Origin of the sequence: Parageobacillus caldoxylosilyticus (assembly GCF_019272935.1) — a bacterium.
Taxonomy (GTDB): domain Bacteria; phylum Bacillota; class Bacilli; order Bacillales; family Anoxybacillaceae; genus Saccharococcus; species Saccharococcus caldoxylosilyticus.
In genome coordinates, this window is record NZ_CP040553.1 from 749,340 (window position 1) to 980,025 (window position 230,686).

At 44.5% G+C, this 230,686-nt stretch carries 244 protein-coding genes, 1 tRNA gene, 4 pseudogenes, 6 riboswitches and 1 other annotated feature (2 of these 256 only partly in view); of the genes and pseudogenes, 67 read left to right on the forward strand and 182 right to left on the reverse strand.

Annotated features, from left to right (window positions below; all coding sequences use genetic code 11):
- From ctaF to cyoE, 5 genes are all read right to left on the reverse strand, one after another.
- A protein-coding gene (gene ctaF, locus BV455_RS03795; RefSeq protein ID WP_017434666.1) for a cytochrome c oxidase subunit IVB crosses the window boundary here: on the reverse strand, window positions 1–179 show its 5' portion. It extends 154 nt beyond the left edge of the window; the window shows 179 of its 333 coding nt (coding positions 1–179); the start codon lies at window positions 177–179; its stop codon lies beyond the left edge, outside the window.
- Window positions 180–183: 4 nt separating this feature from the next.
- A complete protein-coding gene (gene ctaE, locus BV455_RS03800) occupies window positions 184–804 on the reverse strand; it encodes a cytochrome c oxidase subunit III (RefSeq protein WP_042407285.1) in 621 nt (206 codons plus the stop codon).
- A complete protein-coding gene (gene ctaD / locus BV455_RS03805; RefSeq protein ID WP_017434664.1) occupies window positions 804–2,675 on the reverse strand; it encodes a cytochrome c oxidase subunit I in 1,872 nt (623 codons plus the stop codon). Before ctaD ends, ctaE begins: the two co-directional genes overlap by 1 nt.
- Window positions 2,676–2,703: 28 nt before the next feature.
- On the reverse strand, window positions 2,704–3,771 hold the full coding sequence (gene coxB, locus BV455_RS03810) for a cytochrome c oxidase subunit II (RefSeq protein ID WP_017434663.1): 1,068 nt from the start codon (window positions 3,769–3,771) through the stop codon (window positions 2,704–2,706).
- A 92-nt stretch (window positions 3,772–3,863) separates the two neighbouring features.
- Window positions 3,864–4,784 (reverse strand): heme o synthase, encoded by a 921-nt coding sequence (gene cyoE / locus BV455_RS03815; protein WP_042407288.1) that lies wholly within the window; start codon window positions 4,782–4,784, stop codon window positions 3,864–3,866.
- A gap of 467 nt (window positions 4,785–5,251) precedes the next feature.
- Between cyoE and BV455_RS03820 the strand changes: the two genes are divergently transcribed.
- On the forward strand, window positions 5,252–6,211 hold the full coding sequence (locus BV455_RS03820) for a COX15/CtaA family protein (protein WP_153018055.1): 960 nt from the start codon (window positions 5,252–5,254) through the stop codon (window positions 6,209–6,211).
- Between the two features lie 30 nt (window positions 6,212–6,241).
- Here BV455_RS03820 and pyc read toward each other — a convergent pair whose 3' ends face one another.
- The 3 genes from pyc to BV455_RS03835 all read right to left on the reverse strand — a co-directional run bounded on the left by pyc (window position 6,242) and on the right by BV455_RS03835 (window position 11,382).
- Window positions 6,242–9,685, reverse strand: coding sequence for a pyruvate carboxylase (gene pyc, locus BV455_RS03825; RefSeq protein WP_061580239.1), 3,444 nt, complete (start codon window positions 9,683–9,685; stop codon window positions 6,242–6,244).
- Window positions 9,686–9,749: 64 nt separating this feature from the next.
- On the reverse strand, window positions 9,750–10,961 hold the full coding sequence (locus BV455_RS03830) for an FtsW/RodA/SpoVE family cell cycle protein (protein ID WP_017434659.1): 1,212 nt from the start codon (window positions 10,959–10,961) through the stop codon (window positions 9,750–9,752).
- A 127-nt stretch (window positions 10,962–11,088) separates the two neighbouring features.
- A complete protein-coding gene (locus BV455_RS03835) occupies window positions 11,089–11,382 on the reverse strand; it encodes an Fpa/YlaN family protein (protein WP_081161298.1) in 294 nt (97 codons plus the stop codon).
- Between the two features lie 231 nt (window positions 11,383–11,613).
- On the opposite strand from BV455_RS03835, the gene BV455_RS03840 reads away from it, so the two are divergent.
- Window positions 11,614–12,123 carry a hypothetical protein gene (locus BV455_RS03840; RefSeq protein ID WP_042407293.1) on the forward strand — a complete coding sequence of 170 codons (510 nt, stop codon included), beginning with the start codon at window positions 11,614–11,616 and terminating at the stop codon, window positions 12,121–12,123.
- Between the two features lie 38 nt (window positions 12,124–12,161).
- Here the strand turns inward: BV455_RS03840 and BV455_RS03845 are convergent, their stop codons facing one another.
- Window positions 12,162–13,493: a PhoH family protein gene (locus tag BV455_RS03845; protein ID WP_052510012.1), complete on the reverse strand. Its 1,332-nt coding sequence runs from the start codon at window positions 13,491–13,493 to the stop codon at window positions 12,162–12,164.
- A gap of 140 nt (window positions 13,494–13,633) precedes the next feature.
- On the opposite strand from BV455_RS03845, the gene BV455_RS03850 reads away from it, so the two are divergent.
- On the forward strand, window positions 13,634–14,233 hold the full coding sequence (locus BV455_RS03850) for a YhcN/YlaJ family sporulation lipoprotein (RefSeq protein ID WP_017434655.1): 600 nt from the start codon (window positions 13,634–13,636) through the stop codon (window positions 14,231–14,233).
- 183 nt (window positions 14,234–14,416) lie between these two features.
- Window positions 14,417–14,617, forward strand: coding sequence for a YlaI family protein (locus tag BV455_RS03855; protein WP_017434654.1), 201 nt, complete (start codon window positions 14,417–14,419; stop codon window positions 14,615–14,617).
- A gap of 88 nt (window positions 14,618–14,705) precedes the next feature.
- On the opposite strand, the gene BV455_RS03860 is transcribed toward BV455_RS03855, so the two are convergent.
- Genes BV455_RS03860 through typA form a run of 3 tightly spaced genes read right to left on the reverse strand, consistent with a single transcriptional unit; the run spans window position 14,706 to window position 17,188 of the window.
- A complete protein-coding gene (locus BV455_RS03860) occupies window positions 14,706–14,999 on the reverse strand; it encodes a hypothetical protein (RefSeq protein WP_017434653.1) in 294 nt (97 codons plus the stop codon).
- 12 nt (window positions 15,000–15,011) lie between these two features.
- Window positions 15,012–15,329, reverse strand: coding sequence for a YlaH-like family protein (locus BV455_RS03865; RefSeq protein ID WP_017434652.1), 318 nt, complete (start codon window positions 15,327–15,329; stop codon window positions 15,012–15,014).
- A gap of 14 nt (window positions 15,330–15,343) precedes the next feature.
- Window positions 15,344–17,188: a translational GTPase TypA gene (typA, locus tag BV455_RS03870; protein WP_218687762.1), complete on the reverse strand. Its 1,845-nt coding sequence runs from the start codon at window positions 17,186–17,188 to the stop codon at window positions 15,344–15,346.
- A 126-nt stretch (window positions 17,189–17,314) separates the two neighbouring features.
- Between typA and BV455_RS03875 the strand changes: the two genes are divergently transcribed.
- Window positions 17,315–17,500 (forward strand): YlaF family protein, encoded by a 186-nt coding sequence (locus BV455_RS03875; RefSeq protein ID WP_017434650.1) that lies wholly within the window; start codon window positions 17,315–17,317, stop codon window positions 17,498–17,500.
- A 31-nt stretch (window positions 17,501–17,531) separates the two neighbouring features.
- Here the strand turns inward: BV455_RS03875 and BV455_RS03880 are convergent, their stop codons facing one another.
- The 4 genes from BV455_RS03880 to BV455_RS03895 all read right to left on the reverse strand — a co-directional run bounded on the left by BV455_RS03880 (window position 17,532) and on the right by BV455_RS03895 (window position 20,055).
- Window positions 17,532–18,326, reverse strand: a complete 795-nt coding sequence (locus BV455_RS03880; protein ID WP_017434649.1) for an inositol monophosphatase family protein — start codon at window positions 18,324–18,326, stop codon at window positions 17,532–17,534.
- A 125-nt stretch (window positions 18,327–18,451) separates the two neighbouring features.
- Entirely contained in the window at window positions 18,452–18,640 is a 189-nt protein-coding gene (locus tag BV455_RS03885) for a hypothetical protein (protein ID WP_017434648.1), read from the reverse strand.
- Between the two features lie 165 nt (window positions 18,641–18,805).
- Window positions 18,806–19,078 carry a UPF0223 family protein gene (locus tag BV455_RS03890; protein WP_017434647.1) on the reverse strand — a complete coding sequence of 91 codons (273 nt, stop codon included), beginning with the start codon at window positions 19,076–19,078 and terminating at the stop codon, window positions 18,806–18,808.
- Window positions 19,079–19,095: 17 nt separating this feature from the next.
- Window positions 19,096–20,055: an NAD(P)H-dependent flavin oxidoreductase gene (locus tag BV455_RS03895; protein WP_017434646.1), complete on the reverse strand. Its 960-nt coding sequence runs from the start codon at window positions 20,053–20,055 to the stop codon at window positions 19,096–19,098.
- A gap of 176 nt (window positions 20,056–20,231) precedes the next feature.
- Here BV455_RS03895 and BV455_RS03900 point away from each other — a divergent pair, with 176 nt between their 5' ends.
- Window positions 20,232–21,704, forward strand: coding sequence for an aminotransferase class I/II-fold pyridoxal phosphate-dependent enzyme (locus BV455_RS03900; protein ID WP_017434645.1), 1,473 nt, complete (start codon window positions 20,232–20,234; stop codon window positions 21,702–21,704).
- 133 nt (window positions 21,705–21,837) lie between these two features.
- Here the strand turns inward: BV455_RS03900 and BV455_RS03905 are convergent, their stop codons facing one another.
- The gene (locus BV455_RS03905; RefSeq protein WP_017434644.1) at window positions 21,838–21,963 is read right to left on the reverse strand and encodes a GapA-binding peptide SR1P; all 126 of its coding nucleotides are present in this window, start codon (window positions 21,961–21,963) and stop codon (window positions 21,838–21,840) included.
- Window positions 21,964–22,181: 218 nt separating this feature from the next.
- Here BV455_RS03905 and BV455_RS03910 point away from each other — a divergent pair, with 218 nt between their 5' ends.
- Window positions 22,182–22,604, forward strand: coding sequence for a DUF1885 family protein (locus BV455_RS03910; protein ID WP_042407304.1), 423 nt, complete (start codon window positions 22,182–22,184; stop codon window positions 22,602–22,604).
- A gap of 29 nt (window positions 22,605–22,633) precedes the next feature.
- On the opposite strand, the gene BV455_RS03915 is transcribed toward BV455_RS03910, so the two are convergent.
- The 6 genes from BV455_RS03915 to BV455_RS03940 form a co-directional block, all read right to left on the reverse strand.
- On the reverse strand, window positions 22,634–22,876 hold the full coding sequence (locus BV455_RS03915) for a hypothetical protein (protein ID WP_017434642.1): 243 nt from the start codon (window positions 22,874–22,876) through the stop codon (window positions 22,634–22,636).
- Between the two features lie 134 nt (window positions 22,877–23,010).
- Window positions 23,011–24,423, reverse strand: a complete 1,413-nt coding sequence (lpdA, locus tag BV455_RS03920; RefSeq protein WP_017434641.1) for a dihydrolipoyl dehydrogenase — start codon at window positions 24,421–24,423, stop codon at window positions 23,011–23,013.
- 5 nt (window positions 24,424–24,428) lie between these two features.
- Complete coding sequence (locus BV455_RS03925; RefSeq protein WP_042407307.1) at window positions 24,429–25,736, reverse strand: dihydrolipoamide acetyltransferase family protein; 1,308 nt, start codon at window positions 25,734–25,736, stop codon at window positions 24,429–24,431.
- A 76-nt stretch (window positions 25,737–25,812) separates the two neighbouring features.
- Window positions 25,813–26,790, reverse strand: coding sequence for a pyruvate dehydrogenase complex E1 component subunit beta (gene pdhB / locus BV455_RS03930; protein ID WP_017434639.1), 978 nt, complete (start codon window positions 26,788–26,790; stop codon window positions 25,813–25,815).
- A gap of 3 nt (window positions 26,791–26,793) precedes the next feature.
- Window positions 26,794–27,906: a pyruvate dehydrogenase (acetyl-transferring) E1 component subunit alpha gene (gene pdhA, locus BV455_RS03935; protein WP_017434638.1), complete on the reverse strand. Its 1,113-nt coding sequence runs from the start codon at window positions 27,904–27,906 to the stop codon at window positions 26,794–26,796.
- Window positions 27,907–28,315: 409 nt separating this feature from the next.
- Window positions 28,316–28,945: a YkyA family protein gene (locus tag BV455_RS03940; RefSeq protein ID WP_244380864.1), complete on the reverse strand. Its 630-nt coding sequence runs from the start codon at window positions 28,943–28,945 to the stop codon at window positions 28,316–28,318.
- Window positions 28,946–29,062: 117 nt separating this feature from the next.
- On the opposite strand from BV455_RS03940, the gene def reads away from it, so the two are divergent.
- Window positions 29,063–29,617: a peptide deformylase gene (gene def, locus BV455_RS03945; RefSeq protein WP_026078418.1), complete on the forward strand. Its 555-nt coding sequence runs from the start codon at window positions 29,063–29,065 to the stop codon at window positions 29,615–29,617.
- 43 nt (window positions 29,618–29,660) lie between these two features.
- Here def and BV455_RS03950 read toward each other — a convergent pair whose 3' ends face one another.
- A complete protein-coding gene (locus BV455_RS03950; protein ID WP_017434635.1) occupies window positions 29,661–30,437 on the reverse strand; it encodes a Cof-type HAD-IIB family hydrolase in 777 nt (258 codons plus the stop codon).
- 190 nt (window positions 30,438–30,627) lie between these two features.
- Between BV455_RS03950 and BV455_RS20640 the strand changes: the two genes are divergently transcribed.
- From BV455_RS20640 to BV455_RS03970, 5 genes are all read left to right on the forward strand, one after another.
- Window positions 30,628–30,750 (forward strand): hypothetical protein, encoded by a 123-nt coding sequence (locus tag BV455_RS20640; protein WP_017434634.1) that lies wholly within the window; start codon window positions 30,628–30,630, stop codon window positions 30,748–30,750.
- Window positions 30,751–30,931: 181 nt separating this feature from the next.
- A complete protein-coding gene (locus tag BV455_RS03955; RefSeq protein ID WP_017434633.1) occupies window positions 30,932–31,141 on the forward strand; it encodes a DNA-dependent RNA polymerase subunit epsilon in 210 nt (69 codons plus the stop codon).
- 2 nt (window positions 31,142–31,143) lie between these two features.
- Entirely contained in the window at window positions 31,144–32,811 is a 1,668-nt protein-coding gene (rnjA, locus tag BV455_RS03960; RefSeq protein WP_017434632.1) for a ribonuclease J1, read from the forward strand.
- Between the two features lie 92 nt (window positions 32,812–32,903).
- Window positions 32,904–33,200: a transposase gene (locus BV455_RS03965; protein WP_042409082.1), complete on the forward strand. Its 297-nt coding sequence runs from the start codon at window positions 32,904–32,906 to the stop codon at window positions 33,198–33,200.
- 8 nt (window positions 33,201–33,208) lie between these two features.
- The gene (locus BV455_RS03970; protein ID WP_061580003.1) at window positions 33,209–34,090 is read left to right on the forward strand and encodes an IS3 family transposase; all 882 of its coding nucleotides are present in this window, start codon (window positions 33,209–33,211) and stop codon (window positions 34,088–34,090) included.
- 59 nt (window positions 34,091–34,149) lie between these two features.
- Here the strand turns inward: BV455_RS03970 and BV455_RS03975 are convergent, their stop codons facing one another.
- The 7 genes from BV455_RS03975 to BV455_RS04005 form a co-directional block, all read right to left on the reverse strand.
- The gene (locus tag BV455_RS03975; RefSeq protein WP_017434631.1) at window positions 34,150–34,815 is read right to left on the reverse strand and encodes a potassium channel family protein; all 666 of its coding nucleotides are present in this window, start codon (window positions 34,813–34,815) and stop codon (window positions 34,150–34,152) included.
- A 108-nt stretch (window positions 34,816–34,923) separates the two neighbouring features.
- Window positions 34,924–35,385 carry a TlpA family protein disulfide reductase gene (locus BV455_RS03980; RefSeq protein WP_017434630.1) on the reverse strand — a complete coding sequence of 154 codons (462 nt, stop codon included), beginning with the start codon at window positions 35,383–35,385 and terminating at the stop codon, window positions 34,924–34,926.
- A gap of 262 nt (window positions 35,386–35,647) precedes the next feature.
- Window positions 35,648–36,199, reverse strand: a complete 552-nt coding sequence (locus BV455_RS03985) for a peroxiredoxin (RefSeq protein WP_017434629.1) — start codon at window positions 36,197–36,199, stop codon at window positions 35,648–35,650.
- A 325-nt stretch (window positions 36,200–36,524) separates the two neighbouring features.
- Window positions 36,525–36,767, reverse strand: a complete 243-nt coding sequence (locus tag BV455_RS03990) for a YkuS family protein (RefSeq protein ID WP_017434628.1) — start codon at window positions 36,765–36,767, stop codon at window positions 36,525–36,527.
- Window positions 36,768–36,822: 55 nt separating this feature from the next.
- Window positions 36,823–37,956, reverse strand: coding sequence for an N-acetyldiaminopimelate deacetylase (locus BV455_RS03995; protein WP_017434627.1), 1,134 nt, complete (start codon window positions 37,954–37,956; stop codon window positions 36,823–36,825).
- Window positions 37,957–38,021: 65 nt separating this feature from the next.
- Window positions 38,022–38,732, reverse strand: coding sequence for a 2,3,4,5-tetrahydropyridine-2,6-dicarboxylate N-acetyltransferase (dapD, locus tag BV455_RS04000; protein WP_017434626.1), 711 nt, complete (start codon window positions 38,730–38,732; stop codon window positions 38,022–38,024).
- A gap of 73 nt (window positions 38,733–38,805) precedes the next feature.
- Window positions 38,806–39,678 carry a LysR family transcriptional regulator gene (locus BV455_RS04005; protein ID WP_042407316.1) on the reverse strand — a complete coding sequence of 291 codons (873 nt, stop codon included), beginning with the start codon at window positions 39,676–39,678 and terminating at the stop codon, window positions 38,806–38,808.
- Window positions 39,679–39,794: 116 nt separating this feature from the next.
- Between BV455_RS04005 and BV455_RS04010 the strand changes: the two genes are divergently transcribed.
- Complete coding sequence (locus BV455_RS04010; protein ID WP_042407319.1) at window positions 39,795–40,538, forward strand: sulfite exporter TauE/SafE family protein; 744 nt, start codon at window positions 39,795–39,797, stop codon at window positions 40,536–40,538.
- On the opposite strand, the gene cbpB is transcribed toward BV455_RS04010, so the two are convergent.
- The 5 genes from cbpB to fadH all read right to left on the reverse strand — a co-directional run bounded on the left by cbpB (window position 40,513) and on the right by fadH (window position 44,103).
- On the reverse strand, window positions 40,513–40,971 hold the full coding sequence (gene cbpB, locus BV455_RS04015) for a cyclic-di-AMP-binding protein CbpB (protein WP_042407322.1): 459 nt from the start codon (window positions 40,969–40,971) through the stop codon (window positions 40,513–40,515). The genes BV455_RS04010 and cbpB overlap by 26 nt on opposite strands.
- A gap of 116 nt (window positions 40,972–41,087) precedes the next feature.
- Window positions 41,088–41,282, reverse strand: a complete 195-nt coding sequence (abbA, locus tag BV455_RS04020) for an antirepressor AbbA (protein WP_042407325.1) — start codon at window positions 41,280–41,282, stop codon at window positions 41,088–41,090.
- A 217-nt stretch (window positions 41,283–41,499) separates the two neighbouring features.
- Window positions 41,500–41,733, reverse strand: coding sequence for a hypothetical protein (locus tag BV455_RS04025; protein ID WP_042407327.1), 234 nt, complete (start codon window positions 41,731–41,733; stop codon window positions 41,500–41,502).
- 54 nt (window positions 41,734–41,787) lie between these two features.
- On the reverse strand, window positions 41,788–43,005 hold the full coding sequence (locus BV455_RS04030; protein ID WP_042407328.1) for an EAL domain-containing protein: 1,218 nt from the start codon (window positions 43,003–43,005) through the stop codon (window positions 41,788–41,790).
- 333 nt (window positions 43,006–43,338) lie between these two features.
- On the reverse strand, window positions 43,339–44,103 hold the full coding sequence (gene fadH, locus BV455_RS04035; protein ID WP_017434618.1) for a 2,4-dienoyl-CoA reductase: 765 nt from the start codon (window positions 44,101–44,103) through the stop codon (window positions 43,339–43,341).
- A 147-nt stretch (window positions 44,104–44,250) separates the two neighbouring features.
- Here fadH and BV455_RS04040 point away from each other — a divergent pair, with 147 nt between their 5' ends.
- Complete coding sequence (locus BV455_RS04040) at window positions 44,251–45,126, forward strand: metallophosphoesterase (protein ID WP_042407330.1); 876 nt, start codon at window positions 44,251–44,253, stop codon at window positions 45,124–45,126.
- Window positions 45,127–45,273: 147 nt separating this feature from the next.
- Window positions 45,274–45,708: a YkyB family protein gene (locus tag BV455_RS04045; protein ID WP_042407333.1), complete on the forward strand. Its 435-nt coding sequence runs from the start codon at window positions 45,274–45,276 to the stop codon at window positions 45,706–45,708.
- A gap of 128 nt (window positions 45,709–45,836) precedes the next feature.
- On the opposite strand, the gene BV455_RS20245 is transcribed toward BV455_RS04045, so the two are convergent.
- The 6 genes from BV455_RS20245 to corA form a co-directional block, all read right to left on the reverse strand.
- A complete protein-coding gene (locus BV455_RS20245) occupies window positions 45,837–46,148 on the reverse strand; it encodes a GGDEF domain-containing protein (RefSeq protein WP_052510013.1) in 312 nt (103 codons plus the stop codon).
- Between the two features lie 49 nt (window positions 46,149–46,197).
- Window positions 46,198–46,440, reverse strand: a complete 243-nt coding sequence (locus tag BV455_RS04055) for a hypothetical protein (RefSeq protein WP_052510014.1) — start codon at window positions 46,438–46,440, stop codon at window positions 46,198–46,200.
- An 87-nt stretch (window positions 46,441–46,527) separates the two neighbouring features.
- Window positions 46,528–47,433: a chemotaxis protein gene (locus tag BV455_RS04060; protein WP_042407335.1), complete on the reverse strand. Its 906-nt coding sequence runs from the start codon at window positions 47,431–47,433 to the stop codon at window positions 46,528–46,530.
- Between the two features lie 156 nt (window positions 47,434–47,589).
- Window positions 47,590–48,240, reverse strand: a complete 651-nt coding sequence (locus BV455_RS04065; RefSeq protein WP_017434612.1) for a glycoside hydrolase domain-containing protein — start codon at window positions 48,238–48,240, stop codon at window positions 47,590–47,592.
- Window positions 48,241–48,324: 84 nt separating this feature from the next.
- Window positions 48,325–48,879: a TIGR00725 family protein gene (locus BV455_RS04070; RefSeq protein ID WP_017434611.1), complete on the reverse strand. Its 555-nt coding sequence runs from the start codon at window positions 48,877–48,879 to the stop codon at window positions 48,325–48,327.
- A gap of 67 nt (window positions 48,880–48,946) precedes the next feature.
- On the reverse strand, window positions 48,947–49,927 hold the full coding sequence (gene corA / locus BV455_RS04075) for a magnesium/cobalt transporter CorA (RefSeq protein ID WP_017434610.1): 981 nt from the start codon (window positions 49,925–49,927) through the stop codon (window positions 48,947–48,949).
- A gap of 205 nt (window positions 49,928–50,132) precedes the next feature.
- Between corA and BV455_RS04080 the strand changes: the two genes are divergently transcribed.
- Together BV455_RS04080 and BV455_RS04085 are read left to right on the forward strand one after the other, a co-directional pair.
- On the forward strand, window positions 50,133–50,360 hold the full coding sequence (locus BV455_RS04080) for an IDEAL domain-containing protein (RefSeq protein WP_017434609.1): 228 nt from the start codon (window positions 50,133–50,135) through the stop codon (window positions 50,358–50,360).
- A gap of 179 nt (window positions 50,361–50,539) precedes the next feature.
- Window positions 50,540–51,697 carry an aminotransferase A gene (locus tag BV455_RS04085; RefSeq protein ID WP_042407338.1) on the forward strand — a complete coding sequence of 386 codons (1,158 nt, stop codon included), beginning with the start codon at window positions 50,540–50,542 and terminating at the stop codon, window positions 51,695–51,697.
- Window positions 51,698–51,728: 31 nt separating this feature from the next.
- On the opposite strand, the gene BV455_RS04090 is transcribed toward BV455_RS04085, so the two are convergent.
- From BV455_RS04090 to BV455_RS04155, 14 genes and pseudogenes are all read right to left on the reverse strand, one after another.
- Complete coding sequence (locus tag BV455_RS04090; RefSeq protein ID WP_042407341.1) at window positions 51,729–52,703, reverse strand: quinone oxidoreductase family protein; 975 nt, start codon at window positions 52,701–52,703, stop codon at window positions 51,729–51,731.
- Between the two features lie 212 nt (window positions 52,704–52,915).
- On the reverse strand, window positions 52,916–53,683 hold the full coding sequence (locus tag BV455_RS04095) for a 2-phosphosulfolactate phosphatase (RefSeq protein ID WP_017434606.1): 768 nt from the start codon (window positions 53,681–53,683) through the stop codon (window positions 52,916–52,918).
- A 9-nt stretch (window positions 53,684–53,692) separates the two neighbouring features.
- Window positions 53,693–54,748, reverse strand: a complete 1,056-nt coding sequence (locus tag BV455_RS04100) for a phosphotransferase family protein (RefSeq protein WP_042407343.1) — start codon at window positions 54,746–54,748, stop codon at window positions 53,693–53,695.
- Between the two features lie 108 nt (window positions 54,749–54,856).
- A pseudogene (locus BV455_RS04105) lies at window positions 54,857–54,958 on the reverse strand (3-hydroxyacyl-CoA dehydrogenase NAD-binding domain-containing protein); the annotation flags it as partial.
- 80 nt (window positions 54,959–55,038) lie between these two features.
- Complete coding sequence (locus BV455_RS04110; protein ID WP_081587203.1) at window positions 55,039–55,590, reverse strand: TetR/AcrR family transcriptional regulator; 552 nt, start codon at window positions 55,588–55,590, stop codon at window positions 55,039–55,041.
- A 129-nt stretch (window positions 55,591–55,719) separates the two neighbouring features.
- Window positions 55,720–57,339, reverse strand: coding sequence for a long-chain-fatty-acid--CoA ligase (locus tag BV455_RS04115; protein WP_017434602.1), 1,620 nt, complete (start codon window positions 57,337–57,339; stop codon window positions 55,720–55,722).
- A gap of 16 nt (window positions 57,340–57,355) precedes the next feature.
- Window positions 57,356–58,135: an SDR family oxidoreductase gene (locus BV455_RS04120; protein ID WP_042407346.1), complete on the reverse strand. Its 780-nt coding sequence runs from the start codon at window positions 58,133–58,135 to the stop codon at window positions 57,356–57,358.
- Window positions 58,136–58,151: 16 nt separating this feature from the next.
- A complete protein-coding gene (locus BV455_RS04125) occupies window positions 58,152–59,360 on the reverse strand; it encodes an acyl-CoA dehydrogenase (protein ID WP_017434600.1) in 1,209 nt (402 codons plus the stop codon).
- 128 nt (window positions 59,361–59,488) lie between these two features.
- Complete coding sequence (locus BV455_RS04130; RefSeq protein ID WP_026078416.1) at window positions 59,489–60,355, reverse strand: NAD(P)-dependent oxidoreductase; 867 nt, start codon at window positions 60,353–60,355, stop codon at window positions 59,489–59,491.
- Window positions 60,356–60,449: 94 nt separating this feature from the next.
- Window positions 60,450–61,235 (reverse strand): SDR family oxidoreductase, encoded by a 786-nt coding sequence (locus BV455_RS04135; RefSeq protein ID WP_042407350.1) that lies wholly within the window; start codon window positions 61,233–61,235, stop codon window positions 60,450–60,452.
- Between the two features lie 205 nt (window positions 61,236–61,440).
- On the reverse strand, window positions 61,441–61,671 hold the full coding sequence (locus tag BV455_RS04140; RefSeq protein WP_042407354.1) for a hypothetical protein: 231 nt from the start codon (window positions 61,669–61,671) through the stop codon (window positions 61,441–61,443).
- A 133-nt stretch (window positions 61,672–61,804) separates the two neighbouring features.
- On the reverse strand, window positions 61,805–63,085 hold the full coding sequence (gene odhB / locus BV455_RS04145) for a 2-oxoglutarate dehydrogenase complex dihydrolipoyllysine-residue succinyltransferase (RefSeq protein ID WP_017434593.1): 1,281 nt from the start codon (window positions 63,083–63,085) through the stop codon (window positions 61,805–61,807).
- 26 nt (window positions 63,086–63,111) lie between these two features.
- Entirely contained in the window at window positions 63,112–65,970 is a 2,859-nt protein-coding gene (locus BV455_RS04150) for a 2-oxoglutarate dehydrogenase E1 component (RefSeq protein WP_017434592.1), read from the reverse strand.
- A 268-nt stretch (window positions 65,971–66,238) separates the two neighbouring features.
- The gene (locus BV455_RS04155; protein ID WP_026078414.1) at window positions 66,239–68,215 is read right to left on the reverse strand and encodes a methyl-accepting chemotaxis protein; all 1,977 of its coding nucleotides are present in this window, start codon (window positions 68,213–68,215) and stop codon (window positions 66,239–66,241) included.
- Window positions 68,216–68,423: 208 nt separating this feature from the next.
- On the opposite strand from BV455_RS04155, the gene BV455_RS04160 reads away from it, so the two are divergent.
- The 3 genes from BV455_RS04160 (at window position 68,424) to yyaC (ending at window position 69,964) form a co-directional block, all read left to right on the forward strand.
- On the forward strand, window positions 68,424–68,564 hold the full coding sequence (locus BV455_RS04160; RefSeq protein ID WP_409993894.1) for a DUF5370 family protein: 141 nt from the start codon (window positions 68,424–68,426) through the stop codon (window positions 68,562–68,564).
- A 92-nt stretch (window positions 68,565–68,656) separates the two neighbouring features.
- Window positions 68,657–69,328 (forward strand): GNAT family N-acetyltransferase, encoded by a 672-nt coding sequence (locus tag BV455_RS04165; protein ID WP_017434589.1) that lies wholly within the window; start codon window positions 68,657–68,659, stop codon window positions 69,326–69,328.
- An 84-nt stretch (window positions 69,329–69,412) separates the two neighbouring features.
- On the forward strand, window positions 69,413–69,964 hold the full coding sequence (gene yyaC / locus BV455_RS04170) for a spore protease YyaC (protein WP_017434588.1): 552 nt from the start codon (window positions 69,413–69,415) through the stop codon (window positions 69,962–69,964).
- Window positions 69,965–70,005: 41 nt separating this feature from the next.
- Here the strand turns inward: yyaC and ptsP are convergent, their stop codons facing one another.
- The 4 genes from ptsP to glcT all read right to left on the reverse strand — a co-directional run bounded on the left by ptsP (window position 70,006) and on the right by glcT (window position 75,237).
- Window positions 70,006–71,727 carry a phosphoenolpyruvate--protein phosphotransferase gene (gene ptsP, locus BV455_RS04175; protein ID WP_042407364.1) on the reverse strand — a complete coding sequence of 574 codons (1,722 nt, stop codon included), beginning with the start codon at window positions 71,725–71,727 and terminating at the stop codon, window positions 70,006–70,008.
- Window positions 71,727–71,993 (reverse strand): phosphocarrier protein HPr, encoded by a 267-nt coding sequence (locus BV455_RS04180; protein WP_017434586.1) that lies wholly within the window; start codon window positions 71,991–71,993, stop codon window positions 71,727–71,729. The genes ptsP and BV455_RS04180 overlap by 1 nt, the downstream gene beginning before the upstream one ends.
- Window positions 71,994–72,099: 106 nt before the next feature.
- Window positions 72,100–74,130 carry a glucose-specific PTS transporter subunit IIBC gene (gene ptsG / locus BV455_RS04185; protein WP_042407366.1) on the reverse strand — a complete coding sequence of 677 codons (2,031 nt, stop codon included), beginning with the start codon at window positions 74,128–74,130 and terminating at the stop codon, window positions 72,100–72,102.
- A gap of 249 nt (window positions 74,131–74,379) precedes the next feature.
- The gene (glcT, locus tag BV455_RS04190; RefSeq protein WP_017434584.1) at window positions 74,380–75,237 is read right to left on the reverse strand and encodes a glucose PTS transporter transcription antiterminator GlcT; all 858 of its coding nucleotides are present in this window, start codon (window positions 75,235–75,237) and stop codon (window positions 74,380–74,382) included.
- A gap of 179 nt (window positions 75,238–75,416) precedes the next feature.
- Between glcT and BV455_RS04195 the strand changes: the two genes are divergently transcribed.
- Together BV455_RS04195 and BV455_RS20645 are read left to right on the forward strand one after the other, a co-directional pair.
- The gene (locus BV455_RS04195; RefSeq protein WP_042407369.1) at window positions 75,417–76,181 is read left to right on the forward strand and encodes an alpha/beta fold hydrolase; all 765 of its coding nucleotides are present in this window, start codon (window positions 75,417–75,419) and stop codon (window positions 76,179–76,181) included.
- Between the two features lie 23 nt (window positions 76,182–76,204).
- Entirely contained in the window at window positions 76,205–76,333 is a 129-nt protein-coding gene (locus tag BV455_RS20645; RefSeq protein ID WP_017434582.1) for a hypothetical protein, read from the forward strand.
- Between the two features lie 45 nt (window positions 76,334–76,378).
- Here BV455_RS20645 and BV455_RS04200 read toward each other — a convergent pair whose 3' ends face one another.
- Complete coding sequence (locus BV455_RS04200; protein ID WP_042407372.1) at window positions 76,379–77,527, reverse strand: cation:proton antiporter; 1,149 nt, start codon at window positions 77,525–77,527, stop codon at window positions 76,379–76,381.
- A 262-nt stretch (window positions 77,528–77,789) separates the two neighbouring features.
- On the opposite strand from BV455_RS04200, the gene BV455_RS04205 reads away from it, so the two are divergent.
- The gene (locus BV455_RS04205) at window positions 77,790–78,428 is read left to right on the forward strand and encodes a nitroreductase family protein (RefSeq protein WP_017434580.1); all 639 of its coding nucleotides are present in this window, start codon (window positions 77,790–77,792) and stop codon (window positions 78,426–78,428) included.
- 46 nt (window positions 78,429–78,474) lie between these two features.
- Here BV455_RS04205 and BV455_RS04210 read toward each other — a convergent pair whose 3' ends face one another.
- From BV455_RS04210 to BV455_RS04225, 4 genes are all read right to left on the reverse strand, one after another.
- On the reverse strand, window positions 78,475–79,737 hold the full coding sequence (locus BV455_RS04210) for an ATP-binding protein (RefSeq protein ID WP_017434579.1): 1,263 nt from the start codon (window positions 79,735–79,737) through the stop codon (window positions 78,475–78,477).
- Between the two features lie 113 nt (window positions 79,738–79,850).
- Complete coding sequence (locus BV455_RS04215; RefSeq protein WP_042407376.1) at window positions 79,851–80,096, reverse strand: YueH family protein; 246 nt, start codon at window positions 80,094–80,096, stop codon at window positions 79,851–79,853.
- Window positions 80,097–80,156: 60 nt separating this feature from the next.
- Entirely contained in the window at window positions 80,157–80,906 is a 750-nt protein-coding gene (locus BV455_RS04220; RefSeq protein WP_017434577.1) for an SDR family NAD(P)-dependent oxidoreductase, read from the reverse strand.
- A 149-nt stretch (window positions 80,907–81,055) separates the two neighbouring features.
- Entirely contained in the window at window positions 81,056–81,721 is a 666-nt protein-coding gene (locus BV455_RS04225; protein ID WP_042407377.1) for a hypothetical protein, read from the reverse strand.
- 172 nt (window positions 81,722–81,893) lie between these two features.
- On the opposite strand from BV455_RS04225, the gene BV455_RS04230 reads away from it, so the two are divergent.
- The 3 genes from BV455_RS04230 to BV455_RS04240 all read left to right on the forward strand — a co-directional run bounded on the left by BV455_RS04230 (window position 81,894) and on the right by BV455_RS04240 (window position 83,170).
- Window positions 81,894–82,088: a hypothetical protein gene (locus BV455_RS04230; RefSeq protein ID WP_017434575.1), complete on the forward strand. Its 195-nt coding sequence runs from the start codon at window positions 81,894–81,896 to the stop codon at window positions 82,086–82,088.
- Between the two features lie 192 nt (window positions 82,089–82,280).
- The gene (locus BV455_RS04235; RefSeq protein WP_017434574.1) at window positions 82,281–82,871 is read left to right on the forward strand and encodes a cell wall hydrolase; all 591 of its coding nucleotides are present in this window, start codon (window positions 82,281–82,283) and stop codon (window positions 82,869–82,871) included.
- Between the two features lie 110 nt (window positions 82,872–82,981).
- Window positions 82,982–83,170, forward strand: a complete 189-nt coding sequence (locus BV455_RS04240) for a YkvS family protein (RefSeq protein ID WP_026078411.1) — start codon at window positions 82,982–82,984, stop codon at window positions 83,168–83,170.
- 22 nt (window positions 83,171–83,192) lie between these two features.
- On the opposite strand, the gene BV455_RS04245 is transcribed toward BV455_RS04240, so the two are convergent.
- The 9 genes from BV455_RS04245 to BV455_RS04285 form a co-directional block, all read right to left on the reverse strand.
- A complete protein-coding gene (locus BV455_RS04245) occupies window positions 83,193–83,357 on the reverse strand; it encodes a hypothetical protein (protein WP_223845317.1) in 165 nt (54 codons plus the stop codon).
- A 115-nt stretch (window positions 83,358–83,472) separates the two neighbouring features.
- Window positions 83,473–83,970 (reverse strand): preQ(1) synthase, encoded by a 498-nt coding sequence (gene queF / locus BV455_RS04250; RefSeq protein WP_017434571.1) that lies wholly within the window; start codon window positions 83,968–83,970, stop codon window positions 83,473–83,475.
- 32 nt (window positions 83,971–84,002) lie between these two features.
- A complete protein-coding gene (gene queE, locus BV455_RS04255) occupies window positions 84,003–84,734 on the reverse strand; it encodes a 7-carboxy-7-deazaguanine synthase QueE (RefSeq protein ID WP_042407380.1) in 732 nt (243 codons plus the stop codon).
- Complete coding sequence (gene queD, locus BV455_RS04260; protein ID WP_017434569.1) at window positions 84,734–85,171, reverse strand: 6-carboxytetrahydropterin synthase QueD; 438 nt, start codon at window positions 85,169–85,171, stop codon at window positions 84,734–84,736. Before queD ends, queE begins: the two co-directional genes overlap by 1 nt.
- Window positions 85,168–85,833, reverse strand: a complete 666-nt coding sequence (gene queC, locus BV455_RS04265) for a 7-cyano-7-deazaguanine synthase QueC (protein ID WP_042407383.1) — start codon at window positions 85,831–85,833, stop codon at window positions 85,168–85,170. Before queC ends, queD begins: the two co-directional genes overlap by 4 nt.
- A 78-nt stretch (window positions 85,834–85,911) precedes the next feature.
- Window positions 85,912–85,957: riboswitch (PreQ1 riboswitch) on the reverse strand.
- A 66-nt stretch (window positions 85,958–86,023) separates the two neighbouring features.
- The gene (locus BV455_RS04270; RefSeq protein ID WP_218687763.1) at window positions 86,024–87,118 is read right to left on the reverse strand and encodes a GerAB/ArcD/ProY family transporter; all 1,095 of its coding nucleotides are present in this window, start codon (window positions 87,116–87,118) and stop codon (window positions 86,024–86,026) included.
- A gap of 25 nt (window positions 87,119–87,143) precedes the next feature.
- Window positions 87,144–88,229, reverse strand: coding sequence for a Ger(x)C family spore germination protein (locus BV455_RS04275; protein WP_218687764.1), 1,086 nt, complete (start codon window positions 88,227–88,229; stop codon window positions 87,144–87,146).
- A 14-nt stretch (window positions 88,230–88,243) separates the two neighbouring features.
- Window positions 88,244–89,758, reverse strand: a complete 1,515-nt coding sequence (locus BV455_RS04280; protein WP_042407391.1) for a spore germination protein — start codon at window positions 89,756–89,758, stop codon at window positions 88,244–88,246.
- A gap of 247 nt (window positions 89,759–90,005) precedes the next feature.
- The gene (locus BV455_RS04285; RefSeq protein WP_042407394.1) at window positions 90,006–91,049 is read right to left on the reverse strand and encodes a YkvI family membrane protein; all 1,044 of its coding nucleotides are present in this window, start codon (window positions 91,047–91,049) and stop codon (window positions 90,006–90,008) included.
- Window positions 91,050–91,315: 266 nt separating this feature from the next.
- On the opposite strand from BV455_RS04285, the gene BV455_RS04290 reads away from it, so the two are divergent.
- Entirely contained in the window at window positions 91,316–92,986 is a 1,671-nt protein-coding gene (locus BV455_RS04290; RefSeq protein ID WP_218687765.1) for an IS200/IS605 family accessory protein TnpB-related protein, read from the forward strand.
- Between the two features lie 331 nt (window positions 92,987–93,317).
- Here BV455_RS04290 and BV455_RS04295 read toward each other — a convergent pair whose 3' ends face one another.
- Window positions 93,318–94,040 carry a FixH family protein gene (locus tag BV455_RS04295; protein WP_218687766.1) on the reverse strand — a complete coding sequence of 241 codons (723 nt, stop codon included), beginning with the start codon at window positions 94,038–94,040 and terminating at the stop codon, window positions 93,318–93,320.
- A gap of 146 nt (window positions 94,041–94,186) precedes the next feature.
- Window positions 94,187–95,569 carry an RNA-guided endonuclease TnpB family protein gene (locus tag BV455_RS04300; RefSeq protein WP_061580263.1) on the reverse strand — a complete coding sequence of 461 codons (1,383 nt, stop codon included), beginning with the start codon at window positions 95,567–95,569 and terminating at the stop codon, window positions 94,187–94,189.
- Between the two features lie 291 nt (window positions 95,570–95,860).
- Here BV455_RS04300 and BV455_RS04305 point away from each other — a divergent pair, with 291 nt between their 5' ends.
- Window positions 95,861–98,032, forward strand: a complete 2,172-nt coding sequence (locus BV455_RS04305) for an ATP-dependent Clp protease ATP-binding subunit (RefSeq protein WP_218687767.1) — start codon at window positions 95,861–95,863, stop codon at window positions 98,030–98,032.
- A 76-nt stretch (window positions 98,033–98,108) separates the two neighbouring features.
- Here BV455_RS04305 and tatC read toward each other — a convergent pair whose 3' ends face one another.
- From tatC to BV455_RS04320, 3 genes are all read right to left on the reverse strand, one after another.
- On the reverse strand, window positions 98,109–98,861 hold the full coding sequence (tatC, locus tag BV455_RS04310) for a twin-arginine translocase subunit TatC (RefSeq protein ID WP_081162373.1): 753 nt from the start codon (window positions 98,859–98,861) through the stop codon (window positions 98,109–98,111).
- Window positions 98,862–99,299: 438 nt separating this feature from the next.
- Window positions 99,300–99,506 (reverse strand): twin-arginine translocase TatA/TatE family subunit, encoded by a 207-nt coding sequence (locus BV455_RS04315; RefSeq protein WP_017436200.1) that lies wholly within the window; start codon window positions 99,504–99,506, stop codon window positions 99,300–99,302.
- A 100-nt stretch (window positions 99,507–99,606) separates the two neighbouring features.
- Window positions 99,607–101,355: an alkaline phosphatase D family protein gene (locus BV455_RS04320; protein ID WP_017436201.1), complete on the reverse strand. Its 1,749-nt coding sequence runs from the start codon at window positions 101,353–101,355 to the stop codon at window positions 99,607–99,609.
- A gap of 381 nt (window positions 101,356–101,736) precedes the next feature.
- On the opposite strand from BV455_RS04320, the gene BV455_RS04325 reads away from it, so the two are divergent.
- Together BV455_RS04325 and BV455_RS04330 are read left to right on the forward strand one after the other, a co-directional pair.
- Window positions 101,737–102,282: a hypothetical protein gene (locus tag BV455_RS04325; protein ID WP_061580264.1), complete on the forward strand. Its 546-nt coding sequence runs from the start codon at window positions 101,737–101,739 to the stop codon at window positions 102,280–102,282.
- A 392-nt stretch (window positions 102,283–102,674) separates the two neighbouring features.
- A complete protein-coding gene (locus BV455_RS04330; protein ID WP_061579511.1) occupies window positions 102,675–103,553 on the forward strand; it encodes an IS982 family transposase in 879 nt (292 codons plus the stop codon).
- A 20-nt stretch (window positions 103,554–103,573) separates the two neighbouring features.
- Here BV455_RS04330 and BV455_RS04335 read toward each other — a convergent pair whose 3' ends face one another.
- The 6 genes from BV455_RS04335 to BV455_RS04360 form a co-directional block, all read right to left on the reverse strand.
- Entirely contained in the window at window positions 103,574–103,819 is a 246-nt protein-coding gene (locus BV455_RS04335; RefSeq protein ID WP_061579512.1) for a hypothetical protein, read from the reverse strand.
- Window positions 103,820–103,951: 132 nt separating this feature from the next.
- Entirely contained in the window at window positions 103,952–104,056 is a 105-nt protein-coding gene (locus tag BV455_RS20890; RefSeq protein ID WP_081161066.1) for a YjcZ family sporulation protein, read from the reverse strand.
- An 86-nt stretch (window positions 104,057–104,142) separates the two neighbouring features.
- Window positions 104,143–104,286: a YjcZ family sporulation protein gene (locus BV455_RS04345; RefSeq protein WP_081161063.1), complete on the reverse strand. Its 144-nt coding sequence runs from the start codon at window positions 104,284–104,286 to the stop codon at window positions 104,143–104,145.
- 466 nt (window positions 104,287–104,752) lie between these two features.
- Window positions 104,753–105,424: a TetR/AcrR family transcriptional regulator gene (locus tag BV455_RS04350; RefSeq protein ID WP_061579542.1), complete on the reverse strand. Its 672-nt coding sequence runs from the start codon at window positions 105,422–105,424 to the stop codon at window positions 104,753–104,755.
- A 24-nt stretch (window positions 105,425–105,448) separates the two neighbouring features.
- Window positions 105,449–106,558 carry an ABC transporter permease gene (locus tag BV455_RS04355; protein WP_218687768.1) on the reverse strand — a complete coding sequence of 370 codons (1,110 nt, stop codon included), beginning with the start codon at window positions 106,556–106,558 and terminating at the stop codon, window positions 105,449–105,451.
- Window positions 106,555–107,277, reverse strand: a complete 723-nt coding sequence (locus BV455_RS04360) for an ABC transporter ATP-binding protein (RefSeq protein WP_017436204.1) — start codon at window positions 107,275–107,277, stop codon at window positions 106,555–106,557. Before BV455_RS04360 ends, BV455_RS04355 begins: the two co-directional genes overlap by 4 nt.
- A gap of 185 nt (window positions 107,278–107,462) precedes the next feature.
- On the opposite strand from BV455_RS04360, the gene BV455_RS20755 reads away from it, so the two are divergent.
- The gene (locus tag BV455_RS20755) at window positions 107,463–107,672 is read left to right on the forward strand and encodes a hypothetical protein (RefSeq protein ID WP_155835550.1); all 210 of its coding nucleotides are present in this window, start codon (window positions 107,463–107,465) and stop codon (window positions 107,670–107,672) included.
- A 115-nt stretch (window positions 107,673–107,787) separates the two neighbouring features.
- On the opposite strand, the gene BV455_RS04370 is transcribed toward BV455_RS20755, so the two are convergent.
- The 3 genes from BV455_RS04370 to BV455_RS04380 all read right to left on the reverse strand — a co-directional run bounded on the left by BV455_RS04370 (window position 107,788) and on the right by BV455_RS04380 (window position 110,574).
- Entirely contained in the window at window positions 107,788–108,306 is a 519-nt protein-coding gene (locus BV455_RS04370) for a GNAT family N-acetyltransferase (protein WP_052510015.1), read from the reverse strand.
- A gap of 11 nt (window positions 108,307–108,317) precedes the next feature.
- Window positions 108,318–108,788, reverse strand: coding sequence for an NUDIX domain-containing protein (locus tag BV455_RS04375; RefSeq protein WP_042407448.1), 471 nt, complete (start codon window positions 108,786–108,788; stop codon window positions 108,318–108,320).
- Between the two features lie 91 nt (window positions 108,789–108,879).
- Complete coding sequence (locus BV455_RS04380; protein WP_218687769.1) at window positions 108,880–110,574, reverse strand: M3 family oligoendopeptidase; 1,695 nt, start codon at window positions 110,572–110,574, stop codon at window positions 108,880–108,882.
- A 157-nt stretch (window positions 110,575–110,731) separates the two neighbouring features.
- Window positions 110,732–110,913, forward strand: a riboswitch (Lysine riboswitch).
- A gap of 89 nt (window positions 110,914–111,002) precedes the next feature.
- Between BV455_RS04380 and BV455_RS04385 the strand changes: the two genes are divergently transcribed.
- Both BV455_RS04385 and BV455_RS04390 read left to right on the forward strand, forming a co-directional pair.
- Complete coding sequence (locus BV455_RS04385) at window positions 111,003–112,427, forward strand: amino acid permease (RefSeq protein ID WP_042407452.1); 1,425 nt, start codon at window positions 111,003–111,005, stop codon at window positions 112,425–112,427.
- Window positions 112,428–112,735: 308 nt separating this feature from the next.
- Window positions 112,736–114,748 (forward strand): S9 family peptidase, encoded by a 2,013-nt coding sequence (locus BV455_RS04390; protein ID WP_042407454.1) that lies wholly within the window; start codon window positions 112,736–112,738, stop codon window positions 114,746–114,748.
- 42 nt (window positions 114,749–114,790) lie between these two features.
- On the opposite strand, the pseudogene BV455_RS04395 reads toward BV455_RS04390, so the two are convergent.
- Window positions 114,791–114,964: pseudogene (locus tag BV455_RS04395) on the reverse strand (PduL/EutD family phosphate acyltransferase); the annotation flags it as partial.
- 56 nt (window positions 114,965–115,020) lie between these two features.
- A complete protein-coding gene (locus BV455_RS04400) occupies window positions 115,021–115,464 on the reverse strand; it encodes a MarR family winged helix-turn-helix transcriptional regulator (protein WP_218687770.1) in 444 nt (147 codons plus the stop codon).
- Between the two features lie 273 nt (window positions 115,465–115,737).
- On the opposite strand from BV455_RS04400, the gene BV455_RS04405 reads away from it, so the two are divergent.
- Window positions 115,738–116,469 (forward strand): ZIP family metal transporter, encoded by a 732-nt coding sequence (locus BV455_RS04405; protein ID WP_218687771.1) that lies wholly within the window; start codon window positions 115,738–115,740, stop codon window positions 116,467–116,469.
- A gap of 198 nt (window positions 116,470–116,667) precedes the next feature.
- On the opposite strand, the gene BV455_RS04410 is transcribed toward BV455_RS04405, so the two are convergent.
- From BV455_RS04410 to BV455_RS04430, 5 genes are all read right to left on the reverse strand, one after another.
- Window positions 116,668–117,210, reverse strand: a complete 543-nt coding sequence (locus BV455_RS04410; protein ID WP_017436214.1) for a 1,2-dihydroxy-3-keto-5-methylthiopentene dioxygenase — start codon at window positions 117,208–117,210, stop codon at window positions 116,668–116,670.
- Between the two features lie 30 nt (window positions 117,211–117,240).
- On the reverse strand, window positions 117,241–117,876 hold the full coding sequence (locus BV455_RS04415; RefSeq protein ID WP_218687772.1) for a methylthioribulose 1-phosphate dehydratase: 636 nt from the start codon (window positions 117,874–117,876) through the stop codon (window positions 117,241–117,243).
- Window positions 117,873–118,532 carry a 2-hydroxy-3-keto-5-methylthiopentenyl-1-phosphate phosphatase gene (gene mtnX, locus BV455_RS04420; protein WP_017436216.1) on the reverse strand — a complete coding sequence of 220 codons (660 nt, stop codon included), beginning with the start codon at window positions 118,530–118,532 and terminating at the stop codon, window positions 117,873–117,875. The genes BV455_RS04415 and mtnX overlap by 4 nt, the downstream gene beginning before the upstream one ends.
- Window positions 118,529–119,770 (reverse strand): 2,3-diketo-5-methylthiopentyl-1-phosphate enolase, encoded by a 1,242-nt coding sequence (gene mtnW, locus BV455_RS04425; RefSeq protein ID WP_081161056.1) that lies wholly within the window; start codon window positions 119,768–119,770, stop codon window positions 118,529–118,531. Before mtnW ends, mtnX begins: the two co-directional genes overlap by 4 nt.
- A 63-nt stretch (window positions 119,771–119,833) precedes the next feature.
- Window positions 119,834–119,945, reverse strand: a riboswitch (SAM riboswitch).
- Window positions 119,946–120,086: 141 nt separating this feature from the next.
- Window positions 120,087–121,280 carry a pyridoxal phosphate-dependent aminotransferase gene (locus tag BV455_RS04430; RefSeq protein ID WP_218687773.1) on the reverse strand — a complete coding sequence of 398 codons (1,194 nt, stop codon included), beginning with the start codon at window positions 121,278–121,280 and terminating at the stop codon, window positions 120,087–120,089.
- Window positions 121,281–121,376: 96 nt separating this feature from the next.
- On the opposite strand from BV455_RS04430, the gene BV455_RS04435 reads away from it, so the two are divergent.
- From BV455_RS04435 to BV455_RS04460, 6 genes are all read left to right on the forward strand, one after another.
- Window positions 121,377–122,198 carry a carbon-nitrogen family hydrolase gene (locus BV455_RS04435; RefSeq protein ID WP_218687774.1) on the forward strand — a complete coding sequence of 274 codons (822 nt, stop codon included), beginning with the start codon at window positions 121,377–121,379 and terminating at the stop codon, window positions 122,196–122,198.
- Window positions 122,199–122,283: 85 nt separating this feature from the next.
- Window positions 122,284–122,450: riboswitch (SAM riboswitch) on the forward strand.
- An 83-nt stretch (window positions 122,451–122,533) separates the two neighbouring features.
- Window positions 122,534–123,736 (forward strand): S-methyl-5-thioribose kinase, encoded by a 1,203-nt coding sequence (gene mtnK, locus BV455_RS04440; RefSeq protein WP_017436220.1) that lies wholly within the window; start codon window positions 122,534–122,536, stop codon window positions 123,734–123,736.
- A gap of 21 nt (window positions 123,737–123,757) precedes the next feature.
- Entirely contained in the window at window positions 123,758–124,828 is a 1,071-nt protein-coding gene (gene mtnA, locus BV455_RS04445) for an S-methyl-5-thioribose-1-phosphate isomerase (protein WP_218687775.1), read from the forward strand.
- Window positions 124,815–125,960, forward strand: coding sequence for a sugar ABC transporter substrate-binding protein (locus BV455_RS04450; RefSeq protein WP_042407470.1), 1,146 nt, complete (start codon window positions 124,815–124,817; stop codon window positions 125,958–125,960). The genes mtnA and BV455_RS04450 overlap by 14 nt, the downstream gene beginning before the upstream one ends.
- A complete protein-coding gene (locus tag BV455_RS04455; protein ID WP_042407473.1) occupies window positions 125,957–127,504 on the forward strand; it encodes a sugar ABC transporter ATP-binding protein in 1,548 nt (515 codons plus the stop codon). The genes BV455_RS04450 and BV455_RS04455 overlap by 4 nt, the downstream gene beginning before the upstream one ends.
- A complete protein-coding gene (locus BV455_RS04460; protein ID WP_017436224.1) occupies window positions 127,449–128,459 on the forward strand; it encodes an ABC transporter permease in 1,011 nt (336 codons plus the stop codon). Before BV455_RS04455 ends, BV455_RS04460 begins: the two co-directional genes overlap by 56 nt.
- Window positions 128,460–128,506: 47 nt before the next feature.
- Here the strand turns inward: BV455_RS04460 and BV455_RS04465 are convergent, their stop codons facing one another.
- Both BV455_RS04465 and BV455_RS04470 read right to left on the reverse strand, forming a co-directional pair.
- Window positions 128,507–129,013, reverse strand: coding sequence for a methylated-DNA--[protein]-cysteine S-methyltransferase (locus tag BV455_RS04465; protein WP_218688013.1), 507 nt, complete (start codon window positions 129,011–129,013; stop codon window positions 128,507–128,509).
- A complete protein-coding gene (locus BV455_RS04470) occupies window positions 129,003–131,225 on the reverse strand; it encodes a PAS domain-containing sensor histidine kinase (protein WP_218687776.1) in 2,223 nt (740 codons plus the stop codon). Before BV455_RS04470 ends, BV455_RS04465 begins: the two co-directional genes overlap by 11 nt.
- A 197-nt stretch (window positions 131,226–131,422) precedes the next feature.
- Between BV455_RS04470 and BV455_RS04475 the strand changes: the two genes are divergently transcribed.
- Window positions 131,423–133,195: a B12-binding domain-containing radical SAM protein gene (locus tag BV455_RS04475; protein ID WP_218687777.1), complete on the forward strand. Its 1,773-nt coding sequence runs from the start codon at window positions 131,423–131,425 to the stop codon at window positions 133,193–133,195.
- A gap of 14 nt (window positions 133,196–133,209) precedes the next feature.
- Here the strand turns inward: BV455_RS04475 and BV455_RS04480 are convergent, their stop codons facing one another.
- From BV455_RS04480 to BV455_RS04490, 3 genes are read right to left on the reverse strand one after another with little or no spacing between them, the layout of a single operon-like run.
- Window positions 133,210–133,353 (reverse strand): hypothetical protein, encoded by a 144-nt coding sequence (locus BV455_RS04480; protein WP_218687778.1) that lies wholly within the window; start codon window positions 133,351–133,353, stop codon window positions 133,210–133,212.
- Window positions 133,350–133,511 carry a hypothetical protein gene (locus BV455_RS04485; protein ID WP_218687779.1) on the reverse strand — a complete coding sequence of 54 codons (162 nt, stop codon included), beginning with the start codon at window positions 133,509–133,511 and terminating at the stop codon, window positions 133,350–133,352. Before BV455_RS04485 ends, BV455_RS04480 begins: the two co-directional genes overlap by 4 nt.
- The gene (locus tag BV455_RS04490; RefSeq protein ID WP_218687780.1) at window positions 133,508–133,663 is read right to left on the reverse strand and encodes a hypothetical protein; all 156 of its coding nucleotides are present in this window, start codon (window positions 133,661–133,663) and stop codon (window positions 133,508–133,510) included. Before BV455_RS04490 ends, BV455_RS04485 begins: the two co-directional genes overlap by 4 nt.
- Window positions 133,664–133,765: 102 nt before the next feature.
- On the opposite strand from BV455_RS04490, the gene BV455_RS04495 reads away from it, so the two are divergent.
- Window positions 133,766–134,110: a DUF3905 domain-containing protein gene (locus BV455_RS04495; protein WP_017436231.1), complete on the forward strand. Its 345-nt coding sequence runs from the start codon at window positions 133,766–133,768 to the stop codon at window positions 134,108–134,110.
- A 254-nt stretch (window positions 134,111–134,364) separates the two neighbouring features.
- On the opposite strand, the gene BV455_RS04500 is transcribed toward BV455_RS04495, so the two are convergent.
- The 7 genes from BV455_RS04500 to BV455_RS04530 all read right to left on the reverse strand — a co-directional run bounded on the left by BV455_RS04500 (window position 134,365) and on the right by BV455_RS04530 (window position 142,892).
- Window positions 134,365–135,615, reverse strand: a complete 1,251-nt coding sequence (locus tag BV455_RS04500; RefSeq protein WP_218687781.1) for an MFS transporter — start codon at window positions 135,613–135,615, stop codon at window positions 134,365–134,367.
- A gap of 252 nt (window positions 135,616–135,867) precedes the next feature.
- Window positions 135,868–136,218: an alpha-glucosidase C-terminal domain-containing protein gene (locus BV455_RS04505; protein WP_042407482.1), complete on the reverse strand. Its 351-nt coding sequence runs from the start codon at window positions 136,216–136,218 to the stop codon at window positions 135,868–135,870.
- 180 nt (window positions 136,219–136,398) lie between these two features.
- Entirely contained in the window at window positions 136,399–137,226 is an 828-nt protein-coding gene (locus BV455_RS04510) for a carbohydrate ABC transporter permease (RefSeq protein ID WP_218687782.1), read from the reverse strand.
- 15 nt (window positions 137,227–137,241) lie between these two features.
- A complete protein-coding gene (locus BV455_RS04515; protein WP_218687783.1) occupies window positions 137,242–138,141 on the reverse strand; it encodes a carbohydrate ABC transporter permease in 900 nt (299 codons plus the stop codon).
- Between the two features lie 146 nt (window positions 138,142–138,287).
- The gene (locus BV455_RS04520) at window positions 138,288–139,559 is read right to left on the reverse strand and encodes an ABC transporter substrate-binding protein (RefSeq protein WP_218687784.1); all 1,272 of its coding nucleotides are present in this window, start codon (window positions 139,557–139,559) and stop codon (window positions 138,288–138,290) included.
- 69 nt (window positions 139,560–139,628) lie between these two features.
- Window positions 139,629–141,725 (reverse strand): amylo-alpha-1,6-glucosidase, encoded by a 2,097-nt coding sequence (locus BV455_RS04525; RefSeq protein WP_218688014.1) that lies wholly within the window; start codon window positions 141,723–141,725, stop codon window positions 139,629–139,631.
- Window positions 141,726–141,875: 150 nt separating this feature from the next.
- A complete protein-coding gene (locus BV455_RS04530; RefSeq protein ID WP_017436238.1) occupies window positions 141,876–142,892 on the reverse strand; it encodes a LacI family DNA-binding transcriptional regulator in 1,017 nt (338 codons plus the stop codon).
- Between the two features lie 198 nt (window positions 142,893–143,090).
- Here BV455_RS04530 and BV455_RS04535 point away from each other — a divergent pair, with 198 nt between their 5' ends.
- Window positions 143,091–143,300, forward strand: coding sequence for an alpha/beta-type small acid-soluble spore protein (locus BV455_RS04535; RefSeq protein WP_017436240.1), 210 nt, complete (start codon window positions 143,091–143,093; stop codon window positions 143,298–143,300).
- A 37-nt stretch (window positions 143,301–143,337) separates the two neighbouring features.
- Here the strand turns inward: BV455_RS04535 and BV455_RS04540 are convergent, their stop codons facing one another.
- The 3 genes from BV455_RS04540 to BV455_RS04550 form a co-directional block, all read right to left on the reverse strand.
- A complete protein-coding gene (locus BV455_RS04540; RefSeq protein ID WP_042407488.1) occupies window positions 143,338–144,558 on the reverse strand; it encodes an anti-sigma factor domain-containing protein in 1,221 nt (406 codons plus the stop codon).
- A complete protein-coding gene (gene sigI / locus BV455_RS04545; protein ID WP_026078553.1) occupies window positions 144,555–145,301 on the reverse strand; it encodes an RNA polymerase sigma factor SigI in 747 nt (248 codons plus the stop codon). Before sigI ends, BV455_RS04540 begins: the two co-directional genes overlap by 4 nt.
- A gap of 160 nt (window positions 145,302–145,461) precedes the next feature.
- On the reverse strand, window positions 145,462–146,880 hold the full coding sequence (locus BV455_RS04550; protein WP_017436243.1) for a branched-chain amino acid transporter BcaP: 1,419 nt from the start codon (window positions 146,878–146,880) through the stop codon (window positions 145,462–145,464).
- A 608-nt stretch (window positions 146,881–147,488) separates the two neighbouring features.
- Here BV455_RS04550 and BV455_RS04555 point away from each other — a divergent pair.
- The gene (locus BV455_RS04555; RefSeq protein WP_017436244.1) at window positions 147,489–147,830 is read left to right on the forward strand and encodes a DUF485 domain-containing protein; all 342 of its coding nucleotides are present in this window, start codon (window positions 147,489–147,491) and stop codon (window positions 147,828–147,830) included.
- On the forward strand, window positions 147,830–149,362 hold the full coding sequence (locus BV455_RS04560) for a solute symporter family protein (RefSeq protein WP_042407491.1): 1,533 nt from the start codon (window positions 147,830–147,832) through the stop codon (window positions 149,360–149,362). The genes BV455_RS04555 and BV455_RS04560 overlap by 1 nt, the downstream gene beginning before the upstream one ends.
- Window positions 149,363–149,490: 128 nt before the next feature.
- Here the strand turns inward: BV455_RS04560 and menC are convergent, their stop codons facing one another.
- From menC to crcB (BV455_RS04595), 7 genes are all read right to left on the reverse strand, one after another.
- A complete protein-coding gene (gene menC, locus BV455_RS04565) occupies window positions 149,491–150,609 on the reverse strand; it encodes an o-succinylbenzoate synthase (protein WP_042407494.1) in 1,119 nt (372 codons plus the stop codon).
- 18 nt (window positions 150,610–150,627) lie between these two features.
- A complete protein-coding gene (locus BV455_RS04570; protein WP_042407495.1) occupies window positions 150,628–151,449 on the reverse strand; it encodes a GNAT family N-acetyltransferase in 822 nt (273 codons plus the stop codon).
- Entirely contained in the window at window positions 151,424–152,593 is a 1,170-nt protein-coding gene (locus BV455_RS04575; RefSeq protein WP_017436248.1) for a M20 peptidase aminoacylase family protein, read from the reverse strand. Before BV455_RS04575 ends, BV455_RS04570 begins: the two co-directional genes overlap by 26 nt.
- A 192-nt stretch (window positions 152,594–152,785) precedes the next feature.
- Window positions 152,786–153,214, reverse strand: a complete 429-nt coding sequence (locus tag BV455_RS04580; protein WP_017436249.1) for a threonine/serine exporter family protein — start codon at window positions 153,212–153,214, stop codon at window positions 152,786–152,788.
- A gap of 20 nt (window positions 153,215–153,234) precedes the next feature.
- Window positions 153,235–153,990 carry a threonine/serine exporter family protein gene (locus BV455_RS04585; protein ID WP_042407499.1) on the reverse strand — a complete coding sequence of 252 codons (756 nt, stop codon included), beginning with the start codon at window positions 153,988–153,990 and terminating at the stop codon, window positions 153,235–153,237.
- 77 nt (window positions 153,991–154,067) lie between these two features.
- Window positions 154,068–154,427: a fluoride efflux transporter CrcB gene (crcB, locus tag BV455_RS04590; protein WP_017436251.1), complete on the reverse strand. Its 360-nt coding sequence runs from the start codon at window positions 154,425–154,427 to the stop codon at window positions 154,068–154,070.
- Between the two features lie 13 nt (window positions 154,428–154,440).
- A complete protein-coding gene (crcB, locus tag BV455_RS04595; RefSeq protein WP_026078554.1) occupies window positions 154,441–154,839 on the reverse strand; it encodes a fluoride efflux transporter CrcB in 399 nt (132 codons plus the stop codon).
- Between the two features lie 55 nt (window positions 154,840–154,894).
- Window positions 154,895–154,955, reverse strand: a riboswitch (Fluoride riboswitch).
- Window positions 154,956–155,312: 357 nt separating this feature from the next.
- Here crcB (BV455_RS04595) and BV455_RS04600 point away from each other — a divergent pair.
- Window positions 155,313–156,533 carry a DUF5667 domain-containing protein gene (locus tag BV455_RS04600; RefSeq protein WP_052510016.1) on the forward strand — a complete coding sequence of 407 codons (1,221 nt, stop codon included), beginning with the start codon at window positions 155,313–155,315 and terminating at the stop codon, window positions 156,531–156,533.
- A gap of 206 nt (window positions 156,534–156,739) precedes the next feature.
- Here BV455_RS04600 and BV455_RS04605 read toward each other — a convergent pair whose 3' ends face one another.
- Both BV455_RS04605 and BV455_RS20255 read right to left on the reverse strand, forming a co-directional pair.
- Window positions 156,740–157,906, reverse strand: a complete 1,167-nt coding sequence (locus BV455_RS04605; protein ID WP_218687363.1) for an IS256 family transposase — start codon at window positions 157,904–157,906, stop codon at window positions 156,740–156,742.
- Between the two features lie 215 nt (window positions 157,907–158,121).
- Window positions 158,122–158,341: pseudogene (locus BV455_RS20255) on the reverse strand (DUF6176 family protein); the annotation flags it as partial.
- On the opposite strand from BV455_RS20255, the pseudogene BV455_RS04610 reads away from it, so the two are divergent.
- Window positions 158,331–158,912, forward strand: a pseudogene (locus BV455_RS04610) (Glu/Leu/Phe/Val family dehydrogenase); the annotation flags it as partial. The pseudogenes BV455_RS20255 and BV455_RS04610 sit on opposite strands and share 11 nt — an antisense overlap.
- 52 nt (window positions 158,913–158,964) lie before the next feature.
- Here BV455_RS04610 and murB read toward each other — a convergent pair.
- From murB to BV455_RS04635, 5 genes are all read right to left on the reverse strand, one after another.
- Window positions 158,965–159,882, reverse strand: coding sequence for a UDP-N-acetylmuramate dehydrogenase (gene murB / locus BV455_RS04615; RefSeq protein ID WP_026078555.1), 918 nt, complete (start codon window positions 159,880–159,882; stop codon window positions 158,965–158,967).
- Between the two features lie 25 nt (window positions 159,883–159,907).
- Window positions 159,908–160,363 carry an OsmC family protein gene (locus BV455_RS04620; protein WP_026078556.1) on the reverse strand — a complete coding sequence of 152 codons (456 nt, stop codon included), beginning with the start codon at window positions 160,361–160,363 and terminating at the stop codon, window positions 159,908–159,910.
- A gap of 435 nt (window positions 160,364–160,798) precedes the next feature.
- Window positions 160,799–160,871 (reverse strand) — tRNA-Val (locus BV455_RS04625).
- Window positions 160,872–161,026: 155 nt separating this feature from the next.
- Window positions 161,027–162,208: a cystathionine beta-lyase gene (gene metC, locus BV455_RS04630; protein WP_017436274.1), complete on the reverse strand. Its 1,182-nt coding sequence runs from the start codon at window positions 162,206–162,208 to the stop codon at window positions 161,027–161,029.
- Window positions 162,209–162,214: 6 nt separating this feature from the next.
- The gene (locus tag BV455_RS04635; RefSeq protein WP_017436275.1) at window positions 162,215–163,318 is read right to left on the reverse strand and encodes a methionine biosynthesis PLP-dependent protein; all 1,104 of its coding nucleotides are present in this window, start codon (window positions 163,316–163,318) and stop codon (window positions 162,215–162,217) included.
- A 76-nt stretch (window positions 163,319–163,394) separates the two neighbouring features.
- Window positions 163,395–163,507, reverse strand: a riboswitch (SAM riboswitch).
- Window positions 163,508–163,836: 329 nt separating this feature from the next.
- Here BV455_RS04635 and BV455_RS04640 point away from each other — a divergent pair.
- The 3 genes from BV455_RS04640 (at window position 163,837) to BV455_RS04650 (ending at window position 165,584) form a co-directional block, all read left to right on the forward strand.
- Complete coding sequence (locus tag BV455_RS04640; protein ID WP_017436276.1) at window positions 163,837–164,565, forward strand: alpha/beta hydrolase; 729 nt, start codon at window positions 163,837–163,839, stop codon at window positions 164,563–164,565.
- A gap of 64 nt (window positions 164,566–164,629) precedes the next feature.
- Complete coding sequence (locus BV455_RS04645) at window positions 164,630–165,151, forward strand: YjcG family protein (protein WP_042411099.1); 522 nt, start codon at window positions 164,630–164,632, stop codon at window positions 165,149–165,151.
- Between the two features lies 1 nt (window position 165,152).
- The gene (locus tag BV455_RS04650) at window positions 165,153–165,584 is read left to right on the forward strand and encodes a GNAT family N-acetyltransferase (protein ID WP_042411098.1); all 432 of its coding nucleotides are present in this window, start codon (window positions 165,153–165,155) and stop codon (window positions 165,582–165,584) included.
- 27 nt (window positions 165,585–165,611) lie between these two features.
- On the opposite strand, the gene BV455_RS04655 is transcribed toward BV455_RS04650, so the two are convergent.
- The 4 genes from BV455_RS04655 to BV455_RS04670 all read right to left on the reverse strand — a co-directional run bounded on the left by BV455_RS04655 (window position 165,612) and on the right by BV455_RS04670 (window position 166,868).
- Complete coding sequence (locus tag BV455_RS04655) at window positions 165,612–165,884, reverse strand: hypothetical protein (RefSeq protein WP_017436279.1); 273 nt, start codon at window positions 165,882–165,884, stop codon at window positions 165,612–165,614.
- Window positions 165,885–166,028: 144 nt separating this feature from the next.
- Window positions 166,029–166,286: a sporulation-specific transcription regulator SpoVIF gene (locus BV455_RS04660; protein WP_017436281.1), complete on the reverse strand. Its 258-nt coding sequence runs from the start codon at window positions 166,284–166,286 to the stop codon at window positions 166,029–166,031.
- A gap of 119 nt (window positions 166,287–166,405) precedes the next feature.
- Window positions 166,406–166,465, reverse strand: coding sequence for a YjcZ family sporulation protein (locus BV455_RS20895; protein WP_409993895.1), 60 nt, complete (start codon window positions 166,463–166,465; stop codon window positions 166,406–166,408).
- Between the two features lie 166 nt (window positions 166,466–166,631).
- Window positions 166,632–166,868 (reverse strand): hypothetical protein, encoded by a 237-nt coding sequence (locus BV455_RS04670; RefSeq protein ID WP_017436283.1) that lies wholly within the window; start codon window positions 166,866–166,868, stop codon window positions 166,632–166,634.
- A gap of 132 nt (window positions 166,869–167,000) precedes the next feature.
- On the opposite strand from BV455_RS04670, the gene BV455_RS04675 reads away from it, so the two are divergent.
- Entirely contained in the window at window positions 167,001–167,321 is a 321-nt protein-coding gene (locus BV455_RS04675; RefSeq protein WP_017436284.1) for a thioredoxin family protein, read from the forward strand.
- Between the two features lie 168 nt (window positions 167,322–167,489).
- Here the strand turns inward: BV455_RS04675 and BV455_RS04680 are convergent, their stop codons facing one another.
- The 14 genes from BV455_RS04680 to fabI all read right to left on the reverse strand — a co-directional run bounded on the left by BV455_RS04680 (window position 167,490) and on the right by fabI (window position 174,148).
- Entirely contained in the window at window positions 167,490–167,663 is a 174-nt protein-coding gene (locus BV455_RS04680; protein WP_157787204.1) for a hypothetical protein, read from the reverse strand.
- A 10-nt stretch (window positions 167,664–167,673) separates the two neighbouring features.
- Window positions 167,674–168,534, reverse strand: coding sequence for a DUF421 domain-containing protein (locus BV455_RS04685; RefSeq protein WP_017436286.1), 861 nt, complete (start codon window positions 168,532–168,534; stop codon window positions 167,674–167,676).
- Window positions 168,535–168,546: 12 nt separating this feature from the next.
- Window positions 168,547–168,753 carry a DUF1657 domain-containing protein gene (locus tag BV455_RS04690; RefSeq protein WP_017436287.1) on the reverse strand — a complete coding sequence of 69 codons (207 nt, stop codon included), beginning with the start codon at window positions 168,751–168,753 and terminating at the stop codon, window positions 168,547–168,549.
- An 11-nt stretch (window positions 168,754–168,764) separates the two neighbouring features.
- Window positions 168,765–169,121 (reverse strand): stage V sporulation protein AE, encoded by a 357-nt coding sequence (gene spoVAE, locus BV455_RS04695; RefSeq protein ID WP_017436288.1) that lies wholly within the window; start codon window positions 169,119–169,121, stop codon window positions 168,765–168,767.
- 1 nt (window position 169,122) lies between these two features.
- The gene (spoVAD, locus tag BV455_RS04700; RefSeq protein ID WP_017436289.1) at window positions 169,123–170,136 is read right to left on the reverse strand and encodes a stage V sporulation protein AD; all 1,014 of its coding nucleotides are present in this window, start codon (window positions 170,134–170,136) and stop codon (window positions 169,123–169,125) included.
- On the reverse strand, window positions 170,136–170,615 hold the full coding sequence (gene spoVAC, locus BV455_RS04705; protein WP_017436290.1) for a stage V sporulation protein AC: 480 nt from the start codon (window positions 170,613–170,615) through the stop codon (window positions 170,136–170,138). Before spoVAC ends, spoVAD begins: the two co-directional genes overlap by 1 nt.
- 11 nt (window positions 170,616–170,626) lie before the next feature.
- A complete protein-coding gene (locus BV455_RS04710; RefSeq protein ID WP_042411095.1) occupies window positions 170,627–171,103 on the reverse strand; it encodes a YhcN/YlaJ family sporulation lipoprotein in 477 nt (158 codons plus the stop codon).
- A gap of 90 nt (window positions 171,104–171,193) precedes the next feature.
- Window positions 171,194–171,400: a DUF1657 domain-containing protein gene (locus BV455_RS04715; protein ID WP_042411093.1), complete on the reverse strand. Its 207-nt coding sequence runs from the start codon at window positions 171,398–171,400 to the stop codon at window positions 171,194–171,196.
- Window positions 171,401–171,529: 129 nt separating this feature from the next.
- A complete protein-coding gene (locus tag BV455_RS04720) occupies window positions 171,530–171,730 on the reverse strand; it encodes a holin (RefSeq protein ID WP_042411091.1) in 201 nt (66 codons plus the stop codon).
- 30 nt (window positions 171,731–171,760) lie between these two features.
- Entirely contained in the window at window positions 171,761–171,979 is a 219-nt protein-coding gene (locus tag BV455_RS04725) for a hypothetical protein (protein WP_017436292.1), read from the reverse strand.
- An 81-nt stretch (window positions 171,980–172,060) separates the two neighbouring features.
- Window positions 172,061–172,186 (reverse strand): hypothetical protein, encoded by a 126-nt coding sequence (locus BV455_RS20650; RefSeq protein ID WP_255212293.1) that lies wholly within the window; start codon window positions 172,184–172,186, stop codon window positions 172,061–172,063.
- 261 nt (window positions 172,187–172,447) lie between these two features.
- Window positions 172,448–172,795: a DUF1360 domain-containing protein gene (locus BV455_RS04730; RefSeq protein WP_042411087.1), complete on the reverse strand. Its 348-nt coding sequence runs from the start codon at window positions 172,793–172,795 to the stop codon at window positions 172,448–172,450.
- On the reverse strand, window positions 172,782–173,207 hold the full coding sequence (locus BV455_RS04735) for a hypothetical protein (protein ID WP_017436295.1): 426 nt from the start codon (window positions 173,205–173,207) through the stop codon (window positions 172,782–172,784). Before BV455_RS04735 ends, BV455_RS04730 begins: the two co-directional genes overlap by 14 nt.
- Window positions 173,208–173,371: 164 nt before the next feature.
- The gene (gene fabI, locus BV455_RS04740) at window positions 173,372–174,148 is read right to left on the reverse strand and encodes an enoyl-ACP reductase FabI (protein ID WP_017436296.1); all 777 of its coding nucleotides are present in this window, start codon (window positions 174,146–174,148) and stop codon (window positions 173,372–173,374) included.
- A gap of 172 nt (window positions 174,149–174,320) precedes the next feature.
- Between fabI and BV455_RS04745 the strand changes: the two genes are divergently transcribed.
- On the forward strand, window positions 174,321–175,493 hold the full coding sequence (locus tag BV455_RS04745; protein ID WP_017436297.1) for an FtsW/RodA/SpoVE family cell cycle protein: 1,173 nt from the start codon (window positions 174,321–174,323) through the stop codon (window positions 175,491–175,493).
- Between the two features lie 62 nt (window positions 175,494–175,555).
- On the forward strand, window positions 175,556–176,293 hold the full coding sequence (gene prpE, locus BV455_RS04750) for a bis(5'-nucleosyl)-tetraphosphatase PrpE (protein WP_017436298.1): 738 nt from the start codon (window positions 175,556–175,558) through the stop codon (window positions 176,291–176,293).
- Window positions 176,294–176,310: 17 nt separating this feature from the next.
- Here the strand turns inward: prpE and BV455_RS04755 are convergent, their stop codons facing one another.
- Genes BV455_RS04755 through BV455_RS04770 form a run of 4 tightly spaced genes read right to left on the reverse strand, consistent with a single transcriptional unit; the run spans window position 176,311 to window position 179,081 of the window.
- A complete protein-coding gene (locus BV455_RS04755) occupies window positions 176,311–177,207 on the reverse strand; it encodes an RluA family pseudouridine synthase (protein WP_017436299.1) in 897 nt (298 codons plus the stop codon).
- A 31-nt stretch (window positions 177,208–177,238) separates the two neighbouring features.
- Window positions 177,239–178,054, reverse strand: coding sequence for an NAD kinase (locus tag BV455_RS04760; RefSeq protein ID WP_017436300.1), 816 nt, complete (start codon window positions 178,052–178,054; stop codon window positions 177,239–177,241).
- Window positions 178,051–178,689: a GTP diphosphokinase gene (locus tag BV455_RS04765; RefSeq protein ID WP_017436301.1), complete on the reverse strand. Its 639-nt coding sequence runs from the start codon at window positions 178,687–178,689 to the stop codon at window positions 178,051–178,053. Before BV455_RS04765 ends, BV455_RS04760 begins: the two co-directional genes overlap by 4 nt.
- Before the next feature lie 17 nt (window positions 178,690–178,706).
- The gene (locus BV455_RS04770; RefSeq protein WP_017436302.1) at window positions 178,707–179,081 is read right to left on the reverse strand and encodes a UPF0738 family protein; all 375 of its coding nucleotides are present in this window, start codon (window positions 179,079–179,081) and stop codon (window positions 178,707–178,709) included.
- A gap of 130 nt (window positions 179,082–179,211) precedes the next feature.
- Here BV455_RS04770 and BV455_RS04775 point away from each other — a divergent pair, with 130 nt between their 5' ends.
- From BV455_RS04775 to BV455_RS04795, 5 genes are all read left to right on the forward strand, one after another.
- On the forward strand, window positions 179,212–179,799 hold the full coding sequence (locus BV455_RS04775) for a CYTH domain-containing protein (RefSeq protein WP_042411085.1): 588 nt from the start codon (window positions 179,212–179,214) through the stop codon (window positions 179,797–179,799).
- Between the two features lie 2 nt (window positions 179,800–179,801).
- Window positions 179,802–180,386 (forward strand): lytic transglycosylase domain-containing protein, encoded by a 585-nt coding sequence (locus BV455_RS04780; RefSeq protein WP_042411083.1) that lies wholly within the window; start codon window positions 179,802–179,804, stop codon window positions 180,384–180,386.
- Window positions 180,387–180,526: 140 nt separating this feature from the next.
- Window positions 180,527–180,940 (forward strand): globin domain-containing protein, encoded by a 414-nt coding sequence (locus BV455_RS04785; protein ID WP_017436305.1) that lies wholly within the window; start codon window positions 180,527–180,529, stop codon window positions 180,938–180,940.
- The gene (spxH, locus tag BV455_RS04790) at window positions 180,933–181,826 is read left to right on the forward strand and encodes a ClpXP adapter protein SpxH (protein ID WP_017436306.1); all 894 of its coding nucleotides are present in this window, start codon (window positions 180,933–180,935) and stop codon (window positions 181,824–181,826) included. Before BV455_RS04785 ends, spxH begins: the two co-directional genes overlap by 8 nt.
- Window positions 181,827–182,143: 317 nt before the next feature.
- Window positions 182,144–182,341, forward strand: a complete 198-nt coding sequence (locus BV455_RS04795) for a hypothetical protein (protein WP_017436307.1) — start codon at window positions 182,144–182,146, stop codon at window positions 182,339–182,341.
- 22 nt (window positions 182,342–182,363) lie between these two features.
- On the opposite strand, the gene pepF is transcribed toward BV455_RS04795, so the two are convergent.
- The 4 genes from pepF to mecA form a co-directional block, all read right to left on the reverse strand.
- A complete protein-coding gene (gene pepF / locus BV455_RS04800) occupies window positions 182,364–184,178 on the reverse strand; it encodes an oligoendopeptidase F (RefSeq protein ID WP_017436308.1) in 1,815 nt (604 codons plus the stop codon).
- 80 nt (window positions 184,179–184,258) lie between these two features.
- A complete protein-coding gene (locus BV455_RS04805; protein ID WP_218687785.1) occupies window positions 184,259–185,500 on the reverse strand; it encodes a competence protein CoiA in 1,242 nt (413 codons plus the stop codon).
- A gap of 108 nt (window positions 185,501–185,608) precedes the next feature.
- Window positions 185,609–187,117 (reverse strand): cardiolipin synthase, encoded by a 1,509-nt coding sequence (gene cls / locus BV455_RS04810; RefSeq protein ID WP_061579851.1) that lies wholly within the window; start codon window positions 187,115–187,117, stop codon window positions 185,609–185,611.
- A gap of 87 nt (window positions 187,118–187,204) precedes the next feature.
- Window positions 187,205–187,891: an adaptor protein MecA gene (gene mecA / locus BV455_RS04815; protein ID WP_042411078.1), complete on the reverse strand. Its 687-nt coding sequence runs from the start codon at window positions 187,889–187,891 to the stop codon at window positions 187,205–187,207.
- A gap of 213 nt (window positions 187,892–188,104) precedes the next feature.
- Between mecA and BV455_RS04820 the strand changes: the two genes are divergently transcribed.
- Window positions 188,105–188,773 carry a TerC family protein gene (locus BV455_RS04820; protein ID WP_017436312.1) on the forward strand — a complete coding sequence of 223 codons (669 nt, stop codon included), beginning with the start codon at window positions 188,105–188,107 and terminating at the stop codon, window positions 188,771–188,773.
- A 73-nt stretch (window positions 188,774–188,846) separates the two neighbouring features.
- Here BV455_RS04820 and spxA read toward each other — a convergent pair whose 3' ends face one another.
- On the reverse strand, window positions 188,847–189,245 hold the full coding sequence (spxA, locus tag BV455_RS04825) for a transcriptional regulator SpxA (RefSeq protein WP_017436313.1): 399 nt from the start codon (window positions 189,243–189,245) through the stop codon (window positions 188,847–188,849).
- Between the two features lie 434 nt (window positions 189,246–189,679).
- Here spxA and BV455_RS04830 point away from each other — a divergent pair, with 434 nt between their 5' ends.
- Entirely contained in the window at window positions 189,680–189,874 is a 195-nt protein-coding gene (locus tag BV455_RS04830; RefSeq protein ID WP_017436314.1) for a hypothetical protein, read from the forward strand.
- A gap of 12 nt (window positions 189,875–189,886) precedes the next feature.
- On the opposite strand, the gene BV455_RS04835 is transcribed toward BV455_RS04830, so the two are convergent.
- From BV455_RS04835 to BV455_RS04855, 5 genes are all read right to left on the reverse strand, one after another.
- Window positions 189,887–190,825: an ABC transporter ATP-binding protein gene (locus BV455_RS04835; RefSeq protein WP_218687786.1), complete on the reverse strand. Its 939-nt coding sequence runs from the start codon at window positions 190,823–190,825 to the stop codon at window positions 189,887–189,889.
- Between the two features lies 1 nt (window position 190,826).
- On the reverse strand, window positions 190,827–191,894 hold the full coding sequence (locus tag BV455_RS04840; protein WP_017436316.1) for an ABC transporter ATP-binding protein: 1,068 nt from the start codon (window positions 191,892–191,894) through the stop codon (window positions 190,827–190,829).
- An 11-nt stretch (window positions 191,895–191,905) separates the two neighbouring features.
- Window positions 191,906–192,823, reverse strand: a complete 918-nt coding sequence (locus tag BV455_RS04845) for an ABC transporter permease (protein WP_017436317.1) — start codon at window positions 192,821–192,823, stop codon at window positions 191,906–191,908.
- A 2-nt stretch (window positions 192,824–192,825) separates the two neighbouring features.
- A complete protein-coding gene (locus BV455_RS04850; protein WP_026078559.1) occupies window positions 192,826–193,761 on the reverse strand; it encodes an ABC transporter permease in 936 nt (311 codons plus the stop codon).
- 102 nt (window positions 193,762–193,863) lie between these two features.
- Window positions 193,864–195,510, reverse strand: a complete 1,647-nt coding sequence (locus BV455_RS04855; protein WP_061579850.1) for a peptide ABC transporter substrate-binding protein — start codon at window positions 195,508–195,510, stop codon at window positions 193,864–193,866.
- Window positions 195,511–196,332: 822 nt separating this feature from the next.
- Window positions 196,333–196,569, forward strand: a binding site (T-box leader).
- A gap of 53 nt (window positions 196,570–196,622) precedes the next feature.
- Here BV455_RS04855 and trpS point away from each other — a divergent pair.
- Window positions 196,623–197,609, forward strand: coding sequence for a tryptophan--tRNA ligase (trpS, locus tag BV455_RS04860; protein ID WP_017436320.1), 987 nt, complete (start codon window positions 196,623–196,625; stop codon window positions 197,607–197,609).
- Window positions 197,610–197,767: 158 nt separating this feature from the next.
- On the opposite strand, the gene BV455_RS04865 is transcribed toward trpS, so the two are convergent.
- From BV455_RS04865 to BV455_RS04885, 5 genes are all read right to left on the reverse strand, one after another.
- Window positions 197,768–198,508: a YjbA family protein gene (locus tag BV455_RS04865; RefSeq protein WP_017436321.1), complete on the reverse strand. Its 741-nt coding sequence runs from the start codon at window positions 198,506–198,508 to the stop codon at window positions 197,768–197,770.
- Between the two features lie 85 nt (window positions 198,509–198,593).
- On the reverse strand, window positions 198,594–198,800 hold the full coding sequence (locus tag BV455_RS04870) for a YuzI family membrane protein (RefSeq protein ID WP_017436322.1): 207 nt from the start codon (window positions 198,798–198,800) through the stop codon (window positions 198,594–198,596).
- 72 nt (window positions 198,801–198,872) lie between these two features.
- Entirely contained in the window at window positions 198,873–199,664 is a 792-nt protein-coding gene (locus tag BV455_RS04875) for a DUF2268 domain-containing putative Zn-dependent protease (RefSeq protein WP_017436323.1), read from the reverse strand.
- A gap of 93 nt (window positions 199,665–199,757) precedes the next feature.
- A complete protein-coding gene (gene fabF / locus BV455_RS04880; protein WP_042411072.1) occupies window positions 199,758–200,999 on the reverse strand; it encodes a beta-ketoacyl-ACP synthase II in 1,242 nt (413 codons plus the stop codon).
- A 35-nt stretch (window positions 201,000–201,034) separates the two neighbouring features.
- Window positions 201,035–201,967 carry a beta-ketoacyl-ACP synthase III gene (locus BV455_RS04885; protein ID WP_017436325.1) on the reverse strand — a complete coding sequence of 311 codons (933 nt, stop codon included), beginning with the start codon at window positions 201,965–201,967 and terminating at the stop codon, window positions 201,035–201,037.
- 163 nt (window positions 201,968–202,130) lie between these two features.
- On the opposite strand from BV455_RS04885, the gene BV455_RS04890 reads away from it, so the two are divergent.
- Window positions 202,131–202,379 (forward strand): hypothetical protein, encoded by a 249-nt coding sequence (locus tag BV455_RS04890; RefSeq protein WP_017436326.1) that lies wholly within the window; start codon window positions 202,131–202,133, stop codon window positions 202,377–202,379.
- 198 nt (window positions 202,380–202,577) lie between these two features.
- Here BV455_RS04890 and BV455_RS04895 read toward each other — a convergent pair whose 3' ends face one another.
- On the reverse strand, window positions 202,578–204,110 hold the full coding sequence (locus BV455_RS04895; RefSeq protein WP_061579848.1) for a multicopper oxidase family protein: 1,533 nt from the start codon (window positions 204,108–204,110) through the stop codon (window positions 202,578–202,580).
- A gap of 444 nt (window positions 204,111–204,554) precedes the next feature.
- Window positions 204,555–205,286 carry an alpha/beta hydrolase gene (locus BV455_RS04900; protein ID WP_042411278.1) on the reverse strand — a complete coding sequence of 244 codons (732 nt, stop codon included), beginning with the start codon at window positions 205,284–205,286 and terminating at the stop codon, window positions 204,555–204,557.
- Between the two features lie 142 nt (window positions 205,287–205,428).
- Between BV455_RS04900 and BV455_RS04905 the strand changes: the two genes are divergently transcribed.
- On the forward strand, window positions 205,429–205,617 hold the full coding sequence (locus tag BV455_RS04905) for a YjzD family protein (RefSeq protein WP_017436329.1): 189 nt from the start codon (window positions 205,429–205,431) through the stop codon (window positions 205,615–205,617).
- A 48-nt stretch (window positions 205,618–205,665) separates the two neighbouring features.
- On the opposite strand, the gene clpB is transcribed toward BV455_RS04905, so the two are convergent.
- The 9 genes from clpB to argC form a co-directional block, all read right to left on the reverse strand.
- On the reverse strand, window positions 205,666–208,260 hold the full coding sequence (clpB, locus tag BV455_RS04910) for an ATP-dependent chaperone ClpB (protein ID WP_218687787.1): 2,595 nt from the start codon (window positions 208,258–208,260) through the stop codon (window positions 205,666–205,668).
- Window positions 208,261–208,458: 198 nt separating this feature from the next.
- On the reverse strand, window positions 208,459–208,638 hold the full coding sequence (locus tag BV455_RS04915) for a YjzC family protein (RefSeq protein ID WP_017436331.1): 180 nt from the start codon (window positions 208,636–208,638) through the stop codon (window positions 208,459–208,461).
- 117 nt (window positions 208,639–208,755) lie between these two features.
- The gene (gene argF, locus BV455_RS04920) at window positions 208,756–209,694 is read right to left on the reverse strand and encodes an ornithine carbamoyltransferase (protein ID WP_218687788.1); all 939 of its coding nucleotides are present in this window, start codon (window positions 209,692–209,694) and stop codon (window positions 208,756–208,758) included.
- Window positions 209,691–212,816 (reverse strand): carbamoyl phosphate synthase large subunit, encoded by a 3,126-nt coding sequence (locus BV455_RS04925; RefSeq protein WP_061579847.1) that lies wholly within the window; start codon window positions 212,814–212,816, stop codon window positions 209,691–209,693. The genes argF and BV455_RS04925 overlap by 4 nt, the downstream gene beginning before the upstream one ends.
- Window positions 212,809–213,879 (reverse strand): carbamoyl phosphate synthase small subunit, encoded by a 1,071-nt coding sequence (locus tag BV455_RS04930; protein ID WP_218687789.1) that lies wholly within the window; start codon window positions 213,877–213,879, stop codon window positions 212,809–212,811. Before BV455_RS04930 ends, BV455_RS04925 begins: the two co-directional genes overlap by 8 nt.
- A gap of 79 nt (window positions 213,880–213,958) precedes the next feature.
- Entirely contained in the window at window positions 213,959–215,119 is a 1,161-nt protein-coding gene (locus BV455_RS04935) for an acetylornithine transaminase (protein WP_218687790.1), read from the reverse strand.
- On the reverse strand, window positions 215,119–215,892 hold the full coding sequence (argB, locus tag BV455_RS04940) for an acetylglutamate kinase (RefSeq protein ID WP_218687791.1): 774 nt from the start codon (window positions 215,890–215,892) through the stop codon (window positions 215,119–215,121). The genes BV455_RS04935 and argB overlap by 1 nt, the downstream gene beginning before the upstream one ends.
- Before the next feature lie 15 nt (window positions 215,893–215,907).
- Entirely contained in the window at window positions 215,908–217,140 is a 1,233-nt protein-coding gene (gene argJ, locus BV455_RS04945; RefSeq protein WP_017436337.1) for a bifunctional ornithine acetyltransferase/N-acetylglutamate synthase, read from the reverse strand.
- Window positions 217,141–217,156: 16 nt separating this feature from the next.
- Entirely contained in the window at window positions 217,157–218,194 is a 1,038-nt protein-coding gene (argC, locus tag BV455_RS04950; RefSeq protein WP_218687792.1) for an N-acetyl-gamma-glutamyl-phosphate reductase, read from the reverse strand.
- Between the two features lie 209 nt (window positions 218,195–218,403).
- Here argC and BV455_RS04955 point away from each other — a divergent pair, with 209 nt between their 5' ends.
- Window positions 218,404–219,087, forward strand: a complete 684-nt coding sequence (locus tag BV455_RS04955) for a Crp/Fnr family transcriptional regulator (RefSeq protein WP_218687793.1) — start codon at window positions 218,404–218,406, stop codon at window positions 219,085–219,087.
- A gap of 207 nt (window positions 219,088–219,294) precedes the next feature.
- Here BV455_RS04955 and moaD read toward each other — a convergent pair whose 3' ends face one another.
- Genes moaD through BV455_RS04975 form a run of 4 tightly spaced genes read right to left on the reverse strand, consistent with a single transcriptional unit; the run spans window position 219,295 to window position 221,754 of the window.
- The gene (moaD, locus tag BV455_RS04960) at window positions 219,295–219,525 is read right to left on the reverse strand and encodes a molybdopterin converting factor subunit 1 (protein ID WP_218687794.1); all 231 of its coding nucleotides are present in this window, start codon (window positions 219,523–219,525) and stop codon (window positions 219,295–219,297) included.
- Window positions 219,522–219,992, reverse strand: a complete 471-nt coding sequence (locus BV455_RS04965) for a molybdenum cofactor biosynthesis protein MoaE (RefSeq protein ID WP_017436341.1) — start codon at window positions 219,990–219,992, stop codon at window positions 219,522–219,524. The genes moaD and BV455_RS04965 overlap by 4 nt, the downstream gene beginning before the upstream one ends.
- Window positions 219,989–220,498: a molybdopterin-guanine dinucleotide biosynthesis protein B gene (gene mobB, locus BV455_RS04970; protein ID WP_081160024.1), complete on the reverse strand. Its 510-nt coding sequence runs from the start codon at window positions 220,496–220,498 to the stop codon at window positions 219,989–219,991. The genes BV455_RS04965 and mobB overlap by 4 nt, the downstream gene beginning before the upstream one ends.
- A complete protein-coding gene (locus BV455_RS04975) occupies window positions 220,495–221,754 on the reverse strand; it encodes a molybdopterin molybdotransferase MoeA (protein ID WP_218687795.1) in 1,260 nt (419 codons plus the stop codon). The genes mobB and BV455_RS04975 overlap by 4 nt, the downstream gene beginning before the upstream one ends.
- A 417-nt stretch (window positions 221,755–222,171) precedes the next feature.
- Here BV455_RS04975 and ric point away from each other — a divergent pair, with 417 nt between their 5' ends.
- Window positions 222,172–222,894, forward strand: a complete 723-nt coding sequence (gene ric, locus BV455_RS04980) for an iron-sulfur cluster repair di-iron protein (protein ID WP_061579844.1) — start codon at window positions 222,172–222,174, stop codon at window positions 222,892–222,894.
- Window positions 222,895–222,944: 50 nt separating this feature from the next.
- Here the strand turns inward: ric and moaA are convergent, their stop codons facing one another.
- A complete protein-coding gene (gene moaA / locus BV455_RS04985) occupies window positions 222,945–223,970 on the reverse strand; it encodes a GTP 3',8-cyclase MoaA (RefSeq protein WP_218687796.1) in 1,026 nt (341 codons plus the stop codon).
- 14 nt (window positions 223,971–223,984) lie between these two features.
- On the reverse strand, window positions 223,985–224,641 hold the full coding sequence (gene modB, locus BV455_RS04990; protein ID WP_017436346.1) for a molybdate ABC transporter permease subunit: 657 nt from the start codon (window positions 224,639–224,641) through the stop codon (window positions 223,985–223,987).
- 229 nt (window positions 224,642–224,870) lie between these two features.
- Between modB and BV455_RS04995 the strand changes: the two genes are divergently transcribed.
- Entirely contained in the window at window positions 224,871–225,581 is a 711-nt protein-coding gene (locus BV455_RS04995; protein ID WP_218687797.1) for a Crp/Fnr family transcriptional regulator, read from the forward strand.
- A 39-nt stretch (window positions 225,582–225,620) separates the two neighbouring features.
- Here the strand turns inward: BV455_RS04995 and narI are convergent, their stop codons facing one another.
- The 4 genes in view from narI to BV455_RS05015 are tightly spaced (at most 28 nt apart) and all read right to left on the reverse strand, a layout consistent with a single transcriptional unit that may run on beyond the window.
- Window positions 225,621–226,313: a respiratory nitrate reductase subunit gamma gene (narI, locus tag BV455_RS05000; RefSeq protein ID WP_017436348.1), complete on the reverse strand. Its 693-nt coding sequence runs from the start codon at window positions 226,311–226,313 to the stop codon at window positions 225,621–225,623.
- Between the two features lie 28 nt (window positions 226,314–226,341).
- On the reverse strand, window positions 226,342–226,872 hold the full coding sequence (gene narJ, locus BV455_RS05005; protein WP_017436349.1) for a nitrate reductase molybdenum cofactor assembly chaperone: 531 nt from the start codon (window positions 226,870–226,872) through the stop codon (window positions 226,342–226,344).
- Complete coding sequence (gene narH, locus BV455_RS05010; RefSeq protein WP_033313899.1) at window positions 226,847–228,379, reverse strand: nitrate reductase subunit beta; 1,533 nt, start codon at window positions 228,377–228,379, stop codon at window positions 226,847–226,849. The genes narJ and narH overlap by 26 nt, the downstream gene beginning before the upstream one ends.
- Window positions 228,369–230,686: the 3' portion of a nitrate reductase subunit alpha gene (locus BV455_RS05015; RefSeq protein ID WP_218687798.1), read on the reverse strand. 1,366 nt of this gene lie beyond the right edge of the window; 2,318 of the gene's 3,684 nt are visible here — the last part of the coding sequence; its start codon lies off the right edge, out of view; it ends in the stop codon at window positions 228,369–228,371. Before BV455_RS05015 ends, narH begins: the two co-directional genes overlap by 11 nt.

Here is a 230,686-nt window from a genome sequence, read left to right on the forward strand (position 1 = left end):
ATAAATGGAATTGAAAACCAATGAGAAAATTCATCATAACCGACCGCAGCAAACGAAATTAATGTTAGCAAAATCATTAATACAAAGGAAATAACTTGATGTTTCATTTCCTCCGCGTTTTTTCTGCGGCGATATGCTAAATCAACACGCTCGTTTCCGGAGTTTGTTTGATTCACCATATATTCACCCCACCATTCCCATTAGGTATACGACGGTAAAAATGAATACCCATACAACGTCGATAAAGTGCCAATATAAACTTGCCACGTAAAATTTTGGCGCGTTATACAAGTTTAACCCGCGTTTGGCATTGCGAATCATTAATGTCAAAATCCAGGACAGCCCGAACGCAACGTGGCTTCCATGCGTTCCGACTAACGTATAAAATGCAGAAGCAAATGCACTTTTCGTGAATACGTGGCCCTCATGAACGTATTCATTAAACTCGTAAATTTCCAACCCTAAAAATCCTGCTCCTAACAAGACGGTGATGCCAAACCAAAGCATCATTTTCTTAAAATCGAAATTTTTCATATGATAAATCGCATAGACGCTTGTTAAACTGCTCGTTAAAAGAAGCATCGTTGCCACAAAAACAAGCGGCATTTGAAACAATTCGTCCGCAGAAGGCCCACCGGCGGTCTTATCTTTCAGCGCCAAGTAGGTAGCAAAGAGGGAGGCGAAAAGAACCGTCTCTCCCCCTAAGAATAACCAAAAGCCAATAAATTTATTTTTTCCTTCGAGGGTGGCTCTTTCTGGTGAAGACGGGAACGTTTCCGCCGTTAATTTTTCTTCCACTTGCATTATGCTTTAGCCCCCTTTTTCTCCAATTCAAGAACTTCTTCTTTATGAATATGGAATCCGTGATCATCAATTACCGAACGCAAGAACATCGAACCGAATGTAATCAGCAATCCGATAATGCCGACCGGCAATCCCCAAGAATGATCGTTGTGGTACGTAAAACCGAATGCAGCAACAAACAAACCAAATGAAATGATAAACGGCAGGAAGGAAGAGTTTGGCATATGAATGTCCCCAAGCGGTTCGGCTGGTGTCAGCTCTTTCTTTCCTTCCATTTTTTCAATCCAATATGCATCCAGCCCACGTACAAGCGGAGTTTGCGCAAAATTATATACCGGAGGTGGCGAAGAAACCGCCCATTCGAGCGTACGGCCGTCTCCCCAAGCATCCGCTTCCGCTTTTTCGCCTTTTACTGTTGTAATAACAATATTAATTAAAAGAATTACCGTTGCTGCTGCCATAAAGAACGCACCAATCGTACTGATAAGGTTGCCTGTTTCCCAACCTTGGTTCGGCAAGTACGTAAAGACGCGGCGCGGCATTCCCATTAATCCAAGGAAATGCTGAATGAAGAATGTTAAATGGAAACCGATAAAGAATAGCCAGAATGTAATTTTACCAAGCGTTTCATTTAACATTTTACCGAACATTTTTGGCCACCAATAATGGGAGCCTGCTAATAGAGCAAACACAACCCCACCGACGATAACATAGTGGAAGTGCGCTACAACGAAATAACTGTCATGATATTGATAATCCGCTGCTGCTGCTGCGTTCATTACTCCTGTTACACCGCCCATGACGAAAGACGGAATGAACGCGACCGCATAATGCATCGGTGTTGTAAATCGGATATTTCCGCCCCACATCGTAAAGAGCCAGTTAAAGATTTTAATACCTGTAGGAACAGCAATTGCCATCGTCGCAACCGCAAAAATTGCGTTCGCAACTGGCCCCATACCGGTTGTAAACATATGGTGCGCCCATACCATGAATCCTAAAAATCCGATTAACACAGTCGCAAACACCATGGAAGAATAACCGAATAGACGCTTTTTGGAGAACGTCGCAAAAATTTCCGAGAAAATACCGAACGCCGGCAGTACAAGAATATACACTTCCGGATGCCCGAAAATCCAGAATAAATGCTCCCAAATGATCGTATTTCCGCCCGCAGCCGGGTTAAAGAAATTACCGCCAAACAAACGATCCATCATCATAAAAATGAAACCAACGGTAAGCGGCGGAAAGGCAAACAGAATAAGCGCAGAAGTAACAAACGTCGCCCATACGAACATCGGCATGCGCATGTACGTCATGCCCGGAGCACGCATGTTAATAATCGTGACAAGGAAGTTGATCCCGCCCATTATTGTACCAAAACCGGAAATTTGCAAACCGAGCACGTAAAAATCAATGCCATGGGTTGCTTTCGATTCAAGAGATAATGACGCGTATGATGTCCAGCCAGCGTCTGGCGCTCCACCTAAAAACCAAGAACAGTTCAAGAAAAGACCGCCGAAGAAGAACAACCAAAAACCTAACGCGTTTAAGAATGGGAACGCGACGTCACGCGCACCAATCTGAATCGGAACGACTGCGTTCATCATCGCGAAAACAAGAGGCATCGCTGCCAAGAAAATCATTGTCGTACCGTGCATGGTTAATACTTGGTTATATAAACCACCGACTAGAAAATCATTGTTCGGCTTTGCCAGCTGAATGCGGATGAGCAGTGCCTCAATACCGCCCATTATGAAGAAAAGACCACCAGCAATCAAATAAAGATGGGCGATTTTTTTATGGTCTACCGTTGTCAGATAATCCCAAATAACGGCACCGACACCCTTTTTACGTGCTAAGGTACTCACAGTGAAACCTCCCTTTGTTCAATCTCTTTTACTCTACTTTTAAGCTCATTAAATATTTCGCAAGAGCATTAATTTGCTCTTCTGTCAATTTACCATATGTACCTGTCATTTTGTTTCCAGGTTTTACACTTTCAGGATTTCTCAACCATTTCTTTAAGTTTTCTTCATTGTGGTCCAAAATGCCAGCAATGCGCTCGCGATCGCCAAAGTTGGCCAAGTTTGGCGCTGTACGCGCTTGTTCTGGACGTTTGTCAACTGGAGTAACAGCGTGACAGCCAATACAGCTTTTATTGAAAATTGCTTCTCCTTGCTTAGCAACCGGATCCGTAACAACCGGTTTCGCATTTTTCATTTTTTCAATCCATTGATCGAATTCTTTTCTAGGAACTGCTTTTACTTTGAAGTCCATCAATGCATGGGAAGGACCGCAAAGCTCCGCACATTTACCGTAGAAAACGCCGCCTGCTTTGTCAGCCGCTTTTTGGTCAAACTCAAGCCAGAATTGGTTTTTGTTCTCTGTATTTGTATCCATTTTTCCACCAACAGCTGGAATCCAGAACGAGTGTTTTACATCGGATGCTTTCAGATTAAAATACACCCGTTCGTTGGTTGGAACGACTAAATCTTGGCTTGTGATAACCCCATAGTCTGGATATTCAAATTCCCACCAATAAAGGTTTGCACGAACATTGACAACAAGCGTATCTTTATCGCGCTTTTCTTTGTTCATCGGTTTGACATCCGCCAGCTTAAACGTTGCGGAAACCGTTGGAACTGCCAAGATAAGCAATAGAATAATTGGAATGACAGTCCAAATGATTTCAAGTTTATGGCTTCCTTCCACTTGTTTAGGAATTTTGTTTTCCTCGCCTTTACGTTGCCGGAATCGAATGACAACGTATACAAAGATAATCGTTACAACAACAATAACGAGAACCATAATGGCCGTGCTAAGCAGCATCAGCGAATATTGCATGTCTGCTACTTCGCCTGCCGGCTGAAGCGTCGATAAAAACGGCTTTCCACAGCCGGCTAACAGAAGCGCCATCACACTGAAAAGAGAAAACAAGCGCCAGTTACGTAGCCATTTCTTCATAGCCTAATCAAACCCCTCTTTCTACTTGATGAAATAAAAATAAATTTATATGAATTCTTTCTCTTATGGAAAGAATTTTAAACCGCTTTTGTTTACCACAGGGTGGCGATGACCATCGTCACAAATAAAATCGTCAAATAGTTAAGTGAATAAATAAACATCCATTTTGCCCACTTTAAATCATCTTTCATTTTAAACCCATAAAGCCCCAGCGCAAGCCACCCCACGTTTAATAACGTAGCAACAGTTAAAAACGGCACACCTAATGAAAACAAATAAAACGGTAGCGGCAATAAGCACGCAACCCATACAATGATTTGCCGTTTCGCCATCGCAAAACCATGGACAACAGGAAGCATTGGGATGCCTGCAGCACGGTATTCTTCGCACCGCTTCATTGCTAGTGCCAAAAAGTGTGGCGGCTGCCATATGAACATGATTAAAAATAGAATGAGCGGAACAACATGGAAGCTTGGATCTACCGCTGTCCATCCAATTACCGGCGGCACTGCACCAGAAATGCTGCCGATAACAGTATTAAGCGTATAATTCCGCTTTGACCACATCGTGTACAAAAATACGTAAGTTACCATTCCGATCAGCCCAACGACAGCAGCGGTGGCCGTCGTCATTAGCAAGCTAATCGTTCCTACCGTTACTAGGGCGACTCCAAGCCAAAGCACCCGCTTTGGTTCTATCGTTCCCGTTACGGTCGGCCGTGTTTTTGTCCGTTCCATAAACTGGTCGATATCGCGGTCGATAAAGTTATTAATGCTGCATGAGCCTGCTATAACAAGCGCAGCACCAAACAACGTAAAGAATACAATATGGAGGTTTTCCAAAAAACCTTCCCCCGTAAAATAGAGAGCCAACCATAGTCCGGTAAAAGTGGTGATTAAATTCGAGTTGACGATTCCTATTTTTATGACGGAGGAAAGCTCTTTCCAAATGGTCCCTATATTTACACGCGGGCGATCTCCCGCATGGGCAGTATTTGTTTTTAAATTTGACATTCTCCTGTTCCTCCTCATCACACCGCCAACTTTTATACGCTCAATGAACGGTGCCATATAAAAAAATTTTCTTCATTTCCATCATATCATAATGCATTAGCAATCATCTTTGCAGGAAAATATTTCTTACATTAGAACAAATAAACCTATTTTCTCTTTATATTAAATCACATTTTCACGACATAATGTGAACTTTTTTTGAATAATTTGTGTCAAATTTTCGAATCAAAAAAACACATTTATTCTCTCTATCAGCAGAAAACGCTTTTACTACTTATCCCACTAATATTTCTAACAAACTTATTCAACTTATTCAATATGTAAACGTCATTTTGTTTTCTGCGTATCATCATGTAAAATTGTATTTGGCTAAATTGCCGTTTTTATTTCTTTTTTGTAAGATAAATGTATACTTTACTAAAATTATTGACAAAATAATGATTTCTCATTACAAGAAGGTGAAGATTTTGCAACGGTCTTTAAAATGGTTTGCATCGGCTACGACATTGGCAATGCTATTTGTCCTTATCGGTGGGGCACTCGTAACAAAAACCGGATCCGGCATGGGGTGCGGACGATCATGGCCGCTTTGCCACGGTCAATTCATTCCTTCGCAAATTACCCCTGAACTCGTCATTGAATTAAGCCACCGGCTCGTATCCGGTTTAGCTGGAATAATGGTGCTTGTCCTATCTGTCTGGACATGGCGAGCAATCGGGCATATTCGCGAAACAAAGTTTTTAGCGATCGTTTCCTTTGTCTTTCTCGTGTTGCAAGGATTAATCGGCGCCGCTGCCGTCGTCTGGGGGCAATCTGATTTTGTCCTTGCGCTGCATTTCGGCATCTCCCTCATTTCGTTCGCAGCCGTTTTTTTGCTAACGCTTCTTATTTTTGAAATCGACAAAAAATTTGACGCCGAGTCGCTCGTATTGGATCGAAAAATGAAATTTCACATTTACGGCGTCATCACTTATTCCTATATCGTTGTTTATACTGGCGCATTGGTCCGCCACATGCAGGCAAGTTTAGCGTGTCCAAGCTGGCCAATTTGCGCGAAAGCACGCATCATGCCTGTGCAGCTTCATGAATGGGTGCAAATGGGGCATCGCCTTGCTGCAGCGCTTATTATTGTTTGGATTTCGGTAGCAACGATCCAAGCAGTGAAATATTATAAGCAGCAGCGCGTTGTCTACTGGGGATGGATTATTTCTCTCATCCTTGTTTTGTTACAAATGATAACGGGCGCGCTGATCGTATTGACTCAATTAAATTTATATATCGCTTTAGCGCATGCGTTCTTTATTTCTTGTTTATTCGGCGTGCTCAGCTATTTGATGATGCTCGCGCTGCGCAGCAATCACCATCAGCAGCAAGTGAAGGAAACCAATGAGCCGACTAAATCAGTTCCATCAATATTGCTAAAATAAAGCGCTTGGGACAAACCCAAGCGCTTTATTTTATTTCGTCAATTCGATTAACAGGTCACCAGCCTGAATGGCGTCGCCATTTTTTACATAAATGTCTTTGACAATACCCGAGAACGGCGCCTGCACTGTCGTTTCCATCTTCATCGCTTCCGTAATCATTAAATGGTCGCCTTTATTCACTTTTTCCCCTTTTTCGACGAGCACTTTCACGACCGTTCCTGGCATTGTCGCCGCAATATGATTCGGATTGGCGCGATCTGCTTTAATGCGTTCGACGACTGCCGATTTAATGCTTTCATCGCGGATAATCACTTCGCGCGGCTGTCCGTTTAATTCAAAGTAGACGACGCGCGTTCCGTCCGCCTGCGGCTGCCCGATCGAAACGAGCTTGACAATGAGCGTTTTTCCTTTTTCGATTTCCACTTCGATTTCTTCGCCAAGACGCATTCCATATAGGAAAGTCGGCGTGTCCAACACCGAAATATCGCCATATTTTTTGACCGTTTCCGCATATTCTAAAAATACTTTCGGGTAAAGAGCGTAGGCCAGCACATCAAAATCGGTCACTTCACGGTCAAGAGCATGGTATAATTCTTCTCTTAATCGATCAAAATCTACCGGCTCTAGCAATTCCCCAGGCCGAACGGTAATCGGCTCGCGCCCTTTTAAAATAATGCGCTGCAATTCTTTCGGGAATCCGCCGTGCGGCTGTCCTAAATATCCTTCAAAAAACTCCACAACCGAATCCGGGAAGTCAAGCGTTTCACCGCGCTCGAAAATATCTTGTTCCGTCAAATTGTTTTGCACCATATAAAGCGCCATATCGCCGACGACTTTGGATGACGGCGTTACTTTGACGATATCGCCAAACAAGTCATTGACGCGGCGGTACATTTCTTTCACTTCATCCCAGCGGTCACCAAGCCCAACCGCTTTAGCCTGCTGCTGCAGGTTGCTGTATTGTCCGCCCGGCATTTCATGCATATACACTTCCGTATGCGGAGAATTCATGCCGCTTTCAAACTCTTGGTAAAACTTCCGAACGTCTTCCCAATAGCGGGAAAGCTGCTCGAGTCCATGTATATTGATCTCCGGCGCGCGCTTCGTTCCTTCTAACGCGTAATAAAGCGTATTGGCGCTCGGCTGCGACGTTAAGCCCGCCATGGAGCTAACAGCAACGTCAACGATATCTACTCCTGCTTCAATCGCCTTCGCATACATATAAATGCCATTTCCGCTCGTATCGTGCGTATGAAGATGAATTGGAATATCCACCGTTTCTTTCAACGCGGAAATAAGCACATAAGCCGCCTCCGGCTTTAATAAGCCAGCCATATCTTTAATTGCCAAAATATGCGCTCCCGCTTGCTCCAGCTCTTTGGCGATTGTTTTATAATAATCGAGATTATACTTCGGACGGCTTGGATCTAAAATATCTCCTGTATAGCAAACGGCCGCTTCAGCAATTTTGCCTGTTTGCCGAACGGCGTCAATGGCCACCGTCATTCCTTTTACCCAGTTTAAGCTATCAAAAATGCGGAATACATCAATGCCGGCTTGTGCTGATTTTTCGACAAATTCACGAATGACATTATCTGGATAGTTTTTGTAGCCGACAGCGTTGGCAGAGCGCAGCAGCATTTGGAACAAAATATTTGGAATTCGTTCCCGCAATTTTAACAAACGGTCCCACGGATCTTCTTTTAAGAAGCGGTACGCAACGTCAAACGTCGCCCCGCCCCACATTTCAAGTGAGAACAAATTTGGCAGCAGGCGCGCCGTCGGTTCGGCGATACGAACTAAATCGACCGTGCGCACACGCGTCGCCAGCAGTGATTGATGGGCGTCGCGGAATGTCGTATCCGTCAGCAATACGCGGTCTTGCTCTTTTATCCATTGAACGAGCCCTTCCGGCCCTTTTTCATCTAAAATTTGCTTCGTCCCGCCTGGAACCGGTTCAGCATAACTTACTTTCGGGATGCGCGGTTTATCAAATACCGGTTTTTTCTTTTTCCCGATTCCAGGAAAGCCGTTTACCGTAACCGTTCCAATATAGGTCAACATCTTCGTCCCGCGGTCTTTCCGGCGTGGGAAGACGAACAGTTCCGGCGTCGTATCAATAAACGACGTATCATATTCTCCCGATAAAAACTTTGGATGTTGCACGACATTTTCTAAAAATGGAATATTTGTTTTAATTCCACGGATTCGGAACTCCCGCAAGTTTCGCAACATTTTTCTTGCTGCTTGCTCAAACGTAAGCGCCCATGTGGACAATTTCACAAGCAAAGAATCGTAATATGGCGTAATCACTGCCCCTTGGAAACCGTTGCCCGCGTCCAAACGCACGCCAAATCCGCCGCCAGAACGGTATGCCATAATTTTTCCGGTATCCGGCATAAAATTGTTGAGCGGGTCTTCCGTCGTTACGCGCGACTGAATCGCATACCCGTTGATGCGAATATCTTCTTGCTTTGGAATGCCGACCTCTTTGCTATGAAGCGAATAGCCGTCGGCAATCAAAATTTGCGATTGGACGATATCGATTCCTGTGATCATTTCCGTAATCGTATGTTCCACTTGAATGCGCGGATTGACTTCAATGAAATAAAAATCGTTGCCGGATACAAGAAACTCTACCGTCCCTGCGTTCACATAGCCTACATTTTTCATGAGTTTGACCGCAGCTTCACATATTCTTTGCCGCAATTCATCTGATAGCGAGACGCTAGGCGCCACCTCTACCACTTTTTGATGCCGGCGCTGTACGGAGCAGTCCCGTTCATAAAGGTGGACGATATTCCCTTCGTAATCCCCCAAAATTTGCACTTCAATATGTTTCGGTTTTTCAATCAGTTTTTCCACGTACACATCATCGCTGCCAAACGCCGCTTTCGCTTCGGATTTGGCGCGCTCGAACGCTTCTTTTACTTCCGATTTCGCCCGGACGATACGCATGCCGCGGCCGCCGCCGCCCAACGCCGCTTTAATAATGATTGGATAGCCATACGTTTCCGCAAAGCGCACGACCTCCTCCAAACTACGCACCGGCCCGTCGCTTCCCGGAATGACCGGAATCCCCGCCAATTCCGCCTGATGGCGGGCTTTTACTTTATCGCCGAACATATCTAAATGCTCTTCGTTCGGACCGATAAAAATAATTCCCTCTTCACGGCAACGTTTAGCGAATTGAATATTTTCCGAAAGAAAACCGTATCCTGGATGAATCGCATCGACATCGTGGGCTTTGGCAATCTCAATAATTCCTTCAATATCTAAATACGCTTCAATCGGCTTTTTTCCTTCGCCGACTAAATACGCTTCATCCGCTTTATAGCGATGATAAGAACCAGTGTCTTCCTTCGAATAAATAGCGACCGTACGGATGCCAAGTTCCGTGCAGGCACGGAAGACACGAATGGCGATTTCTCCACGGTTTGCGACAAGTACTTTGTTAATTCGACGTGTTTTCATATGTTTCTCCTCTCCTCCTTTCTAATAAAACTATAACGGTTTTCGCTTTTTGTAAATACGTTCTCTAAAAAGTCAGACCTTTTTTTTGCACTTTTTTCACAGTTTTTACCTTTCGTTTATAGTTTTCTTCGTATTTCGTAAACATCGATATGTTGACAAGCACTCCAAGAGAGGTCATAAACAGCATAAGCGAGGATCCTCCATAACTAACAAGCGGCAATGGAACTCCAGTAAGTGGAATCACTCCTGTTACGCCTCCCACATTAATAAACGTTTGAATGCCAATCATGACAGAAATTCCAATCGCAAGAAGACTGCCAAACGCGTCATTGCATTTTCTCGCAATCCACAATCCTCTTAACACAATGAAAGCTAAAAGGCCTAATGTAAATACTACCCCAAAAAGCCCTAGTTCTTCAGCAATAATTGCTATAATAAAATCGGTGTGCGACTCAGGTAAATAGCCATATTTTTGAATGCTTTTTCCTAATCCTAATCCTTTTATTCCTCCTAATCCAATTGCCAAATAGGAATTAACGAGCTGAAACCCTTCGTCATTAGCATATTTAAACGGATCTAAAAAGCTATAAATCCGTGACATCCGCTCCTTGGAAAAAATTTTATCGCCAAGGATAGGGATAATAATCGGGGACACGATAATGAACATAAGCATAAAGAACAGCAGCTGCTTAAACAACAAACGGAGCCGCAGCCCTGATGACAAAATTAAACACGAAGCAATCGCCAACACAATCATCGCTGTGCCAAAGTCGGGCTGAATCGCAATTAAAAAGCAAATAAACAACGTATAGTAAATTGGAAATAAATTGCTTTTTACAGGCTGGGATAATCTTTTTTGTTTATTGGCAAATGCTGCCGCTAAGTAAACGATCAGTCCGAACTTTGCCAGCTCGGCTGGCTGTAAGCTTAACGCGCCGACCCGAAACCAGCTTGTTGCGTTGTTCGCTGTATGTCCAAGAAACGCCACTGCGATTAACAGAAGCGGGGAGACAAAAAAGATTAATTTAACTAACTTTTCCTTCGCCCATACTTTATAAGGAATAATCAGTGTGATGAAAAATCCAATAAATGCTATAACAAGCCATAGCTTTTGCCGCTGATAAAAATAGTCGCTCGGCACCTCGAAACGAATGACGGCAGTGATCATGCTCGAACTATAGACCATAATCAAGCCGAACAATGAAAGCATCACCACTGCGATAATCAACGGATAGTCGTAACACTTTAGCACCTTTTTCATGAGTTCCTTATCCATCATTCCTCTTCCTTATTTGCTAGTATGTACATTAAAATCATTCGTAATTGCCCTTTGTTTTCCTTCTTAAAAACAGAAAAACTCAAACGATTGCAACTTACCAACCGTTTGAGTTAACGATTTATTTTTATCGTACGCGCTTTTTTGTTACCGCCTCATGCAATGCGGAAAGCTCGCGCTCGAGCCGGTCGAGCAGCGCTTTGCCTTCCTTCTCATTCACCAGACCGAGACGCACGGCAAAATCAATTTCCCGTGATAGACCGAACATTTGCGTATCAAGCACTTCCTCATAGAGTGGACATTGCGGCATCGTCAAATTATCCATTTGCACTTGAATTAGCTTTACAATTTTATCGGCATCCGCTTGCAGAAGCGCGTACGCTTTTTCGCGATAGTTAATTGCATCGCCTGTCACATCCATCCCTCCGTTCTCCCCTAATCCTTCTTTAAATCTTAACGTGAAACATGCAATTTTGCAAGTTGAAACACTTGTCAATTGGAATGATAGAAGCGAATGAACAGCTTTGAGCATCAGCCGTAAACATTCTCCTCATAGTAATAGGAAAAAGATATGAACGCACATTACACATGACAAACTATCCATTTACCATTATACTAAAAACAGCAGCCGATGTAGAGGAGAGGATCAAAAATGAACGATATTATTCTGATAACGGGAAATGTAAAGTTTACCATTACGCTGGACCCGGGAGTATGGATTTTTGATGATCGTAAAATAGATTTACACACATACTTTTTAAACCCTTCCCATGGGCAGCAGCATGAGCAACAGGAAGAAGAAGAGGAAATCAAAAAGTTATCTGCTTTTTGGGATCGGGAAATTCAGGAAGGTGCCGTTTCTCCGCCTACGTTAAAGACAGAAAAACGCTTTTTGAAGGAAAAAATCATTACGGGGACGTTTGCAATGCCGCTCGCTCCCTTTTTGCGCAATGCGGAGCCGCTGCCGGATGCAAAGGAGCTGACAATCGTAACCGAGCATGATGAAATAACGATTTCGCTTCAACAAGCATATGAAGCGATTCTCGGCTTTTCTAAAGATGGAAAACCGTTAAGGGAAGACGGGCCCGTACATTTTTATTTTGGCGACGGTTCCAACCGCGAAACGCCGATTACCCATGTTCGCCGCTTTGTTGTCCGCTAAAGCTGGATGCCCCAGCGCCCTGGGGCATCCAGCTTTTTTTACAGTATATCCGCAGCAAGCTGCGCCAATGCAGAGCGCTCTCCTTTGATCAGGCGGACGTGCCCGGCAATCTTCTGGTCTTTAAATTTCTCCACGACGTATGTGAGGCCGTTGTTATATTCGTCCAAATATGGGTGATCGATTTGCTCCGGATCGCCCATCAAAATGATTTTGCTTTTCTCGCCGACACGCGTTAAAATCGTTTTTACTTCGTGTTTCGTTAAATTTTGTGCCTCATCAATGATAATAAACTGCTCTGGCAGGCTGCGGCCGCGTATATAGGTGAGCGCTTCTACTTCAATCGAACTCATTCCCGCTAAAATTGCATCTAATTCCCCTGTTTTTTTTGTGTTAAACAAGTATTCTAAATTATCAAAAATCGGCTGCATCCACGGGCGCAACTTTTCTTCCTTTTCCCCCGGCAAAAAGCCGATATCTTTTCCCATGGGGACGATTGGTCTGGCGACAAGCAGCTTTTTGTACGTGCGTAAATCTTCCGTCTGCATCAATCCCGCCGCAAGAGCAAGCAGCGTTTTTCCCGTTCCCGCTTTGCCAATCAAGGTGACAAGCTGGATGTCATCGCGCGTAAGCAGTTCAAACGCCATCGTTTGCTGCACGTTGCGCGGGCGAATCCCCCATATATGTTCATGATGAAACACAAGCTTTTTCACTTTTTTGCCGCTGTGATCGACAATGCCTATGGCAGAGGCGGAACCGCCAAACGCATCTTTCATAATGATAAATTGGTTTGGGTAAAAAGGATGATTGGCAATGTCGGCTAAAACGAGTTCTCCTTTTTCATAAAATCGTTGCAAGTGCTCTGTCCCTATGTATAGCTCGAGAAACCCAGTATAAATATGGTCCACATCGACAACGCGGTCGCTTAAAAAATCTTCTGCTTGCAAGCCAATTGCATCTGCCTTCACGCGCACAAGCGCGTCCTTGCTGACTAAAATAACAGAACGTCCATTTTCTTTTGCCTGTTCCTCGATAGATAAGTTTTTTGCTACCGCTAAAATGCGGTTGTCATTTGTTTTTTCCACAAAAATTTCCTGCAGTTGCTGAAAAGAGCGATGATTTAATTCAATGCGCAGCACTCCGCCGTTTTCGAGCGGAATTTTTTCATGCAGCTTTCCGTTTTCGCGCAGACGGTCGATCAGCTTCGATACTTGCCGAGCGTTTCTGCCGATTTCGTCCATGTACCTTTTTTTCGAATCAACTTCCTCGAGCACGACCGCCGGAATGACCACTTCATTGTCTTCAAACGAAAAGATGGAATATGGATCTTGCAGCAGCACATTTGTATCTAATACATATATTTTTTTTCCCAAATTACCACTCTCCCCATTTTTCATTTTTTACTTTCCACTATTGGACAGGAATGGTTGTTATATAAGATATGAAAAAATGCATAAAGATAGAAGAATGTTTGCAAAATAAAGTAAAAAAATGAGATAGAGGTGTGCAAACGATGAACTGGATCCGGTATTTGTTGGTTGCCTTATGCATTTGCTTATTGGGTGGATGTAATATAGGAAATGATGAGCGTGCCAATGACACAGAACGCTCGCTTGTTCGTGTCAAAAACACGACAGATGAAAAAATAACGAACAAGGCAGGCCAAGACATTGCCCACCGCCTCGCTGACTTAGCCAAGCGCGTGCCAAACGTAAACGATGCGACCGTGCTTGTGGTCGGAAAATACGCCATTGTTGGCATCGATATCGATGCAAATATGGATGCTTCGCGGGTCGGAACGATTAAATATTCCGTTGCTGAAGCGCTGCAAAAAGATCCTTATGGAGCTAACGCCATTATCATCGCTGATCCTGACCTGTATGCCCGCTTGAAAAACATCGCCAGACAGGTGGATAACGGTCGGCCTGTTCAAGCGTTTATGAACGAAATTGCCGACATCGTCGGACGGGTCATGCCGGAAGTGCCTAGCGATTTATTGGAAACGACACCACCGGAGCCAACCGACGAAAATGATTCGCAACTAAACAAGAAAGAGGAGCAGCAGCTTCATCGCCGTCAGGAAAAACAATCGAATGAATACTTAAATCAATAAAGAGCTTAGCTCAAAGCTAAGCTCTTTATTGATGAATGGCGTTGCATTGCCGCATATGTATCATCCATGTTCGGATTCATGATATAATAAAATTAAGACAACTCTTCTTCGGCTTACCCATCGGTTAAAGGGAAGTCTTCTTATTTTTCTGATACAAATTTGTATGAGCCAACGAGGTGGACAATGAGAGTTAAATGTGTTCTTTGCGACCGAATCGATACGATTGATGATGAATCGCTGCTGGCAAAACGGCTACGAAACCGCCCTATTCACACCTATATGTGTAAAGAGTGCTACGATCGCATCGCCGAAAAAACGAAGGCGCGGCTAGCAACTGGAAAATTTCGCATATATCGTTCCACATTGTCCGACGATGAATGGTAAATGTCGGTGTAGCCAGCCTTCTTTCCCGCTTGCCAGCAGCATCTTGGATTTTGCATCAAAAAAGCCGGGGACAAAAAACCCGGCTTTTTTAGGAAAGATAGTTGCGATATTTTTCTGGATTCTTTTCTATTTGCTCCAACATCACATCAATCAGTTCCACCGGAAACCGCGCCATTTGTTTTTCCCCGTTTCGCTCGTAGTGAACGATATACATTTCCCCGGCTCCATCTTTGTTTACTTGCAGTTCGGTAATTTGAAAATCGTGCCTTAGTATTTCGTAAAAAAAGGAAGCTGTCTCTTGGGCCGCCATATCGTCCGGACGCGCCTGTGCCACCACATAAATCGTCAGCCAATTATAAAGGGCATCTTGCAACGATTTCATCGCTTCACCGCCTTATTTTTCTTCTTTCATCTCGTGTCCTTTGGATTGGTATAGGCGGACTTTATAAATAATTAATACGAGAGCGGCGACCACCAATCCTTCCGCAATCGGCAAAAATACGGCAAAAAAGGTTAAAATCGTGCAGCCTAACGCCAACAACACATAGATAATGACGTTTTTAAGCAAGGGAAGCTTCTTGGCAAAACCGAGACGGTACACAACGGCAGCCAAAACAAAAATCGTAATGTAAAGAAGCCACATCCCTTTCTCCGGATTTGCGTCCACTTTATATAGCGATGCAAAAAACGTCAGGCGTTCTAAAACATCCACCAAATTCCCCCCCCTTATTTCGCCTGCTGCGCTGCTTTCTTTTTCTTCTCCACCTTTTCGCGCTCGCTTTTATTTAATATTTTTTTGCGCAGGCGAATCGATTTTGGCGTTACTTCGCAATATTCGTCGTCATTTAAATATTCAAGCGCTTCTTCAAGCGTCATTAAGCGCGGCTTTTTCATCGTAACCGTTTGCTCTTTTGTCGACGAGCGGATGTTCGTCATATGTTTTTCCCTGCAAATATTGACGACCAAATCGTTTTCGCGATTGTGCTCGCCGACAATCATTCCTTCATATACCTCCGTCCCCGGCTCGACAAAAATCGTTCCGCGGTCTTCTAGCTGCATAATGCCATACGCCGTTGCTTTGCCGGTTTCCATGGAAATGAACACTCCTTGGCGGCGGCCGCCCACTTGCCCGCTTTGCGCCGGCGCATAATGGTCAAATGAATGATTTAAAATTCCATATCCGCGCGTTAATGACATAAATTCCGTTCGATAACCAATCAATCCACGCGAAGGCACCATAAAGACGAGGCGCACTTGCCCATTTTCATTATGGACCATATCCACCAGCTCGCCTTTGCGGGCCCCGATCGATTCCATAATTGCACCGGTGTATTCTTCAGGAATATCAATAATAACCCGTTCCACTGGCTCGCAAAGCACGCCATCAATTTCTTTCATAATTACTTCCGGCTTGGATACTTGCAATTCATATCCCTCGCGGCGCATGTTTTCGATCAAAATCGATAAATGGAGCTCACCGCGCCCGGAAACGATCCACGCATCAGGAGAATCGGTGTTTTCCACGCGCAGGCTGACGTCCGTCTCGAGCTGGGTGCGCAGGCGCTCTTCCAGCTTTCTTGCCGTTACATATTTGCCTTCTCGTCCGGCAAACGGGCTATTGTTCACTAAAAACGTCATTTTCAAAGTCGGTTCATCAATGCGAAGCGGTGGCAATGCTTCTTGATGATCAAGCGGGCATACCGTTTCCCCGACGTTAATATCTTCCATTCCCGCCACCGCGACAATATCTCCTGCTTCTGCCTCGGTAATTTCTATCCGTTTTAAGCCAATAAACCCAAACAATTTGGTGACACGGAACGTTTTCACGGAACCATCCAATTTCATTAGCGCCACTTGCTGTCCGACTTTCATCGTCCCGCGAAAGATACGGCCGATGCCGATGCGCCCAACGTACTCGTTGTAATCAAGCAGCGCCACTTGAAATTGCAGCGGTTCTTCCCGATTGTCCACCGGCGCTGGAATATGATCGATAATCGTTTCAAATAATACACTCATATCTTTCTCTTGTTTGTGAGGATCCAAGCTGGCTGTTCCGTGCAGCGCCGAAGTATAGACAACCGGAAACTCAAGCTGGTCTTCCGATGCTCCTAATTCAATAAATAAGTCAATCACTTCGTCAACGACTTCCTCTGGCCGCGCAAACTCACGGTCAATTTTATTGACGACGACAATCGGGACGAGCTGCTGCTCAAGCGCCTTTTTCAGCACAAAGCGCGTCTGCGGCATGCAGCCTTCATAAGCGTCGACTACCAATAAAACACCATCGACAAGCCGCATAATCCGCTCTACTTCACCGCCGAAATCAGCATGTCCCGGCGTGTCTAAAATATTAATGCGCGTCCCTTTATACTGAACGGCAGTATTTTTGGCTAAAATGGTAATCCCACGTTCTCTTTCTAAATCGTTCCGGTCCAAAGCACGCTCTTCTACGTGTTCGTTTTCACGGAACGTTCCCGATTGCCGCAATAATTGATCCACCAACGTTGTTTTGCCATGGTCTACGTGTGCGATAATTGCAATATTGCGAAGATCTTCTCTTCTTTTTGTCAAGGTGTGTCACTCCTATGTGTAAACTGCTCGTTTATTATATCATAAAGATAGAAAAGCGGCATATTTTCCTGTACACTAAAGAAAACGCAAAATTTTACCGTAAGCACACGAAAGGAGAATAGACAAATGAAGCAAATCCAACCGATTCCGCTTTTATTAGCGATATTCGCGGTCATCGCCATTATGGCCGTCGGCATTTTTATCGCGGAACAAAGCATCATCGGTGTTATTTTATCTGTCGTCGCTTTATTTGTGATTGTCGGCATCGGATTTGCCCGCAAAAAACGAATGCGCGAAAAAGGAATGCTATAGAAAATGGGACAACTTTTCAGTTTGTCCCATTCTAATGATGAATATATTTTTTTAAAATTTCCTCATGCAATCCCGGCTTTGACACAAATACGGAGTTTCTTTCCAGGAGACGAAGCGGCTCACCATATAAATTTGTCACAATGCCGCCGACTTCCTGCACAAGCACAAGCCCACCGGCGAAATCCCACGGCGACAGGCGCATCGTAATATAGGCGTCCAAGCGGCCTGCGGCAACATATGCCATTTCGAGCGCCGCCGATCCGTATGAACGCATTCCTCTCGCATCTTTGACAAGCGGAGCCAATACGCTCGGATCGATTCGTTTATTTTCGGTCACCCATGTAGCATTTAACGAGATGAGCGCTTCAGAAACAGATACCGGTTCCAAAGGGGAAAGCGGCTTATCGTTCAAAAACGCCCCTTCGCCTTTGCGCGCGGCATACAGCTCATCCTGCACGACATCGTACACATATCCCAACATTCCGACTCCCTTTTCAAACACACCGATCGAAATCGCAAAGTTTCGCTGCTGGTGGACAAAATTCATCGTCCCATCGATCGGATCAATAATCCAAACAATGCCTTCGAGGGTGGTGATATTATCGCCGAATCCCTCTTCCCCTAAAACACGATGATCAGGAAATGTTTTTCTTATATTTTCAATAAAAAAGCGCTCTGTTTCACGGTCGACATTGGTGACGAGATCGTTGCGATGCGATTTCGTTTCCACCGTCAGCTTTTCTGCAAATGTAGCGCGGATTCTCGCCCCTGCTTCCCTTATCCATTGTCGGGCATAATGATCAATTTCTTCCCATTTCACTTGCATATCCAGTCCTCCTGCTTTTACGAAATATGTACGCATCAAAAATATTTCCGTCATTAACGAAAGGGATGCTGGCACAATTCAAGAAAAAAACGAACCGCTGAGGTGGTTCGCCTTAAAATGTGTTGTCATACTTGAAGGCGCATTAATTCTTGACGCAGTTTTTCCAATCTTCGTTTGCATTCTTTTTTCTTTTCTTCATCGTTTTCCATCATCGCTTCATACAGCGTCGCTAACTCATAATCTAGTTCCAACCGCAATACCGCCATGCGCTTCTCTCCATCCGTACGCTTCACCGAATTCATTGTTTTTTTCATGTGCATAGCACCCCTTTCGCTATGATCCCGAAAATCCTTTTGTATAAATAACGGAATTTTCTGATAGCTATTTTGTTTTATATATATTATGTGAAAAAAAGGGGGTATGCAACAAATTTGTGTATTCACCTACTTTTCGCGCTGTACCATCTCTATGCGGCGCATTCATTCCATGTGAATCCAATCGCCGTTTTTTGCTGCTTTCGCTTTTTTCATTACTTGATAGGATGAATAGCCGCTTGCCTGTTCAAATTCATCGCATAACTTTTTTTCTTCGCTTTTGCTTGGAACAATTTCTTTAAAGCGGCGGTATGTGTTCATTAGTTTTTCCCGTTCCATTCCTTTTTCATAGACGGTTTCAATCGCTTCAAAAAATTTGATGACATCAATAATTTCTTGCGTCGACCAGTCATAGGAAAACGGGTAGGAATAATTCATCGCCCACACCTCCAACGTTAGTTTGCCCATCTGCGCCGGATTTGTTCCGCTTCGCCAATCATGCGCGCAAATAATTCTGCTACCGTTGGAACATCTTTAATTAATCCCATTACTTGCCCGGCCCAGGCAAACCCTTCGTTTATTTTTCCTTCGTAAATAAAGCGCCGGTTCGCTTCGCCGCTGATATATTCTTTCAGCTGCTCGTAGGTGCCTCCCTTGTCCTCGATCTCTAATATTTTTTGCGTCCACTCATTGGCAATCGCACGGCCTGGCGCTCCTAACGTCCGTTTAATGACAACAGTATCATGCTCCGATCCTTTCACCAGCATTTCTTTATAGATCGGATGAGCATGGACGCATTCCTTTGTCGCAATAAATCTCGTTCCCATCTCAATGCCTTCCGCCCCAAGCGCCAACGCCGCCATCAAACCGCGCCCGTCGCCGATGCCGCCTGAAGCGATAACCGGAATCGACACCGAATCGACTACTTTCGGAATCAGAACAAACGTCCCTGTATCGTATTTTCCTAAATGGCCGCCCCCTTCCTGGCCGACCACCATCACTGCATCGGCACCAAGCTCTTCTGCTTTGACCGCTTGGCGAACAGCGGCAACCAACACCAATTTTTTCACGTTTGTCCCCTTTAGTTGTTCAAAAAACGGGGCCGGATTTCCTCCCGTGACGGAAACAACGGGCACACCTTCCTCCAATGCGGCTTCGAGCATATGCTGAAACGGACGGCCGTGCTGCCCGATCGCAAAATTGACGCCAAATGGACGATCGGTTTTTTCTTTTACCTTGCGAATTTCCTCGCGCAATCGCTCCGGGCTTTCCAGCGACATCGCCGTAATTTGTCCTAAGCCTCCGGCGTTAGAGACCGCGGCCGCCAAATCGGCGTATGCTAAATAGGCAAGCCCTCCTTGAATAATTGGATATGTAATGCCAAGCAACTCTGTTACTCTCGTTTTCCAAATCATTCTTATCCCTCCTTCTCACTAAGTATACTATTTTTCTTGTTGACATGGCTATTTTCCTCTTTTATTCTCAATCTATGTAATAGAAATTTTACAATTGATTCATGCTTTGCAAATAAAAAAATACATGCTATAATGCATTTGTTTTATTTTTATGCAAAAAGAGGTGTGAAAAAACATTGTCACAGTTTGAAACACCATTATTTACTGGACTATTGGAGCATATTAAGAAAAATCCTACTCAATTTCATATTCCTGGTCATAAAAAAGGAGCAGGGATGGACCCTGAGTTTCGAGATTTTATTGGAGAAAATGCGTTATCGATGGATTTGATTAATATCGGTCCACTTGATGACCTCCATCACCCAAAAGGCATTATCAAGCGCGCTCAAGAACTAGCCGCTGAAGCATTCGGGGCTGATTATACATTTTTTTCCGTCCAAGGAACAAGCGGTGCCATTATGGCAATGGTGATGTCGGTTGCGGGTCCCGGCGATAAAATTATCGTTCCGCGTAACGTGCATAAATCGGTCATGTCTGCCATTGTCTTTTCTGGTGCAACACCAATTTTCATTCATCCGGAAATTGATAAGGAGCTCGGGATTTCTCATGGAATTACACCTGAAGCGGTAGAAAAAGCACTTAAGCAACATCCCGATGCAAAAGGAGTTCTCGTTATTAATCCGACTTATTTTGGCATCGCCGGTGATTTAAAGAAAATTGTTGAAATCGCTCATTCCTATCATGTTCCTGTTCTTGTTGATGAAGCACACGGTGCCCATATTCATTTTCATGAAGCTCTTCCGCTTTCTGCAATGCAAGCTGGAGCGGATATAGCGGCAACAAGCGTTCACAAACTAGGCGGTTCTTTGACGCAAAGCTCTATTTTAAACGTACGTGAAGGGCTTGTATCTGCCAAACACGTACAAGCTGTTTTAAGCATGTTAATGACTACATCTACTTCTTATTTATTGCTAGCCTCTTTGGATGTTGCACGCAAACAGCTTGCTACACGAGGGCGGGAGCTTATCGAAAGAGCTATTCAGCTTGCTGAAAAAACCCGGAAACAAATAAACGAAATTCCTTATCTTTATTGTGTAGGAAAAGAAATTTTAGGAACGGAAGCAACATATCATTACGACCCGACCAAACTGATTATTTCCGTTAAAGAGTTGGGATTAACGGGATATGACGTCGAAAAATGGTTAAGAGAAGCGTATAACATTGAAGTAGAGCTGTCCGATTTGTATAACATTTTATGTATTATTACTCCTGGAGACACCGAACAGGAAACGGACATGCTTGTCCGTGCGCTTCGCCATTTGTCGGAGCAATTCCGCCATCAGGCGGCAGAAGGAGTAAAGCCGAAAGTATTATTGCCGGACATCCCTGCTCTTGCTTTAACTCCGCGCGACGCGTTTTACGCGGAGACGGAAGTCGTGCCATTTGACGAATCGGCAGGACGAATTATCGCGGAATTTGTCATGGTATATCCGCCGGGAATCCCGATTTTTATTCCTGGGGAAATTATTACCCAAGAAAATTTAAATTATATCAAAAAGAATTTAGAAGTCGGTCTGCCGGTGCAAGGGCCGGAAGACGACACGCTACAAACATTGCGGGTGATTAAAGAGCATAAGCCAATCCGATGAACCTCTCCTGAAAAAAGCGCAGGCCAAATACTGGCTTGCGCTTTTCTTGTTCTTTATAAAAGTAAAAGGCGCGCATGTGCCCCTTTCACATGCGCGCTATGTGCAAACCTTCCCCCACCGTTTGACCGTTTCTTTATTCTTCCTCTTCTGCAGTCTCATCGCTATTGCATTTGCAACATTTTCCGTAAAGCGTTGTCACTTTTTCGTCTTCAAAATGTGCAATGGTCGCATCACATGTTTGACATACGATTGTGCCCATCCCCAAAACTCCTTTGTGATGATATATTCGTTCGTTAATTTCATAATAATATATCACATTTATGATGTCAATAGCATATTTGTATGTCACATTTATTTTTTATTAAGCAAAATAGGAGTGTTCTTTCACCATTCTAAAAACAAATAAAAATCAATAACCCGCCTTTGCGTAAACATGGTACAATAAAAATCAGGATATTCACGATAGGGGGAGAGAATATGGCGACACATGCTTACATAAAGCTCGTTCCTGCGTCGAAACAGAAAACGATTACATTAGAAGAAGTAAAACAATTGTTTCACTATTACCGAGATATCTTAAGCAAAACAGGGGAGCAGCTCGGTTGGAGGTACGAACAGGCCGCCTTTCCTTATCAGCTGGCGGAAACGGACGAAGGAAAGGGAAAATGGTTTTACTTAAAAGGGGACGGCCACCGGTATCGAGCAATAATCATCGGTGTCGGGCCGCATACGGAAACAGACTCGGAAGCAGAATCATCACTGATTCAAATTACGTTGCCAAACGAGGCGACATACGGTGATAAGGGGAAAGCGAACGAATTCTGCAAGTTTCTCGCCAAAAAACTAGAAGGCGAGCTTCATCTGTTTAACGGAAAGGTGATGTACTTTTGCAAGCGATAGTGGTTCCCGCTATCGTTTTTTATTTTTTCTTATCGAAACGCTTCCCAGACAAAATGCTGACAAGTAAAGTACGTAACAGCCGTCAATGCCGTTGTCCAAAACGCTTTCCGGGTGCGTAAGCCAAGTTTTCGCGCTAATAAAAAGGCCATATATAAAAACACGCAAAGCATCATCCCTTTAAAAAATGGCCGGTCGCGCCCTGACAGCCATTCGATCAGGGAAAAACTGCTCCAAATCATCATGTGCAGTAAAAATGCCACATATTCTTTCATCGATCATCCCCCGCATCTCCTCTACCATAACGATATGAACGAGCAAGGGAAAATATTATTGATCAGTGGACAAGAAAGGTCATTTATAGAACAAAAATAGGTTTCAGACATTTGTCTGAAACCTATTTGTCCACTTACTTAGTGATAATATGGATTGGAGTGCCAAGAACAGCTTCTGCTGCTTCCATTGCAATTTCGCCTAACGTTGGGTGAGCGTGAATCGTTAACGCGATATCTTCCGCCGTCATTCCCGCTTCGATGGCAAGCCCAAGTTCCGCGATCATATCGGAAGCATTCGGACCGACAATTTGCGCGCCGATGATGACACCGTCTTCTTTGCGAGCGACGAGCTTCACAAATCCGTCTGTATCGTTCAAAGAAAGCGCACGGCCGTTTGCGGCAAACGGGAATTTTGCCGTTACCACATCGATTCCTTCGTCTTTTGCTTGTTGTTCAAAATAGCCGACAGAAGCGCATTCCGGATCGGAGAACACAACAGCTGGAATTGCGATGTAATCCACTTCAGACGGTTTTCCGGCGATCGCTTCGGCAGCGATTTTTCCTTCATAAGACGCCTTATGGGCAAGCGCCGGTCCCGGAACGATATCGCCGATGGCGAAAATATTCGGAACGCTTGTCCGGCATTGTTTATCCACTTCAATTAAGCCGCGGTCCGTCATTTTGATGCCGATTTGTTCTAAACCGAGCTCATCAGTATTCGGACGGCGTCCTACCGTTACGAGCACATAGTCTGCGTCAATCGTTTTCGCTTCCCCTTTTACTTCAAAGGTAACCGTCACGCCGTCTTCCCGCTCTTCCACACCTTTAGCAAGCGCATTGGTGAAGATTTCGACGCCTTTTTTCTTTAAGCGGCGTTTCACAATGGCCGTCATTTGTTTTTCAAAGCCGGATAGAATTTCGTCTGCACCTTCAATAATCGTTACTTTAGTGCCAAAGTTCGCATACGCAGTGCCTAATTCCACGCCGATATAGCCGCCGCCAATAACGACAAGCGATTTTGGAATTTCCTGCAAGTTAAGTGCGCCGGTGGAATCAAGCACACGTGCGGAAAACTTAAAGTTAGGAAGTTCGATCGGACGGGAGCCCGTTGCGATAATAGCGTTTTTGAATGTATATGTTTGCGCGCTATCCCCGTTTACGACACGCACCGTATTGGCATCGACAAAATATGCTTCGCCGCGCACAATTTCCACTTTATTTCCTTTCAACAAACCTTCGACGCCGCCAGTTAACTTTTTCACGACGCTTGCTTTCCATTGTTGCACTTTCGAAAAATCAACGGTAACATTTTCCGCTTTAATGCCAATATCTTCCGAATGTTTCGCTTCTTCATAACGATGGCTTGCGGAAATAAGCGCTTTAGACGGGATACATCCGACGTTTAAGCATACTCCGCCAAGGTTGCCTTTTTCTACAATGGTTACTTTTTGCCCCAGCTGGGCTGCGCGAATTGCAGCCACATAACCGCCAGGGCCTGCACCGACAACAAGCGTTTCTGTTTCAATTGCAAAATCGCCAACTACCATGTTTTTTACGCCTCCATTAATAATAATTCAGGGTCATTTAATAGACGTTTAATGTGATTCAACGCTTTTTGCGCTGTAGCACCGTCAATCATGCGATGGTCAAAGCTTAACGACAGCGCTAATACCGGAGCGACTACGATTTCGCCGTCACGGACAATCGGTTTTTCGGCAATGCGTCCAATGCCAAGGATGGCTACTTCCGGATGGTTAATGACCGGAGTAAACCATTGACCGCCGGCAGAACCGATATTGGTGATCGTGCAAGACGCACCTTTCATTTCGTTTGGCATTAGTTTTCCTTCGCGTGCTTTTGTCGCAAGTTCATTAATTTCTTTTGCAAGTGCAAAAATTGGCTTGCGATCCGCGTGTTTGATAACCGGAACGAGCAAACCGCGGTCCGTATCGGCAGCAATGCCGATGTTGTAATAATGTTTATGAATGATTTCTTCCGTTGCGTCGTCAATGGATGTATTTAAAACTGGGAATTCACGCAGCGCTGATGTCAATGCTTTTACCACATATGGCAAGAATGTAAGCTTGATGCCTTTTTCCGCTGCAATCTCTTTGAATTTTTTGCGATGTGCCACCAGTTTTGTCACATCCACCTCGTCCATTAAAGTGACATGTGGCGCCGTATGTTTCGAATTGACCATCGCTTTGGCAATCGCACGGCGGATGCCGCTCATTTTCTCGCGAGTTTCTGGGAACTCGCCTTCTAGCACAACAGGTTGTTGAGCTGCTGCAGCCGCTGCTTTTTCTTCTTTTGCGGTTGGCGCTTCTTGTTTTTGCGCCGCTGCCGCACCGCCGGCAAGGAATGCGTCAATATCGCTTTTTAACACGCGGCCATTTTTCCCGGTTCCTTGCACAAGGCGAATATCGACACCTTTTTCACGGGCGTATTTACGCACAGAAGGCATCGCAATGACACGACGGTTTGGATCGACTTCCGGCTGTCCAGCTGGTTCTGTTTGCGGAGCTGCCGCTTCGCTCTTTTCTTCTTTCGACACTTCTTGCGGTTTTTCCTGCTGTTTCGTCTCATCTTGTTCTTGGCCTTTAAACGTCATGTTTTCATATCCAGGCGCATCAAACGTAATTAACGTTTGGCCAACGGTTGCTACCGTTCCTTCTTCGACTAAAATTTCCAGTACTTTCCCTTTTACCGGAGACGGAATTTCCACAACCGCTTTATCGTTTTGCACTTCGCACAAAACATCGTCTTCATTGACTTCATCGCCAGGTTTGACAAACCATTTGACGATTTCCCCTTCATGAATGCCTTCGCCGATATCCGGCAGCTTAAATTCAAATGCCACTGTTTGTCGACCTCCTATTGTTTTCCAAAAAGTATGAGGGGGGAAGAAGCAATGCGCTTCTTCCTAATTGTCACTCTTAGAAGTTAATGACTTTTTTCGCCGTTTCAATCACATCTTTGAAGTTAGGCAGCCATACGGATTCTGCTTGCGCGAACGGGTAGACCGTATCCGGTGCGGTGACGCGCAACACAGGAGCCTCGAGGCTTAAAATCGCCCGTTCATTAATTTCTGCTACAACGTTTGCGGCAATTCCGGCTTGTCTTTGCGCCTCTTGCACTACGATCGCCCGTCCGGTTTTTTCGACAGAACCGATAATCGTTTCAATATCTAACGGCTGAACGGTGCGCAAGTCGACCACTTCGGCAGAAATGCCTTCTTTTTCTAATTCTGCCGCCGCTTTTAACGATTCATGCACCATTGCGCCATAAGCGATGATCGTGATATCTTTTCCTTCCCGCTTAATGTCCGCTTTGCCGATTGGAATTGTATATTCTCCTTCCGGCACTTCTTGGCGGAACGAACGATACAATTTTAAGTGTTCTAAGAAAATAACCGGGTCGTTGTCGCGGATGGCTGAAATCAGCAATCCCTTCGCGTCGTATGGAGTAGACGGAATGACGACTTTTAATCCAGGCTGTTGTGCAACTAAGCCTTCCAAACTGTCAGAGTGCAGTTCCGGTGTATGAACGCCGCCGCCAAACGGAGAACGAATCGTAATCGGCACGTTGTAGCGGCCGCCGGAACGATAGCGGATGCGCGCCATTTGTCCGCAAATCGCATCCATTGCCTCATAAACAAACCCGAAAAATTGAATTTCCGGAACCGGGCGGAATCCTTGCAGAGCCAGTCCGATCGCAAGCCCGCCAATTCCCGATTCAGCAAGAGGCGTATCAAATACCCGGTCTTCGCCAAACTCCGCCTGCAATCCTTCCGTCGCCCGGAATACGCCGCCGTTGACCCCAACGTCTTCCCCGAATATTAGCACGTTCGGATCGTTTTTCAACTCGATGCGCAACGCATCCGTGATCGCTTGAATCATTGTCATTTGCGCCATGGCTTACTTCGACTCCTTCTCTTTATAAATTTCATACTGCTCTTTTAGGTTAAATGGCAGTTCTTCGTACATAATGCTAATTAAATCCGTTACTTTTTGCTTCGGCGTTTCGTCCGCCTTTTTAATCGCTTCTTTAATTTCTTCTTTCGCTTGTTCAATTACTTTGTTTTCTTCTTCTTCGCTCCATAAGCCTTTGTTTTCCAAAAACTTGCGGAAGCGGACAAGCGGATCTTTTTTCTCCCATTCGTTTTCCAATTCTTTTGTACGATAGCGAGTTGGGTCGTCTCCTGACATCGTATGCGGCCCATAACGGAAGCACAATGTTTCGATAAGCGTCGGGCCTTCGCCATTGATCGCGCGCTCGCGAGCAGCACGCACAGCCGCATATACGGCCAATGGGTCCATGCCGTCGACTTGAATTCCAGGAATCCCCGCTGCTACCGCTTTTTGCGCAAGCGTTTTGGCCACCGTTTGTTTTTCTACTGGAGTGGAAATGGCAAAACGGTTGTTTTGCACGACGAAAATGGCTGGCGCTTTAAATGCTCCCGCAAAGTTGATCCCTTCATAGAAATCCCCTTGCGATGTACCGCCGTCACCTGTATATGTAATCGCTACCGCTTTTTTGCCGCGTTTTTTCAGTCCTAGCGCTACGCCTGCTGCTTGAATATATTGCGCTCCGATGATAATTTGCGGCGGCAGTACGTTTACTCCTTCCGGAATTTGATTGCCGTGGAAGTGACCGCGTGAGAACAGAAACGCTTGATAAAGCGGAAGACCGTGCCAAATAATTTGCGGAACATCACGGTATCCAGGCAAAATAAAATCCTCTTTTTCCAATGCAAAATGGCTCGCGATTTGGCTCGCTTCTTGTCCCGCTGTCGGCGCATAGAAACCTAAACGGCCTTGGCGGTTTAACGAAATCGAGCGCTGGTCAAGAATGCGGGTGTACACCATGCGGCGCATTAATTCTTTAAGCTGGTCGTCGCTTAAATCCGGCATTGCCGCTTCGTTTACTACTTCCCCTTCTTCGTTTAAGATTTGAAATGTCGGAAATTGTTCAGCAATCTTTTCAAGCTGCTCCGTAAAATTGAATCGGGATGCTTTTTTTACACCCATTCTGTTCACCTCTACCTTTCGTAAATTTAAAAATAAGGATTCATTGCAACGACAACGTTGATTCATATAGCATTAATTTACCCAAAATCATAAATAAATAAAAAACAGCTGTTTTTGTTCCACGGCGTAAACGGGCGAACACTGCTGAAAAATACCTGTATTAATCATTTTAATTATTGTAATTAGTACAATTTTGTCCGCGCTTTTAAGTTTACACTTTATTTTACCAATCGTCAATCACTTTGATTTATCATTATTTTTTATAATTTAACTGCTTTTTATTGGAATGGAAAGATATCTATTTAGAATGTGTTATATTACAACACAAAACTCTGTATTAATCCTGTTTTATATTTTTGCAAAATATAAAAGGGGGGGAAAAATACAGCCCCCGCTTTCCTAAATTATGTTATTTCCACATATGATATAATTGCTTTTTTTCCCTATTATACTTTTTTGTATAGGCATTAAATTGTCCGTTTATATCCATTATGTTCCGATAACGTTCATTAATTCGGTCGATTTGCTGCTGAAGCCGTTCGGCCGTTACATCTTTATTTTGCAATAAAATATAAAGTTCTTTTTCTAATGTCAGCATCTCTTTATACTGGACATACAGCTTGTCATACGTTTCATAGCGTTGTTCCGCGACTTCAATGAATTGGTTGATCTGTTGTTTTGCATGTTCATCGTGAAGCCCGCTCATTTCTCTTTTGATCAAATTTAACTGCCGTTTTCCTGAATGCATTGCCTTATATTCTCCGGCAAGATATTTTCTCCGCTCCTCTATGATCGTTAATGCTTCTTTCGCTAACTGCTCCACTTTTGTAAAATGTTTGAAGCCGTACGACATCATGCGGGCATATAATGCATTTTGTTTTTGTTCCAATTCCGTTAGTTTTTTCTGCTCTTCTATTGCGTCCTTTTCATAGGCAGCCATTTTCTGAACAGCCGAAAGAACCTCTTGCTTGCCAATAAGATGACTGCAGCCGGCAAGCAGCAGTAATGCGGCAATAAATCCCATCCACCTTTGCATCATCTTTTGCAACGTTTTCTCTTCCTTTCCCATGTATCTGTTTCATTTTAGTTTACGTCCAAAATATATTTTTGTTAGACTTAATTCAGACATCAACGTCATACAGGGAGTGAAGACATGATGATTACGATGAAAGATATTATTAAAGAAGGACACCCGACGCTGCGGAAAGTAGCCGAACCTGTTCCTCTTCCTCCATCGGAAGAAGATAAACGAATTTTGCAAAGCCTGCTTGATTATGTAAAAATGAGTCAAAACCCGGAACTTGCTGAAAAGTACGGATTGCGTCCCGGAATTGGACTGGCCGCTCCGCAAATCAATGTATCGAAGCGAATGATTGCCGTTCATGTGACCGACGAGAAAGGCACGTTATATAGCTATGCGCTATTTAATCCGAAAATCGTCAGCCATTCTGTTCAACAATGTTACTTAACGAGCGGTGAAGGATGTTTATCGGTCGACCGCGACGTTCCGGGATACGTGCCGCGCTATGCCCGCATTACTGTGACCGGAACGACAATCGACGGCGAAGAAGTAACCCTGCGCTTAAAAGGGTTGCCCGCCATTGTCTTTCAACATGAGATCGATCATTTAAACGGCATTATGTTTTATGACCATATCGATCCACAAAATCCTTTTAAAGTGCCGGACAATGCTATTCCCATCGAACGTTAAACGTAAAAAGGGCTATATCCTGCACTGGATATATGCCCTTTTTTTACGGAATTAACTCAAGCTGCTTTAATCCGTATAATATCCCTTCTTCTCCAACCGGCTTCGTAATGAAATCGGCCGCTTTTTTCACTTCCTCCTGTGCGTTGCCCATCGCAACGCCAGTTCCCACGAACTTTAACATTTCAATGTCATTCAACCCGTCGCCGAACGCGTACACATCCTCCTTGGCAATGCCGAGTTTCTCAATCATTCTCCGGATTCCCTCCGCTTTCGATCCTCCTACCGGCAATACGTCAGTAGATACATTATGCCAACGGACAAAGCGAAACTGCGGATATGCTTTTATATATGTTTGTTCTTCTTCTGCCTTGCAAAATAAAAGCGCTTGATAAATGTCTTCATTTTCATAATAAAGCGGATCAAACGGAGGGTGGGAAAATTTCAAGCTCCCCATGCTGACATGGATATACGGATGATTTTCCATGCTCGCTCTCATCTCATTCGCATTCATAAAAACGAGCGGATGGCCGTTTTGATGCGCGTCTTCTTTTAATTCATGCAATTTTTGCCGTTCAAGCGGATGCTTATAAATAACATCCCCTTCGAATACTACATATTGCCCGTTGAAACTGACGAAAGAATCAATTCCTAGCTGCTTTCGCAAGTTAGCAAACATAAACGGCGCTCTGCCTGTGGCAATCGCTACATACACATTCGCCTTTTTCAATTCCTGAATGGCCCTTACTGTCGACGGCGGGAGCTGTTTTTCATCATCAAGCAGCGTGCCATCAATGTCAAAAAATACAATTTTTCGCTTCACAGTCTCTCCCCTTAACGCTTAATTTCTTCATTCTTTACCGTACTGAAAAAAGCTGAAAATGTCAAACAGCAGGCAAAAGCCTCGTTCCACTTTTATCCATGAAAAACAAGCCTTTGTTCACATATAATATAATATAGAAGAAGGACATTTACTTTCACCAAGAAATGAGTACAATAGGAAGTAAGGAGTGATGAAAAATGTTGAAAAAGCTGAAAAAGAAGCTGCTTCAACAATGGAAAGATCTGCTCCGGAAAAAATCGATCGCCTAACCTTTATGATAACAGCCCTTCCCCTAAGAAGGGCTTCTTTCTAAAAAGCGAATGAAAACATAAAAATTCGTCAAAGATGTTACATATCATGTTTTTCCCCTATCCTTTCTTTTTCCCATTTTCTTTATCCTATATAATATAGTGAAAAAAACATGAAAACCATCCTTACTTTATATATAATAAAAAGGTTAAAGGAATAATCGTTCAATAAGGAGAGATTTTAGAATGATTTTTAAAGTGTTTTACCAAGAAAATCCTGATGAAGTGCCTGTGAGAGAAAAAACAAAAACGCTCTATATTGAAGCGGAGTCGGAACGGGAAGTACGCCAAAAACTGCGCGGTCGTACGATGAATATCGAATATATTCAGCCGTTAGAGGGAGCCCACCTAGAATATGAAAAGAAAAATCCTGATTTTAAAGTATTGGAGATTTGAATATGAAATTTTTAAATGATCAACAAGTCGGTGTATTTGCCCTCGGCGGATTAGGTGAAATCGGAAAAAATACATATGGCGTACAATTTCAAGATGAAATTATTGTCATTGACGCGGGAATTAAATTTCCTGAAGATGAACTGCTCGGAATTGACTACGTCATTCCTGATTACACGTATTTAGTAAAAAACGCAGAGAAAGTAAAGGGACTGTTTATTACTCACGGGCATGAAGACCATATTGGCGGAATTCCATACTTGCTTAAACAAGTGAATATTCCAATTTACGGCGGAAAATTAGCGCTCGGGCTAATCCGCAACAAACTTGAAGAACACGGGCTCCTCAGACAAGCGAAACTTATTGAAATTCGCGAAGATGATGTCATTCGCTTTCATAAAACAGCGGTGACATTTTTCCGGACGACGCACAGCATTCCTGACAGCTATGGAATTGTCGTCAAAACTCCGGTTGGCCAAATTGTTCATACAGGAGACTTTAAGTTTGACTTTACCCCGGTCGGCGAACCGGCAAACTTAACGAAGATGGCGGAAATAGGAAAAGAAGGGGTCCTTTGTCTGCTTTCTGACAGCACCAATAGTGAAATTCCGCATTTTACCATGTCGGAACGCCGCGTTGGGGAAAGCATTCACGATATTTTCCGGAAAGTGCAAGGACGCATTATTTTTGCTACCTTTGCCTCTAACATTCATCGGCTGCAGCAAGTAACGGAAGCAGCCGTAATGAATAATCGCAAAATTGCTGTATTCGGAAGAAGCATGGAGGCTGCGATTGAAATCGGACAAGAACTCGGTTACATTAGATGTCCTAAAGATACTTTTGTCGACGCAAACGAAATTAATCGCCTTCCTGCCAATCGTGTGACGATTTTGTGTACCGGCAGCCAAGGAGAACCAATGGCCGCGCTGTCGCGCATCGCCAATGGCACCCATCGCCAAATCCAAATTATGCCTGGCGATACAGTTGTCTTCTCTTCTTCGCCAATTCCGGGCAATACGGTAAGCGTCAATCGAACGATTAACATGCTGTACCGCGCCGGGGCCGAAGTCATCCATGGGCCGCTGAACGATATTCATACCTCCGGACACGGCGGGCAAGAAGAGCAAAAGTTAATGATCCGTTTAATGAAACCGAAATATTTTATGCCGATTCACGGCGAATATCGCATGCAAAAAATGCATGCCAAGCTTGCAGTCGATTGCGGAGTGCCGGAAGAAAACTGCTTCATTATGGATAACGGCGAAGTGCTTGGGCTAAGCGAAAATGACGCACGCATCGTCGGCAAAATTCCATCCGGCTCCGTCTACATTGACGGCAGCGGAGTCGGCGATATCGGGAATATCGTCTTGCGCGACCGCCGCATTCTATCGGAAGAAGGCCTTGTCATCGTCGTTGTCAGCATTAACATGAAAGAGTTCAAAATCGCAGCCGGTCCGGATATTATTTCGCGTGGATTCGTGTATATGCGCGAATCGAGCGATTTAATTAATGAAGCGCAGTCCCTCATTACGAAACATCTTGAAAAAGTGCTTGAGCGCAAAACGAATCAATGGTCGGAAATTAAAAACGAAATTACGGAAACCCTTGCGCCATTCCTATATGAAAAAACAAAACGGAGACCGATGATTTTACCAATTATTATGGAAATATAAATAAAACAGCTGTTCCGGTTTGATATGATCCCCTTATAGTAGACAGAAAAAAGAAAGCCAATTAATCTGTCTACTATGGAGGGGATTTTTCTATGGGGAAAATACGAAAAACATATGATGCAAAGTTTAAAAAGAAAGCGGTGGATTTATATTGGAAAGAGGGCATGGGATATAAAACGGTGGCGAAAGAATTAGGGATTGATGAGTCCATGGTACGCCGATGGGTGAAACGCTATGAACAGGAAGGAATGAAAGGGCTAGAGGAAAAACGAGGAAAGGCAAAAGGACCAGGCAAAGGAAGACCGAGAACTCGTCCGGAAGATCCTGAAATGAAAATCAAGCGTCTTGAGGCGGAAGTAGAGATGCTAAAAAAGCTCTTAAAGAGGTGAAAGGGGGAATGGAAGCAGTACCAGCTCACAAGAAGTTCGCGATCATTCAAGAAATGGCCGGGTGTTATGGTTCGATTCAACGATTATGTGAAATAGCAGGCGTGTCTCGAAGCGGATATTACAAGTGGGTAAAACGACAGGAACGCCCTTCTCCGAAGCACTTGGAAGACGAGCAGCTAAAGGAAAAAATCCAAGAGTGCCATGAAGAAGTGAAAGGAATCTATGGGTATCGGAGAGTAAAAGTTTGGCTGAAACGGAAATACAAACTGGATATCAACCATAAACGAGTACAAAGGCTGATGAGGGAGATGGGAATTCGGGCAGTGATTCGGAAGAAACGGCCTTATTACGGAAAGAAAGAGCCTTATGTGATTTCGGACAACCATCTAAACCGAGATTTCCACGCGTCCAAGCCAAACGAGAAATGGGTGACAGATATTACCTATTTAATTTTTAATGGGCAAAAGCTCTATTTGTCCGCCATTAAAGATCTATACAACAATGAAATCGTGGCCTACCATATCAGTCAAAGAAATGACATCAAACTGGTCATCGACACGCTAAAAAAGGCCATAAAAAAACGGAATGTAAATGGACTCCTCCTTCATAGTGATCAGGGGTTCCAGTATACATCCCGCCAATACAACAATCTACTAAAAAGATACAATATAAAGGCCAGTATGTCCAGGAAAGGAAACTGTTTGGACAATGCCTGCATGGAAAACTTCTTCAGCCATTTCAAGGCAGAGTGTTTTAATCTGTACTCTTTCCGCACGGCCGAAGAGGTGAAGGATGCCGTACACAAATATATTCGTTTTTATAACCATCAACGTTTCCAAAAGAAATTAAATAACCTGAGTCCTTATGAATATAGGACTCAGGCTGCTTAAATGTGCTTTTTTATTCCTGTCTACTTGACAGGGGTCACTTCAGTTTAGGAACAGCTGTTTTATTTGCTTACTACTTTTTCTTCAAAACGGTCGATGTCTTCATCGGCGCCGATGACCACTAAAACATCGCCTTTGCGGATAATTTCGGATGCTAACGGCGACACGATCACATTTGTACCGCGCCGGATCGCAACAATGTTGATTCCATAACGTGCGCGAATATCAAGTTCTAGCAGCGAATGTCCATCTAAGCGCTCACTGGCGACGATTTCCACAATGCTATGCTTATCCGAGAGCTCCAGATAGTCAAGAACATTGTTGGAAATCAAGTTATAGGCAATTCGCTCTCCCATGTCCCGCTCTGGATGGACAATTTGATCGGCGCCAATCTTCTTCAGCACTTTTTCATGGTAGTCATTTGTCGCTTTTACGGTAATATGCTGCACGCCTAACTCTTTTAAAATCAATGTCGTTAAAATGCTCGCTTGAATATTATCGCCAATTGCCACAATAACATGATCGAAATTGCGGATGCCTAAACTTTTCAACACGTTTTCATCGGTCGAATCTCCTACTACTGCATGAGAAACAATCGAAGCAAACTCATTGACGCGATCTTCGTCAATATCGATGGCCAGCACTTCCATTCCTTGCTCGCTTAACGTGCGGCAAATGCTTCCGCCAAAACGGCCGAGGCCAATGACAGCAAATTGTTTCTTTTTCACATTCATTCCTCCACTATCCACTGTCGCTGTTTCTATATTTTCCCTATCTATTTTAGCAAAAACAAAAGAGGAACGAAAACATCGTTTTTTCGTTCCTCTCGCCTTTCTTTATTGCTGCTGTGCCTTTTCTGTTTCTTCCAATACACGGTTTACTCTTTTTTCCAGCATTTTCATGCCGCTTCCGCCTGCTTGGAAATGACGCAGTTTGCCTTCCGCATCAAATACATAGTAAGCAGGCACGTATTGATTTTCAAAGGCATCGGTAATTTTATGTTCGTTATCCACTAAAATCGGCTGCGTAATGCCATGTTCTTCAGCAACTTTTTTGACCAATTCGATATCTAAGTCTTTTTCTGAACGCGGCATGTGAACGGCAACGACGTTCAGCTTATCTTTATAGCGGTCGCGGAACTCGTTTACTTGCGGCATCGCTTCTTTGCAAAGATGGCAGCTTACCGACCAAAAGTGGATTAATGTTGGTTTTTCTCCAATCAATTGTTCTCTTGTTACTTCGCCGTTGAGCGTTGCCGTAGCACCTGTTAATTCCGGCATTGGTTCACGCAGTTTCATGTTCATCCCTCCCTTCAGAACCTCCACACGACTAAGCCGGTGGGTTCTGATGTACTAAAGAGTTTTTCCTACACCTGCTTGCAAGCACTCACTCTTGTTCGGCCAAACTTTCATAGGCAAACACCTCACTGGTGTTTAGCGCCCTGTCGGCTCGGTTCAAAAACCCTTTTCCATTTCATCCCAAAACTCTAGTCACAGGCTCATGGCTATATACTTTTGTAAAGAAAGGTCTAACGTCATGTTAGACCTTTCTTCTTTTTCCTTATTCCACTTTCAATGTTGCTTGGCCTGGTTTCCAGTTTGCTGGGCAAAGGCCTCCGGTTTGCAGCGCTTGAAGCACGCGCAATACTTCATCGACATCGCGGCCAATGTTATTATGATGAACGACAGCGTATTTTAATTCGCCTTCCGGATCGATGATAAATAAGCCGCGAAGCGCAACGCCTTCTTCTTCAATAAGAACACCATAATCGCGGGCAACTTGATGAGTAGGGTCTGCTGCTAACGGATATTTAATTTCGCCGATGCCGTTTTCTTCGCGAGGCACTTTCATCCATGCTTTATGCGAATATACAGAGTCTGTCGAAACGCCGATCACAACGGCATCTAAATCTTCAAATTCATCGTAGCGGTCAGAAATCGCGGTGATTTCTGTCGGGCATACGAACGTGAAATCCATTGGATAGAAGAAGAGCACAGTCCATTTGCCGTTTTTCATGTTTTCTTCAAGGCTGACACGTCCGAAGTCGCCGTTTGGCAATACTGCTTGCATCTCGAAACGAGGTGCTTGTTTTCCTACCATGCGTTCTGCCATATGTACCCCTCCATTTTCTTTATTTGATGGTGTTTTCGTTAATACCACTCATTATATTGACAAATAATATTATAATGATATTGATAATTTTAGTCAATGTTAAATGATAATTAATTTAAAAAGAAAGTTATTTTTTATTACCTTATGCTCCATGCTTTGTATATGGATTCCATTTTTGCGATGCTCATATCCCTCTTTCTCTCAACCGCTTTACTTTTAGTATAGTATCCTCAACTGGTAAAACAAAATCATTTGCTCGTTGGAGCGGGCTGCATTCTCATTATTCACAAAAAACGGGCTGTTGATGCGGACAGCCCGTCAACGATTAACGCAATTTTTCTTCAACTTTTTGGCAAATTTCTTCTGCTGTCAGACCGCTTGCTTCGATAACAGGACCGGCAGTCATCGCGTTTTGAATCCCCATTACATTGGCATCTTGGCCTGTAATCACGCAACAGTCGCAGCCTTTTGCATCATTTTCCCCGCGAAGCGGAATGATTTCATGTCCTCTCGCTTTTAACGCTTCTTGCACATCCGTCAGCGAGTGTTCTACCCCAATTTTCGCCATCGCACTCCACCTCCTCATATACATAATGTGCCTTAATGAAGGTGGAACTATACCATTAACCGTTGTTTCCTTTCCACGAAATATACGATGTCAAAAAGTCAATGGCCCGATCGATCGCCGCTTCATTTGGCGCCATTTTGGCATGATGAAGCCCATAAGGGGAATCGACACCAAGCCAAAACATAAACCCCGGAATTTCCGCAAGCATATAGCCAAAATCTTCGCCCGTCATTGCTTCTTTGCAGCGGACTATCTGCATTTCCGGATAACTTTCGGCAAACCGGATAAACTCCCTCGTTAACTGCGGATCGTTATATACTTGGTGGTACATCGCACCATAGTCAATTTCCGCTTCGCATTGATACGCAAGTTGGATGCCGCTTACCATCGCTTCAATCCGCTCTTTCACTTTTTTCATCGCGTCGGCCGACAAGGTGCGGATCGTTCCTTCTAAACGAGCCTGCCCGGCAATCGCATTTTGCACCGTCCCGCCGGAAATTTTGCCGATGGTAATCACCGCGCTGTCAAGCGGATCGACATTGCGGGCAACGATAGACTGAAGCTGCATGACAAGAGCGCAGGCGGCAACAACCATATCGTTCGCTAAGTGCGGAAACGCGGCATGTCCGCCTTTCCCTTTTAAATCAATAAATAGTTCCGATGTATTGGCAAACAGCAAACCTTCTTTCGTCGCAACCGTGCCGACCGGATATTCCGGAGCGATATGCAGCGCGATAATCATATCCGGCTTCCACGCTTGCATGATGTCGCTTTCTAGCATCGGTTTTGCCCCGCCCGGCCCTTCCTCTGCCGGCTGGAAAATAAATAATAGGTCGTCTTTGATCGGGTGGTTTGCGAAATAGGTGAGCACTCCGAGCGCGATGCTCATATGCATATCATGTCCGCACGCATGCATATTTCCTTCGTGCTCCGAACTGTATGGCAACCCCGTTTCTTCTTTAATCGGCAGGCCGTCGATATCGGTGCGGTAGCCGATCATTTTTCGCGGCGCTGTTCCCTTTACTTTCACAAAAATCCCGGTTTTCCACGTTTGAATTTCCAACCGTTCCTGCGGCAACGTATGAATATAGCGCAATAAATATTGCTGCGTCTTAAATTCTTGAAACCCCAGCTCCGGAATTTTATGCAGATCGCGGCGAATCGCAACAAAAGGACTAATCAATGACATACTATCCCCTCCATTTGCAAAAAGAGCTGGCCCAAAGATGGGACAGCTTTCGTGTTTGGCTATGTTTATAACTGGCGAAGTTCTTGTTTAATTTCTGTTTTTGCTCTTGTTTTTTCATCAATTTGCTTAATCACGCGCGCCGGCACACCAGCCACCACCGTATACGGAGGCACATCTTCCACTACAACAGCACCTGCTGCAACAACGGCGCCCTTGCCGACCGTAACCCCCTCTAAAATAACGGCGTTCGCTCCAATCACTACATCGTCTTCAACGATCACTGGTTTAGCGGAAGGCGGCTCAATCACGCCTGCTAAGACAGCGCCGGCGCCAACATGGCAGTTCTTTCCGACCGTTGCGCGGCCGCCGAGCACTGCGTTCATATCAATCATCGTTCCCTCGCCGACGACGGCGCCGATGTTAATGACCGCCCCCATCATAATAACCGCATTATCGCCAATTTCGACTTGATCACGGATAATTGCGCCCGGCTCGATGCGCGCTTTTACTCCTTTCAAATCAAGAAGCGGAATCGCGGAATTGCGGCGGTCGTTTTCAATGACATAATCCTCGATCTTGTCTTTATTGGCTTCCAACGCCGCTTGAATTTCTTGCCATTCCCCAAAAACAACGCCCGTATTCCCTGTAATAAACGTTTTCGCGCTTGCGCCAAAATCGATTCCTTCCAGGTTCCCTTTTATGTATACTTTAACAGGGGTGGATTTTTTGCTGTTTTGAATAAACGAAATGATTTCATTTGCATCCATCATCTTCATGGGCCACATCCTCCTTTACATCTGTATTCTTTTTTACTTTAGCAAAACAGAGATAATGGTGACAAGCATAAATTCATGAAACAAAATTTTGCAGCACCTTCTGGAAGGCTTGTACTTGCGGAAGCTGCCATGCTGCTTCCGAGCTTATAAGCCATGTATCTCTCGTCATCCGTTCGCCATGCTTATCTTTTAGCGCAATCATATGAACAAGATGTTGCTCTCGGTCATCTAAAGCAATTTCCGGTAAAATGGCATAGCCAACTCCATGATAAGCAAGCTGTTTGCATGTTTCGATTTGATCGACGATGACCGTTCGCGGCGGAAGGGCTTGAAATTGCTCATGCCACCATTGTTGAATGTGCAGCGAATACGTCGAGTCGCTTTTAAATTGAATAAACGGCCGGTCGGTATGGGGCAACTGCTCTAGAGATTGAATTTCTTGGTCTACTAAATATAACTGATCCGTAAATAAACGTGTCGCAATCCCGCTCCAATTTGGTTTTCCGCGAACAATTCCGAGTTGAAACCGATTTTCATACATGCCGCTTAAGACTTCGCTTGTCCATCCCGTTGTCAACGACACATTTACATTTGGGTATAATATCATAAACGTTTTTAAAACTGCGGGAAGCCAATGCTGCGCAACAATGGAAACAACCGCTAATGTTAATGTTCCACTTATTTGTCCGGCCAGTTGTTCGATCTCTTCTTTTACTTTGTTCGTTTTCTGCACTATTTCTTTTGCAAGCTGGACAATTTTTTCTCCCTCTGGTGTTAACAGTAAACCTCTCTGAGACCGGATAAATATTTTCACATTCCAGCTGGCTTCTATCGCCTGTAGTCGCTGGGACAATGCGGATTGAGTAACATAGAGCTGGGCTGCCGCTTTCCTCATATTTAATTCTTCCGCCAAAACGGTAAGTATTTCATACTCCGAAATATTCAAGCTATCACCCTTTTGATAAGTTTTTCTTATCATTTCCGTCCATTTTTTTAAAATTTTCTTATTGTTATAAAATGAATACAATAGCTGTAGAACGTTTGGAGAAAGGGGTGCCCTGCATGGACTGGGTACTGTTTGTCCTCGTTGGATTTGCGACTTCGTTCGTTGGTACATTAGCTGGCGGCGGTGGCCTTATTGGCATGCCTGTTTTGCTTATGATTGGTGTCCCTATCCATCAGGCCATTGCCGCCGCCAAGTTTTCCAATACAATCAGCTCGTTTTCCAGCTTCTTCGTCCTATTTCGCCAGCAAAGCATTCGTTGGAAACAGTTGTTGCTGATCATCCCTATTAGTCTCGGTGGAGGAGCAACAGGAGGAGTCATCGCCTCGTTGTTGTCTGAACGAACGATGACCATCATCGCCATTATTTTGTTAATGTTCGCACTATGCCTGCAAGTTTTCAAAAAACAGCCTGAGCATGCGGCAGCGGCTCCTTCTCTCCCTAAAACCTTATATCCTATTCTTTACGGCATTAGCGTCTATGACGGAATGTTTGGCCCAGGCCAAGCAACAATGCTCATGTATGCTTATTTGCGCACCGGCATGGATTACCTATCTGCCATCGCTTTTACAAGATTTCAAACTTTTATTAGCTGCTTTGGAGCACTGACATCCTACTTATACAACGGTCATATCAACTGGCATATCGCTCCCTTCTTAGCGATTGGATCATTCATCGGTGCACAATTATCGGTACAAGTGGCGCAAAAACTGAAGCAAAAACAGCTGCAATTTTTATTGCACACCATTACCTTTCTGCTTATCGTTCAGCTTATTTTTAATATGGTTTATGGTAATCATTAAGCTTTCGCAGCTGTTTATTCAATCGTTTAAGTATTTCTCGCCTTGTAAAAATCCCTTCAAAATAGCCGTCTTTATTTTCTACACAAACAAACGGATGGTTGACAATCAGTCCAATTCCTTTAACGATGTCATCATCCAATAAAAGACGCGGAATATCCTTATTCATCACTTCCTCGACTTTCATTGTTTCCAGCCTCTCAAATTCAATGCGTTCCAATCCTAAAATCGCATCCATGATCATTGTCATGCTGATTAATCCATGAAGTTTATAGGAAGTGTCCAATACAGGAATAGCGGAGTAACCGGTTTTGGTTAATACTAATAACGCGTGGTCTAAATAGTTCCCAAGTTGGACGTGCGCTACTTTATCCGAAGGAATAAGAAACTGCGCCACCGTCATCTTGGCAAATTTTTTGTTTTCCAAAACTGTCATACCTGTCTTCCGCCTTTCTCTTTTTAGCGTTTCCCCTCTTCAGTTTATCATATTTTATTGCCTTCCATAAAAAAATACTATCGCTTGCCAGCGGAACGATAGTATTATGTAAAATTCTATGTTTCCTGCAGAAGACGGTCATATAAACGCAAAAGCTGTTGATACCGCTTTGCATCCACTTGCTTATCCCCATTTTCAATGTCAGCAATCTCACAGCGAACAAGCTCTAAGGCATATTGCTGTGTAAACAAAAGATCCAAAAGCAAGCGCTGCTCTTCATGCGATAATATTTCAAGAATCGGCTTTCTCATGTTTCATTCCCCCTTTGCAAAACTATATATATTCCGCAAAAACGGAAAAAAGTCATGGAAAAAAAGACTTCCTTCCTTATAAAGGCTTTTGCTTAAAGGCTTTTGCTGTCCGCCGCCCAGGCGCATTTTGTTTTATTCCCTGCACATAGCTGGGTTATATGACGATAAAGCAAAAAAAGAGCAATCCTTAATAGGACTGCTCCATTGCTTATTTGCCTTACCAGTAGCGCAACGCCAAATAAAAAATAACAACCGCGGCCAGCAAAGCCGCCAACAAATACGCTAAAAAAACAGGATTGCGCAAATAGGCATGCTCCTGCACTGCCTTTGGGATCGGAGCATCTAGTTCTTCCTGCCATTTTTGCTGGCGGCCAAGACGGTACGTATAGACAAATCCGATAACGGCAATAAGAACGACAAGGATGGACAATACAAATATCAGCTGTGCCATTGTTTCTTCACCTCATGCTTACTTTGCCACGAGGCAAAGATTTTATACCATCCTTTAATAATGGACATCATGTTCGAATAAATAATTATACGATAAATCAATAAACAAGTAGTGCCGATCGTCAATCGGGTACGAATACGTGCGGATCGTTTCCCCGGTTTCGATGTCGGCGTATAGATCGGATAAAATTCCGCGTTTGCGCGAGCGCATGCGAATAATATTTTCTAAAAAATACGGACGCCAGCTCCAATTTTTCATATAATATTGCGGCTCAAGCTCCCAGCGGCCGTTGCGCTTAAACATATTGGCAGACTGTTGGAAGCCATCCTCGTCGCAAACATAAATGCGGAAACAAACATCATTCAGCTCATTCGCTAAAAGCGAAATCAGCTCATTAAAATCCGTGACTTTCTTATATTTGGCCAAAAGCGCCGTCAGCCGCTGCTGAAACTGTTCGGAAATATGATAAAGCGTTTCTAGCTTTTTCTTTTCCTGTTGAATAAAATGATGGCATTCCTGACGCAGACGTTCCTTTAACATATCGCGCGGCACTAACTCTGGAGAAGGTTTCGCCAAATAGTACCCTTGGTAATAACGTCCGCCGTTTCGCCACGCGTATTGCAATTGAAAAGATGTTTCGATATCTTCGTATAAAAGCGTGGCGCCGATTTTGCGGGCTAACAGCGAAATAGAATAAACAATGTCTTGATACGCTTGATGCACAGAAGTTTTCCGCAATTGACGCAAATCAATTTTCAAAATATCTGGCGACAGCACGCCGATTCTTTCTAAGTTGCTGCTATGTTCTCCGATGTTGTCTACCGCGATTTTTACTCCATACGTACGGATATAGGTCAATAAATGGCTTAACTGATCTAAATCACCCTTAAAATGCTGCTCATTAATTTCGAGTACAATGCGTTCTAACGACAATCCTCTTGTTTCATATTGAAGAAGCAGCTGCAAAAACGAATCGGCACGGTCAAGCATCAATAAATTCGCATCGCGATTTAAAAAAATAAGCGGTGTATAATCGTCGAGGGAAAGAAAATAATCGAGCGCTTTTTTGGTTACCACTTCATCTACTTCTAAACGGAATTCTTCCGGTATGGTATCATCGTGGAAAAACGGACCTAAACTGACAACCCCTGTTTCAGACTGATATCTTCCTAATACTTCATAGCCAATGACACAATGTTCATCGGCGCTGAAAATAGCCTGATAGTATGGAAAAACTTGCTGCAAATTCGCCATTACATCTAACGCATCCACCTTGCTCACCTCTTTTGCATACACCCTCTTTGTTTTATTATATCATACGTCCACCCCCCATAACTGCATCGTTAAGGCTGTCCTGTCTAAAAAATGTTTGCATGAAATAAACATTCGTACATGCTGTCGAAACAAAAAGCGGTTCCCTGCCGTTAGGAAACCGCTTATCCATGTGAACTACCCGCCACCTGCGCTTCGCTTAGAGGCGGGGTTTCAAGAGGCTTGTATGTTTTCGCCGAACGATAAGCAACATACAAGAACCCTTTACGCTTCACTTTCACTGGTGTTATCGCACCTTCACGTTTAGAAGTGGGAGACTTCTTTCGGGATATGTTAAAACGGGCGCCGATTGAGCCATTGTCCTCCGTCCATCGTAATGCATTCCCCATTAATATAAGCCGCGTCATCCGAGAGCAGAAAAGCAGCAAGAGCAGCGACTTCTTCCGGTGTGCCAAGCCGTCCTAACGGAACGCTTTCAATCGTCAGCCTTTCCGCTTCCTCTGATTCCCACAGCTTCTCTGCTCCTCCCGTCCGCTCAATCGGCCCAGGGGCAATCGCATTGACGCGGAATCCGTATTTTTTTCCCCATTCGACAGCGAGCGTTCTTGTCATCGCCAATACTCCCGCTTTCGCACTTGCAGAATGAATCACCCCTGCGCCGGCGTGCCAGGCATATGTAGCAACAATGTTGATGATCGAACCTTTTTGGCCGCGTTGAATCCAATAGTTCCCGACCTCGCGGCTGCAATAAAATGTACCGTTTAATACGATATTGATCACGCTATTCCAGCCATTAATCGATAGCTTTTCCGCCGGACAAATAAAATTGCCCGCCGCGTTGTTAATGAGTGCATCAATTTTGCCAAATTCCGCATCCGTCCGTTTAACCATTTCCGCCACTAATTCCGGGTCGCGCACATCCATTTGTATCGGCAACACTTTTCCGTTGGGCGATTCAATCTCTTTTTTCGCTTCCTCAAGCGCTTCCAGCCGTCTTCCGGTAATGACGACGTTGGCGCCGTCTGCCGCAAATCGCTTTGCCATATACTTCCCCATCCCGCTCGAACCGCCGGTTACAATAATGACTTTTCCGTTCATATTTCTCCTCCTTCACAAATGACTGATGATTCATTCATTTCTATCTTACTACAAAAATAAAGAATTTTCTAACATTATTTTTATCCTATTGTTCTTTCCTTTAATTTTCCGCTATAATAAAACTAATTGTGAAAGGACGGCATGATAATGGAACATTTGGAAACTGCAAAAATGAACCGGCGCACATTTTTAAAAAAAATGGTTCTTACCGGCCTTGGCGGAATATTGACAACATCATTCAGCTACGGTTACGCCCGTTTCATTGAGCCGGCTCAATTAACCGTTACCCACCATATTATTTCCCACCCGCTGATCCCAAAAGAGTTTACCGGGACAAAACTGTTGCAATTTAGCGATGTTCATTTAGGCCATTATTACGGATTACAACGCTTTCGCTATACGATCGCAAAAATAAACGAATTACAGCCCGATATCGTATTGTTTACCGGCGATTTGCTGCATGAACCAAACAAGTATCCGCACATTGATGCGGTTGCCGACGCACTTTCCCACATTCGCGCTCCACTTGGGAAATTTAGCATTTACGGAAACCATGACCACGGTGGATATGGAACCGATATATATCGCCATATTATGGAGAAAGCCGGATTTCGCATGCTTGTCAATGAGCACGTTCTCATTCGGCGGCAGCATGGGCGGTTCATCGCCATCGCCGGCAGTGATGATATGATGCTTGGTAGGCCAAACTTCGCGAAGATGGTTGAGTCGATTCCTGATTCCACTTATACGATTTTGCTGCTGCATGAGCCGGACGGCGCCATACAGACAAGCCACTATCCCGTTCATTTGCAACTATCCGGGCACAGCCACGGCGGGCAAGTCCAGCTTCCGTTTATTGGTCCGCTAATTACGCCGCCGCTGTCGGAAAAATATTATGAAGGATTTTACCGTATTCGCCATTTAACGCTATATGTAAACCGCGGGCTTGGGACGACAAGGGTGCCGCTCCGCTTTTTGTCACCGCCGGAACTGACTGTTTTTACATTGCAGCATCGTGCATAAAGGGAAAATATGGCATCGTTAGAGAACTTTTTCATTAGGTCCAGCAGACGTATTCTCCTCCTTTTTGACATCCAAAAAAGCCGTTTTGCAAACATATGTTCATTTTGTATAATAAAAAATAAAATAATTAAAAAAGGAGATATGCTGATGAAACCGTTGGAACTGACGGTGGACAACATTGCAAAAGCGATTTTTATCGTCAATCGTCATGCCAAAACGGCATTAAATCCTTCTTTTCTCTACCTTTTGAAGAAAAAAGCGATTGAAAAGCTGCTGCAGGAAGGAAAGGCGAAAAAAATCGGCCTTCATTTTTCCCGCAACCCAAAATATAGCCAACAGCAGTCCGACGTTCTTGTTTCCGTCGGCGACTACTATTTTCATATTCCCCCAACAAAAAAAGACTTCGCCACCCTTCCGCATCTTGGAGCATTAAACGATTCTTACCGAAATCCTGTCACAAGAATGCCCCTGTCCCAGGCGAAAACGCTGCTGCAAGCCTATACCGGGATCAGCGAAACTCCTCCGAAACGAAAACAGCCGCAGCCAAGGCCGGTATTTAAACGGCTTGGCGAAAGCTACTAAAAACGGCTTCCGACTTTCGGAAGCCGTTTTCCCGTTTTAAAATTTAGCAGCGTTCATCTACAGGCTTAGCGACCGTTATGCAGTTTCCGCCTTGCTGCTTTGCGGCATATAGCGCTTGGTCTGCCATCTCAATATTCAAGCGGTTTGGAAGGATCATTGATTTCAACAATCCCGCCCGAGAACGTGCAGGAAATTTGCTGTCCGTCTGTTTGAATCAAATGCGCGCTCAAATCGTTCCGCAATCGCTCGATCACGCGTAAAGCATCTCTGGCCGCTGTTTTTGTCAATAAAACGATAAACTCTTCGCCGCCAAAGCGGACAACGGTGTCCCCTGTCCGCGTCTTCCGACAGAGAAAACGTGCAAATTCCTGCAGCACAATATCGCCAGCAAGATGGCCAAAACGTTCATTCACTTTTTTAAAATGATCTAAATCGAGCATCGCTATGCAACTTAGTTCGTGAAACCGCTCTAAACCGCTCCTCAAGCTTTCATATGCTTTTTTTATAGGAGGCGGCCTCATCTACTGTCCACTTTTGTTGCAGCTGCCCTTCCAATTCGTTGAAAAGTTGATGTGCTTTTGCCTCGATATCATCCCGTCCAATAATAGTTGCTGTTCTTGCCGCGGAACGGAGGAAGCGGAGCAGCTCCTCGCGGGCAACAATTTTTTCTGCTTTCCACCGCTTTATCTGTTCCCGAATCCTGTTTATAAATTGCACCACATACTCATTCATCCGCTCTCCCCCTTATTTTTCCGCCAGACAGCGCTTCAGAACTTGGTAATCTGTAAGGAATAACGGTTCTTGTCTCTCTTAGCGGCATTATAAAACATAGCTGTCCATCATCTCGATCAGCTCGCCAATTTCCGGCTTGCTTACTTGAGCTGTTGCGCCAACTTTCATTCCCTTATGGCGAAGACCTTCTGTAATAAGGGAAGAGAAAATGATAACGGGGAGTTTCTTTAACCTTTCATCTTCTCGAATCCGTTTTGTAAAATGATGGCCATCCATTTGCGGCATTTCAATATCAGTAATGACAAGTTGCACTTCTTCGGCAATATCTTTTCCGTCTGCAACAACCGATTGCAAATAGCGAAGCGCTTCTGCTCCGTTTTCAAAAAACTCGACGCGTCCATAGCTAGCTTCCGACAATGTATCATGAAGCAGCTTCCGCAATAATGGAGAATCTTCGGCAACGATGATCCTTTTTTGTGAACGTTCCCGTTTCCCCAATTTTTTGACTTGCTGTACATTGACACCTAAATTCGGGTTCACATCCGCCATGATTTTTTCAAAATCCAAAAGCAAGAGCATTCGCCCTTCCAGTTTGACAATGCCGATCACTTGCCCTTCTAAACCTTGGTGCATTTGCGACGGCTTTTCGATTTGCGTCCAGGAAATGCGGTAAATGCGCGTGACGTTATGCACACGAAATACAATCTTTTGTTTATTGAATTCGGCAACGATAAATTTGTCATGCTCAGGATGGGCGGAAGCAGGAAAACAAAGCGCTTTGGCCAAATCGACGACCGGCAGCACTTCCCCGCGAAGCTCAATAATTCCTTCCATATAAGGGTGGGAATGAGGAATTTTCGTAATTGGAAGAGGAGTCACAATTTCCCTTACTTTCATCACATTGATGGCGAAACGCTGATCACCAAGCAAAAACTCAATAATTTCTAATTCATTCGTCCCACTTTCCAACAAAACAGGTGATTTTTCCGGCACTGAATCATACTTCCTCCCTATTTTTGATATAGTCAATACAACCTATAATCATTATAGCGTTGGAGGCATAAAATAAGAAATATTTTCTTCCCTGCGGCAGTCAGAAATAGCATGAAAAAAATAGTTGCAGCGAAACAGCCACAACTATTCTGGAAATCAATATAAAAAATCAAGGAGGCGGCGGTCCACCAAATTGGTATCAACCGGACACGACTCGGCATCACGGCCGTATTGCCAAGCCCAGATGTTCGCACTGCAATTTAGGGAAGCCGGCTGATAGCGTGGCGCCTTCTGCTCTGTTGTCGTCCCCGGTCTTGGCGCTGCGCTCCAAATAATCGCCTGCACGGCCACTTGATTGTTTCTTTGTACCGCCTCACAATAAGCAGCCGCGAAATCCCCTTTCGTCGGATCGGCATAAAGCCCTGGCCGATACCCTGTCGGATGCAGCGTTTCCACCCAAGCGACAATCCATGATGCATCAACAGCAAAAAAATCTTCAATGTTCGCAAATATCGCCTTATTTTTTGGAATGCCGAGGCGCCGCGCATGGAATACTGCGTTGCGCGCTGCCACCTGTCCGTTTGCATATCCAACCGCTTCACGAAATGCATTATAAATAGGCAGCACTTTGATTCCGTAATTTCGGAGGCGTGTAATCTCTTCTTTCGTCAATCCATCAGAAACATTCGGGACATCAGATAAATAACGCCCCCAAAATTTTGGGTAGCCAAGCTCGCTTCTGGCACATTGAAACAGCTGTTCCGTTACGGCTTGCGCCGAATCTACTCCCCAAATACCTTTAGCCATCAGCTTCCCCCTTTCTTCTTGACGTTCTCTCTGCCATAACATATATATGAAGCGGACGGCCTGTTTCATACAACCGTTTCCCGATTAATCACCGATTTGTCCGGTATTTTTCATCACATCGATCGGCTCTTCCATTCGTTGAAAAACCAGTTCTACCGCTTCCTTTGCCGAACGGCAAAAGGCGATTTCCACCGTACGACGCTCGTCTAGATAGCCGCCTTCATAGACAACCTCTTTTATTTTGGTCGCCCATCCCCCGGTCGTTTCGATAATCACCACTGGTTTTTTATTCATATATGCCGCCGATAACTCGCCCAGCGTTCCGTTTCCGCCGCGAATCATAATGAGCGCATCGGCGGAATGAACAAGGATCAAGCTGCGGAAGTCAAAATAAAGGCCTGTTGTAATGGGAATGTCGATATAATCGTTCGCGACATCAACGCGGTCTCCCGCTAAAATGCCGACGACAAGCCCTCCTGCTTCTTTCGCTCCTTTCGATGCCGCCTCCATGACGCCGCTTCCGCCGCCTGTTAATAAAACAGCGTTGCGCTTGGCAATTTCTGCTCCCACTTCCTCTGCAATATGTCGCACCTCGTCGGGAATATCCCCTGACTGACCGATAACCGCAATCCGTTTCATTTTCCCTCTCCTTTATGTACTTTTCCTTTATATATTACGCAAGAAGCACTGTCATCAGACGCTTCCATTACCGCCTATCTTTCATATCGTTTCCCTTATGAAACCGGAACCAGCCGTTCCGTTTAAACCAGAAAAACATCGAAAGTGCAATGAAGGCCATTACCCCGAGAACGGTAAAATAGCCGTATTTCCAATGTAGTTCCGGCATATAATCAAAATTCATTCCATAAATGCCGACAATAAACGTTAACGGCATAAAAATGGTCGTAATGACGGTTAATGTCATCATAATCGTATTCATTCTGTTTGAGTTTAACGACAAATAGCTATCGCGAATATCCGACGTAATCTCGCGGTTCGTCTCAATCATTTCCGACAGTTTCAATAAATGATCGTGAATATCGTGAAAATACAATTGCCGCTCTTTCATCCGCTGCAGGCGGTCGGAATGGATAATTCGATACAATAAATCGCGCATCGGTACAATCGTTCTACGCAGCTTCGATAAGTCGCTGCGAATATCAAACACTTTTTCAATAATTTCTTGAATCGTCTCATCATTCGTGTTCTCCTCTAATTCATTCAATACATCTTCAATATGGTAAATCGGTGGAAAATAGTCATCGACAAGTTTATCGATAATGCGGTACATGACATGAAAAGGGCCCTGCTGAAAGTCTTCCTCGTGTTGAATTCTCATCCATACTTCGTTTACGGCGTGAATCGATTGCTTATGAAATGAAACGATAAAATTTTGTCCGACAAACAAATCCACTTCCTCTGCTTCAAGAGAGTTTCCATCAATGGCATGCAACACAACAAACAAATACCGATCATAAAAATCGAGCTTTGGCCGCTGCACATACTCTAAACAGTCCTCAATCGCCAGCGGGTGGAAGTGAAAGAACTCGGCAAGCAGCTTTGCCTCGTCTTCTGTTGGTTCATGAAAATCCACCCAATACCAGGAAACATCGTCACTGTTTACATACGGAAGCGAAACATCATATATAACCTCAAAATCTTTTGTAATGACGCACGTTCGGATCATGAAAACCACCCTGTGCCCAAAATTTGCTTTCTTTACTTTATCATAACCGAAAAGCTGTTATATCCCAACTAAAAAAGGGTATATGTATGGTGTAAAGAAAAAAATGACAAAAAATATTTATCGAAATTTTCTTTACTTTTTAATCAAAAATGATGATAATATAAAAAAGGGAATTTATCGATTCCCAAACAGGGAGGAATCACATATGTATGAAAAACAGTATCCTCACGAAGGCGCTATTTTATTTAACCAAACGGAAGAAAAAAGCAGCTATGGTCCGCTTGCCGAGAAAGTGTTAGCACAAGCAATCTTTCAGTTTCAAAAACAAAAGTTGATGGAAAAAATTGATGAAGCTCTTATCGCACGAAACAAGGCCCTCTTTCTCGAACTTTCCGCCCAATATAATGAGCTTCTAAAAAAATACGGTGCGTAATTAAAGGAGAGAAATATGTTGGAGTGTGAAACGTCAGAGTCGTATTGTCAAATAAGGTGAGTCCCTTTCTCGTCAAATGTTCTGACAAGAAACGAAGGGGACTCACTTTTATTTTTCCATTTTCAGCGGCAAACATGATAAAATGTGGACAGACGATCACAATGGAAGGATGACGATGAGTGGAACATTTGATTCATTCTCGCGTAAAAAATATAGAAATATCAGGGATTCGTAAATTTTTCAACATGGTGGCAGACCGTCCTGATTTAATTTCATTAACGATCGGACAGCCAGATTTTCCGACGCCGGAGCATGTCAAAGAAGCAGGGAAAGAAGCGATTGCCGCCAATTTTACCACTTACACCCATAATGCCGGTTTTCTTGACCTGCGGGAAGCAGCATGCCGTTTCGTTGCTGAAAAGTACGGATTATCGTATGAACCTGATGAGGTGATTACCACCGTCGGAGCAAGCCAAGCGCTTGACATTACCTTCCGTACGATTTTGGAAGCAGGTACGGAAGTGATTTTGCCTGGACCCGTCTATCCGGGGTACGAACCGCTCATTCAACTGTGCGGGGCAAAACCCGTATATGTTGATACACGTGCCAATGGATTTCGCTTATCAGCGGAGTTAATCGCTCCTTACTTGAACGAGCGGACGCGCTGCATCGTACTCCCATACCCTTCAAACCCGACGGGAGTCACTTTATCAGAACAAGCCCTGCGAGAAATTGCCGAACTAGTAAAGGGGCGGCCGATTTGGATTGTTTCCGATGAAATTTATAGTGAGCTTGTTTATGATGGCAGACATCATTCCATCGCTAAATGGCTGCACGACCAAACGATTGTGATCAATGGGTTGAGCAAATCGCACTCGATGACAGGCTGGCGCATCGGGTTCGTATTCGCACCCTCCTTTGTGATGAAACATATGATTAAAGTGCACCAATATAGCGTTTCCTGCACCTCTTCGGTGTCGCAAAAGGCGGCGCTGGCCGCTTTAACGGCAGGAAAAAATGATGCAGTGGCGATGCGCAACCAATATAAACAGCGGATGGAATATACGTACGACCGCCTTGTCCGCATGGGGCTTCAAGTGGAAAAGCCCGACGGCGCCTTTTACTTGTTTCCATCGATCGCTCCGTTCGGTCTATCCTCTTTTGATTTTGCCCTTGATGTGGTCCATAAAGCCGGCGTCGCGCTCGTTCCCGGCAGCGCTTTTTCCAAATATGGCGAAGGATATGTGCGCCTTTCATACGCGTATTCCTTTGATGTGCTGAAAGAAGCTCTCAACCGTTTAGAGCGATACATAAAGGAAAAACAGTGGGCGCGATAAACAAAAGCGCCCACTGTTTTTGTTTGACAAGCTATGGAACAAGAATGAGCTTTCCATGCGTTTTTCGTGACTGAAGCAGTCGATGCACATCCGCGGCTTGTTCAAGTGGGTAGACACCGCCAATCGTCAATGTCAGCTTTCCGGTTTGCACATATGTCAATAATTCATGCAAACTTTGCTGATATAACGTTTGCTTTCTCATGATTTGCGGCAAAAAGAAGCCGATGACCGCTAAATTTTTCCCCATCAGCCGCGCCGGGTTCATGCGCGTAAACTGTCCGCTCGCCACGCCGTAGACGACAAGCCGGCCAAACGGCGCCAGACACTCCAGTGTCTGATGGAAAATGTCGCCGCCGGCCATCTCGAGCGCCACATCGACGCCTTTTCCGTCTGTCGCCCTTATCACTTCGTCCTTCCAACTTTCTTTTGTATAGTCGACAGCGACATCAGCGCCAAGTTGCATTGCCATCTCTCGTTTTTCCTCGGTACTGGCGGTGGCGATCACTTTGCCGGCGCCAAAAAGTTTTGCAAGCTGAACCGCAAGCGTGCCAACGCCGCCTGCCGCCGCATGAACAAGCACCGTTTCCCCCTGTTCTAAGCGCCCCATCGTTTTTAAAATATGGTAAGCACTCAATCCTTGGACGGGAAGGGCGACGGCCTGTTGCACATCCAACCCATCGGGAAGCGGAATGACAGCGCGCTCATCAACGCTGGCATATTCCGCATATCCTCCCGATTCGATTAAGGCAACGACGCGCTGTCCAACACGTACCGTACTTGTTTCTTCGCCAACTTCACAGACAACACCGGCTACCTCTGTTCCCGGCACAAACGGAAGCGGAGTCGGGACGACGTAATGGCCTTCGCGGCGCGCCGTATCGGCATAGTTGACGCCAATCGCCTCCACTTTGATCAATACGCTCCGCCCCGTTGGCACAGGGCGGTCCACCTCGATCACCTGCAATACTTCCGGGCCGCCGTACTCCGTAAATTGCACCATTTTCATCTTTGCTTCTCCTTTCTGTTGCCTCTTCTAGTCTTTCTGCGAAAGAAATAAAAACTTTTTCGGGATTAAACTTATATAGCCAGTTGCGTTTTGTTCTGTAAGTCAGCAATGCGGCGGTTGCGTTCCATTGCCCCATGATCGATTAGTTCGTTAAAGCGGCTCGACAAGCAAGCCATCGATGCCGGTCTTTGCTTAAATGGGCAAAAGCCTCTTCATACAGAAAATGACCGCCTCGTTGCATCGTGAATTTCTCCTCCCAATCCTGTTTTTTCAAATACGGGAACAACGGAAAGTGCGCCATGCTGATTAATATAATCGATATCCCGCTCCAAGCCGTGCGCCGTCATCCATTGTCCGACCCGCGAAGAGGCAAGCACCGTTTTCCCCGCGTTTTCCGTCTTGTATTTTTCGTAAAAAAGCCATGCCGCCATGGCGCTATCGGACAAGTCTCGGGCAGAAACACCGTTTTGCAGCAGGCAGGAAATAAAATAGCCCGCCCCGTAAAAATCTTCTAGACAAAATCGCCCTGATGAACCGGAGCAGATCGCGACAATCGTTTCTGACGCATGCCGTTGGCAAATATGCTCGCTAAGCGCCGGTCCGTTCAGCAGGCTCCCGACGTAAAGATGATTGGCATGCATCGCCTTGCGGATCGCTACCGTGCCATTTGTCGTTGATAAAATAATCGTTTTTCCCGGACAGAACTTTTGCAAAAAAAGCGGCGCTGGAGAATGAAAGCCGTCAATCGTCCGGCCTTCGTACTCGCCGACAAGCTCATAGCTCCCGTTTGGAAGGAGACGGGATTTTTCCCGTGCTTCCTCAGCATTTCGCACTGGGATGACGGAAGCAGCGCCAAACGAAAGCGCTGCGGTAATCGTGGAAGTAGCAAGCAAAATGTCGAACACAACCGCTATTTTCCCGTCTGTTAAAGCTGTTTCATCAATATCTTCTTTACGAAAGACGACATGTACTTTCGCCATGGATTCACCTCAGCTCATTGCTAATTGCCATGCATGTTGGACGAGTGACTGAACAAACTTCCCCAAATCGCGGAAGCGTTCGTCATTCGTCTGTCCGCGGCGGTAGCGATAATAAATTTGCTGGCAGATGACAGCGAGTTTAAAATAAGCAAACGTTAAATAAAAGTGCATATTCGAAATATCCCGTCCGCTTTTTTCAGCGTATGCCCGAATAAATTCCTCGCGCGTATAAAAGCCGGGATAAACGGTCACCGGCGTTCTGCCAAATCCGTTTTTCAACAGCGGCGGATCGTCCTTTTCAATCCAGTAGCTCATCGCCACGGCCAGATCAGCAAGCGGGTCGCCGACGGTCGACATTTCCCAGTCAAACAAGCCGACCATTTGTGTGACATCATCTTCGGCAAACAGCGCATTGTTTAATTTATAATCATAGTGGATAATCGTCGCTTCGCTGTTTTCCGGAATGTGACTCACAAGCCATTTCGTCAGCGCTTCCACTTCTTTAATCTCATCCGTTTTCGCCCGCTTATAGCGTTGAATCCAGCCATGTACTTGCCGCTCCATAAATCCTTCCGGCTTTACCATCTCGACAAGACGCGTTTTTGTATAATCAAGCTGATGTACTTGTACGAGCGTATCGACCATCGTTTCCGAGATTTTCCGGCATCGTTCTTCTGTCGGGGCGATGTGCGCCGGAAACTCCGTATCTAGCACGATGCCACGGCGCCGTTCCATCACAAAAAATGGACTGCCAATAATCGATTCATCCTCGCAAAATAATAACGGTTTCGGAGCCAGCGGAAAAAGCGGATGAATTTCCTTCAGCCATGTGCTTTCCCGCTTCATATCATGCGCTTTCGGCGGAACGGGGCCAAACGGCGGACGCCGCAAAACGGCTTCCCACTCTCCGCATGACAGCAAATACGTTAAATTGGAACGTCCGGCAGAAAACTGTCTGACTTGCAGCGTTCCTTCCGGAAAATCCGGCAGTGTTTTTCTTAAAAAGTCACCTAGTTTTTCAACGGGCAGCTCTTCTCCTTTACGTACAGGGATGATCGCCGTCATGGCTATACCTCCTTTCGATTACAGGCGTTTGACGGTTTGTTGGTCATATACATGCCGTCCTCTTCCCCTTTTTTCAGCCGAGATGTCCCTGTTTCACTTTCTCCTGAATATGTCTTGCAATGTTGTTTTATATCCGCCTAAAGCGCAAAGCATAGCGATTTGGTGTCCCATTGAACCGGCACCGGTCACAGCAACACGTTGAATAGGCATTTTTTCTTCCTCTTTTTTAACTGACCAGTCAGTATGGAAAGTGCAGACTATTTGGCACGTTTATGCCAAGTAGTCTTATTTCACTTTTTCTCCATTCCTTCCAGCAAAATCGCAACCATATGTTCCGCTACCTCGAAATCGCTCAATTCCCCATCAGGCCGAAACCATTGGTAGCTCCAGTTTGCCGCTCCTAAAACGGTCAGCGTTGCAATGGAAGGTGGCAAATCGTCACGGAGCTCGCCGTTTCTCATTCCTTCTTCTATTAACGATTGCAAGTTGTAACGAAACAAGTCCCGCTTTTCTACAATTTTTTTTAAATGTTCTGCATTTAAATGCTTCATTTCGCGGAAAAAAATGCGCGCCTGTCTTCCTTGTTTCTCAATGCTATGGATGAGCATATAGACGATTTCAAACACTTTTTCCTTAACCGTCTTCGCAGCATCTTCCATAATGTTTTTTTGCTTTTCGAGCAGTCCTTCAATATAGCGAAGATGGATATCCATTAATAATTCTTCTTTGCTTTTAAAATAGTAGTAAAACGTTCCTTTTGTCACGCCAAGCATATCCATAATATCTTGAATGGAAGTTTCGCTAAACCCTTTTTGTTCAAATAGAGCGATGCTTGCCGCCATAATTTTTTCTTTCACGCTCTTCCACCTTTCCCTCTATCATGTTCGTTATCGCCATTCTATCATAAAACGGTCAAGCCCGTCTGGCAACAGGCAATGGAGCTTGACCGTTTGGGAAGAGCGGATTTTTTCTTATTTCGAACGGAGCGCCTCTTCACGGAGAGTGCGGCGCAAAATCTTGCCAACGTTTGTTTTTGGCAATTCGGAGCGAAACTCGATCATGCGCGGCACTTTGTAGGCGGCTAAATTTTGGCGGCAATGCGCGATAATCTCCTCTTCGCTTGCCTGCTTGCCGTCTTTTAAGACAATAATCGCTTTTACTGTTTCGCCGCGGTATGCATCCGGCACGCCGATTGCTACCGCTTCTTTTACTGCTGGATGTTCATACAGCACTTCTTCAATTTCGCGAGGATAAATATTGTAACCGCCGGCAATAATCATATCTTTTTTCCGGTCAACGATGGTTACATATCCTTCTTCATCCACGGTTGCCAAGTCACCCGTATATAGCCATCCATCCCGAAGTGCCACCGCTGTTTCTTCCGGCATGTTCCAATATCCTTTCATCACCTGCGGGCCGCGAATAATTAACTCTCCTACCTCGCCTGGCTTAAGTTCTTCTGTTCCGGTAGCAACATCGACAATTTTGTATTCTGTCATCGGCATGCCGATGCCGACCGTTCCCGGTTTCCTTTCAGCAAACGGCGGATTGCAGTGCGTTACCGGCGATGCCTCCGATAAACCGTATCCCTCTAACACAGCAGCTCCGGTTTTCGCTTCAAACTCCCGCATCAGCTCTAGAGGCATCGGCGCGCTGCCGCTGTTGCACGTTTTAATGCTGTTGATGCCGTATTGCTCTACCCCTGGTGTATTCGTAATTGCGACATACATTGTCGGCACTCCAGGGAAAACAGTCGGTTGCTTCTCTTTAATCGTCTCTAACACTTCCTTCAGTTCAAAACGCGGCAATAAAATATTGTTGGCACCGACATAAATCGCCATATTCATGCCCGATGTCATCGCAAACACGTGGAAAAGCGGAATTACCGTAAAATACCGTTCTTTTCCCAACTCATAGGTGCCTTTGAAAAATTCGGCACATTGCATGACGTTCGCTAAAATATTGCGATGGGTGAGCATCGCTCCTTTCGAACGTCCCGTCGTTCCGCCCGTATATTGCAGCACCGCAACATCATGCTCCGGCTCGATCGGAACAGGCTGCACGTTCCCGCTTCCTTGAGCAAGAAACTGTTCAAATGTCACATCGTTTGCATCTAGCGAATGAGAGGAGGATGGCTGAAAGCTGACGACGATGGCCCGCTTCATTGGCGTATGATCACGCACCGCCTGCAGCCGTGGGTAAACGGCATCATAAATCACGATCGTTTCTGCTCCTGAATCCGTCAGCAAGTGGATTAACTCGCGTTCCACAAGCATCGGATTTACTTGTGTCACAATCGCGCCGATGCGCAAAATCGCATAGTAAGCGATCACATACTGAGGACAGTTTGGCAGCATAATGGCAACACGGTCGCCTTTTTGGACGCCTTGCTGCTGCAAGCTCGATGCAAACTTCTCCACAGCATGGGCAAGCTCGCCGTACGTAATCACTTTATCATAGAAAGTCAAAGCTGGATTGTCGCGATATTGCTTGGCCCGTTCTTGCAAAATATCGCATAATGTGATGTTGGGAATATCGAACCGAAATGATACATGTTCTGGATATAATGCCGCCGCTTTCTTTTCATTCACTTTTCCTTTCCTCCTTTTAAGCGCCTGAGGCGTGGCTGCCACCATCGACAACAATTAACGCTCCTGTCACAAAATCAGAGGCCGGAGACGCTAAAAATAATACCGCTCCTTTTAAATCATCTTCGCCGCCAAATCGTCCTAACGGCGTATTTTGCAACACTTTCTGCCCGACTTGCTCAAGGACGACTTTTGACATTTTCGTTGGAAAAAACCCCGGCGCGACCGCATTGACATGAATTCCGTATCTTCCCCATTTTACGGCCAAATCTTTCGTAAACGTAATGACGGCCCCTTTGCTTGTGTTATAACCAATGGTATTTAATATTTCCGGATTCGTTCCGCCAAGTCCTGCGACAGAAGCAATATTGATGATTTTGCCGCTCCGTTGCTTGATCATTACTTTGCCGACCGCTTGGCTCATGAGAAATGTTCCGGTCACATTGACGTTGATGACTTTTTGCCATGCCTCCAGCGGCATTTCTTCCACTGGTGCTCCCCATGTCGCGCCGCTGTTATTGACTAAAATATCAATTTGCCCAAATTCATCCACCGTTGTTTGGACGACGCGCTGCACATCCTCTGGATTCGTGACATCGCATTTTAATGCAAGCGCTTTTACGCCAAGCTGTTCTAACTTTTCTTTCACTTGTTCGCACGCTTCCAGTTTTCGCGAACATACAACGACGTTGGCACCTGCCTCTGCCAGGCCGGTGGCAATCTGTTCGCCAAGCCCGCGTCCCCCTCCGGTAACGATGGCCGTCTTTCCTGGTATTTTAAATAAGTCTAGTACATGCATGACTCCTCTCTCCTTTTTATTGATATTGTCGTAACTCTAATTTAGCGATTTGATTTTTATGCACTTCATCCGGCCCGTCGGCGAGGCGAAGCGTACGGGAGTTCGCCCATAGCGCTGCGAGCGGGAAGTCATTGCTGACTCCAGCGGCGCCAAATGCTTGGATGGCCCGGTCGATCACTTTTAAGGCAACGTTTGGCGCGACGACTTTAATCATGGCAATTTCTTTTCTCGCCTCTTTATTGCCGACCGTATCCATCATGTATGCCGCTTTCAATGTAAGCAGCCGTGCTTGTTCGATTTCGATCCGTGACTGGGCAATCCAATCGCGAATGACGCCTTGTTCTGCAAGCGGCTTTCCAAACGCAACTCTTTTTTGCACGCGCTGGCACATCAACTCAAGCGCCCGTTCGGCCGCACCGATCAGCCGCATGCAATGGTGAATTCTCCCCGGACCAAGCCGCCCTTGGGCAATGGCAAATCCTTTTCCCTCTCCCCAAATAATATTTTCTTTTGGGACGCGGACATGGTCATACGTAATTTCTGCATGGCCGTGTGGAGCATGGTCATAGCCAAACACCGGAAGCATCCTCTCAATTTTCACGCCTGGCGTATCAAGCGGTACTAGAATCATAGATTGTTGCTCATATTTTGGAGCATCCGGATTTGTTTTTCCCATGACGATGGCAATTTTGCAGCGCGGATCGCCAGCTCCTGACGACCACCATTTCCGTCCGGTAATAACATATTCGTCTCCATCGCGGACAATGCTTGCAGAAATGTTCGTCGCATCACTGGAGGCAACGTCTGGCTCTGTCATGGAAAAACAGGAACGGATTTCCCCGTTTAATAACGGAATCAACCATTTTTGCTTCTGCTCTTCCGTGCCGTAGCGGACGAGCACTTCCATATTTCCCGTATCCGGAGCGCTGCAATTAAATACTTCCGGCGCAATCAGCGAACGGCCCATGATCTCGCAAAGCGGCGCATACTCCAAGTTCGTCAGCCCTGCCCCGTATTCACTATCCGGCAAAAATAAATTCCAAAGCCCTTCTTTTTTCGCTTTTGCTTTTAATTCCTCCATAATCGGCGGAACGCCGGACCATCTGGATTCTTGTGCATTCAGCTGTTCCTCATATACCTTTTCATTCGGATAAATATAGTCTTCCATGAAAGCGCTTAATTTCTTGATCAACTCTTTGACTTTCGGCGAATAAGAAAAATCCATCGCTTCCCCTCCCTTTTTATACTAACCGGTTAGTATGTAACCTTATTTTTACTATAACCCTATTTAAAGAAATATTCAATATTTTTTGATAAATAGCAATAAAGCAGCATCATTAGGATGATGCCGCTTTATTCTTGGATATAGCGTTTGTATAAAGCTTGCGTGCCGCTGTTTTCTTCCCCTGCTTTTGCCAGCTCCTCATACATTGATTTTGCCAGCTCCAGCCCTGGCAGTTGCAAATTCATTTTTTCTGCTTCTTCTAACGCAATTTTCATATCTTTAATAAAATGCTTCACATAAAAACCTGGCTTGAAGTCGCCGGAAAGCATCCGAGGGGCTAAATTGCTCAACGACCAGCTCCCCGCCGCTCCCTGGGAGATGCTTTCTAGTACTTTAAATGGATCCAATCCTGAACGCTTCGCATAGGCAAGCGCTTCGCAAACACCGATCATGTTGGAGGCGATCGCAATTTGGTTGCACATTTTTGTGTGCTGACCGGCTCCTGCTTTTCCATGAAGAATAATGTTCGTTCCCAGTCTTTCTAAAATCGGCTTGCACGCCGAAAACACTTCTTCATCCCCGCCAACCATAATCGTCAATGTTCCTTGTCTCGCACCGATATCGCCGCCGGAAACCGGGGCGTCAAGCGCATAAATATTTCTTTTTTTTGCTTCTTGATAAATTTTTTTCGCAAGCGTGGGGGTAGAAGTGGTCATATCAATGACATAGGTTCCTTCTTTCGCATTCGCCAAAATTCCTTCGTCGCCAAAATATACTTCTTCGACATCTTGCGGATACCCAACCATCGTAATCACTACATCCGCTTCTTTGGCAAGCTCCGCAACTGTTTCTTTCCATACTGCCCCTTCTTCGATGAGATCATTGGCTTTCTCTTTCGTCCGGGTGTAAACAAGTAGCGGATATCCCGCTTTTAATAAATGGCGGGCCATGCTTTTTCCCATTACGCCAAGACCAATAAAACCGATCGCTTTCATTTTGCTTTCCCCTCCCTGCTCGTTCACAAAAATGCCCCTTGGAAAAAATAAGGCATCATTCTTCTTTTGTCAATTCAAACAGAAACAATGGTGCTTAAATCGCTTTCACCATTCCTCCGTCAACGATCAACGATTGGCCGGTAATATACGAATTCGCTTCGGAAAGAAGGAAAGTAACCACATTAGCAAATTCTTCCGGTGTGCCATAACGGCCGAGGGGAATCGCGCTTTTCATCCGCGCTTCCATTTCTTCTTTCGAAATTCCCAATTTTTCGGCATTGATTTTGTCTAAAAAGGCAACCCTCTCCGTCGCGATGCGCCCCGGCGCTACTGTATTAATTAAAATATTGTACGGTGCAAATTCCACAGCCAATGTTTTGGTTAAACCGACGATGCCAGTGCGGAACGTATTGGATAAAAGCAAGCCCGGAATCGGCTCCTTAATGGAAGAAGAAGCGATGTTGACAATTTTGCCGCCCTTTTTCTTCAAGTATGGGAGCGCTTCTCGAATCATGCGGATATAGCTAAGCAAATTCAATTCAAACGCATGATACCAATCTTCGTCGCTAATCGTTTCAAACGTTCCCGCTGGAGGTCCCCCAGCGTTGTTCACTAATAAATCAATGGTTCCATAAGTGTCTACCGTTTTTTGCACAAGACGACGAATATCTTCTACCTTCGTAATATCTGCTTGAACGTGGGCAACTTGTCCTTTATGTAAATCTCGTAATTCTTTTTCCACCTCTTGCAGCTTCTCTTCATTTCGGCTTGTAATCATGACATTTGCCCCTTCCAACACAAGCTGGCGGGCAATGGCTTTCCCAAGGCCTTGACTGGATGCGACGACAAGTGCAGTTTTTCCTGACAAGCGCAACTCCATATCTTTTCCTCCTTGTTGTTATACATGTTTTTATTTAAAAGTTATTCGCTATATTTTATCGCTTTTCCTTCTTTACTTTTATAGATTAAAAAGGTGTTCCTTTCTTCGCCACAAAAAATCCCCTCCCAAGTAGACTCCTAAGAATATCATATCAGATGTTCTCTTTTTTCGCTGTCTACCTGTAGGGGATCATACCACTTTCGAATCAGCCTCTTTTTTCTCCATCCATTATGGAACGAAATTGTTTCATTTCTTCATCTACATTCACTTTCGCTACATGAAATGGATTTTCTTGGTTGGCTAGTTGCAACGGGCCTATATCGCTTCGCACTCCTAATGTATCTCCTTCTGTCGCGAGTGCATCGTTTAGAATTCCCTCTCTTTCCCCATCGAAATGAAAATCATGAGGGTGATCGTTTCTTCCGCGCTCTGGCATGCTTATACCTCCTTTTCTGTCTATTTTTCCTTCCAATCGAACAAATCATTCCTTTTACAGTGGCGCGTTGTTTTCCATAATACGAAAAAAGAGGCGACCCCAAAAACGATTTTTGGAGTCTGCCTCCTTTTTATCAGCTTTCTAATAGAAGGTCTTCTGGATTTTCGATCAAGTCTTTTACCGTTTTTAAGAAGCCGACCGCTTCTTTCCCGTCAATAATTCGATGGTCATACGATAACGCCACATACATCATCGGACGATTTTCGATTCGTTCTTCGTCAATCGCAACCGGACGAAGTTTGATAGCATGCATCCCTAAAATCCCAACTTGCGGACCGTTCAGCAGCGGCGTAGAGAAGAGCGACCCGAACACTCCACCGTTGGTGATCGTAAACGTTCCACCCTGCAAATCGCTCAGCGATAATTTGTTGTTGCGCGCTTTCGCTGCCAACTCGGCGATATCGCGTTCGATTTCGGCAAAATTTTTCCGGTCGCAATCGCGCACCACCGGAACGACTAAGCCCTCGTCGGTAGAAACGGCGACACCGATATCATAGTATTTTTTCAAAATAATTTCGTCGCCTTGAATTTCCGCATTCACATAAGGATATTTTTTCAGCGCTGCTACCGTCGCTTTGACGAAGAATGACATAAATCCGAGACGGACGTCGTGTTCTTCGAAAAATTTATCTTTTTTTCGTTTGCGCAGTTCGATGACGGCAGACATATCGATTTCGTTGAACGTTGTCAACATCGCCGTAGACTGTGTTACTTCTAACAAGCGCTTCGCAATCGTCTGACGGCGGCGCGACATTTTCTCGCGGACAACCGGTTTACCGTCATCTTGTTTGAAGGCAGCTGGGGCCGGCTGCTGAACCGGCGGGGTAAATGAGGCCGGTTGCGCCTGCGGCTGCACTTGCTGCTGGACAAAGGACTCGACATCTTGTTTGCGAACGCGTCCTAGCGGATCGACCGTAGGAACTTGCGTTAAATCGATGCCTTTTTCACGTGCGATTTTCCGCGCTGCCGGCGAAGCAATCGGGCGCTGTGCCGGATGATTGCCAGCCATGACTGGTTGTTCTTGTTTTTCTTCCGTTTTGACCGCTGTTTCTTTTGTTTCTTGCACTGCTTCCGGCGTTGCTTTGGCTGCTGCTTCTTGTGCAGCCGGCTGAGCAGCCTGTCCTTCGCCAATGACAGCGATCGCTTGCCCTACGGCGACCGTATCCCCTTCATTTGCTAAAATTTGCTGCAATACTCCGGATTCTTCCGCCATAATTTCGACGTTCACTTTATCTGTTTCCAACTCGCAGATCGATTCGCCTTTTTCGACGTAGTCGCCAGGTTTTTTCAACCATTGCGCAATGGTTCCTTCTGTGATAGACTCTGCTAATTCTGGAACTTTGACTTCAGCCACGTTGATGCCCTCCTCAAAATCTTGCGTTATTGTTCTTTTTTCGTTAATGCACATCGAATAATGCGTTCTTGCTCTTTCCGGTGAACAACAGGATCGCCTTCTGCCGGGCTTGCCCGTCTGCGTCGGCCGATGTAGCTGACATCTACTCCATCCGGTGCGATTTCGCGCAGTCTTGGCTCCATATAACCCCAGCTTCCCATGTTTTGCGGTTCTTCTTGCATCCAGACGATTTCTTTGACATTTGGATAACGCACGAAAATCGCCTGCAGCTCTTCTTTCGGGAATGGATATAATTCTTCGACGCGTACGACGTGGAGCCAATCGAGTCCTTCCATTTTATTGATTTGCTCTGCTAAATCAATCATCAGTTTTCCAGTACCTAAAATAATTCTCTCGACTTTTTCATGATCTTTGCCAAGCCCTGTTTGTTCAAGGACTGGATGGAACTGACCGTTGGTAAACTCTTCCACCTCCGACGCTGCTAACGGGTGACGCAGCAAGCTTTTTGGCGTCATCAGCACTAACGGACGGACTTCTTCCCTTTGCAAAATGCCTGCTTGTCGGCGCAAAATATGGAAGTACTGCGCAGCGGTAGACAAGTTTGCTACTGTCCAGTTGTTTTCCGCCGCCAGTTGCAAAAACCGTTCTAAACGGCCGCTCGAATGTTCCGGCCCTTGCCCTTCATAACCATGCGGCAGCAGCATGACGAGACCGGATTTTTGCCCCCATTTCGCACGTCCGGATGAAATAAACTGGTCGAACATCACTTGCGCCATGTTGGCAAAATCGCCAAATTGCGCTTCCCACAGCACAAGCGTTTCCGGAGCAAAGACGTTATAGCCATATTCATAACCGAGCACAGCTGCTTCTGTCAACGGGCTGTTGTAGACGACAAAAGAAGCTTTCGCATCGCTGATGTGGTGCAGCGGAACAAACTCCTTGCCCGTTTTCATATCATGAAGCACGAGATGGCGCTGAGCGAACGTACCGCGCTGTGAATCCTGTCCAGTGAGGCGGATCGGCACGCCATCGCGTAAAATTGTTGCAAAAGCAAGAATTTCCGCATGCGCCCAGTCCACTTTCCCTTTGCCGTCAAACACTCCTTCACGCCGTTTTAAGATGCGCTCTAGCTTATTAAACACGTGAAAATCGGCAGGGAACTGCAGCAATTCTTTGTTTAACCGCTGCAATATATCTTTTTCCACGGACGTTCTGACAACCGGCAATTTGCATGCAACCGTTTTCGGCGGATCCATAATAAAATCGAGCTTCGATTCATCTTTTGGAACTTTTTCATACGCAATTTTCAGTCTTTCCGCTACTTCCCGTTCCATTTCTTCTACCGCTTCTTTTGCAACAATGCCTTTTGCGATCAGCTTTTGCGCGTAAAGCTGACGAACGGTTGGATGTTGCTGAATGATGCTGTACATCGTCGGATTTGTCGCCATCGGTTCATCCATTTCGTTATGGCCAAAACGGCGATACCCGATTAAATCGATGACAAAATCTTTTTTGAAGCGCTGACGGTAGGCAAAAGCAAGATTGGCCGCCGCCAGGCATGCTTCCGGATCATCGGCGTTCACATGCACAATCGGCACTTCAAATCCTTTGGCAATATCGGACGCATATTTTGTCGAACGAGAATCATAGCTTTCTGTCGTAAAACCGATCATATTATTAGCAATAATATGAATCGATCCACCCGTCCGATACCCTTGCAATTGGCTCAAATTCAATGTTTCGGCCACAATTCCTTGCCCAGGGAATGCCGCGTCTCCGTGAATCATAATCGCAAACGACGAATCCGTATTTTGCAGTGGTTTTCCGGCGTTTTTGCGATTTTCCTGAGCGGCGCGCGTAAAGCCTAACACAACCGGATTCACGACTTCCAGATGGCTTGGATTGTTTGCCAGCGTAATTCTTATTGTATGTTCATTTTCATTGCGCAGACGGCGAGCCGCCCCTAAATGGTATTTCACATCCCCCGTCCAGCCGTAGGTAATGGCTACCGATCCTTCCGAAGGAATAAAATCTTTGCTTTCCGCGTGCTGGAATTCGGCAAAAATCATTTCATATGGTTTGCCAAGGACGTGGGCAAGCACATTCAAACGGCCGCGGTGCGCCATGCCAATATTTACCGCATTGATTTCCTTTTCAATCGACTGGCGAACAAGTTCGTCTAATAGCGGCACCATAGCATCTAAACCTTCAATCGAAAACCGCTTTTGTCCGACAAATGTACGATGAATAAATTTTTCAAATCCTTCCACTTCCGTAAGGCGGCGGAGCAATGCCACTCTCTCATCGCTTGTTAAACTCGGATAATATGCTCCTGACTCAATTTGTTGGATGAGCCAGTTTTTTTCCTCCAAATTATGTACTTGTGAAAATTCAAACGCAATTTTATCTGTATATACTTTCCGTAAATGATTAATGGCATCCAATCCATTTTTGACATGCGCCGGTGCATGCGGACAAAGAAACGCGACAGGAATTTGTTTTAAATCTTCCTCCGTCAAATCATATTCGCTTAATTCGATGCGGCGCGTGTCTTTATTTTGTTTGTTTAATGGGTTAATATCGGCTGCCAGATGGCCGTAACGGCGGATATTGTCCGCTAGTTTTACAGCAGCAACAAGCTTGCTGAATATCGTTGGATTTTCCGGGAGACGGAACGTCTGATGCGTTTTGGCGATCTCCTCGCTTGGCACAAACGGTTCTGTTTCCGTTGTCGGAGCTCCCCACTGCTCGAATAATTGCCTCAACTCAGGGTCAACCCTGTCTGGATCCTCAAGATACTGCTCATACATTTCCATCACGTACCCGAGGTTTGGCCCATAAAATTGACTCCATGGTTGTGCATCGTTGATCGTCTGCTTTGCCATTATAAAAACCTCCAACCAGTTTTCGTTTATTTGGGATCGTTTGGCGCCCCCATACGCATCAAGAAAAATTGCGAACAGGGCCCGCTTGCCTTCTTCTCATTGTTCCCAAATAAACAAGGAAATAACTTTATAAACGTTTTCAATGTATATTGTAGCACTATCATTCATTAAAATCGACGATTAAACATGAAAATCTCCAATAATTTATTTTTTTTTTGAAAAAAGAGAAAAAAAGTGGCAGCGATAGAACGCACGCAACAATCCATAATCATGATATTTTAAATTTTTCTACTAGTTTTTGCAGCTGCCGGCTCATCTCGCTTAATTTTTCTGCCGATTCCGTCACCGTTCCTAACGCCTGCAGCTGATCATCGGCGGATGCCGCTACTTCTTCCGCCGCTGCCGCGGACTGCTGAGCGACGGCGGAAATATTTTGCATCGCTCCAATGACATCCTCTTTGCTTTCATTCATTCGCTTTGCTTCTTCTGTAATTTCGGCAATCGCTGTTGTTAACTCTTCCATCATCGTGACGATCTTGACAAATGAATCGCCTGTTGTGTGGACAGCTTGCTGCTGCTGTTCGTACATGTCTTTCGAGTGATTCACCGCCTGCATCGCCAGACTCACTTGCTGCTGAATCACGGCAATCGTTTGGTGGATCAGCTCGGTTGCCCTTGCCGACTGCTCCGCTAATTTGCGCACCTCATCCGCGACGACGGCGAATCCTTTTCCATGTTCTCCCGCCCGTGCCGCTTCAATACTCGCATTTAAGGCAAGCAAATTCGTCTGTCCGGAAATGGCTGTAATTGTTTGGATCACCCCATCAATTTCTTCCATCTTTCTTACTAAATCTTTCATTACTTTTTCTACCGCAAATAGTTCTTTTTTCGCCTCATCGGATTTTAGCTGCAGCATATTTAAATTTTCTAGGCCGTCATAACTAGCCGCTTTCGTTTCATTCGACAGCGTTTGCATGTTTGCCGTCGACTGTGTTACCGTTTCGATTTGTGCAGACAACGCCGCTGTCCGTTCATTGATCGTATCTAAATCGCCCGCTTGCTCCGTCGTTCCTTTGGCAATATCATTAATGGCGCTGGCCACTTGTTCGCTTGTCGCCATCGTTTCCTCGGAAACAGAACTAAGGTGGTCAGCGGAGGCGGCGAGCTCCTCTACCGATTCATTGACTTGCTGAATGAGGGCCCGCATTTGCGCAATCATATGATTGAAGTGATCGGCCAGCTGCCCTATTTCGTCTTTTGATTTTACGCGCACATGCACCGTTAAATCCCCTTCTGCGACTTTTTCAGCTTGGTGCTGAAGCGCAATGACCGGTTTCGAAATCGAACGGGCGAGGAAATAAATAACAACAATGGCAAGCAATAATGCGGCCACGGTGATGATAAACATTTTCATGGCAAGGGAATTGCTCATCGCCAATAAATCTCTTTCTTTATATACGGTGCCGACTTTCCATCCGAGTTCAGGAATCGTCGTAAAGTACACCACCCGCTTTTCGTTCCCGGATGTATATGTATAAAAGCCGCTTTTATTCTTTAACATATATTGGACTTCCGCGTTTTTCGCCATATTTTTTCCCTTATATTGCGGATGAACGATCGCGACTCCCTTGCTGTCAAACAGCACAGGGTACCCATGGTAGCCAACCTCGCTATTGTTGACAATTCTCTCCACTGCATCCAGCGTCATATCGATCCCGAGCACAGCGATGACGCGGCCGTTTTCTGTTACCGCTTTTGCCAATGTCACGATATTTTTTCCTGTTATCGCATCGATGTATGGCTCGGTCCAAACGACTCGATCCTGGTTTTCCGCCGCTGTTTTATACCATGGACGCGAAGTCGGGTCATAGCCGTCAGGCAATGGCGCTGCCGGCGTCGTATACATTTTTTTCGCGGCCGTTCCAATGTAGGCAAGTTGAACGTTTTCGTGGATTTTTAAAAATGTGCGAAACTGCCGGTCAAGCAGCGGCCAGGCATCTTCTTTTTTGATCATTTCCTCGACGATAGGCGATTCGCTAAACTGAAGCAAGCTATTTTCCTCGCTTTGAAAACTGTCGCGAATATCGCCTAGCACCCCGTTTAAAATGGATTGTGCGCGTTTTTCAACGTCCTGGCGGATCATTTTTTTTGTTTCGACCACTCCGACAATCTGGGTAGCGGCCAGGGAAACAATCATTAGCAATGCCATTAGAATGATCAACTTGATCCGCAATGTTTTAAACACCACTTTGTTTCTCCCCTTTTTTGTCGAAATTTGCCTTCATTATACAAAGGACTATCGTCATGCGTCTATAGGAGCAGATTCTTATTCAGCGCATGAAGCACGGGCAAAAACGAGACAATAAGAAAGAAATCTTAACGGACAGGCAGGTGAGAGACGATATGGGGCTATCGAACGGGATGGATATATTTTTGATATCGAATATAGCGTCATCCAGCAAAAAGGGGCACTGCATGTATACCGCGACGGGGTGCTGATTGATGAAGTAACGTTCCATTTCACTGGAAAAAAGCCGAACGAACAGCAAATCGAATCATTAATCGATCATTATATCGATCAGCGCAGCGACTAAACTGCTGTACAAACAGCAGTTTTTTCTTGCTGATTTTGCCATCATTCTTATATGATGGAAACAACGATAGATTGATAGACAGGGGGATGAAGATGTATTGGAAAGAATTGTATGTGTTTGACGGCGATGTCCCACATAAAGCCATTATTCGCAACTATACAGAAAAGGATTTCCCGCAATTAATCCGCGTTCAGCAAGAAAGTTTTCCGCCGCCGTTTCCGTCCGAACTGTGGTGGAATGAAGAGCAGCTTACTAATCATGTTTCTCTTTTCCCTGAAGGAGCACTTTGCGTGGAAGTAGACGGACGCATTGTCGGATCGATGACCGGCCTGCTTGTCGATTTCGACCCGAGCCACCCGACGCATACGTGGAAAGAAATAACAGATGGCGGCTATATCCGCAATCACCGACCTGATGGAAACACATTATATGTTGTCGATATTTGCGTTTCCCCTCCTTACCGTAAACTGGGGCTTGGAAAATGGCTAATGCAATCGATGTATGAAGTAGTCATCCGCTTAAATGTCGACCGCCTCCTTGGCGGCGGGAGAATGCCTGGCTATCACCGCCATGCTGAGCGACTATCGGCAGCGCAATATCTCGAAAAAGTATTAAAAGGAGAGCTGAAGGATCCTGTTATCACCTTTTTATTGCGGTGCGGCCGCACCCCGATTCAAGTCATCGAAAATTATTTAGAAGACGAAGAGTCTCTCAATTATGCTGTGCTCATGGAGTGGCGCAACCCGTTTAAGCGCTGTGTATAAAAATTTAGCAGTTTATGAGAGAAGGATTTTATTGCAGACGCCGCGAATAAGAAGGGAAAGGATAATAGAAGGGAACGACTGGCGATGAAGCCCATTTCCTATGACAATCCATTAGCTCCTTTGCTTATTCGCAATCATCTTTTTTCATTAATTCCGCCGTATGTTGATCACCTCATTGTGTTATGCATCGGCAGCAACCGCATTAACGGGGACAGTTTAGGGCCGTTTGTCGGAACCCTGTTGGCCAATCTTTATTCGAAACATATGACTGTCATCGGGAACTTGAAACAACCGGTCGATGCGATGAACATAAAAGAAATGATAAAACAAATCCGTACAACCCCATCAACATATACGATTGCGATTGATAGCGTTGTCGGCGTTTCCGACTATATCCATACGATTGTCATCCGCGCTGGATCGCTTGCCCCAGGCTCTGCCCTTGGCAAAAAACTTCCTGCTGTCGGCGATATGAGCATTATGGGGGTAATGATGGAAGATGATAAAGACGCTGCGGCGCTTCCATATACAAACTTACATGTCGTGTATCAAATGGCAAAAGCCATCGCTCTAGGAATTTCCCTTACCGTACGGCAGCGGTTTGGCTACGAACCGGCCTCTTCTATTCTTGCTTAAGAAAAAACTAGCGGTGAAGAAGCCACTTCACCGCTAATTTTTTATTCAATATGAAATGTTTGTTTTACAAACGCCACAACCTCTTCGGCCGTGTTCATCGAGAGGACGGTTTCTTTAAAGCGCGCTGCTTCTTCTTTCGATAATTTTTTCATTTGCGCGCGCGCCCGCAAAATGGAAGTCGCACTCATGCTGAATTCGTCCAATCCTAACCCAAGCAAAATCGGAATGGCAATCGCATCGCCCGCCATTTCTCCGCACATTCCGGCCCATTTTCCTTCTTTATGCGCCGCATCAATGACGTTGCTAATAAGGCGCAAAATCGCTGGATTATACGGTTGGTAAAGGTAGGAAACACGTTCGTTCATGCGGTCGGCCGCCATCGTATACTGAATTAAGTCATTGGTGCCGATGCTAAAGAAATCGACTTCTTTGGCAAATTGATCGGCAAGCACCGCAGCCGCCGGAATTTCCACCATCATGCCGACTTCAATATCGTCAGCCACTGGTACGCCTTCACGCTCCAGTTTTTCTTTTTCTTCTAAAAGAATCGACTTCGCTTGGCGAAATTCATCAAGCGTCGCAATCATCGGGAACATAATTTTCAAATTCCCGTACACGCTTGCCCGCAGCAAGGCGCGAAGCTGCGTGCGGAACATATCTTGCATTTCTAAGCAAAGGCGGATGGCGCGGAATCCTAAAAACGGGTTCATTTCTTTTGGCAGATCTAAATATGGCAATTCCTTATCGCCGCCGATGTCCAGCGTGCGCACGACAACTGGTTTTCCTTCCATTCGCTCCAGCACCGTTTTATAGGCTTCAAATTGTTCTTCCTCTGTCGGCAGCTCGGAACGGCCCATGTATAAAAATTCCGTACGGTACAGCCCGATTCCTTCCGCCCCGTTTTCCAGTACCCCTTTGACATCATCCGGCGTACCGATATTTGCAGCAAGTTCGACATGATAGCCGTCGCTTGTCACCGTTTTTTCATGAACGAGCTTCGCCCATTCCGCTCTTTGCGCTTCATAGCGCGCGCGTTTTTCCTCGTAGTGGGCAAGCACGTCCGGCGTCGGATTGACAACAACTTGTCCATCTAGTCCATCGATAATAACGATATCACCATTTTGCACTTCCGCTGTCACTTGTTTTGTGCCGACAACTGCCGGGATTTCCATTGATCTTGCCATAATAGCAGAATGGGATGTACGTCCTCCGACATCTGTAGCAAACCCTTTGACATATTGACGGTTTAACTGAGCCGTATCAGACGGGGTTAAATCTTCCGCGACAATGATGACTTCTTCGGCAATCAAGCTCGGATTCGAAATCGCCACTCCAAGAAGATGGGCAAGTACGCGTTTGGTGACATCGCGGATGTCAGCAGCGCGTTCCTTCATATATTCGTTATCCATCGCTTCAAACATGGAAATGAACATCGATGCGGTTTCATGCAATGCATATTCGGCGTTTACCTTTTCAGTTTGGATTTTTTCTTTTACCGGATTTAGTAATTCCGGATCATCTAATACAAGCAGATGAGCGGCAAAAATCGCTGCTTTGTCTTCACCTAATTGCTTTAACGCATGCCGTTTGATGGCTTCGAGCTCTTCCTTGGCTTGTGCTACCGCTGTTTCGAAACGCGCCACTTCTGTTTGTGGATCCACAATTTCTTTTTTCTCTACAACAAGGTTAGGGGTTTCTAAGCGGTACGCCTTCGCAATGGCGATACCGCTCGATGCAGCAATCCCTTGGATCGTCTTTGTCATTATTGTGCAAGGCCTTCCTTAGATAAAGTTTCTGTCAATGCTGCCATCGCTTCTGCTGCATCTGCCCCCTCGACCGTAATTTTGATTTCAGCTCCTTTTGGAATGCCTAAAGACATAACGCCCATAATCGATTTTAAGTTTACCGTTTTGCCGTTGTACTCTAAATGAATGTCGCTGTTGAATTTGCTCGCTGTTTGAACAAGAATCGTTGCCGGGCGAGCATGGATTCCAGATTCTGAAGTTACTTTAAACACTTTTTCAGCCATTGTCATCATTCCCCTTTTCCTTATATTTTTCTTTGTCATCATACCAAATAATATTGTCTTTCTTCAATGAAGAACTAATGAAATTCGCCGAAGAAAATTCACACCGTTAACCGATTTCAGCGATGCGGTCTTCTCCTTTTGTAACCGCTCCTTGTTTTGCTACACGAATCGCTTCTTGCGTCTGCAAATTCGTGAAAATGACTGGTGTTACTATCGAAGGAGCGTTGTTTTTCACGTATTCTAAATCCACCTGTAAAATAGGCTGGCCTTTTTTCACTTCATCGCCTTGTTTCACCAGCGCTTCGAAGCCTTGACCGTTCAACTTGACTGTATCGATGCCAACGTGGATTAAAATTTCATGACCTGCCGCCGATTCGATGCCGATCGCGTGTTTTGTCGGGAATACGTTGATAATTTTTCCGTCAACCGGAGACACGACGGTTCCGTCTGTCGGCATAATGGCAAAGCCGTCCCCCATCATTTTTTGGGAAAAGACTTGGTCCGGCACTTCCTCCAGCGGAACGATTTCCCCTGTCATCGGCGAAGCGATCGCTTCCGCTTTTACGTCTTTTACGTCGTCTTTTGTCTTCTCCGCTGCCGCCGGCTCTTCTTTTGTCCGTGCTGGAGCTTTTCCTTCCATAATGTCTTTGATTTGCCCTTTTAACATATCGGATTTTGGTCCGAAGATCGCCTGTACATTGTTTCCAACTTCCAAAACACCCGCTGCGCCTAACGCTTTTAAGCGATCTTTATCGACTCGTTGAATATCGTTGACCGAAACCCGCAAACGGGTGATGCATGCGTCTAAATGGGCAATGTTTTCTTTGCCGCCAAGCGCCGCCAGCACTTCGTACGGAAGATCGTCCGCTTCTGCTTTCACCGTTGGCGCTTCTTCTGTCACTTTTTCACGCCCTGGTGTTGCTAAATCCCATTTGCGGATCGCAAAGCGGAATCCGAAGTAGTAGATGACGGCAAACACTAATCCGACCGGAATGACAAGCCACCATGCCGTCCGGTTTGGCAGTACGCCAAATAGCAGGAAGTCAATAACCCCGCCGGAGAAAGTCATGCCGATTTTGACATTTAATATGTGCATAATCATAAACGACAGTCCGGCAAAAATCGTATGGATCGCAAACAATGCTGGTGCAACGAACAGGAACGAGAACTCAATCGGTTCCGTAATCCCGGTCAAGAACGAAGTAAGCGCCGCTGAGCCCATAATGCCGGCAACCACTTTTTTGTTTTCCGGACGCGCTTCATGATAAATCGCAAGCGCCGCTGCTGGAAGACCAAACATCATGAACGGGAATTTTCCTGTCATAAACGTTCCCGCTGTTAATGGCACTCCATCTTTTAATTGTTCGAAAAAGATTTTTTGGTCACCATGCACTACTTGTCCGGCCTTATTGACATATTCGCCAAATTCAAACCAGAATGGCGCGTAGAAAATATGATGCAATCCAAACGGAATTAGCGCCCGCTCAATAACTCCGAAAATAAATGCAGCTAATGTCTTATTAGCATCAATCATATTATGCGAAAACGCATTTAAACCGTGCTGAATCGGCGGCCATACCCATGTCATAATAATTCCAAGCAATACCGCAGATGCTGCTGTAATAATTGGCACAAAACGTTTTCCGGCAAAAAAGCCTAGGTATTGCGGCAATTCAATGTTGAAATATTTATTATACATGTAAGCAGCCAATATCCCGACAATAATCCCGCCGAATACACCAGTTTGTAATGTCGGAATTCCTAATATATTCGCAAATGCAGGATTGTCCCCAATCATATCTGGCGTGACGCCTAATATCACGCTCATGGTGATATTCATAATTAAATAACCAATAATTGCCGCAAGCCCGGCAACACCGTCACCACCGGCTAGTCCAATCGCTACCCCAACGGCAAAGAGGAGCGAAAGGTTCGAAAACACAATGCCGCCTGCCTGTTCCATGACATTGGAAACAAGCACGATCCAATCCGCTTTTAAGGCAGGAATTTTATCGGTTAATGCCGGGTTTTTCAGCGCGTTACCAAACGCCAGCAAAATCCCGGCCGCCGGCAAAATCGCTACCGGCAACATCAGCGCTTTACCGACTTTTTGCAGCGTGCCAAACACTTTTTTCATCTCGATAACCTCCTTTTCTTTTATATAAGTTTTGCAACAAACGTTACGTTCATGTACCGCAATTTCATTTCGTAGACTGTTTTTCACAGCGAATATAATCCGCTTTCATAAAAAACAAAGGCATAAGCAAAGAACGACAAAAATAGAACGCTTACAACAAGAGAAATAAATAACCTCTCTTGTTGCCGCCCTACTTTGTCTTCTTTACTCATGCCTGATCGAATCAGTAACACGTAAAGCGAGACAATTTTATTCGATTGTTTCCGCTTCCTTTTTCGACAATCTTTGCAAATGCATCGTTAAATATACGGCTTCTGCGTCGTCTACTGGCATTTGCAACGTTTGTTGCATCACTTTTATTAATTTCCACGCCGTATTATAGCATAGTGGATACGCTTCTTTCAAGATTTTCGACAATTTTTTTGGTTCTTCGACTTTTTCCCCTTTTTTGATCCGTTCAATCGCATAGCGCAAATGACGGACAAACCTCAAATAATGAATGCTGTTGTGATCGATCGTAATATCCAATTGTTGTTCGACAATTTGGACAAGCTTGGCAATCAATTGGGAATGTTGGTTGACTTCAGAAAGGCTTTGCTTGGAAATAGCGCTATGAATATGGAGTGCGATAAATCCAGCTTCCCCTTCCGGTAGCTTTACTCCTAATTTTTTGTTAATCATCTCGACTACTTCACAGGCAATTTCGTACTCCAGCGGATATAAACTTTTCGTTTCCACTAAAAAAGGATTTTTTAAATCGAGCTCTTGTTTCAAGCGCTTTAGTGTGAATGAAATGTGATCGGTCAGCGCAACATGAATATGCTCGTTTAACGGAGCGTTTAGTCGCTGTTTAATGTGCTGGATCACTTCATTCATCAGCCCAATAAATTCTTCATCCAGTTCCGGGAGCAATTTTTTATATTGTTCTTGTTCCCGCTCATTTTTTAAAATGAAACATTTTTCCACCGCATTTTGTTCAATATAGTCACCTTTTTTCTTTCCAAATCCAATGCCTTTTCCTAGCAATACCACTTCATCATACGCTGGATGTGAAGCGATCAATACGTTATTATTCAGCACTTTTTCGACACAAAACGACTCCGTCACAAAAGTCCACTCCTTTAAAATGAAACGTCTGCAATATTATCATCTTACTCGACTATTATAAATTGTCAATGAACATGCGCTCAAATGAAAAAAATGTTAACGGGAAAGGCTGCGCTTTTTGGATAGTTTTCGATGCATCTATTCATACTATGAGAGATTAAGAACAGGGGGGGATTGGAATGCCTTACATCACCGTAGAGAAAAACGTTCATCTTTACTACGAGGAAACAGGGAGCGGAACGCCTCTTATATTTATACATCCACCCGGAATGGGTCATGTCGTTTTCTGTCGCCAGCAATCTTTAGCCCATCATTTTCGCGTCATTATGTACGATATGCGCGGCAATGGAAAAAGCAGCTCATCGAATCGCCCTATTACCATTCCACTATTGGCCGATGATTTACACGTTTTGCTTGATGCGCTCCATATAAAACAGGCGGTGATTTGTGGCTATTCAAACGGTGGTTCGATCGCATTAGAATTTGCACTGCGCTACTCTGATAAAGTAAAAATGCTCGCTTTAATCGGAGGATTTCCTGAAGTGTGTACTCCACTGCTTCGTTACGAATTTCTGCTTGGCATCTATACAGTAAAACTCGGTGCTATATCTTTACTTGCTAACATACTGGCAAAAGCGCACGGAAGCAATAAAAAGGAAAAACGGGAAATTAAACAATATGTACAGTTAGTCAACAAACGCGATTTAGTAGACATGTATGAAAAAGGGTTAATATATCGCTGCACGACGCGACTTTCATCGCTGCGCATGCCGCTCCTTCTTATTTACGGCGCCAGCGACTACTATATGCACCCATATGCGAAAATTTTCAAAAAAACCGTTCCCCATGCAAAGGTAGTCTACATTGACAAGGCGCGCCACCAAATTCCGATCAAACACCATTGCGAATTAAATGGAATTTTAAAGACATACTGTATAACGTAATATGGAAAAAAGGAGGAAACACTATGTCTAAAAAAGGGCGGCAAAATAAAGTAAGCCAGGAAGTAGCCAATCCGACCGTTTCTAAAGCAGAAGCAGAAATGGAAAAAGATAGCGTTGACACAGCCAAACAGGCGAAAAAAAATCGTTCGTGAAAAAAACAAAGGAGGCGCGATTCCCATTCGCCTCCTTCGTTTTTGCTACGCCGCCCGTGTGGAAGCTTGCTTTCGCTTGAAAATCGCCTTTAATAACGGAGGGGTAACAATGGTTGTTACAAGCACTACCACGACAAGAACAGCAAACAAATCAGGCGGCAACAGCTTTGTCTCCAATCCGATTCCGGCGATAATTAACGCCACTTCACCACGGGAAACCATTCCGGCCCCAACAGCAAGCGCGCTATTCCAGGAAAATCCAGCCAGTTTTGCTCCCAACGCAGCGCCGACCAGTTTCGTCAATACGGCTAATACGCTTAATCCGAGCAGAAGCCAAATATGCTCAAACACGCCGGAAAATTCGACGGCCACCCCGATGGAAGTAAAAAAGACTGGTACAAAAATGGCGTAACCAATCGTTTCGGTTTTTTCAAACACTTCTTTCCTATAATTCGTAAAACTGACAGCTAATCCAGCGATATATGCACCGATAATCGCCGCCACTCCCGTGACTTCCGCAAAACAGGCAAAAGCAAAGCAGACAATCAAGCCAGCAGAAATAACCGATTCCGTCACACGCAACGGGGCAAACAGCCGCAACACAAGCGGAACGACTCTCCATGCCAATAAAATGGCAACGACAAAGAACGCAACCTTTTTCAAAATGATCGCACCAAGATGGACATCGCTGCCGGTCAAACTCATTAAAAACGCAAGCGCAATGATGACGAGAATATCGTCAATGACCGCCGCCCCTAAAATTGCCGAGCCTTCCTTCGATTTCAGCTGATCCATTTCCTTCAATGCCTGCACGGAGATGCTGACGCTTGTCGCTGATAGCAACAGGCCAAGGAATACTGCCTTTTCAGCCGATAACCCCATTCCCGCTCCGGCTGCATATCCCAGGACAAGCGGAACAATGATGCCAAGGACACCGACATATGTCGCAGCTTTTCCTGTCCGCTTAAATTGTTCTACATCTGTTTCTAATCCAGCAATAAACATTAACAAAATAACACCGATTTGACTGATTTCCTTTAAAACTTCCGTATCCTCCACAACCCCTAATACGCTTGGCCCAAGTACGATACCAATCAACAATTTTCCAAGCACAGCCGGCTGTCCGCACCGTACGGCTACATCCCCCGCAATTTTCGAGGCAAATAAAATCGCTGCTAACTGGGCAATTAACATTGCTCACTCTCCTTTTTCATTATTTTTGTCTCAATTAAAATACGGTTAGCATGTATAATGGTTTCATCTTAATGAAAAACTGGAAAACGCCTGTTCCGTTTTCTTCTGAAAATAACATGTTCCTTATGCTCCGCACTATATCCACATTTATGTCGTATCGAGTAAAAAAATTGACAATAGGAAAAGTTAGATATATGTTGATAACAAATCCTTTTTGTTACAAATTGTTATTTCAACCAGACAGCGAATGGAGGCAGTAAAAATGACCAGCACGAATACTACATCTAAAAAAGATTTTTTTACCGTTATTAACGAACGGAAATCTGTGCGGAAATATGATCCTAACGTTTCCATTAGCAAAGAGGAGCTGCGCGATATCATTGAAACGGCGGGAAAAGCACCGTCAGCATGGAATTTGCAACATTGGCATTTTGTCGTTATTCACGGAAAAACAGCGCAACAGCGCCTATATCCGATCGCCTATCATCAGCAGCAAATTCTTGATGCCTCTGCCGTGATTGCGGTGTTGGGCGATTTAGAAGCGAATCGAAACACAGACGCAGTATATGATCCATTAGTGCAACAAGGACAAATATCAAAGGAGACGAAGGAACGGATTGCTCAACAAATTGAAATGGCATATACCAATAAACAGTATGTTCGCGACGCGGCATTCCAAAACGCTGCGCTTGCCGCCATGCAGCTGATGCTGGCAGCGACGGCAAAAGGATGGGCAACATGCCCGATCGGCGGTTTTGATGTCAACCAATTTAAGCAGGCTTTTCATATTTCCGACCGCTATATTCCAACTATGCTTATTACGATTGGCAAAAGCATTGCCCCTGCCCGCCATACAACACGGCTGCCAGTTGAGGCCATTACGACATGGGTGGAGCAATAACGGTATAACCGGATCATCTATCAAAAAAGATGGCCCGCTTTGCAGGTCATCTTTTTTGATAAGCTGGAAAAGCTAAATGAACCGTTGTGCCTTTGCCGATTTCACTTTTGATTTCCAATTTCCCTTTATGTTCCTGGGCAATTTTCATGCTGGTGGTGAGTCCAAGCCCCACCCCTTTTTCTTTTAGCGTAAAAAACGGTTCGCCAATTTTTTTCAGCCGCTCTTTCGAAATGCCGACACCAGTATCAGAAACGGTGATATGAATGACTTCCTCTTCCTCCCATACGCGTAAACGAATATCTCCTCCATTTGGCATCGCTTCAATCGCATTTTTTATGATATTGATAAACACTTGGATAATTTGATTCTGATCACCATACATGCACGCTTTTGGCACATTGTTATGCACGGAAATAGAAACGTTGTTCAATGTAGCCTCGTGCCCGATTAAATTAATGACATATCCGATCACGTCGCTAAGAAAAAACGGCTTATAGTCATGGCTTTGCGGCTTGGCTAACACTAGCAGCTCGCTGACAATTTGATTAATCCGTTCCAGCTCGCTCGATATAATATCCATGTAGACGTCGTTTACTTCCCGAGTTTCTCGCATCACTTGAATGAATCCTTTCATCGAGGTCAACGGGTTGCGGATTTCATGGGCGATTCCCGCGGCAAGTTCTCCTAATACAGACAGCTTTTCTTTTTTTAATAACAGCGATTCTGCTAACTTTTGCTGCGTAATATCACGGCCGATCGTCAACAGCCCTTTTCTGGCTCCGTTTTCTTCAAAAAGCGGCACTTTGATGACATCGAATGTTTTGATCTCACAGTCAACGGTTTGGAACGACTCCTCACAGCGGGTCAGCTTTCCTTTTTCCCACGCTTCTTGATCTGATTCGATGCATTGTTCAAACGCCTCTTTAAAGAACGGCACCATCTCGCCAAGTTCCCGGTCCGTTTTTCCTTCATACTCCACGTTTTCTAAGCAGTAAAGCCGCCGCCCAAAATCGTTGACGCGCAGCCAGCGCCCTTGGCTATCTTTAAAACAAACAAAGTCAGGCATCGAGTTAATCAACGTGGAAAGCTGCTGTTCATTTTCCACCACTTTTTCTAGCTGTTCACTCTTTTTTAGCATATGATAAAGAAAAATAATAGAAAGGAGAACAAAAACAGCTCCTTTAGCCGTGCCAATGATGACATACAAATCATGACTAATATGGGAGAAATGAAGAATTCCATCCGTTACAATCAACCAGCAAATGCTAAATAGTGAATAACCTGCAATAACTTTTGATTTTGCGGACACCGTATCATCGAACTCCTAACTTGCAAAATGGTAATCAATGTTGGAATAGGGAAAAAGCGGCGAAGCTAAAAAGCGCCCCACCGCTTGTCCATCTCTCGCGTCTTTTGCTGTGTTTACATTTCATGCACCCAATATAGCAATTTATTGACAAGCATCTCGAGCTGTTCTTGTGCAACTACCCTTTTTAATGAAGAAGCTAAACGCTCTCTTAATGTTTCCGGTTCTTCTTCGTAACGAAGGAAAAAGGACCATTCCAGATCAGGGATCGCCACCACCATGTATTCTTCTTTTTTATTTTCATAAATGTAAACTTTGGCCGGTGTTTGCTCGTCCGATATGATTGCTTTTCGAATTTTCATTGTGATCCCCCATCCTTTGCAGCATCTTATATTTTCTATATTTTAACAAATGGATGCCGTCTACTCAACATAAATCATTTTCCGCGTCATCCCGCCGTCAATGACGATATTTGTCCCAGTAATAAAATCGTTTTCATCATGGCATAAATAAAGACAAGCGCGTGCAATATCTTCCGGCTTGCCGACACGCCCGGCCGGATGCTGCGCATGATCTATTTCTCGCAACTTCCCATAATCCCCTGTTTCAATCCATCCTGGACTGATCGCATTTACGCGGATATAATCGCCGGCAAACGAAACGGCTAAAGCATGGGTTAGCGATAAAATTCCGCCTTTCGAAGCAGCATATGCTTCTGAATTCGGTTCAGACATGAGCGCCCTTGTAGACGCAATGTTGACAATCGCTCCGCCGTTTGCGTTTTTTCGCATATATTTTGCCGCCTCACGCGAGGCAAAAAAGACGCTGCGCAAATTAGTGTGAAGCACATCCTCCCATTCTTCCACCGTCAGCTCATATGGAGATTTCCATCTTGATACACCGGCATTATTAATTAAATAATGCAAGCATCCATACGTTTCAAACGCTACTTTCATAAGGCGTTCAATTTCGTCCACTTTTCGAACATCTGTTGGAACAAAACGGGCTTCCCTTCCTTTTTCCCGCAGCGCTAACGCAAGCTGTTCTCCTTTTTCTTCCGCAATATCAGCGATGACAACCTTCGCTCCTTTTTCGGCAAACATAGTGGCGATCGCTTTTCCAATTCCATTCGCCCCACCAGTTACGATGGCAACTTTTCCGGAAAAATTCACTGCTCCTCAACCTCTTCTTTCTTTATTTTAACTAGTCAAGGACTGCTGCATGAATGCGCTATTCCATCCTCAAACAATTAGTATATCATCTGTACGGTAAAAATTCATTTCACAAAAAAGACCGCAGCAGTGCGGTCTTTTTATAAAGGTTAGCGGTACGGCATATATGGAACTGAGAAAAACGGACTGTACGGCGCCATCCCTCCATAGTAGGAAGTCGGGCCATAATACGGCATTGCCCCATACGGCATCATTGAACCGTACATAGGAAACGAAACAGCCGGAGCCATTCCTGTTGTCGGAAACATTGGTGCCGGCGCCGGAGCAGCAGGGCTTGCCATCCCACTAACTGTTCCCGGCATTTGTCCTGTATACGGGACAGCCATTTCTCCATCCTGCATCGGTGCGGAAATATGGTCATCGCTGATCGGTGCAGCAGCCATATTTGGCATCGCTTCCGTGCCAATCGGCATCGCGTGAGGAGCCATGTCAGAACTCATGTCAGAACTATCGATATCGCCATGCATAACGTGCGGAATGCCTCCTGCGACTGGATGGCACCAATGGATCGGCGGACAGCAATACATCGGCATCACTGGATAAAAGGCGGTTGGCATCGGTGTCGGCGGTGGGGCAATGTTGGAAGCAACCGGCATCGGTGCCATCGGCGGGATATTGTTGGAAGCAATCGGCATTTGTTCCGGCGGTGGGAAATTGTTGTCTACTCTCTCCATTTCATCATCTATTCTTTGTTCTCCATCATAGCCTTGTTCAGAAAAAAATGGATCATTCATATACGAATCCCAGTTATTCATATTCCTCTCCCCTTCATTTTTCTTCAGGTATGCCTATGATACATACCCATCCATATTGTATGCGAGAACAAACAAAGGGTGTTTACCTAAACAAAAATGGGTATTTATCCTAAATCGTTATTGCGCTATGATAATGTCTGTCATCACATTCATCGATTGAGGTGGGCAAACGATGGATGAAGCATTAGCAGCTAAGCTTCTTGATGAATTGCGTCACGGGAAGATTTCGGAGCTGCTAGTAAAAAAAGAAGATTTTCTTACCTTTCGCAACGTTCTTGTAAGGCAAAGCGACTTTAAACATTTCCGCGGCATTGCCCAGCGGGGGGGAGACGTTATTTATCACTATCTTCAAACCCCACGAAGCTAACTGTTCATCCATTTCCAATGAATGCCGATTTCCTTATGTGGAAATCGGCATTTTTTCGTGACGGAGAAATTTCCAGCATGTCTATCAAACTAGTAATATCAATGGATGACGCGATTTTCCAACATTTAGATAATGATAGAATCAAAAATCCTTGTTACTCTAGTAACGAACTCACAAGAAGGAGGGAATTTTATGAAAAAGATAAGGAAATGGATATTAGCTCCTGTTCTCTGCGGCGCCTTTCTATTTGGAGGCCATGCGGATGCAGCGACTACACATACAGTAAAACCAGGGGAAACGCTCTGGAAGATTGCCAAACAACATGGGGTTCCACTAAAACAGTTGCAAAAGCAGAATAATAAGTATACCGATTTGCTATTCCCTGGCGAAAAGCTAGTTATTCCGAATTCCACCATTTCTGCGAGTGAGAAAGATTTATTGGCCCGCCTTGTTCACGCTGAGGCGAAAGGAGAGCCGTATGCAGGAAAGGTTGCCGTAGCAACCGTTGTGTTAAACCGTGTCGACCATCCGGATTTTCCGGATACGATTCGTGCTGTCATTTATGAGCGCTCTGGCGGCCATTATGCATTCACGCCGGTCCAAAATGGAACGATTAATGAACCAGCCGACCGTGAATCATATCGCGCCGTTGAAGAAGCCCTTGCTTTTCGCGGTTTAGGAAATGGTTCCTTGTACTTTTATAATCCAAAAACGGCGAAAAGCAAATGGGTAAGCTCAAGACAAGTCACTGTTGTAATTGGAAACCACGTATTTGCCAAATAAGAAAGGAGCTTTTTGCGAGCTCCTTTCTTTTTTCATAAAAAACTTTACTTAAACAAGAAAATAAGGCAAACTATAACAAAAGAAAAAATATGAAAAGGAGAATATGGATGATGAAAAAAGCGAAAATTGGCGATATTATCGAGTTTAAAAACGGATTGCGCGGGATTGTGGAAAAGGTAAATGAAAACTCTGTCATCGTGGATCTAACGTACATGAAAAATTATCGGGAATTAGATTTACAAGAACGAACTGTCGTCAATCATAAGAATTACAAAATTGTTGAAGAGGCTGCTTTCTAAAACAGCCTCTTTTCGCTTTTAGTTAAAAAATACAAGCTAACTGATCTGATTCATATATATGCGTACCGGCTTGGCAAGAAATCGCGCTGTAAAACATCGCGAGAGCAAGCCGTTTGACATTGACCTGCTTATATTTTTTCCATTTTCCGGGCTTGCCCCAAGCAATTAAAGCCGTCCTGCGCTCCAAAGCCAATACCTCTAACCAAAAACTTCAATGTTCATTATATATAACTTTGGCCAAAAAGACTACTATTTTTTTCTTGCACAAATTGGCATAACGCTTTATGAATGGAAAATGCCGATCAACGGTTATCGACTTTTTCCGGATACAAATCGTGGTTCATTAAGCGATATTCCGCCATTTTCTCATACTTTGTTCCAGGACGGCCCCAGTTGCAATACGGATCGATCGAAATGCCGCCGCGCGGCGTGAATTTCCCCCATACTTCAATATAGCGCGGCTCCATCACTTTAATTAAATCGTTCATAATAATATTGACGCAGTCTTCATGGAAATCGCCATGATTGCGGAAGCTGAATAAATACAGTTTCAAAGATTTGCTTTCGACGCATTTTTTATCGGGAATATAGCTAATGTAAATCGTCGCGAAGTCCGGTTGTCCGGTTTTTGGACATAGAGATGTGAACTCCGGACAATTGAACTTCACGAAATAATCACGGTCAGGGTGTTTATTTTCGAATACTTCCAACACCTCTGGACTGTATTCGAATAAATATTTCGTGCCTTGGTTGCCTAATAGCGTAAGATCTTTTAATTCTTCCTCTTTTCTGCCTGCCATCGTTTTTCCCCTTTCCTCATCGTTCTTTGAATTTACACGCCACGTTTGTTTCCCCACAGGAGGGTGTGCAACTGCGGCAAGACGCGCACGTCATTTAGTTCGTTCGACTGCGCCACTTTTTCCACGAGCCACTCCAGCCTTGCCAAAAGCTGTGTGCGCAGCGCGGCATCGTCCGCTTCTGCTGTATCGGCATTGCCGACTTGCAAATAAAACGGGATGCCCGGATAGCGCCGGTGCACCCTTTTCGCATAGTCGAAATCGATGTCATCGAACACGACGACCTTTAAGCTCATATGAGACGCCCGTCCCGCGTCCGCCAACTTTTTCACGATGTGATCGAGCATGGCAAAATCAGTATCCATGCCTGAACTTGGCGGTTTTGGCGAAATGGTTACCTCATCGATATGGTACAGCCAGTCCTGCCAACGGCTTCCTTGCGTTTCGACGGCAAGACGAATCCCTTTCTTTTTTAAGAGCAAAACGAGTTCTTCTAGCGCTGAAATAAGAACAGGATTTCCTCCCGAGATGGTCACATGGCTGAAGCGGTCACCGCCAAGTTCATACAGCCGTTCCCAAATTTGCTCCGCCGTCATTGGCCGAATTTCCTCTTTTGCCGACCCGTCCCATGTAAAAGCGGAATCGCACCAGCGGCAGCGGTAATCGCAGCCGGCGGTGCGGACGAACATCGTTTTTTGCCCGATCACCATCCCTTCGCCTTGGATCGTCGGTCCAAAAATTTCAAGCACGGGAATCGTTTTCTCCATTATCGTTCCCCCGCTTTTGGCCGATACACAACATAGCTTGTCGGCGTTTCCCTCACGAACACTTGCAAACACGTTGGTTTATTCGGCAGTGTATCAAGATACGCTTGCACCGTTTCATATATTTTGCGGGCGATGACCTCGCTTGTCGGAAAATCGTTGCTGTTTTTATCATTGAACCAATCTTGGTGTTCATTCATTAGCGAATGATCCAGTTTCCCATGAATAAGCTTTTTCAACTCTTGAAAATTTACTAAAAACCCCGCATCATCGAGTTCGTCGCCTGCCACCGTAATGTTTACGGTGTATATATGGCCATGCATGTTTGCGCATTTTCCCGCTTTCTCATGAGGAATAAAATGAGCGGCAGCAATATGCATATCTTTATTCAATTCGTATCGGTAATTGTGAAATACTTGCGGATAAAGTTGATGTATCATAATTGAGTTATCCCTTCCTTTTCTTTCATATACTCTTCAAGCCCTCGTCTTCGCAACACGCAAGCTGGACATTCCCCGCAGCCGTCAGCGATGATCCCGTTATAACAAGTTAACGTTTTTGTTCGCACAAATTCAAACGCGCCAAGCTCATCGGCGAGCTTCCACGTCTGCGCTTTCGTCAGCCACATTAATGGCGTATGGATGACAAATTGGTAATCCATCGCTAAATTCAATGTTACGTTTAATGATTTAATAAATATATCGCGGCAATCTGGATAGCCGCTGAAATCCGTTTCACATACGCCTGTGACAAGATGGCGCGCACCTTTTTGCTTTGCGAGCACCGCGGCAAACGACAAAAACAATAAATTTCGCCCATCGACGAACGTCGACGGCAATTGCCCCTCCTTTTGTTCGATGGCGATCTCGCTTCTTGTCAAGGCGTTTGGTGCTAATTGATTCAATAGCGACATATCGAGCACCGTGTGAGGAACATGAAGCTCCTTGGCAATCGCAGACGCCACTTCAATCTCCAAGCGATGGCGCTGTCCGTAATCAAACGTCACCGCTTCTACTTCCGCAAATTGCTTTAGCGCCCAAAATAAACATGTCGTGCTATCCTGGCCGCCGCTAAAGACGACTACCGCTTTTTCCATTTTCATTTCTCTTTGCACTCCCTTCCGCTTTTTCCAGAAGAAGAGGCATTCTAAAACAAAAAGACTATACCCCCAAGGATATAGCCATCCCTAGTTTTTTATAGAGGGTTGTTCTAGAAACCTCTCCCGTACGTTCGTACGGATTTTTTCTTCTGTTTTCCCTCTTAACTATACCACATTTAGCTTTTTGGTTGCATTATTTTTTTATTTTATTGGCTGCCGTCACATATATGTATAAAGCTGGAATATAGAAAACGACGATATACAGGCCGATCGTAGAGATCCATTTGTTTAACCGTTCGATTTGTTCTTTTTCTTCGAACCACAGCGTCCCGATAAATAATAATAACAAAACCATGGGAACAAAACGGCGCTGCTTGATGGAAAACAATTTTTTCGCAACGCGCGAAGCCGACCATACCGCGATGCAAATAATCGGAAATACCACCAACACATAAACGGAAATGATAATGTATTCCATCCTTTCAATAAACGGTACTTCCGGAATTTTCGCCAGTGTTAATGTAGGCCAAGTGATATGCTGGATTTGTTCCTCATTATAAAAAGTAATCGCGATCAGCATCACACTTAAATAGAGAAGAGTCGTAAACGCATTGCCCCATTGCGCCCATTTAAGCGACTTTTCCGGCTGTTTGATAAACGGGTAATATACAAGCAGCATTTCCATTCCCAAATATTGCAGTGACATTGCTTTCGCGCCCGAAAAAATTTCACCGATAGAATGATCAAATATCGGCAGCAAATTGCGATAATGGGCGTATTCAAGCGGGAAAAACAACATTGGGAAAATGGTGAGCAACGGAATCACAACGCTCCAAAAACATAACCCCGTGACAACGCGAAATCCTCCTAATACGGCGTAATAAGTCAGCACTAAAAAAATAAGGCTGAACTGCCATGCCCCCATCAGGGGAAACATCCAAATTTTGATAATCTCAATATAGGTTTGCAATACCGTAAACGCCAATAAAGAAAAATAAACAAGCAAAGCGAAACTAAAGACAAAGCCGGCCCATTTGCCGAAATAGCGTTGGTGTATAGAAACGATATCTTCAGCGTTAGGGGAATGAGCGAAAAGTTTATACATGACCCAAATTAATAAATGGGCAATGATTCCTGTTAGGATAACAGCTATCCATGCATCGTGCCCCGCCTCTTTCATCACCAAGCGTTGAAAACTGAGCATTCCAATTCCTACTTGAGTGCCAGTGATGAGAAAAAACACCAAAAAGGGCGAGACAAGAAATCGTTCTTTCGTCGCCTGACTCATATAAATACCTCCCTATCCGCTCGTGTCACTCACCGATCCCTGTTTGTATAATGTCGACAGTTACATGCGGTTTGATTTCTAAATCTTTATATTCACGATAAAACTCGACTGCATTCCAATTTCTTGTTTCGCTGCGAACAAATTCGCCAATGCCAAGCGGATCAATCTCTTTTTCTTGAAAATAACGGAGCAGGCGGCGAATATCGTGCTCCATTTCGTCTTCCATCTTCTTTTTCACCATAGAAAAAATCTTTTTATGCGGTACATCTAGCCAAGATGGATAATCTCTGACAGAAGCGTGAATATGGACAAAAATATGCAGAACATGGCGGTGGCCTTTCTTTTTCCACTCATATTTGGATGTCGCAAATAAATTTTGTAGCATCACCCGGTCTTCGCCTTGTTTTCCCCGATTCCCTACTTTTAACTGATATACTCCATTTTTTGTTTCATTTAATAAAATTTTTACCAAAAAAGAATCACGCAAACTCACTTTTCCCACATATTTCCCATCTTTAAATAACGCAAGCCCTTCTAATTTTACAAAATTCCCCTTTTTCCCAAAATAAGGCAAAAACGGATCGCTTCCTTTTGAAAAATAGTTGTATAAAAACAAATGTAAATTCGTTTTTGGCAAATTCATCGAACTGGCATTTTGTTCGACTAGATTAGGCAAGTAGAGAGTATCGCTTAAAGTAGTGTTCGTCGTAATATCCAATAGCTCACGTGCGCTTCCTGCTGATACGCCTAACAGCAAATGGCTTCCTACCTTATTGTTGCGGGCCAAACTATGGACGATTTGCGTAATTCCCCGTTTCGCAAATTCTTTGCCAAACAAAATTAGGCGAAGCTGCCCTTCCTCAATCGGCAATGCCGACTTGGAAGAAAGGCGGGGGATTAAATCATAAACGGTTGGCGAAGACGTCGTTAATAAGTTTGGCTTCGTCATCGGTCCTTGTTTAAACGTCGGGTATACCGCCGTTCCCACATATTTTCCGTCATGAAAGTCATAGCCCATTTCTTGAATAATTTGAACTTCATCAATAACGCGCGAGCTTTTGCAGCCGGCAAGCAAGAGCAGCGATGCGGCAATGACCAAAGGCAGCCTCATATTTGACCCCTTTCTTACTCATCGATATCGTCTTTTTGTTTCGCTTTCAGCGGATTATAACGGAACAAAGCAAGCGGGCGAAGAAACGTCGGTCGCTCTGCTGTTTGGCTGTATGAGGAACGAATAATACTATCTTTGAAATTGCGAACGCGCAGCGGATAAAACGGAACTAAATATGGATTGCCAAATGATTGAAGCCTTCCTAAATGAATTAATAAGAAACAAACGGCGAAAATAATCCCGACTCCGCCCCAAAGCGCCGAAAATAAAATAATTGGAAAGCGGATGAAGCGGATTGTATTAGACATTTTAAAAATCGGTGTCGTAAAGGAAGCTAAAGCGGCGAGTGAAACGATAATAAGCATGATGGTGCTTGTCAACCCCGCTTCCACTGAAGCTTGTCCGATAACAATACCGCCGACAATCCCGAGCGTTTGCGCTACTTTTGTCGGCAGACGCGCCCCTGCTTCACGAAGCAGCTCGATGGTGATTTCTAAAAATAATACTTCCAATATCGGCGGAAACGGCACGTTAGAACGGGAAAAGATAATCGGCCCAAGCAAATCTTTCGGAATCATTTCATAGTGATACGTTAATACCGCAATATAAACCGGCGAGGCCAGCACGGAAAACATAACGCCAAAAAAACGGATCAGCCGGAAAAAGGAGCCAAGCACCCACGGCAAATAATAATCTTCCGGCGAGGTAAAAAAATCGAAAAAAGTCGACGGGCCGATGACAACATACGGCGAGCCGTCGCAAAGAATAACAACTTGACCAGATGCGAGCGCATAAATGGCACGGTCAACCCGTTCCGTTGAGATAAAAAGCGGAAACGGAGAATTCGAGTTATCGGAAAGTATTTGATCAATAAGGGAATTGTCAAAAATAATGTCAAAATTGATATTTTCGAGCCGCTGGATCACGGTTTCAATCGTCTGCTTATTCGTAATGCCATCGATATACGCGACGACAACTTTCGTTTTTGACATCGTACCAAGCGGCATTTCCCGAAACACTAAATTTGGGGTTGCAATTTGCCTTCTGATTAAATGCAAGTTAGTCCCAACGTTTTCGACAAATCCAACTTTCGGGCCGACGACACTAAATTCATTTTCTGAATCATTGTTCGGCCGCAACCCTAAACTTTCATTCGCTACATTAATGAGTGCGACACGGTTATCTGTCTTTTGAAACTGAACAGCCACAAACCCTTTTAATATTTTTTCTTCGATCATCTGCACATCGTTCGTTACTTCAATTCGCTGAATCGGAATGATTTTTTGCAAATCCTCGAGCGTAATAGTTGGATGCTTCGGCACGTCATTTTGCAGATGGCAGAGAATGTGTTGCTGCAGCACCTTCGGATCCACTAGCGAATCAAAATAGTAAATGGCAAGCAAATGACCGTTTACGGCAAACTCGACTGTTATGAAATCACTAGATTGCCGCAGCTTATTCAATAATTGCTGCAGCGTTTTTTCCTCACCGTTTGTCTTCGTTTCTTTAAAAAAGGAAAAAATGGACATAACGATCCCCTCGTACTTGCCGTTTAAGAGATAGTCTTCCAATCGGACTTTTGTTTTATTCGCTTCATATATACCTAAATATTCTGAATGTATTGAAAGAAACAGATACTAGGAGGAGAGCAATGGTGAGCCAGCTGACAAAACGACGACGGGCGAAACAAGGCTAGAAAAAATCGTACATCGCTTTCATGAATCCTTGGCAAAACAGCCGTTTTCCCGCATGATTGGTGCGGAAAAACGCCTGCTGTTACGGACGCGGCACTTTGCGCGCCCATAATAGAAAAAGAAACGCAAAACTAATGTAGCCAAATAGCGGATACAAAAACGATAAGAGCTCACTGTAGCGGAACAAACTGACAATATATAGGACGATAAACAGCACGGCAAGAAACAAGGTGTTAGGAATAGAAACGAGCGTGCGCGCCTGCCGCTGCAGGCCAAAAATGCCGCCGATAATGGACGTAAAAATTTCCCCGTAAATCACAATAATATACACCCAGTAAAAAACGGCAAAAAACGAACGGATCACTTCCGCCATCGGAATATCGTAATTCATTGCATACGGAAACGATAAGAGAACAAAATGGCTGCTTAATAAAATGCCGGTAAGCAGCAGCCCTCCAAGCACCGCGCCGCGCCGCACTGTGCGTTCGTCTTCCGCCTCGCAAGCCAGCGGCACGAGCACAGGCTGCGCCATCGCCAAGTTAAACGCCGCATACGAAAATGGGGAAAGAAATGCTTTTAATGAATAATCTGTCGCTTCAAGCCCCGTTCCGCACCATTCGCCCATGGTGATCAGCTTTCCAAGCGCAATGGCGCTAAATAGCACCATCATCGGAACAATCAAGGCGTTTACGCCAAATAGCCCTTTTATATCGTACATCATGACCAGCAGCGATAAACATAACGTCGCTACAATTCCGATTTGCCGCGGCAGCCCAAGCTGCTCCTCAAACACCGCCCCTGCTCCGGCCATCATCACGGCGGTGACTCCGATAATCATCAACGTCATCATGATAGAAATAACTGGGCTCATTGCCTTGCCAAATAAATAGCGGTTAAACTGTTGATAAGAAGCGGCCTTCACTTTCCGCGCCATTACCATCATGCGCGCGCCGCCCCACGTAAACAAGCTGCCGCTAATGATAATGCCGATCGTTCCGGACGTTCCGTATTGCGTAAAAAATTCAATAATCTCTTTTCCCGTGGCAAATCCCGCGCCAACGACGGTGCCGACGTAAACAGCGGCGATTTGCCAAGCATCCGACCATTTTCCAGCCACTTCTGCCATTCCCCTCTCCTTGTCCACTATTTACTCCCATATATATGTCGGCATGATCCAATAAAGACGGGATGACAGTAAAAAAGGATGCCGCTATATGGACATCCTTTTATCTTTTTTGCCGAGAAGACTCCCACCTCTAAGCGAAGCATAGGTGGGGGATGAATCGGCATTTTTTGTTTTTTTGTAATCGTAATAGTTGAAAAACTTTCTTCTTCTGTCATAAAATATAAATAAATATACCGAACTTATGTTCTGTTAAAGGTGAAGAAAAGATGAAAAAGGCTTATTTTTCGAGAAGATTGTATAAATCAGAAATGGATATTCTTCATGTGACAGAAACATCTTATGCATTAGAGTTATTCAATCAAGCGAAACGTTTCGCTTTTCAAACGCTGGTCCGGGAAAAACGATGGGGACGAAAATGGTATCCAAGTCTGCATATCGCTGTGAAGGAAAAATACGGACTGAACGATTATTTCGCCAACAGCGCAGTCCGGGAAGCAAATGCTCTTTTCTCCTCTCTAATGGAATTAAATAAAATACACGTTCAACAGACAGAAGAAAAAATAAAAGATGTGAAGAAAAAACGGAAAACAGAACGAACCAAATTGACGAAATTACTCAAAATGAAAGAGAGTTGTATCAAAGGAAACTTACGGTTTCCAAAAAATACAAACTTTGTTTTGCATAAGAGCGGAATCATTTCTCTTGAATTAAAAAACAGATCTTTGATTTGGATGAATTCCTATTTGTTTGAACATCGTTATTTAGATATGAAAATTAAACGGACTAAAGCAAAAGTCGGTTGTTTAAAACATCGTTTAGATAGATTAGAACAAAAGAAAACGAAATTAAAAGAGCATATCCCAAGTGTCGTGTTCGGAGGCAAAAAGTTGTTTAAACAACAATTTACGAAAGAAGAGTTTATAAAGGATCACGAAGCTTGGAGAAAGCGCTTTTTAGCTGCGCGAAATAAAGAAATGATCATCTCCGGGCGGAAAGATGCTGGTTCTGGGAATTTTGTCTTCCATTACAATCCAGAAACCAATGAACTGCATATGACCTCTGTAACAGGAAAGATAGTCACTTTTTCTGGAGTGGTGTTTCCATACGGCCAAGAAATCGTAAATAAAGCTGTGACAGATCAAATCCAATGTAAAAACAAAAAAGAATACGGAAAACCAATCGCTTGGTCCGTGGAAGATCACGGGGAATACTATATCATCAAATGTTTGGTGGATGTGGAGTCGAATCCATCTATTCATTTCTCCACCTCTGACGGAGTGATCGGAGTAGATTGCAACTATAATCACATTGCTTGGACAAATGTTTCGAAAAATGGTAACTTTTTGGAAAGTGGAAAATTAACGTTTTCGATAGAAGGTAAAACTTCTGGTCAGATTACAAAAATCATCGAAGCAGAAGCCATTGCTTTAGTGGATATTGCGGTTCGAAAGAAAAAACCTATTGTTTTGGAAAAGTTAGATACCACCTTATCCAAAACAGGGGATCGATACGGCAACAAAAAAGCAAATCGAATGAAGAGTATGTTCGCGTATCGAAAAATGATACAAGCAATCGAAAGCCGTGCCAACAAAATGGGAGTTGCTGTGATAGAAGTGAATCCGGCTTTTACTTCTGTCTCTGGGAAACTGAAGTATATGCGTAAATTCGGTATCTCTATCCACCAAGCAGCCGCATTTACAATTGGCCGTCGAGGGTTAGGATATAAAGAAAAAGCACCAAAAGTGCTTAAAAGGTATATCCCGAAAGATGCTTCTCATCATTGGAAGCATTGGTCTGTTTTAAATAAAAAGTTTTCTGTACGTACACATACGCTGTACCATCTTTTTAATGTGAACCAACCACACCAAGGAATAGATGTATTTCACCCATCGTTGTTAGAAGAGGAAAAACATCAACTAATAAAAGCTTTAGCGTAATCAACAATGAGATTTCATTATCGCTTAGCGCTTTAAAATAAAAGAACGCATTGTACCAGTCTCTTACTCTCGTCACCGGAGCAGATGGCGATTCTAGGAGCTGGATGCATTGCAATGCGTTCTTTGGATGCCATACGAATGAAAGATGGTGTACCTTCTATGTGAGCTGCATTAGCAGACATATAGCTGGTCGTCCCGAAAGGACACTTCGGACATCTCGTATGGCTACTCCTCTCGTTGAACGGAGGGGGTTCTTGGGACCTTTGAGCAACAACAGCCAAAGGAAACAAGAATCCCCACTTACCGGCTTTAGCCGGTAAGTGGGGGTAGTTCAATGCACCATAATTTGCTCTACTTGATGTTCATGAAGTTGTTCCGTTTCCACGTGAATTCTTACAGAATATGTCCCTTTTTCTCGAAACGACGTTACTGCTTCGTATTGGCCCGCTTGTTTTTCGCTTGCCTCGATAAACTCGTGCTTTCCGTTCCCCTTCCAAATTTCGAAGCAAACCGTCGCTTTCGTCAGCGGCTGGCCGTCATGAGTAATATGCACTGTTAAGTGCGCCTCTTTATTGACGGAAAATTGTTTTTCATGAAGCATCATCATGACGTCGGCATGATGGTGTTCATCGCCGTGATGTTCCTCTGCATGATTTTGCGGCTGATCGCTTGGTGTGCCAACAACGATATCTTTTTTCGGCATATTATGCATATTGCGCGCTGTCACGTGGCTAACGACGGAATACGTCCCAGGCTCGGTAAACGTTTTTTTCACAGAATATTTGCCATTTCCATCATTTTTGGCGGTTAACATCTCATGCTGTTCACTGCCATGTTTCCACACTTCAAACTTCACTTCATCAGCGTCATTCACTTTTTCCCCGCCGTATGTCACGATACAAGAAAGTGTCGTTTCCTTATTTAATTCAATATGATCCGGTGTTTGAAGTTGAACTTCAAGTATTGCCGGTTTGTCCTCTTGCTTTTCTTGGCTGCAGGCGGCAAATAAAAACAACATTAATATCAATGCCAAAAACAGCGAAAGCTTTTTCATTTTCTATTTCCCCTTTTCCCTATTTTTCTAGACTTAACTATACCATAGCTTTACCTTGTCCATCACATTATTCACCATTCCGTGAACCTCCCCGACTAAATCGAAGATTCTAGTCGGGGCATCCGTTGTCTTAAATACAGCTATGCTCACGCTAATGTCACACCTTCAGTGTTCATCGCCTGATGCAAGCTAATCAATGAAGACAACGTTTGCCGAGTTCTAGCTGCAAGGGAAGGAACTTTTGCCTCCCATTGCAACCTTTTCTTTTCAGAAAAGGATTTAAGGAATTCTCGTATAAAATATCGTGCTCCTATATTGTAAGAAGCATTTAAATCCGCGTGATAGACTTTGCCATTCGGAAAAGTGGCCAAGTCTCTTTTATTGTTGCGTTTCACTTCTCCTGATCCGTCAAATGCAAGTGCAGAAGTGTTTTTCGCATTCACACGGCGAATACGCATCCCACGGTAATGAGCCATTTGCTCTACTTTATTTTGAATCCCGATTTTGCACCAATGGTGCAATTTATGCCGTAATTTTTTTGCACCATCATAGTCTTTTGGCATTTTCATTTTCCCTAAGTATTCGAATACGATCACATCTGCATGGTGTTTTTCAGCGAATTTAATGATTTCACTTGCTGTGTTAAAAATAATATGTTTTTGTAAACCATTAATTCTACGCCAATAGTTAGATGCAGAAATCCATCCAGATTGTCGCTGCGCCTTTTTCAGTTTGTTGATTTTGCTTTTCATCCGGTCTTTTTCTATCGGCTGGTTGATAAACTTCCGGCCGATGACAGTTCCATCCGAAAGCATCACCGAACAAACGGCGGAATTCGTTAATCCCAGGTCAACAGCAACAATCACTTGATTCTCTAACTTTGTATTCTTAAGTTTTATTTTTTTCGAGTAAGAAAAGTGAATGAAATATTTTTTCCCCTTCTTTACAATAATGGGATTACTTTCTCTCCAATCTGTAATTCCCCGGTTTTTCAAGTTTTTCGTTTGAAACGTAATCGTCTCCCAAACCCAATCCCCATTTTTGTAAACTTTGATCTGTGCCTGGTTTTCGGACAAACGCTTAAACATATTCCCTTTATAAAAAACAGGGAACGCTTCGTGATCAATTCTTAAAACCGGAGGTTTTTTCTTAAACTTCTTGCCTTCGTCTAGTGCTTGGCCACGCTCTTTTTCCCAATTTTTGAGGTTAGAACGATGGCTTTTTACGATTCCTAAAGCTTTAGAAATAGCTGAGCGTCTAAAGTAAGACGGGAATTTATAAAACTTGGAACTAAAATCATACTTCGGATGAGGGTTCGTTTTAGTCCGATGGATCAATCTCTCCACGGCAGGAACTGCTTCTTTTGTAGAAAGATGCTCCAAAGCATCGAACTCTCGATCTACGACATCAACAATAAAAGTTAACGCATCTCGAAAAATAATAAGCGTATCCTCGAATGTCTTTTTTCCGTGAGAGATGATTTTATTTTGAATGGTTTTTACTTTTTCTGCTTTCGAAGCTTTTTCCATCGGACGAACCCTCCCTTCCGAACATATGTTAGCATTTTTCTTTATTTTATATGAATCACTCATTCGAGACAACAGATATAGAGGAAAAATTTCATTTTTTTCGCGACTAACCCTTCCTAAATATTTCGCATTCTAGAAGGGGAATGCGTTGCGTTTTTTTGTTCAAAAACATTTCACGGTTACAACAATTTTTTATAAAAAACACTTGAAAGTCAAAAAAGGTCAAAGTATAATAAAATCAGAAAGTCAAAGTTAGTCAAAGTCAATTGGCAAAAAAGGAGGTTATGCCTCATGCTTTGTCAAGTATGCCATCAAAACAAAGCGACGGTATTTGTCAATTTGCAATTCAATCATGAGAAAAAGCAATTGCATCTTTGCCACGAATGTTATGAAAAACAAAAACAAGAGCTTTCCATCCCAATAAACTTCGGGTTTGGAGGCTTTTCGTCATTCCCATTTGATGATTTCTTTATGGATGGATTTTCGCCAATTTCGGAAATGGACACGCCATCAACAAATATGGCACAACCATCCAAATGGGATCGGAACGGTAAAAGAGGCGGCGGTTTCTTAGATCAATTCGGCCGCAACTTAACGCAGCTTGCCAAAGCCGGTCTCATCGACCCGGTCATCGGCCGTGATAAAGAAATAGAACGCGTCATCGAAATTTTAAACCGCCGCAATAAAAACAACCCGGTATTAATCGGGGAACCTGGTGTCGGGAAAACAGCGATTGTCGAAGGGCTTGCCTTAAAAATTGCGGAAGGACAAGTTCCAGAAAAACTATTAAATAAAGAAGTATATTTGCTTGATGTCGCCTCGCTTGTCGCCAATACAGGCATTCGCGGTCAATTTGAACAAAGAATGAAACGGCTCATTTCTGAATTGCAGCGCCGGAAAAACATCATTTTGTTTATCGACGAAATTCACTTGCTCGTCGGCGCTGGTGCGGCAGAAGGCTCGATGGACGCCGGCAACATTTTAAAACCAGCGCTTGCGCGTGGGGAATTGCAAGTTGTCGGTGCTACAACATTAAAAGAATATCGTCAAATTGAAAAAGACGCCGCGCTTGAACGCCGTTTCCAACCTGTCATCGTTCATGAACCAACGGTCGAAGAAGCGATTACGATTTTAAAAGGTATTCAACCGAAATATGAACAATTCCATCACGTCCAATATACGGACGAAGCGATTGAAGCGTGCGTTAAATTATCGCATCGTTACATTCAAGACCGCTTCTTGCCGGACAAAGCGATCGACTTGTTAGACGAAGCCGGCTCAAAAGCGAACTTGCGCATCGGTCCGACAGATGAAAAACAAATTCAAGAACGCCTTGCGCAAATCGCCAAAGAAAAAGCAAAAGCAGCGCAAGAAGAAAATTACGAACTGGCGGCAAAATTGCGTGACGAAGAGTTGAAATTGGAAAAACAATTGCAAAACGGAGTGAACCAAGAACGCCCAGTCGTCGATGTTGCTGACATTCAACGCATCATCGAAGAGAAAACAGGCATTCCTGTCGGCAAACTGCAAGCTGATGAAAAAGAGAAAATGAAACATTTAGAAGAAAACCTGGCGAAAAAAGTGATTGGCCAAGAAGAAGCAGTCAAAAAAGTCGCAAAAGCAATCCGCCGCAGCCGCGCAGGCTTAAAAGCAAAACACCGCCCGATCGGTTCGTTCTTATTCGTCGGTCCGACTGGCGTCGGGAAAACGGAGCTGGCGAAAACGTTGGCGGAAGAATTATTTGGCTCGAAAGACGCAATGATTCGTCTCGACATGAGCGAATACATGGAAAAACATTCGGTATCGAAATTAATCGGTTCGCCTCCTGGCTATGTCGGTCACGAGGAAGCGGGTCAGCTTACAGAAAAAGTGCGCCGCAATCCATACAGCATTATCTTGCTTGACGAGATTGAAAAAGCGCACCCGGATGTCCAACACATTTTCCTACAAATTTTAGAAGACGGCCGTCTCACTGACAGCCAAGGCCGTACCGTAAGCTTTAAAGATACAGTGATTATCGCAACAAGCAACGCTGGTGTTACAGACAAAAAAATTACGGTCGGATTTGAAAAACAAGGGACAACGCACACAAGCATTCTTGATTCGTTAAACGCCTACTTCAAGCCAGAGTTTTTAAACCGTTTCGATGCGATTATCGAATTCAAATCGCTGAAAAAAGAACATATGCTGCAAATTGTTGACCTCATGCTCAACGAAGTAAAAACGACATTGCGCGAACAACATATCGACCTTGACGTTTCGCAGGCAGCAAAAGAAAAATTGGCGGAACTCGGCTACCATCCAGCGTTCGGCGCTCGTCCGCTTCGCCGTGTCATCCAAGAACGCGTTGAAGACCAAATCGCCGATGTCTTGCTTGACACAAATGAACAAGTACAAGTGATTCGCATTGACGTGGAAAACAATGATATCATTGTAAAACCATCGCATAAAAAAACCGCCTAATCCCTTAATGGGAAAGGCGGTTTTTTTGGCGCAAAGCGAAAGAAATTTTTCAGATATTCGATCCAGTTCCTGCGGCTCAGCCGCTCTCCGCAAACCGGTCGGCGTTATGCAGCGTCCCTTCACTTACCAGCTTTTTCTTATAAACCATGCCGGACAGTGTTACGCTCACTTCATAAAGCACCAGCAAAGGAATGATCACAAGAATATCCGAAAGCAAATCCGGAGGCGTGATAAGGACGGAGATGACAACCAGAAAAAAATAGGATATTTTCCTTACCTTTGCCAGCCTTTTCGGATTCAGGATTCCGAGTCTCGTTAGAAACATGACCGCAAGCGGCATTTCAAAGAGAAAGCCAAATGGAAGTGTCAGATGGATCATGAACCGAAAATATTTTTCCGCCGTGAATATTGTTTCGAATTGCCCTGCTGACAGGTTTGTTAAAAAACTGAGCACGGCCGGGAAAAGCACAAAGAAACCAAATGAAATCCCCGCCATAAATAATAGAAACAACCATGGGATAAACCGCAAAGAGACTTTCCGTTCTTCGGGATTCAGCGCAGGAGAGACAAACCGCCACGTCTGGAAAGCGGCGACAGGTATAGTTGCTGCGATCGCAAACACGGCTGCGATCATCATGTATACCCAAAGGATGTCACTCGGGCCGAGAATCGCAAGTTTCCCGTCGAAGTCCTTGACAAGCCATTTATAAATATCCTGTACAAAAACGAAACTTCCAACGAAGGACACAATAAACGCCAATAACGTAATAATCACCCGTTTCCGAAGCTCTTCCAAATGATCTATCAGACGCAAATCTTTGTTTTTCATGCTGGCTGCCTCCTTTTTTGGAAACAAATGCTGTTAGTTTGTAGTTACTAAACTCCTAAACTTTTGGGAAATTGGACAGAAGCTATATTTAACAAATCAACTTTTTCACGAAAAAATTTTTCGATATCACATCATTCCAAACGGTCATCTGCTAACCAAGGCGGGACTTTTTCTTTCCGAGCCATGTCGCCCATCAGTGAAGATTTTTTGTCCATGAATGGAAAGTTGAATCTTTTTGCCAAAAAAAGAATCCAGAAAATCCTTATGCTATGCCAGAACAACTGTTAAAAAGCATAAAAAGAGGTTTCCGACCCACTTGAAGCAAAAAACTTTATGAATTCCCCTCTGAAAAAACTCGTTGATCAGCGGGTCCATAAAGCCGATAAGAAGAAGCAGACAGGCTGCCCCGTCTGCTCTCTTTTTTACTAAACCGCCAATTCAGCTGTCTTTTTTCACAGCCGATAATGCAGGCTTTTTCGTTTCCTCGTTATGATCATCGGACACCAGTTCCTTCGCGGCACTTTTGAATTCAGACAGCGTGCGGCCAAATGCGCGGCCGATTTCCGGCAGCTTGGAAGGCCCAAAGATGACCAGAGCAATGACGAGTATTAAAATTAAACCTGGTATACCGATATTGTTTAACATTGTAGGTTCATCTCCTTTGTGGAAAATTTGGCATCCAGACCGGTAAAGATGCCCGGATGCCAAATGCGGCATTGATATCGTTCAGCAGGCGCGGATGGAATTAATTCGTAATCTTTCCTCTCTTTTTCTCCATTTGTTTTTCACGGGCGCGTCTGTGGGCGCGGTGGCGGTCTTCTTCCACTTCCCTTGACATTTGGACACCCATCGGCACCATAGTGGATGATACTTCTTTCAGTCCTTTCTGATCTTTTTCATAAACCAATGATGCTCTCGTCCAAATATCCGCTCCCGGCTGAGTCACATACGGAACGACACGGTAATCCGCACGCCACTGTTCCGGAGTAACTTGACAGCGGACATAGCCGCGGTAATTGTTAAAAAATTTGATGTGCGGGTTTTGCGCTAAAATTTTCTCCGTGTCTGCACGCCAATCAGAACCATTTCCCCCGGAAGTAATCGAAGTGCCGACAAACTCAGCGCCAAAAATCGGGGCATCAGGATCGTTATAATCAGTCGTCAAGTTAGAGGCCCAGTTCGCATGGACATCCCCGGTTAGAACAATCAAGTTGTTAATATTCTTGGCTGCAACAAAATCCATAATGCGTTGGCGCGCTGCCGGATATCCGTCCCAGGCATCCATGCTGTATTTTGGCGCTTGGCTTGTCCCAAAGTTCCGCTGGGAAAAGAAAATCTGCTGTACAAGCACGTTCCATTGCGTTTTGGAGCTTCCAAGACTGTCAAGAAGCCATTTCTCCTGTTCTGCACCGAGAAGAGTGCGCTTAGGATCCAAAGATGCCGGGGAATGCGGCTTGATTCCATCACCGTTCGCCTGGTCATCGCGGTACTGGCGCGTATCAAGAACAAAGAAAGAGGCTAAATCTCCATAAGCGAAAGCCCGGTATAATTGCATGCCGCCTTCGTGCGGAAGCGACGATCTGCGGAGCGGCATATGCTCGTAGTAAGCCTGGTACGCGGCGGCACGGCGCTTGATAAACGCTTCGACCGATTGGCCGTTTTCTGGAATAGTGCCCGCATAATTGTTTTCCACTTCATGGTCATCCCATGTGACAACCCACGGGAAGGCAGCATGAGCTGCTCTCAGATCTGCGTCAGAGCGGTATTGGGCATAACGGTTTCGGTAATCCTCAAGTGTGACAGTTTCCGGACCGCTATGGGTGCGGACATTACCAGTGAATGAAACATATTCGTTTGGTCCGTATTCATATATGTAATCGCCAAGGTGGAAAACTAGATCAAGATCCTCTTTCGCCATGTGCTTATACGCCGTGTAGTAGCCGTGCTCAAACTGCTGACAGGAGGCGAAAGCGAACGCCATTCCAGATACCTTTGAGCCTGCTGTCGGAATGGTTTTTGTTTTTCCAACAGGGCTTAATTCATTTCCGCATTTAAACCGATAAAAATAAACGGTGTTCGGTTTCAGGCCATTCACTTCCACATGGACCGAATGCGCGAGGTCAGGTGAAGCCATTTCGGTACCGCGCCGAATCACATTGCGGAAATGTTCATCTGTTGCAAGCTCCCAATGGACAGGAACGATATGGGGAGGCATTCCGCCGCCATTTAGCGGATCCGGAGCCAATCTTGTCCATAATACAACACTGTTTGCTAAAGGATCTCCGGAAGCAACGCCGAGTTTAAATGGATAATCGCTGAATTTTGGGGCGGCATCCACTTTAAATCCTCCTAGGGATTGGGCGATGGCTAGACCGAGCGAGAGCCCCGCAATCTTGCCGGCTCCATGAAGAAGGCTGCGGCGGTCTATATTCTTTTTCAAGATTTCCTCATTAAAATTCTTGATTAATTCGTCTAAAAGTCTCTCATTTCTCATGATTTTTTCCCTCCCTGAATAAAATCTTTCACTGAGCATGATTATAAATGGAAATTTTTAATCGACTGTAAAGTTATGTAAAGAGGAAAAATAGCATAAACGTAGAGTATAGGCATTTGTTAATAGGTCTAAAGAAATAGTTAAGAGAGAATTTTCGGAATATTCCTGATTATTTTTTAAACACTCGATAAATTACCCGTATGATCATAGTTCTTTTTTCCTTCGTTTTGTTACATTTTCTTCATGCAAATTTTACAAACAAAAACTTGAGGGGAATTTTTTGCGTCGTATAAATGATGAGGACAAAGGAAACATGTATAAAACGAGAAAGATGGTTAAACAATAGTAACGCTCACCAAAGATATATGATGAGGTGATTGAGTGAAAATATGGTCTAAGTTTTTCATCTGTATATGTTTGCTATTTACGTTTCATTTGCCTGTTCAGGCGCATCCTATTGCGATTCCAAAACAAGCAGTAAATATCAAGCGTGCTGCAAACTTAAAGGATTTAGTAAGCAGCTCAACATTCATTGCTTATGGTTGGTTCGATACTTCTTTTCAGAAACAGCCGTTAAATAAGTCTGTACAAGGTGGGAAGCTCGTTAATTTTGTACAAAGCTTTCATGTCGACAAATATTTAAAGGGAACCGGCGGAAAAATCATCAACGTGTTATCAACCGGTATTGAACCCCTTCCTGACCCTTTAAATCCTCTCAACAAAGTTTATCCAGGACCAATGGCTGAAGGTCGATATGTTTGCTTTCTAAAACCTGTTCCGGGAACAGAATTGTATACCATTGTCGGGGGATGGCAAGGAGTCTACCCTGTTTACGAAGGAAAAACCATTTCCTTAAAAGAAGAAGGTTTTCCAGAGCTAAACCAATTAACGCTTAGACAATTTGAAGCAAAAGTCAAATCCCATTAAATACTGTACACAGAAAAGATAGGCGGCAGGCCTATCTTTTCGCAATAGATGCAGCAAACTCCCTTTATACATAATCAAACAAAAAATAGATAAAAAAATGATTGTAAAACCTATTCATTTTCCATTTACTAAGGATAATAAAAAAATCGTTTATAAAACATTTAAATAACGGAAGGGATGGGATCGGAAAGTAAAGAAATTAAATTAAGCAGGAAGGCTAAATATCTTTTGCCGTACATTTCGATACCAGAAAGGGTGTTTTTTCTATGAGAAAATTAAATTTTTTTCTAACCCGTGGTGCTAGATAAAATCAGACAAGCATAAAAAATAGCCCTTGCATGAGGATCTCCTTAAAATGAAAGTGCAACCAAACATCAAAAGGAGAAGTTCCCATGCAAGAGCACTTTCATTTTACAACAGATCGTGTCAAACTTCAAAAACAATATGCATCGATTTTGCTTTTTGTATCGGCTCAACTATCGAGTATCCAGATTCCTCTTCAACGTCGAAATCGTCATTTGTTGAAACAGAAAGACGAAGTCATCATCACCATCCATGTCCTTGGCAAGTTGTTGGGCTTCACTTCCGAATGGGCTTGGCACCGGTTTGTGATTGGGAATTTGTTTCCCAAGGCCTTGTTCCCTGAGCGTTCTCGGTACAACCGTCGCTGCCGAGCGCTTAGCTTTGCGATCAAGTGGATTCGGCACCAGTTGGCCAAGCGCGGGCAACACCATGCGTATGCGGTCGTGGGCAGCTTGCCGATCGAGCTGTGTCATTCAGCTCGAATGCATCACGTCAAACGATTCCGTGGAATTGCCGATATTGGCTATTGTGCTTCCAAAAGGATCACTTTCTATGGGTTGAAACTTCACCTGCAGGTCACCGACCAAGGGCTTCCGATGGGATATGTTGTCACCGAAGCGTCTTGTCACGACCGGGTGGCCGCTGAAACCGTCATGACGCAAATTCCACATCCGTATAACCTCGGTGACAAAGGGTATATCAGCCAAAAGCTGCAAAAGAAGCTGTACGAAGAGCACCGAGTCGCTTTTTGGACGCCCGTTCGAAAAAATCAGCGAATTCGCCAATCGGACGCATGGAAACAGTGGATGAAGCGAAAACGTAAAGTGGTGGAAACCGTGTTTTCGATTTTAGTCGATTCGTATCGGATCACCGAGATTCGAGCGAACTCGGTTTCTGGATTTGAAACGGCGCTGGATGGTATTTTACTGGCTTACTCGCTTGTTGTTCTTGGGCTAGTTAAGCGTTAAGACTCAACTAGCACCACGGGTTAAATGAGTATGCCACCTACTTTCGGGAAAAAGATGCTTCCCCAAACATGATCATCTCCTGCACGAACGGCTTGAATATCGTTTTTAACGTTTTGCATATCCGTTCGGGCGATTACGTTATACCGGCCGACATCCGCAAATAGATTCAGCAAATGTTTGCAATAGCATTGCAAGTTGGCGAACAGCGCTAAGCACTGTTCGCCTGAAGTGGAGGTCATGATAAGCTCTTTTGCCTGCAAAACCATATAACTTTGCCCCTTTGCATAGAATCATGACCGCAGAGACTCCGTGTCAAGTAACGTGACGGATGAGTTAATATTCAATCAAACGCATACTCTTATTTGCCATTTGGTACATTTTTTAATTGCCAAAAACAATTAGTAAACTCCATAGCCGCCAAAACAAGAACATCCTATAATGATAAGTAGAACGAATAAAACAACGACTAGAGCAAAAGCGTTATTTCTGTATCCATCACTCATAATTAACACACCTTTCACAATAATGATCGATTTTTAATAAATTTTTATTAGAAGCCCAAAAGCGCAACGTTTGATCTTCTTTTTAATTAATAGCTCCAAATAGACGCACCCACAATTATCAATAGAATGAACAATACGACGATCAATGCAAAGTTAAAGCCACCATAGCCGTAACCACCATAGCCGTAACCACCGTAGTATCTACCATATCCACAACCAAAGAAACACATATTCATTCACCTCCAACTGTTGTCTTCATTTTTATCTTATGTAACTGTTAAAAGAACAGTTTGGACAAATATCCTAGTAGAAACGAATTGAACAAATATCCTAGTAGATAGGAGAACTCGTAGGTTTTGTTGAAAAAGATCTGCTTTTAAAAGAAAAAGCGTATGCAATAAGCACAAGCTTCTATGGAGGTAACTATTATGCTATGGGAGGGATTCAGGCCTGGATACGCGGAGATAATCTTATACAAGGGAAAAAAGAATAGACGAGTGCCGACGCAAAAGTGAACATCGCTAAAAAAGAAATCATCCACCCTGAGTTGACGCGGTGGGTGAATGATTTCCTTCCTACTGCCGATCCCCCTTGAAGGGAACCGTTTATGCATGACTGAGGGTGCTGCAGCACTTCGGTCTTATTTTATATGGACTCTCTGTATATATACTAGTTATGTAAAACGAAGATTTATGTTCATTGCGAATTAGGCGTTTTTTTCGCAAGACCGTTCATTAAAAACTGAACCGTCCGTTCCATTTCTGCTTCGTCATCCCAGTCGTGATCGGGCAATACAATGAATCGCGTCACTAAAAATCCCACAATTGTCGTAATCGTCATCCGAATGACCGAGTCGGCAGGAATCGAAACGATCTCCCCTTTATTTTGAAAATGCTCAACAATTTTTCTAAACTTCTCATATACGTGTGCTGTAAAAATGCGCTGAAATTGCTCCTTAATTTCTGCATGAAACGCGATCTCCTGCCAGAAAACGCGAATTGCCGGCAGGTATTTTTTCACAAATTCATAACGGTTTTTCAAAAGAGCGCGAATGAAATCTTCATAGCTTTCATATTGGCTTTCGAACACTTCTTTGACAAACTCTTTCGCTAAAAATGGGGCGACGGACTTCAATAGCGTCGGAGTGACAATCGCTAGCAGCAAATCTTTTTTCGTTTTATAATGGCGGAAAATCGTCCCTTCGGCCACGCCAGCCTTCTTGGCGATTTCGCTTGTCGAAGTGGCGGCATATCCTTTTTCCGCAAACATTTCAATCGCTGCTTCTAAAATTTTGATTTGTTTTTCACTAAGCTTCACATCTTCCCCATTTAGTTGTAACAGTTCTTTCAGCCACTGTTCCTCATTCATCATGTGACAACTCCTTACTCACTGCTAAATTTTTCGGTATTTTTTCAAGGCAAACACGTTTAAGGTAATGAAAAGAAGGGCAAATCCGAACAAGACGAACAAATCCATGCGTATGTCGCCAAGCCCCACTCCTTTATACATTACGCTTTTAAGGGCATCTCCACCATAATACATTGGCATCGCTTTGGCAATCATCTGCAGCCAATTGGCCATTCCTTTGACTGGAAGGACGCCTGCAAAAAACACTTGCGGGATGATGACAATCGGAATAAACTGCATCATTTGGAACTCTGAATTTGCAAATGCGGATAACAAAATTCCTAAAGATAACGCAACAAGCGCCAGCAGCAAATTAATGATAATCACGTGCCATAAAGACCCTACCAGCATAATATCTAATACTTTCACGGCAAAAAAGACAACAATCACTGTTTGAATCACGGCAAACAATCCATACCCTAACAAATATCCAAAAACAATGTCGCTTCGGCGTATAGGCGTTGCCATTAACAGTTCGAGCGTGCCTGTGGTGCGTTCGCGCAATAAAGCAATTCCAGAAATAAGAAAGACGAAGAAAAAGACAAAAAATCCGACTAACACAGGGCTCAATACATCAAAAAAGGAAGTGTCTTTATTACCGTATACATAAGCGATGTGCATTTTTGGTGATGATACTTGTTCCATTTTTATTTTCGGAGCATTCAACGTCTTTTGCAAATGTTGAATCCACTCTTTCATGATGGATGCTTGCTTTTTTGCTGATTGTGCTGCGATCACTTGCTGTATTTTAATTTGTAATGCTTTTGTTTTGGATGGATCCGAGTTTTCAAACGTTAATTGGATGCCTTCACCTTTGATTTGCATAAATCCATCCAGTTGATCATCCACAATCGTTTTTTTGGCATTTCCCACTCGTTCATATGTTATAACTGTAATATCTTTGTCTTTTAATTGCTTCACTAAGGCGTCGTCGGCATTGGCAACGCCTAGTTTCGGATTCTCGGCTGTGTTGCTAGTAAATAAAAAATGAAACAACGTTAAGATCAATAACGGAGCAACGAACATCAATGCAAGTGTCCGCTTGTCGCGCAGCATTTGCTGAAAAATTCGTCTGACAACAGCGATCGTTCTCATATATTTTTCCCTCCCGCCTTGACAAATACTTCTTCTAAATGGTTAACAGCATATTGATTTTTCAGTTCAGATGGCGATCCGCCTGTAATTATTTTTCCATCCCTCACCATAGCCAGACGGTCGCATTTTTCCGCTTCATCCATCACATGGGTTGTTACGACAATCGTTTTTCCCTCGTTTTTTAATCGGGATAATTCGTGCCAAATCGATAATCGTAATTCTGGGTCGATCCCTACTGTCGGCTCGTCTAATACGAGTATTTGCGGATTGTGAATGAGAGCGATCGCAAGGGATAAACGGCGCTTCATTCCTCCTGAATAAGCCATCACTTTTTTCGAAAGATGAGGAGTAAGCTTCACTAAGTCTGCCGCATAAGCGATGCGCTGTTTCCGTTCTTCTTTTTTTAACTTATAGAGTGAAGCGAAAAATTGTAAATTTTCTTCTCCCGTTAATTCTGGATATAAAGCATCCGATTGTGCCATATATCCAATTTTTGACAAAACATTCATATTTGGCATCGCAGCGCCCAACACTTCCACTTCTCCTTGAAAATCGCTGTCCATTCCTACTAAGATTTTCACTAACGTTGTTTTTCCCGAACCAGAAGGACCTATTAAACCGTATATTTCTCCTTCCTTCACCGTTAGATTGATGTTGCTCAATACTTCTTTCTTCCCGAACGATTTACTTACTCGCTTAGCGACAATGATGGAACCCATGGGAACCCCCCTCTATCAATGTTGATTTTTATAAAAAATCTAACCCCCAAGGACTAAGTTGCATAAATTTCCCAGAGGGTGTTTCCATTAGCTTCCCTGAACCTTCTATTCTTGCAGGCTGCCTATTTCTTGTTTCGCATTGTTTTTAACACGGAAATCAATCATAGAACCATGAGACGGTTCATGTGGCGACAGGAGAATTTCAACTGATCCCTTTCCCTTTATCAAAATCAAAGAAAAAGAGTTCTCGAAGCCCAGCAACCATGAAACGCCGCGGCAGCCAAGAGTCAATTCAATCGCGGCAAAATGGCGGCATAAGCTCCGGCACCATTGTGAATAATGGTGCTCCAAAGAAAACGAGAAGAACAAAAATCGCCATCTATAAATATGAGTGATTACTCACATCAATTATATATGGAAATAACCTTCCGTTTCAAGTGAGTAATCACTCATTTTACAATTTTTTTAGCCGTCCCCCTTTGCACTGCGGACAGCCGGAATTTCTTTTTCCTATATTTCATCTATACATAGTTGAAAGCCATAGCACCATTCCGTCAGCTTTTTCCCGCCGATGTCAATGATCCCCTCGGCAATTTTCTCGCCCCCTAGCCGCTCGTAAAACAGGCGTGACGGATTATCGGCAAGCACCCAGACGACCATCGAACGAATTCCATCACGTTGAAAATCATCAACCAGCGCTTTGACGAGCTTTGTTCCGTATCCTTTTCCTTGTGCTTCTTTTAATAAATAGATGGCGTATATTTCCCCTTCATACTTCGCTTCTTTTCCATGTGTGGCGCGGTTTTTCCCCCCGGAAATAAACCCGCATACCTTTCCATCTTCTTCAACGACAAAAATCGAATGTTTTGGTTGATTTAATCCGCGTTGCCAGAGCTGTTCTTTTTCGCTTACGCTTAATTGTGCCAAATACTCTGCAGGCACAATGCCTTGATACGTTGTCTTCCAGCTTTCCACATGAACGGTCGCAATGGCTTTTTCATCCTCCATCGTTGCTTTCCGAATATTCATCATTTCACCCCTCATTCGTACGATAATGTATGTTCCTCGATTAAGTTGAATGGGCGGCGATGGTTCGCGTACTCAATAATATGCTGGGTAATATTTGGATACAAAATAATCCGAGAGAGATGAGAAAAGGGAATCCATTTTACCCCTGTTTGATTTTCGTCCGCCGAAGTCGGACAAAGTTGGAAGGAATCGTTAATCCTTTTACATTCAAATATGATGCTTACTTGATGCGGCGATGTTAAAGAAATATTCTTTTGCAAGTGAGGAGCTATCTCGTGTACAAATGCAATCGGACCAACCTCTACTTCTACGCCCGCCTCCTCTAATGCCTCCCGTTTTACCGCTTCAACCAATGACTCCCCTCGTTCTACGCCGCCTGCTGGAAGATTGTAATGCAGTCCATTTTCGTCTTGAAACTCAACAAGAAGCACAGCATCATTTTCAATAATTAAGGCACCAGCACGGACACGAATATGATACATATCATTGTTCTCCCTTCATTGAAAAAACTAAAGCTATTTCATTCAACAAAAAAGGAAGAAATCCTTCGTTGATTTCTTCCTTTTTTTGTTGTTAAAGTTGTTTGTCATCGACGCTATTCAGCCACCGCTCAATCTCGCCGACTACCGATCGGACGCAGCCGTCTTCAAACGGCGAAATAAGGTTGGCGGCACGGACTAATTCGGTAAACGGCTTGCTTCCGCCTTGACGGCATAATGTCAAATAATCGTTCCACGCCTCTTCATAGTTTTCACGTGAACGTTTCCAAAATTGGAAGGCGCAAATTTGTGCTAATGTGTAGTCAATATAATAAAACGCCGTCGTGTAAATATGGCTTTGCCGCTGCCAAAATCCGCCGCGTTCCAAATAAGCGTTGCCATCATAGTCTCTTGTCGGCATATATTTCCGTTCGATTGACCGCCATGCTTGCTTCCGTTCCGCCGGCGTCGCGTTCGGATTTTCGTATACGAAGTGCTGAAATTCATCCACTGCTACGCCATACGGCAAAAATAACAGTGCATCGCTTAAATGATAAAATTTATATTTTTCCGCATCTTCTTGGAAGAATAACTTCATCCACGGCCATGTGAAAAACTCCATGCTCATCGAATGAATTTCGCACGCCTCCAAGGTCGGCCAGTTATATTCCGGAATTTCGTAATGGCGGCTTTCGTAAACTTGAAACGCGTGCCCCGCTTCATGGGTAAGCACATCGATGTCTCCGGATGTGCCGGTAAAGTTCGAGAAAATAAACGGCGCTTTATAATTTTCGATATATGTACAATAGCCCCCGCTGGCTTTTCCTTTTTTCGCGATAAGGTCCATTAGTTCATGCTCGATCATATATCGGAAAAACTCGCCCGTTTCCGGCGACAGTTCTTCATACATCTTTTTCCCGTTTTCAATAATCCAGCTTGCGTCCCCTTTTGGCGTTGGATTCCCTGTTGGAAAAACAAATGCTTCATCATAATATTTCAATTTCTCGACGCCAATGCGCTCCCGTTGCCGCTCGCGGAGCTTGACAGCAATCGGAACGATATGCTTTTCGACTTGCTTGCGGAATTTCGCAACCATCTCGGCGTTATAATCCGTTCTACCTAAACGGGCATAGCCAAGTTCCACGAAGTTTTTAAATCCGAGCTTTTGCGCAATGGCGGTGCGCACTTTCACAAGCTGATCGTAAATCTCGTCAAACTTTTCTTCATGCTCTTGGAAAAACGCAAAGCGCGCTTCGCTTGCCCGCTTGCGCATCTCGCGGTCCGGTGATTCGACAAACGGCTGCAGCTGCGCTAACGTCCGTTCTTCTCCTTCAAAGAAAATTTTCGCCGACGCGACCAATTTCGTATATTCGCTCGTCAGCTTATTTTCCAGCTGCAGATCTTCCACCACGTCCGGAGAATATGTTTTTAATTCCGTCTCGGCGAGCGCAAACAATTGTTTCCCCCATTTTTCCTCGAGCTGCGAGCGGAACGGAGACGAAACAAGCGCCCGGTAATAATCGTTCACAATCCCTTTGACAATCGGCTCGACTTCATCGAAAAAGTCTTGTTCTTGTTTATAAAATTCATCGTTCGTATCAATCGTATGGCGGATATAACAAATGTTTGCCATCGTGCTGAAATGGTTGCGAAGCTGATTGATTTCCTGCATCGCCTCATTCTGTTCTTCCGCGCTGCTCGCCTTCTGAAACGATTGCAACGCTTGTTGAAACGATGCTTTTAACTTCTCCACATCTGGCCGTTCATAGCGAAACTCGGAAAATTTCAATGAAATCCCTTCCTTTTCTTTCAATTTCCTTATCTTAGTTTGTATTCCATCTTAGCACGGAAAATCCTTTTTTTCTATCGAGAAAGGCTGTTGACGGTTTTTGTCGAAAAACGTATAATAATAACGTCAATTGAATATTTTTTCTTCTCATCCACATCGATGAGATAGAGGTTGCAATGAACAAGAGTAGTAGAAACGAGACACATAGAATCGACGAGTTTCCACGTCAGGGCTCATGGCCAAAGTTTGCGGCGAACTCTGACGCCATAAACCGGGCCTGTATCCGAACAAGGACAGGACTGTCATCGTTGTAACAAACGATGAGAAGTTGGATACGATGTCTCATGCACCCGTTAAAACTTTTGGGTGTATTTTTTTTGAGGAAAAACAAACTAAAGCAAATCAGCATCAGGAAGGAGCTATCAACTGTGCAACAGCAAAAACTCGGACTATGGTTATTAACGGCGCTTGTCGTTGGCAATATGGTTGGTTCAGGCATTTTCATGCTGCCGCGCTCGCTTGCAGAAGCGGCAAGCCCGCTCGGCGTTATTTTCGCATGGCTGTTAACGGGCGCAGGCGTCTTAATGACGGCGCTTGTCTTTGGCAACTTAGCGATCCGCAAGCCGGAATTAAACGGCGGGCCGCAAATTTATGCAAAAGAATTGTTTCCAAAAGGATCGAACATCTCGATTCTATCTGGCTTTATGTCCTCATGGGGATATTGGATCGGCAACTTCGCCGGCAACGTGGCGATTATTACGACATTCGCCAGCTATTTATCGACGTTTTTCCCCATTTTAACAAGCAAACAAACGCTATTTGCCATCGGTTCGCTTGACGTAAAACTAGGAAACTTGCTCACCTTTGCCGTTTGCACGGCGCTGCTTTGGGGCATGCATTTCATCATTTTGCGCGGCATTGAAGATGCAGGAAAACTGAACTTTCTTGCTACGGCGGCAAAAGTGCTTGGATTTTTCCTATTTATCGTCATTGCTTTATTTGCGTTTGAAAAAAGCAACATCGGCTCGCTTGTTGCTCCGCGTTATGATGAAGCTGGCCATTCCATTGGTTTGTTAGGGCAAATTAATAATGCGGCGGTATCGACATTATGGGCGTTTATCGGCGTCGAATCGGCGATTGTTTTTGCATCGCGTGCGCGCAAACAAGCCGATGTCAAACGTGCGACAATCCTTGGCTTGTTGATTGCCCTTGCGATTTATATCGGCATTAGTGTGCTTGTCATGGGAGTATTGCCGCAAAAAGAACTCATTCAGTCGGAAAAACCGCTTGTTGACGCGATTGTTGCGATTTTAGGCCCAAGCGGCGGCTACATTCTTGCGGGGCTCGGTTTAATCAGCTTGCTCGGCTCCACGCTTGGCTGGGTGCTGCTAAGCGCCGAAGTGCCATACCAGGCGGCAAAGCAGGGTTTGTTTATTCCAGCGTTTTTAAAGGAAAATAAAAAGAGAGTGCCAAGCTTTTCTTTAGTTCTTTCGAATGGATTGGCGCAAATCTTTATTTTTTCAACAGTTTCCAACTCGATGTCAGCGGCGTTTGATTTTGTCATTTACATCGCGACATTAGCGTATCTCGTCCCGTATTTTATCGCCTCTGTCTTCCAATTAAAGCTGACGCTGACCGGCGAAACGTACAAGGGTGCGGCACGGGGCCGCATGATCGATGGGATCGTTGCCGTTCTGGCAACCATTTATTCCATCTGGGTCATCATCGCCGGCACCGCAGATATCAAAACGTTTATGCTTGGAGTTGTCCTGCTTTTAAGCGGCATCTTCTTCTACCCGCAAGTGAAAAAAGCGGCGCAGCAAACAGAAGAAAAACAAAAAATGTCGGCATAACAAAAGCGAACGTCCGAAAGCCGCGGGCGTTCGCTTTTATATTTTTCTCTTTTCTTCTCCATCAATCACTATTGCCTCCGAATCTATCAGCCTTGTCACGCGGCATGAAATTTGTGCTTCAAACGTTTGCAGCCGCTCTTCTATGGAGCAATCGCCCGGAAACACATCCTCCCGGCCTAATGCGGAAAGATTATTCGTCCGTTAGGTGGTTACCTTATCATACCGTTATTTTACCATGTTTTAGAAGGAAAAGTAATTCGTTTATCGAAATACTATAGAGAAAATTTTTAAAAAAGGAAGTGTCTTCGATGACTGTACGGGACGCAAAGAAAAAACATCGCGGCATCACCTCAGAAGATTTGTTTCGCATCCGCTTTGTGAGAGACCCACAATTCTCCCCAGATGGCGAGAAAGTCATCTTTGTGCAAAAAACGATTGATGACGAACGGGAATATCGCTCCCACCTTTTTCTCCTGGCATTAGCGGATGGCAAAGTGAGACAATGGACGTTTGGAAAAGTAAAAGACTCTTTTCCGCGTTGGTCCCCAAATGGAAAAATAATCGCGTTTCTTTCCAACCGCTCCGGCAAAACACAAATTTGGATTCTTCCGACAGACGGCGGGGAAGCGCGCCAGTTAACCGCATTAAAAAACGGAGTGCGCCACTACTGCTGGTCGCCGGATGGGCGGTTTCTCGTAGCACTCATTTCGCTTGGCAAGGAAGAAACGCTGGAAGAGCGCGAGGAGCAAAACAAAAAAGAGAAAGAAAAACGCGAGCTGACACCGCTTGTCGTAGAGCGGCTGCAATATAAATCCGATGCAGCAGGATTTCGCGATGATAAACAGGATTTGCTTGTCCGCATCGATGTAGAAGCAGGCAAGATTCAAGCTCTGACAGACGGCGATGACGAAATCAGTTCATTCGCCATCTCTCCTGACGGCAAAACAGTCGCATTTGTCGCCAATCGGAGCGATGAGCCTGATTTTACGTTTGCGCGCGATATATTTCTTCTTGACATCGACAGCGGAAAAACGACAAAAATCACAGATGGAAACGGGTTTTTCACTTCGCTGTCCTGGTCTCCGGACGGAAAAGCGCTCGCGGCGATTGGACATGAACTCGAATATTTAGGCGCTACGCTAAATCGAGTGTGGATTTTCGATCTCGCTGGTGGAAAAAAACGGTCGCTTACCGCCAATTGGGATGTCCATGTCGGTGATGCGATGGTAGGTGACATGCATTCCGACGCGCCAGGTCCTGGACTCATTTGGGATAAAGAAGGAAACGGTATGTATTTTCTTGCTTCCGAACGAGGGCGCGTTAACCTTTATCATGTAGCGTTGGACGGAACCATTACACCATCTGTAGTCGGCGATTTCCATCTGTATGGATTAACGATTCACCCGCATCAACATATAGCGATTGCGGCAATTAGCGATCCAACACATATTGGTGACTTACATACCATTTCTCTTCATGATGGGAAACGAAACAAGCTGACAAATGTGAATAAGGAGTTGGAAGAAGAGATTATCCTTTCCAAACCGGAGACATTCACCTATCCATCCCGTGATGGCTGGACCATTCAGGGCTGGCTGATGAAGCCCCCTCATCTCGAACAAGGGCAAAAAGTGCCGCTCATCGTCGAAATTCACGGCGGTCCGCACGCAATGTACGGTTTTACTTTTTTCCATGAAATGCAGGTGCTTGCGGACAAAGGATATGCGGTGCTGTTTACGAATCCGCGCGGCAGCCATGGCTATGGGCAAACGTTTGTCAACGCGGTGCGCGGCGATTACGGCGGGATGGACTATGCAGACATTATGAGCGGCGTCGATTATGTGCTTGAGCATTTTGATTTTATCGATGAAACGCGCCTTGGCGTCACTGGCGGAAGCTACGGCGGATTTATGACCAACTGGATCGTCGGACATACGGACCGCTTTAAAGCAGCGGTAACGCAGCGCTCGATTTCAAACTGGCTCAGCTTCTATGGTGTGAGCGACATCGGTTATTTCTTCACAGAATGGGAAGTCGGCTGCAATGTGTGGGACGATCCGGAACGGCTTTGGCATCATTCTCCGCTGAAATATGTAAAGAACATTCAAACTCCGTTATTGATTCTCCATAGCGAAAAAGATTACCGCTGCCCGATCGAACAAGCCGAGCAGCTGTTTATCGCGCTGAAACATTTAAAGCGGGAAACGAAGCTCGTCCGCTTCCCGGAAGCAAACCATGATCTTTCCCGCAGCGGCCCTCCGGCGCTTCGCCTTGAGCGGCTCAATCATATTGTCGGGTGGTTTGAACAACATTTGACATAAAACAAGAGTCCCGTAACTGGGACTCTTTATGGCGATGAATATTTATGGAATTAACTCGACATAATCCCCTGTCTTCAGCCCTGCCGCATTCGCTTCATCTGTATCAATATGCATATCGAGCGCGAAGTTTCCACTGACGCGGACGATGACTTCATCAAAAATTAAGGCTCGCTCCCCTTGTGTTTTTACTTTTACGACTTGTTTATCTTTTACTCCGATTTTTGAAAATAAGTGGCTGCTTATGGCAGCCACTTATGTTAAACAATCGCAAATTATTCCCTTTTTGCTCCGTATCCCAACTTTTTCAATAACGAAATCGCCTGTTCCTTTTCTTCCGTAGTTAAGCCGGAAACGGTTTCGTGAATCGTCTGCGCATGCTCCGGAAAAACCTTTTCGATAAACGCTCTTCCCTTTTTCGTGATCGAAGCATACGTGACGCGACGGTCTCTCTCGCATGCTCTTCGTACAATCAACCCTTTGCTTTCGAGCTTATCGACCACATATGTAATGCTTCCGCTCGCGAGCAAAATTTTCTCCCCGATTTGCTGCAGCGGCTGATCCCCTTTATGGTAAAGCAGCTCTAATACGGCAAACTCGGTTGGATTGACGCCGAACGATTGAATCGATTTATTCACTTGGTCATTAACAGACCGATAGGCTCTTGATAAAACGATAAACAATTTTAATGATTGTTTAATGTCCTTCTCCTTCGCCATTTGCAATCAAACCCTTTTGTCGCTAAATATTTATAAAGGCATGTCCCGTTGCTTTCCGCAAAACACCGTTTTCTTACTTGCATTATACTTTAACTATTTGATACGGCGCAAATGTTTTTTAAAGCAACATGGGCGGCATCATACTCGTAACTTGGTGACTTTTGTTTATTATATTAATGTATGAATATGTTCTGTTTATGGTTTGGGCGGTTATCACATTCGAGCGGAAAACGCATATGGTAAAAATACAGGAGGCACGGAAAGGGGGATTCGATGAAACAAGTATTAATCGGCAGTATATTGTCGGCGTTATCGACTGGGCTGGGAGCGGTGCCGATTTTATTTTTGGCGAAATCGATTACCCACCGCTGGCGCGATATATTGCTGGCGTTTTCGGCAGGCATTATGACAGCGGCTTCGATGATGAGTTTAATCCCCGGAGCATTGCAGGCGGGAGGCTTTGCCGCCTTAACGGTTGGACTTTTTCTTGGCGTTCTTATTTTAACGGTTTTAGAAATGACCGTGCCGCATATCGATTTAGAGCATACGCAAAAAGAAATCCAGTTTGATGAAAAGGCGTTGCTGATTATCGTGGCGATTACGCTACATAACCTTCCCGAAGGATTGTCGGTCGGGGTCAGCTACGCCTCCAATGCAGCGGAGACTGGTAATTTAATTGCGCTGGCGATTGGCTTGCAAAACGCGCCGGAAGGATTTTTAGTCGCTCTTTTTTTGATTAACCAGCAAATCGGAAAATGGAAAGCGTTTATTATCGCCACGTTAACCGGTGCAGTGGAAATTGTCACTTCTTTGCTCGGCTTTTATTTAACCTCCATCTTTCGCGGGCTGGTTCCGTATGGCCTTGCCTTTGCCGCGGGAGCGATGCTGTTTATTATTTATAAAGAATTGATTCCGGAAAGCCACGGGGACGGACATGAGCGGACATCCACCTATTCGTTTATCATCGGCATATTATTTATGATTTTTTTAGTCGAATCGTTTTAGTCAACTACCCCGCCACTTAAAGCCTAGAGGCTTTTGAAGAGGGGGCTTGTAACTACCCAGAAGTGCAATGCTTTACTCAAAAGAAAGGAGGAAGGCGCATTCCTCCCCCACTTACTCATTTCATTCATTAAAGTGGGGTCTCCTGCGCTAAAACGATGAAACAACCCCCCTGTCTAAAGAAGACAGGGGGTATCGCCATTACTGGCCTACCTCTTCTTTTTCTTCATACGGATGGGCGACCCAGCCGGACGGATCGATAAACAGGCGGACGGCGACGACTTGGCGGTCGTCCATTAAGGTGAAATAATGCGGGTTTCCTTCCGGCACGGAAATGACATCGCCCGCTTCAAGTTCGACATCAAAATAGCCCGTTTCACTGTCCCCTTTGATGATAAAAATGCCATGGCCAGCAGTAATAGCGCGCACTTCGTCTTCCGTATGGATGTGCACTTGTTCAAACTTTTTCAACAGTTCATCCAAATTCGGCGTCGCATCCGATAAGGCGACGATATCCCACGTTTTGTAGCCTCTTCTCGCCGCCAAATCTTCAATTTCTTCTTTAAACGTCGCCAAAATTTCCTCTTTTTCTTCGTCGGTCAATACATATTTGTCGCGCAAATGTTCCGGCAGTTTGTTAATGTCCCAATGCTCGTACAACACGCCTTGTTTATTTAAAAAGCTGCGGACATTTTCATCCCCTTCAATCACTTCTCCCGTTTTTTTCACTTTGATTACTGCCATTGGAATTTCCCCCTCTATCAATTTTATGATTTAATCAACCGGCAGCACAGCGGTCTGCTTCAGCAGCAGCCACTTGACGTGCCAGCTGAACAAAAACTCCCACGCTTCTAAAAACTTCTTTGCCTCAAACGCATCCCGCCCCCAGACGGTAATGCCGTGATTGCGGATCAACACCGCGCCGGCATCCCCGTTGACATGCTTGGCGAATTCCTTAGCCAGCGTCGGAATGTGTGCGTAATTTGGAATAATTGGGATGCGGATCATCGCATCTTCTTCCCACAGCCCGAACGCTTTAATGATTTCCTGGCCGGAAAATGCGGCTTCCCCTTTATTTCCGTACAGCTCGGAAATAATATTATTGTCAACTGTATGGACGTGGAGGATGCAGCCGGCATTGGCCCGATTGTAAATTTCCACATGCAGCAGCGTTTCTGCGGACGGCTTTAAATTTGTATTCTCGACCGGCTTTCCAAATGCGTCAACAAGCAAAAAATCTTCGTCGGTCTGCTTGCGCTTGTCTTTGCCGCTTGCGGTGACGAGGAAAGTAAGCGGCTCATCCGTCACCTTGATGGACAAGTTGCCGCTCGTGGCGAAAAACCAATCGCGCTCTGCCAGCTCTGCCTTGACTTCGGCCAGCTCCCTCCATTTTTTCACAACGATGCTCATGCGTTTACCTCCATCGTCTGCAAAAAATGAATGACATCGAAAAACGTTGTAAACGGCGTGTGCGGAAGATCGAGCTCCTGACACTTGTCTAGCAGGAAATCGCGGGCGAAGACGTGGTCAGCCCGTTTCGCTACTTCCAAATCCGTGATCGAATCGCCGATCACGATATGAAATGCATCCGGCACCGCCAGTTTTCTCAACAAAGACGGCTTGCAGCAGCCGCAGCCGTTTTGACACTGGTCATCGCACGCATGCGGCCAGGTGATGCGGATCGTCTCGCCGCTGAAATCAGAGCCGTTGCAAAAGATGCGCTCTTTGTCGACCAGCCCTTCTAATAGCGGATAGACAAAGAAGTCGATGCCGCCGCTGACGACATAAAGCGGAATGTCATGCTCCTTCGTAAATGCGACAAATTCGCGAAACCCGTCGCGAAGACGGGCGGTCTGCAAAATGAAATCCGTAATTTCTTCCTTCCGGCTCGATGGGAGCAGGGAAAACATTTTCCCCACCCCTTCCTGCACGGAGATGCGCTGCGCCAATATATCGTCTTTTAACGTTTCCCACTCGGGCGGCGCAAACTGCTTCATAATCGCGATAATGTTATCATTGTCCGTAATCGTTCCGTCAAAATCGCAAAAGATCACTCGTTTAGTCATGATGTCACCTCTACTGCGCCCCATAAGTCGATCGCTTTTTGCAGCGCCTCATTTTCGCGGGCTGCCTCGTGCAAAGATTTGCCGGCAAGCGCCGCATCGATGGCAGCTCGGAACGCTTTGCCGCCGCCTGCCGCTCCGTCTGGATGGCCGTGGATGCCGCCGCCGGCGTTGACGATGCTATTGACGCCGAAATCGCGGAACAGAAGCGGCACCAGCCCTGGGTGAATGCCCGCTGACGGCACCGGAAACGCCTGTTTCAACGGCTCCTTCTCATCCGTTAATTCTTTGGCGATGCCAAGCGCCTCTTCTTTGTCGAGCGCGACGCTTCCGTACGGCGATGGGAAAAGGACAAAGTCGGCCCCGGCAAGACGAAGCAGCTTGCCAAGCAGCAAGGACGCTTTAACACCGTAAAATTCCGACGGGGTAAGCGCGCCGCTGAACGCCGGATGAGCCATAATCGGAATGGCGATCTCTTCATCCTCGCGCAATCCTTGCAATACGTCCAATCCGTAGGTAAAGACGTTAAACAGCAATACATCGGCGCCTAGCTCCACCGCGCGCTTTGCTTTTTCTTTCAATTCGAACGTTTTGCCGGTTAAATTGACGGCATATAACGTCCGTTTCCCCGTCTGTTCGTACACTTCGTTGAGCACCGCTTTGCCTGCTGTAATCCGTTTTTCAAACGGCAGCAAATCGCTGTCAAATACAATTTCATCATCCTTGACAAGATCGACACCGCCAAGAGCCTGCTGCTTCAGCTGTTCGGTTAAATACGCTAAATCGCGGCCGATAATGCCTTTAAAAATGCTCATGAGAAGCGGACGGTCATATACATTGACTTTTCGGCGAATCCCGTCGATGCCAAAGCGCGGTCCCGGAAATTGTTTTTTCCAAGCGTCAGGGAGCGTTACATCTAGCAATTTTACTTCACCGTCTAAAGACAGCTTGCCGAACACCGTTGCCAAAAGCGCCGGAATGTCAGCGCTGAAATTGACTGTCGGATAAGCGATTTGCACGATCGCGCGCTTCAGCCGTTTGCCAAAATACTGATTTGCCCGTTCGCTTTCTTCCAGCTCTTGTATATGGACGACTTCCCCTTTATGTTTGCGCAGCTGCTCTTGTTCCAGCAGAGGCAGGTCGGTCCATGTTCCGACCGTTAAGCCAAGAGCGATTCCTTCTGCTTTTTTCTTTATGTCTTTCTCGTCATGAATAACATAGGTGGCAATGAGTTGGCTCATGTTCATCCCTCTTTCTCTATCAAAAAAGCCTCTTCATAAGAAGAGGCATTGAAATGGACACTCTTCTTATCTCTCAGCGTTTCCGCTGCAAGAATTAGCACCGTGCTTCGCGATCACCGCCAAGCCGGTTGCCGGGCTTCATTGGGCTTGTCCCTCCACCTACTCTTGATAAGAATGCTTGCAATATTGTATTCACTTTTCGAACAATTCGTGCTCACAAATTTTATAGTAAGAATGCTTACAATATTGTATTCGCTTTTCGAACAATTCGTGCTTGCAAATTTAATTTGAATTATGACAGTATTTTTTGACGTTGTCAATCACTTTTTTCGCTTTCGAAAAGACAAAGCTTGCCAATCCGCTCCGCTGCTTCTTGCAAACGGGCTTCGCTCGTCAATAAGCCAACGCGTACATAGCCTTCCCCATGCTCGCCAAATCCGATTCCCGGCGCGACAGCCACATGCGCTTTTTCAAGCAAATAATCGGAAAAACGTTCCGACGTCCAGCCATGCGGCACCGGCAGCCACGCGAAAAACGAGCCTTTTGGCGGCGCAACATCCCAGCCGATTTGCCGCAATGCCGCTATAAACGTATTGCGCCGCGATTCATACAAGGCGACAAGCTCTTCGACGCAGCGCTGCGAGGAAAGAAGGGCGGTTGCTGCCGCTTCTTGAATCGCGCCAAACAGGCTGACGTATAAATGGTCCTGAAGCAAATTAATCGCCGCAATCACGCTTTCATTGCCGACGGCAAATGCGACGCGCCAGCCCGCCATATTATACGTTTTCGAAAACGTATAAATTTCCACGCCGATGTCTTTTGCCCCTTCTGCCTGAAGGAAGCTAACCGGTTTTTTTCCATCAAAGCCAATCGCACCGTAAGCAAAATCATGGACGACGCAAATCCCGCGCTTGGCGGCAAACGACACCGTTTCCTCGAAAAATTCCTGCGAAGCAGTCGCTCCGGTTGGATTATTTGGATAATTTAAAAACATAAGTTTAGCTTTTTCTGCAATATGGCGAGGAATGTCACTATAATCAGGCAAAAACCCATGTTCGGCACGCAATGGCATCATCACCATTTTTGCACGCGCCAGCGCAATCCCCGACCAATAGTCAGGATACCCCGGGTCAGGAACGAGCACGATATCACCAGGATTCACGAGGCATTGCGGAATCTCGACAAGCCCCGCTTTACCGCCGAACAAAATGGCGACTTCTTTTTCGGGGTCAACGGTCACGCCGTATTCCCGTTCGTAAAACTCGGCAACCGCCTGTTTCAAAAAAGAATACCCTTGAAACGGCGAATATTTGTGATATTTCGGGTTTGCCACCGCCTTTTGCATCGCTTCGACGATATGCGGCGGTGTCGGCTGATCCGGATTTCCTTGTCCTAAATTGATGACATCGTATCCTTCCGCGATTTTTTTGGCTACTTTCGCGACTAATGAGGCGAAAAACTGCTTTGGAAGCCCTTCTAACAGGTCGGATAACGGAAATTGTTTTGTCATGCTTAACACCTTCTCAAAAATTTCTTGAAATTCTAGTGCAACATCATATATCGTAAAAATCAAAATGTAAAGTAAATTTTTTCGAGGTGAACACGAATGACATTAAAAATTGCCTGCCTGCAGCTGGATATTGTCTTCGGCAGTCCGCACGAAAACGAACAGGTTGTAGAAAGAGAAATAGAAAAAATTGCAAAAGAACGTCCGGATGTCATCGTTCTTCCTGAACTATGGACGACTGGCTATGACTTAACTCGTCTCGATGAAATCGCCGATGAAAATGGCGAACGCGCGAAAACGTTCATGACAAAACTGGCAAAATCGTACCGCGTCCATCTTGTCGCCGGTTCAGTCGCCAAAAAAACGGCAAAAGGCGTGACAAACACGATGTATGTCGTCGACCGAAACGGCACGGTCGTTGGCGAATACAGCAAACTGCACCTCTTTCAGTTGATGGATGAGCATCTTTACCTCCAGCCTGGGGAGGATACCGGTTTATTTACGCTCGAAAACACCTTATGCGCCGGTGTCATTTGCTATGACATCCGCTTTCCGGAATGGATCCGCGTCCATGCGGTCCAGGGGGCGGAAGTGCTGTTTGTCGTTGCCCAGTGGCCGCTCCCCCGCCTTGCCCATTGGCGCACGCTGCTTGCGGCGCGCGCCATTGAAAATCAATGCTATGTCGTCGCTTGCAACCGCGCCGGCAGCGACCCGAACAACGTGTTTGCCGGCCATTCCATGATCATCGATCCATGGGGAGAAATCATTGCCGAGGCGGGCGAGGAGCCTTGCGCACTCACCGCGCAAATCGATTTGCAAAAAGTGCAGGAAGTGCGGGCGCGCATCCCGATTTTTGCCGATCGCCGTCCCGAATATTATCAGACGGCAGAAAAAAATTTTAAAAAAAGTATTGACAAATGAATTCGTCAGCGTGTATGATTCGAATCAAACGCACAAATATTTTCTAACATAAGCAAAAATTCGAAAAATGAATATACTGAAAATACTCTTATCAAGAGTTGGCTGAGGGAATTGGCCCAATGAAGCCCAGCAACCGACCGTAATACTATCGTGAGATAGGGCGCACGTTTTTTTCGGCGCCGGAAGTTTCATCTTCCGCAGGGCACGGTGCTAAGTCCAACAGAAAGACTTGTTCTTTCTGGAAGATAAGAGGTGCGAAGACTTGGAATCTTCAAGCCTCTTTCTATGCAGAAAGAGGCTTTTTAATTTATTTGCTGAAGGGGGATTTTATTCCAATGTCGATCTCACATTCATCCGTTTATGAACCATTAACAGAACAAGGAGCCATTTCTTTAGCCGTGCGCCTCGGCCTCTTCCGCGAAGGAGCGCCGCTTGTCTGCCGGGAAATCGGGGACGGTAACCTTAATCTCGTTTTCCGCATCGTCGATAAAGAAGCGAAAAAAGGGATTATCATCAAACAAGCCCTTCCATATGCGAAAGTCGTTGGGGAAAGCTGGCCGCTCACCTTAAAACGCGCGGTAATCGAAAGCAATGCGCTGCGCACATTTGCCGGCTATGCGCCGCAATATGTACCAAAAGTTTACTATTCCGATGAATCTTTAGCCATTACCGTGATGGAAGACTTGTCGCGTTTGCAAATTGCCCGCAAAGGCTTGATTGAAGGGAAAACATATCCGCTTCTATCTCAGCATATCGGCGAATTTATCGCAAAAACGTTATTTTACACGTCGGATTTCGGCATGAATCAGCAAGAAAAAAAACAGCTGGCGCAAAGCTTTGTCAATCCGGAACTGTGCAAAATCACGGAAGATCTTGTATTTACCGATCCGTTTTTTAATCATGAAACGAACAACTTTGAAGAAGAACTGCGCGACGATGTCGAATCGCTTTGGAACGATGACAAACTTCACTTAGAGGTTGCCAAATTAAAGCGCAAGTTTTTAACCGAAGGGGATGCGCTCATTCACGGTGACTTGCACACAGGCAGCATTTTCGCCAGCGACAAAGAAACGAAAATCATTGATCCAGAGTTTGCGTTTTACGGTCCATTTGGATTTGACATCGGCCAGTTTTTCGCAAACTTGCTGTTAAATGCGTTGTCCCGCCCAGAATCGCAGCAAGAGCCGTTATTTGCTCATATTGACAACACATGGAAAGTATTTACAACCGTCTTTTCTGAACTTTGGCATACGCACAATGTCGAACCGTATGCGAAAACGAAAGGACTATTAGAAGAGGTGCTGCATCATACCTTTGTCGATGCGATCGGCTTTGCCGGCTGCGAAGTGATCCGCCGCACAATTGGCTTGGCACATGTCGCCGACCTGGACGGCATCGAAAATAAAGAGGAACGTTTGCAAGCAAAACGCCACGCGCTTCGCCTTGGCAGAAGCCTTATCTTGCGACGTGAAACATTATCTAGCATCAAAGAAATTCGTTCTCTTTTCGCACAAACAGTGCTAGCACCAACGAATTAACACAATGAAAGGAAGAACCATATGGCAGAACCATTCGCAATCCCACGCTCTGTAGAATGGAACGACACGCATATTACGATTTTAAATCAACAAAAGCTGCCGTTAGTGACGGAATATTTGCGATTGGAAAATATTGAAGACGTTTGGGAGGCGATTGCGTCGCTGAAAGTGCGCGGCGCCCCGGCAATCGGCATTGCCGCCGCTTACGGCCTCGCGCTTGCCGCCCAGCAATATGAAACAGAATCACTGGAACATTTTAAAAAACAGTTGCAAAAAGACCGTGACTACTTAGCAAGCGCCCGGCCAACAGCAGTCAATCTGTTTTGGGCGCTGGACCGCCTTGTTGCCAGCATCGCCCATGCTTCCTCTGTCAATGAAGCAAAAACAACGCTCGTCCATGAAGCGATTCGTATTCAAATTGAAGATGAGGACGTTTGCCGGCGAATCGGGGAACATGCGCTTTCCTTGTTTCAAAACGGCGACCGCATTTTAACGATTTGCAACGCCGGATCGATCGCCACCGCCCGTTACGGCACGGCGCTTGCCCCGTTTTATTTGGCGAAAGAAAAAGGAATGAATCTGCACGTGTACGCGTCGGAAACACGCCCTGTCCTGCAAGGGGCAAGATTGACGACGTGGGAATTAATGCAGGCTGGCGTAGATGTGACGCTTATTACCGATAATATGGCGGCACAAACGATCAAGGCGAAAAACATTACCGCCGTCATCGTCGGCGCCGACCGCATTGCCGCCAACGGCGATACAGCCAATAAAATTGGCACGTTTGGCCTTGCCTTGCTGGCTAAAGCATTCGGCATTCCGTTTTATGTAGCCGCGCCGCTGTCAACGATCGATTTAGCGACAAAAACAGGAGAAGAAATTCCAATCGAGGAACGCAAACCAGAGGAAGTGACACATATCGCCGGAACGCCGATCGCCCCGGAAGGAGTAAACGTCTATAATCCGGCCTTTGACGTTACGCCGCACCATCTCATTACGGCTATCATTACCGAACAAGGCATCATTCGCGGCAATTATGAAACGGAACTTCCAGCACTATTTGCAAAGGGGGAACAGCATGAAGCGATTTAGACTTAACTATTTATTGGCACTTCTTTTTTCCGCTATCGTCATCCTTAGCGGCTGCATGAACGAACAAGATGCCGTCAGTCCGAAACCGGCCAAACAAGAAAACGGCACGGCTGAGAAAACGGCCGAAACGACGGCGGCGGCAACCGAACAAGCAGAAATCCCTGATAAATTAAAGAAACCGATTAAAATCGCCGCCATTATGCAAATGTCGATTGGCACCTTTTCTTCGCAATATATCGCCGGGGTAAAAGAACAAGTGCAAAAATTTGGCGGCGAAGTGCAAATTTACAATGCGGACAACGATTTAACGAAAATGGCTTCTTATGTCGAAACAGCGATTACGCAAAACGTTGATGCGATTCTATTAGACCATGGCCGGGCGGATGCGCTCGAAGGACCGGTGAAAAAGGCGGTCGCGAAAGGCATTCCTGTCGTCGCGTTTGACAACGATTTAAACATCCCAGGCGTAACGGTCATTGACCAAGACGACTACAGCCTCGCCTGGAAGACGTTAAAAACGTTGGCCGAAGACTTAAACGGCGAAGGAAACATCGTCACGATTTGGGTCGGCGGATTTACACCGATGGAGCGGCGCCATGTGATTTACGATGCGTTTAAAAAACGCTATCCGAACATCAAAGAAGTGGCGAAATTCGGTACAGCCAGCGCCAATACCGCCTTGGACACGCAAACGCAAATGGAAGCGATTTTGAAAAAATATCCGAATAAAGGCGATATTGATGCGGTGTTTGCGACTTGGGACGAATTTGCCAAAGGCGCAACGCGAGCGATCGAGCAAGCAGGACGCAATGAAATTAAAGTATATGGCATCGATTTAAGCGATGAAGATTTGCAAATAATGCAAAAACCAAACAGCCCGTGGGTCGCTACGACCGCAACAGACCCGGCGGAAGTCGGCCGCGTTCAAGTCCGCTTTGCTTATCAAAAAATCGCCGGGGAAAGAACGCCAAACATTTATTCGCTAGAACCGCATTTAGTCAAACGATCCGATTTGCCTAACCAACAAGTGTCAATGAAAGACCTTCACCAATACATCGCCGGATGGGGACAGTCGAATGTGGCGGTTTCCCCTTGGATGAAAACGCTGGAAGCACAGGTGAAGAACAAATGAGCGGTCTTTATATGAATCATATTTATAAATCGTTTGGAACTATCAACGTATTAAACGGCGTGAGCCTCCATGTTCAACCTGGGGAAGTTCACGCCCTTTTAGGGATGAATGGCGCCGGCAAAAGCACATTAATGAAAATTCTGGCAGGCGATCTTTCCCCTGATCAAGGTACGATTACCATTGATGGGAAAGAGCAGCAGTTTTCCTCGCCTGCTGATGCCAAAAAGGCGGGCATTGGTTTAGTGGTTCAGGAAGTCGATACGGCTCTCTTTCCCGCCTTGACTGTCTATGAAAATATTGCCGCCGATGAGATCGCAAAGACAAAACAAAAGCCACTGCTTTCATGGAAACAACAAAAAGAACGGGCTGCAGAGCTGTTGCGCCGAGTCGGCCTGTCGATTTCGCCGGCCAAACTCATTCGCGAATGTTCCCTGCATGAAAAACAGCTGATTGTTCTGGCAAAAGTCCTGTCTTCTTCAGCACGCTACATCATTTTGGATGAGCCGACCGCCGCGCTGAGCGAGACGGAAACAAAGCGGCTGTTTACGATTATCAATGAACTTAAAGCGCAAGGCGTTTCCTTTATCTATATTTCTCACAAATTAAAGGAAATTAAAGAAATTTGCGACCGCGTCACGATTTTGCGCGATGGGAACGTCGTCCACCATGGCGATGTTGCCTCTCTTTCTCTAGAAGAAATGATCCGCTATATGGTAGGACGCTCTTACACAACGGCGCAAAGGGAAACCCGCACATACGGGGATGATCGTCTTTTTGAAGTGAAACAGCTTCATATCGCTAAAACAAATACAACGGTCGACCTCTACGTTCATAAAGGGGAAATTGTTGGCATCGCCGGACTTGTCGGAGCGGGAAAAACGGAGCTGGCGGAAAGTTTAATTGCCAGCAGCAAAACAACCGGCGAATGGTGGATCGACGGAAAACGTTATGCATTTGCTTCCCCAAAAGAGGCGATTGCGGCCGGCATTTGCTTAATTCCGGAAGAACGGAGAAAACAAGGACTTTTTCTTCAGGAACCAGTTCGCACCAATCTTACCGTCCGGCTACTATCTTCATTAACGAAATGGCTGTGGGTGCGGCAAAAAAAAGAAACATCCGTTGCCAAACAGCTTGTCGATTCCTTGCAAATTCATCCGCCTTTCCTGTCGACGAGCGTGCGGCAATTAAGCGGCGGCAACCAGCAAAAAGTCGTGATCGGGAAATGGTTAAAAACCGATGCGCGCATATTCATTTTTGACGAACCGACAAAAGGAATTGACATCAACGCCAAGCAAGAAGTATTTTCAATCATCCGTTCCCTTGCCGACGAAGGGAAAGCGATTTTGTATTTAACAAGCGAATTTCAAGAACTGCTTGATATTGCCGATACGATTTACATCATGGTGGACGGCAAGCTGATCAAACGCGTGCCCGCCCATGACATCACCTATGAACAACTCATTTATTACTGCAGCGGAGGTGAGATGGATGGCACAGCCAGCCGTTTCGGTCGCCAAGAAAAAGCAAGCGCCATCTCTTCTTGAATTTTTATATAAACATGGCACATTGCTTGCCATTCTCGTTGTCATCGCCTATTTTGGCATCACGCAAGACCGCTTTTTTACGTACGAAAATTTCAGCGATATTTTGCGCTCGATTTCCATCGTCACGCTCGTTGCGATTGGCATTACGTTTTCCCTTATTGTCGATGGATTTGATTTATCCGTCGGCTCGACCGTCAGCCTGGCAACCATCGCCAGCGCCGCGGCGCTCGTATTATACCGCCAGGAAATTCTCGTTACTTTGCTTGTTCCGCTTTTACTGGGAATTGCCGTCGGCTTGTTAAACTCGTTATTAATTGTGAAATTAAAATTGCCGGATTTATTGGCTACACTGGCAACGATGTACGCGATTAACGGTGTGCAGCTGACATATACGAAAGGATTTTCCATTTACAACGACATGCCGCTTCCAGACGGAGGAACGGCGCCAGGCAAATTTATTCCTTCCTTTTTATTTATCGGTCAAGGGGAAGTGTTCGGCATTCCGTTTTCCGTTTTGCTTATGTTAATCATTGTCATTGCTTCCCATTTGTTTTTGACGTACACCAAACCAGGGAGATTGTTTTATATGACGGGGGAAAATCTTGAAGCAGCACGGCTTTCGGGTATTCCTGTCAACCGCTATCGCACGTATGCATATGTCATCAGCGGGTTTTTCGCGGCGCTTGGCGGCATTGTTCTCGCCTCTCGCATCGGAACCGGGCAAGTATCGGCCGGAGCTTCCTTTTTAATGGACGGCGTAGCGGCCGCATATATCGGCTTTTCTGTATTTGGCGCCGGAAAGCCGAATGTCATCGGCACGCTGTTTGGCTCGATTCTAATGGGGGTTTTGCTCAACGGATTGACGATGATGAACGTTCCATATTACGCTCAGGATATTATTAAAGGGGTTATTTTAGTAGGAGCGCTCGCTTTATCGCATATACAAAAAAAATAGGAATGTTTCATTCATGCGCATAAAAAACTAGAAGCGGACCGCAGCTTCTAGTTTTTTTCTGTCATACTATACCGTTGCTCGAGCTTGAGCAGCTTCGCCTTGACATCGATGCGGCAGCCAGCGTATCCCGTCAGCGCACGGTTTTTTCCGATCACCCGATGGCAAGGAACGACAATGGCCAGCTCGTTGGCTCGGTTTGCTTGTCCTACCGCCCGCACCGCTTTAGGGCGGCCGATTTTACTCGCAATATCACTGTAGCTAACCGTCGTTCCGTACGGAATTTCACAAAGCGCCTGCCATACTTGTTCTTGAAAATCCGTTCCTTTCCATTTCAAAGGCAGGTTAAACGTTTTCCGTCTGCCCCGAAAATATTCATCGAGCTGTGAGACAGCATTTTCTAATAAGGAAGAACGGCTTTTTATCATTTCATATTGCTGGCAAAGCTCGCGCCAATCTTCCTCAAACAGCTGGACACTGACGATCGCTTCACCGTCGGAAACGACATAGATATTTCCGAGCAAATCAGATGGATAGATGCTGAATTCAAATTTCATCATGATCGTCCTCTTTCTCTACTCTTTTGATCGGGAGGGTAATATGGAATGTTGTACCGACGCCAACTTCGCTTTCTACATCAATTTTTCCTTGGTGTTCCTCTATGATTTTATAGCTAACCATCAATCCTAGTCCAGTACCGCGTTCTTTTGTGGTATAAAACGGCTCGCCGAGCTTTTTAATTTTATCTTGCGGAATGCCGCATCCTTGGTCAGTAATGGAAATGCGAATGTGGTTGTCGTCGCTCTGCCGGATGCGAACGGTAACATCTCCGCCTTTTGGCATCACTTCAATCGCATTTTTTAATATATTGATAAACACTTGCTTTAGTTGGTTTGGCTCGCAATAAATAGGCGGGAGCTGCGGGGCGAAATCCGCGATAATCTGCACGCTGTGCATCATCGCTTGCACGTTGATTAAATCGATCGTATCCTGCATGATTTTGCATATGTCGTTTTGCTGGTATTGAATCGCCTGTGGCTTGGCAAGAACGAGAAATTCGGTAATAATGGATTCAATCCGTTTTAATTCAGACATAATGACGTTAAAATACATCGAATAATCTTCTTTAATGCTTCCTTGCAATAACTGAATAAATCCTTTCAGCGCTGTCATTGGATTGCGGATTTCATGAGCAATGCCTGCGGCCAGTTCTCCCACTACATTCAAGGTATCTGATTTTCTTAGCTGCAGCTCCATCTCCTTTCTTTCGGTAATATCGCGGAGCATCATCATTCCAACGCCAGGGATGATTTCCTTTTTGAGTGCAAATTCGATAATTTTCTGCTTGCCATCATTGGAAAAGTCGACCTCGGCATACGCTTCGCCAACACGCTCGCTTTGTTGAATCAACTTACGGAAATGCTTGCGCGCCTTTTCCGGTATAAATTCTGTAATCGGCCGGTGAAGCAGTTGTTCTTTCCCCGCTTGGAATATTTCGCAGGCAATCGGGTTTACGTCCAAAATACGATACCCTTGGCCCCATAACAATATTCCATCCATCGCATGGTCAAAAATGCTGCGGAATTTTTGCTCGCTTTCGCGCAGTTCCCTTTCTATTTTTCTTCGTTCCGTCACGTTGCGGAAAATCGTCAAATGATATCCATCTATTGCCCCTTTTTTCATCGTAAATTCCAGCTGCTTGTCTTCTCCGTTAGGCATATGAAACGTCAGTTCATCGCGGATTTCTCCATTTTTGCGAAACTCTGCAAAAATGCGCTTTACTTTTTCATCGTTATGGTCAAGGAAATCAAGCAGATTTTTCCGCACAAGCAAATTCAGCGGCAGTTCGAACGTCCGGCTTGCGGCACGGTTGGCATTCAAAATATACCCATAGTCATCCCATATTAAAATCGCCTCGTGCGCCTGCTCGAAAATGGCGCGAAACCTTTCTTCGCTTTTTTGCAGTTTAATCTCCATGTTTTTCCGATCGGTCACATCGCGCATAATTGCCATATAAAAACCGCTATATACATTGGATGTCGTTGTCAGCTCAAACATTTTGACCGTGCCGTCCAAACGGATAAGCGACAGCTCCCCTTTTGCCGTTCCTTTTTCTTTCAGCTCGGCAAGCAGGCGGACAAAATCATCAACATCTTCTTTGGCGATGAACTGCTGAAATGACAGATTCAACAATTTCGCTTTCTCTAGATTTAAACTCATGCAAAAAGCGGGATTCACATCGATAAACCGGCCGAATTCGTCAAAAATGACAATGCTGTCCACCGCCCGGTTAAACACGTCTTTAAACAAAAACTCATGCATAATCCGTTCCCGCTCCAACGCTTTATGAGCGGAAATATCGCGCATAATCACCAAATCATATTCGTTAAACGCATCTTTTTTCATGGAAAACTCAATATGCTTCACTTTTCCGTTCGCCAGCTTGATCAACAGCTCGTCGCTGAATGACCCAAACTTATGTAACATCGACTGCTGAAACATTAAAATATCCGGTGGGACTAACTCGAGAAACATCGACAATTTTTTGCCAATAAGCTCGCATTTATCCATTTCAAATAGTTTGCAAGCCGCTTCATTCACATCAACAAACTCACCGTGTTTATTAAAAATGACAATCGCGTCTAATGAACGTTCAAAAATGATTGAATAGCTGTTTAACCGTTCCTTTAACCGTCTATTTTCTTCTTCTAACAATCTTACGTCCACTACTACGTTTTTTTCTTCACGGGGAGAAAGGTTATGGCTCATATTGATCTCTCCTTCTCCATACCATATCAAATTAATATATATTCTCTATGGAAAATTTTACTCCTCCCCTATTTTTTAAAAATTCCATACAAATAAATTTTTGCAATATTCGACAAGTCTTTTTCCTTTTTCTTTTGTCTAAAATATGTTATATTAAAACGTTGTTTTTTTATGCTTTGGTAAAGGGGTTTGTTCCGATGAAAATTATTTGTACAACACTAAACGCGAAATATATTCATATGAACTTAGCGATTCGTTACTTAAAAGCGTATGCCCAGCCGGAATTTGATATAGAGCTTGTCGAATATACCATTAAGGATCCGGCAATGAACATTGTGACCGACCTTTATCGAAGAAAGCCGGATATTATCGGATTTAGCTGTTATATTTGGAACATTGAAGAAACGATTAAAGTGGTGAAAATACTAAAAAAAGTCGCTCCCGATGTTACGATCGTGGTGGGCGGACCGGAAGTATCCTATGATGTGAGCGAATGGATGAAGACGGTGCCGGAGTTTGATTTTATTGTCATCGGCGAAGGAGAAGAGACGTTTAAACAGTTTTTGCTGGAGATGCAAGGAAACCGCGATTTCCGTCATATTCATGGACTCGCGTTCCGCGATAATGGAAACATCGTAATTAACCCGCAGCGAAATAAGATTCGCTTAACGGACATGCCTTCGCCGTTTCGCTTTCCGGAGGATATTCCACATTTGCCGAAACGCATCGTCTATGTCGAAACAAGCCGTGGCTGCCCGTTCAGCTGCCAGTTTTGCCTATCTTCCATCGAGGTCGGCGTGCGCTATTTCGACCGCGAAAAAATTAAAGAAGATATCCGCTATTTAATGAAGCATGGCGCGCGCACGATTAAATTCGTCGACCGCACTTTCAACATCAGCCGCAGCTACGCGATGGATATGTTTCAATTTCTTATTGACGAACATGTTCCTGGGACGGTGTTTCAATTTGAAATTACCGCCGATATTATGCGTCCCGAGGTCATTGAGTTTTTAAATAAAGAAGCGCCGCCGGGGCTGTTCCGCTTTGAGATCGGTGTACAATCGACAAACGATGAAGTCAACCGGCTGATTATGCGCAAGCAAAATTTTGCCAAGCTAACGCGCACGGTCACGATGATTAAAGAAGGCGGAAAGATTGCGCAGCACCTCGATTTAATTGCCGGTCTTCCGGAAGAAGACTATACATCATTCCGCAAAACGTTTAACGACGTTTTCGCTCTCCGTCCCGAAGAATTGCAGCTCGGCTTTTTAAAAATGCTTCGCGGCACCGGTCTTCGCCTTCGCGCGAAAGACTACGGCTACGTATTTATGGACCACGCCCCATACGAAGTCTTGCAAAATAATGTGCTTTCTTTTGATGACATCATCCGCATTAAACAAGTGGAAGATGTGTTAGAGAAATATTGGAACGCGCATCGGATGGATGAGACGATCGAATATTTGGTAACAAGCGTATTCCCATCGCCGTTTGATTTCTTCCAAGAATTCGGCACATACTGGGAGGAACGCGGCTGGGCGAAAATCGGACATCAGCTCGAAGACTTGTTCCGCCGTCTATATGAATTTTTGCGGACAAAAAAACTGGATGAACTTCCAATCATTGAAGCGTTAATGAAATATGACTATTTACGCAACCAAAAACATAAACCGCGCAAACCATGGTGGGAAGAAAAAACAGACAAATCGCTACGTTCCTCCCTTTATCGCCAGTTGCTTGAACATCCGGAACAGTTGGGGGACGAATTCGTATCACTGGAACTGAATGAAAAAGAATTATTTAAACATACGGTCATGGAAATGATCGAATTTGACATCGGCCATTATAAGAAAACAAAAGAAATACGTCTTATTCCAACGGTGATGATTGCTTATTTTGATCCCGTTCAATTGCAAACGAAAATTTTTTCCGCACCGCTATCTTCTTTTTCGAATGTGGCAGTAAAAAAGTAGGGAGGCGCGCTTCCCTACTTTTTCTTTTGCTTTTTCTGTTGTTTCATTTCCTCCATTAGCTGAAACGGCTGGTGGGCGTTAAAATCGCCAAATTCAAACGCCATTTCCTCGCGTGCTTCGTTATATGGACGCTCTCGTTTTTCCTCTCTCGGCTTCATTGTCCGTCTCCTTGGCGCCCTTTTTTCGAATTGCGGTTCGCCCCGCGGATCATGTCTTCTTCTCCCGCATACTGGGAGGCAAATTCCGTATCCGGCAAGCTTTCTGTCGGCGTTTTATTATTATTTTTCGCCGCATCAAATTTTACTTTCCGCTTCATTCTTGATTCCCCTCCTGAGAAGTTTTCTCATGTTTATAAGCGATTAAAACGATTTCTTCTCCTGTTTCTTCACGCAACCGTTCTTCCAGCTCTTGCACTTTTTTTAATGTCCGCTCTTGCAGGCGGGCAACTGGAAATGAACTGCTTTTCATGGACATCCCCCTTTGCCATTTTTCTTATTTTCCCTTAAACACAGCATGGTTTATTCATAAAAAAATATATTTTCGCTCACACTACAATGGAGGTGATCAAACATGGATAAAGATAAAAAAGCCGAATCGCCAATTCTTGACGAGACCATGCCTCATCAAATCCATGCTCCATCATTCAAAGGAACTGGTATAAACATGCAGGCTCCATTTGTCAATAAATATGGTGTTGTGATTGGCGACAGCAAATATAACTCGCCAAATTCGCCGCTGAATCACTGGAGCGATGATATCGATCCAAGCATGATGGCAGGCGAGGAATGGGTGCACCCAACCAACGACATCGGCTGGAATGCCGAGGAAAATCGCGAGCTTCTCGAAGCAAAACGTCAGTCACAAGGGGTTCCATTTATGCACCCAAGCCTTGATACAAGCTATGGGCAAGATTAGCCTAAAGTCTCGCTTTCCTTTCCTCGTTTCGCGACAAAATTTATTGACGTTTTTCAAAAAGCAAAAAAGGGATATCCTCACTATTGTGATATCCCTTTTTCTATGCTTGTTCTGCTATATTTAATCCGTTTACGGGTTTACATCGCTCTTTTCATCAAAGAGTTCGTATGCATGTTTCGCGTCATCGAAAGGAAGCCGATGAGTAATCATATCAAGTCATTGCTTTGCTTTTACATCTTTGCCCCCTGGAAATATTACTGCTTTCCTGTTGCTTTCTCTCCTTCATTTTCTGGTTGAATCGCTATAAATGTGATGGCACTGGCAAGAAAACATAATGCAACTAACAGAAACAGCAGCGTGGACGTCTCCCTTTTCATCAGCAGTGCAGCAAGCGGTGGTCCCGCAGCGACACCGATAAATCTTAGTGAACTATAAAACGAGGTCACCGTTCCCCGTTCTTTTTTTTCAATTCCTTCCGTAATCAGCGCATCCAAACACGGCAGCATTACGCCAATGCCAATGCCGGCAAGCGAAAAAAAAGCAACCATCCACCAAAGAGACGGAAAAAACTTGACGGCCATGATCGCCGCTCCGGCAAGCACACCGCCAGCGACAATTACCCATTTCATTAACGTTTTATTTTCACCGATTTTCTTTCCCGTAATAAACGATGCCGCACAAAGCGCGCCAAGCGGAATGGCGAGCACCCATCCTTTTTTTATTCCATCGATGCCACAATTTTCAAGACGGCTTGATAAGAAAAACAGAAACGCAAATAAAACGAGCATTAATAAGCCGCCAATAGCAAAAATCGCATATAGCCAACGCCCTTCTCTTTGAAAAACCGTTTTTACATTTCGTAAAAATTGCCGAAATGGAGGGGGATGGTCCTGTTTCGAAGGAGATTTTACAAAAAAAAGCATCATCGCAAGCGAAAGAGCACAAAACAGCGGAAAGGAGAAAAACGGCAAAAACCAAACGATGCTTGCAAACATCGCTCCTAAGATCGGGCTTAATACTTTCCCAAACGTATTTGCTGTTTCAATGGTTCCTAGACAGCTGCTTGCCTCACTATCATTGGGAAATAAATCGCCGACAAGCGGCAGTACAACCGGAAATGCTCCCGCTGCTCCAAGTCCTTGCAACATCCTTCCTGCCACAATCATTCCGTACGGCTCATTCATTCTCCATGATGCCCATCCCGAAATAAGCCCTCCAATAGCCGCCAGCAATAAACTTGGAATAATCACTTTCTTTCTCCCAATCCGGTCGCTTATATATCCAGCAATCGGTATAAAAACAATTGCGACAACCGAATACATCGTAATGAGCAGACTCGATTGGAATGAAGTAATATGCAGTTGCTTTTCGATGGTCGGTAACACTGGTATTAACATCGAATTTCCAAGCGTCATCACCAGCGGTATCGATGCAAGCGATGCAATCATCCATCCTTTTCCTAACGATTTTCTTGCCTGTTTCGGCACTTGCTGTATCCACTCCATTGTTCTTTCCTGCCTCTTATTTCATTCATGTTGTATGCTTATCATTTCCGTTTTTTCATGAAGCATACAAATAAAAAAGCCTTGCCCGTTATTGGACAAGGATATGAAAAATAAATAGTGCAAAAATCAGCTTTCCGAGCGCTTTTTTTAATTGGTAAAACCTTTCCCTTGTTAAGAACCCTGAAAAATCCATTAAATGATGGCGGATTCATGATTATAAAGATGACAACTACCAACGCAATACAAAATAGCTTATATAAGCCGGTAAATACGCGCCTCATGCGGCCGCATGTGCAACACACTGCCATTTTCTTGGATATCCGGATAATTACCAAGCACTACTTCCCGCTTGTATGCAGCTAGCGATACAGGAAGCTTATAGTCATTTGCATGGTCACAATGGTTAAGAACGATAAGCCAACGAACGTCATCTAGTTCACGTGTGTACGCATAAATATACGGCTCGTTTTCCGTATAGTCGTGGAATGTGCCATAATTTTCGATAACTCCCTGCAAATCGCCAACGCCATCTCCGTTCGAGTCGTAAAAACTGCGCCAATATACCTGATATACAACCGCTTCTTTCCACCATGTCCGCTTCATCGTTTTCCCCTCCGGCACTAGAAACTTTACATTTCAAATATGCTCCCTTGTCTTTGCCATTGAAACAATGGAAAAAGATAAGGGGCAAGCCTATATGAAAGACACCAAACTAACTATGCAGCTTGTCGACTTGGTAGATAGAGCGAAAGCCTTTTCCATTAACGAACAAGACCATATAGATTATTTTCCACCTGTAAATGAAATACCTTTGATAAAGTAACGATTGAAAAACGCATAAATGACTAACACTGGTAATGTAAATCCCATTGAAGCTGCCATAATATAGTTCCAATAACTGATGTATTGGCCTTTAAAGCTGTTTAAACCGAGCGGCAAGGTGAAAAGTTGCGGATCCGACAAAATAATCAGCGGCCGCATAAAATCATTCCACGAGCCCATAAAGACAAAAATCGCTTGTGCCGCCAAGGCAGGACGGGCAAGCGGCAAAACAATGCGGAAAAAAATGCCGAGCCGGCTCAGTCCATCTAATGCTGCCGCTTCTTCTAATTCTTTCGGGAAATTAATAAAGAACTGCCGCATCATGAAAATAAAGGTAGCGTTAATCATCGTTGGTACAATCATTCCTTGATATGAATTCAACCAACCAAGCTGTTTTAAAATCAAATAGTTTGGAATCATCGTTACTTGAGCCGGAATCATTAATACCGCCAAAATAATGATAAACAACGACTTCTTCCCAGGAAATTGCAACCGTGCTAATGCATAACCCGCCATCGAGTTGAACAATAAATTCAATATGGTTACGGTCACCGCAATGATGACACTGTTCAAAAGCCAGCGTGGAAACATTGCTTGTTCGATAAAAATTTGTTTGTAATTATCAAGCGTAAAGTGTTTCGGAATAAAGGAAATCGTTCCACTAACGATTTCCTCCAGCGTTTTAAATGAAGAAGATAGCGCCCATAAAAATGGAATTAATGTAATAATGGCATATGCAACAAGAACCACGTACAAAAGCGCTTTTCCAATTCCGATTTTCTTTTTCATTCCCCTTCCCCCTCCTCAATAGAGAGACTCTTCTTTCGAAAATTTTCGCTGCAATAACGTCGCGATTAAAATAATAATCGCTAGAACTACTGCTAATGCTGCCGCATATCCCATCGTTCCTAACGTTTTAAAAGCGTATTGATAAATGAGAAGAACGACGGTAAGGGTAGAGTTGTTTGGCCCCCCCGAACCGGCGGAGAAAATATAAGACTGATCGAATAATTGGAACGTACCAATGAGCCCCATGATGACAACAAATGATGTCACTGGCCGCAAATATGGTACCGTTACGTACCAAAATTTTTGCAACACATTGGCTCCATCCAGCTCTGCGGCTTCATAAAGTGAATCTGGAATATCTTGCAATGCAGCCAAGTAAATCACCATGAAGTATGGAGCAGTAGACCAAATGTTCATGATCATAATTGCGTTCAGTGCTACATCTGGATCACCTATCCAGTTATAAGTTGGCAATCCCAACACTTTCAAGACTTGATTAATAAGTCCGTTTTGATTATACATCCACATAAAAATAAGGGTTAATACCGCAGAGGAGGTAAGTGTTGGCAAAAAGTATACGATTCGAAAAAACTTTTGTCCTTTCAATCCTGCGTTTAATGTTGCAGCTAACACAAGCGCCAATATGGTCTGACACGGGACTACAATTACAACATACTTAAGTGTATTCCAAAACGCGATTTTTGCCCGTGTATCATGTACAATGCGCTGAAAATTATCCAGGCCGACAAACTCAAATGTTGTTGTTCCAAGCATTTGCACTTTATGAAACGCAAGGAAAATCGCAAAAACAATAGGGCCAACGATGAATAAAAGCAAAACAAATAACGTTGGTGACATTAATAAATAGCCTGCTCCTGTTTCTCTCCACATTTTCTTTGAAAATGTTCGTTTCATCTCTCACATCTCCTTGCAGAGAATCGATTAAGCTATTCCCCTCTTTCTAGCATGGCAAACTTATCGTTACTAGAAAGAAGGGAACAGCCCAATAGGTATATTGGTTCTGGTAGAAGAAATACCTTCTACCAGAACCTTAACTTTGATTACTTACTTTCGATTTCTTTATTTGCGGTTTTTTCTGCTTCTTTTAGTGCCTTATCCAACGGCCGTTCTCCCAAAAAGGCACTGACAAACTGGTTATTAAAGTTGTTGACGATAATTGGCAAGTTCTTTCCTTTTTGCCATACCGTTGCATAAGAAGCCCCCGCTACCAGTGGGGCACGCAATGGATCTTTATCATATCCCAATTCTGCAGCAACGGATTTGCGTGTCGGCAGCGCATATCCTTTGCTGGTCCATGTTTTCATACCTTCTTTTCCTGTCAAATAGGAGATGAGTTCCCAAGCCGCCTTTTTCTTTTTCGAGTCTTTATTCATGACGTACGCCACCGTATAGGCCATCGTCGTCCTTTTGCCGTTAATCATTGGCACTTCAGCCGTTCCAAATTCTAAGTTCGGGAATGTATCTTGTAAAAACGGAATCGCCCAGTTTCCTTCAATCACCATTGCCGCCTTTCCTTGCCCAAACATCTCTCCGCCCCAAGTCGCACCGACTTCATTAGGCTGTGCCGCTGATTTATCTTTTAAATGCATATCGATAATTGGCTGTAAAGCCTCTACTACTTTCGGATCAGCAAAGCTTGCTTTGTCATTTGTAACAACTTTTCCGCCTTTTGATTCAGCGATATAGTAAAGACGCGCTAACTCCGGCGCTACGCCAAAACCGTATACTTTTGTTCCTTTTGTTAATTTTTTGGCTGCCTCGCGCAATTCATCCCATGTTTTTGGCACATCTATACCTGCTTCTTTAAACATTTTTTTGTTATAAAATAATGCTAATGTGGAATAATCTTTAGGGAATCCGTAAATATGTCCATCTTTTCCTTTAAACGCATCAAGTAACGGTTTTTCGAAATCATTAATGTCAAAATCATCGGTAACATATTTATCAAGCGGTTCTAGCACTCCTGTTTCAATTAAGGCAGGTGCTTCAAAGGCGTCAAGATAGAAAACGTCTGGACCTTCGCCGCCGATTAAACGGGTTTTAATGACATCCATATACTGCTCCGAAATGACTTCCAACTTCACTTTGATGTTCGGATGTTTCTTTTCAAATTCGTCTAGCGTTTGTTGCAATAGTTTTTGTTCACTCGGATTGCCGCCCCATCCGGCAAGCGTAACCTCTACTTTCTTCCCGCTGTTCCCGCTCGCATCTTGATTTGCGGCTTTCTCATTTCCTCCACCACAGCCAGCCAATACGCTTCCCATCAATACGGACGTAATGCCTAGAGCGGTTAACCACTTTTTCCCTTTCATGCCTTCCTACTCCCTTCCTTAAATTATTGATTTTCTATATAGACAGGGACGGCAATCCCACCCCTGCTATCAAACAATCACATCGTATCCTGTTGTGTTTTCATGAATGTCTACCTTTATTTCTTTTCCTTCCCGGGAAACGGTTAATGACAGCCGTCCATTTCCAATCGCCATATTTTCTACTTTGAGAACATTCATAGAGTCAAGCAAGGTTGGAGAAAGATGAATCTCCTTGCGCAGACCATTTGGAAACAGACCTAGCATCGCCTGAATAAAAACAAGTGGCGTTCCTGCCGCCCATGCTTGCGGTGAACAAGCAACTGGATACGGGATCGGTTTTCCAAACGAACGACTATATCCACAAAATAATTCAGGAAGGCGATCATATTCGAAATGGGACGCCGCTTCGATTAGCCCTTCCATTATCGTCAGCGCTTCCTTTGATTTTCCCAGTTTGCTTAGTCCTAATAAAATAATGCTGTTGTCATGTGGCCAGACGCTGCCGTTGTGATAACTCATCGGATTGTATCCTGCTTCCCCTTCCGCCATCGTCCGAATCCCATATCCGGAAAACATGTTCGGTGAGAGAAGCATTTGAATAACAGCATTTTGTCGCTGCGTATCTAACATACCAGCAAACAATACATGACCTGGGTTCGAAGTGATCGTGCCAACTTGTTGTTTTTTTCCGTCTAATGCAATTGCGTAAAATTGCACCTCTTCCATCCAAAATGCCTCATCAAACTTTTCTTTTAATTCCGCTGCCTGTCGGCGAAGCAGAGACGCACGATCCGGCTCACCAAGCTTCTCAAAAATATCAGCCAATCCTATTTTTGCCTGATACACGTATCCTTGGACTTCTACAAGCGCAATCGGAGGTTTTGCATACTCCCCATTTCGATGCACAATCGAATCCCTGGAATCCTTCCATCCTTGGTTAGCAATTCCTTTGCTTGACTCTTGATGATATTCGACAAATCCGTCTCCGTCGCGGTCTCCGTATTTATCAATCCATTGAAGTGCCGCCTCAATATGGGATTTCAACTGGCGAACCATATGATAATCTCCTGTCCATTTGACATATTCCGTAAGTAGAACTAAAAATAACGGAGTCGCATCAATCGTGCCATAATACGGCGTGAACGGAATTTGATTGGTGTTTGCCAGTTCACCGAAACGCAGCTCATGCATAATTTTTCCCGGCTGTTCATCGCGCCAAGGATCCAATTTTTTTCCTTGATACTGTGCCATCGTTATTAATGTTCCTTTTGCCACTTGCGGATAAAATGGCAGCATTTGCAACGCGGCGATGAGACTATCACGACCAAACGGAACGCCAAACCACGGGAGTCCGGCGACAGGAAACGGTCCATATCCCAAATCGGTTAATAATACCCGCAAATCAGCAATACCACGGTCTATCAAGCGTTGAAGCGGTTTATAATCCGTTGTTACTTTCGTAATTTTTTGGTGCCATTCATGGTAGGAAGCCTTAAGCCGGCGCAGCGCATCGTCTTTATCTATCATGATTTTTTGTGCAGTTTGCCCACCGATTTGCGGTTGAATCATGAAAGTAACCGCCTGTTCTTCGCCATGGCGAAGTGAAAAAGAAAAGACTACCTCTCCTCTATCATCAACGGATACGGCGGGACGATCCCATGTAATAACCGTTGCCCGATGAATGTTATCCGCCCCTATGTAATGAAACGTCAATGTATTCCCATCAATGGTTTGGCCTGTACGATTGCCGACTTTTCCCGTTTGGAAGCCGCGGACAATAAACATATCCGCGAAGTCGACATCGAATGAAACACTCATTTCAAACGCAATTGGTTTCGGAAAATAATTATTCAATTTGATCGTTTCATATAACACACCGTTATAAATAAAGCGTTTTCGTTCAATCTGTACGGATTCCCGCCATAAAACTGTTTGTCCTTCTTTTTCGATAGGCGGGTTGGTTAGCAAAATGGTTGCCATATAATTTTCAGCAGCGTCCGAGGAAAGTAATACTGGCTCTTCTCCATTGATACGCAGCGAAAATTCACTTAAAAATCTTGTGTCTTTTGTATATAGACCTAACCCATAAGGATGGGATTTAGGAATATTCCCTTTTTCGTCTGTCAAAAAAAATACGTCGTTTTCTTTAATCACTCGATAGTCCATAGCAATCCCCCATTTAATCCGAAACGTTTTGGATTTTAGGTAAATCCAAAACGTTTTCATTTTTGGCACTCCTCTGCGAAACGAAACAAAGTGGATATATTCTGAATCCAAAACGTTTCCGATTATGCGCGGTGAAAAACCACAATGAAATTAATCGTAGTTTTTCACCGTCGACTCACGTATTTTTAATTCTGTTTCTAAAATCTTCACATGGGATGTCGCTTTCCCCTCAAGCATATGAATAAGCAGCTTCGCCGCTTCATATCCCATGGCAAATTTATTTTGGGCAATCGTTGACAATGGCGGGGTAGCATACGAAGCAAGAATAATATCATCATATCCGATGATTGCAACATCATCCGGAATCCGCTTTCCAAGCCGTTTTGCCGCTTTTATCACGCCCAGAGCCATTAAGTCACTGGCGCAAAAAAACGCGGTAATATGCGGATAGTTTGTTAACAAACGCAACGCTTCCCGTTCTGCATTATCCTCGCGAAATTCCCCATCTGCAATCCATTCTTCATGAATTGGCAATCCTGCTTCCAACAATGCCTCTTTAAATCCTTTTAGCCGCTGTTCGCTAACAAATGCATAACTGTATCCATTGATCATTGCAATGTTCTTATGTCCTAATGATATTAAATGCTCTACCGCCTTTTTTGCACCAAGCACGTTGTCAGTTGTCACGTATCCAACTGTTTCGGACTCAATTGGAATATCAATTAAAACACACGGAATATCACTTTCTACTACTTCTTGCAAATATGGATCGTCGCTGCGAATTCCTTGCAAAATCGCCCCATCTACTCGCCTTTCCCGGCATAGCTGTGTGTATGTTTTTTCCCGCTGTTTCGTTGAAGTGGTGCTGAATAGTACCATATCATAATCAACTTCGCTGACATATTGGTTAACTCCAGCCAGCACTTCAAATGTAAAATTATCCTTCGCGCTTTCCCTTGTTAATCCTGAAACAAGCAAGCCAATCGTTTTGGACTTGTTCATGACAAGACCGCGGGCAAGCGTATTTGGACTATAGTTTAACTGTTTAGCAATTTCAATGATTTTTTGTCTTGTTTTTTCATTAACGTCCGAATATCCGTTTAGTGCACGCGAAACTGTCGTAATGGAAACTCCGGCAACTTTAGCAATATCTTTAATCGTTGTCACAACTCTTCCTCCAAAACGTTTTGGATTGTTTTGCTGATTAAATTATAATCCACATCAGAAAGCGCTTGCAATATATTTTTTTGCCGACTCATGTCAAAAACTCACAGCAACCACTTCAATTCCCATCTATATAGGATTTGCAATCTACATATACTAAACTTGCCAAACAAATTACATTATGTTAGGAGGCTAAAAACAATGGCAAGATCGAGCAATAAACTTCTTGTTCCAGGAATTGAACAGGCATTAGAACAAATTAAATATGAAATTGCTCAGGAATTTGGTGTACAATTAGGAGCAAATACAGTTTCTCGTGCAAACGGATCTGTTGGCGGCGAAATTACAAAACGCTTGGTTGCTCAAGCACAAAGCCAACTTTCTGGATCTGGCTTCCAAAAAACAGAATAACGTGGCACTCAAAGCCGAGTGGATTCACTCGGCTTTATTACATGGATTTGTTATTTCTCTTTTCGTGGTGATCACGTTCGGATGATTTTTGGAAGTTTTTATCATCCTTTCGTTTTCCATAATGTTCGTTCCGGCTATTGTTCTTTTTTTGATAATGTTTCAAGTGATCATCATAGGATCGATGAAAGTGATGATATTGACTGTTTTTTGTGGGTAAATTGCGATTTTTGCTATTTTTTTCAAATTCCTCATCGTTACTTTTTTTTTGTTCATCTTTTTCTTCAAATGGATAATGATGGTTTTGCGTTACTTTTTTTCCATTACTATTATTTTCTTCCCATTTCTGTTCATCTTTCTTTTGTAATGAATGGTTGATCGCCTGTTGTTCATTTTTTTCATGGCCACTATCTTTATTTTTTTTGTCATTCTGTTCATCTAATGAGTGATCGTTCGTCTGCTGTTCATTCTTTTCACGGCCATTATTTTTGTGATCCTGCACATCTTTTTTGTTTAATGAAGAATGGTTCGTCTGCTGTTCATTTTTTTTATCCCCATCTTTTTGTTTCAGCGGTTTTTCTAATTTTTTCGCTTTTGGCGGCTTTGGTGAAACTGCTTTCATTTTTTGTTCCATTTGCAACAGTTTTCCCGTTGTCATTCCCTTTTCTACCGCTTTATTTCGTACTTCCATCGTGCTTTCTTCTGTCTTTACGATAATGTTTTTCTGCTGATACGAATGTTGAATTTTCATTAACTCTGTAGAAAGTTTCCGTGAAGATGCAGCACGGTGTTTTCTCTCCACCGTTGTAATCAATACTTGTCCACCTTTTTGCAAATATCCTTTTTTCATACTTAATTCGATAATTTCCTTGGTAATGACAACAAACGCTTCATTCTTCCAACGAGAAAGCTGTGAAACAATCTTCTCTCCTTCCTCGTTATATGCCTTTAATTTTAGCACCTTTAGCTGTTCATCCACTCCAATCTCAATGCTTGGATTAATGTCAATGGACATATAAGCGTATACTTCATTGGAAGGAAAACGGAACAATGTGGCAATTAAAAGTACCGCTGCTGCAATGAGACTCACCGCAGCATATCGAAATGAACGGTGACGAACATAGGGTTTTTTCACCATCTTCGCTTCGATTTCTTCTCCTATTTCATACTCATCCTCTTTCTTTACTTGAATAAACTCCCCCTCCGGCGTCAATAATGTTACAAATTCTTCGTCTAGTTCTAATACAATCCCTTTTTTCACGATGGAAGCACCCCTTTTATATAATCCTTTAAATAAACGTAATCTCCCGCTAAAATAATGGCCACCGCAATAATGTATTTTCTGTTTCTCTCTATTGTCTTGCGGCTCACTTCGGCCATATTTTCCAATTGCTTAATGGGCAATTGCTTTTTTTGAAAAAGCTGCTTTAACAGCTCCTCATTATCAACCAACAACTTAGCGACGTTGATCGCGTTAATGCGGGCATCTTTATGCTTCGGCGATTGCTCAACAAGGTCGTGAAAATGAATGCCAAATTCCTTGAGCACTTGCTGGTAATGGATAATTTCCTCGCGGCGTTGCTCCTGCTCGATTTGTTTGTAAAATTCGTCTATCGACAATTTTGTATCTAAATATGTTTGCACAGCATTTTCATCTTCCTCATCCGTATGTAATACAACCTCCCTAACCTTGGCTTCTTTGCGGATGTAATCAATTAAACGTCTTTTAATAAGCAGCTCGGCGAAAGAAATGAAAGAGCCGCCTTTATGCGGCGAATATTTTTCAATCGCTTCATTAAACGCGATCAATCCGATACTCAGCTCATCATCCTCCTCACGAATAAACCGCTTGCACACGCTGGAAACGGTTTTTATAATAAATGGTTTATATTGCTGAATAAGCTGATTATGCAGCGTTTGATTGCCTTTTTGAATTTCACATACCTGCTGTTCGATCGTTCTCTCCTTTTTTAACGAAAATAATATGCTAAACATGGATTTCACCCCATTTATCCAAGAGACGAACTAACGCTCCCTAGAATATCATTCGTAAATGTTAACGAAAATCTGATGGTTATTCAATCGGAAATTTGTTACATTTTTAGTCCCGCGTATAAGAAAAAAGACCTTTGCTGTAGGACAAAGGTCTTTGTCGGCCGATCGATTATCCCGCTTTTTCCTCCGACGATTTCTCTATATAGTTGAGCGTGCTGTGTTTGCGACCGTATACAAAGTAAATGACAAGACCGATTGCAAGCCATGATACGAAGCCAATCCATGTCACTCGCGGAAGCTGAAGAATTAAATACCCGCAAAAGGCAACAGCCAATAATGGAACAACCGGAACGAACGGTACGCGGAACGCACGTTTTAAATGAGGCTGTGTTTTTCGTAAAACAAGAACACCGATAGAAACAGTGATGAAAGCAAATAATGTGCCGATATTAGTAAGTTCTGCAAGTTTATTCAAAGGAATTACTCCTGCAAATACCGCAACAATGACGCCTGTAATCCAAGTATTTACAAATGGCACTTGACGAGTCCGATTCACTTTCGAGAACACCTTCGGCAGCAAGCCATCGCGGCTGATTGCGTAAAACAGACGGGTTTGCCCATACATCATTACAAGCAATACCGTTGTGATCCCAGCAATCGCTCCTAGTGAAATAAAACCCGCAACCCAATCTTGGTGAATATAGTTTAACGCAAACGCAACAGGGTTTTTCACATCCAATTGTTCATATGGAACAATTCCAGTCAACACTAATGAAACCGCGATATATAATAACGTACAAACAAGCAGTGAAACAATGATTCCGATCGGCATATGCCGCTGCGGGTTACGCACTTCTTCCGCCGCAGTCGACACCGCGTCAAAACCGATGTATGCAAAGAAGACAGTCGCCGCACCGGTTGCTACCCCGGAAAACCCAAACGGCATAAATGGCGACCAGTTTTCCGGCTTCACGTACCATATACCAACAGCCAGAAACAGTAATACGACAGCGACTTTAATCACAACAATAATGGCATTAAAACGAGCTGATTTTTTTACACCAAGGTTTAACAAAAAGGCAATAAAAAGAACAATCAAAATTGCCGGTAGATCAATAAACGTTCCCTTCACCGGATCATAGGCATTCGTCAACGCCTTTGGAAGCTCAATGCCAAATCCCGAAAGCAGTCCTTGGAAGTAGCCGGACCAGCCGACCGCAACGGCTGAAGAGGCTATACCATATTCTAAAATTAAATCCCAGCCTAAAATCCAGGCGATTAATTCTCCAAATGTCGCGTAACTATATGTGTAAGCGCTTCCAGATACCGGAACCGTTGAAGCAAACTCCGCATAACAAAGCGCCGCAAACACACAAGCAAGACCAGAGAGAACGAAAGAAAGAACCAATGCCGGACCGGCATGCTCTGCCGCGGCAACTCCAGTTAATACAAAAATTCCCGTACCAATAATCGCCCCAATACCGAGCATCGTTAAATCAAACGCACCCAAATCCTTTTTTAAGGAAGCACCTTTTTGATCAGCCCCACTTAAAAGCATTTGTATCGTCTTTTTTCTAAATAAATTCATATAATGTCTCTCCTTGTCGTTTTTTGCGGAAAATTGTCGAAGAATACAATTAGGATTTTACATGATTCATTAATTTTTGTAAAGTTAGAAAATAATAAAAACAACAAAAAATTTTTGCCATTTTGTACGATGAATCTCTCCCACCTTTATTCCATGAAGGGGCGGGAGTTTCTTACCACCTCCATTGAAGAAGTTTCTGTATAAAAGAAAGCGGGATCATACTCTTTCCATTGGCAAGATCTTTTTACATTGGGATAGACGCCGCTGGATCTTCGCCGGCTTTTTATTCTGCAATCGGTGCAGGAAGCGTATTTTTTTCCCTGTAATGAGAAGGGCTTGGCCGTTTTCGCAAAATGATCCGATCGTATACACTTCCCCACGATCGACTCGCCAGATATCTTCTCCTTCTGTTCATTTCACGGAGGGAGACTTATCCGGAAAAATGTTAAAATCACGGAATTATTTTCTTTAATAATAAATATTTCTAATTTACAAATTTTTCAGATAAATATATAATAAATTTGTGTCAACTTTTTGAACAGCGAAAGGGGGAAGGCTTTGTTTTCTTTGATCATTCCAAATAAATAATAAGGAGGGACTATTTTTCCATGGCAATACGGGAACATTCTCTCATGGAGCACACATCAATCGATTATACGAAAATTACGCAATCTTCTTCTTTCCAGCAACTGATGCGCGCAAAGAAAAAATTCATTTTGCCGTTAACACTATTCTTCCTCATTTTTTATTTTGCTCTCCCGATTTTGACGTCTTATTCTAACGTGTTAAATTCGCCTGCGATCGGTCCGATCAGTTGGGCTTGGTTGTTTGCATTTGCTCAGTTTATTATGACGTGGGCATTATGTACGCTTTACTCTAAACGGGCAGCCAACTTTGACGAAATGGTTGAGCAAATTAAACAAGAAGCGAAGGAAGGAGGAAGCGTATAATGCACGGCTTAGCCTTTTTTTTATTCTTAATTATTGTAGCGTTGACGCTGATCATCACCTACTTCGCTTCCAAACGAACCAGGACAACGAGCGAATTTTACACAGCCGACAGCAGCTTGACCGGCTGGCAAAACGGCCTGGCGATCGCAGGAGATTACATGTCTGCCGCTTCGTTTTTAGGCATTGCGGGGATGATTGCACTCGCTGGTTTTGATGGCTTCTTTTATAGTATAGGATTTCTTGTTGCCTATTTAGTCGTCCTTTATATTGTTGCAGAACCGTTGCGCAACCTTGGAAAATACACAATGGCTGATATGATTGCCGCAAGGTTCGATGATAAAAAAGTACGCGGTATTGCTGCCTTGAATACGATTGCTATCTCCACGTTTTACATGATTGCTCAGCTTGTCGGCGCCGGAGGCCTCATTAAGCTATTATTAGGAATCGATTATGTATACTCCGTCCTCATTGTTGGTGTGCTAATGACGATTTACGTCGTTTTCGGCGGCATGATGGCAACAAGCTGGGTACAAATCGTAAAAGCAGTCCTGTTAATGGTGGGCACGTTTATTATTTCGGTCATGGTCTTAGTAAAGTTTGACTTCAGCGTCATCAAAATGTTTAACGAAGTAAAAACGGCTACGCCGCTCGGCGAAGCGTTTCTGAATCCAGGCAACAAATTTAAAGACCCGCTTGATACCATCTCGCTAAATTTAGCACTCGTTTTAGGAACAGCAGGGCTTCCGCATATTTTAATCCGTTTCTTTACAGTAAAAGACGCACCAACGGCGCGTAAATCGGTCGTCTATGCCACATGGATTATCGGCATTTTCTACATTTTAACAATCTTTTTAGGATTTGGCGCCGCCGCATTTGTTGGTTACAACAAAATTGTCGCCGCCAATCCTGCTGGAAACATGGCTGCTCCATTACTAGCCGAAGCGCTCGGCGGGGATGTCCTATTTGCCTTTATATCCGCCGTTGCATTTGCTACGATTTTGGCGGTGGTTGCCGGTCTGGTCTTATCAGCGGCATCCGCATTTGCCCATGATTTCTATAGCCATATCCTTCGCCGCGGTCAAGCGACAGAAAAAGAACAGATGGTTGCCGCCCGTTGGGCATCGATTGGTGTAGCAATATTATCCATTCTTCTGGCATTATTCGCGCAAAAAATGAACGTTGCCTTCCTTGTTTCGCTGGCATTTGCCGTCGCAGCAAGCGCCAACTTACCGATTATCGTCTTTACTATTTTCTGGCGGCGTTTTAATACAACCGGTGCCATTACAGGAATGATCGTTGGTCTATTCAGTGCATTGTTGCTCGTATTCTTCAGCCCGAACGTCTGGTCACCGCAACCTGGTGCTGCTATTTTGATCGGCGAACCGCTTTTTAAGCTTGCCAATCCTGGCATCGTTTCGATTCCGCTAGGGTTCATCGCCGCGATTATCGGTACACTTCTTTCTTCGCAAAAAGAGGACAATAAAAAATTTGATGAGATTCTTGTGAAAGCAAATACAGGAATCAACCAATGACAAACTAAATGGAAAAATGAAATTCATCATTAGAAGCGCTTCCTTTAGAAGAATGAAGGATTCTCCTTGCGGCGGCACCGAAATGCATAAAAAGGGCTGAACGGTAATGTTCCGATCAGCCCTATTCTTTATTGGGCACGATACGTTTTCGCAAATACCATATAACTGTCCACTTGCCGGCGATCGACCTCATAGCCGATCCCAGGTGCCTCTGGTACCGCAATCGTTCCATCATGCACAACCACTTCCGGAACAATAATGTCTTTTTCCCAGTAGTGGGAAGAAGCGGCTGTATCTCCTGGCATCGTAAAGTTTTCCAACGTCGTCATTGCAATATTATGCGCCCGGCCAACCCCCGCTTCAAGCATTCCGCCGCACCAGACAGGAATGCCGTTTTCTTGACAAAGGTCGTGAATTCGCTTCGCCTCCGTCAAGCCCCCGACCCGTCCAATTTTTATGTTCACAATTTGGCAGCTGCCCAGCTGAATCGCTTTTCTTACGTCTTCCACGGAGTGAATGCTTTCATCTAAACAAATCGGCGTGCAAATCTGCCGTTGAAGTGTCGCATGGTCAACGAGATCATCCGCTGCCAGCGGCTGTTCGATCATCATCAGCTGAAACTCGTCAAGCGCTTTTAAACGGTCAATGTCTTGCAAGGAGTAGGCGGAATTCGCATCTGCCATCAACGGGATGTCCGGAAAACGGCGTCGGACTTCGCGGACGACGTCAACATCCCATCCGGGTTTAATTTTTATTTTAATGCGGCGATATCCATCCTGTACGTACCGGTCGATAACCCGTAACAACTCATCCACATTTTTTTGAATGCCGATGCTTACTCCTACTTCAATGCTGCTCTTCATTCCACCGAGGACTTTATGTAATGGCAGCTGCCGTTTTTTCGCAAATAAATCCCATACCGCTCCTTCAATCGCCGCTTTCGCCATTTGATTTTTCCGAATGGCGGAAAAGCGTTGCTGCAGTTCTTGCGGGTGGGCAACGGGCGCCTGGAACAAAAGCGGTAACAAAAAGTCCTCTAACATATGCCAATTTGTTTTTACCGTTTCCTCATTATACCATGGGAACGAAAAGGCAACCGATTCGCCCCATCCAGACACACCGTCTTCATCGATTGCTTCCACTAAAATAAACTCTTTGTTCCGAAACGTGCCAAAACTTGTAGCAAACGGTGATTTCAGTTCCATTTGCAAATGGCGCAGTATTACTTGTTTTATTTTTATTTCCATAAAAAACTCCCCCTACTCTTATAACGGCAGTTGGTCACGCCTTACACACACATAATATAAGACAGGTTCATGTTCGCGGCGAATGACATGCGCCACCGCCCATCCATCGCGAAAGAGGCGGGTGAAAACAGCACGGGTTTTGTAGCGCCAATCAAGCGCCAATGAAGGATTTCTTTCTTTCAGCGCCTGAAACTGAAGCGGAATCGCTACAAACAAAAAAGAGGCATGATCTGCATCTTGCTTCTGCCACACTGGCTCTAGATCATCATTGTGATGTTGCCGCCAGCCAAGCACGACGCTTTCTGGCGTCCACCGCAGCTCAGAGAAAACGCGGCCTCTTTCCTGTAAATATCGGCTTTCAAGCAGCCACTCAACTACAAAACGGTCGGACGGCAAATGTTTATTGAACGCATCATCCATTTCGCCATAGCAATTTTCAATATACTGCGAACAAATCGCCCCTAGTTTTGCAATATTCACGTAACCATTTCTGCTTTCGAGCGGATCATAGGTCCAGCGGATTTTGCGATATCCTCGTTGGATTGCTTCCTGTGCCTGTTTCATTTTTAGCATGTATCCGATTCCACGGTCGCGAAATGGTTTGGCAATCCCCATCATATGGGAACAAAGATATACTTCCCCATTTTCGTATCCGGGAAAACTATAGACAAATCCAACCATTTTCCCCCCAACAAACGCTCCGATAATAATGCCGCCGTTTTTCGCCGCCGTCACCGTCTGATGGGTTGGAATCGGGGACGTTCCCCATATTTCCGCTTCTAACCGCGCCATCTCCTCCAGTTGCTCCATCGTTTCAATTTTTTGCAGTAAAATACTCACTTTCTGTCTCTCCTTGCAACGCAAAATAGTCAAACGTTTCTATAATGGTTCTTGCCAATATTTCAATGCCTACTAATAAATCTTCGCGCCGGAATGTCATTTGCGGATGATGCAATCCTGGTTTTAAATCGCAGCCAAGCCCTAACATCGTCGTTTTTAGCGTTGGTTTTTTAAAGGAATAAAAATGAAAATCTTCTCCGCCCGATGTTACAACCGGCGGCAAGCATCTGTCTTCCCCAAGCGTGGCGATAATCGCCCGTTCCATGAATTGCTGCGCCTGCGGATGCGGATTGGCGGCGACAATGCGCGCATTGGCACGCAGTTCAATCTCAGCGTCATAAATAGCTGCAATCCCTTTCACAACGTGATTCAATCCTTCCACTAACTCGTCCATCGCTTCATTGGTTTGCGAGCGTAAATCAAGGGTAAACTCGGCGTAATCCGGTATGATATTCGCATTCTTTTCTCCGGCATGAAACCTCGTCATTTTAATCGACGCCGGAACTTGCGGATCGATATGAACTTTGCTTAGCTCTTGTACGATCGCGCTGCCCACTTCAATGACGTTGACGCCAAGATGCGGTCTTGCCGCATGCGCTGCCACTCCTCTAATCCGTCCCTCAATGCATTGCGCTGCCCCGTGCAAAATAGCTGGAGCCGCATAACCGCTTTTCACTTCTTGAATCGGCCGCAAATGAACGCCGTACAGAAAGTCAATGTCATCGACAACGCCTTTTTCTACAAATTTTAATGCTCCTGTCCCTTTTTCCTCGGCCGGTTGAAAAAGAAGTTTCAGCTTCCCTGGCGGCTTATAGCCAATGCGATTAAACAGTTTTGCGACCCCTAGCACCATTGTCATATGGGCATCATGTCCGCACGCATGATTGGCCTGCCAGACGCCGTTTACTTCCTGCCAAAGTGCATCCATATCGCTGCGAAGTCCAACCGTCAACGGTCCATTTCCGATTTCGCCAACCACACCGGGGCAATCGGAAAACGTGTGAACGCGATACCCTTCCTGCTGCAGCTGTTGCTTCATAAATTGTGTTGTTTTCCACTCTTCCCAGCTAATTTCCGGATGACAATGAAGATAGTCAAAAATCTCTAATATCTCTGCCGCCATCTCGTTGATAATATTCCTCATTATGTTCTTCCCCCCCGCTGATATCATAGTCAACTTTTCGAAACATTGGGCGCTTCGAAAAAAGTTATTACACATTATTATAATATTCAAAAAAAATGTTGCAACCTTAGGCATATTGATTAACCTAGGAGAAAACTACTGGCAATTACGATAAAAAAATCCTAAACTTCGTGATTCGAAGTTTAGGACGCATCATGACCGCCGCCGTTTGATCAGCTGATTGACGACTTCGGAAAAAATCAACCCCATCGCAATCGCTCCGGAAATCATAAACGCTTTGGCCGCAAGCGATATCGCCGCATTGTAGTCATTGAGAACGACGTGGCGCATCGCCTCAAACGCCGTTCCCCCCGGCACGAGCGGAATGATCCCAGAAACGCTGAAAATGGTAGCTGGCGTCTTATAAAGGCGCGCAAACAAATTGCTGAGCAGCGCCACGAAAAAAGCGGCAATAAACGTCGCCAGCACGTTGTTTAAATGGTGTTCGGCAAAGAAAAAATAGACCATCCAGCCGACCATCCCGACAAACCCGCTATTGATTAATAATTTTTTTGGAATGTTAAAAATCATCCCAAACAAAGCCGAAGCAATAAAACTGAGCAATAGTTGCTGAACAATCATCGAAGTTTCCCCTTACTTTGTTAACGAATCGATAAAATAAGAGCAATCCCCGAGCCGATCGCAAATGCCGTTAAAAACGCCTCCGCCCCTCGGGACAGCCCAGCAATAAGATGCCCTGCCATTAAATCCCGCACCGCGTTGGTAATCGCTAATCCTGGTACTAACGGCATCACCGACCCGATCATCATTTTCCCTAAATCCTCTCCCAATCCAGCCATCATCATTAACAAGGCCATCCCACCGGCGACAAACGAAGCGAAAAACTCGGCGAAAAAGCGGATTTTTATCATGCGATGAATCATCTCAAAACAGTAAAATCCTGTTCCTCCGGAAAGAAGTGAAGGAAGAAAATTGCTCCACCCACCACCAAGCATTACAGCAAAACAGCCGCTCGCTATCGCTGCCGCAATCACTTGCAGCCAAAGAGGATAGGCAAACTTTTGCGCTTCCACTTCTTTTAACTGTTCATACGCTTCCTCAAGCGTCAGCTCTCCGTTGCTAATTCGGCGAGAAATGCTGTTCACTAGAGCTACTTTCTGCAAATCGGTCGAGCGCTCCGAAATGCGGATAAACTGCGTCGAATTCTTCTTATCAATCGAAAAAATAATCCCGGTCGGCGTCACATAGCTATGCGAACGGGGAATGCCAAAGGAAGCGGCGATGCGCATCATCGTATCTTCCACGCGATACGTTTCCCCGCCGCTTTCGAGCATAATTTTTCCCGCGAGCAGACAAACTTCGACAATCTCATTCGTCCGGTCTGAATAAGCTGGCATGTTTCACCTCTCCATCTATACTTTACTTTGAGATATTACAAAAAAATAGATCCTTACACAATAGTGTTTTCCTTCTTTTACATCCCTGCCGCTTTCATGCCAAGAAACGCGAGCAATATGCCAAGCATATAGCTGGCCAAAAGATAGAGAATGAGCAGTTTCCATTGCTTATTCAAATACAATGTAACATTCTCAAGTTTAAAGGTTGAAAAAGTCGTAAACGCCCCCATAAATCCTGTTCCGAAAAGAAGGTTCCATGAGGCATTCCATCCTTTTCCAATCATATATCCAAGCAAAAAAGATCCGACTAAATTGACCAATAACGTAGCGATCGGAAAAGACGAAGGATATTTCTGTTTGATCCAATTGCTGACGCCAAAGCGCGCGATTGCGCCGAAAAACCCGCCGATCGCGACAAGTGCGCTATTCCATAACATAAGACTTCCTCCCTTACTCCGCCGTTTCTTTCTGGGTACGCAAACTGCCTTGTCCAAACCGAAATCCCAGCCATGACATTGCCAACCCTCCGCATAGGCTGAGGAAAACATAAAACAACGCCATTTCCCAATGGGATGTGTGCAGCAACTGAACAGTCTCGACGCTGAACGTAGAAAACGTCGTAAACGAACCTACTAATCCTGTTCCGAGCGCTGTTGCTACATAAGAAGGCAGATTGTTTAGCCGAGGCAAATACACAGTCAGCCAGCCTAACGCAAAACAGCCAATCATATTGGCCAGCCATGTCGCCATAGGAAACAATCCGCTCCACCACCCGCTGACGAACAAACCTAGGTAATATCGCAGCAATGCGCCGACAATCCCGGCGAGGCCGACAACGACATAAACCACTAAACCCACTCCTTGTTCCCAATTTATCAAAAACAAACTCCTACCAATTAATGATTCATTGGTAGGAGCCATCAGCCCGAAAGGAAGTTTAGGAGAACTCCATCGCCTATTACACTCTGTTCGTTATTATAATATTGTAACAAAAAAGATATCTCACTGCCAATTTGCACAGTTTTTTCCTTGACTATTCTAAATAATTAGCTATGTTCCCTCCACCATCTGTTTTTCGTTCTTATTCTTCTGCACGGATCGCGTGCGGAAACGTCTATTGCAACAAACGCAGACTTTGTGGCCATCCTCCTTCCCGGTTCATCATCGAACCGATGACATGGTTACTCTCCTTTCTTTTCCATCTTTCTATGTCTCTGGAATGATTCTTTTTTCTTTTCTCCTTTTTTAGACAAAAACACCGGATTTCTTTACGAAGCATATATAGCGAAACCAAAAATGGACATGTTTCAGGAGGGGGACATATGAACAAACGAAAATCGATTTATCGCGTCCTATCTAGCGGTGCGTTGGCTGCTATCGTTGCTTTTTCCTTCAGCGGCTCTCCTACATTCGCCAGCACGGGCACCACAATGCAGACAAGCACCGCGAAGCAAGTCAATGCCAACACGGAAGCTCCATCACTTTTACCTGGCGACTTTTTCTACTTCGTCAAAACGATGATGGAAAAAATGGAGTTGGCCCTCACTTTCAATGATGTTGAAAAAGCGAAGCTGCTTGCGGAGTTTACCGAAAACCGCATCAATGAAGCAAAAGCACTTCTAGAAAAAGGCGAAACACAATCGGCGAGAGAAGTGCTAGAAAAAGCATTGCAGCAGCAAGAAGAAGCATTAAAAACATATGAGAAAAGCCAAAAAGAAGACCGAAAAGATACAGAACAAAAAGACAAAGAAACAGCAACCAACATAGATGCGTTGCGCAAGCAGCTGGAAGAAAAATTCTCGAAAAATATTCTTGCCTTACAGGCAGCGTTAGAAAAAGTCAAAAATCCCCGTGCAAAAGAAGTGTTAGCCCGCAACATTGCAAAGGCAAAAGAAAAGCTAGAAGCGAAAATGGAAAAACGTTTAACAAAATGGGAGGAAAAACAACAATCTTCTAAAGAAACGACAGACGCTGACCAACAACCAACTGATGAAACAACAGAAAACAACAAAACAACCAACACGAATGAGCAACCAACCAATGATACAGCAACGCCAGACAAATCCACCGATACGGCTGAACAACCGACAGCAGATACAACAAATACAAATCAAACATCAGCAAAACCGGCGGCGGTAAAACCTCATTCGGCACAAGCAAGCACGACAAACAAAGCAAACGCCGCAACGCAAGCAAACACACAAAAACAGCCAACGACAAACGCTAAACCGGCAAAACATGCATCATTCGCTAAACATATAACAGAACAGCCGCGCCATCACGTTGAAAAACAACCATCTGCAAAATTGCAAATCGGGGTAACAAAAACAAAAGAAGAAAAAGCAGTGGGTCATGACGCCAAACTGGCAAAACATGCACCATACACTAAACATGTAACAGAACAGCCGCGCCATCACGTTGAAAAACAACCATCCGCAAAATTGCAAACCAGGGTAACGAAAACAAAAGAAGAAAAAGCAGTGAATCATGCTGCTAAGCCTTCTCAAGGCAAACAAGATAAAGAAGAAAAAAGCGAGAAGTAATTTAAATATACTACGATGATTAGAGGATACTATATTCAATAGGCATGGTACCGTCAAGAATTTTGTGTAATATAATGGGGGTAGGGTTTCTCTGAAATGGATTTGGAATGAATAGGGAACTAGTTTCCTCCACACAGGAGACTGAATATTCAGTCTCCTGTGTGGAAAGGGAGAATCCCCCTATTTTGTTTATTTACAGTATTTGGTTAATGATAACGTTCTTCAAACATTCGCTCGAGGGCTTCCTGTGCTTCGGCAAATCCTCGTAACTTTCGTCCTGCCCATTTCTCATTAAAATCTTGAATGGTCAAATATACGACTTTTTCAGCGGCTTCTAAACTATTCAAACTGTTCATCGGCTTTAGACGTTTCCGAATCTCCTTGATCGTTCGTTCGATGGCATTGGTCGTATAAATCACACTTCGAATACTGCTTGGATAATCCATAAATGTAAGGAGGACATCCAACTCATTGGCCCAAGATTGGACTTCTCTCGGATACTTGCTTGACCATTTCGACTCAAACTGTTGAAACATCTGTAACGCCATCTCCTTATTCGGCGCGCGATAAATCAGCTTGAGATCCTCGGCCACTTCAAATTGGTCTTTTTTCCGAACACGATGGAGCGTGTTACGGACTTTGTGAACGACACAACGCTGCACATCGGCTTTCGGATAAACCGCCTTAAAGGCTTCCTCCAACCCTGGTAGTCCATCGAATACGCCCAGAAGCACTTCCTTGGCGCCTCTTTGGTAGAGGTGTTGAAGAATTTCCTGCCATACATAGGCGCTTTCTTGTCCTCCCACAAAAAAATCAAGAATTTCGCGATATCCTTCTTCGTTCACCCCTAACACCACATAAATGACTTCTTTCTCCACGGTTTCGCGACGAAGTTTTACGTATAAACCATCCAAATATAAGACGGAATAACGCTTGTGCAGTGGACGAGTGTGCCATTTCTCGATGTCTTCCTTCACTACATCGGTAATACGGCTGATCGTTGCAGGAGAATAGGCATTGCCTAAAATTCGTTCAATAAACTTGCCAATTTCACGCGTACTCATGCCACTTTGATACATCCTGATGATGGCTTCCTCCAGCCAGCCGGTGTGGCGTTGGTAAGGAGCGAACAATTGGGTTTGAAATTCTCCGTTTCGGTCTCTAGGGACCAAAAGACCTTCAATCCGGCCATATTGCGTATCTAGATTTCGTTGATAGTAGCCGTTTCTCATATTTGATGTTCCGGCCTGTTCTATTTCGAGGAAATTCTTGATTTCTTCCCGCATGATCAGTTCTAATTTTTCCTTTACAAACTGACGAATGACACTTTCCAGTTGATTTGCCCAGTCGACATTCGGTATACTTTTAGACATAGGTAGGGTTCTCCTTTCTCTGGAATGTTTGGGTTCAATCAGAGAATACCCTACCTTTTTTATTTTGATCTAGTAAAATGCTTTACACAAAATTTTATACATCATCAATAGGCATAGTATCCTCTTTTTTCATACATATAATTTATGGTATTACTTACGCAGAAGTTTATAAACTATAGGCACATATTAAGCTTCACTTAATATGTGCTTACCTATTCTACGGAAATCCCGCCTTCTCCCTGCACAGAAAGCCAGTAAAGAAACTCTCCTTCTTCATTTCGCCCGCGGAAGACCGCTCCGACATGCATTTTTTTCATCTTTGAGCGTCAACAGCACCTCGTTCATATGCGAGTTTAATAATTCCATCCATTCATCGACTCGCTTTGCTTTTCCTTCCTTTAGGCGAAATTTGCTCAGTTCTACTGCAGGAAGAATCGCCGCCAAACTGCTTGCAGAGCTAGGATGCAAAATTGTCGCAGTAAGCGATTCCAAAGGAGCCATCTATAATGAAAGCGGCCTGGATTTAGCAAAAGTGGAATATTTGAAAGACCATCAATCATTGCTTGATTACGGTGAATCCTATCACTTACCTCCAGCAAAATTATTAGAACTGGACGTCGATATTTTAATTCCAGCCGCATTAGAAAACGCGATTACCTCGGAAAACGCTGACCGAATTCAAGCAAAAATCATCGCTGAAGCAGCAAACGGTCCCGTCTCTCCGGAAGCGGACCGCATTCTCGCAGAAAAAGGAGTTATCGTCATCCCTGATATTCTTGCGAACGCCGGCGGCGTAACCGTATCGTACTTTGAATGGGTACAAAACTTAATGAACTATTACTGGAGCGAAGAAGAAGTGAACAAAAAGTTGGCTGATGTGATGGTCCAAAGCTTCCATGCCGTCAACGAAACAGCAAAAGAGTTCCATACGGACTTGCGCAACGCCGCTTATATCATTTCTTTAAAGCGCATCACCGAAGCGATGAAGGCGCGCGGATGGGTGTAAAAAGACGAAAAGGATCCGAATTTTTTACATCCGGATCCTTTTAATTTTTTATTTATGCATCTTCTCCAATAATCTTTACCTCTAATTCTAACTCTACGCCAAATTTCTCTTTCACCGTCTTGCGCACCATTTCGATCGTCGCAATATAATCGGCGGCAGTCGCGTTATTTTTATTAATGATAAACCCAGCATGTTTTGTCGACACTTCTGCCCCGCCGACTCCTTTTCCCTGCAGGCCGCTGTCTTGAATGAGTTTGCCCGCGAAGTATCCAGGAGGCCGTTTAAATACGCTGCCGACCGATGGGTACTCGAGCGGCTGCTTTGATTCACGCTGGAACGTTAAGTCGTCCATTTTTGCTTTAATTTTTTGCGGATCGCCTTTTTCGAGCTGAAACACAACTTCAAGCACAACGTCGTGCGTCTTGCTGATAATGCTCGTGCGGTAGCCTAATTGCAAATCATCTTTATACATCGTCTTTAGCTCGCCTTTTTGCGTGACAACCTTCACATGGTCCAGCACGTCTTTTACTTCCCCGCCATAGGCTCCCGCGTTCATCATAATCGCGCCGCCGACAGAGCCAGGGATACCGCAGGCAAATTCGAGTCCTGTCAAGCTATGTTCCAAGGCGAATCGGGAAACAGCTTTAATGTCGGCACCGCTTTGCGCGATAATTTTTTCTCCTTCCACCTTTATTTCCGCAAGATGTTTTAACTGCATAACAATACCGCGAATGCCGCCGTCGCGGACGATCACGTTCGATCCGTTGCCAAGCAACGTAAAAGGAATCTGAAATTTTTCTTTCAGTCGAATAACGTCAACGACTTGTTCATACGTCGTCGGCCAGACAAGAAAATCCGCCTTGCCGCCGATTTTCACTAACGTATGATATTTCATTGGTTCATCGCGCAGGACATTTTCTTTCCCGCAAATTTGCACTAATTCTTGATAAATCACATCATTTGCATACATCGCTTTTCCCTCTTTACTTTTCTGTTCATTCATTTGGTGAAATACGTATATCCGCTTCTAATTTCACCTCGACATTTCCTTTTATCGCTCTTGATATCATGCAGCTTTTTTCTGCTTTTTCCGTAAGAAGCGCTGCTTTTTGGACATCTTTGTCCGTCGCTCCAGCAGACAATGTAATCGCAGGGCGATGAATGATCGTTTTGTACGTGACCACACCCCGCTCTACCTCCACAATTCCTTCCGATTCCATTGTGAGCTCATCGACCGGAATGGAAGAACGTTCTAACATCGCCGCAAGCGTGATTAAATAACATGTTGCTGCTGCACCTAACAACATTTCATCTGGGTTTGTTCCAATTCCCGGACCATCCATTTCCGATGGAACGGATACTTTCGTCTTCAACTGACCAGCGTCAATAAAGCCGTTGCCATTTCTTCCACCAGCCCATTCCGCTTTTAAATGAAAATGATGTTGTTCCATTACACTCCCCCGCTCCGCGAAAAATCATCCATTTTATCCGAAAACGTCACATGACAATCCATCGTCTGCTTTTTCATGACGGAACACCATATTTTATTTTACAATAAACACCTCGTTTTGGTAACGAACAAAATCTAATAATGTTCCCTCTTCCATGGAGATAAAGGACTAAATCCTTAAAGAAATGGATTAATCATTCTATATCACCCAACAGCAACACATAGGATTCCTCCGACCAATGGATACTTACTCTCATTTGCTTCCAAACATACAAGAGACAGCAGCCGAAAAATTTGAGCAATGGTTTGAAGATGAATAAAGTTTTAAATCAATCACTCTAAAAATCACACCAAAGTCACCAAAAACCTCAAGAATAATGAATGGCAACAGAAATAAAAAATCCCTTGAGCCTTATGGCTCAAGGGATTCGTACGATGATTCCGACTGGGCTCGAACCAGCGACCTCCACCCTGTCAAGGTGGCGCTCTCCCAGCTGAGCTACGGAATCATGCTGTCCTGTTGAACACATTTTTTATTATATGGACGAGCAGCGGATTTGTCAAATACTTTTTTAAAAATTTTTTAGCGGTGATGAAAACGGACGAAAACAGCATCATTCAAAAAAGGTATGCGCCCATGTTTTTTGACGCATACCTTTTTCTTTCAACGCGCGGAAACGGCAGACGATGTTTCTTTGACATAGGATAACGCCTGCTCGAAATCGGCGATTAAATCTTCAACCGCCTCCAGGCCGACGCTAAGCCGCAGCAGGCCATCTGTAATGCCGCGCCGCTCCCGTTCCTCTTTCGGCATTGCGGCGTGCGACATTTTCGCTGGATACGATAAAATTGATTCGACCGCTCCTAGGCTGACGGCAAATACAGGGAGGCGAACGTGTTTCACAAACGTCCGGACCGCTTCTTCATCGGCAAGACGGAACGATAATACCGCGCCAAATCCCGATGCTTGATAGCGTTGAATCGAATGGCCAGGGTGGTGCGTGAGCCCTGGGTAATACACTTCCTCCACTTTCGGATGGCCGGACAAATAGCGGGCGATGGCGAGCGCCGATTCGGACGACTGCTTGAGGCGGACGTGCAGCGTCTTTAATCCCCGCAACACCAGCCACGCATCTTGCACCCCAAGCACGGCGCCAAACGCGTTTTGCAATTTATACAGCTGTTTCGCCAACTCCTCGTCTTTCACCACCGCAAGCCCCGCCACGACATCGCTATGCCCTGCTAAAAACTTTGTCGCGCTATGAAGAACGACATCGACGCCAAGGTCGAGCGGGCGCTGGAGCGCGGGAGTCATAAACGTATTGTCTAAAAACGTTAAACAGCCATTGGCTTTCGCCAGTTTGACAATTCCTTGAATATCGGTTACCTTTAAGAGCGGGTTGGACGGCGTTTCGACATAGATCACTTTTGTATTCGGACGAATATGAGTGGCCACTTCATGCAAATCGGTCATATCGACAAACGTATATTCAATGCCAAAACGGTTTAATACTTCGGTGATCATGCGATACGTGCCGCCATAAACATCTTCGGTCACGAGCACATGGTCGCCTTTGGACAAGAGAAGAAACGCAGTCGAAATCGCCGCCATCCCTGAGGAAAAAGCGAAGCCGCGCACGCCGCCTTCCAGTTCGGCAATCGTTTCTTCGAGCGCCTCGCGCGTCGGGTTTCCGGAGCGGCTGTAATCATATTTGCCAAATGTGTCAAAATCGAATTGATGGAACGTTGAAGCATGCTGAATCGGCACGCTTACTGCCCCTGTTTGCCGATCGATTTTCCATTTGTTATGAAGCAGTTTGGTTTGAAAGGAAATACGTTGTTCCATATCCTCTTACACCTCTTTCATATTTTTCAGCGCTTGCGCTAAGTCGGCAATTAAATCTTCGGCATGTTCGATGCCGACGGAAAAGCGCAGCAGCCGGTTACAGACGCCGTTGGCAATGCGGACTTCCTCCGGAATGTCGGCATGCGTTTGCGTCGCCGGATATGTAATAAAGCTTTCCACACCTCCTAAACTTTCGGCGAACGTAATTAAGCGTAAACTTTGTAAAAAGCGGTTGACCCACTTTTCCTCGCGCAAGCGGAACGACAACATTCCCCCTCTTCCTGGGTATAATACATCGGTAATATCTTCGTGAGACGCTAAAAACTCACTGATGCGCTTCGCGTTTTCTTCATGCTGGCGCATCCGTAGCGCCAACGTTTTCATGCCGCGAATCAATAGCCACGAATCAAACGGAGAAAGCACGGCGCCAATTGCGTTATGATATTCCGCAAGCCGTTGACAAAGCTCCTCTCCCTTTGCAACAACGAGACCGGCTAACACATCGTTGTGTCCTCCTAAATATTTTGTCGCACTGTGAATAACGATATCGGCTCCTTGCTCGATCGGACGCTGGAGAACCGGCGTGTAAAACGTATTGTCAACAATGAGAAGCAGTCCGTGTTTTTTCGCAAGTTTTGCCACTTCGGCAATGTCCGCTTCCTGCATGAGCGGATTGGTCGGCGTTTCCAAAAAAATCGCCTTCGTTTTTTCCGTGATCATGTTCTCTACTAATCGTATGTCACGAAAATCTACATAATGAAAAGACAATCCGTATTTTCGCCAGCCACGTTCAAATAAGCGATATGTACCTCCATATAAATCGGCAGAAACGAGAAATTCATCCCCGCTTTCAAATAAAGCAAGAACTGTCTGAATGGCTGCCATGCCCGAACTGAACGCATAGCCTTGATCGCCTCCCTCGAGCTTGGCGATCGCCTCTTCGACGATTTTGCGCGTCGGATTGCCGGTACGGATGTAGTCAAACCCGGTCGACTGTCCAATTCCTTCATGACGGTATGCCGTCGAAAAGTAGACAGGCGGATTGACCGTCCCCGTTACTGTTTCGCTGCGGTTTCCGATTTGCGCTAACAATGTCTCCAGTTTCTCCACTTCTCTCTCTCCCTCTTTTATAAAATAAAAAAAGTCTTCTAAGAAGAAGACTTTTCCATACGTATGTCAGTGCTTCTTCTTATCTGCCGAATTGAAAAAATTCAATTCGCTGGATTTAGCACCTGGCCAATACTTGGCTGGTTGCTGAAGCTTCACAGGGCCAGTTCCCTCCGCTTCTCTCGATAAGAAAGCATCTTGCCGATATTCATTTTTCTGATTATCTTAAAATTTAACTCATTCATAATAATTTTGCAAGTAATTTTTTTAAAATTGAGTTATTTGTTTATATAACATCGGAAAAACTTATCATGTTTTTCGCGCTGTCCGTTTTCATATGTTTGGACCGATTCCAGTATATTTCATTATTTTTATTTTATCGAAACAGTTTTTTGACAAAAATAGCAAAAAAAGCACTTATTTTTTCAAAAACTTACACGGTTCAACGGTGTTTATTAACATGTTTTAGCAAAAATATGTTACAATAACAGGTGAATTGTTGTTTTTATGGAGGATGCACCATGGCGACACCAAAAGGAACGATGCATGATTATACGATCTACAGCAATGAGCTCGAAGAAGAAATAACGCTGCTTGCTTATTTGCCAAGCACGTTTTCTCCGCTTCATAAGTATTCTCTTCTTATCGCACAGGATGGGAAAGATTATTTTATGTACGGGAAAATCAAAAGCGTTATCGAACAACTGATGGAAAGCGGCAAGATTGATCGCACCATTGTCATCGGAATCCCGTATCATGATGTTAAAGACCGCTACGAGAAATATCATCCAAGCGGAAAGAAAAACAGCCGTTATTTGCGTTTTTTAGCACATGAGCTCGTTCCGTTTTTAGATCAAACGTTTCCTACGTACCAAATCGGGAAAGGGCGCGCGCTCATCGGTGATTCCCTTGGCGGCACCGTCTCGCTGATGGCTGGATTGTTGTATCCGCATACATTTGGAAAAATTGCGATGCAGTCGCCATATATCGATGAAGGGATCATCGAAAAAATTTTACATTTTCCGGAACCACCATTATTGCAAATTTATCACTCGGTAGGTACAAACGAAACAGCAGTAAAGACGACGGACGGAAACGTGCGTGATTTTATCACTCCGAATCGAAAGGCACGTGAAGCGTTTATCCAAAAAGGATTTTTGTATGAGTACAACGAATTTGACGGCGGTCATGCATGGACATATTGGCAGCCTGACGTTCCGCGCGCAATTGCGCATCTCCTTTCGTTGTAAACACTACCATACTTTTCGGAATTTTGTTATAATTAAGTACTACTTATCATAAGGAGGGGTTTTTATGAAATATGGTATTGCTTTATTTCCTTCGAAGCGAATACAGGATTTTGCCAATTCCTATAGAAAGCGTTATGATAGCCATTACGCCCTCATTCCGCCGCATTTAACCTTAAAAGAACCTTTTGAAGCTGACGACCAGCAAATTAAAGAAATGGTGAAAGAATTGCGCAAAATTGCGGCTGAAACAGATCTCATTCCGTTAAAAGTGACAAAATTTAGCTCGTTTTATCCAGCGAGCAATGTTATTTATTTAAAAGTGGAGCCGAACGAAACGCTGCAGCGCCTTTATGAACGGCTTCACAGCGGAATTTTTGCCGATAAACCAGAATACGTATTTGTTCCTCATATTACCATCGGCCGTGATTTGCCAAGTGCTGAATATGCTGATGTATACGGACAATTACAAATGCAAAAGGTTCATTTTGAGGAAACGGTTGACCGCTTCCACCTTCTCTATCAATTGGAAAACGGCTCATGGACAGTATACGAGACTTTTCTTGTTGGAGGAAAGGAACAGGAGTAACATGAACGTAGTGATTGGAAAAAAAAGCGATCCGTCATTATATAAGGATGCCTTGCTTGTTCGGCGAATCGTGTTTATTGAGGAGCAACGTGTTCCAGAAGAGGAAGAAATCGATGAATTTGAGCAGGAAGCTATGCATTTTGTTTTGTACGATGGAGAAAAACCGGTTGGTGCTGGCAGATTTCGCATGATCGATAACGGTCTCGGTAAGATCGAACGAATTTGTGTTTTGCCATCGTATCGCGGCCGCGGGGCAGGAAGACTGATTATGGAAACGATTGAGCAGTTTGCGAAAAAACAGGGTGTCCCAAAAGTAAAGCTGAATGCGCAAACACATGCAGAGCCATTTTATCAAAAACTTGGATATCAAACTGTTTCCGATGTGTTTATGGATGCTGGAATCCCCCATGTAACAATGGTAAAATCGCTTTAAGACCGTATCAAACGATGGTACGGTCCCTCACCTCATTTTCCCGGCAATCGATAAAGAATGGCTTCGTACGTTGGTCACTGTCTTCCCGTCTTGGACGAGCTTTGTTAAATAAGCGGTTATTGCCGTACGATATAGCAGCCAGGAGGAAATACAATTCCATTCGCTTCCCCAATAGATGCCCATTTCATGAATTTGCTCCGTACTTTTTAAGCTCGTTTCATGCATCTGCGCTTCGGCCATATAACCGTCATAACGTCTTTTTTTGTAATGACAAACATGTTGATTAGCGAGAATAATCATCGCTCAATCAACGCTATTTTGTCAATATAAACGGCCTCTCTGTCCAATAACTTCATCGGCATTTTCAGTGACGGCCATCATTTCTTGAAACAAATAAATGATAAATGGCAAAAGGGAGCTCCGATTTGGAAGGCTCCCTTTTGCCTATTTTTTGTTGTTCAGCATGTTGGCGATCGTGCTGAAGTCAAGCTGTTTTCCGTTTTGAATGATCGTTTTCACAATTTGGTCTTCCAATTCTTTCGGCACTTTCCGGTTCGCGATTTGTGCGACGCGCTGAATCACATGACGTACCGTTTTTTCATCTTTAAAGTTGGCATGTTGTAAGGAGTTTGCCAATTCCAATATGTCTTTTATGTTTACGCCTGTTTTCTTTTCAATATTTTTAAAAAACTGATTATCCATTTACCAACTCCTCCTTTTCCTCCTATATGGTATGAAATGAAAAAAAAGAAGTGCATACATGTGAAAGAAAAAGTACGAGCTGCCCGCCGAATAGAACAGCCCGTACCCGTTACATGACATTAGCCGATAATTGAAGTACCGACAATAATTAACAAAATGAACAATACAACAATCAACACAAAGCTACTGCCGCCGCCAAAGCCGTAGCCTCCGTAGCCGTAACCTCCGTAACCGTAACCTCCAAAACCGCAGCATCCAAAGCCCATAGTGGTGCACCTCCTTACGCTTTGTTACTTCATCCTATTCATCGTACTTGCAACCGGTATAGGCACATGTGGAAATATGTTACCCAAATATGCGGAATAACTTGGCAAATTCATTTTCTTTTTTGGCAAACCACTTGTTGATATAATCCAAATTTCCTTGCACATCCTTTAAAAATTGATTGTTTAACTTTTCGATTTCCTGGATTTGCTTATCGAAATTTTTTCCCCACTGTTCAAATAGCTGAATAAACTGCTCATGCCCTTCTTTTCGCGAATTGGCCCATGTTTCAAGCGCCTTTTCCAATTCTTTACTCACTCCTTCTCCCTCCTTCCTTACCATTTGTGTATGCAGCATATACATTGATGTGCCAAGGCGTTTCAATTCTTTCTTTCGGACAAAATATGATAAAGTATAAACGACATCATTTTGTTCGAGGAGGAAAGAGCATTGAAAGAAATACAAACGGCCGAGCAATTCCAACAAATTATCTCCAGCGATAAACCGGTGGTTGTCAAATTTTATACAACGTGGTGCCCAGACTGCATGAGATTGAATATGTTTATCGATGACATTGTGAAGGAATATTCGCAATACGATTGGTTTGAAATCAATCGCGACAATTTTCCAGAGCTTGCTGAAAAATACCAAGTTATGGGCATCCCAAGTTTACTCATCTTCCGAAATGGAGAAAAAATGGCCCATCTCCATAGCGCCAATGCGAAAACACCGGAAGAAGTAAAAGCGTTTTTGCAGTCATTAACCGTATAAAATTTCTACAAGCAAAAAAAGCCGCTTGTCGGATGAATATTCCGCAGCGGCTTTTTCCATAAAAAGCTCTATCATTAAATTTCGTTTTATCAAAGAACAGGAATGTTTTCAAACGGCCGATGGCCGTACCACCATACGAAAAAATCATTATACTTCCTAATACGCCTGTTAATACTCAATCTCTTCATAATCTTTTGGCTGGTGCGTCACATTGTTCCCACTGTGCATAAATTCGATCGATATTTCTTCATCCGTCGTATTTGCTCTTTGCCCGCGGTCGCTTTTTTTCAATTCGATTGTAATTTCTTCATCGGTTGTTCGAGTTCGTTTTTGTTCCATCATGATGCCTCCTTTAGTTTCTTAAAAATGGCTCCACTTTTTGCAATAACGTTTGCATTTTTTCAGCATTTGTTTGATAGAGCTCTTTTGCTTCTTTTGACTCTGTCTGCAAAGCGAATAATTCAAAGTCCGCTTGCACTTTTTTGATCGCTGCCAGCAGCAGTTTTTTCTCTTGCGGCTCAGAAATTTGGATTTTGTCATCATACAAATCCAATGTCAGCTGTCCGTAAGAATCCACTTGCGCGAGAAATACGTTTTCGATGGCAACCCCTTGCTTGTCTAGCTGCTGCTTGAGCCAGCCGCGGCTCAGCCCCATCGTCGCCAGCGGCTCATCTAAAATCATGCCGTCCATAATGACCGTTTGCGGCTCTTTTTCCGATGGCGGGTTTGGAAATACATCGCCGACCGTTAGCGGCTGTTTTTCCCGTTTCAACAGTATGTTTAAATCGCCGTTTGGCTCCAAAACGGCAAATTCGACGTCGGCCACGCGAAATACATCTTTTTTGCGAAGTTGTTCAAGAAGTTCATCTACTGTATACTTTTCGCGCTTTAAATTTTCCTCTAATATTTTTCCATTTTTGATAAAAATAGTGGAATTCCCTTCCACAAAATTACGAAATTTTTTATTTCGTAGTGAAATGCGAGAAGTGAGCACGGGAAACAACGACCAAATCAAAATGCTGGTAATGCCTTCCTCCAAGCTAATACCTAAATCCATTGACAATGTTCCAGCGATATCACCGACAGTAATGCCGATGATATACTCAAAAAATGAAAGCTTAGATAATGGTTTTTTTCCCAGTATTCGCGTAATGATAAACAAGCCAATGATGATGGAAATCGAACGAATTGCTACTTCTAACCATACAGGCATCGATCATGCTCCTTACTTTCCATGATATTGTGGCTCCTCTCGCTCCATTTTGCCGATGCGATTTTTAATATCGGCAATGATTTCTTCCGTCATCATCATCGCTTCATGAAATGTTCGCTGCGCTTCTTCATCCTGCGAAACGAGGGCGAGTTCCTGCAATCCGGCATGAATGCTTTTTAAGCTTGCTAAACTTTGCTTTACTTGCGAAGCAACAGTCATCGTTCTCCCTCCTATCCTTTCGGGCGGAATAATAGCGCGCCGATAAAGCCGAAAACAATGGCTGCGGAAATGCCGGCGCTCGTCACTTCAAACATTCCCGTCAACACCCCGATAATCCCGTGCCTATCTGCTTCTTGCAGCGCCCCATGGACAAGGGAGTTTCCGAAACTGGTGATCGGGATCGTTGCGCCGGCGCCGGCAAAATCAATAAGCGGTTCGTACAAACCGAACCCATCCAAAATAGCGCCAGCGACCACCAATATGGTCAGCGTATGCGCAGGCGTTAATTTAAATACATCCATTAAAATTTGGCCAATGACACATATAAGCCCGCCAACAACAAACGCCCAAAAAAACGTCGCCAGCATCTTACGCTTCACCTCCATACTCAATTGCCACCGCGTGGGCAATGCACGGGATCGTTTCGTTTTGCTGGAACGACAGCGGCGATAACAGCGCGCCGGTGGCAACCGCGAGAATGCGTTTAAATTCCCCGCGTTTCATGCGATTTAATAAATGCCCGTATACAACCACCGCAGAACACCCCGCACCGCTTGCTCCCGCTAGCACGGGCTGTCCTTCGCGGTAAATAATCAAACCGCAGTCCTGATAACGTTCTTCTTCTATCTTCACTCCATGCTGGCGAAGCAAATCGAGCGACACGTTGCGACCAATTTTCCCTAAATCGCCTGTGACAATAAGATCGTAGTAAGAAGCATCGACTTGCATATCGCGCAAATGCGCCTCGATCGTATCCACTGCCGCCGGCGCCATGGCTCCTCCCATATTAAATGGGTCACTCAGACCCATGTCAACGACGCGGCCGATCGTTGCTGCGGTGATGCGCGGCCCGTCTCCTTTCGGGCTAACGAGCGCGACCCCTGCTCCTGTTACGGTCCATTGAGCTGTCGGCGGCTTTTGTCCCCCATATTCCGTCGGGTAGCGGAATTGCTTTTCCACCGCCGTGTTATGGCTTGCCGCTCCTGTCAGTATATAGTCTGCCCCGCCGTAATTCGTAATAAAAGCGCTTAATGCCAGTCCTTCCATCGAAGTAGAACAGGCGCCAAACACGCCGAGGTAGGGAGCACCAATCGTTCTTGCCGCAAAACTGGTTGGAGTCATCTGATTAATAAGATCTCCGGCGATCAAAAATTGCACTTTTTCTTTTTCTATTCCGGCCTTTTCCATCGCTTTAAACATCGCTTCTTCCAACAGTACTTTGTGGGCCTTTTCATAAGAATCTTCACCGAGCCATAAATCTTCATGCAGCAGGTCGAAATCGTCGGCGATGCGGCCGTTTGCCTCAAACGGTCCGCCGACCGTTGCCGTCGAGATGATGACCGGTTTGTTGTCAAATACCCATGTCCGATGCCCTTTTAACATTATAAACCACCCCACTGTGTGGCGATTGTTTTGACTAAGGCAACGACAAAAGCGGCAAACGTGCCGAATAAAATTACCGAACCGGCAAGTTTGAACATGTTGGAGCCGACCCCAAGCACAAATCCTTCTGTCCGGTGCTCAATCGCTGCTGAAATCACTGCATTCCCAAAACCGGTAACTGGAACGGCGCTGCCTGCCCCAGCAAATTGGGCAATGCGGTCATATACCCCAAATCCGGTTAAAATCATCGAAATAAATACCATCGTTGCTACCGTCGGGTTTCCCACCGTTTGTTCGGTAAAATCGAAAAAATACATATAAAAGTATGAAATCGCTTGTCCAACCATACAAATGAACCCGCCAACAAGAAAGGCGCGAAAGCAGTTTTTTACGACGGGACGTTTCGTTTCCCGCGCTTTTTCAAATAAATGGTATTCTTGTTGTACAGGAGTAAGTTTTTTTCGTTTTTCGTTTGCCATGGTGCCACCCCTTATGCGGAATCTTCGCTTAACCGCTTAATTTTTTGAATTTGCTTGTTCGTTTTTGTTTCATCCCATTTTTTATTTTCCAGATTATCCACTAACTCCTTTGTTTTCCAAAATATTTTCAGATCACTAGATGAAATAATTTGATAATCTGGAAATAAGCGTTTTAGATGATCGTGTATTTCTTTTTCAATTTGTTTGCGGTAAAAGCGATCCATGTGCTTGATTTGATAAGCAACGAGCAGTTTCTTCCTTGTATTGACCGCAACGGCATCTTTGATATCATCCCGTGAACGCACATATGCCACTGCCCGTTCTGCCGGCCGCTGATCTATACTGGCTCGTTTTGCTGTTCCATCCGTATTTGTGCGAATTAGATTCGTTCCTTGCATGGATTGTTGTTTTACTCCTTTTTCTTTGGCGCAGCCGCCCATCACCATGACGATGGCCAGCGCTATGAGCAACCACTTTCTCATGTTCATCAACCCATTCCTTTATGTATTTATTTTCAAAAAGGTTGGCCGGTGACCAACCTTTTCCCATCCATGACTCCAACACTTGCTCTTCTTACGTTATTGTTGTTTATATTGTGGCTCTTCGTTTTGAATTTCTTGCACGCGCGAGTTGACTAAATCAACGATCGCTTGTGTTTGTTGTGCTGCTTGTTGATAAAGTTGTTTTGCAGCTTGGTTTTCTGTCTGCAATGCGAATGTTTCAAAGCTTGCTTGTGCTGCTTTTAAACCTGCCAATGTTTGTTGTACTTGTGTTGCAACTGTCATGTTTGATTACCTCCCGATTTGTTCAAAAATGGTGATTACAATTGTTAGAATGGCTTTTTAGCGGGAAAATATAAATGTAACTTTTTACAAAAACAGGCTGTCCGTTGGATTGGACAGCCTGCGTTTTACCTATTTTCCTTTATTCACCTTGTCGGAGTAGCCGCGGCCAAGGGACGGATTGATAACCCCTGCTACGACAAGAATGCTTAAAAACGCTTTGTATAGCCGCTCATATTTCCCTAAATCGGTATCAACGCCAAGTGTTTGCAAAGCCAAGATGGCAAAAGAACCAATGGCAAGCCAGAACCCATAGTTTTTAAAGCGTTCCACTTACGCTTCTCCATCCGTTTTCACTAATGCTTAAATCCAGGAAAAAGGTCTTCTTTCCTCTTTACGATCATCATGTTCATGATCCTCACGCGGTGATTCTTCATGAACATCTTCGATTGCTTCTACATCGATGCGATGCGGAAACAACCATGGGTCGCGAATGCGGCCGCGCGGAACAATGACCACATCGTCAGCGTGAATAATTAACTTATCGACACGAATAACACGAGATTTTTTACGATCAGACACGCCTATTCCTCCTTCCTGTCGACTTGTTGCATTGTTAGACTATGCAACTGGGCCAATGGAGGTATAGGCGTTTTTCATAGTTCATCCATTATTTCTTTTTATCGTTCTGACGCAGCCACATCCTCCTGCCCGCTTCGCAGGCGTCATTTTAGGAGAAAGCACCCTTTTTGCCTTAATTTGTTTAGAAGATGGAATTGGTTTTTTCATCGCTATAACCTCCAAGCTGTGTAATGTATTATTAGTTTATGTGGTACAAACAGAATGCGTTTCTCTTTTTTCATCACGTTTTGCTTTTTCGGATATCATCAGCATTTGCCAAAAAACAGTTGCCAAAAATTCACGCAATGTAAAAGCAGAACCGACAGATCCACAAGCAGCAGTCACTATTCAATGATGTCGCAGCGCTTCTTGCTTTACTTGTATTCGTGGACAATTATAGCAAACAAAAAAGAGCGGGAATCGCTCTTTTTACGCATCCACTTTTTCCATCGCCCACTCGACTAGCGAGGCACCGCCGGCAATCGCCAAGATGATCAGCAGCGGTTGAAATAATACAGGGTAAAGCATATCTCCGATATAAAGAATAGCCGCACACCAAATTCCTGTGCACCAATAGCAACTTAACAGCTCGCCAATCCAATGACGCAATCCGCTTCCTTTAATATGCAAAAATGACTGTACCGTTCCGTCAGGCAATGTTTCTTCGGTGATTTCATGGAAAGGCTTTCGCAAAAAAGATGTAATCGCATCATACATCAACAATCTCGTTAGGCGAAACGTTCCTAAAATAAAAAGAAAAAGTTCAGTCGCCGTCACGCTGTTCTGCTTCCTCCTTCCCCGATAACCCAATTAACGTAACAGAAACAACCTCCTTTCTCGGAATGACAAATGTTCCCGAAACCGTATCGATGGTGATTTCCGTTCCATCATATTTGCGAATTATTCCTTCCTTTTCTCCACCCTTGCTAACAAGCTTGCATCTCATATGAGAGTGGGGTTCAGTCAGGCTTGCCAAAAACGATAATTGTTCCTCCAATGACATCTGTTGAAACTGCTTTTCCTGCTGCTGAGTCTGGTTTTCTTGCACAATTTCGTCGTTCTCCCATTCGCTTTGCTCGATGGTCGCTTTGCTTTTAAACGTCTGCTGCATATAAGCGATTGCACGCTCCAATTTAGGCTGCACAATATAAAGAAGCGGTTCGTTTTCCACTATGTCACGCCGTTTCATCGGTAGCCCCCTCCTTTTTCGACTGTTGCCTTATATATGTATGCGATTCATTTTGAGAATATTGCCAAGAAGTTGGGCAAAAAAATTGAGCTGCTCCATTATCTATCGGAACAGCTCAAACAGTCAAACAGTTAAAGATAGCGGCTGCCTGCAATCTTTTTATGTTAATATCCTAAAATATGATATCCAGAATCAACATGAATAATTTCGCCCGTAATGCCGCGCGACAGGTCGCTAAATAAGAACAGCGCCGTATCGCCAACTTCTTCTTGCGTCGTCGTGCGGCGAAGCGGGGCGCGTTCTTCGATTTGTTTTAAAATCGAATTAAAATCGCTGACCCCTTTTGCCGATAATGTACGAATCGGTCCGGCAGAAATAGCATTGACGCGGATGCCGTATTTTCCTAAATCGTTGGCTAAATATTTAACGCTTGCATCGAGCGCCGCTTTTGCAACTCCCATAATATTATAATTTTGGACGACGCGCTCGCCGCCAAGATATGTCAGCGTAACAATGCTTCCACCTTCCGTCATCAGCTCTTTTGCTTCTCTGGCAACCGCGGTTAATGAATAAGCGCTAATATTATGGGCAAGCAAAAAGCCTTCGCGGCTCACTTTCATATACTCTCCATTTAAGTCTTCTTTGTTTGCATAGGCAATACAATGGGCCACACCGTGAATGACACCGACTTGTTCCTTAATTTGCTTAAAGCATTGAACAATTTCCTCATCTTTTGTCACATCGCAAGGCAGCAGAAGGGAGCTTTCATCTTCAAGCGTATCGACAAGCGCGCGCACCTCTTTTTCAAAACGCTCTCCGGCATACGTAAAAACGAGACGCGCCCCCGCGGCATGCAAAGATCTTGCGATTCCCCAGGCGATGCTGCGTTTATTCGCCACTCCCATCACGACATATGTACGTCCCTTTAACGATAAATTCATTCGTCATCCTCCTATATCCATTACAATTAATATTTGTTATTAGTACCTAGTGTTAACTTTATTATATGATAAGTTACTAGGAAAGTAAATGAGACAAACCCCTTTGCAAAAATATCGTAATTCGTTAATATGATATATGGCACGTTTTTATCATGACGGAGAGGATCATCATATGGAACGAGATCGTTTATCACAGTCCAAGCTGGATTATAATTTGTTGTTTATTTTGTTTTTAATGGCTATCGTCAGCGCGATCGCAATTCATAGCGCAGAGGCTACATTACCGGAAAAATTGCAGCATGTCAATTTCGCCTATAAGCAATTGCAATGGTATGGAATTGGCGCCGTTGTGATCGCCTTAACGATGATTATCGACTATGACCGTTTTTTTCAAATCGCCTGGTATTTATATGGATTTGGCATGTTGCTGTTGCTTGGGTTAGAATTGAACGTCCCTGGCACTGTCACGATTAAGGGGGCGACAAGCTGGTATGCTCTTCCAGGCGGAAACTTTCAGCCGTCCGAGCTGATGAAAATTTTTATGATTATCGTCCTTGGCCGCGTTATCATCAATCATCGCGAGAAATATCCAGAGCCGACCGTGAAAGATGACTTTAGGCTGCTTGGCAAAATCGCCTTAACTGTTTTGCCGCCGCTCATCTTGCTGATGAAACAGCCGGACTTAGGAATGTCGATGGTGTTTGTCGCCATTACCGGTTCGCTTGTGCTCGTTTCCGGCATCCGCTGGCGCATTATTTTTGGCATCATCTTTTCCGGAATAGCGGCTGCGGCAATTCTTGTGTTTATTTTCTTTCAATTCCCTGATTTTTTCCACAAATATATTTTAGAGGATTACCAGCTAAACCGCTTCTACGGTTGGCTTGCCCCGTACGAATATTCGAATGAACAAGGATTCCAGCTTATTCGCTCCCTGCTTGCGATCGGATCAGGAGAATTGTATGGAAAAGGATTTGGCAATATTCAAGTATACCTCCCGGAAGCACATACCGACTTTATTTTCGGCATCATCGCCGAACAGTTCGGGTTTATCGGCGCCAGCGTCGTCATTTCGCTCTTTTTCCTGCTTGTTTACCGCATGGTTCATATTGCGTTAGAAAGCAACGACTTATATGGAAGCTACCTATGCGCCGGCGTTATCGGCATGATTACCTTCCAAGTCTTTCAAAACGTCGGCATGACGATCGGTCTTTTGCCAATCACCGGTCTGCCTCTTCCATTTATTAGTTACGGGGGAAGTTCGCTCGCCACTTACATGCTGGCAATTGGTCTTGTGCTCAATGTTCATTCGCGCACGAAAAAATTTATGTTTTCCACTGAAGAGTAAAAAGCCGCATGATCAGCGGCTTTTTATTTTATACTAGTCATATGAGAAAGGAGAACAACCTCATGCAAATCGATATTATTGGCGATGTTCATGGATGTTACAACGAGTTTGTCAAGCTTACGGAACAGCTTGGCTATCAATGGAACAGCGGCATTCCCATTCATCCCGATGGACGAAAGCTCGGCTTTGTCGGAGATTTAACCGACCGCGGTCCGCAATCATTGCAAACGATCGAAACCGTCTATTCTCTTGTCAGGGAAAATCTGGCATATTACGTTCCCGGCAATCACTGCAATAAACTATACCGCTTTTTTTTAGGAAGAAACGTGCAAATTGCACACGGTCTTGAAACAACGGTAGCGGAGTATCGCTCGTTGCCGCCGAGCGAGCAGGTGATGATTCGCAAAAAATTTATGAAGCTGTATGAAACGGCGCCGCTGTATGCCCAGCTCGACAACGGTCGCCTGATTATCGCCCATGCCGGAATCCGCCAAGACTACATTGGGCGAACCGACAAAAAAGTGCAAACGTTCGTGCTTTATGGCGATATTACGGGGGAAACGAATCCGGATGGAACGCCCGTGAGACGAGACTGGGCAAAACATTACAAAGGAGAAGCATGGATTGTATACGGCCATACTCCCGTCAAACAGCCTAGAATCATCAATCATACGATCAACATCGACACCGGCTGCGTATTTGGCGGCGCTCTGACTGCTTTTCGCTATCCGGAAATGGAAACGGTCTCGGTTCCATCTTCTTTACCATATGTTCCGGAAAAATTCAGAACGTTTGATTAGCACCATCCCTGCCCCTATTATCGGATCCGCTCGATCAGCCGCTTCATATCATCAGGAAGCGGACAGGAAAACGTATATTGCTGTTGCTTCAACGGATGAAAAAACGAAAGCTCTTTGCTGTGCAGCGCCTGGCGGCTAATCGCTTCCCGGCTTCCGCCATACAATTCATCCCCAACGAGCGGATGCCCAATATGGGCCAAATGAACGCGAATTTGGTGAGTGCGGCCTGTCTCTAACCGCAGTGATAAGTGTGTATAGTCATGAAACCGTTGCAACACGCGAAAGTGAGTAACGGCTCGCTGGCCGTCTTCGCGAACCTCTCGCGCAATAATGCTGTCGTTTTTGCGGGCGATGGGCGCATCAATGGTCCCTTCGTCCTTGCCGACACGTCCGTGACAAATCGCTTCATAACGCCTCGTTACTTTGCCTTGTTTTTGCAAAGTGGACAAAAGATGATGAAGATGACGGTGCTTGGCGACCAGCACAAGCCCGGAAGTGTCACGGTCGAGCCTCGTGACAACGTGAATCGTTGACGCTAGCTGCTGCTTTTGATAATGATAAAGCAAGGCGTTCGCCAGGGTCCCTCCAGGGTGCTGGCGCGATGGAATCGTCGCCATCCATGGCGGCTTGTTGATCACCAATACATACTCATCCTCATATACGATATCCAACGGAATCGCCTCCGGTGCCATTCCTTCGCTTGGAAGCTCCGGAGGAAATACGACCCGCAGCCTCTCCCCTTCGCCAAGGCGGTGGCGGACCGTCACCGGCTGATCATTGACATAAATAGCTCCGCCATGAAATTTAATATCGGTCAACGCCGTTTTCGAAATGCCATTTTCTTTTAAAAACTCGCGAATAAGCTTGCCTTCCTCTTGTTTCGTAATAACCCAAGTGAGCGTAAACTGCGACAACACTGTCTACCTGCCTTTATGTGTTTATTTGTCAATCGGCAATAAAGGAATCGCGCACCCGCTTCCAAAACGGAAACGGCCGGAAACGGGCAAACCGGATTTTTTCGTCTGCGACGCGGCATTGAATCGATTTCACATCTTTATGCAAAAGCGATAGATGGTCAATCGTAATTTGAAAATCGACATCGTTTACCGGCTTTAACATACATGTATGATGGGCAGGGAGAACAAGCGGCGACCCGATCGTTCGGAATACCCGGTTGTTAATCGACGCCATCTCGGTAACTTGAATTGCTTCAAGCGACGGATGCAAAATCGCGCCGCCCAATGCCTTGTTATAGGCCGTGCTTCCCGTTGGCGTAGAGATGCATAACCCGTCGCCGCGAAACGTTTCAAATAGATCGCCGCGGATTTCTACATCAATGACAAGCGTACCGCTGACGCTCTTTACCGTGCATTCATTTAAGGCAAGATATTTTGCCTCCCGTCCCCCGTTTATGTAGCGGATAATTACTTCCAGCAATGGGTATTCGACAACCTGATACGGTGTTTTCGCAATAGCGATGACAAGCTTTTCAATTTCCTCCGGCACCCAGTCGGCGTAAAAGCCTAAATGTCCGGTATGTACGCCAACAAATGCCGTTTTATCCAAGCGACGGCAATAGCGATGGAACGCATACAATAGTGTCCCGTCACCGCCCACGGAAATGACAAGATCGGGAGTATCCTCATCGTACTGTAAATCAAAATCCAATAGATACGTTTTGATTTTTTGCGTCAGCGTGTTGGATGTTTCATCCCCTTTGGAGGTGATTGCAAATTTCAGCGGCGCTTGTGTTCCTCTCATAATTGTTCCCCTTTTGTTTCCTGTTTTCGTGAAAAAGCGGCTTGCGCTTCTTGAATTTCAAAACGAATTTTCGACATTTCTTCATCTAAACGATAGGCTGCTTCAGCGGCGCGCTGCAGTCTTGCTTTAATATCTTCAGGAAAACGGCCGCTATATTTATAATTTAACGAATGCTCAATCGTCGCCCAAAAGTTCATGGCAAGAGTGCGGATTTGAATTTCAGCTAAAATTTTCTTCTCTCCATGTATCGTCTGCACTGGATAGCGGATGACGACATGATAGGAACGATAGCCGCTTTCCTTCTTCTGTGTAACGTAATCCCGCTCCTCAACGATTTCAAAGTCGTTTCGTTTCCGCAGCAGCTCTACTACTGTCTTAATGTCATCGACAAATTGGCACATCATCCGCAGCCCGGCAATATCTTGCATTTGTTCTTCCAGTTTATCAAGCGGAATGTTTTTCTTTTGCGCCTTATCCAAAATGCTGGCGACTGGCTTCACTCTTCCAGTGACAAATTCGATCGGCGAATGCACCCCCAACATTTCAAACTGGGCGCGCATCCCTTTGAGCTTTACCTTTAGCTCTTCAACTGCCTGCTTATACGGTGCCAAAAATAAATCCCAATGTTTGACCATCGTACCACCTGCCAATGTTATGTAAGAAAAATTTCTTTTACGGCCTGCTCCATTTGTTCGCCATAATTGGCATTGCCGTCAATATTTTCGATCAAATAAGTTAACTCTTCCTTAAAGCTTGTTAATTCAAGCTCCAGCTCTCCGCTTTTTAGTACAACGGCAGCCTCTTCTGCCAATGCTTGTTTCACATCGTTCCAAAACTCATATGGAATCGCGACGTAAATAAAATCTTCGTCCGTTTCCAATATATAAATAAACGAAAGATGGTCGGAATCCACAAGCATATGACCTTTTGGCCTCGCTTCTTCAAGCGAAAATGGAGGATGATCATTAATGAGATATAATCGTCTGTCTTTTCTTTCCACTTTTTCGATCACTAATTTTTTGCGCATGCCAAATCTCCTTCCACATCAACAATCCTCTTTTATTTTACCATAATCACCCTATGCGCAATAAATAATTGATATTCAATGATAAACATCCGATAATAAAACTGAAACGGATGGATAGAGGAGAGAAACGATGCGTCAAGAAATCGAAATCGAATTTAAAAATTTACTGACAAAAATGGAATTCACACAAATCCGTGAAGTGTTTCACATTAATGACCACGCTTTTGAACGTCAAGAAAATCATTATTTGGATACACCGCAATTCGCATTAAAGGAAAAACAGGCAGCCTTGCGCATCCGTGTCAAAAACGGCATTTACACATTAACATTAAAGCAGACGAAGGCAGAAGGAGTGCTGCTCGAGACACATCAGCGCCTTACAAAAGAGGAGGCGGGCGCCCTTTTAAACGGCACGGCCGTTGTTCAAGGGAAGGTAGCGGCCATTCTTCAGGAAATCGGCGTGCCGCCCGCAGCGCTCCATCATTTTGGCACGTTAACGACCGATCGCGCTCAATGGACGTACAAAGGTGGAACGCTGTTTCTTGACCGTAATTATTACCTAGGTACAGAGGATTACGAGTTGGAATACGAAACGGAAGATGTAGAAAACGGAAAACAGCAATTTTTACAGTTGCTTTGTTCGCTGCATATTCCGATCCGGCCAGCGCCAAATAAAATTCAGCGCTTCTATGCAAAAAAATATCAAATGGAGGAGTAGCGATGACCGTTCCTACCATAAAATTACTATTAGAGCTTCAGGCGTTGCAAAATTTCTCCGCCCAACGCCCAACCTCATGGGAACAAAATCAGCCATGGTCGTTTACGCAGCTGTTGCAGCAATACATAGCAAAGCAGCCGATGCCGCAAGCCGCTGAAAATCAAGGCACGGCTGCGCCAGCCAGCCATGAAGCGGCATCCAGCTTTAAACATACCGATATCGATACACTGATCGCCCAAGCTGCCAAAAAATATGGTGTAGACGCGCAGCTGATTCGCGCCGTTATTCGCCACGAATCGAATTTTAACCCAAACGCACGCAGCCATGCAGGCGCCCTTGGCCTTATGCAACTGATGCCAAGCACCGCAAAGATGCTTGGGGTCGATAATCCATTCGATCCGGCGCAAAACATTGAAGGTGGCACAAAATATTTGCGCAAGCTATTAGACCGCTATAATGGCAATGTCGCGCTTGCCCTTGCCGCATACAACGCCGGTCCGGGGAACGTCGACCGCTACAAAGGAATTCCACCGTTTGCCGAAACAAAAGCATATGTAAAGAAAATCCTTGACACATACTACTCGTAACGCGTTCACAATTGAATCCATTTTTTGAAGCAATTGCTTCTTGTTCTTCAAGTCACTTTATTTGAGATAAATACGCTTCATTGCTAAAATAGCAGTAAAATCATTGTACACCATATTTTACGCACAAAGGAGCATTCACGATGGCTGAACAATGGCAAACACTTTACGAGGCGATCGGTGGGGAAGAAACGGTTGCAAGGCTTGTGGAAGCTTTTTATAAACGCGTTGCCAAACATCCAGATTTAAGCCCCATTTTCCCGGATGATTTAACGGAAACAGCACGAAAGCAGAAGCAATTTTTAACGCAATATTTAGGCGGGCCGCCCCTTTACACGCAGGAGCATGGGCATCCAATGCTGCGGGCGCGCCATTTGCGGTTTGAAATTACGCCGACCCGGGCTGAGGCATGGCTTTCCTGCATGCGTGCGGCGATGGATGAAGCCGGCCTGTCTGGACCTGCGCGCGAGCAATTTTATCATCGTCTCGTGCTAACGGCCCACCATATGATTAATACCCCAGACAATTTGGAAAGAAAGGAGCATTCCCTTGAATGACAAGTTAGCTGGGAAGCCAGCACCGGAGTGGTGGTCTGCTTCCCAGCCGCGCTGCAACGAGAAAAAACCGTTAGAGATTTATTTGTTCATTGATCCTTTATGTCCAGAATGCTGGGGGCTTGAACCAATTATTAAAAAGCTGGTAATTGAATACGGACGCTTTTTTACATTGAAACATGTCCTAGGCGGAAAATTGTCGACGCTCAATACTCGGAAGCACCAAAAGCCGGAAACAATCGCCAAAGTGTGGGAGCGGACGGCGAGCCGTTCAGGAATGTCATGTGATGGAAGCCTATGGCTGGAAAATCCGATTTCTAGCCCGTTTGCCCCATCGATCGCTATCAAAGCGGCAGAATTGCAGGGGAAACGCGCAGGAATCCGTTTTTTGCGCAAATTGCAGGAATTATTATTTTTGGAAAAACAAAATGTATCTGACATCTCTGTATTAATCGATTGCGCTGCACACGCTGGACTGGATGTCGATGAATTCATTCGCGATTTACATTCGCCAAGCGCAGCAAAAGCGTTTCAGTGCGACTTAAAAATTACGTCAGAGATGGATGTCCATGAAATTCCAACGCTCGTCTTTTTTAACGAAAACATTGAGGATGAAGGCATTAAAATTTCCGGATGTTATCCTTATGAAATTTACGTTGAACTTATTTATGAAATGCTTGGCTTCCAGCCAGAACCATCCCCTCCTCCCCCACTCGAGTCATTTTTAAGCCATTTCAAATTCGTCGCCACGAAAGAGATTGCCGTTGTTTACAATATGACTGTCCATGAGGCCGAAACAGAAATGAAAAAGCTGCAGCTGAAACAAAAAGTTAAAAAAGTACCGGTCAAACATGGGACATTTTGGCGCTATATTTCCGAAAAAAAATAAAAAACAAAGAAAAAGCCCGGCATTCAGCCGGGCTTTCAGACTGTTGACAAAATGGGTTTCAGATATATTCATCTGAAACCCATTTTGTCGTTTATTGTCAAGACAACAAAGGGGATGGGAGAAATTTTTCACGGTCAAACAAAGGGGTATTAAGTTTTGTGATTTCATTCACGATATTATCTTAACAAATCGCAGCAAGGTTTGACAACCACTTTGTGCTTTTGTTCACATTATTGTCATAAATGTGGAAAAGCGCATGTATTTCTTTGCGCCATTCATATAATAAAAGTAAAAATCCACTAAGGGGGAGGAAAAGCATGAAAAAACGAATGGCACTATTTCTCTGGGGGATCGCCATGCTGACGGCATTTTGCCTAAATTTGTTTGGCCTCATGCATCTTATTCCTATGCTTATTACAATGCCGCTTTTATTTTTGACGATTTTCGGCTTTATCTCCACTTGGAACAGCCGCAACCAATTTAGAGGATTTTATCAAAAACGAATGTGGCATTGACGCCACATTCGTCTTAAACCAGTTATGATAACAGCTTTTCCATTTCCTCCAGTTTCTCCGCAAACACTTGGCATGCTTGACGAATCGGTTCCGTGCTCGTCATATCTACCCCGGCTTTTTTCAACACTTCAATCGGATAATCGGAGCTTCCCGCCTTCAAAAATTCAATATAGCGCTTCACCGCCGGCTCTCCTTCTTCAAGTATTTGTTTGCTTAATGCCGTCGCGGCGCTGAAACCCGTGGCATATTGATACACATAATAATTGTAATAAAAATGCGGAATGCGCGCCCACTCTAAGCCAATTTCCTGATCAACGACAATGTCATCGCCAAAATATTTTTTATTTAATTCATAATAGAGAGAAGTCAATGAATCAGCAGTCAGCGCCTCTCCTTCCTGCGCTTTCATATGGATCATATGTTCAAACTCAGCAAACATCGTTTGCCGAAAAACCGTTCCGCGGAACCCCTCTAAATAATGGTTAAGCAAATATAATCGTTTTTTCTCATCGTCGATCGTTTTTAATAAATAATCACTTAACAGCGCTTCATTGCATGTCGACGCGACCTCAGCGACAAAAATGGAATAATCTCCATATGGATACGGCTGCGTTTTGCGTGTGTAATAACTATGCACAGAGTGGCCAAATTCGTGAACTAACGTAAATAAATTATTCACGTTATCCTGCCAGTTTAGCAAAATATACGGATGGGTGCCATATGCCCCTGACGAATAGGCGCCGCTCCGTTTTCCTTTATTTTCGCGCACATCGACCCAGCGATTTTCAAGACCTTCTTTGACGATGCTAATATATTCTTCACCGAGCGGAGCAAGTCCTTTTAACATGTACTCTTTCGCTTCTTCATACGTGACTTCCATTTTCACGTCTTGAACAAGCGGCGTGTATAGATCATACATATGAAGCTCATCAAGTCCAAGCACTTTTTTGCGCAGGCGGATATAGCGGTGCAACAGCGGCAGATGCTCATGGACCGTTTCAATCAAATTATCGTAGACACTTTCCGGAATATTGTTGCTGCTTAATGCCGCTTCCCGTGCCGATTTGTAGCGGCGGACGCGCGCAAAGAAGTTATCTTTTTTCACCGCTCCGCTTAACGTGCTGGCAAACGTATTTTTATATTTTTCATACGTATCGTACACGGCTTTAAACGCATCACGGCGCACGCGTCGGTCTGTGCTTTCTAAAAAGCGGATAAAGCGGCCGTGCGTCACTTCCACTTCTTCGCCATTTTCGTCAATAATCGTCGGGAACGTTAAATCGGCATTATTCAGCATGCTAAAAGTAGACGAAGACGATTGCATCACCTCTGCCGCTTGGGCAAGCAGCGCCTCTTCCTCTGCCGACAGCACGTGCGGACGCTGGCGGTTAATTTCGTCTAACGCATGTTCATACAGTTTCAATTCTTGTTTCTCTTCTAAAAACGAACGCAATTTTGCCTCATCGATCGATAAAATTTCCGGAACGATAAACGCCATTGCGCTCGACGCTTCGCTGTACAAGCTTGTTGCTCGATCGTTAAGACCTTGGTAAAAAGCGTTTGTTGTATCTTGGTCGTAGCGCATATGTGCATATGTATACAGCTTGCCAAGGCGCATGGACACTTCGTCCTGGTATTGGAGCGCTTCGTACAGCACATCCGCCGATTCTCCTAATCGGCCTTGATACTCCGCTAATTTCGGAATCATTTTTTTCACTTCTTGAAATTCTTGCTCCCACGCTTCGTCCGTCGGGAAAATATCCTCTAAACGCCACGTTTCCTCAACAGGAATTTCGCTGCGTGACGGCAGCGATTTTTTCGTTTGTTTCGCTTCCATTTTGTCAACCTCCTTTGGAAAATTATATCATACATCATATTCGCTTTTTACTATCATTTCCTGTTTTCAAAAATAAATGTTTACGACCAGTGCTTCAGTTCCAGCTTCCATACATAATCGCGAAGCGACGACATCATTTTTATTTGTTCGGCCATCTGCTTGTCTTGCTTTATCACTTCATCGATGGTTGTCGGAAACGTAAGCGGTTTTACGAAACGGATCGCATGGCGGTTTTTCCACTGGATATAGCCCAGCCCCGCAAGCAATTGCAAATACTCATAAACCGCCTGTGTATAGCGCTGTCCTGTGGCAAGCGGCAGCACGCGGAGTGCAACCCGCCCTGTCCTTATTTTTTCCTCGATAAAGCGATAAATGGAGTGGAGCGTGACAGTCCGCCCTTCCGATCGCAGCAATGGAATCAGCACGTACGTTTGCCAAATAAACGGCGGTGTTTCCAACAAATAGCCATGGTGAAGCGGCCAGCCTGCTTCGGTGGGAAAAAGGGAAGGAATGATGCCAAAACGGTAAAAATCGGCACAAATCAACCTTGTTGTTTTATTTGGATATAAAGTAAACGTAAGCCGCCATTGCTTTTTATGATGGAGCCACTCGTCCCAAAATGACGGTGGCAGCAAATCCGCAGAAGAAAAAAGCAAATCGGAGAACGAAAGCGAATGTAACGGGAAAACGAGCGGAATGGCAAATGCATGGCGAACGGATAGCGGAATAAGGCGAACGAGGCGGGTAAGCCGTTTGGTATGCGGACAGTAGTAAAAAAGAAGCGGGCGGGGAATAAACGGAAAATGATGAGCAAACATCCATTGAAAGCGGGAGATGGAAACATAGCGGGGCATGTTGGACTGGTAGCGCAAATGGTGGGCGCCGAGGATCCAAATTGGACGAATTCCTGCCAGGCGATAAGCGTGGTTGCGTTTTTGAAACAGCGGTTCACTAATCGTAGAACATTGATATTCCAAGGCATAAATATGATGGTGATACTGAACCAAAATATCCGGCCGCTGCTGCGTCGATGGCAAATATGGCTCCAATTTGACCGGTATGCCCTGTCGCTTAATCCAGGCAAATAAATCTAATTTTCCGGTTACATGGCGGGCGGACTCTGGTTCATGTTCGTACGGACAAGCGGTGCCTTTTTTATGGGCAAAATGCGGAATACGGTGATTGCCGAGCTTTAATACCACTTCCTGCCGGCACGCGGGGCAAAAGAACGTTTCTCTTTTCTTTAACTGAATCAGTCTTTCTTTTGCCCATCTTCCTGCTAATGAAACCATTTCCCCATTTTGCAGCATGGCAATCAGCAAAGCGGGCACATCCTTTCGCATTATGGGATATGGTGAATATTTCGACAAAAGCGGCGGTTTTTCCTATCGTCGAATAAAAAAAAACCGGGGCATCACCCGGGCGCATGTTTACAACAAAGGCGACAACAGCCGTGATATCGATTCGACGACGCGAATCGATAATGGACGCTGCTGGAATACTTTATAATCGATTTCATTGGCATCGTTTAAATCTTCCATAAAATCAGCGACCAGCTTGTTCGTGCTATCGGTATGGTATAAAAACGCATTGATCTCAAAATTCAGATGAAAGCTGCGCATATCCATATTCGCTGTGCCGATGGACGCCAGCTCGCCATCAACGATCATCACTTTACTGTGCAAAAATCCTTTCTCATATTCATAAATTTTTACACCAGCTTCCAACAACTCCGGAAAATAAGATCTGGAAGCATAAAAGACAAGCTTTTTATCCGGCCGCTTTGGCGCTAAAATACGGACATCGATGCCGCTTAAGGCGGCAACTTTTAACGCCGTTAAAATGTCCTCATCAGGAACAAAGTACGGGGAGGCAATCCAAATCGACCGTTGTGCTGACGTAATCATCGCAAAATATAAGTGCTTGATAACCTCCCATTTTTGGTCCGGTCCCCCGGCGATTAATTGAACCCCTCCTTGGCCTTCGTAATGGACTAGTTCAGGTGATAAGTATTCTGGCGTAAATAATTTTTCTTCGGTCATATAATACCAGTCTTGCAAAAAAATAAGCTGCAGCGTCCGCACCGCTTCTCCGCGAATCCATAAATGCGTATCACGCCAAAAACCAAAATATTTGTTTTTGCCTAAATATTCATCACCGATGTTTAAACCACCGACAAAACCAACCGTCCCATCAATAACGATAATTTTCCGATGGTTACGAAAATTTATTTTATTGTTTAAAAATGGGAGGCGAACCGGCGAAAAAGGAATCATTTCTACTCCCGCATCACGCAGCTCTTGAATATAGGTTTTCGACAATTTCCAGCTGCCAACGGCATCATAAAGAAACCGGATTTGTACTCCTTGTCGGGCTTTTTCCATTAAAACCTTTTTTAGTTCTTGTCCTACTTCATCATGACGGACAATATAATATTCCAAATGAATATGGTGTTTCGCTTTTTTCAGCTCGTCAAAAATGGCAGAAAAAGTTTCTTGTCCATTCGTCAGCACCTTCGTTTTGGAAGCGAGAGAAACAGGACTTTTTCCAATATGATATGCAAGATAAAGCAATGGTCGCTGATGCTCCGCAATTGGCAACCGTGTGATGTTCCATTTTGTCTGCTCTTGAAATTTTAAGAATGTCTCTTCATCAAATTCGGCTTTCTTTTTAAAACGGCGCTGTTGCCAGTAATTCCTTCCAAATAATAAATAAAACAAAAAACCAACAAGCGGAAAGCTTCCTAACACAGCAAGCCAGGCAATCGTCTGGGCCGGCTTGCGATTTTCTAACGAAATAACAAAAGCGATAAAAACGACCGAACAAGAAATGAACACACTTAAAACGCCAAGTAGCCTTTCTTCCCAATAATTTTTCGTCAAAAATAAAAAAATTGCTACTATTGACGCAAAAATAACAACCCTTAACGCGTTTCTCAACAAAGTTCCCCCTACCTACTTTAAGCATTATAGCGGAGAAAACGCCGATTTCCAACAGCGAAATCGGCGGCTACTTTTCAGGTGCAACTATTTCAATGGAAAGCATGTTTTAAGCGTCTCTAAAGCATTGTCACGAATGACTTCTTTCCCATATTCCTCTAAACGGTAAATGGTTACTTGCGAATCCGTTCCATATTCTAAAAGCAAGCTGAGTATATTGTCAATCTCATGTTCTGTATAATCTTCTTCGTTAAATTGCACAAACAAATAGTAACGTTCTTCAAATTGGAAAAGATGGTTGACAAGTCCTGTAAAATCAGCACGATGGGCTAGGGCAATGACGTCTTCGATATCTTTGAAACAAATGGTAAACTGGAGAACTTCATGGTCGTCCTTATCCGCAAACGACTCATCGCCGCGCGAAATATGGAAATGGTGATCCAAAATCTCCTCAATTTTTTCATCAACCGGAACGGAAAAATCACGCAATTTGTCCTCTGGAAGCGGAAGTTCCAGCTTACTTCCATCTTTTGATAACTGCGCTTTCGTCACCAAAACTTCTAATCCTTTCTCTAACGCCTGCACCTGGATCCAAAGAGGGCCATCAAGGGAAAAATCCCCTTCACTATGGACTTCATCCATCATTTCCCAAAATAATTCTTCACTGCGCTCACGGTTATACCAAATTTCTTCGCGGTCAAAACCGCGCTCTTCTATATCAACATAAGAAATATAAAATTTAACGGTATATTCATTAATGCGTTCTATTTCCACCTGCCGAACTCTCCCTTCTGAAAAAGAATAAAATTGAAGGGATTTTTACCCCTAAAAATTCTATTTAAATACAAGATTATGTCTTGTACTTTTATTTTATGATAAAAAGCGAAAGAAGGGAAACAAAAAAACGCATTTTTAAAAATTGGGCATGAAATACACCCTGTCCTACTATAATGATGATGAAAACAAATGAAACGAGGGACACGCGAAATGGACGAATATGTGATCTCCATTCTGCTCATCATTGGCATTGATGTTATCCTCGGTGGGGACAATGCTGTGGTCATCGCGTTGGCAAGCCGAAAGCTGCCGGAACAAAAGCGAAATATCGCGATTGTTCTTGGTACAGCGCTGGCCATTTTCGTTCGTATACTTCTGACGATCATGGTAGTAATGTTATTGAAAATTCCTTTTTTACAGCTAATTGGCGGTTGTATTTTGCTTTGGATCTCCTTAAGGCTGCTCGTTCAAAAAGAAGAAACACATGCATCGATTAAATCGGAAACATCGCTTTGGAAGGCGATACAGACAATTGTAATAGCCGATGTAGTCATGGGGTTGGATAATGTGATCGCGATCGCTGGAGCTGCTCAAGGCCATGCTTCCCTCGTGGTCTTTGGCTTCTTGTTTTCTGTTCCTATTATCATTTTAGGCAGCAAACTCATTCTTTATGCGATGGAACGTTACTCCTTCCTTATTTACATCGGCGGAGCGTTGTTGGCCTATACTGCCGGGAAAATGATCACGGCCGAACAGCAAATCCGCCATTTATATGACAGTGCTTTCGCATGGAAACCAGTATTTCCGTTTGTTACGGCCGGGGTGACCGTACTGCTTGGTTTCATGATTAATCGGCGCAGGTTTCACCGCTGGACCTAAACCGAATTCGTTGCTAAATTCCGGAGATGATAAAAAACTTCTACATGGCGGACCATGTAGAAGTTGATTCTCCTTATTCGTTAACAAGCCGCTGCGCTTGGCGAAGCTGATATGCCCGCACTTTGCGCGGCAAGAAGCGGCGAATTTCATCTTCGTTGTAGCCGACTTGAAGCCGTTTTTCATCGATAATAATCGGTCTCCGCAAAATTCCTGGATTTTTTTGAATTAGCTCATATAAATCTTGAAGCGGCAATGTTTCAAGATTTATATTCAGCTTTTGAAACACTTTTGATCGTGTTGAAATAATCTCGTCGGTTCCCGTTTCTGTCATACGTAAAATTTCTTTAATCTCCTCAATCGTTAACGGTTCGGAGAAAATATTGCGTTCAACATAAGGAATATTATGTTTTTCCAGCCATGCTTTTGCTTTCCGGCATGACGTGCAACTTGGCGAAATATACAATTTCACCATCTATCTCACTCCCTTTCAACAAGGATCACCTTGTCTTCTATACCAACAGAACGAACTAGCTATCCATTGTGCACGGAACCTCGGCACGATAGAAATCGGCAGGTTCTAGCGTCCAAAGGAGTTTTTTCTACATCTTCGTATAGACGGTCACTCTGGTTCCACTGGACTTTCATGGACAAACACCTCGTTGGTGCTGCGCGTCCTGTCGGCTCGGTTCAAAACCGATCCTCACTTCATCCCGATGGCTCCAGCCACGGGCTTTCGTTATCCAATTTAAAATTAGTCTAACATGATATATTATACAATAAATATATAAATAAAGATATAGTTTTTCAAAAAAGTCCCTTATTTTCTTACTTAATTTTCACCGCTTCTTCCAATACACAGAAAAATCCTCTACAATAAAATTAGAACGACTGAAGGGGGAAGGAGCAATGGCGCAATATTTTATCGATTTCATCATCACTTCCGTATTGATCGTCGGAATTACTGCATTAATGGGGGTCATTGCGAACGGCATTGGTGAACGCATTTTCGGCGGTTCAAAACGAAAAGAACACGTCAACGAATCAAAATATATACAAAGCGGCTGGAATCTCGTCGGCGGCAAAAATAAAACGATCTCTTAAGCTGAGATCGTTTTATTTATACATCGATTGATATGTTTTATATTCCGCCTCTGAGCATAATACGAAATGACCTGGGGTAATTTCGCGGAATTCCAGCTCTTCCCCTTCTTTATAATTATGCTGTGACGGGTCGTAAATAATCCGTTTCCGCGTCCGTTCCGTTTCCGGGTCAGGAAGCGGAATTGCCGATAAGAGCGCTTTTGTGTATGGATGAATTGGATTGCGGTACAATTCTTCCGCATTGGCAAGCTCGACCATTTTGCCGAAATACATTACGCCAATGCGGTCGCTAATGTATTTGACCATCGACAAATCGTGCGCGATAAACAAATACGTCAATCCTTTTTCGCGCTGCAGTTTTTTCATCAAATTCACCACTTGCGCCTGAATTGACACGTCAAGCGCGGAGATTGGCTCATCGGCAATAATAAACTCCGGTTCCACTGCTAGAGCGCGGGCAATCCCGATCCGTTGGCGCTGGCCGCCGGAGAATTCATGCGGATAGCGGTTGGCATGTTCACGGTTTAAGCCGACCGTCTCAAGCAGCTCATATACACGCTGCATCCGCTCTTCTTTCGTTTTCGCCAGACCGTGAATATCGATGCCTTCAGCGATAATATCCGCAACGGTCATGCGCGGATTAAGCGACGCGTACGGGTCTTGGAAAATCATTTGCATTTTTCGCTTTAATACTTTTGACTCTTTGGCTGAGTGCTTGCCATGGACATTGATACCATTAAAAAGAACTTCTCCGCCCGTAGCCTTATATAGCCCGATAATCGTCCGTCCCGTCGTTGATTTACCACAACCTGATTCCCCAACAAGACCAAGTGTTTCTCCTTTATAAATGTCAAAGGTAACGCCATCTACAGCTTTAACGACATTCCCGCCACCCACTGGAAAATATTGTTTTAAATTTTTCACTTCAATGAGCTTTTGTTTTTCAGGCATATTACTCACTCTCCCTTACAATAATTGGTTGAGGGTAGTTAGTGGAGAGCTTGCGTAATCGACGTTTTACCGCTTCGGGTGGCTCTACTTTTGGTGCATCCGGATGAAGCAGCCATGTTGCCGCATAATGGGTATCAGAAATTTGGAACAACGGCGGTTCCATTTCAAAATCAATTTTCATCGCATACGGATTACGTGGCGCAAACGCATCTCCCTTTGGAGGATTCGTCAAATCCGGCGGCGATCCTGGAATCGATGCCAACTCTGCCTTATCATCACTATCAAGACTTGGCATGGAAGCAAGCAAGCCCCACGTATATGGATGTCGCGGATCGTAAAAAATTTCATCAACCGTTCCCATTTCAACAATTTTCCCTGCATACATCACAGCAACGCGATCAGCTACGTTGGCTACTACGCCTAAATCATGAGTAATAAAAATAATGGCTGTCCCTGTTTTTTTCTGTATATCTTTCATTAATTCTAAAATTTGCGCTTGAATGGTTACATCGAGAGCAGTGGTTGGTTCGTCGGCAATTAATAACTTCGGATTGGAAGCCAAAGCAATGGCAATCATCGCACGTTGTCTCATCCCCCCAGAAAATTCATGCGGATATTGATTTACACGCTTTTCTGGCATTGGAATTCCAACCAATCGCAGTAATTCAATCGCCCGCTCTTTTGCCGCTGATTTAGGCAACTTTTGATGTTTCATGATCACTTCCATAATTTGATGTCCGACTTTCATCGTTGGATTGAGCGATGTCATCGGATCTTGAAAAATCATTCCAATATCTCTTCCACGAATTTGTTCCATTTCTTTATCCGTTTTTTTGACAAGATCTTCCCCATCAAATAGGATTTGACCGTTTTTTATTTTTCCAGGCGGAGTAGGAATAAGACGCATAATCGTTTGTGAAGTGACGCTTTTTCCAGAACCTGATTCCCCTACAATCGCTAATGTTTCACCCTTATTTAAATAGAAGCTCACTCCACGAACAGCCTGTACTTCTCCACCATATGTTTGAAACGATACCTCTAAATTTTTCACTTCCAACAGTTTTCCCATACTCTCACACCCTACTTGCGTAATCTTGGATCTAATGCATCACGTAGCCCGTCTCCCACTACATTAAAAGCAAACATAGTTAAGCAAATAAATGTAGCCGGGAAAAACAGACGCCATGGATAATATTGCAATGCCTGTACCCCTTCTGAAGCCATTGTTCCCCAACTTGCTAACGGCTGTGGAACACCTAATCCTAAATAGCTTAAAAATGCCTCTGTAAAAATGGCGTTAGGAATCGTTAACGTCATCGTAACAAGGATCGAGCCCATGGCATTAGGAATCAAATGCTTAAACATGATTCTGGACGTGCTCGCGCCAAGTGTCCGCGCTGCCAATACATATTCTTGGTTTTTCAACTGCAACACTTGTCCCCGAACAATACGAGCCATATTTACCCAGCCAGTAATCGTCATTGCAAGGATCATGGTTCCTAACCCTTGTCCCAAAATAACCATTAATATGATGACTAAAAGCAAATATGGAACTCCATATAAAATATCAGCGATGCGCATCATGATTTCATCCGTTTTTCCGCCACGGTAGCCAGCAATTCCTCCCCAAAGCACTCCGATCACCAAATCGATCAGCGCAGCTGCCAATCCGATAAATAAAGAGATACGAGCACCATACCATGTGCGAGTAAATATATCACGTCCAAGTTCATCGGTTCCAAACCAATGTTTGGAAGAAGGCGGCTGGTTTGTATTCATTAAATCATTCGTTGCATAATCATATTTTGTCATGTACGGACCAAAAATGGCCATGAACACTAAAAGAATTAATAGAATTAATCCAAACATAGCCAATTTATTTTTTCGAAAACGTATCGAAACATCTTTCCAAAACGAAAGGCTCGGTTTTGACAACTTCTCCGCTTCTCCAACATTGGCTACCGCTGGCTGGAACATCTCTTTCGGAATCTGCTGCATGATTACTCCCCTTTCTTACCACCGGCTAACTTAATGCGTGGATCAATAAAGCCATAAGCAATATCAACGAGCAGCACAGACAATAATAGTAGAATACTGTAAAACACCGTGACACCCATAATCGTTGTATAGTCGCGATTGGTAATGCTTGTTACAAAATGGCTTCCAAGTCCTGGGATGCCAAAAATCTTTTCAATCACAAAGCTACCCGTTAAAATTTGTGCAGACAAAGGACCTAAATAAGTTACAACTGGAAGTATCGCATTGCGAATGGCGTGTTTTACTGTGATTTGTCCTTGTGAGAGCCCTTTCGCTTTCGCCGTGCGAATATAATCATTGCCTAATACTTCTAACATACTGGAACGAGTTAAACGGGCAATAAATGCCATTGGCATTGCTGCAAGAGCAAGCGCAGGCAAAACAGTATGTTGCAGCGATTCCCAACGCGCAACTGGAAACCAGCCTAGTTTGATCGCTAAAAAATACTGCAAAATGGACGCCATAATAAAGCTTGGAACAGAGATTCCTAGAACCGCGAAAACCATCGCCGCATAATCTTGCCATTTATTATGGTTTAAAGCCGCAATAATTCCCAGTAAAACTCCAATACTTATGGCGATTAATAACGATTCCATACCGAGGAAAAAGGAAACCGGAAATCCTTCATTAATTAAATCGTTAACAGTCTGTCCTTTATATTTAAATGAAGGACCGAAATCCCATTTAGCAATAGAAACCAAATAATCAAAGTATTGGATATACCAAGGGCGATCGAGTCCATAATATTCGTTCAAGTTTTTCTCGATCTCTGGCGGAACTTGTTTTTCGCTCGAGAACGGTCCTCCCGGAGCAGCACGCATTAAAAAGAATGTCACTGTTACAATTAAAAACAAAGACATAAGCATGTAGAGCAAACGTTTGCTTATATATCTCAACAAATTTCCTACACCTCCATTTTCTGCAAAAAATACCTTAACAGGAATGAAGGTATATGAGGTCTCCCTCATATACCTTCTTATCACCTTTCACGACGTACGATTTTATTCAAAATATGCCCATTTAAATTGGACATCGCCAAGGCCGGACATTTCTACACCTTTTAAGTTATCTTTTTGCACCCACGTATTCGTGTAGAAATAGATTGGCGCGATTGGCATTTCATCCATTAAAATGGCTTCTGCCTGTTTTAGCATTTCTTTGCGTTTTTCAGGATCTTTTTCTTTTTGGGAATCGATTAATAACTGTTTATATTTCGGATTTTCCCAGTTTGTATCATTATTTCCGCCCTTTTTGTCGCGGAACAGCTCTAGGAAGTTGATTGGATCGTTAAAGTCGCCTAGCCAACCCATACGGCCGATTTGATAGTCGCCAGAATGCAATTTATCAATGTAAACTGCCCACTCAGCATTCTCAAGTTTTACTTCAACGCCCAAGTTTTTCTTCCACATATCTTGAATCGCCTGAGCAATTTTCGCATGTTGATCATCAGTATTAAACGATAGGGTAATAGGCGGCAAATCTTTCACATCTTTTAATCCAAGCTCTTGAAGGCCTTTTTTCAAGTATTCTTTTGCTTTTTTCACATCATTATCTTTGAAATAACCTTTTTTGTTCTCAGGGAACATCGTTGGCGGCACTGCAGCCATAGCCGGAATTTGTTCGCCTTTTGTTACGTTTTCGACAATCGCTTTGCGATCGATGGCGTACGCCAGCGCTTTACGAATGTTGACGTTGTTCAACGGCGGTTTTTCCGTATTAAATTTATACCAGTAAACACCAGCAATTGGTTGAACGTGTAATTTACCTTCCTCTTTTAATTTTGGCAAAGAGTCTGGAGGCAATTGACCAGTAGGCATACCCGCCCAATCCAACTCACCATTATCAAACATAGAAAGCTCTGTGTTGGTATCGTTGACCATAACCATTTCAATTTTTGTTAATTTTACATTTTTCGCATCCCAGTAATTTTCGTTCTTTTCCAAAACGATTTTGTTATTATGTTCCCAAGAAACCATCTTGAATGGTCCGTTCGAAGTGTAGTCAGGACCAGCGTTTGTATACCATTTTGGATTTTTCTGAGCAATTTTGCTATTTACTGGGAAATACGTATAGAACGCTGTTAATTCTAAGAAGTAAGGTGTTGGGTTCTCAAGCGTAACTTGTAACGTTTTATCGTCAATTGCTTTTACACCAACATCTTCTGCTTTTGCTTTTCCTTCGTTAAATGCTTGACCATTTTTAATGTAATAAAGCTGATATGCATATTGCGATTGATTTTTCGGATCAAGTGCCCATTTCCACGCATATTCGAAATCTTTCGCAGTAACTGGATCGCCATTGGACCATTTTGCATCACGCAATTTGAATGTGTATGTTTTTAAATCTTTAGAAACTTCATAACTCTCAGCCATCGCTAACTCAGGCTTGCCGTTTTTAATACGGGTTAACCCTTCAAATGTTTGGTTTAAAACGTTACTAGAAACACTATCATTGGCTAGGCCTGGGTTTAGTGAGAATGGCTCTGTTTTAATGTTAATATGCAATTCTTGCGGAACATTGGCGGCTTTGTCCCCGCTTTTTCCTTTCTCACCGGCGGATTCATCACCTTTTTGGAAACCACCACACGCAGAAAGGAAAAGGCTCAATACCAACATTAAGCTAAAAAGAACAGAAAGCCTTTTCTTCATAGATTTCCCCCCTAAAAATAATTTTTTATTCTCAAAAGTTCCGCGTAAAGCGTAGAACTTTTGTTAATAAATTAAAATCATTTTTTCTAAGCAAAACAAAAAATTTTTTAACTATCTTTATTTATCGGAATATTTATTTTAATTTTCATTATAAAGGTTATTAATATATTTAAAAAGAAATTTTTATTTTATTATTTTCTGAATTTTTATTATATATTGAATCATTCATTCTAACTATCTGTAATTTTATATTTTTTTTCGACAATTGTAAATAAAAAATTTATTTTTTGTAAATTTTAAAGCGCTTACATACCGGTTTTTTGTATCGTGTTAAGGAAGACAACTTTCGCATGTTTTTATCTTTATTTTATTTACCACTAAAAACATAACTTTATTAAGATAATTTAGAAAATAATGTATAGATAAAAAATTATTAAACAACACTTTGAAATAAGAATAAACGCTTTCCCGTATCGGTAGTGTCAAAAAGTTTTGTGTAAAGCATGGCAGATAGGGGGAAATATATTTATCTTGACAAGCTGACAAATGGCACTCTTCAGTTGATTTCCCCAGTCTACATTCGATATACTTTTAGACATAATCAGGGTTCTTTTTCTCTAGAGCGTTGACTCAATCAAAGAATACCCTATCTTTTTTCTTTTGTGCCAGCCAAAAGCTTTATACAAATTTTATACATCATCATTTTTTATCCATGTTATTTATATATTTTATTTAACTTTCTCCTATTCCTTGCTATAGTATAAAAAGAAACTTGCACATAGCAACTATATATTTTACAATAAAAATCAACAAAACTGGACGGAACATGCGATGAGAAAGAAGAGTACATATTGCGATGCCTTCAGAGAGCTTGTGGCTGGTGCGAACAAGCGGCTAGCAATATGGAATGGGCTTTCGAGCATCCGGCTGAACCGCAAAGTAGTAGGCTTGGACGTTTGCCTTACGTTATCGAGGCGCCATGTGCAGGCGCACATGGGCAAAGTGATTGCACGCAACGTGCAATAACTAGGGTGGCAACGCGGTCCTACCGTCCCTAACGTTTAGGGGGGTAGGGCCTTTTTCTATTACAACTATATAAAAGGAGTGGTCGTATGAAAACAAGCTTTTCCGGCATTCAGCCAAGCGGCGTCATTACGCTCGGCAACTATATCGGAGCGATGCGCCAGTTTTTGGAACTGCAGCACGAGTACAACTGTTACTTTTGTATTGTCGATCAGCACGCGATTACCGTTCCGCAAGATCCAAAAGAGCTGCAAAAAAATATCCGCAGCCTAGCTGCCCTTTACCTGGCGGTCGGCATCGATCCAAATAAAGCGACGCTGTTTATTCAATCGGAAGTTCCGGCGCATGCGCAGGCGGGATGGATGTTGCAATGCATTGCCTATATTGGGGAACTCGAAAGAATGACGCAGTTTAAAGATAAATCGGCAGGCAAGGAAGCGGTCAGCGCCGGACTGCTCACCTATCCGCCGTTGATGGCGGCCGACATTCTTCTCTATAAAACCGATATTGTACCTGTCGGAGAGGATCAAAAGCAGCATATTGAATTGACACGCGACTTAGCGGAGCGGTTCAACAAGCGGTATGGCGAGATTTTTACAATTCCGGAACCGCGCATTCCAAAAATCGGGGCGCGCATTATGTCGCTGGCCGACCCGACAAAAAAAATGAGCAAATCCGATCCAAATAAAAAAGCGTTTATCACCCTTTTGGATGACGCGAAAACGATCGAAAAGAAAATCAAAAGTGCGGTCACTGACTCTGAAGGTGTCATCCGCTATGATAAAGAAAAGAAACCGGGAATCTCTAACCTGCTCAACATTTATTCCATTTTAGCGGGTAAAACAATCGAAGAGCTCGAACAAGAATATGCTGGAAAAGGATACGGCGTCTTTAAGGCAGACCTGGCTCAAGTCATTATCGATACCCTTACGCCGATTCAAGAAAAATATTACGATTGGCTCGAAAGCAGCATGCTCGACCAAGTGCTCGATGAAGGTGCGGAAAAAGCGAATAAGACAGCAACAGAAATGCTCGAAAAAATGGAACAGGCGATGGGGCTTGGCAGAAGACGCTAAAGAAAAAAGTGGCTGACGCAAAATCGCGTCAGCCACTTTTCCTGTTTCATCACCTCAGGCGTGTTGATGAATCAATAAATAAATCGTTCACAATCCGTTTTTCTGACGAAATTAGCTCATAAAAAGCGAAAACATCCCATCATTACCTGTGTTGCTATTTAATTCACTTTCGGTTCTTGCTCCATTTCCCAAATTTTTTCAAAAAACGGCTGTCCTTTGATTAATTTTTCGCAGAGCTGCTCATGCCGTTCCGACCATCCGCATTTTGTCTCCTCGTATAAGTGCTGCCACGCCTCTTCAAATGACATTTTTTGGATGTCAGGGTATTTTTGCGGCGCCCATTCCGTATACCAGTAACGCACTTCTGCCACATTTTTCGTCGAGTAGAGCTGATCAAGCGCCATAAATAAAAGCTGTTTCAACTGCCGTTCTTTCCGTGTCAGCCCATGCATTAGCTCAGGTGATGGAGATAAAATGTGATACTCTTTTTCGTATGTTGGCAGCGGATATGGTTCTTCCTGCTGATCGGCTACCATTTCATACACAAGCTGTTCCTGTCTTGGAATGAGACGGCTCTTCCGAATCGGAATATTGTAGCCAATCGTATCAACGGCAAGAATGCCAAATCCATCTGTTACCACAAAACAGTAATCGAGCTGAATGCGTTCATGATTTTTACGCACATACGCCTTCTGGTATACATCCTCTAAAAGTGGTTTTGGAATCTCTGATAAGCTGTTTTCAATATAGTCAAATAAGGCGGAAGAAACTTTTAACAGCGGCACTTGATCGAGCAATTCCACTTGATCATCCTTTCGCCACTCATGGAAATGACATACGTTGTATCCGTTCTCTTCCCCTTCAAACCAGTTCACCCAAATGTCATGCAGATACAGCATACGATACCCCTCACTTCCAAACCTGTTTGTCCATCAGTATAGGCAGAGGGGAAGAATTTTATTCCATGCAAACCTCTTTTCTCCATCATGGTTCTCGGCCGGGAAAATATAAACTTCCCCACATAAGCAATACGCCAATAGGAAATAAATAACACTCGCTTCTCGTGCAAATATAGAAAAAATATTCACTCCATCCCCGCTCTGGCGTCATGATGTTTAAGTATGTAATGATCATCATTCCGCCAACAACGGAAAAGCCAAAGCCAACTAAGTAAAGAAATATGCGAACCATCGGGTCCCACTTCTTTCATCTCAACTTGTCCATCCTAGTTTTACATATATGAGCACCCGATGGTAATCATGACTATTCGCCGCCTTCGAACGCGGCAATCTGCAACATTTGCTCCGAATCCATATCCATCAACTCGGCTAATTCTTTTCCCCGCTCCAAGCAACGGCAGACAATCGCATACCCAACCGCATATCCAACCATGTCCGGATAAAAACCTAGTCCGTAAAGGATGCGGGAACATAACGGGTGTTGCGCCGAAATCGAGCGATGCGGCGCGACATAACGTTGCCAAAAATGATGAAGCAGCTCATCGGAATAATAAGAAGTCCAGCTGGCCCGATGATCTTTTCCGACATAACGCTCTACGGCGCTTTCAGCAAGCCCTTCTAATATGACTGCATCTAAAAGCGTCATCTTTTCGTATTTCTTTTTCTGTTTATTTAGGCGGCAAACATGATTGTACTCATGCGTTACTAACGCTTCGATTTCTTTATTGGTGTGGTGCGGCAATAAAAAAAGAAACAGTTTGTCATGAAAAGCGACGCCGCCTTTCCCGTTAAATTCACGCACTAATTTTCGATTATAGGAATCAGCCGGAAATAGAAAAATAGGGACATCCGGGCCGTTCCAATCTTTTTTCCGCTTCTCGTAAACCGCTTCGACCCGTTTCCACATATCCTTTTGTTTCATTTGTTCCACAATCTCTTTTATAGTTTTCGCCGGTCGATACATACCGTAAGGAAGCAAATAATGATAAATGTCCTGGGCGCTCGCATCTGGAAAATAACGAGTAAGGCGCTGGCATAAGCGAATTGGCTGGTCGCCGTCTTTCTCGAGCCATCGGTCTGTCCGGCAAACGGCCATGTCCTCTCACCTCTTTTTTCACTATCGTATGATTCAGCAGAAAAAGAGGTGAAAAAAGAGGCTATCTCACCGTTTGGAGAGATAGCCTGACCGTCATTTTACATATTTTTTAAAAATCAATGTCGCATTATGCCCGCCAAATCCAAACGAGTTGCTTAACACCGTGTTTACTTCCTGCTTTCTTGCCACGTTAGGCACATAGTCCAAATCGCATTCCGGATCCGGAGTTTCATAGTTAATTGTCGGCGGAATAATTCCGTCTCTGATTGACAAGATCGAAAAGATCGCCTCAACGGCGCCGGTCGCTCCAAGCAAATGGCCAGTCATTGATTTCGTCGAGCTGACGGCGAGTTTGTACGCATAGTCGCCGAATACTTCTTTAATGGCCATCGTTTCATATTTGTCATTATATTCCGTGCTTGTGCCGTGCGCGTTAATGTAATCGATCTCTTCCGGCTTCATCCCCGCATCTTGCAATGCCTGGCGCATCGCACGCACGCCGCCTTCTCCGCCCGGAGCCGGTGCAGTAATGTGATACGCATCTCCTGTTGCTCCGTACCCGACAATTTCCGCATAAATTGTTGCGCCGCGGCGCAAGGCATGCTCTAGCTCTTCTAATACAAGAATGCCGGCACCTTCGCCCATGACAAATCCATCCCGATTTTTATCAAACGGACGGCTTGCCGTTTTTGGATCTGGATTCGTCGATAAAGCGGTGTTGGCGCAAAATCCGGCAAACGCCATTTTCGTAATTGGCGCCTCCGTGCCGCCGGTAATCATCACATCGGCATCGCCGCGCTGAATCACTTTAAACGCGTCGCCGATCGAATTGGCACCTGTCGCGCAAGCGGTGACGGTACAAGAATTGATTCCCTTTGCACCTAAAATAATAGATACTTGCCCTGCTGCCATATCCGGGATCATCATCGGCACAAAAAACGGGCTGACCCGGCGGTAGCCACGTTTTTGGAAAATTTCAAACTGCTGTTCAAACGTTTCCATGCCGCCGATTCCCGAGCCAATCCAAACGCCGACTCTTGCTGCGTTTTCTTCTGTGATTTCCAGCTTTGCATCTTTTACCGCCATCAACGAAGCAGCAACCGCATATTGTGTAAAGCGGTCCATTTTCCGCGCTTCACGGCGGTCGATAAAGCTTTCCGGATTAAAATCTTTTACTTCCGCTGCTACTTTCGCCGGAAACTCATCGGGATTGACACGGGTAACAATCCCGATTCCGGACTGGCCGGCAACGATGTTTTTCCATGTTGTTTCCACATCGTTTCCAAGCGGGGTTACTGCCCCAAGACCTGTAACAACGACTCGTCTTTTTTCCATCGCTTCGTCTCTCCTTTTTCATCCATCTTGATCTGTTATCGGCCCCAGCGCAAAGCGATTGCGCCCCACGTCAGTCCTCCGCCGAATCCGACCATAATAATCAAGTCATCTTCTTTGATTTTTCCTGCTTCGAGCTCCTCAACAAGCGAAATCGGAATCGAGGCAGCTGACGTATTGCCGTATTTGCGGATCGTTGTCGACATTTTCTCCTCCGGCAGCTCAAGGCGCTGTCTTGCCGCTTCCACAATACGGATGTTCGCCTGATGCGGAATAAGAAAATCGACATCTTCTTTCGATAGGCCTGCTTTTTCTAAAACGTTAATGCTCGATTCTCCCATTTGCCGAACGGCAAATTTAAACACTTCCCTGCCGTTCATCACGATATATTCGTCTTTATATAAATGTTTTCCTCCTGTTCCATCGGCCCCTAATTCAAATGACAAAATTCCGCGGCCTTGCGAAACAGGCCCCATGACGACTGCTCCGGCGCCATCGCCAAATAATACTGCTGTATTGCGATCGGTCCAATCCATGATTTTGGATAGTTTTTCTGCCCCGACTACCAATATATAACGATACGCTCCATTGTCAATAAATTGGCTTGCTGTCACCATTCCATAAATAAACCCGGCGCACGCCGCGCTAATGTCCAGCGCCGCTGCTTTAACGGCGCCAAGCCGCTCCTGCAGCATGCAGGCGACAGATGGAAACGCCCTGTCAGGCGTTACTGTCGCTACTAAAATTAAATCAATGTCTTGTGGAGCAATTCCTGCGTCTTCCAATGCCTTTTTTGCCGCCAAATAGGCCATATCGGAAGTGTCCATGTCGTCTGCAGCAATTCTTCGTTCTTCAATCCCCGTTCGTGTTCGAATCCATTCATCGGACGTATCCATCATTTTTTCCAAATCAAAATTTGTCAACACCTTTTCCGGTAAATACCGGCCGATTCCAATAATACCTGCTCCCACACCGAACATCTCCTTTAGAATTATATAACCAATTATTATTACTTGGTACTAATTTTATCGAAAAAATGAAAAGTGCGCAATAAAAACATGTGATTTGTCTAGTCACTTTCGCTTCCTTCGCCATACAGTGCTAATAAGGAAAACGAAAAGGGAGGGCAGTGCGATGGCTGATCACGAAGAGCAAAAGCAGCAGGACAGACCGCTAGACCGTTTTTCCCGCTTAATGTTTGGTCCCTTTCCTCCGTCTCGCCAGTCAAACGATGGAGCATCTATACAAAATGAGGCCCCTTCACAGCAAGGCCTTGATTTTATGCAGCTTCTCCAAAATATTGATACACTCGTCGCCTCGTTTGATCAATTAAAGCCGTTAATGAAAAAAATCACTTCCTTTGTCGACATGCTCAAAAAATAAAAAGCGCCGCCTGCAATAACGGGTTCGGGTTTGAAGTACAAAAAGATATTTAACAATCTAATTTTAAGACCAATTCGCATAGGAATTGGTCTTTTTATTTTTATTGTTTTATATTTATAAAATCGCAACTAAATTAGCATACCAATTAACAGAATAATAATAATTATTGTCACCAATAAAATGGATGTGTCAACATGATCATCGGATAACAATATACGGTCTCATCATCTCATAATCCTCGTGCTCCAAGATATGACAGTGCCATACATACAACCCTGTATAAGGACCAAACTTCATGATAATTCGAGTTACCTGGTTAGGATTAGCTCTTACTGTATCCTTCCATCCCCGCTCTTGTGGTTCGGGAGGAATCGCCGGACCCGTATAATGGATAATTCTCTCCTTTTTATACTTTTCTACATCGAAATCTCTCCGGTCTAATATTTGAAAATTAATTAAGTGAAGATGAATAGGGTGTGTATCCTCAGTTAAGTTAATTAGATACCATATTTCGGTTGATCCCAATTTGGGATTTTCTGTTATAGGGTCATCCCACCGTTTATTATCCAATAGCATGAGTTTACGACCGTACTTATCCACATTATCGTTTAATGTTAGGTATCGTATCTTTGAAGCTAACTGTTCTTTTATTTTTGGAAGAGGCCCCATATAAGACGGTATAACACTCGTATCAATATTTGAAAGAGGAAGAGTCACTCTAAACTGCATCACAGTACTTGTATTTTCATCTGGCGGATCTCCGGTTGGAAAAGGAGCGGGGGCATCATTTGTCATGATGATATTCTTGCCCTCAAGATTGGTAAAATCAATGATTACATCTGCCCGTTCCGCAGGTGCCAACGTGATTTCTTTGACTCCTATCGGGTATTCCATCAATCCTCCATCCGTCCCGATTTGATAAAAAAGTTGTCCCGAATCAAGCTTTAGCCTATAAAAACGGGTATTAGAGGCATTTAGCAGCCTGAATCGATATTTACGGGGTTCCACTTTTAGATACGGCCATACTTTTCCGTTCACCAAGATGGTATCCCCAATAAATTCAGGAACTATCGACGTTTCTAATTCCGGGATTGGTTTTTCTGGTTGTTTCGGATAATAAAGAGAACCATCTTTATTAAAAGTCTTGTCCTGTATCATAAGAGGGATATCATATTTCCCACTTGGCAAATTCAATAAACGTTCCCGATGATCTCTGATAATATAGAAACCCGCCAATCCAGCATACACATTGAGCCTCGTGATACCAATCGCATGGTCATGATACCAGAGGGTGCAAGCTCGATCGTGATTATTATATCGATATATTTGCTTTCTAAAATATGGACCGACTTGTTTGAATCCCTTTGTAAACCAAGCATCCGGGTAGCCATCGCTTTCCCATTCAACACTAGCGCCATGTACGTGTACCACCGTTCGTACTTCCGGTACATCCACATGGGCACCATGCACCGTATAGTCTATTGGCAAAAGATGCTTATCTGGAAGATTGTTGATCCATTTAATAAACACTTTTTCTCCGCTCTCTACTTCAATTGTAGGTCCTGGATAGCTGCCTTCATAGCCCCATACGGTTGTATCATTTAACTCACTATGGAGTGATTGCTTAAATTCCGTCATATTCACTTCATAATAAGTATAAAACTGATCTTTCCATCGAGGATTTAAAATAGGGGGAATGGGGAGTTCATCCACAAATTTAGAGAGAATCATATTTCCACTCCTTTATTACCCTGATGATGATAATGGCCTTCTTTTCTAAAGGTTATCAATATTACAAGCCCTGTATGACAAATGGAAATGGTTTTTGCGGTTGACAAACAGTGCGATTGCGCGAGAAAATCAAAGAAAACAAAAGAGAAGTCGGGCGCTGTACACATAGTGCGTACCATTGGAATAGGCACTTGTTCAACGAACAGGCGCATTAGTTCAACATAACATAAGATTAAAGCAAAAAGGCATTGTTTTTCCTAACAATGCCTTTTTGCTGCGAATGATAATGTTTTTTGCCGCTAATTACATAACCATTTACCAAACGAATAGTTATGCTAATTTATATTTTGTACCCCTAATCCGTATCCGTTACGCCTGCAAGCGCTTTTTGTTTTTTATCCACCAAAATAATTCCTCTATCGTGTCTAGAGAAGATAGAGGAATTTACGGGAGCTCGTTATATTTCCTGAAAAATTTAATAATTTCCTGTGCCAATTGGTAGTTCTTTTCCGGTAAGTAATAAACAACAAGAACACGATCGTTCATCGCTTTCATCCATTGCTCATACTTGCGGCAATGAAGCGACGATGGATAATGGGTCACTCCTGATAATTGCCATATTTTAACCGGAACTTGGTGTGGGATGAGAAGCAGCGAAGGAACTGCTTTTTCGACGTTTGCTTCTTCTATGTCATAGGCAAGCGCAATCTCCTTTACCATGCGCTTATAAAAAAATTGATTTTCCTTTTCATATTCGAGCTGGGCGCGCAAATCGAGACAAGGGGTTAACATCACAACCGCACGGATTTGTTTCGGCATCGCTTCAAGAAGCTGCAAAGCAACGAGCGCTCCCATTCCTTCGGCAAGAATGTAAATGCGATTGTTTAAAATTTCACTTTTCAATACGTAGTAAATCAGCTGCTTCGCTAGACGTACCGCTTTGGAGCTTCCCCAATGCCGGCCATACAGATGAGAGTAAAATACTGTGTAACCATATTCGAGCATCTGATCAAGAAGATTGCGGCGACCTTTATGCTCGATCCAAAAACTTGTATGCTCGTTTACAAAATGGTTCGTATCACCAATAATAAAGAGAGCAAATCCATTTGGGCGTTCCGGCAGATGAATAATGCACCATTGGTCATCGAGCTGAAAAAACCGTTGTTGAACCGTCATATGGATATTCACCCTTGTTTTACGATGCATAATTGTACAGTATACCATATGCGGCGCATAATAAAACGTATGGGTATATGCCTAATGAGCAAGTTGTGGTAAGATAAGAAAAGGAATTTGAAATGATGGGAGGAATAAGAAGATGCGGCTGTTTTGGACGTTTTTCTGGACGTTTCTGTTAGTGCAGATGGCTACCTATGTAATGGGATCCATGCAAGGAATCACCTATAATTTTTCTACCGGAGCCTTACTGGGCGTCATTGTGACCGTTCTCATCTTTATTGTCGCCAGTCTGATTCCGGATGAGCCGGTAGAACATCACCATCATTAATCACTTGCATCATAACAAAAGGCTGTCCACGATTTGGACAGCCTTTTGTTATGATTGCGTTTTTATCACAATTTGCCCGTTTTCATAATCGACCACTACCGTACTGTAATCTTTCACCCGTCCAGCAATGATTTCTTTCGCCAGCGGGGTTTCAATTTGCTTTTGCATAAACCGTTTCAACGGCCGCGCTCCGTAAACCGGGTCAAATCCAGATTCAGCGATATATTCTTTTGCCTTATCTGTCAAAGAAAGCGAAATATGGCGGTCGCTGAGCCGTTTGGATAATTCGTTGGCAAATTTCGAGACAATTCCTTTTATTTCATTCATCGTCAGCGGCTTAAACAAAACAATATCATCGATGCGGTTTAAAAATTCCGGACGGAAATGGGCACGCAGCTGCTGCAAGACTTGTTCGCGCGTTTCTTCTTTAATTTCCCCGCCTTCCGTCCCCCCTTCTAGCAGCAGGTGGGAGCCGATATTGGACGTCATAATCACAACCGTGTTTTTAAAATCAACGGTGCGCCCTTGCGAATCAGTAATCCGCCCGTCATCGAGCATTTGCAGCAAAATATTAAACACTTCTGGATGCGCTTTTTCGATTTCGTCTAATAAGATGACGGAATACGGTTTGCGCCGCACCGCTTCGGTCAGCTGCCCGCCTTCTTCATAGCCGACATAGCCTGGAGGAGCGCCGATTAAGCGGGAAACGGCATGTTTTTCCATATACTCGGACATATCGATGCGAATCATTTGTTCTTCGCTGTCAAATAATGCTTGTGCCAACGTTTTCGCCAATTCTGTCTTTCCGACGCCGGTCGGTCCTAAAAAGATAAACGAACCGATCGGACGGTTTGGATCTTTAATGCCGGCACGCGCCCGCAGCACCGCATCAGCCACTAGTTCCACCGCTTCGTCCTGTCCGATGACCCGTTCATGCAACAGTTCATGCAAGCGCAGCAGCTTTTCCCGTTCTCCTTCGACAAGCCTTGTCAACGGAATTCCCGTCCAGCGCGAAACGATTTCGGCGATTTCCTCTTCTGTTACTTCCTCGCGAAGCAGCCTTCCCTCATTATTTTCGTTCATTTCTTGTTCTAGCTGCTTTAATTGTTTCTCAAGCTGCGGAATGCGGCCGTGGCGGAGTTCCGCTGCTTTGTTCAAATCATATTCATTTTCTGCTTCTTCTAACTCACGCTTTGCTTTTTCCAGCGCCTCGCGCACATCGCGCACACGCCCAATTGCTGCTTTTTCCTGCTGCCATTGCGCTTTCATGCTGTTTGCCTTTTCCCGTAAATCCGCAAGTTCCTTTGTGAGCGCTTCAAGGCGTTCTTTGCTCGCCTCATCCGTTTCTTTTCGCAGCGCCGCTTCTTCGATTTCCAGCTGCATAACGCGGCGCATCACTTCATCCAACTCCGACGGCATCGAGTCCATTTCCGTACGAATCGTCGCGCACGCCTCATCAACTAAGTCAATCGCTTTATCCGGCAAAAAGCGGTCAGAAATGTAGCGGTCTGCCAATGTCGCGGCGGCAACGAGAGCACGGTCATGAATTTTTACGCCATGATGGACCTCAAACCGCTCTTTTAAGCCGCGCAAAATCGAAATCGTATCTTCCACGCTCGGTTCTTCGACAAGCACTTGCTGGAAGCGGCGTTCGAGCGCCGGATCTTTTTCGATATATTGCCGGTATTCATCCAGTGTCGTCGCACCGATGCAGTGCAGCTCCCCGCGCGCCAGCATCGGTTTCAGCATATTGCCGGCATCCATTGCGCCTTCCGCCCTGCCGGCGCCGACAATCGTATGCAATTCATCGATAAATAAAATAATCCGACCTTCACTTTTCTTTATTTCGTTTAACACCGCTTTTAAACGCTCTTCAAATTCGCCGCGGAATTTTGCGCCCGCGACAAGTGAGCTCATATCTAACGCAAAAATCGTTTTGTCCTTTAATCCTTCGGGAACGTCTTTGCGGACAATGCGCTGCGCTAAGCCTTCGACAATTGCCGTTTTTCCGACCCCCGGTTCACCGATTAATACCGGATTGTTTTTGGTTTTCCGCGATAAAATGCGAATAACGCGGCGAATTTCGCTGTCGCGGCCGATCACCGGATCGATTTTTCCCGCTTTCACTTCCGCGACTAAATCGCGTCCATATTTTTTTAACGCTTCGTATGTAGCTTCTGGCGTCGGACTTGTCACGCGCTGATTCCCCCTTATTTCCACCAATACTTTCCATAATGAAGAACGATGAATGCCGTAGCGGCGAAAAAGCTCACCGATATCATCCGTTTCTGATGCCATTGCAAGCAGCAAATGCTCTACGGAAATATATTCATCTTGCATCGTTTTCGCTTCTTTTTCTGCATTCGTCAAGACCTTCTGCAGCCGTGAAGACAAATAAACGTTTTCTGCCCCCGCTCCTAGCACTTCCGGCTTTTTCTTTAACAACACTTGCAGTTCATGAATGAATGCATCTATATTAACACGCAACAGTGTGAATATTCTTTTGGCAAGTCCTTCTTCTTGCTGCAATAAGGCCAGCAGCAAATGTTCGACATCGAGCTGCTGATGGTGATGTTTCACAGCAGTCGACTGGGCCGTCATCAAAGCCTCTTGCACTTTTTCGGTAAATTTTTGAATATCCACACTGACTTCCCTCCTTTTTGACCTTCTTTGACCTTTATGTATATTATAGCGGATGCTTGCTTGTTATTTCAAATAGAAAGCCACTCCTTGACCGGAATGGCTTTATGGAGGGTAAAAATCCATCACGAAAACGTTCTTTTTTATCCCTTTAACGTTTAGCAACTAATAGCGACGCCGATTTTTCTCGGCTTATTGTCGTTACGGTTTGCGCATATACGTCCAATGACGATTATGATTCGATGTTTCCGGAAACGTATCTCCTGCTTTGAGCTTGATTTTTTTCGGATTCTTGACATTATCTCCTGTCTCGCCAATTTCGATGTATACTCCGTTGTTCGGCGCTTTATCTCCTGGTTGAAAATGGCGTTGTTGGCCCATTGTCGTATTCCCCCTTATTCAGAGTACATTTTTATCATTCCCTCCTCCATGTTTGTTCATAACCAAGCAAATAATGGTGGCATAAAAAACACCGGGCATATTCCCGGTGCTACTTCCTTATAACAAAGAAACTAAAATCGCTTTTTGCACGTGGAGGCGATTGCCTGCCTGCTGAAATACGTATGAATTCGGTCCATCAATCACATCCGCAGTCACTTCTTCACCGCGATGGGCCGGCAGGCAATGCAAAAACATATAATCCGGTTTCGCATGTTTCACTAATTTATCATTGACCTGAAACTCCTGGAATGCAGCAAGACGCTGCTCGCTTTCCTGCTCCTGTCCCATGCTCGTCCATACATCCGTATAAATAACGTCGGCATCGGCGACGGCTTCGATTGGGTCGTGTGTCACCGCGATGGCAGCTCCGCTTTGTTTCCCAATTTGCACGGCTGCATTTACATAAGTTTCTTTCGGTTCATAGCCAGACGGACAAGCAATGGTGCAGTCCATGCCGACCTTGGCAGCGGCAATCATCAGCGCATGAGCGACATTGTTTCCGTCGCCGACATAAGCAAGTTTCAACCCTTTTAACTCCTTCTTTACTTCATAAATCGTCAATAAGTCGGCAAGCGCCTGGCACGGATGATCATCGTCTGTCAATCCATTAATCACCGGAATCGTCGCATATTGAGCAAGCTCCTCCACTTTGCTATGCGCAAACGTACGAATCATAATCGCATCCACATATTGTGACAGCACTCGTGCGGTATCGGCAATCGTTTCGCCGCGTCCGAGCTGCAAATCATTGCTGTTTAAATAAAGCGCGCTTCCACCGAGCTGAATCATGCCGACTTCAAACGATACTCTCGTGCGCGTAGATGGCTTTTCAAAAATCATCGCCAACGTTTTTCTGGTAAGCGGAGTATAAGATTGTCCGGCAAGCTGCTTTTCTTTTAACTGCGCAGCAAGCGCCAGTAAATCATGAATGTCTTCTGCCGAAATATCCATCAATGTTAAAAAATCTTTTCCTTTTAGGGAAACGACTGTGTTCATACGATCACCGCTTTCTCCATTTGTTTTTTCTTTTCAAGCCACTCTTGAACCGATGAAACCGGAAACGGATTTATGCCGATCGCCTGCAAAAAGAGCGCAAACGTCTCGTTTTCGGTAAACACCTTGATTTGGCGGGACAACGCAATGGTTCGATATTCAAAACTTGTTTCATCTTTTTGCAAATCAAAAAACGCCAGCGCTTCTTTTCGTTTCACCCATTCGGAAAACGGCATGTCAGAAACAATGATTAATTGTTTTTCTTTTATTTGCTCAAGCAATGGTTCGGCTATTTCTCCATTTACATAAATTTCCCGAGCCTCACGCTTTTTCGCTAAATACGGATAAAAAGCTTTCGCCGCTGCTTCCTCTTTTGTTGCTGCAATGCTGATTCCTTCACCGGTCGATTTCATTTCCGGACCGACAAGCGGGTCGACGCCCGGCAGCTTATATGTCGAAAAGACGGGATATTTTAGAACAAAGTATGGCAAGTTCGCCAAATGCCACTGCTTTTCATCAACGACTTCGTGCAAGCATTTCCCAAGCAATAATTTTGTCGCAATTTGCGCGAGCGGAATTCCCGTTGTCTTGCTGACAATCGGCACGGTTCGGCTTGCGCGCGGATTGACTTCGAGAACATAGACTTGCCCGTTGGCAATGACATATTGGATGTTCATAATTCCTTTAAATTGCAGCTTTTTCGCGATTTTTGCCGCATAAGTAATAATATTGTTTTGCTCTTCTTTTGTCAGCGTTTGAGCCGGCAGCCATGCATAGCTGTCTCCGGAATGCACCCCTGCTTTTTCGACATGTTCAATAATCGTCGGCAGCAAAATATCGTTTCCATCGGTCACGACATCGACTTCCGCTTCTGTTCCGTCTAAATATGCATCAATCAGCAACGGATACGCAATCATGCCTTGCGCTAACAGCGTTGCCAACTGCTGTTCGTCTTTGACAATAAACATTCCTCTGCCGCCAATTACATAGGAAGGACGAAGCAATATTGGGTAGCCGATTTTTTCAGCATTGGCAAGCAGCTCTGTTTCGTTATTGGCCATCATTCCCGGCACGTGCGGAATGTCGAGTTCTTCTAACAGCTGATAAAAACGGTCGCGATCTTCCAACCGGTCAATGATATCGTACGTAACGCCAAGAAGCGGGACATTTGCTTCCTCCAGACCTTTCACTAAATTAATGGCCGTCTGTCCGCCAAATTGAACGATCACTTTATTGATTTGTTCCGCTTCAATGACGTTTAACACGTCTTCCAGCGTCAGCGGTTCAAAATAAAGCCGGTCCGCCACGGCAAAATCGGTACTGACCGTTTCCGGATTGTTGTTCATTAGCACTGTTTCATATCCTTCTTCTTGAAGAGCATAGACGCTATGGACAGAACTGTAGTCAAACTCGATTCCCTGGCCGATACGAATCGGTCCGGCGCCAATAATCAGCACCTTTTCCTTATCGGTTTTTTTCCGTTCGTCCTCGCCGAAATAAGTGGAATAATAATAATCCGTTTCCGAATGAAATTCGGCGGCACACGTATCAACCATTTTATAGGCCGGAAGGATGCCGAGCTGTTTTCGCTTTTCCCTCACGTCTTGCTCCTTCACGCCCCACGCTTCCGCCAAAAATGCATCCGTAAATCCTTTTTCTTTTAAAAAGCGGAACGTCGCTTCGTCAATTTCGTCCAGATTTGTCTCTTTCGCTTTCTTTTCCAATTCGATGAGCTGATAAAACGAATGCAAAAAGAAACGGTCGATTTTCGTCAGCGCATAAACAGTATCGATCGTTTCCCCGCGCCGGAACAGCTCAAGAATAGCAAAGAAACGGCGGTCATCCCTGTTTACAAGCAGCTGCTTCAGTTCGGCTTCTGTTTTTTCGGCAAGCTCCGGCAAATACAGGCCGTTATTTTTGCCTTCTAGTGAATAAACCGCTTTTTGAAACGCACGTTCCATATTGCGGTCGATCGCCATCACTTCTCCCGTTGCCTTCATTTGCGTGCCGAGCTGGCGGTCAGCAAGTGGAAATTTGTCAAACGGCAGGCGCGGAAATTTTACGACGACGTAATCGAGCGCTGGTTCAAAGCTGGCGTACGTCGTTTTCGTCACCGGGTTCAACAATTCCGCCAACGTATAGCCAACGGCCAATTTTGCAGCAATGCGGGCGATCGGATATCCGGTCGCCTTGGAAGCAAGCGCCGAGGAACGGCTGACGCGCGGATTAACTTCAATCAAATAATAGCGCTTGCTGAACGGATCGAGGGCAAATTGAATGTTGCAGCCGCCAATAATGCCAAGTGCAGAAATAATTTTAATCGCCGAGGATCGAAGCATTTGATATTCTTCGTCTGTCAGCGTCTGCGACGGGGCGACGACGATGGAATCGCCCGTATGGATGCCGACAGGATCGACATTTTCCATATTGCAGACGGTAATGCACGTATCAGTATGATCGCGCATCACTTCATATTCAATTTCTTTAAACCCGGCAACGCTCCGTTCAATCAAGCATTGCGTAATCGGACTTTCGGCTAGTCCTTTTTCCACGAGCGCCACAAATTGCTCCATATTTTCGGCAATGCCGCCGCCGGTTCCACCTAGCGTGTATGCAGGACGAATAATGATCGGAAATCCGATTTTTTCGGCAAATGCGACCGCTTCATCGATATTGGTAATAATTTCGCTTTCCGGAACAGGTTCGCCTAATTCATACATCAAGGCGCGAAACGCTTCGCGGTCTTCCCCTCTTTTAATTGCTTCAATCGGCGTTCCGAGCAGTTTCACCCCGTATTTTTCCAAAATTCCCGCTTCATGAAGCTGAAACGCTAAGTTTAATCCTGTCTGTCCGCCGAACGTCGCAAGCAGCCCATCAGGCCGTTCTTTGGCGATCACCGCCTCGACGCTGTCTACTGTCAGCGGCTCAAAGTAAACAGCATCCGCATGAACATCATCGGTCATAATCGTCGCCGGATTATTATTCACTAAAATGACACGGTATCCTTCTTCTTTTAAGGCAATGCATGCTTGCGTGCCGGAATAATCAAACTCCGCGGCCTGGCCAATGACAATCGGGCCGGATCCGATGATAAGAATCGACTGCAGTGATGTATCTTTAGGCATAGACTTTCTCTCCCTTTACCACTGTTTGTAGAAACTCGTCAAAAATATGATCCGTATCCCCAGGACCTGGGTGCGCTTCCGGATGGTATTGCACCGATAAAATCGGTTTATGGCGGTGCACCATGCCTTCAACAGAACCGTCATTGACATTGGTAAAGCGGATATGAAACGGAGTGTTTGCCAAACTGTCTTTTTTGACAACATAACTATGGTTTTGCGAGGTCATAAACACTTTTTGTTTCACCGCATCAAAGACAGGCTGATTGGCGCCCCGATGTCCGAAACGGAGCTTTTCCGTGTCCCCGCCGTAGGAAAGCGCCACTAGCTGGTGGCCGAGACAAATCGCCAACGTCGGATAACGGTCGATGAGTTGCCGGATGCCGGCTAAATGCGGGGAAAGCTGTTTCGGGTCGCCCGGGCCGTTGGATAAAACGATGCCATCCGGTTTTAGCGATTCGACCGTTTGCGGCGAACTATGATATGGAACGACCGTCACTTTGCATCCGCGTGCGATGAGAGACTGCAAAATCGATTTTTTGTAGCCGAAATCAATTAGCACGAGATGAGGCTGGCCGTCTCCGTACGTTTCGATTTGCGGCGTCGACACATCGCGAACTGGAGATAAATGGTCATCCAACGCGGCGAGCGTACATGATGGCGATACGGTCAGCTTCGCCATCATCGTTCCTTCATTGCGGATTTCTTTCACTAATGCACGCGTATCGATATGGGTTAATAACGGGATGTTCCATTGCTGCAAATATTCTTTCAAGCTATACTTCGCTTCGTAATGATATCCATGGCTGCTCGCCTCATAGACTACGACCGCCTGCACATGCGGACGCTTGCTTTCAAAATCATCGGCATTAATTCCGTAATTTCCGATGAGCGGGTACGTAAACACAATAATTTGATTTTTATAAGAAGGGTCTGTCAATACTTCTTGATAGCCGGTCATGCCGGTGAAAAAGACGATCTCCCCGCTTACCTCCCCATTGGGAAGCGGCGATGCCAATTGTCCTGTGAACGTCTTTCCGTTCGCTAAATGCAAATATGCTTTCATTCATGACACCTCATGATTGAGTTTTTATTTATATGATAGAATTTTTATTCACCCATAAGGATAAAGATGCAGCCGACGATCATTTCGCCGCTGCGACTCCTGCTTTTTGTATTGTTTGTTTCACGATCTGTACTGCTTGATCCAATTGTTCCTTTGTCACGATCAACGGCGGCAGCAAGCGGACGACATTTGGTCCCGCTGACAGGACAAGCAGTCCTTTTTCATGAATGGCTGGAAGCAAATTCGCAATATCCCCGTGGCATTCAATGCCAACTAATAAACCAAGCCCACGTACTTCTTTCACAAACTCCAATTCCTCGAGTTCTTCTTGAAGCTTCGCTAAAAAGTACGTTCCTTTTTCTTGGACATCTTGTAAAAAATCGGGCTGGAAAATAATTTCTAAAGTTGCTTTCGCGGCTGCCATCGCAATCGGATTGCCGCCAAACGTCGAACCGTGCACCCCAGCACTGAACGTATCTTTCAAAAACGCTTTGCCGATCATCGCGCCGACCGGAATGCCGCTGCCCAACCCTTTCGCGGTGGTAATAATATCCGGTTCAATATTAAAATATTGATAGGCAAACGGTTTGCCGGTACGGCCGATGCCGGTTTGCACTTCATCGACAATGAACAGGGCGCCGTATTGCTGGCAAAGTTCAGCCGCTTTTTGGAGAAACAATGGCTCCGCCGGTCTGACGCCGCCTTCTCCTTGCACAATTTCCACTAGAACCGCGGCGACCTCTTCGTTCATTTCTTTTTCGAGCGCCTCTACATCGTTAAACGGCAGATGAACAAATTCCGGCAAAAGCGGACCGAATCCTTTATGCACTTTTTCCTGACCGGTCGCCGCCATCGTGGCGAACGTCCGTCCGTGAAACGACTGCTGAAAGGTGATAACTTTATGGCGTCCTGTGTGTTTGCGCGCCAGCTTCAGCGCCGCTTCATTCGCTTCCGCGCCGCTATTGCAGAAAAATACGTAGTCGCCGCAGCTGTTTGCCGTAAGAAGCTGCGCCACTTCTTCTTGTAGCGGAATCGTAAATAAATTGGATACATGCCAAAATTGATTTAGTTGCGCTTCGATCGCTTTTTGCACGGCCGGATGGCGATGACCGAGGTTGCAAACCGCAATTCCAGAAACAAAATCTAAATATTGCTTCCCATTTATATCGGTAATCGTCGCTCCTTCGGCCGATTGCACACAAATGTTCCAACGGTTATATGTCGGAAATAGCGTTCCCATTAATATACCCCCACTTCGCTTTGAATCGTTGTTCCGTACCAATTTCCGTTTTGATAAAATGACGTTTTTCCGCTGACAATCATCACTTCATGCAGCGATTCCGATAGCGCGGCCAGCGCTGCTTTTACTTTTGGAATCATCCCGCCTGTAATCACACCGTCTTTTATCATCTGTTCAATCGCCTCGACCGTTGCCCGCTCGACGACCGTACCGTCCCGCAATATTCCTGGAACATCTGTCACGAACAAAAGCTGCATTGCTTTGATTGCCTTCGCTACCGCCCCCGCCGCCGTATCGGCGTTAATATTGTATTTTTGTCCGTTCTTATCCGCGCCGAGCGGCGAAATAACCGGAATGTAACGCAACTGCAGCAATTGATGAATAAAAACGGCGTTGACATCGACCACTTCGCCAACGTAACCAAGCTTCATGAAATCGATTGGCGCCGCTTCGAGCAGCCCGGCATCGAGGCCGGAAATACCGACAGCCGGCAAGCCATGCTGCTGCAAGAGTGCAACAAGCTGTTTATTCACTTTTCCCGCCAGAATCATTTCAACGACGTCCAATACTTCCTTTGTCGTTTTGCGCAATCCGTTCACAAATTCACTGTGTACTTGAAGCCGCTTTAACATCTGCCCGATCTCTGGTCCACCGCCATGAACGAGAACGATGTTCATGCCTTGTGCATACATCGCTTGTAAACTAGTAAAAAACGCTGAAGACAAATCGCTTAATACGCTGCCGCCGCATTTAATGACAACCGTCTTTCCCATCCTTCTCTCCCCTTGCTACGTGCGATAGCTTGCGTTAATTTTCACGTAGTCGTACGTTAAGTCGCATCCCCAGGCAACTCCTTTGCCGCTGCCTAGATGCAGATCTACTTCAATAACAATTACATCGTTTTGTAAATACGCGATCGCTTCTTCCTCGGAAAACGGCTGCGGTTCGCTTCCTTTTAGCATGACAATCGGTCCAATCGCAATATCGACATTGTCCGGATTCACCATTGCGTCTGCGTAGCCGATCGCCCCGATAATTCTTCCCCAGTTTGCATCAGCACCATAAACGGCCGTTTTTACTAAATTAGAACCCACGATTTGTTTGGCAATTTTTTTCGCATCATCATCCGTTTTCGCCCCGTTCACACGCACTTCAATTAACTTTGTCGCCCCTTCGCCGTCTTTGGCGATTTGCTTCGCTAAATCCTCACATGTTTTTTTCAGCGCTTCATAAAAGTTTTCCCAGTCTGGATGATCCGGAGTTAATTCCTTATTTCCGGCAAGCCCGCTTGCCATAACAATTACCATATCGTTCGTGGACGTATCACCATCTACCGTAATTTGATTGAACGACACATCCGTGATCGAACGAAGCGCTTCTTGCAATAGCGGCGAAGAAATATTGGCATCGGTGGTGATAAACGCCAGCATCGTCGCCATGTTCGGATGGATCATTCCCGATCCTTTTGCCGCTCCGGCGATGGTTACGGTTTTCCCGTCGATCATCGTTTGGTAGCAGGCTTTTTTCATCACCGTATCCGTCGTCAAAATCGCTGTTTGAAACGCCTCTGCATGGTCGAGCGAATCTCCTGGCTGCAATTTTTGGATTCCTGTGCGGATTTTTTCCATCGGCAGCAATTCCCCGATGACGCCAGTGGAAGCGACAGCGACATGATGCGGGGCAATGCCGAATTGCTGCGCGCATAACTCCCTCATTTCATAAGCATCTTTTAATCCTTGTTGACCCGTACACGCATTGGCGCAGGCGCTGTTGACAACCACCGCCTGCAGCTTTTGCTCCACCGCGATGCTTTGCTGCGTCACTTTGAGCGGCGCAGCCTGAAAATGGCTCTGCGTATAAACGGCGGCGCAGGAAGCCGGCACTTCACATAAAATAACGCCTAAATCTTTTTTCGTATAACGCAAGCCGGCATGAACCCCGGCTGCCTTAAATCCTTTTGGTGTTACTACCGTGCCTTTGCCAACGGAAACAATCTTTCCATCTTGTTTTGCAATCGCCATCGTTTGCTCTCCTTCCTTACGGGTAAATCGGCATGTACGTAAGTCCGCTTTCTTCGTTCCACCCCATCATCACGTTGAAATTTTGAATCGCCTGCCCCGCCGCCCCTTTGACAAGGTTGTCAATAACAGAAACGACGGTAATTCTTCCTGTCCGTTCATCATATGCAACGCCGATATCGCAATAATTGGAACCATATACTTCTTTCGTCGATGGAAATTGCCCAGGTTTGCGAATGCGGACAAATATCGAATCTTTATAACTGGTTTTATATAAATCTACCAACATGTCTACCGACAGAGGTTGCTTTGCTTTTGCATAAATCGTTGCCATAATTCCTCTTGTCATCGGAATTAAATGCGTGCTGAACGTAATCGGTTGAATGCGTTCATTCCACGTTTGCAACATTTGCTCGATTTCTGGAATATGCTGATGGGAATTTACTTTATAAATTTTGACGTTTTCGTTCACTTCAGAAAAATGGGTGTTCAATGACGCCTTTCGTCCCGCTCCCGATACGCCCGATTTGGCATCGATGATAATCGAATTTTCTTCGATGAGCTGCTCTTTGACAAGCGGCGCCAAGCCAAGCAATGTCGCCGTCGGGTAGCACCCCGGGTTGGAAAGAAGCCGCGCCTCTTGGATGTTTGGCTTATTCCACTCCGTCAGCCCGTATACCGCCTGCTGCAAATAATGATCGGAAGCCGCCTGCCGCTTGTACCACGTTTCGTATACCGCTCCGTCTTTTAAGCGAAAATCACCCGATAAGTCAATCACTTTCACTCCTTGGTCGATGAACGCGGGCGCGAGTGTACTAGAAACTCCCGGCGGAGTGGCGAAAAAGACGACCTCGCATTCATTGGCAATTTGTTCGACATCTATTTTTTGCAAAACCGCATCCTCGATTTCACCGACGTGCGCGAAACTTTCCGAAAGATGAATTCCTTCTTGCGAAGATGAATAAAGATAACAACGGCGCACATGAGGATGGTTGCGTAAAAACCGTAGCAATTCCGCGCCGCTGTATCCGGTTGCACCAATAATGGCAATATTCATGGCGCTCCTCCCCAGCCGAATTGTACTTTATGTAGTAACCATTATAATACTGTATAAAAATAAAATCAAATGTATATTTAATTATTTTCCAAATATTTTTTACCCATTTTCAAATATTTTTCAATATATTCACAGTAAATATGATTGACTCCCCTGTTTTTTACTGTAGAATCTTCTATTGGAATGATGTAAAAGGTGGGCTATATATAATGAAAAGCATTTCTGGGGAACTTCAGGAATTATTGACGGCGATTTACCGCGATATTCCTGTTCAAAAAGGAACCTATTTATTTCAAGAAGGAGAAAAGGCAACGGAGCTTTACTATATTCAGTCGGGAAAAATACAAGTAAGCAAAATAACCGCAGACGGACAAGAACTGACTTTGCGCATCTGCAGCAAAGGGGATTTAATTGGGGAACTGACGTTGTTTTGCGACAATGCAAAATATATGTTGAATGCGAAAGTATTGGAAGATGGAGTCATTTCCGTCATCAAGCGCAATGTGTTGGAAGAGCGGCTCATGGAAAACCAAAAACTGGCCCTTGAATTTATGACATGGATGAGCAACCATTTTCGCAAAACGCAGACGAAATTTCGTGATCTTATTCTTCATGGAAAAAAAGGCGCATTATATTCGACGCTGATCCGCTTGTGCAATAGCTACGGCGTTATGAAAGAAGACGGTATTCTCATTAACATCCAACTTACTAACCAAGAACTGGCCAACTTTTGCGGCACATCGCGCGAGGTGGTTAACCGCTTGTTAAGCGAATTGCGCAAAAAAGGGGTCATTTCCATAAAAAAAGGAAAAATCAAAGTGCTAAATCTTCGCTATTTACGAGTAGAAATCGCTTGCGAAGGCTGCCCGCCGGAACTATGCACCATCGATTAAGAAAACCGAAAGGCGCTTGATCAACGACAATACGCTATTAAAAAACGAGGTGCGTCAACAGGCGCACCTCGTTTTTATGAGTAAAAAACCATCATGGCAATAAGAAAAATAAGCAGCGTTGGCGATTTCTTATATTCCTAGCTTCATAATCGGGAGCGATTTTCCGTATAAATAATCACTTTTGCTTTTGCTGATTTTTCATTGCTCTTATCCTCCGCTTACCGGTGGAATAAAGGCGACAATATCGCCAGGTTGAAGTGTTTGCTCATCGCCGGCATATTCCTCATTGACCGCGACCATCACTTGTTCTAGGCTAATACGGTAACGTTGCTTCACTTCTTCCTTTAATTCTTTTACCGTTTTTGGAACATGCGGCAAGATGACGCGTTCTTCACCGATCGCCTCCTGCAAGTGGGCGAAAAAAAGCAATGTAATCATCGCAAATCCTCCTCTTCCGGTCTCCCTGTCGGGTACGCTTTTGTCTCCAATTGATTGCCGACCCATTCCGTGCCATCTTCCCAATGCTCTTTTTTCCAAATTGGAACAATTTGTTTAATGCGCTCAATTGCGTAACGATTCGCCGCGTACGCATCGTTTCGATGCGGCGACGATACAGCGATGACGACTGCGATCTCACCGATATCGAGCCGGCCGATCCGATGGGTAATGGCGACTTTTGCTTCCGGCCACTTTTCACGGATCTCTTCTCCGATTTGCCTTAACATTTTTTCTGCCATCGATACATACGCCTCATATTGTAAAAACAACGTCCGTTTTCCCTTCGTCCATTCGCGCACCGTGCCAATGAATGTGGTCACCGCGCCGGCTTCCGGACGCATCACTTTTTGGATCACTTCTTCCAAAGAAATCGGCTTGTCCGTAATGACAAAAAGACGTTCATTCATTCGTGTTTTTTCACCTCATTCATCAACCAACGTAAATAACTTTCTTCATCGTCAATAGAAAATAAAGGATAGGAAAAAAAGGGTGGCTGCGAAAAAGGTTGCCACGTAATGACGGCAATAATGTTCGCCAACCGGGAAAGCGAATCCCAGTCCTTTTCGTTTCGTACCATTACTACTTTTGGATATCGTTCGCTTTTGTAGCCCTCAACAAGGACCAAATCAAGCGGCAACAGCTGATAGAACGATAAAATTTGCGCGAGCGACCATGATGACTGCCGGGCGTAAAGCTGAAGCAATCCGTCTCCTTCCACCGACACACAAACCGCCCCCGCCCGTTCGTGGCGCTCTGAGTCGGTATCCGCATATCGTCTTTCCGGCTCGCCGCCATGCCCATGATGTTTGATCGTTCCAACACGGTACCCTTCAGAAGACGCGATTTTTACCCATTTTTCAATCAGCGTCGTTTTGCCGCTGTTTTTATAGCCGACTACCTGCCAGACGTTCATACGTCGCTTCCCTCTTCATCTTCTAGCAGCCACACCTCAACGGTATCGCCTTTGGCAAACCCGCGCGTTCCTCCTGGAAGCACCATCAGGGCGTTCGCTCTCGCCAATGATGTGACAATATTCGATTTATCCATGCCAACCGGCGCCACCGTTAACCGTCCGTCTTCGAGCGCTACGTAACTTCTGACAAAGCGGGTAAACGGATTTGGCTTTGGAAAGTCGGCCATCAACATAGCCGTTGCTTTTTTCAAATACGGTTTCGTGGAAAATAGACGCGTCCGCACAACAGGGCGCACAAACAGTTCATAGCCGACATAGCAGGCAGATGGGTTGCCCGATAGCCCAAACAATAGCTTGCCGTCAAGATGCGCAACCGTCGTCACGCTGCCCGGGCGCATCGCCACTTTATTGAACAGCACTTCAGCGCCGAGACGTTTATAAATGATCGGCAAATAATCATAATCCCCGACAGAGACGCCTCCTGTTGTAATCAACATATCCACTTGATCGAGCGCGGATTGGATCGCGGCAAAACAAGTATCCAGATCGTCCATTAATTTGCCGAAATAAATCGGCTCCGCGCCGCTGCGGACCACTTGCGCTTGAATCATATAGGCGTTGCTGTTGCGGATTTTTCCCGGTACGAGCGGGTCGGATACATCCAAAAGCTCGCTGCCTGTCGCAAAAATACCGATGCGCGGCTTGCGCGCCACTTTTACCTTGGCATATCCAAATGTCGCTAATAGCGCCTGTACGCCGGGGTTGATCCGCGTGCCTTTTGGAACAAGAGCATCGCCCTTTTTCGCATCCTCCCCTTGAAACGAAATATTATCTCCCGGACGAAACGGCCGTTTGATCGACATATACGTTTTGCCATCCCGCTCATATTGTTTGGCTAGCTCCAACATGACAACTGCGTCGCATCCAGCGGGAATTTGCGCTCCTGTCATGATGCGCACCGCCTGAAACGGTTCCACCGCTTTTGTCGCCACCTGTCCCGCTCCAATCGTTTCAATCACTTCAAATTCGACCGGGTTGTCCAGCTTCGCCTGCGCGGAGTCCACAGCGCGGATGGCAAAACCGTCATATGGGGAGCGGTCAAACGGCGGAACGTCATGATCGGCGCGCAATTCTTCAGCCAAATACCGACCGTATGCTTCCTCAAGCCGAACCGTTTCCGCTTCCCCTTCCCCCGCATATTTCATGACCCTTTCGATCGCTTCCGTTACCGGAATCGAAGTTCGCTTTTCCAACATGCTTTTCTCTCCCTTTCTCATTTAATGGCTGCCCACGATATCCATTATTTTACTTTTTTGCATTTAGAAGAGCAAGCAAACTGCCAAAGAAAGCAAGTTTTTATTGGTTCATCCGCACTGTTGATGATCGGAAGTTTCGCATGAAGATTTACTTAATGCATTGATATTATGTCGATTTTCGCTTTCCAACTGTTCAGCCTTCAACAGCCGAAACATCCGCCATCCCTTCTTTCCTATTTTCATTGTACGGAAACGAAACAAAGCTAGTCGTGATGTTCCTCACATTTATTCGTTTCATTTCTTTCCTAACGCAACTTGTTCAAAATTTCTTCATTTATGTGATGTACATCACGACATGCAAAAAAGAAAAGAAATATGCTTAAGTTGTAACGATTGATTAAGATGGAGGTATCAGCCATGGAAAAATGGTTTACAGAACAATCGCTCATCGGTGATATCGTAGCACAATTTCCAAAAGCAAGCGATCTTTTCAAATCATACAAAATTGATTTTTGCTGCGGCGGGCAGCGCCCATTGCAGGAGGCAATAAAAGAGCGCGGTTTGGACGAAAAAGCGATTTTGGAAGAGCTGAACACGCTTTATGCTCAATCGCTCGAAAAAGCCAATCGAAACTGGAAGGAAGCTTCTTATCGCGAGCTGATCGATCATATCATTGGAAAACATCATCGTTACTTGGCGGAAGAACTGCCTCAGCTCAGCCCTTACGTCACCAAAGTGCTGCGCGTCCACGGAATGCATCATCCGCATCTTGTGCAAGTTCATAAGCTGTTTAACGAGCTGAAAACCGAACTGGAACAGCATACGGTGAAAGAAGAAACTTACGCTTTCCCGCTTATTTTGCAATTTGAAGAAACTCCGACTCCAGAAAACAGAGAAACGATGAAACAAGTGGTTCGCGAACTTGTCAATGAACATGACGTTGCTGGCGACATCATCAAAACGATTCGTGAAATTACGAATGACTTTATCCCACCGGAAGATGCATGCGGTACGTACCGCCTTGTCTACAATCGACTAGAAGCGCTAGAAGAAGATTTATTGGAACATATCCATTTGGAAAATAACGTGTTATTCCCGCGCGTTCTCGCAGAAGCAGAGCCATCGGCAGAAATGTCTTGATAAACCAAAAGCACTGGACCGTTCCACAAGAAGGAAACGGTCCAGTTTGTTTATCCGCCAATATAAGACATTTCAATTTTCTTCCGCATTTTCGCCGTTTGCTCCGTCCGTTCGTCCGAATAGCGGTCTGTCCGCATGTTCCATGTGGATGCGATCACTTTCTTGATCTCCTCTTTATCCGTTCCAGAACGCAGTTTTTCTTTCAGTGAAACGCCGCTTGTCGCAAACAAACACGTATACAGCGTGCCATCGGCGGAAATGCGCGCCCGAGTGCAGCTGTGGCAAAATGATTCTGTCACCGAGGCGATAAACCCGACTTCCACGTTGGTGCCAACATAGCGGTAGCGGCTTGCCACCTCGCCGAAGTAGGCTTTTTCCACCGGCTCGAGCGGATGCATTTGTTGCAAAAGTTCATACATTTCTTTTTTTGTGACGACATGAGAAAAATCCCAGCCGTTGGTCGTGCCAACATCCATAAATTCGATAAAGCGAAGCGTAATACCCCGTTCCTTAAAATAAGAAGCCATCGGGATAATTTGCGAGTCGTTCATGCCTTTTTTCACAACCATGTTTACTTTGACGCCAAGCCCGGCTTCCTGCGCCGCTTCAATTCCTTTTAACACCGGCTTGACCCCGACGCCAACGCCGTTCATTTTTTTAAATATATCATCATCCAGCGCATCTAAACTAACATTAACGCGCTTCAGCCCCGCTTCTTTCAAACGTTTTGCCCATTTCACTAAATGAATCCCATTCGTTGTAAGGCCAATATCGCGGATGCCGGGAATGTGTGTCAATCGTTCAATCAAGATATCCAAATCCCGTCTTAGCAGCGGCTCTCCCCCGGTAATGCGAATTTTCTCGACGCCAAGCTCGGCAAAACTTTCAGCAAGCAGCACCATTTCCCCGATCGTTAATAATTCGTCTTCACGCAAAAAACGGAAATTCGGACCGAATATTTCTGCTGGCATGCAATATACGCATCGAAAATTGCATTGATCCGTTACCGAAATGCGCAAATCGCGAAGCGGTCGGTTCCAGCGGTCGACAACGGCCGCCGATTCTTTTCTTTCCATCCCGCTTCCCCCTTTCAATGAGATTTAAACGTTGTCGCACACAGCAACAGGAAAAACGACAAAAGCATCGTGATGGCTACCCATGCCCACGCTAAATTCGTTTCTCCGGACTCAATCGCCACATAAATAGCGGTTGGCATCGTTTGCGTTTTGCCGGGAATATTTCCCGCAAACATGAGAGTAGCGCCAAATTCGCCAAGGCTGCGGGCAAATGCCAAAATCGCCCCGGAAATAAGCGCCTTTTTCGCCAAGGGAATCGATATATGCCAAAAAACTTGGTATTCATTTGCTCCGTCGATGCGTGCCGCTTCTTCAATCGTTTGATCCACCGCTTCCAATCCGGCCTTGGCCGATTGATACATGAGCGGAAAGGAAACGACCACAGCCGCAATCACCGCTGCGTACCATGTAAACATCACCGGCGCGTGAAACAATGTTTCTATTCCTTTGCCAATTACACCGTTTTTTCCGAATAAAATGATAAGAAAAAAACCGACAACTGATGGCGGCAGCACGAGCGGAAGCATCAGCAACGTTTCAATGACGATTTTTCCTTTAAACCGACGGTGCGCCATCCACTTAGCCGTGATGATGCCAAGAAGCACAACCATTACTCCAGAAACAAATGCAACCTTTATCGATAACCAAACCGGCCACCAAAATTCCATCATCATAAAACCTCTTTCAACAACACCATTCTGTTTCACTATATAAAAAAAAGAAGAAAAATGTTGTGATACTACTCACATTTTAACATAACAAACATGCAAATCGTTTTAGAAAAGTTTGTGACAGCATCGTGACAATCATCGCGAAGCAACAAAGTGTGATTTTTATCACTTCGGGATGGTTTCATTGTTTTTACAATAAAAGTAACTACAAACTATTGGGGTGAACCAGATGCTTGCAGCCAAAACGTTCAATCAGCAGGACCGCTTTGCCCATTTACGCGAATTGCTTCGTTCCGCCAAACATACAGTCAAAATACGAAAAGGAACGTTTTTATTCCAAGAAGGAATGGCGGCCGCTGAACTATATCTTATTCTTTCGGGGAAAGTGCAAATAAGTAAAATTTGCGCTGACGGAAAAGAGATGTGTTTCCGCATCTGCGGCCCTGGGGAAATTATCGGCGAGCTAACATTGTTTACAGCAGAACCTCGCTATTTATTAACAGCAAAAGTGATCGAAGATGGCGAAGTAGCAGCCATTAAAAAAGATGATTTAGAACAGCAGCTCCTCACCAACCCTTCACTTACCTATGAATATATGCAATGGGTCAGCACGCATGCGCGGCGGACACAAACAAAATTTCGCGATTTAATTATGCACGGCAAAAAAGGAGCACTGTATTCCACGCTTATCCGCATGTGCAACAGCTATGGCGTCAAGCTGGATAACGGAAGCATCCTCATCGACTTAACGCTGAAAAACCAAGATTTAGCCAACTTTTGCGGCACCACCCGCGAAAGCGTCAACCGCATGTTAAACACGTTAAAGCAGCAAGGCGTTCTTTCCATTAAAAGAGGAAAAATTACGATCCATGACCTCGACTATTTAAAGCAGGAAATTCAATGCGAAAACTGTCCGGTGGATATTTGTTGCATTGAATAAAAACACCCCTCCTTTTCGAATGGAAAAGGAGGGGTGTTTTTAAATCTTCTTTGCACGCATGCGGCGATATACAACATAATGTCTATTTAAATACGTCAGCGGAACGCTCCAAACATGGACAAGACGGGTAAACGGCCAGATGCCAAACAGCAATAAGGCGGTAATAATATGAATTTGGAATCCTAATGGGGCATCGCTTACCAGTTGGGGCAGCGGCCGAAACGTTAAAATGCCTCGGAACCATGGGCCAATCGTATCGCGATAATCAAACGTTCCTCCCGTAGCGGTATATCCTACTGTATTGGTAAATCCCGTTAAAATGACGATGGTTAACAGAAACAATGCAAGGAAATCACTTTTGCTGCTGTTGCGGAAAATACGACGAACGCTTAACCTCCGCCATAGCAGCAACAGAACGCCGATGACCGTCGCGACCCCAGCTGCGCCGCCGAACCAAACCGCCCCGAAGTGATACATCTCATCCGTAATTCCGATTGTTTCATAAAATGGTTTTGGCACCAGTATCCCAGCTACGTGCCCGAAAAAAACAAATATAATTCCCCAATGAAAAAGAATACTTCCCCATCGCAGCCGTCTGCTTTCAAGAAACTCACTTGATTTTGCCGACCAGCCAAATTGATCTGTATTATAACGGTAAATATGACCAACGACAAATAACGTAAGCATGAGATACGGATAAATTACCCAAAGAAATTGATCAAGTAAACTCATCGGGCGTCCTCCATTCATGTTCGTATTTTTAAGAAGCTTTTTTCTCCTCTAAAAATGCAACGATTCCTGTTACACAACCATTCATGACAAGATAATACGGATTATTCGCTAATTTTAGTTCCTCTGCAATTTTATCAATGGTTGTTTTATGAATAAGAAGCATCTTCTTTGCATGCTCTTCGGGAGCGACAGACGCAAATTCTAAAACGACTGGCAAATAGTCTGGCAGCTCCTCATCCAATAGATCAAAACCGGCGTTGCGAAACTCTTCTTTTAGTTTTAAAAAGGCTTGGCCGCGCTCTTTCTGATCGCCAAATAGATGATAAGTTAAATACATTGTGGTTTTATCGCTAAAATCAAACGTATTCACATATATTTCGCATAACGTCTCTATTTCGTTTGTCGTTAAATAGTCCAGAAACTGCATAAACAGTTTCCGGACGCTTTCATTGCTTAGCGAAGAAATTTCATGGAATAATTGTTCATCACCGATCCACTCTTGTTCCGGGTACTGCAGCAAAATCGAAGCGATTTTAAAAATTTTCCGGTGCTCTTTCATCGATATCACTCCAATAAAATTGATGAAAGTTTTCCGCGTCATATCCCGAACAGCCGGAACAAGATTCCATAAATTCATAACCGACTGCTCCTTGTCCGTAAAACATATTGTCTGCCTTCTCGCGATGCGAAGATGGAATCACATAGCGGTCGGAATATTTCGCAACAGCGGAAAGCTTGTACATTTCTTTCACCGTATGTTCATCCATTCCCACTTTATCTAATATGCTCTTATCCGGTTCTTTCCCCAAGTTCACGGCGCGCATATAACTTCGCATCGCCACCATTTTTTTCAACACCGTGCGAATCACTTCCGTATCTCCTGCTGCAAGCAAGTTCGCCAAATATTCAATCGGAATGCGCATTTGATCAATCGCTGGAAAAATGACGTGAGCATTAATGTCGTCCAATCCGCCGTCAAATGCTCCCATGATTGGGCTTAGCGGCGGAATATACCAAACCATTGGCAATGTGCGATACTCAGGATGAAGCGGAAGCGCAATTTTTTGTTCCACCGCCAATTTATAAACCGGGGAGCGTTGTGCCGCTTCAATCCAATCATCGGTATATCCTGCTTCACGCGCCGCTTTGATCACTTCCGGATCATACGGATTAAGAAATACATCTAAGTGGGCTTGATATAAATCTTTTTCATCCTTAACCGAAGCAGCAGCCTCCACTTTATCTAGGTCATAAAAAACAATGCCGATATAGCGGAGCCGCCCGACGCATGTTTCTGAACAGATCGTCGGCTGACCGGTCTCAATGCGTGGAAAACAAAATGTACATTTTTCCGCTTTATGTGTTTTCCAATTAAAATACACTTTTTTATACGGGCAGCCCGTCATACAAAAACGCCAGCTTCGGCACGCATCATGATCGACGAGCACAATGCCGTCTTCATCCCGTTTATAAATGGCGCCCGATGGACAGGAGGAAACACAAGGCGGATTTAAGCAATGCTCGCAAATACGCGGCAAATACATCATAAACGTTTGCTCAAATTCGAACTTTACTTTCTCTTCAATGCCTTTTATGTTCGGATCGCGTTTTCCTGTTTCATATACTCCCGCCAAGTCGTCTTCCCAGTTCGGCCCCCACGTAATTTCCATATATTCACCTGTCAGCTGCGATTTTGGTCTGGCAACAGGCTGATGTTGTTTTTCCGGGCTGTTAATTAAATTTTCATAGTCATATGTCCAAGGCTCATAATAATCGTCAATCGGGGTCATGTCCGGATTATAGAAAATATTTAGCAGTTTATTCACCCGGCCGCCGGCACGCAGCTCGAGCTTCCCGTCTTTGAGCACCCATCCGCCTTTACGTAAATCTTGATTCTCCCACTCTTTCGGGTAACCGATTCCCGGTTTTGTTTCTACGTTGTTCCACCACATGTACTCCGCTCCGGGACGATTCGTCCACGTATTATTGCATGTAATGCTGCATGTATGGCAGCCGATGCATTTATCTAAATTCATCACCATCCCAAATTGTGCCCTAATCCTCAAGCCAGTTCACTTCCTCTTTTTTAAGTTTGCGAATGATGACTTGTTCATCCCGTTGGTTTCCCGTTGGACCATAATAATTGAAGCCATAACTTAATTGCGCATAACCACCGATCATTTGTGTCGGTTTTACATGAATTCGCGTCGGGCTGTTAAACGTTCCGCCGCGAAGTTTGCTGATTGGCGAGCCCGGAACATTAATATAACGGTCTTGCACGTGATACATAAACGCGACTCCGCGCGGCAGCCGGTGGCTGACAACCGCCCGTGCGACGACAACGCCGTTGCGGTTATACATTTCAATCCAATCGTTATCGGCAATGCCTGCTTCCTCTGCGTCGTCTTTATTCATCCATACATGCGGTCCGCCGCGAAACATCGTTAACATCAGCAGGTTATCCCAGTAAGTGCTATGGTACGACCATTTATAGTGCGGCGTTAAATAGCGGAGCGCAATTTCTTTGCCGCTTGCCTTCGGACGATGGTCCTGTTCATAGAAAGCCAGTTTTCGCAATGGTGCTTTAAACGTCGGTAATTCCTCGCCAAACTCCAGCATTAACTCATGGTCAAGGTAAAAATGTTGCCTTCCCGTTAACGTCCGCCATGGAATGAGCCGCTCGACATTGGTCGTAAACGGGGAGTACCGCCGGTTTCCTGTTTCGCTCCCGCTAAATACAGGAGTCGTCAACACTTGGCGCGGCTGTGATGTAATCGCTTGGAACGTAATGTGCTCTTCCGCCCGTTCTTCCACTAAATCTTTTAGCTTTTGCATCGTCTTTCTTTCCATCTCTCCCCAAGCTTTCAGCGCCAGCGAACCGTTTGTCGCGCTCGATAACGCCAATATCGCCTCCGCTGCGTCACGGTCGGTCAACAAGCTTGGGCAATCTTTATACGGCTCTGTCAGCGAGGAAGAACCAGCCGTATCAAGCAGCCATTTGTATTCTTCTTTGGCGTCCCAGCTGAGCCCTTTTGCTCCGATTTGTTCCCGAGCCATCGGGCCGAGTGCCACAAATTTGTTGTACACTTCAGCATAATCCCTTTCCACGATGTGAAGACGCGGAAAATTCACCCCCGGAACCGGGTCGCTCGCTCCGTCTTTCCAATCGTTCACGATTCCAAACGGCTGGGCAATTTCATCTCGTGTATCATGCAAAAGCGGCGTTGCCACGACATCTTTGACTGGCGCAGAAAAATAGTGTTTCGCCATTTCCGAAAATGTTTTCGCTAGTCCTTTAAAGAAATCCCAATCCGATTTTGCTTCCCACGGCGGGGCAATCGCTGGATTAAACGGATGCACAAACGGATGCATATCGGTGCTGCTGATATCATATTTTTCATACCATGTGGCTGCCGGGAGGACGATATCAGAATACAGCCCTGTTCCGTTCATGCGAAAGTCGATGTTTATCATTAAATCGAGCTTTCCTTCGGGCGCGTCCTCATCCCAAACGATTTCGTTCGTCTTTAGCCCATCGTTTTGTCTGCTTAAATTCGCGTGATGTGTCCCTAACAAATGTTTTAAAAAATATTCATGGCCTTTTGCCGAGCTGCCGATCAAATTGGCGCGCCAGACAAACATCACTCTCGGAAAGTTGATCGGATCGGACGGATTTTCGATCGCAAACGTTAATTTCCCTTGTTTGATTTCATTGACCACATATTGAATCGCTTCTTCGTTTGTCTTTGCGTTCGCCTTTTCCACTAACGTGATGCTGTTTGTGTTAAATTGCGGGTAAGACGGAAGCCATCCTAAACGAGCCGCTAAATAGTTATAGTCGCCGCCATGCTGATAACGCGGCTGATCAAACAATGGAGAAATATGCTCGTCCATCTTTTGATCTTCGTATTTCCACTGCTCCGTTACAAAATAGAAAAACGATGTTCCGTTTTGCAGACGCGGCGGTCCTCCCCAGTCGCGCGCCATCGCAATCGTCTGCCAGCCTTCCAGCGGCCGTACTTTTTCCTGTCCGACATAATGCGCCCATCCTCCACCATTTACTCCTTGCGAACCCGTTAACAAAACAAGGTTTAAAATCGTACGGTAGATAGCATCGGAATGATACCAATGGTTGATGCCTGAGCCCATGACAATCATCGAACGACCTTTCGAATCGATCGCGTTTTGCGCAAATTCGCGCGCGATTTGCGCCGCCGTGTTTCGATCAATGCCAGTAATCGCTTCCTGCCATGCCGGCGTATACGGTTTCGGATCATTATAATCGACAGGATAATCACCCGGCAGCCCGCGGGAAACACCAGTTTTGGCCAGCAATAAATCGAAAACGGTCGTTACATACAGTGTATTTCCGT

Coding starts and splice junctions, on each gene's coding strand:
- BV455_RS04745 (WP_017436297.1), top strand. CDS start 174,321: ATGGAACGAGATCGTTTATCACAGTCCAAGCTGGATTATAATTTGTTG.
- BV455_RS04125 (WP_017434600.1), bottom strand. CDS start 59,360: ATGGATTTTTCTTATTCGCCGAAAGTCAAAGAGTTGATCAAGAAATTA.
- BV455_RS04855 (WP_061579850.1), bottom strand. CDS start 195,510: ATGAAGAAAAGGCTTTCTGTTCTTTTTAGCTTAATGTTGGTATTGAGC.
- BV455_RS04640 (WP_017436276.1), top strand. CDS start 163,837: ATGGCGACACCAAAAGGAACGATGCATGATTATACGATCTACAGCAAT.
- BV455_RS04905 (WP_017436329.1), top strand. CDS start 205,429: ATGCGGCTGTTTTGGACGTTTTTCTGGACGTTTCTGTTAGTGCAGATG.
- BV455_RS04240 (WP_026078411.1), top strand. CDS start 82,982: ATGAAAAAAGCGAAAATTGGCGATATTATCGAGTTTAAAAACGGATTG.
- BV455_RS04480 (WP_218687778.1), bottom strand. CDS start 133,353: ATGAAGCCGAGAGAGGAAAAACGAGAGCGTCCATATAACGAAGCACGC.
- BV455_RS04770 (WP_017436302.1), bottom strand. CDS start 179,081: ATGCGCAAAAAATTAGTGATCGAAAAAGTGGAAAGAAAAGACAGACGA.
- ptsP (WP_042407364.1), bottom strand. CDS start 71,727: ATGACAAAGACGATCCAAGGGATTGCTGCATCGAGCGGTATCGCCATT.
- pdhA (WP_017434638.1), bottom strand. CDS start 27,906: ATGGGTGTAAAAAAAGCATCCCGATTCAATTTTACGGAGCAGCTTGAA.
- BV455_RS20245 (WP_052510013.1), bottom strand. CDS start 46,148: ATGCTCGATTTAGATCATTTTAAAAAAGTGAATGAACGTTTTGGCCAT.
- BV455_RS03980 (WP_017434630.1), bottom strand. CDS start 35,385: ATGAAACTGCGTGAACCAATGCCGGAATTAACAGGTGCTACGGCAACG.
- BV455_RS04715 (WP_042411093.1), bottom strand. CDS start 171,400: ATGACAGTTGCAACACAAGTACAACAAACATTGGCAGGTTTAAAAGCA.
- spoVAE (WP_017436288.1), bottom strand. CDS start 169,121: ATGCTGGCGACGTTTTTTTGGGCGTTTGTTGTTGGCGGGCTTATATGT.
- BV455_RS04660 (WP_017436281.1), bottom strand. CDS start 166,286: ATGGATAATCAGTTTTTTAAAAATATTGAAAAGAAAACAGGCGTAAAC.
- BV455_RS04870 (WP_017436322.1), bottom strand. CDS start 198,800: ATGGTTCGCATATTTCTTTACTTAGTTGGCTTTGGCTTTTCCGTTGTT.
- dapD (WP_017434626.1), bottom strand. CDS start 38,732: ATGAAGATGATGGATGCAAATGAAATCATTTCGTTTATTCAAAACAGC.
- BV455_RS04315 (WP_017436200.1), bottom strand. CDS start 99,506: ATGTTAAACAATATCGGTATACCAGGTTTAATTTTAATACTCGTCATT.
- BV455_RS04040 (WP_042407330.1), top strand. CDS start 44,251: ATGGAACATTTGGAAACTGCAAAAATGAACCGGCGCACATTTTTAAAA.
- BV455_RS04400 (WP_218687770.1), bottom strand. CDS start 115,464: ATGGCGAAGGAGAAGGACATTAAACAATCATTAAAATTGTTTATCGTT.
- BV455_RS04235 (WP_017434574.1), top strand. CDS start 82,281: ATGAAAAAGATAAGGAAATGGATATTAGCTCCTGTTCTCTGCGGCGCC.
- BV455_RS04415 (WP_218687772.1), bottom strand. CDS start 117,876: ATGAGCATCGTTGTGAAAAAATGGAGGGAGCTGGCCGAAGTCAAGGCA.
- argJ (WP_017436337.1), bottom strand. CDS start 217,140: ATGGCGATTGCAAAACAAGATGGAAAGATTGTTTCCGTTGGCAAAGGC.
- BV455_RS04150 (WP_017434592.1), bottom strand. CDS start 65,970: ATGGCAAAGCAGACGATCAACGATGCACAACCATGGAGTCAATTTTAT.
- BV455_RS03835 (WP_081161298.1), bottom strand. CDS start 11,382: ATGGATGTGACAGGCGATGCAATTAACTATCGCGAAAAAGCGTACGCG.
- BV455_RS04900 (WP_042411278.1), bottom strand. CDS start 205,286: ATGACGGTTCAACAACGGTTTTTTCAGCTCGATGACCAATGGTGCATT.
- BV455_RS04200 (WP_042407372.1), bottom strand. CDS start 77,527: ATGTTAATTGCCCAGTTAGCAGCGATTTTATTTGCCTCGAAAATTGCG.
- BV455_RS03970 (WP_061580003.1), top strand. CDS start 33,209: ATGGAAGCAGTACCAGCTCACAAGAAGTTCGCGATCATTCAAGAAATG.
- BV455_RS04130 (WP_026078416.1), bottom strand. CDS start 60,355: ATGAAAGCGATCGGTTTTATTGGTCTTGGCGTAATGGGAAAAAGCATG.
- BV455_RS04575 (WP_017436248.1), bottom strand. CDS start 152,593: ATGAGGAATATTATCAACGAGATGGCGGCAGAGATATTAGAGATTTTT.
- BV455_RS04915 (WP_017436331.1), bottom strand. CDS start 208,638: ATGGGCCAACAACGCCATTTTCAACCAGGAGATAAAGCGCCGAACAAC.
- BV455_RS04390 (WP_042407454.1), top strand. CDS start 112,736: ATGACTGTACGGGACGCAAAGAAAAAACATCGCGGCATCACCTCAGAA.
- BV455_RS03860 (WP_017434653.1), bottom strand. CDS start 14,999: ATGAAATCGTTGCAAGATGCCCTTTATAATTGGCTGACGATTTATGTG.
- BV455_RS04690 (WP_017436287.1), bottom strand. CDS start 168,753: ATGACTGTTGCTTCGCAAGTAAAGCAAAGTTTAGCAAGCTTAAAAAGC.
- crcB (WP_017436251.1), bottom strand. CDS start 154,427: ATGTTATGGAATAGCGCACTTGTCGCGATCGGCGGGTTTTTCGGCGCA.
- BV455_RS03965 (WP_042409082.1), top strand. CDS start 32,904: ATGGGGAAAATACGAAAAACATATGATGCAAAGTTTAAAAAGAAAGCG.
- moaD (WP_218687794.1), bottom strand. CDS start 219,525: ATGATTACATTGCTTTTTTTCGCCCACTTGCAGGAGGCGATCGGTGAA.
- BV455_RS04600 (WP_052510016.1), top strand. CDS start 155,313: ATGAACAAACGAAAATCGATTTATCGCGTCCTATCTAGCGGTGCGTTG.
- BV455_RS04975 (WP_218687795.1), bottom strand. CDS start 221,754: ATGTTGGAAAAGCGAACTTCGATTCCGGTAACGGAAGCGATCGAAAGG.
- BV455_RS04100 (WP_042407343.1), bottom strand. CDS start 54,748: ATGACGGCGATCATCCCTGTACGTAAAGGAGAAGAGCTGCCCGTTGAA.
- BV455_RS04875 (WP_017436323.1), bottom strand. CDS start 199,664: ATGGCCGTTTGCCGGACAGACCGATGGCTCGAGAAAGACGGCGACCAG.
- BV455_RS04180 (WP_017434586.1), bottom strand. CDS start 71,993: ATGGCTGAAAAAGTGTTTAAAGTAACTTCAGAATCTGGAATCCATGCT.
- BV455_RS04955 (WP_218687793.1), top strand. CDS start 218,404: ATGAAAAGCATTTCTGGGGAACTTCAGGAATTATTGACGGCGATTTAC.
- BV455_RS04370 (WP_052510015.1), bottom strand. CDS start 108,306: ATGAATATTCGGAAAGCAACGATGGAGGATGAAAAAGCCATTGCGACC.
- BV455_RS04655 (WP_017436279.1), bottom strand. CDS start 165,884: ATGATTATTCTCGCTAATCAACATGTTTGTCATTACAAAAAAAGACGT.
- BV455_RS04780 (WP_042411083.1), top strand. CDS start 179,802: ATGACCGTTCCTACCATAAAATTACTATTAGAGCTTCAGGCGTTGCAA.
- murB (WP_026078555.1), bottom strand. CDS start 159,882: ATGTATGCAAATGATGTGATTTATCAAGAATTAGTGCAAATTTGCGGG.
- BV455_RS04080 (WP_017434609.1), top strand. CDS start 50,133: ATGTATGAAAAACAGTATCCTCACGAAGGCGCTATTTTATTTAACCAA.
- BV455_RS04820 (WP_017436312.1), top strand. CDS start 188,105: ATGGACGAATATGTGATCTCCATTCTGCTCATCATTGGCATTGATGTT.
- ric (WP_061579844.1), top strand. CDS start 222,172: ATGGAAAAATGGTTTACAGAACAATCGCTCATCGGTGATATCGTAGCA.
- BV455_RS03880 (WP_017434649.1), bottom strand. CDS start 18,326: ATGCAAGTGAAATGGGAAGAAATTGATCATTATGCCCGACAATGGATA.
- BV455_RS04090 (WP_042407341.1), bottom strand. CDS start 52,703: ATGAAAATGGTGCAATTTACGGAGTACGGCGGCCCGGAAGTATTGCAG.
- BV455_RS04735 (WP_017436295.1), bottom strand. CDS start 173,207: ATGAAACGGCGTGACATAGTGGAAAACGAACCGCTTCTTTATATTGTG.
- BV455_RS03995 (WP_017434627.1), bottom strand. CDS start 37,956: ATGTCATTGATTAGTCCTTTTGTTGCGATTCGCCGCGATCTGCATAAA.
- mtnW (WP_081161056.1), bottom strand. CDS start 119,770: ATGAGCCAACTCATTGCCACCTATGTTATTCATGACGAGAAAGACATA.
- BV455_RS04795 (WP_017436307.1), top strand. CDS start 182,144: ATGAAAAAACGAATGGCACTATTTCTCTGGGGGATCGCCATGCTGACG.
- metC (WP_017436274.1), bottom strand. CDS start 162,208: ATGGAACAACGTATTTCCTTTCAAACCAAACTGCTTCATAACAAATGG.
- BV455_RS04760 (WP_017436300.1), bottom strand. CDS start 178,054: ATGAGAGGAACACAAGCGCCGCTGAAATTTGCAATCACCTCCAAAGGG.
- BV455_RS04935 (WP_218687790.1), bottom strand. CDS start 215,119: ATGGGAACGCTATTTCCGACATATAACCGTTGGAACATTTGTGTGCAA.
- narI (WP_017436348.1), bottom strand. CDS start 226,313: ATGAGTTTACTTGATCAATTTCTTTGGGTAATTTATCCGTATCTCATG.
- BV455_RS04555 (WP_017436244.1), top strand. CDS start 147,489: ATGGCAATACGGGAACATTCTCTCATGGAGCACACATCAATCGATTAT.
- BV455_RS04140 (WP_042407354.1), bottom strand. CDS start 61,671: ATGCCAGAGCGCGGAAGAAACGATCACCCTCATGATTTTCATTTCGAT.
- BV455_RS04680 (WP_157787204.1), bottom strand. CDS start 167,663: ATGATGGAACAAAAACGAACTCGAACAACCGATGAAGAAATTACAATC.
- BV455_RS03990 (WP_017434628.1), bottom strand. CDS start 36,767: ATGGCGAAAATTGGGGTAGAACACTCGCTGACGGATGTGCAAGAAGCG.
- BV455_RS04650 (WP_042411098.1), top strand. CDS start 165,153: ATGAACGTAGTGATTGGAAAAAAAAGCGATCCGTCATTATATAAGGAT.
- BV455_RS04230 (WP_017434575.1), top strand. CDS start 81,894: ATGGATGAAGCATTAGCAGCTAAGCTTCTTGATGAATTGCGTCACGGG.
- menC (WP_042407494.1), bottom strand. CDS start 150,609: ATGGAAATAAAAATAAAACAAGTAATACTGCGCCATTTGCAAATGGAA.
- BV455_RS04930 (WP_218687789.1), bottom strand. CDS start 213,879: ATGAAAGCATATTTGCATTTAGCGAACGGAAAGACGTTCACAGGACAA.
- mtnA (WP_218687775.1), top strand. CDS start 123,758: ATGGCAGAACCATTCGCAATCCCACGCTCTGTAGAATGGAACGACACG.
- yyaC (WP_017434588.1), top strand. CDS start 69,413: ATGAAGCCCATTTCCTATGACAATCCATTAGCTCCTTTGCTTATTCGC.
- BV455_RS04890 (WP_017436326.1), top strand. CDS start 202,131: ATGGCTGATCACGAAGAGCAAAAGCAGCAGGACAGACCGCTAGACCGT.
- BV455_RS03840 (WP_042407293.1), top strand. CDS start 11,614: ATGAACGATATTATTCTGATAACGGGAAATGTAAAGTTTACCATTACG.
- BV455_RS04605 (WP_218687363.1), bottom strand. CDS start 157,906: ATGTCTAAAAGTATACCGAATGTCGACTGGGCAAATCAACTGGAAAGT.
- BV455_RS03890 (WP_017434647.1), bottom strand. CDS start 19,078: ATGAATTATTCCTACCCGTTTTCCTATGACTGGTCGACGCAAGAAATT.
- BV455_RS04965 (WP_017436341.1), bottom strand. CDS start 219,992: ATGAATGAACGTCTTTTTGTCATTACGGACAAGCCGATTTCTTTGGAA.
- argF (WP_218687788.1), bottom strand. CDS start 209,694: ATGAACACAGTCGTTTCCCTAAAAGGAAAAGATTTTTTAACATTGATG.
- BV455_RS04360 (WP_017436204.1), bottom strand. CDS start 107,277: ATGGGTTCCATCATTGTCGCTAAGCGAGTAAGTAAATCGTTCGGGAAG.
- BV455_RS20890 (WP_081161066.1), bottom strand. CDS start 104,056: ATGAGTGATGGATACAGAAATAACGCTTTTGCTCTAGTCGTTGTTTTA.
- BV455_RS04435 (WP_218687774.1), top strand. CDS start 121,377: ATGACATTAAAAATTGCCTGCCTGCAGCTGGATATTGTCTTCGGCAGT.
- mobB (WP_081160024.1), bottom strand. CDS start 220,498: ATGAACGTCTGGCAGGTAGTCGGCTATAAAAACAGCGGCAAAACGACG.
- BV455_RS04225 (WP_042407377.1), bottom strand. CDS start 81,721: ATGAATAACTGGGATTCGTATATGAATGATCCATTTTTTTCTGAACAA.
- fadH (WP_017434618.1), bottom strand. CDS start 44,103: ATGAACGGAAAAGTCATTATTGTAACCGGCGGTTCGAGCGGGATGGGG.
- BV455_RS04195 (WP_042407369.1), top strand. CDS start 75,417: ATGCCTTACATCACCGTAGAGAAAAACGTTCATCTTTACTACGAGGAA.
- BV455_RS04110 (WP_081587203.1), bottom strand. CDS start 55,590: ATGGCGGCAAGCATCGCTCTATTTGAACAAAAAGGGTTTAGCGAAACT.
- BV455_RS04345 (WP_081161063.1), bottom strand. CDS start 104,286: ATGTGTTTCTTTGGTTGTGGATATGGTAGATACTACGGTGGTTACGGC.
- narJ (WP_017436349.1), bottom strand. CDS start 226,872: ATGAAAGAGCACCGGAAAATTTTTAAAATCGCTTCGATTTTGCTGCAG.
- lpdA (WP_017434641.1), bottom strand. CDS start 24,423: ATGGTAGTTGGCGATTTTGCAATTGAAACAGAAACGCTTGTTGTCGGT.
- abbA (WP_042407325.1), bottom strand. CDS start 41,282: ATGAGAAAGCCGATTCTTGAAATATTATCGCATGAAGAGCAGCGCTTG.
- moaA (WP_218687796.1), bottom strand. CDS start 223,970: ATGGAAAGAAAAGAATCGGCGGCCGTTGTCGACCGCTGGAACCGACCG.
- BV455_RS04320 (WP_017436201.1), bottom strand. CDS start 101,355: ATGAGAAATGAGAGACTTTTAGACGAATTAATCAAGAATTTTAATGAG.
- cyoE (WP_042407288.1), bottom strand. CDS start 4,784: ATGTCAAATTTAAAAACAAATACTGCCCATGCGGGAGATCGCCCGCGT.
- BV455_RS04550 (WP_017436243.1), bottom strand. CDS start 146,880: ATGAATTTATTTAGAAAAAAGACGATACAAATGCTTTTAAGTGGGGCT.
- BV455_RS04560 (WP_042407491.1), top strand. CDS start 147,830: ATGCACGGCTTAGCCTTTTTTTTATTCTTAATTATTGTAGCGTTGACG.
- BV455_RS04520 (WP_218687784.1), bottom strand. CDS start 139,559: ATGAAAGGGAAAAAGTGGTTAACCGCTCTAGGCATTACGTCCGTATTG.
- BV455_RS04025 (WP_042407327.1), bottom strand. CDS start 41,733: ATGGCACAGCTGATATTTGTATTGTCCATCCTTGTCGTTCTTATTGCC.
- BV455_RS03905 (WP_017434644.1), bottom strand. CDS start 21,963: ATGGGCACAATCGTATGTCAAACATGTGATGCGACCATTGCACATTTT.
- BV455_RS04830 (WP_017436314.1), top strand. CDS start 189,680: ATGGCGCAATATTTTATCGATTTCATCATCACTTCCGTATTGATCGTC.
- mtnX (WP_017436216.1), bottom strand. CDS start 118,532: ATGACTAAACGAGTGATCTTTTGCGATTTTGACGGAACGATTACGGAC.
- pyc (WP_061580239.1), bottom strand. CDS start 9,685: ATGAAAACACGTCGAATTAACAAAGTACTTGTCGCAAACCGTGGAGAA.
- BV455_RS04475 (WP_218687777.1), top strand. CDS start 131,423: ATGAAAATTATTTGTACAACACTAAACGCGAAATATATTCATATGAAC.
- BV455_RS03855 (WP_017434654.1), top strand. CDS start 14,417: ATGAGAGTTAAATGTGTTCTTTGCGACCGAATCGATACGATTGATGAT.
- BV455_RS04585 (WP_042407499.1), bottom strand. CDS start 153,990: ATGCCAGCTTATTCAGACCGGACGAATGAGATTGTCGAAGTTTGTCTG.
- BV455_RS04455 (WP_042407473.1), top strand. CDS start 125,957: ATGAGCGGTCTTTATATGAATCATATTTATAAATCGTTTGGAACTATC.
- BV455_RS04055 (WP_052510014.1), bottom strand. CDS start 46,440: ATGAATGAGTATGTGGTGCAATTTATAAACAGGATTCGGGAACAGATA.
- corA (WP_017434610.1), bottom strand. CDS start 49,927: ATGATCCGAACGTGCGTCATTACAAAAGATTTTGAGGTTATATATGAT.
- BV455_RS04205 (WP_017434580.1), top strand. CDS start 77,790: ATGACCAGCACGAATACTACATCTAAAAAAGATTTTTTTACCGTTATT.
- pepF (WP_017436308.1), bottom strand. CDS start 184,178: ATGGAAGCGAAACAAACGAAAAAATCGCTGCCGTCACGCAGCGAAATT.
- fabI (WP_017436296.1), bottom strand. CDS start 174,148: ATGAATTTATCGTTAAAGGGACGTACATATGTCGTGATGGGAGTGGCG.
- fabF (WP_042411072.1), bottom strand. CDS start 200,999: ATGGAAAAAAGACGAGTCGTTGTTACAGGTCTTGGGGCAGTAACCCCG.
- BV455_RS04095 (WP_017434606.1), bottom strand. CDS start 53,683: ATGGCGAAAGTACATGTCGTCTTTCGTAAAGAAGATATTGATGAAACA.
- BV455_RS04895 (WP_061579848.1), bottom strand. CDS start 204,110: ATGATTCTCTCTAAATTTGTGGATGAACTCCCCATTCCCCCTATTTTA.
- coxB (WP_017434663.1), bottom strand. CDS start 3,771: ATGAAGAAATGGCTACGTAACTGGCGCTTGTTTTCTCTTTTCAGTGTG.
- BV455_RS04280 (WP_042407391.1), bottom strand. CDS start 89,758: ATGTCCATTTTTTCCTTTTTTAAAGAAACGAAGACAAACGGTGAGGAA.
- BV455_RS20640 (WP_017434634.1), top strand. CDS start 30,628: ATGAAAAATGTTGAAAAAGCTGAAAAAGAAGCTGCTTCAACAATGGAA.
- BV455_RS04355 (WP_218687768.1), bottom strand. CDS start 106,558: ATGAGAACGATCGCTGTTGTCAGACGAATTTTTCAGCAAATGCTGCGC.
- BV455_RS04500 (WP_218687781.1), bottom strand. CDS start 135,615: ATGGAGTGGATACAGCAAGTGCCGAAACAGGCAAGAAAATCGTTAGGA.
- tatC (WP_081162373.1), bottom strand. CDS start 98,861: ATGAAAAACAAAGATTTGCGTCTGATAGATCATTTGGAAGAGCTTCGG.
- BV455_RS04470 (WP_218687776.1), bottom strand. CDS start 131,225: ATGAGCCATAACCTTTCTCCCCGTGAAGAAAAAAACGTAGTAGTGGAC.
- BV455_RS04510 (WP_218687782.1), bottom strand. CDS start 137,226: ATGAAAAAGAAAATCGGAATTGGAAAAGCGCTTTTGTACGTGGTTCTT.
- BV455_RS03955 (WP_017434633.1), top strand. CDS start 30,932: ATGATTTTTAAAGTGTTTTACCAAGAAAATCCTGATGAAGTGCCTGTG.
- BV455_RS04710 (WP_042411095.1), bottom strand. CDS start 171,103: ATGAACATGAGAAAGTGGTTGCTCATAGCGCTGGCCATCGTCATGGTG.
- BV455_RS04495 (WP_017436231.1), top strand. CDS start 133,766: ATGGATAAAGATAAAAAAGCCGAATCGCCAATTCTTGACGAGACCATG.
- BV455_RS04865 (WP_017436321.1), bottom strand. CDS start 198,508: ATGCTGTATCTGCATGACATTTGGGTGAACTGGTTTGAAGGGGAAGAG.
- BV455_RS04645 (WP_042411099.1), top strand. CDS start 164,630: ATGAAATATGGTATTGCTTTATTTCCTTCGAAGCGAATACAGGATTTT.
- BV455_RS04485 (WP_218687779.1), bottom strand. CDS start 133,511: ATGAAGCGGAAAGTAAAATTTGATGCGGCGAAAAATAATAATAAAACG.
- BV455_RS04070 (WP_017434611.1), bottom strand. CDS start 48,879: ATGAAACGGATTGCGGTTATCGGTCAGTCAGGGGATATTCCCGACGAG.
- trpS (WP_017436320.1), top strand. CDS start 196,623: ATGAAAACAAGCTTTTCCGGCATTCAGCCAAGCGGCGTCATTACGCTC.
- BV455_RS04065 (WP_017434612.1), bottom strand. CDS start 48,240: ATGGCTAAAGGTATTTGGGGAGTAGATTCGGCGCAAGCCGTAACGGAA.
- BV455_RS03940 (WP_244380864.1), bottom strand. CDS start 28,945: ATGATGCAAAGGTGGATGGGATTTATTGCCGCATTACTGCTGCTTGCC.
- def (WP_026078418.1), top strand. CDS start 29,063: ATGATTACGATGAAAGATATTATTAAAGAAGGACACCCGACGCTGCGG.
- BV455_RS04120 (WP_042407346.1), bottom strand. CDS start 58,135: ATGCATGTACTAGACTTATTTAAAATACCAGGAAAGACGGCCATCGTT.
- BV455_RS03830 (WP_017434659.1), bottom strand. CDS start 10,961: ATGGATAAGGAACTCATGAAAAAGGTGCTAAAGTGTTACGACTATCCG.
- BV455_RS04765 (WP_017436301.1), bottom strand. CDS start 178,689: ATGGTCAAACATTGGGATTTATTTTTGGCACCGTATAAGCAGGCAGTT.
- BV455_RS03885 (WP_017434648.1), bottom strand. CDS start 18,640: ATGAAAAAAACAATGAATTCGGTGAAGCGTACGGATGGAGAGAAGCGC.
- BV455_RS04285 (WP_042407394.1), bottom strand. CDS start 91,049: ATGGCAGAAGTGGCTGGAAAATGGTCGGATGCTTGGCAAATCGCCGCT.
- cbpB (WP_042407322.1), bottom strand. CDS start 40,971: ATGACAGTTTTGGAAAACAAAAAATTTGCCAAGATGACGGTGGCGCAG.
- BV455_RS04450 (WP_042407470.1), top strand. CDS start 124,815: ATGAAGCGATTTAGACTTAACTATTTATTGGCACTTCTTTTTTCCGCT.
- BV455_RS04165 (WP_017434589.1), top strand. CDS start 68,657: ATGTATTGGAAAGAATTGTATGTGTTTGACGGCGATGTCCCACATAAA.
- BV455_RS20645 (WP_017434582.1), top strand. CDS start 76,205: ATGTCTAAAAAAGGGCGGCAAAATAAAGTAAGCCAGGAAGTAGCCAAT.
- BV455_RS04525 (WP_218688014.1), bottom strand. CDS start 141,725: ATGGACTATCGAGTGATTAAAGAAAACGACGTATTTTTTTTGACAGAC.
- BV455_RS04685 (WP_017436286.1), bottom strand. CDS start 168,534: ATGCCTGTATGGTTAGAAGTAGCAATTCGTTCGATTTCCATCATCATT.
- BV455_RS04295 (WP_218687766.1), bottom strand. CDS start 94,040: ATGAAAAAGCTTTCGCTGTTTTTGGCATTGATATTAATGTTGTTTTTA.
- BV455_RS04335 (WP_061579512.1), bottom strand. CDS start 103,819: ATGGTTTTGCAGGCAAAAGAGCTTATCATGACCTCCACTTCAGGCGAA.
- BV455_RS04215 (WP_042407376.1), bottom strand. CDS start 80,096: ATGAAAATTCGAAAAGCAATCATATCGGACGAGCAAACACCGGCCAAA.
- BV455_RS03850 (WP_017434655.1), top strand. CDS start 13,634: ATGAACTGGATCCGGTATTTGTTGGTTGCCTTATGCATTTGCTTATTG.
- prpE (WP_017436298.1), top strand. CDS start 175,556: ATGCAAATCGATATTATTGGCGATGTTCATGGATGTTACAACGAGTTT.
- BV455_RS04350 (WP_061579542.1), bottom strand. CDS start 105,424: ATGAATGAGGAACAGTGGCTGAAAGAACTGTTACAACTAAATGGGGAA.
- BV455_RS04580 (WP_017436249.1), bottom strand. CDS start 153,214: ATGATTGTTCAGCAACTATTGCTCAGTTTTATTGCTTCGGCTTTGTTT.
- queE (WP_042407380.1), bottom strand. CDS start 84,734: ATGGAGAAAACGATTCCCGTGCTTGAAATTTTTGGACCGACGATCCAA.
- BV455_RS04925 (WP_061579847.1), bottom strand. CDS start 212,816: ATGCCTAAAGATACATCACTGCAGTCGATTCTTATCATCGGATCCGGC.
- BV455_RS03875 (WP_017434650.1), top strand. CDS start 17,315: ATGAAGCAAATCCAACCGATTCCGCTTTTATTAGCGATATTCGCGGTC.
- BV455_RS03915 (WP_017434642.1), bottom strand. CDS start 22,876: ATGAAAGAATATGTGGCATTTTTACTGCACATGATGATTTGGAGCAGT.
- BV455_RS04010 (WP_042407319.1), top strand. CDS start 39,795: ATGGACTGGGTACTGTTTGTCCTCGTTGGATTTGCGACTTCGTTCGTT.
- BV455_RS04300 (WP_061580263.1), bottom strand. CDS start 95,569: ATGGAAAAAGCTTCGAAAGCAGAAAAAGTAAAAACCATTCAAAATAAA.
- spoVAD (WP_017436289.1), bottom strand. CDS start 170,136: ATGTTAAAAGGGCATCGGACATGGGTATTTGACAACAAACCGGTCATC.
- BV455_RS04410 (WP_017436214.1), bottom strand. CDS start 117,210: ATGGCAGTAATCAAAGTGAAAAAAACGGGAGAAGTGATTGAAGGGGAT.
- BV455_RS04785 (WP_017436305.1), top strand. CDS start 180,527: ATGGCTGAACAATGGCAAACACTTTACGAGGCGATCGGTGGGGAAGAA.
- argB (WP_218687791.1), bottom strand. CDS start 215,892: ATGGGAAAGACGGTTGTCATTAAATGCGGCGGCAGCGTATTAAGCGAT.
- BV455_RS04465 (WP_218688013.1), bottom strand. CDS start 129,013: ATGAAATTTGAATTCAGCATCTATCCATCTGATTTGCTCGGAAATATC.
- BV455_RS04835 (WP_218687786.1), bottom strand. CDS start 190,825: ATGCCTGAAAAACAAAAGCTCATTGAAGTGAAAAATTTAAAACAATAT.
- BV455_RS04405 (WP_218687771.1), top strand. CDS start 115,738: ATGAAACAAGTATTAATCGGCAGTATATTGTCGGCGTTATCGACTGGG.
- BV455_RS04305 (WP_218687767.1), top strand. CDS start 95,861: ATGCTTTGTCAAGTATGCCATCAAAACAAAGCGACGGTATTTGTCAAT.
- BV455_RS04430 (WP_218687773.1), bottom strand. CDS start 121,280: ATGACAAAACAATTTCCGTTATCCGACCTGTTAGAAGGGCTTCCAAAG.
- BV455_RS04775 (WP_042411085.1), top strand. CDS start 179,212: ATGCGTCAAGAAATCGAAATCGAATTTAAAAATTTACTGACAAAAATG.
- BV455_RS04845 (WP_017436317.1), bottom strand. CDS start 192,823: ATGCAGCAGATTCCGAAAGAGATGTTCCAGCCAGCGGTAGCCAATGTT.
- BV455_RS20650 (WP_255212293.1), bottom strand. CDS start 172,186: ATGAAAAAACCAATTCCATCTTCTAAACAAATTAAGGCAAAAAGGGTG.
- BV455_RS04290 (WP_218687765.1), top strand. CDS start 91,316: ATGAAAAAGGCTTATTTTTCGAGAAGATTGTATAAATCAGAAATGGAT.
- BV455_RS04995 (WP_218687797.1), top strand. CDS start 224,871: ATGCTTGCAGCCAAAACGTTCAATCAGCAGGACCGCTTTGCCCATTTA.
- argC (WP_218687792.1), bottom strand. CDS start 218,194: ATGAATATTGCCATTATTGGTGCAACCGGATACAGCGGCGCGGAATTG.
- BV455_RS04840 (WP_017436316.1), bottom strand. CDS start 191,894: ATGGGAAAACTGTTGGAAGTGAAAAATTTAGAGGTATCGTTTCAAACA.
- BV455_RS04275 (WP_218687764.1), bottom strand. CDS start 88,229: ATGAGGCTGCCTTTGGTCATTGCCGCATCGCTGCTCTTGCTTGCCGGC.
- BV455_RS04045 (WP_042407333.1), top strand. CDS start 45,274: ATGAAACCGTTGGAACTGACGGTGGACAACATTGCAAAAGCGATTTTT.
- BV455_RS03895 (WP_017434646.1), bottom strand. CDS start 20,055: ATGATTTGGAAAACGAGAGTAACAGAGTTGCTTGGCATTACATATCCA.
- BV455_RS04490 (WP_218687780.1), bottom strand. CDS start 133,663: ATGAAAAGCAGTTCATTTCCAGTTGCCCGCCTGCAAGAGCGGACATTA.
- ctaE (WP_042407285.1), bottom strand. CDS start 804: ATGCAAGTGGAAGAAAAATTAACGGCGGAAACGTTCCCGTCTTCACCA.
- BV455_RS04460 (WP_017436224.1), top strand. CDS start 127,449: ATGGCACAGCCAGCCGTTTCGGTCGCCAAGAAAAAGCAAGCGCCATCT.
- rnjA (WP_017434632.1), top strand. CDS start 31,144: ATGAAATTTTTAAATGATCAACAAGTCGGTGTATTTGCCCTCGGCGGA.
- queC (WP_042407383.1), bottom strand. CDS start 85,833: ATGAAAATGGAAAAAGCGGTAGTCGTCTTTAGCGGCGGCCAGGATAGC.
- BV455_RS04505 (WP_042407482.1), bottom strand. CDS start 136,218: ATGAAGCGGACATGGTGGAAAGAAGCGGTTGTATATCAGGTATATTGG.
- BV455_RS04535 (WP_017436240.1), top strand. CDS start 143,091: ATGGCAAGATCGAGCAATAAACTTCTTGTTCCAGGAATTGAACAGGCA.
- queF (WP_017434571.1), bottom strand. CDS start 83,970: ATGGCAGGCAGAAAAGAGGAAGAATTAAAAGATCTTACGCTATTAGGC.
- modB (WP_017436346.1), bottom strand. CDS start 224,641: ATGATGGAATTTTGGTGGCCGGTTTGGTTATCGATAAAGGTTGCATTT.
- spxA (WP_017436313.1), bottom strand. CDS start 189,245: ATGGTGAAATTGTATATTTCGCCAAGTTGCACGTCATGCCGGAAAGCA.
- BV455_RS04330 (WP_061579511.1), top strand. CDS start 102,675: ATGCAAGAGCACTTTCATTTTACAACAGATCGTGTCAAACTTCAAAAA.
- BV455_RS04270 (WP_218687763.1), bottom strand. CDS start 87,118: ATGAGTCAGGCGACGAAAGAACGATTTCTTGTCTCGCCCTTTTTGGTG.
- queD (WP_017434569.1), bottom strand. CDS start 85,171: ATGATACATCAACTTTATCCGCAAGTATTTCACAATTACCGATACGAA.
- BV455_RS04375 (WP_042407448.1), bottom strand. CDS start 108,788: ATGTATCATATTCGTGTCCGTGCTGGTGCCTTAATTATTGAAAATGAT.
- ptsG (WP_042407366.1), bottom strand. CDS start 74,130: ATGAAAAAAGTGTTTGGCACGCTGCAAAAAGTCGGTAAAGCGCTGATG.
- BV455_RS04620 (WP_026078556.1), bottom strand. CDS start 160,363: ATGGAACAACATCATTTTCATTTAAAAGCGGAATGGGCTGGTGGAAGA.
- mtnK (WP_017436220.1), top strand. CDS start 122,534: ATGTCGATCTCACATTCATCCGTTTATGAACCATTAACAGAACAAGGA.
- spoVAC (WP_017436290.1), bottom strand. CDS start 170,615: ATGGCAAACGAAAAACGAAAAAAACTTACTCCTGTACAACAAGAATAC.
- pdhB (WP_017434639.1), bottom strand. CDS start 26,790: ATGGCGCAAATGACAATGATTCAAGCGATCACGGATGCGTTGCGCATC.
- BV455_RS04135 (WP_042407350.1), bottom strand. CDS start 61,235: ATGGAGTTGCGCTTGTCAGGAAAAACTGCACTTGTCGTCGCATCCAGT.
- BV455_RS03985 (WP_017434629.1), bottom strand. CDS start 36,199: ATGGCAGAACGCATGGTAGGAAAACAAGCACCTCGTTTCGAGATGCAA.
- BV455_RS04515 (WP_218687783.1), bottom strand. CDS start 138,141: ATGAAACGAACATTTTCAAAGAAAATGTGGAGAGAAACAGGAGCAGGC.
- BV455_RS03910 (WP_042407304.1), top strand. CDS start 22,182: ATGGCGACACATGCTTACATAAAGCTCGTTCCTGCGTCGAAACAGAAA.